This is a genomic window from Lentzea sp. NPDC004789 (assembly GCF_053601075.1).
The window spans coordinates 123,644-347,364 of sequence record NZ_JBSGBE010000004.1 but is presented as its reverse complement, the minus strand read 5'-3'; the positions used below and the strand labels follow the sequence as shown (position 1 = coordinate 347,364).

224 protein-coding genes, 2 tRNA genes, 1 pseudogene and 1 riboswitch (2 of these 228 running past the window's edge) are annotated in these 223,721 nt (G+C 69.3%); of the genes and pseudogenes, 91 read left to right on the top strand and 136 right to left on the bottom strand.

Annotation, left to right across the window (positions count from 1 at the left end; translation table 11 throughout):
* On the top strand, positions 1-526 hold the 3' portion of the coding sequence (locus ACWEIJ_RS12120; protein ID WP_449837181.1) for an IclR family transcriptional regulator. The gene continues 221 nt to the left of window position 1, outside the view; only the last 526 of its 747 coding nucleotides appear in the window; its start codon lies off the left edge, out of view; it ends in the stop codon at positions 524-526.
* Here ACWEIJ_RS12120 and ftsY read toward each other — a convergent pair.
* A complete protein-coding gene (ftsY, locus tag ACWEIJ_RS12115; protein ID WP_449837180.1) occupies positions 523-1,779 on the bottom strand; it encodes a signal recognition particle-docking protein FtsY in 1,257 nt (418 codons plus the stop codon). The two genes, ACWEIJ_RS12120 and ftsY, sit on opposite strands and share 4 nt — an antisense overlap.
* Positions 1,780-1,891: 112 nt before the next feature.
* Here ftsY and ACWEIJ_RS12110 point away from each other — a divergent pair, with 112 nt between their 5' ends.
* Together ACWEIJ_RS12110 and ACWEIJ_RS12105 are read left to right on the top strand one after the other, a co-directional pair.
* Positions 1,892-3,013, top strand: a complete 1,122-nt coding sequence (locus ACWEIJ_RS12110) for an anhydro-N-acetylmuramic acid kinase (RefSeq protein WP_449837339.1) — start codon at positions 1,892-1,894, stop codon at positions 3,011-3,013.
* Positions 3,001-4,560 (top strand): sodium:solute symporter, encoded by a 1,560-nt coding sequence (locus tag ACWEIJ_RS12105; protein ID WP_449837179.1) that lies wholly within the window; start codon positions 3,001-3,003, stop codon positions 4,558-4,560. The genes ACWEIJ_RS12110 and ACWEIJ_RS12105 overlap by 13 nt, the downstream gene beginning before the upstream one ends.
* On the opposite strand, the gene ACWEIJ_RS12100 is transcribed toward ACWEIJ_RS12105, so the two are convergent.
* The gene (locus ACWEIJ_RS12100) at positions 4,510-5,433 is read right to left on the bottom strand and encodes a GNAT family N-acetyltransferase (protein WP_449837178.1); all 924 of its coding nucleotides are present in this window, start codon (positions 5,431-5,433) and stop codon (positions 4,510-4,512) included. The genes ACWEIJ_RS12105 and ACWEIJ_RS12100 overlap by 51 nt on opposite strands.
* A gap of 66 nt (positions 5,434-5,499) precedes the next feature.
* Between ACWEIJ_RS12100 and ACWEIJ_RS12095 the strand changes: the two genes are divergently transcribed.
* The 4 genes from ACWEIJ_RS12095 (at position 5,500) to ACWEIJ_RS12080 (ending at position 7,581) form a co-directional block, all read left to right on the top strand.
* Complete coding sequence (locus ACWEIJ_RS12095) at positions 5,500-5,919, top strand: tetratricopeptide repeat protein (RefSeq protein WP_449837177.1); 420 nt, start codon at positions 5,500-5,502, stop codon at positions 5,917-5,919.
* A gap of 72 nt (positions 5,920-5,991) precedes the next feature.
* A complete protein-coding gene (locus ACWEIJ_RS12090; RefSeq protein ID WP_355444440.1) occupies positions 5,992-6,330 on the top strand; it encodes a hypothetical protein in 339 nt (112 codons plus the stop codon).
* A gap of 23 nt (positions 6,331-6,353) precedes the next feature.
* A complete protein-coding gene (locus ACWEIJ_RS12085) occupies positions 6,354-7,067 on the top strand; it encodes a lysophospholipid acyltransferase family protein (RefSeq protein ID WP_449837176.1) in 714 nt (237 codons plus the stop codon).
* Positions 7,068-7,137: 70 nt separating this feature from the next.
* Positions 7,138-7,581 carry an RICIN domain-containing protein gene (locus ACWEIJ_RS12080; RefSeq protein ID WP_449837175.1) on the top strand — a complete coding sequence of 148 codons (444 nt, stop codon included), beginning with the start codon at positions 7,138-7,140 and terminating at the stop codon, positions 7,579-7,581.
* A gap of 245 nt (positions 7,582-7,826) precedes the next feature.
* On the opposite strand, the gene smc is transcribed toward ACWEIJ_RS12080, so the two are convergent.
* Genes smc through ACWEIJ_RS12060 form a run of 4 tightly spaced genes read right to left on the bottom strand, consistent with a single transcriptional unit; the run spans position 7,827 to position 12,913 of the window.
* Positions 7,827-11,453 carry a chromosome segregation protein SMC gene (smc, locus tag ACWEIJ_RS12075; RefSeq protein ID WP_449837174.1) on the bottom strand — a complete coding sequence of 1,209 codons (3,627 nt, stop codon included), beginning with the start codon at positions 11,451-11,453 and terminating at the stop codon, positions 7,827-7,829.
* A gap of 60 nt (positions 11,454-11,513) precedes the next feature.
* Entirely contained in the window at positions 11,514-12,104 is a 591-nt protein-coding gene (locus ACWEIJ_RS12070) for an anti-sigma factor family protein (RefSeq protein WP_449837173.1), read from the bottom strand.
* On the bottom strand, positions 12,101-12,607 hold the full coding sequence (locus ACWEIJ_RS12065; protein ID WP_355444429.1) for a sigma-70 family RNA polymerase sigma factor: 507 nt from the start codon (positions 12,605-12,607) through the stop codon (positions 12,101-12,103). Before ACWEIJ_RS12065 ends, ACWEIJ_RS12070 begins: the two co-directional genes overlap by 4 nt.
* A 33-nt stretch (positions 12,608-12,640) precedes the next feature.
* Positions 12,641-12,913 (bottom strand): acylphosphatase, encoded by a 273-nt coding sequence (locus tag ACWEIJ_RS12060; protein ID WP_449837172.1) that lies wholly within the window; start codon positions 12,911-12,913, stop codon positions 12,641-12,643.
* An 81-nt stretch (positions 12,914-12,994) separates the two neighbouring features.
* Between ACWEIJ_RS12060 and ACWEIJ_RS12055 the strand changes: the two genes are divergently transcribed.
* Entirely contained in the window at positions 12,995-13,720 is a 726-nt protein-coding gene (locus ACWEIJ_RS12055; protein WP_449837171.1) for a CAP domain-containing protein, read from the top strand.
* Here ACWEIJ_RS12055 and ACWEIJ_RS12050 read toward each other — a convergent pair.
* A complete protein-coding gene (locus tag ACWEIJ_RS12050; protein WP_449837170.1) occupies positions 13,714-14,172 on the bottom strand; it encodes a hypothetical protein in 459 nt (152 codons plus the stop codon). The genes ACWEIJ_RS12055 and ACWEIJ_RS12050 overlap by 7 nt on opposite strands.
* Before the next feature lie 165 nt (positions 14,173-14,337).
* Between ACWEIJ_RS12050 and ACWEIJ_RS12045 the strand changes: the two genes are divergently transcribed.
* Entirely contained in the window at positions 14,338-14,835 is a 498-nt protein-coding gene (locus ACWEIJ_RS12045) for a hypothetical protein (RefSeq protein ID WP_449837169.1), read from the top strand.
* Between the two features lie 103 nt (positions 14,836-14,938).
* Here the strand turns inward: ACWEIJ_RS12045 and ACWEIJ_RS12040 are convergent, their stop codons facing one another.
* Positions 14,939-15,619 carry a response regulator gene (locus ACWEIJ_RS12040; protein WP_449837168.1) on the bottom strand — a complete coding sequence of 227 codons (681 nt, stop codon included), beginning with the start codon at positions 15,617-15,619 and terminating at the stop codon, positions 14,939-14,941.
* Positions 15,616-18,189: a DUF4118 domain-containing protein gene (locus ACWEIJ_RS12035; RefSeq protein WP_449837167.1), complete on the bottom strand. Its 2,574-nt coding sequence runs from the start codon at positions 18,187-18,189 to the stop codon at positions 15,616-15,618. Before ACWEIJ_RS12035 ends, ACWEIJ_RS12040 begins: the two co-directional genes overlap by 4 nt.
* Before the next feature lie 246 nt (positions 18,190-18,435).
* Between ACWEIJ_RS12035 and ACWEIJ_RS12030 the strand changes: the two genes are divergently transcribed.
* Positions 18,436-18,876 (top strand): MarR family winged helix-turn-helix transcriptional regulator, encoded by a 441-nt coding sequence (locus ACWEIJ_RS12030; RefSeq protein ID WP_355444408.1) that lies wholly within the window; start codon positions 18,436-18,438, stop codon positions 18,874-18,876.
* Between the two features lie 33 nt (positions 18,877-18,909).
* Here the strand turns inward: ACWEIJ_RS12030 and ACWEIJ_RS12025 are convergent, their stop codons facing one another.
* From ACWEIJ_RS12025 to ACWEIJ_RS11985, 9 genes are all read right to left on the bottom strand, one after another.
* Positions 18,910-20,010, bottom strand: a complete 1,101-nt coding sequence (locus ACWEIJ_RS12025; RefSeq protein ID WP_449837166.1) for an HAAS signaling domain-containing protein — start codon at positions 20,008-20,010, stop codon at positions 18,910-18,912.
* On the bottom strand, positions 20,007-20,333 hold the full coding sequence (locus ACWEIJ_RS12020) for a PadR family transcriptional regulator (RefSeq protein ID WP_449837165.1): 327 nt from the start codon (positions 20,331-20,333) through the stop codon (positions 20,007-20,009). Before ACWEIJ_RS12020 ends, ACWEIJ_RS12025 begins: the two co-directional genes overlap by 4 nt.
* A gap of 137 nt (positions 20,334-20,470) precedes the next feature.
* Positions 20,471-21,064 (bottom strand): PASTA domain-containing protein, encoded by a 594-nt coding sequence (locus ACWEIJ_RS12015; protein WP_449837164.1) that lies wholly within the window; start codon positions 21,062-21,064, stop codon positions 20,471-20,473.
* Between the two features lie 7 nt (positions 21,065-21,071).
* The gene (gene mutM / locus ACWEIJ_RS12010; RefSeq protein ID WP_449837163.1) at positions 21,072-21,929 is read right to left on the bottom strand and encodes a bifunctional DNA-formamidopyrimidine glycosylase/DNA-(apurinic or apyrimidinic site) lyase; all 858 of its coding nucleotides are present in this window, start codon (positions 21,927-21,929) and stop codon (positions 21,072-21,074) included.
* A gap of 1 nt (position 21,930) precedes the next feature.
* Entirely contained in the window at positions 21,931-22,131 is a 201-nt protein-coding gene (locus tag ACWEIJ_RS12005; protein WP_112261918.1) for a hypothetical protein, read from the bottom strand.
* A 7-nt stretch (positions 22,132-22,138) separates the two neighbouring features.
* Entirely contained in the window at positions 22,139-22,942 is an 804-nt protein-coding gene (rnc, locus tag ACWEIJ_RS12000) for a ribonuclease III (protein WP_449837162.1), read from the bottom strand.
* A 16-nt stretch (positions 22,943-22,958) separates the two neighbouring features.
* A complete protein-coding gene (rpmF, locus tag ACWEIJ_RS11995; protein WP_189256656.1) occupies positions 22,959-23,141 on the bottom strand; it encodes a 50S ribosomal protein L32 in 183 nt (60 codons plus the stop codon).
* A 2-nt stretch (positions 23,142-23,143) separates the two neighbouring features.
* Entirely contained in the window at positions 23,144-23,725 is a 582-nt protein-coding gene (locus tag ACWEIJ_RS11990; RefSeq protein WP_449837161.1) for a YceD family protein, read from the bottom strand.
* Between the two features lie 226 nt (positions 23,726-23,951).
* Positions 23,952-24,668 carry a DivIVA domain-containing protein gene (locus tag ACWEIJ_RS11985; RefSeq protein WP_449837160.1) on the bottom strand — a complete coding sequence of 239 codons (717 nt, stop codon included), beginning with the start codon at positions 24,666-24,668 and terminating at the stop codon, positions 23,952-23,954.
* 98 nt (positions 24,669-24,766) lie between these two features.
* On the opposite strand from ACWEIJ_RS11985, the gene ACWEIJ_RS11980 reads away from it, so the two are divergent.
* The gene (locus tag ACWEIJ_RS11980) at positions 24,767-25,207 is read left to right on the top strand and encodes an N-acetyltransferase family protein (protein WP_449837338.1); all 441 of its coding nucleotides are present in this window, start codon (positions 24,767-24,769) and stop codon (positions 25,205-25,207) included.
* On the opposite strand, the gene coaD is transcribed toward ACWEIJ_RS11980, so the two are convergent.
* Both coaD and rsmD read right to left on the bottom strand, forming a co-directional pair.
* Complete coding sequence (gene coaD / locus ACWEIJ_RS11975) at positions 25,204-25,686, bottom strand: pantetheine-phosphate adenylyltransferase (RefSeq protein WP_449837159.1); 483 nt, start codon at positions 25,684-25,686, stop codon at positions 25,204-25,206. The genes ACWEIJ_RS11980 and coaD overlap by 4 nt on opposite strands.
* 53 nt (positions 25,687-25,739) lie before the next feature.
* Positions 25,740-26,294, bottom strand: coding sequence for a 16S rRNA (guanine(966)-N(2))-methyltransferase RsmD (rsmD, locus tag ACWEIJ_RS11970; protein WP_449837158.1), 555 nt, complete (start codon positions 26,292-26,294; stop codon positions 25,740-25,742).
* A gap of 31 nt (positions 26,295-26,325) precedes the next feature.
* Between rsmD and ACWEIJ_RS11965 the strand changes: the two genes are divergently transcribed.
* Complete coding sequence (locus ACWEIJ_RS11965; RefSeq protein WP_449837157.1) at positions 26,326-26,775, top strand: TFIIB-type zinc ribbon-containing protein; 450 nt, start codon at positions 26,326-26,328, stop codon at positions 26,773-26,775.
* Here the strand turns inward: ACWEIJ_RS11965 and ACWEIJ_RS11960 are convergent.
* The 3 genes from ACWEIJ_RS11960 to ACWEIJ_RS11950 form a co-directional block, all read right to left on the bottom strand.
* Positions 26,726-27,409: an SDR family NAD(P)-dependent oxidoreductase gene (locus ACWEIJ_RS11960; RefSeq protein WP_449837156.1), complete on the bottom strand. Its 684-nt coding sequence runs from the start codon at positions 27,407-27,409 to the stop codon at positions 26,726-26,728. The two genes, ACWEIJ_RS11965 and ACWEIJ_RS11960, sit on opposite strands and share 50 nt — an antisense overlap.
* A gap of 21 nt (positions 27,410-27,430) precedes the next feature.
* Positions 27,431-28,504, bottom strand: a complete 1,074-nt coding sequence (locus ACWEIJ_RS11955; RefSeq protein ID WP_449837155.1) for an MBL fold metallo-hydrolase — start codon at positions 28,502-28,504, stop codon at positions 27,431-27,433.
* A 122-nt stretch (positions 28,505-28,626) separates the two neighbouring features.
* Complete coding sequence (locus ACWEIJ_RS11950) at positions 28,627-32,004, bottom strand: pyruvate carboxylase (protein ID WP_449837154.1); 3,378 nt, start codon at positions 32,002-32,004, stop codon at positions 28,627-28,629.
* A 317-nt stretch (positions 32,005-32,321) separates the two neighbouring features.
* Here ACWEIJ_RS11950 and ACWEIJ_RS11945 point away from each other — a divergent pair, with 317 nt between their 5' ends.
* Positions 32,322-33,572, top strand: a complete 1,251-nt coding sequence (locus ACWEIJ_RS11945) for a hypothetical protein (RefSeq protein WP_449837153.1) — start codon at positions 32,322-32,324, stop codon at positions 33,570-33,572.
* Between the two features lies 1 nt (position 33,573).
* Here the strand turns inward: ACWEIJ_RS11945 and ACWEIJ_RS11940 are convergent, their stop codons facing one another.
* The 3 genes from ACWEIJ_RS11940 to ACWEIJ_RS11930 form a co-directional block, all read right to left on the bottom strand.
* Complete coding sequence (locus ACWEIJ_RS11940) at positions 33,574-34,704, bottom strand: hypothetical protein (RefSeq protein ID WP_449837152.1); 1,131 nt, start codon at positions 34,702-34,704, stop codon at positions 33,574-33,576.
* 488 nt (positions 34,705-35,192) lie between these two features.
* On the bottom strand, positions 35,193-37,349 hold the full coding sequence (gene recG / locus ACWEIJ_RS11935; RefSeq protein WP_449837151.1) for an ATP-dependent DNA helicase RecG: 2,157 nt from the start codon (positions 37,347-37,349) through the stop codon (positions 35,193-35,195).
* Positions 37,350-37,364: 15 nt separating this feature from the next.
* On the bottom strand, positions 37,365-38,975 hold the full coding sequence (locus ACWEIJ_RS11930; RefSeq protein ID WP_449837150.1) for a DAK2 domain-containing protein: 1,611 nt from the start codon (positions 38,973-38,975) through the stop codon (positions 37,365-37,367).
* A 147-nt stretch (positions 38,976-39,122) separates the two neighbouring features.
* On the opposite strand from ACWEIJ_RS11930, the gene rpmB reads away from it, so the two are divergent.
* The 3 genes from rpmB to ACWEIJ_RS11915 all read left to right on the top strand — a co-directional run bounded on the left by rpmB (position 39,123) and on the right by ACWEIJ_RS11915 (position 41,465).
* Positions 39,123-39,314, top strand: a complete 192-nt coding sequence (gene rpmB / locus ACWEIJ_RS11925; RefSeq protein WP_030467945.1) for a 50S ribosomal protein L28 — start codon at positions 39,123-39,125, stop codon at positions 39,312-39,314.
* A gap of 145 nt (positions 39,315-39,459) precedes the next feature.
* Positions 39,460-40,587 carry a nucleotide disphospho-sugar-binding domain-containing protein gene (locus ACWEIJ_RS11920; protein ID WP_449837149.1) on the top strand — a complete coding sequence of 376 codons (1,128 nt, stop codon included), beginning with the start codon at positions 39,460-39,462 and terminating at the stop codon, positions 40,585-40,587.
* Positions 40,584-41,465 carry an NAD-dependent epimerase/dehydratase family protein gene (locus tag ACWEIJ_RS11915; RefSeq protein WP_449837148.1) on the top strand — a complete coding sequence of 294 codons (882 nt, stop codon included), beginning with the start codon at positions 40,584-40,586 and terminating at the stop codon, positions 41,463-41,465. The genes ACWEIJ_RS11920 and ACWEIJ_RS11915 overlap by 4 nt, the downstream gene beginning before the upstream one ends.
* Here the strand turns inward: ACWEIJ_RS11915 and ACWEIJ_RS11910 are convergent.
* The 6 genes and pseudogenes from ACWEIJ_RS11910 to ACWEIJ_RS11885 all read right to left on the bottom strand — a co-directional run bounded on the left by ACWEIJ_RS11910 (position 41,408) and on the right by ACWEIJ_RS11885 (position 45,222).
* Entirely contained in the window at positions 41,408-41,875 is a 468-nt protein-coding gene (locus ACWEIJ_RS11910; protein ID WP_449837147.1) for an MFS transporter, read from the bottom strand. The two genes, ACWEIJ_RS11915 and ACWEIJ_RS11910, sit on opposite strands and share 58 nt — an antisense overlap.
* Before the next feature lie 61 nt (positions 41,876-41,936).
* Positions 41,937-42,392, bottom strand: a pseudogene (locus ACWEIJ_RS11905) (MFS transporter); the annotation flags it as partial.
* Positions 42,393-42,564: 172 nt separating this feature from the next.
* Positions 42,565-43,239 (bottom strand): uracil-DNA glycosylase, encoded by a 675-nt coding sequence (locus ACWEIJ_RS11900; RefSeq protein ID WP_449837146.1) that lies wholly within the window; start codon positions 43,237-43,239, stop codon positions 42,565-42,567.
* Between the two features lie 16 nt (positions 43,240-43,255).
* On the bottom strand, positions 43,256-43,777 hold the full coding sequence (locus tag ACWEIJ_RS11895) for a gamma carbonic anhydrase family protein (RefSeq protein WP_449837145.1): 522 nt from the start codon (positions 43,775-43,777) through the stop codon (positions 43,256-43,258).
* 10 nt (positions 43,778-43,787) lie between these two features.
* The gene (locus ACWEIJ_RS11890) at positions 43,788-44,243 is read right to left on the bottom strand and encodes a GNAT family N-acetyltransferase (protein WP_449837144.1); all 456 of its coding nucleotides are present in this window, start codon (positions 44,241-44,243) and stop codon (positions 43,788-43,790) included.
* Positions 44,244-44,253: 10 nt separating this feature from the next.
* On the bottom strand, positions 44,254-45,222 hold the full coding sequence (locus ACWEIJ_RS11885) for a thiamine-phosphate kinase (RefSeq protein WP_355444344.1): 969 nt from the start codon (positions 45,220-45,222) through the stop codon (positions 44,254-44,256).
* A 97-nt stretch (positions 45,223-45,319) separates the two neighbouring features.
* On the opposite strand from ACWEIJ_RS11885, the gene ACWEIJ_RS11880 reads away from it, so the two are divergent.
* Positions 45,320-45,553, top strand: a complete 234-nt coding sequence (locus ACWEIJ_RS11880; protein ID WP_089925682.1) for an Lrp/AsnC ligand binding domain-containing protein — start codon at positions 45,320-45,322, stop codon at positions 45,551-45,553.
* A 19-nt stretch (positions 45,554-45,572) separates the two neighbouring features.
* Positions 45,573-46,136 (top strand): DUF3515 domain-containing protein, encoded by a 564-nt coding sequence (locus tag ACWEIJ_RS11875; protein WP_449837143.1) that lies wholly within the window; start codon positions 45,573-45,575, stop codon positions 46,134-46,136.
* Here the strand turns inward: ACWEIJ_RS11875 and ACWEIJ_RS11870 are convergent.
* The 3 genes from ACWEIJ_RS11870 to pdxR are packed head-to-tail and all read right to left on the bottom strand — an operon-like array spanning position 46,133 to position 49,037.
* The gene (locus tag ACWEIJ_RS11870; RefSeq protein WP_449837142.1) at positions 46,133-47,185 is read right to left on the bottom strand and encodes a D-alanine--D-alanine ligase family protein; all 1,053 of its coding nucleotides are present in this window, start codon (positions 47,183-47,185) and stop codon (positions 46,133-46,135) included. The two genes, ACWEIJ_RS11875 and ACWEIJ_RS11870, sit on opposite strands and share 4 nt — an antisense overlap.
* A gap of 45 nt (positions 47,186-47,230) precedes the next feature.
* Complete coding sequence (locus tag ACWEIJ_RS11865) at positions 47,231-47,677, bottom strand: N-acetyltransferase (protein WP_449837141.1); 447 nt, start codon at positions 47,675-47,677, stop codon at positions 47,231-47,233.
* Complete coding sequence (gene pdxR, locus ACWEIJ_RS11860; RefSeq protein WP_449837140.1) at positions 47,661-49,037, bottom strand: MocR-like pyridoxine biosynthesis transcription factor PdxR; 1,377 nt, start codon at positions 49,035-49,037, stop codon at positions 47,661-47,663. The genes ACWEIJ_RS11865 and pdxR overlap by 17 nt, the downstream gene beginning before the upstream one ends.
* 168 nt (positions 49,038-49,205) lie before the next feature.
* On the opposite strand from pdxR, the gene ACWEIJ_RS11855 reads away from it, so the two are divergent.
* Entirely contained in the window at positions 49,206-49,850 is a 645-nt protein-coding gene (locus ACWEIJ_RS11855) for a pyridoxamine 5'-phosphate oxidase family protein (protein WP_449837139.1), read from the top strand.
* On the opposite strand, the gene ACWEIJ_RS11850 is transcribed toward ACWEIJ_RS11855, so the two are convergent.
* The 4 genes from ACWEIJ_RS11850 to ACWEIJ_RS11835 all read right to left on the bottom strand — a co-directional run bounded on the left by ACWEIJ_RS11850 (position 49,831) and on the right by ACWEIJ_RS11835 (position 53,195).
* A complete protein-coding gene (locus tag ACWEIJ_RS11850) occupies positions 49,831-50,289 on the bottom strand; it encodes a cysteine dioxygenase (RefSeq protein ID WP_449837138.1) in 459 nt (152 codons plus the stop codon). The genes ACWEIJ_RS11855 and ACWEIJ_RS11850 overlap by 20 nt on opposite strands.
* Before the next feature lie 118 nt (positions 50,290-50,407).
* Positions 50,408-51,475: a cystathionine gamma-lyase gene (locus ACWEIJ_RS11845; protein WP_449837137.1), complete on the bottom strand. Its 1,068-nt coding sequence runs from the start codon at positions 51,473-51,475 to the stop codon at positions 50,408-50,410.
* Positions 51,472-52,482 (bottom strand): NAD(P)H-dependent glycerol-3-phosphate dehydrogenase, encoded by a 1,011-nt coding sequence (locus ACWEIJ_RS11840; RefSeq protein ID WP_449837136.1) that lies wholly within the window; start codon positions 52,480-52,482, stop codon positions 51,472-51,474. The genes ACWEIJ_RS11845 and ACWEIJ_RS11840 overlap by 4 nt, the downstream gene beginning before the upstream one ends.
* Before the next feature lie 5 nt (positions 52,483-52,487).
* Positions 52,488-53,195 carry a lysophospholipid acyltransferase family protein gene (locus tag ACWEIJ_RS11835; protein ID WP_449837135.1) on the bottom strand — a complete coding sequence of 236 codons (708 nt, stop codon included), beginning with the start codon at positions 53,193-53,195 and terminating at the stop codon, positions 52,488-52,490.
* Between the two features lie 67 nt (positions 53,196-53,262).
* Between ACWEIJ_RS11835 and cofC the strand changes: the two genes are divergently transcribed.
* From cofC to ACWEIJ_RS11820, 3 genes are all read left to right on the top strand, one after another.
* The gene (cofC, locus tag ACWEIJ_RS11830; protein WP_449837134.1) at positions 53,263-53,886 is read left to right on the top strand and encodes a 2-phospho-L-lactate guanylyltransferase; all 624 of its coding nucleotides are present in this window, start codon (positions 53,263-53,265) and stop codon (positions 53,884-53,886) included.
* Positions 53,887-53,931: 45 nt separating this feature from the next.
* Positions 53,932-54,900, top strand: coding sequence for a hypothetical protein (locus ACWEIJ_RS11825; protein WP_449837133.1), 969 nt, complete (start codon positions 53,932-53,934; stop codon positions 54,898-54,900).
* A 129-nt stretch (positions 54,901-55,029) separates the two neighbouring features.
* Complete coding sequence (locus ACWEIJ_RS11820) at positions 55,030-56,181, top strand: acyltransferase family protein (protein WP_449837132.1); 1,152 nt, start codon at positions 55,030-55,032, stop codon at positions 56,179-56,181.
* On the opposite strand, the gene ACWEIJ_RS11815 is transcribed toward ACWEIJ_RS11820, so the two are convergent.
* Positions 56,118-57,635 (bottom strand): hypothetical protein, encoded by a 1,518-nt coding sequence (locus ACWEIJ_RS11815; RefSeq protein WP_449837131.1) that lies wholly within the window; start codon positions 57,633-57,635, stop codon positions 56,118-56,120. The two genes, ACWEIJ_RS11820 and ACWEIJ_RS11815, sit on opposite strands and share 64 nt — an antisense overlap.
* A 62-nt stretch (positions 57,636-57,697) precedes the next feature.
* Between ACWEIJ_RS11815 and ACWEIJ_RS11810 the strand changes: the two genes are divergently transcribed.
* From ACWEIJ_RS11810 to ACWEIJ_RS11800, 3 genes are read left to right on the top strand one after another with little or no spacing between them, the layout of a single operon-like run.
* Positions 57,698-57,889: a hypothetical protein gene (locus ACWEIJ_RS11810; protein ID WP_449837130.1), complete on the top strand. Its 192-nt coding sequence runs from the start codon at positions 57,698-57,700 to the stop codon at positions 57,887-57,889.
* A gap of 59 nt (positions 57,890-57,948) precedes the next feature.
* Positions 57,949-60,243, top strand: a complete 2,295-nt coding sequence (locus ACWEIJ_RS11805) for an RNA degradosome polyphosphate kinase (RefSeq protein ID WP_449837129.1) — start codon at positions 57,949-57,951, stop codon at positions 60,241-60,243.
* The gene (locus ACWEIJ_RS11800; protein WP_449837337.1) at positions 60,243-61,160 is read left to right on the top strand and encodes an NUDIX hydrolase; all 918 of its coding nucleotides are present in this window, start codon (positions 60,243-60,245) and stop codon (positions 61,158-61,160) included. Before ACWEIJ_RS11805 ends, ACWEIJ_RS11800 begins: the two co-directional genes overlap by 1 nt.
* Before the next feature lie 308 nt (positions 61,161-61,468).
* Here the strand turns inward: ACWEIJ_RS11800 and ACWEIJ_RS11795 are convergent, their stop codons facing one another.
* The 3 genes from ACWEIJ_RS11795 to leuC all read right to left on the bottom strand — a co-directional run bounded on the left by ACWEIJ_RS11795 (position 61,469) and on the right by leuC (position 64,327).
* Positions 61,469-62,128: an HU family DNA-binding protein gene (locus ACWEIJ_RS11795; RefSeq protein WP_449837128.1), complete on the bottom strand. Its 660-nt coding sequence runs from the start codon at positions 62,126-62,128 to the stop codon at positions 61,469-61,471.
* A 184-nt stretch (positions 62,129-62,312) separates the two neighbouring features.
* On the bottom strand, positions 62,313-62,915 hold the full coding sequence (gene leuD / locus ACWEIJ_RS11790) for a 3-isopropylmalate dehydratase small subunit (RefSeq protein ID WP_449837127.1): 603 nt from the start codon (positions 62,913-62,915) through the stop codon (positions 62,313-62,315).
* A gap of 5 nt (positions 62,916-62,920) precedes the next feature.
* The gene (gene leuC / locus ACWEIJ_RS11785; RefSeq protein ID WP_449837126.1) at positions 62,921-64,327 is read right to left on the bottom strand and encodes a 3-isopropylmalate dehydratase large subunit; all 1,407 of its coding nucleotides are present in this window, start codon (positions 64,325-64,327) and stop codon (positions 62,921-62,923) included.
* Between the two features lie 73 nt (positions 64,328-64,400).
* On the opposite strand from leuC, the gene ACWEIJ_RS11780 reads away from it, so the two are divergent.
* The gene (locus ACWEIJ_RS11780; protein ID WP_045310640.1) at positions 64,401-65,102 is read left to right on the top strand and encodes an IclR family transcriptional regulator; all 702 of its coding nucleotides are present in this window, start codon (positions 64,401-64,403) and stop codon (positions 65,100-65,102) included.
* Positions 65,103-66,379: 1,277 nt separating this feature from the next.
* Here ACWEIJ_RS11780 and ACWEIJ_RS11775 read toward each other — a convergent pair.
* From ACWEIJ_RS11775 to ACWEIJ_RS11765, 3 genes are all read right to left on the bottom strand, one after another.
* Positions 66,380-66,452: transfer RNA gene (locus ACWEIJ_RS11775), tRNA-Glu, on the bottom strand.
* A gap of 119 nt (positions 66,453-66,571) precedes the next feature.
* A tRNA-Gln gene (locus ACWEIJ_RS11770) sits at positions 66,572-66,643 on the bottom strand.
* A gap of 150 nt (positions 66,644-66,793) precedes the next feature.
* Positions 66,794-67,531 carry an HAD family hydrolase gene (locus tag ACWEIJ_RS11765; protein ID WP_449837125.1) on the bottom strand — a complete coding sequence of 246 codons (738 nt, stop codon included), beginning with the start codon at positions 67,529-67,531 and terminating at the stop codon, positions 66,794-66,796.
* A 380-nt stretch (positions 67,532-67,911) separates the two neighbouring features.
* Between ACWEIJ_RS11765 and ACWEIJ_RS11760 the strand changes: the two genes are divergently transcribed.
* Positions 67,912-69,180, top strand: a complete 1,269-nt coding sequence (locus ACWEIJ_RS11760; RefSeq protein ID WP_449837124.1) for an FAD-dependent oxidoreductase — start codon at positions 67,912-67,914, stop codon at positions 69,178-69,180.
* Here ACWEIJ_RS11760 and ACWEIJ_RS11755 read toward each other — a convergent pair.
* From ACWEIJ_RS11755 to ACWEIJ_RS11730, 6 genes are all read right to left on the bottom strand, one after another.
* A complete protein-coding gene (locus tag ACWEIJ_RS11755) occupies positions 69,170-69,829 on the bottom strand; it encodes a LuxR C-terminal-related transcriptional regulator (RefSeq protein WP_449837123.1) in 660 nt (219 codons plus the stop codon). The two genes, ACWEIJ_RS11760 and ACWEIJ_RS11755, sit on opposite strands and share 11 nt — an antisense overlap.
* Positions 69,830-69,896: 67 nt before the next feature.
* Positions 69,897-70,655, bottom strand: coding sequence for a fumarylacetoacetate hydrolase family protein (locus tag ACWEIJ_RS11750; RefSeq protein WP_449837122.1), 759 nt, complete (start codon positions 70,653-70,655; stop codon positions 69,897-69,899).
* Positions 70,656-70,736: 81 nt separating this feature from the next.
* Positions 70,737-72,329: a citramalate synthase gene (cimA, locus tag ACWEIJ_RS11745; protein ID WP_449837121.1), complete on the bottom strand. Its 1,593-nt coding sequence runs from the start codon at positions 72,327-72,329 to the stop codon at positions 70,737-70,739.
* 200 nt (positions 72,330-72,529) lie between these two features.
* Complete coding sequence (locus tag ACWEIJ_RS11740) at positions 72,530-73,510, bottom strand: ABC transporter substrate-binding protein (RefSeq protein ID WP_449837120.1); 981 nt, start codon at positions 73,508-73,510, stop codon at positions 72,530-72,532.
* Positions 73,507-74,247, bottom strand: coding sequence for an ABC transporter ATP-binding protein (locus ACWEIJ_RS11735; RefSeq protein ID WP_449837119.1), 741 nt, complete (start codon positions 74,245-74,247; stop codon positions 73,507-73,509). Before ACWEIJ_RS11735 ends, ACWEIJ_RS11740 begins: the two co-directional genes overlap by 4 nt.
* Complete coding sequence (locus ACWEIJ_RS11730) at positions 74,247-75,269, bottom strand: FecCD family ABC transporter permease (RefSeq protein WP_449837118.1); 1,023 nt, start codon at positions 75,267-75,269, stop codon at positions 74,247-74,249. The genes ACWEIJ_RS11735 and ACWEIJ_RS11730 overlap by 1 nt, the downstream gene beginning before the upstream one ends.
* 34 nt (positions 75,270-75,303) lie before the next feature.
* Positions 75,304-75,441: riboswitch (cobalamin riboswitch) on the bottom strand.
* A gap of 26 nt (positions 75,442-75,467) precedes the next feature.
* On the opposite strand from ACWEIJ_RS11730, the gene ACWEIJ_RS11725 reads away from it, so the two are divergent.
* Positions 75,468-75,950: a hypothetical protein gene (locus ACWEIJ_RS11725; protein WP_449837117.1), complete on the top strand. Its 483-nt coding sequence runs from the start codon at positions 75,468-75,470 to the stop codon at positions 75,948-75,950.
* A gap of 7 nt (positions 75,951-75,957) precedes the next feature.
* Here the strand turns inward: ACWEIJ_RS11725 and ACWEIJ_RS11720 are convergent, their stop codons facing one another.
* The 5 genes from ACWEIJ_RS11720 to ACWEIJ_RS11700 form a co-directional block, all read right to left on the bottom strand.
* Entirely contained in the window at positions 75,958-76,464 is a 507-nt protein-coding gene (locus ACWEIJ_RS11720; RefSeq protein ID WP_449837116.1) for a hypothetical protein, read from the bottom strand.
* Between the two features lie 118 nt (positions 76,465-76,582).
* Positions 76,583-77,986 carry a putative T7SS-secreted protein gene (locus ACWEIJ_RS11715; protein WP_449837115.1) on the bottom strand — a complete coding sequence of 468 codons (1,404 nt, stop codon included), beginning with the start codon at positions 77,984-77,986 and terminating at the stop codon, positions 76,583-76,585.
* The gene (locus tag ACWEIJ_RS11710) at positions 77,983-78,486 is read right to left on the bottom strand and encodes a hypothetical protein (protein WP_449837114.1); all 504 of its coding nucleotides are present in this window, start codon (positions 78,484-78,486) and stop codon (positions 77,983-77,985) included. Before ACWEIJ_RS11710 ends, ACWEIJ_RS11715 begins: the two co-directional genes overlap by 4 nt.
* Positions 78,483-78,866, bottom strand: coding sequence for an SseB family protein (locus ACWEIJ_RS11705; RefSeq protein WP_449837113.1), 384 nt, complete (start codon positions 78,864-78,866; stop codon positions 78,483-78,485). The genes ACWEIJ_RS11710 and ACWEIJ_RS11705 overlap by 4 nt, the downstream gene beginning before the upstream one ends.
* A gap of 97 nt (positions 78,867-78,963) precedes the next feature.
* Positions 78,964-79,515: a dihydrofolate reductase family protein gene (locus tag ACWEIJ_RS11700; RefSeq protein ID WP_449837112.1), complete on the bottom strand. Its 552-nt coding sequence runs from the start codon at positions 79,513-79,515 to the stop codon at positions 78,964-78,966.
* 38 nt (positions 79,516-79,553) lie between these two features.
* Between ACWEIJ_RS11700 and ACWEIJ_RS11695 the strand changes: the two genes are divergently transcribed.
* On the top strand, positions 79,554-80,474 hold the full coding sequence (locus ACWEIJ_RS11695) for a sigma-70 family RNA polymerase sigma factor (protein ID WP_449837111.1): 921 nt from the start codon (positions 79,554-79,556) through the stop codon (positions 80,472-80,474).
* 96 nt (positions 80,475-80,570) lie between these two features.
* A complete protein-coding gene (locus ACWEIJ_RS11690; protein ID WP_449837110.1) occupies positions 80,571-80,990 on the top strand; it encodes a YciI family protein in 420 nt (139 codons plus the stop codon).
* Positions 80,991-81,164: 174 nt separating this feature from the next.
* On the opposite strand, the gene ACWEIJ_RS11685 is transcribed toward ACWEIJ_RS11690, so the two are convergent.
* The 3 genes from ACWEIJ_RS11685 to serA form a co-directional block, all read right to left on the bottom strand.
* Positions 81,165-82,202: a 3-isopropylmalate dehydrogenase gene (locus ACWEIJ_RS11685; protein WP_204763745.1), complete on the bottom strand. Its 1,038-nt coding sequence runs from the start codon at positions 82,200-82,202 to the stop codon at positions 81,165-81,167.
* Positions 82,203-82,479: 277 nt separating this feature from the next.
* Complete coding sequence (locus ACWEIJ_RS11680; protein WP_449837336.1) at positions 82,480-85,755, bottom strand: S8 family serine peptidase; 3,276 nt, start codon at positions 85,753-85,755, stop codon at positions 82,480-82,482.
* A gap of 240 nt (positions 85,756-85,995) precedes the next feature.
* Entirely contained in the window at positions 85,996-87,591 is a 1,596-nt protein-coding gene (gene serA, locus ACWEIJ_RS11675) for a phosphoglycerate dehydrogenase (protein ID WP_449837109.1), read from the bottom strand.
* A 255-nt stretch (positions 87,592-87,846) separates the two neighbouring features.
* Here serA and ACWEIJ_RS11670 point away from each other — a divergent pair, with 255 nt between their 5' ends.
* Together ACWEIJ_RS11670 and ACWEIJ_RS11665 are read left to right on the top strand one after the other, a co-directional pair.
* Positions 87,847-88,104: a hypothetical protein gene (locus tag ACWEIJ_RS11670; protein ID WP_449837108.1), complete on the top strand. Its 258-nt coding sequence runs from the start codon at positions 87,847-87,849 to the stop codon at positions 88,102-88,104.
* A gap of 132 nt (positions 88,105-88,236) precedes the next feature.
* Entirely contained in the window at positions 88,237-88,698 is a 462-nt protein-coding gene (locus ACWEIJ_RS11665; protein ID WP_449837107.1) for a DUF6294 family protein, read from the top strand.
* 4 nt (positions 88,699-88,702) lie between these two features.
* On the opposite strand, the gene ACWEIJ_RS11660 is transcribed toward ACWEIJ_RS11665, so the two are convergent.
* The 4 genes from ACWEIJ_RS11660 to ACWEIJ_RS11645 form a co-directional block, all read right to left on the bottom strand.
* Positions 88,703-88,966 (bottom strand): DUF397 domain-containing protein, encoded by a 264-nt coding sequence (locus ACWEIJ_RS11660; RefSeq protein ID WP_449837106.1) that lies wholly within the window; start codon positions 88,964-88,966, stop codon positions 88,703-88,705.
* Between the two features lie 86 nt (positions 88,967-89,052).
* Positions 89,053-90,066 (bottom strand): ketol-acid reductoisomerase, encoded by a 1,014-nt coding sequence (gene ilvC, locus ACWEIJ_RS11655; protein ID WP_449837105.1) that lies wholly within the window; start codon positions 90,064-90,066, stop codon positions 89,053-89,055.
* Between the two features lie 21 nt (positions 90,067-90,087).
* Entirely contained in the window at positions 90,088-90,594 is a 507-nt protein-coding gene (ilvN, locus tag ACWEIJ_RS11650) for an acetolactate synthase small subunit (RefSeq protein ID WP_030467896.1), read from the bottom strand.
* Positions 90,594-92,426 (bottom strand): acetolactate synthase large subunit, encoded by a 1,833-nt coding sequence (locus tag ACWEIJ_RS11645; protein WP_449837104.1) that lies wholly within the window; start codon positions 92,424-92,426, stop codon positions 90,594-90,596. Before ACWEIJ_RS11645 ends, ilvN begins: the two co-directional genes overlap by 1 nt.
* Before the next feature lie 232 nt (positions 92,427-92,658).
* On the opposite strand from ACWEIJ_RS11645, the gene ACWEIJ_RS11640 reads away from it, so the two are divergent.
* The 3 genes from ACWEIJ_RS11640 (at position 92,659) to ilvD (ending at position 95,397) form a co-directional block, all read left to right on the top strand.
* On the top strand, positions 92,659-93,054 hold the full coding sequence (locus ACWEIJ_RS11640) for a PH domain-containing protein (RefSeq protein ID WP_449837103.1): 396 nt from the start codon (positions 92,659-92,661) through the stop codon (positions 93,052-93,054).
* A complete protein-coding gene (locus tag ACWEIJ_RS11635; RefSeq protein WP_449837102.1) occupies positions 93,051-93,476 on the top strand; it encodes a vitamin K epoxide reductase family protein in 426 nt (141 codons plus the stop codon). Before ACWEIJ_RS11640 ends, ACWEIJ_RS11635 begins: the two co-directional genes overlap by 4 nt.
* A gap of 76 nt (positions 93,477-93,552) precedes the next feature.
* Positions 93,553-95,397, top strand: coding sequence for a dihydroxy-acid dehydratase (gene ilvD / locus ACWEIJ_RS11630; RefSeq protein WP_449837101.1), 1,845 nt, complete (start codon positions 93,553-93,555; stop codon positions 95,395-95,397).
* Positions 95,398-95,434: 37 nt separating this feature from the next.
* On the opposite strand, the gene ACWEIJ_RS11625 is transcribed toward ilvD, so the two are convergent.
* A complete protein-coding gene (locus ACWEIJ_RS11625) occupies positions 95,435-95,845 on the bottom strand; it encodes a winged helix-turn-helix transcriptional regulator (protein WP_449837100.1) in 411 nt (136 codons plus the stop codon).
* 77 nt (positions 95,846-95,922) lie between these two features.
* On the opposite strand from ACWEIJ_RS11625, the gene ACWEIJ_RS11620 reads away from it, so the two are divergent.
* Positions 95,923-96,693 carry an oxidoreductase gene (locus ACWEIJ_RS11620; RefSeq protein WP_449837099.1) on the top strand — a complete coding sequence of 257 codons (771 nt, stop codon included), beginning with the start codon at positions 95,923-95,925 and terminating at the stop codon, positions 96,691-96,693.
* Here ACWEIJ_RS11620 and ACWEIJ_RS11615 read toward each other — a convergent pair.
* The 3 genes from ACWEIJ_RS11615 to ACWEIJ_RS11605 all read right to left on the bottom strand — a co-directional run bounded on the left by ACWEIJ_RS11615 (position 96,690) and on the right by ACWEIJ_RS11605 (position 98,655).
* Positions 96,690-96,932 carry a hypothetical protein gene (locus tag ACWEIJ_RS11615; RefSeq protein ID WP_449837098.1) on the bottom strand — a complete coding sequence of 81 codons (243 nt, stop codon included), beginning with the start codon at positions 96,930-96,932 and terminating at the stop codon, positions 96,690-96,692. The genes ACWEIJ_RS11620 and ACWEIJ_RS11615 overlap by 4 nt on opposite strands.
* A gap of 10 nt (positions 96,933-96,942) precedes the next feature.
* A complete protein-coding gene (locus tag ACWEIJ_RS11610) occupies positions 96,943-97,671 on the bottom strand; it encodes a DoxX family protein (RefSeq protein WP_449837097.1) in 729 nt (242 codons plus the stop codon).
* A 69-nt stretch (positions 97,672-97,740) separates the two neighbouring features.
* Positions 97,741-98,655: a 2-hydroxyacid dehydrogenase gene (locus tag ACWEIJ_RS11605; protein ID WP_449837096.1), complete on the bottom strand. Its 915-nt coding sequence runs from the start codon at positions 98,653-98,655 to the stop codon at positions 97,741-97,743.
* Between the two features lie 28 nt (positions 98,656-98,683).
* Between ACWEIJ_RS11605 and ACWEIJ_RS11600 the strand changes: the two genes are divergently transcribed.
* Both ACWEIJ_RS11600 and ACWEIJ_RS11595 read left to right on the top strand, forming a co-directional pair.
* On the top strand, positions 98,684-99,586 hold the full coding sequence (locus ACWEIJ_RS11600; protein WP_449837095.1) for an alpha/beta fold hydrolase: 903 nt from the start codon (positions 98,684-98,686) through the stop codon (positions 99,584-99,586).
* A 10-nt stretch (positions 99,587-99,596) separates the two neighbouring features.
* On the top strand, positions 99,597-100,757 hold the full coding sequence (locus ACWEIJ_RS11595) for a PQQ-dependent sugar dehydrogenase (protein ID WP_449837094.1): 1,161 nt from the start codon (positions 99,597-99,599) through the stop codon (positions 100,755-100,757).
* Positions 100,758-100,777: 20 nt separating this feature from the next.
* On the opposite strand, the gene ACWEIJ_RS11590 is transcribed toward ACWEIJ_RS11595, so the two are convergent.
* The gene (locus tag ACWEIJ_RS11590) at positions 100,778-101,725 is read right to left on the bottom strand and encodes a LysR family transcriptional regulator (protein WP_449837093.1); all 948 of its coding nucleotides are present in this window, start codon (positions 101,723-101,725) and stop codon (positions 100,778-100,780) included.
* A gap of 146 nt (positions 101,726-101,871) precedes the next feature.
* On the opposite strand from ACWEIJ_RS11590, the gene ACWEIJ_RS11585 reads away from it, so the two are divergent.
* From ACWEIJ_RS11585 to ACWEIJ_RS11575, 3 genes are read left to right on the top strand one after another with little or no spacing between them, the layout of a single operon-like run.
* Positions 101,872-102,441 (top strand): hypothetical protein, encoded by a 570-nt coding sequence (locus ACWEIJ_RS11585; RefSeq protein ID WP_449837092.1) that lies wholly within the window; start codon positions 101,872-101,874, stop codon positions 102,439-102,441.
* Positions 102,389-102,757, top strand: coding sequence for an SgcJ/EcaC family oxidoreductase (locus ACWEIJ_RS11580; protein ID WP_449837091.1), 369 nt, complete (start codon positions 102,389-102,391; stop codon positions 102,755-102,757). Before ACWEIJ_RS11585 ends, ACWEIJ_RS11580 begins: the two co-directional genes overlap by 53 nt.
* A complete protein-coding gene (locus tag ACWEIJ_RS11575) occupies positions 102,754-103,113 on the top strand; it encodes a VOC family protein (RefSeq protein ID WP_449837090.1) in 360 nt (119 codons plus the stop codon). Before ACWEIJ_RS11580 ends, ACWEIJ_RS11575 begins: the two co-directional genes overlap by 4 nt.
* 66 nt (positions 103,114-103,179) lie before the next feature.
* On the opposite strand, the gene ACWEIJ_RS11570 is transcribed toward ACWEIJ_RS11575, so the two are convergent.
* The 7 genes from ACWEIJ_RS11570 to gatC form a co-directional block, all read right to left on the bottom strand.
* Positions 103,180-105,663, bottom strand: a complete 2,484-nt coding sequence (locus ACWEIJ_RS11570; RefSeq protein WP_449837089.1) for a M14 family zinc carboxypeptidase — start codon at positions 105,661-105,663, stop codon at positions 103,180-103,182.
* A gap of 208 nt (positions 105,664-105,871) precedes the next feature.
* On the bottom strand, positions 105,872-108,337 hold the full coding sequence (locus ACWEIJ_RS11565) for a CHAT domain-containing protein (protein ID WP_449837088.1): 2,466 nt from the start codon (positions 108,335-108,337) through the stop codon (positions 105,872-105,874).
* Between the two features lie 191 nt (positions 108,338-108,528).
* Complete coding sequence (locus ACWEIJ_RS11560) at positions 108,529-108,783, bottom strand: hypothetical protein (protein ID WP_449837087.1); 255 nt, start codon at positions 108,781-108,783, stop codon at positions 108,529-108,531.
* A 186-nt stretch (positions 108,784-108,969) separates the two neighbouring features.
* A complete protein-coding gene (gatB, locus tag ACWEIJ_RS11555; protein WP_449837086.1) occupies positions 108,970-110,472 on the bottom strand; it encodes an Asp-tRNA(Asn)/Glu-tRNA(Gln) amidotransferase subunit GatB in 1,503 nt (500 codons plus the stop codon).
* Entirely contained in the window at positions 110,469-110,666 is a 198-nt protein-coding gene (locus tag ACWEIJ_RS11550) for a hypothetical protein (protein ID WP_449837085.1), read from the bottom strand. The genes gatB and ACWEIJ_RS11550 overlap by 4 nt, the downstream gene beginning before the upstream one ends.
* Positions 110,663-112,147: an Asp-tRNA(Asn)/Glu-tRNA(Gln) amidotransferase subunit GatA gene (gatA, locus tag ACWEIJ_RS11545; protein ID WP_449837084.1), complete on the bottom strand. Its 1,485-nt coding sequence runs from the start codon at positions 112,145-112,147 to the stop codon at positions 110,663-110,665. The genes ACWEIJ_RS11550 and gatA overlap by 4 nt, the downstream gene beginning before the upstream one ends.
* On the bottom strand, positions 112,144-112,443 hold the full coding sequence (gene gatC, locus ACWEIJ_RS11540; RefSeq protein ID WP_030467875.1) for an Asp-tRNA(Asn)/Glu-tRNA(Gln) amidotransferase subunit GatC: 300 nt from the start codon (positions 112,441-112,443) through the stop codon (positions 112,144-112,146). Before gatC ends, gatA begins: the two co-directional genes overlap by 4 nt.
* A 218-nt stretch (positions 112,444-112,661) precedes the next feature.
* Here gatC and ACWEIJ_RS11535 point away from each other — a divergent pair, with 218 nt between their 5' ends.
* Entirely contained in the window at positions 112,662-113,315 is a 654-nt protein-coding gene (locus ACWEIJ_RS11535) for an ACT domain-containing protein (RefSeq protein WP_355455209.1), read from the top strand.
* Here ACWEIJ_RS11535 and ACWEIJ_RS11530 read toward each other — a convergent pair.
* The gene (locus tag ACWEIJ_RS11530) at positions 113,312-113,995 is read right to left on the bottom strand and encodes a 3-keto-5-aminohexanoate cleavage protein (RefSeq protein WP_449837083.1); all 684 of its coding nucleotides are present in this window, start codon (positions 113,993-113,995) and stop codon (positions 113,312-113,314) included. The two genes, ACWEIJ_RS11535 and ACWEIJ_RS11530, sit on opposite strands and share 4 nt — an antisense overlap.
* Positions 113,996-114,122: 127 nt before the next feature.
* Here ACWEIJ_RS11530 and ACWEIJ_RS11525 point away from each other — a divergent pair, with 127 nt between their 5' ends.
* Positions 114,123-114,347, top strand: a complete 225-nt coding sequence (locus ACWEIJ_RS11525; protein ID WP_355434079.1) for a hypothetical protein — start codon at positions 114,123-114,125, stop codon at positions 114,345-114,347.
* On the opposite strand, the gene ACWEIJ_RS11520 is transcribed toward ACWEIJ_RS11525, so the two are convergent.
* Positions 114,344-114,778 carry an N-acetyltransferase family protein gene (locus ACWEIJ_RS11520; RefSeq protein ID WP_449837082.1) on the bottom strand — a complete coding sequence of 145 codons (435 nt, stop codon included), beginning with the start codon at positions 114,776-114,778 and terminating at the stop codon, positions 114,344-114,346. The two genes, ACWEIJ_RS11525 and ACWEIJ_RS11520, sit on opposite strands and share 4 nt — an antisense overlap.
* Before the next feature lie 50 nt (positions 114,779-114,828).
* Between ACWEIJ_RS11520 and ACWEIJ_RS11515 the strand changes: the two genes are divergently transcribed.
* Positions 114,829-115,248 carry an SWIM zinc finger family protein gene (locus tag ACWEIJ_RS11515; RefSeq protein ID WP_449837081.1) on the top strand — a complete coding sequence of 140 codons (420 nt, stop codon included), beginning with the start codon at positions 114,829-114,831 and terminating at the stop codon, positions 115,246-115,248.
* A gap of 9 nt (positions 115,249-115,257) precedes the next feature.
* Here ACWEIJ_RS11515 and ACWEIJ_RS11510 read toward each other — a convergent pair whose 3' ends face one another.
* A complete protein-coding gene (locus ACWEIJ_RS11510) occupies positions 115,258-115,758 on the bottom strand; it encodes a GNAT family N-acetyltransferase (protein ID WP_449837080.1) in 501 nt (166 codons plus the stop codon).
* Positions 115,751-117,859, bottom strand: coding sequence for an NAD-dependent DNA ligase LigA (gene ligA, locus ACWEIJ_RS11505; protein ID WP_449837079.1), 2,109 nt, complete (start codon positions 117,857-117,859; stop codon positions 115,751-115,753). Before ligA ends, ACWEIJ_RS11510 begins: the two co-directional genes overlap by 8 nt.
* Positions 117,860-117,919: 60 nt before the next feature.
* Between ligA and ACWEIJ_RS11500 the strand changes: the two genes are divergently transcribed.
* A complete protein-coding gene (locus ACWEIJ_RS11500) occupies positions 117,920-118,789 on the top strand; it encodes a hypothetical protein (RefSeq protein ID WP_449837078.1) in 870 nt (289 codons plus the stop codon).
* Here ACWEIJ_RS11500 and ACWEIJ_RS11495 read toward each other — a convergent pair.
* Genes ACWEIJ_RS11495 through ACWEIJ_RS11485 form a run of 3 tightly spaced genes read right to left on the bottom strand, consistent with a single transcriptional unit; the run spans position 118,737 to position 120,464 of the window.
* Positions 118,737-119,384, bottom strand: coding sequence for a hypothetical protein (locus ACWEIJ_RS11495; protein ID WP_449837077.1), 648 nt, complete (start codon positions 119,382-119,384; stop codon positions 118,737-118,739). The genes ACWEIJ_RS11500 and ACWEIJ_RS11495 overlap by 53 nt on opposite strands.
* A 4-nt stretch (positions 119,385-119,388) precedes the next feature.
* Positions 119,389-119,946 carry a YdeI/OmpD-associated family protein gene (locus tag ACWEIJ_RS11490; RefSeq protein ID WP_449837076.1) on the bottom strand — a complete coding sequence of 186 codons (558 nt, stop codon included), beginning with the start codon at positions 119,944-119,946 and terminating at the stop codon, positions 119,389-119,391.
* Complete coding sequence (locus tag ACWEIJ_RS11485; protein ID WP_449837075.1) at positions 119,943-120,464, bottom strand: LppU/SCO3897 family protein; 522 nt, start codon at positions 120,462-120,464, stop codon at positions 119,943-119,945. Before ACWEIJ_RS11485 ends, ACWEIJ_RS11490 begins: the two co-directional genes overlap by 4 nt.
* 66 nt (positions 120,465-120,530) lie before the next feature.
* On the opposite strand from ACWEIJ_RS11485, the gene ACWEIJ_RS11480 reads away from it, so the two are divergent.
* Entirely contained in the window at positions 120,531-121,037 is a 507-nt protein-coding gene (locus ACWEIJ_RS11480; RefSeq protein WP_449837074.1) for a GNAT family N-acetyltransferase, read from the top strand.
* Here ACWEIJ_RS11480 and ACWEIJ_RS11475 read toward each other — a convergent pair.
* From ACWEIJ_RS11475 to ACWEIJ_RS11465, 3 genes are all read right to left on the bottom strand, one after another.
* On the bottom strand, positions 121,024-122,085 hold the full coding sequence (locus ACWEIJ_RS11475) for a hypothetical protein (protein ID WP_449837073.1): 1,062 nt from the start codon (positions 122,083-122,085) through the stop codon (positions 121,024-121,026). The genes ACWEIJ_RS11480 and ACWEIJ_RS11475 overlap by 14 nt on opposite strands.
* Before the next feature lie 38 nt (positions 122,086-122,123).
* Positions 122,124-123,977, bottom strand: a complete 1,854-nt coding sequence (locus tag ACWEIJ_RS11470; RefSeq protein ID WP_449837072.1) for a glycoside hydrolase family 9 protein — start codon at positions 123,975-123,977, stop codon at positions 122,124-122,126.
* Positions 123,978-124,069: 92 nt separating this feature from the next.
* Positions 124,070-125,119 (bottom strand): methionine synthase, encoded by a 1,050-nt coding sequence (locus ACWEIJ_RS11465; protein WP_449837071.1) that lies wholly within the window; start codon positions 125,117-125,119, stop codon positions 124,070-124,072.
* Positions 125,120-125,343: 224 nt separating this feature from the next.
* Here ACWEIJ_RS11465 and ACWEIJ_RS11460 point away from each other — a divergent pair, with 224 nt between their 5' ends.
* Entirely contained in the window at positions 125,344-125,703 is a 360-nt protein-coding gene (locus ACWEIJ_RS11460) for a hypothetical protein (RefSeq protein WP_449837070.1), read from the top strand.
* A gap of 237 nt (positions 125,704-125,940) precedes the next feature.
* Entirely contained in the window at positions 125,941-126,330 is a 390-nt protein-coding gene (gene paaI, locus ACWEIJ_RS11455) for a hydroxyphenylacetyl-CoA thioesterase PaaI (RefSeq protein WP_449837069.1), read from the top strand.
* On the opposite strand, the gene ACWEIJ_RS11450 is transcribed toward paaI, so the two are convergent.
* Positions 126,269-126,667, bottom strand: a complete 399-nt coding sequence (locus ACWEIJ_RS11450) for a hypothetical protein (RefSeq protein ID WP_449837068.1) — start codon at positions 126,665-126,667, stop codon at positions 126,269-126,271. The two genes, paaI and ACWEIJ_RS11450, sit on opposite strands and share 62 nt — an antisense overlap.
* Before the next feature lie 38 nt (positions 126,668-126,705).
* Positions 126,706-127,848 (bottom strand): hypothetical protein, encoded by a 1,143-nt coding sequence (locus tag ACWEIJ_RS11445; protein ID WP_449837067.1) that lies wholly within the window; start codon positions 127,846-127,848, stop codon positions 126,706-126,708.
* Between the two features lie 36 nt (positions 127,849-127,884).
* Here ACWEIJ_RS11445 and ACWEIJ_RS11440 point away from each other — a divergent pair, with 36 nt between their 5' ends.
* Positions 127,885-128,388 (top strand): DUF6584 family protein, encoded by a 504-nt coding sequence (locus ACWEIJ_RS11440; protein WP_449837066.1) that lies wholly within the window; start codon positions 127,885-127,887, stop codon positions 128,386-128,388.
* Entirely contained in the window at positions 128,385-129,236 is an 852-nt protein-coding gene (locus ACWEIJ_RS11435; protein WP_449837065.1) for a serine/threonine dehydratase, read from the top strand. The genes ACWEIJ_RS11440 and ACWEIJ_RS11435 overlap by 4 nt, the downstream gene beginning before the upstream one ends.
* A 275-nt stretch (positions 129,237-129,511) precedes the next feature.
* Here ACWEIJ_RS11435 and mnmA read toward each other — a convergent pair whose 3' ends face one another.
* The 7 genes from mnmA to ACWEIJ_RS11400 all read right to left on the bottom strand — a co-directional run bounded on the left by mnmA (position 129,512) and on the right by ACWEIJ_RS11400 (position 136,601).
* Positions 129,512-130,594: a tRNA 2-thiouridine(34) synthase MnmA gene (gene mnmA / locus ACWEIJ_RS11430; RefSeq protein ID WP_449837064.1), complete on the bottom strand. Its 1,083-nt coding sequence runs from the start codon at positions 130,592-130,594 to the stop codon at positions 129,512-129,514.
* Positions 130,591-131,766, bottom strand: coding sequence for a cysteine desulfurase family protein (locus ACWEIJ_RS11425; RefSeq protein WP_449837063.1), 1,176 nt, complete (start codon positions 131,764-131,766; stop codon positions 130,591-130,593). Before ACWEIJ_RS11425 ends, mnmA begins: the two co-directional genes overlap by 4 nt.
* Positions 131,766-133,109, bottom strand: a complete 1,344-nt coding sequence (locus ACWEIJ_RS11420) for an MFS transporter (RefSeq protein WP_449837062.1) — start codon at positions 133,107-133,109, stop codon at positions 131,766-131,768. The genes ACWEIJ_RS11425 and ACWEIJ_RS11420 overlap by 1 nt, the downstream gene beginning before the upstream one ends.
* Complete coding sequence (locus tag ACWEIJ_RS11415; RefSeq protein WP_449837061.1) at positions 133,066-133,938, bottom strand: lysophospholipid acyltransferase family protein; 873 nt, start codon at positions 133,936-133,938, stop codon at positions 133,066-133,068. The genes ACWEIJ_RS11420 and ACWEIJ_RS11415 overlap by 44 nt, the downstream gene beginning before the upstream one ends.
* Complete coding sequence (locus ACWEIJ_RS11410; RefSeq protein WP_449837060.1) at positions 133,935-134,708, bottom strand: GNAT family N-acetyltransferase; 774 nt, start codon at positions 134,706-134,708, stop codon at positions 133,935-133,937. Before ACWEIJ_RS11410 ends, ACWEIJ_RS11415 begins: the two co-directional genes overlap by 4 nt.
* Positions 134,709-134,851: 143 nt before the next feature.
* The gene (locus ACWEIJ_RS11405; protein WP_449837059.1) at positions 134,852-135,805 is read right to left on the bottom strand and encodes an electron transfer flavoprotein subunit alpha/FixB family protein; all 954 of its coding nucleotides are present in this window, start codon (positions 135,803-135,805) and stop codon (positions 134,852-134,854) included.
* Between the two features lie 13 nt (positions 135,806-135,818).
* Positions 135,819-136,601 (bottom strand): electron transfer flavoprotein subunit beta/FixA family protein, encoded by a 783-nt coding sequence (locus ACWEIJ_RS11400; RefSeq protein ID WP_449837058.1) that lies wholly within the window; start codon positions 136,599-136,601, stop codon positions 135,819-135,821.
* Positions 136,602-136,816: 215 nt separating this feature from the next.
* Here ACWEIJ_RS11400 and ACWEIJ_RS11395 point away from each other — a divergent pair, with 215 nt between their 5' ends.
* Both ACWEIJ_RS11395 and ACWEIJ_RS11390 read left to right on the top strand, forming a co-directional pair.
* Positions 136,817-137,659, top strand: coding sequence for a DegV family protein (locus ACWEIJ_RS11395; RefSeq protein ID WP_449837057.1), 843 nt, complete (start codon positions 136,817-136,819; stop codon positions 137,657-137,659).
* A gap of 63 nt (positions 137,660-137,722) precedes the next feature.
* Complete coding sequence (locus tag ACWEIJ_RS11390) at positions 137,723-137,872, top strand: hypothetical protein (RefSeq protein WP_449837056.1); 150 nt, start codon at positions 137,723-137,725, stop codon at positions 137,870-137,872.
* Here ACWEIJ_RS11390 and ACWEIJ_RS11385 read toward each other — a convergent pair whose 3' ends face one another.
* The 4 genes from ACWEIJ_RS11385 to ACWEIJ_RS11370 all read right to left on the bottom strand — a co-directional run bounded on the left by ACWEIJ_RS11385 (position 137,873) and on the right by ACWEIJ_RS11370 (position 140,553).
* Positions 137,873-138,676, bottom strand: a complete 804-nt coding sequence (locus ACWEIJ_RS11385) for an isocitrate lyase/PEP mutase family protein (protein WP_449837055.1) — start codon at positions 138,674-138,676, stop codon at positions 137,873-137,875.
* A 73-nt stretch (positions 138,677-138,749) separates the two neighbouring features.
* Entirely contained in the window at positions 138,750-139,310 is a 561-nt protein-coding gene (locus ACWEIJ_RS11380; RefSeq protein WP_449837054.1) for a hypothetical protein, read from the bottom strand.
* A gap of 14 nt (positions 139,311-139,324) precedes the next feature.
* Complete coding sequence (locus tag ACWEIJ_RS11375; RefSeq protein WP_449837053.1) at positions 139,325-139,882, bottom strand: hypothetical protein; 558 nt, start codon at positions 139,880-139,882, stop codon at positions 139,325-139,327.
* Positions 139,879-140,553, bottom strand: a complete 675-nt coding sequence (locus ACWEIJ_RS11370; RefSeq protein ID WP_449837052.1) for a hypothetical protein — start codon at positions 140,551-140,553, stop codon at positions 139,879-139,881. Before ACWEIJ_RS11370 ends, ACWEIJ_RS11375 begins: the two co-directional genes overlap by 4 nt.
* A gap of 3 nt (positions 140,554-140,556) precedes the next feature.
* On the opposite strand from ACWEIJ_RS11370, the gene ACWEIJ_RS11365 reads away from it, so the two are divergent.
* From ACWEIJ_RS11365 to ACWEIJ_RS11340, 6 genes are all read left to right on the top strand, one after another.
* A complete protein-coding gene (locus ACWEIJ_RS11365; RefSeq protein ID WP_449837051.1) occupies positions 140,557-140,808 on the top strand; it encodes a hypothetical protein in 252 nt (83 codons plus the stop codon).
* A gap of 336 nt (positions 140,809-141,144) precedes the next feature.
* Positions 141,145-141,987 carry a DegV family protein gene (locus ACWEIJ_RS11360; RefSeq protein ID WP_449837050.1) on the top strand — a complete coding sequence of 281 codons (843 nt, stop codon included), beginning with the start codon at positions 141,145-141,147 and terminating at the stop codon, positions 141,985-141,987.
* Positions 141,988-142,008: 21 nt separating this feature from the next.
* Complete coding sequence (locus ACWEIJ_RS11355; protein ID WP_449837335.1) at positions 142,009-142,746, top strand: class I SAM-dependent methyltransferase; 738 nt, start codon at positions 142,009-142,011, stop codon at positions 142,744-142,746.
* Positions 142,743-144,206: a 1,4-alpha-glucan branching protein domain-containing protein gene (locus ACWEIJ_RS11350; RefSeq protein WP_449837049.1), complete on the top strand. Its 1,464-nt coding sequence runs from the start codon at positions 142,743-142,745 to the stop codon at positions 144,204-144,206. Before ACWEIJ_RS11355 ends, ACWEIJ_RS11350 begins: the two co-directional genes overlap by 4 nt.
* Positions 144,207-144,210: 4 nt before the next feature.
* Positions 144,211-145,458, top strand: a complete 1,248-nt coding sequence (locus ACWEIJ_RS11345) for a glycosyltransferase family 4 protein (protein ID WP_449837048.1) — start codon at positions 144,211-144,213, stop codon at positions 145,456-145,458.
* A gap of 48 nt (positions 145,459-145,506) precedes the next feature.
* Entirely contained in the window at positions 145,507-146,262 is a 756-nt protein-coding gene (locus ACWEIJ_RS11340; RefSeq protein WP_449837047.1) for an SGNH/GDSL hydrolase family protein, read from the top strand.
* On the opposite strand, the gene ACWEIJ_RS11335 is transcribed toward ACWEIJ_RS11340, so the two are convergent.
* Positions 146,225-146,986 (bottom strand): acyltransferase, encoded by a 762-nt coding sequence (locus ACWEIJ_RS11335; protein WP_449837046.1) that lies wholly within the window; start codon positions 146,984-146,986, stop codon positions 146,225-146,227. The genes ACWEIJ_RS11340 and ACWEIJ_RS11335 overlap by 38 nt on opposite strands.
* Before the next feature lie 54 nt (positions 146,987-147,040).
* On the opposite strand from ACWEIJ_RS11335, the gene ACWEIJ_RS11330 reads away from it, so the two are divergent.
* The 3 genes from ACWEIJ_RS11330 (at position 147,041) to ACWEIJ_RS11320 (ending at position 151,569) form a co-directional block, all read left to right on the top strand.
* Complete coding sequence (locus ACWEIJ_RS11330; protein WP_449837045.1) at positions 147,041-147,325, top strand: hypothetical protein; 285 nt, start codon at positions 147,041-147,043, stop codon at positions 147,323-147,325.
* Between the two features lie 91 nt (positions 147,326-147,416).
* On the top strand, positions 147,417-148,253 hold the full coding sequence (locus tag ACWEIJ_RS11325; protein ID WP_449837044.1) for a nucleoside hydrolase: 837 nt from the start codon (positions 147,417-147,419) through the stop codon (positions 148,251-148,253).
* A gap of 58 nt (positions 148,254-148,311) precedes the next feature.
* Positions 148,312-151,569 carry a GH92 family glycosyl hydrolase gene (locus tag ACWEIJ_RS11320; RefSeq protein ID WP_449837043.1) on the top strand — a complete coding sequence of 1,086 codons (3,258 nt, stop codon included), beginning with the start codon at positions 148,312-148,314 and terminating at the stop codon, positions 151,567-151,569.
* A 76-nt stretch (positions 151,570-151,645) separates the two neighbouring features.
* Here ACWEIJ_RS11320 and ACWEIJ_RS11315 read toward each other — a convergent pair whose 3' ends face one another.
* Together ACWEIJ_RS11315 and ACWEIJ_RS11310 are read right to left on the bottom strand one after the other, a co-directional pair.
* Complete coding sequence (locus ACWEIJ_RS11315; RefSeq protein ID WP_449837042.1) at positions 151,646-152,284, bottom strand: TetR/AcrR family transcriptional regulator; 639 nt, start codon at positions 152,282-152,284, stop codon at positions 151,646-151,648.
* Between the two features lie 13 nt (positions 152,285-152,297).
* Positions 152,298-153,029, bottom strand: a complete 732-nt coding sequence (locus ACWEIJ_RS11310; protein ID WP_449837041.1) for an esterase/lipase family protein — start codon at positions 153,027-153,029, stop codon at positions 152,298-152,300.
* Between the two features lie 113 nt (positions 153,030-153,142).
* On the opposite strand from ACWEIJ_RS11310, the gene ACWEIJ_RS11305 reads away from it, so the two are divergent.
* Positions 153,143-153,850 (top strand): nucleotidyltransferase domain-containing protein, encoded by a 708-nt coding sequence (locus ACWEIJ_RS11305; protein ID WP_449837040.1) that lies wholly within the window; start codon positions 153,143-153,145, stop codon positions 153,848-153,850.
* On the opposite strand, the gene ACWEIJ_RS11300 is transcribed toward ACWEIJ_RS11305, so the two are convergent.
* Positions 153,804-154,193, bottom strand: coding sequence for a DUF4267 domain-containing protein (locus ACWEIJ_RS11300; protein ID WP_449837039.1), 390 nt, complete (start codon positions 154,191-154,193; stop codon positions 153,804-153,806). The genes ACWEIJ_RS11305 and ACWEIJ_RS11300 overlap by 47 nt on opposite strands.
* An 88-nt stretch (positions 154,194-154,281) precedes the next feature.
* Here ACWEIJ_RS11300 and ACWEIJ_RS11295 point away from each other — a divergent pair, with 88 nt between their 5' ends.
* A complete protein-coding gene (locus ACWEIJ_RS11295; protein ID WP_449837038.1) occupies positions 154,282-154,869 on the top strand; it encodes a TetR/AcrR family transcriptional regulator in 588 nt (195 codons plus the stop codon).
* Here ACWEIJ_RS11295 and ACWEIJ_RS11290 read toward each other — a convergent pair.
* Genes ACWEIJ_RS11290 through ACWEIJ_RS11275 form a run of 4 tightly spaced genes read right to left on the bottom strand, consistent with a single transcriptional unit; the run spans position 154,828 to position 158,583 of the window.
* Positions 154,828-155,988: a THUMP-like domain-containing protein gene (locus ACWEIJ_RS11290; RefSeq protein WP_449837037.1), complete on the bottom strand. Its 1,161-nt coding sequence runs from the start codon at positions 155,986-155,988 to the stop codon at positions 154,828-154,830. The genes ACWEIJ_RS11295 and ACWEIJ_RS11290 overlap by 42 nt on opposite strands.
* A 1-nt stretch (position 155,989) precedes the next feature.
* Complete coding sequence (locus ACWEIJ_RS11285; protein ID WP_449837036.1) at positions 155,990-156,946, bottom strand: class I SAM-dependent methyltransferase; 957 nt, start codon at positions 156,944-156,946, stop codon at positions 155,990-155,992.
* The gene (locus tag ACWEIJ_RS11280) at positions 156,936-157,715 is read right to left on the bottom strand and encodes an enoyl-CoA hydratase/isomerase family protein (RefSeq protein WP_449837035.1); all 780 of its coding nucleotides are present in this window, start codon (positions 157,713-157,715) and stop codon (positions 156,936-156,938) included. The genes ACWEIJ_RS11285 and ACWEIJ_RS11280 overlap by 11 nt, the downstream gene beginning before the upstream one ends.
* A 55-nt stretch (positions 157,716-157,770) precedes the next feature.
* On the bottom strand, positions 157,771-158,583 hold the full coding sequence (locus tag ACWEIJ_RS11275; protein ID WP_449837034.1) for an ABC transporter ATP-binding protein: 813 nt from the start codon (positions 158,581-158,583) through the stop codon (positions 157,771-157,773).
* Between the two features lie 120 nt (positions 158,584-158,703).
* Between ACWEIJ_RS11275 and glgX the strand changes: the two genes are divergently transcribed.
* Positions 158,704-160,818: a glycogen debranching protein GlgX gene (gene glgX / locus ACWEIJ_RS11270; protein WP_449837033.1), complete on the top strand. Its 2,115-nt coding sequence runs from the start codon at positions 158,704-158,706 to the stop codon at positions 160,816-160,818.
* Here the strand turns inward: glgX and ACWEIJ_RS11265 are convergent.
* On the bottom strand, positions 160,789-161,559 hold the full coding sequence (locus ACWEIJ_RS11265; protein WP_449837032.1) for a GlxA family transcriptional regulator: 771 nt from the start codon (positions 161,557-161,559) through the stop codon (positions 160,789-160,791). The two genes, glgX and ACWEIJ_RS11265, sit on opposite strands and share 30 nt — an antisense overlap.
* Positions 161,560-161,819: 260 nt before the next feature.
* On the opposite strand from ACWEIJ_RS11265, the gene ACWEIJ_RS11260 reads away from it, so the two are divergent.
* Entirely contained in the window at positions 161,820-163,025 is a 1,206-nt protein-coding gene (locus ACWEIJ_RS11260; RefSeq protein ID WP_449837031.1) for an L-tyrosine/L-tryptophan isonitrile synthase family protein, read from the top strand.
* Here ACWEIJ_RS11260 and ACWEIJ_RS11255 read toward each other — a convergent pair.
* Positions 163,018-163,839 carry a PIG-L deacetylase family protein gene (locus ACWEIJ_RS11255; protein WP_449837030.1) on the bottom strand — a complete coding sequence of 274 codons (822 nt, stop codon included), beginning with the start codon at positions 163,837-163,839 and terminating at the stop codon, positions 163,018-163,020. The genes ACWEIJ_RS11260 and ACWEIJ_RS11255 overlap by 8 nt on opposite strands.
* A 258-nt stretch (positions 163,840-164,097) precedes the next feature.
* On the opposite strand from ACWEIJ_RS11255, the gene ACWEIJ_RS11250 reads away from it, so the two are divergent.
* The 3 genes from ACWEIJ_RS11250 (at position 164,098) to ACWEIJ_RS11240 (ending at position 166,421) form a co-directional block, all read left to right on the top strand.
* Entirely contained in the window at positions 164,098-164,676 is a 579-nt protein-coding gene (locus tag ACWEIJ_RS11250) for a cysteine dioxygenase (RefSeq protein WP_449837029.1), read from the top strand.
* On the top strand, positions 164,673-165,062 hold the full coding sequence (locus tag ACWEIJ_RS11245; RefSeq protein ID WP_449837028.1) for a rhodanese-like domain-containing protein: 390 nt from the start codon (positions 164,673-164,675) through the stop codon (positions 165,060-165,062). The genes ACWEIJ_RS11250 and ACWEIJ_RS11245 overlap by 4 nt, the downstream gene beginning before the upstream one ends.
* A gap of 237 nt (positions 165,063-165,299) precedes the next feature.
* Positions 165,300-166,421 (top strand): hypothetical protein, encoded by a 1,122-nt coding sequence (locus ACWEIJ_RS11240; RefSeq protein ID WP_449837027.1) that lies wholly within the window; start codon positions 165,300-165,302, stop codon positions 166,419-166,421.
* Positions 166,422-166,502: 81 nt separating this feature from the next.
* Here the strand turns inward: ACWEIJ_RS11240 and ACWEIJ_RS11235 are convergent, their stop codons facing one another.
* The 5 genes from ACWEIJ_RS11235 to ACWEIJ_RS11215 form a co-directional block, all read right to left on the bottom strand.
* Entirely contained in the window at positions 166,503-166,826 is a 324-nt protein-coding gene (locus ACWEIJ_RS11235) for a hypothetical protein (protein ID WP_355446688.1), read from the bottom strand.
* Positions 166,827-167,066: 240 nt separating this feature from the next.
* A complete protein-coding gene (locus ACWEIJ_RS11230; protein ID WP_449837026.1) occupies positions 167,067-167,612 on the bottom strand; it encodes a hypothetical protein in 546 nt (181 codons plus the stop codon).
* 302 nt (positions 167,613-167,914) lie between these two features.
* A complete protein-coding gene (gene glgP, locus ACWEIJ_RS11225) occupies positions 167,915-170,503 on the bottom strand; it encodes an alpha-glucan family phosphorylase (protein ID WP_449837025.1) in 2,589 nt (862 codons plus the stop codon).
* A 115-nt stretch (positions 170,504-170,618) separates the two neighbouring features.
* Positions 170,619-171,917 carry a serine/threonine-protein kinase gene (locus ACWEIJ_RS11220; RefSeq protein ID WP_449837024.1) on the bottom strand — a complete coding sequence of 433 codons (1,299 nt, stop codon included), beginning with the start codon at positions 171,915-171,917 and terminating at the stop codon, positions 170,619-170,621.
* Positions 171,918-171,921: 4 nt separating this feature from the next.
* Entirely contained in the window at positions 171,922-173,544 is a 1,623-nt protein-coding gene (locus ACWEIJ_RS11215; RefSeq protein ID WP_449837023.1) for a protein kinase domain-containing protein, read from the bottom strand.
* Between the two features lie 238 nt (positions 173,545-173,782).
* Between ACWEIJ_RS11215 and ACWEIJ_RS11210 the strand changes: the two genes are divergently transcribed.
* The 4 genes from ACWEIJ_RS11210 to glgB all read left to right on the top strand — a co-directional run bounded on the left by ACWEIJ_RS11210 (position 173,783) and on the right by glgB (position 181,163).
* Positions 173,783-175,759 carry a maltotransferase domain-containing protein gene (locus ACWEIJ_RS11210; protein ID WP_449837022.1) on the top strand — a complete coding sequence of 659 codons (1,977 nt, stop codon included), beginning with the start codon at positions 173,783-173,785 and terminating at the stop codon, positions 175,757-175,759.
* A gap of 83 nt (positions 175,760-175,842) precedes the next feature.
* On the top strand, positions 175,843-177,651 hold the full coding sequence (treS, locus tag ACWEIJ_RS11205) for a maltose alpha-D-glucosyltransferase (RefSeq protein WP_449837021.1): 1,809 nt from the start codon (positions 175,843-175,845) through the stop codon (positions 177,649-177,651).
* Between the two features lie 8 nt (positions 177,652-177,659).
* Positions 177,660-178,985: a maltokinase N-terminal cap-like domain-containing protein gene (locus ACWEIJ_RS11200; protein WP_449837020.1), complete on the top strand. Its 1,326-nt coding sequence runs from the start codon at positions 177,660-177,662 to the stop codon at positions 178,983-178,985.
* Between the two features lie 3 nt (positions 178,986-178,988).
* Positions 178,989-181,163 (top strand): 1,4-alpha-glucan branching protein GlgB, encoded by a 2,175-nt coding sequence (gene glgB / locus ACWEIJ_RS11195; RefSeq protein ID WP_449837019.1) that lies wholly within the window; start codon positions 178,989-178,991, stop codon positions 181,161-181,163.
* On the opposite strand, the gene ACWEIJ_RS11190 is transcribed toward glgB, so the two are convergent.
* Positions 181,098-181,784 (bottom strand): DUF7850 domain-containing protein, encoded by a 687-nt coding sequence (locus ACWEIJ_RS11190; protein WP_449837018.1) that lies wholly within the window; start codon positions 181,782-181,784, stop codon positions 181,098-181,100. The genes glgB and ACWEIJ_RS11190 overlap by 66 nt on opposite strands.
* A gap of 133 nt (positions 181,785-181,917) precedes the next feature.
* On the opposite strand from ACWEIJ_RS11190, the gene ACWEIJ_RS11185 reads away from it, so the two are divergent.
* Positions 181,918-183,288 (top strand): neutral zinc metallopeptidase, encoded by a 1,371-nt coding sequence (locus tag ACWEIJ_RS11185; protein ID WP_449837017.1) that lies wholly within the window; start codon positions 181,918-181,920, stop codon positions 183,286-183,288.
* A gap of 60 nt (positions 183,289-183,348) precedes the next feature.
* Here ACWEIJ_RS11185 and ACWEIJ_RS11180 read toward each other — a convergent pair whose 3' ends face one another.
* Genes ACWEIJ_RS11180 through ACWEIJ_RS11170 form a run of 3 tightly spaced genes read right to left on the bottom strand, consistent with a single transcriptional unit; the run spans position 183,349 to position 185,074 of the window.
* Positions 183,349-184,074, bottom strand: a complete 726-nt coding sequence (locus ACWEIJ_RS11180; protein WP_449837016.1) for a hypothetical protein — start codon at positions 184,072-184,074, stop codon at positions 183,349-183,351.
* A complete protein-coding gene (locus ACWEIJ_RS11175) occupies positions 184,071-184,493 on the bottom strand; it encodes a DUF6114 domain-containing protein (RefSeq protein WP_449837015.1) in 423 nt (140 codons plus the stop codon). Before ACWEIJ_RS11175 ends, ACWEIJ_RS11180 begins: the two co-directional genes overlap by 4 nt.
* Complete coding sequence (locus tag ACWEIJ_RS11170; RefSeq protein WP_449837014.1) at positions 184,484-185,074, bottom strand: DUF6230 family protein; 591 nt, start codon at positions 185,072-185,074, stop codon at positions 184,484-184,486. The genes ACWEIJ_RS11175 and ACWEIJ_RS11170 overlap by 10 nt, the downstream gene beginning before the upstream one ends.
* A 181-nt stretch (positions 185,075-185,255) precedes the next feature.
* Between ACWEIJ_RS11170 and ACWEIJ_RS11165 the strand changes: the two genes are divergently transcribed.
* Positions 185,256-186,698: a neutral zinc metallopeptidase gene (locus ACWEIJ_RS11165; RefSeq protein ID WP_449837013.1), complete on the top strand. Its 1,443-nt coding sequence runs from the start codon at positions 185,256-185,258 to the stop codon at positions 186,696-186,698.
* A gap of 29 nt (positions 186,699-186,727) precedes the next feature.
* Positions 186,728-187,525: a helix-turn-helix domain-containing GNAT family N-acetyltransferase gene (locus ACWEIJ_RS11160; protein ID WP_449837334.1), complete on the top strand. Its 798-nt coding sequence runs from the start codon at positions 186,728-186,730 to the stop codon at positions 187,523-187,525.
* Between the two features lie 4 nt (positions 187,526-187,529).
* Here ACWEIJ_RS11160 and ACWEIJ_RS11155 read toward each other — a convergent pair whose 3' ends face one another.
* The 3 genes from ACWEIJ_RS11155 to ACWEIJ_RS11145 form a co-directional block, all read right to left on the bottom strand.
* Positions 187,530-188,162 (bottom strand): class I SAM-dependent methyltransferase, encoded by a 633-nt coding sequence (locus ACWEIJ_RS11155; RefSeq protein WP_449837012.1) that lies wholly within the window; start codon positions 188,160-188,162, stop codon positions 187,530-187,532.
* 43 nt (positions 188,163-188,205) lie between these two features.
* Positions 188,206-188,655, bottom strand: coding sequence for a hypothetical protein (locus ACWEIJ_RS11150; protein WP_449837011.1), 450 nt, complete (start codon positions 188,653-188,655; stop codon positions 188,206-188,208).
* 278 nt (positions 188,656-188,933) lie between these two features.
* Positions 188,934-189,698, bottom strand: coding sequence for a DUF5753 domain-containing protein (locus ACWEIJ_RS11145; RefSeq protein ID WP_449837010.1), 765 nt, complete (start codon positions 189,696-189,698; stop codon positions 188,934-188,936).
* Positions 189,699-189,923: 225 nt separating this feature from the next.
* Here ACWEIJ_RS11145 and ACWEIJ_RS11140 point away from each other — a divergent pair, with 225 nt between their 5' ends.
* On the top strand, positions 189,924-190,958 hold the full coding sequence (locus ACWEIJ_RS11140; protein WP_449837009.1) for a helix-turn-helix domain-containing protein: 1,035 nt from the start codon (positions 189,924-189,926) through the stop codon (positions 190,956-190,958).
* A gap of 352 nt (positions 190,959-191,310) precedes the next feature.
* On the opposite strand, the gene ACWEIJ_RS11135 is transcribed toward ACWEIJ_RS11140, so the two are convergent.
* The 3 genes from ACWEIJ_RS11135 to ACWEIJ_RS11125 form a co-directional block, all read right to left on the bottom strand.
* A complete protein-coding gene (locus tag ACWEIJ_RS11135) occupies positions 191,311-192,279 on the bottom strand; it encodes a tetratricopeptide repeat protein (RefSeq protein WP_449837008.1) in 969 nt (322 codons plus the stop codon).
* Positions 192,276-193,100, bottom strand: coding sequence for an SCO6745 family protein (locus ACWEIJ_RS11130; protein WP_449837007.1), 825 nt, complete (start codon positions 193,098-193,100; stop codon positions 192,276-192,278). The genes ACWEIJ_RS11135 and ACWEIJ_RS11130 overlap by 4 nt, the downstream gene beginning before the upstream one ends.
* Positions 193,101-193,183: 83 nt before the next feature.
* The gene (locus tag ACWEIJ_RS11125; protein ID WP_449837006.1) at positions 193,184-193,489 is read right to left on the bottom strand and encodes an MTH1187 family thiamine-binding protein; all 306 of its coding nucleotides are present in this window, start codon (positions 193,487-193,489) and stop codon (positions 193,184-193,186) included.
* Positions 193,490-193,540: 51 nt separating this feature from the next.
* Here ACWEIJ_RS11125 and ACWEIJ_RS11120 point away from each other — a divergent pair, with 51 nt between their 5' ends.
* Positions 193,541-194,038, top strand: a complete 498-nt coding sequence (locus ACWEIJ_RS11120) for a MarR family winged helix-turn-helix transcriptional regulator (protein ID WP_355446744.1) — start codon at positions 193,541-193,543, stop codon at positions 194,036-194,038.
* A gap of 32 nt (positions 194,039-194,070) precedes the next feature.
* Positions 194,071-195,114, top strand: a complete 1,044-nt coding sequence (locus ACWEIJ_RS11115; RefSeq protein WP_449837005.1) for a phosphotransferase — start codon at positions 194,071-194,073, stop codon at positions 195,112-195,114.
* On the opposite strand, the gene ACWEIJ_RS11110 is transcribed toward ACWEIJ_RS11115, so the two are convergent.
* The 6 genes from ACWEIJ_RS11110 to ACWEIJ_RS11085 form a co-directional block, all read right to left on the bottom strand.
* Positions 195,086-195,409, bottom strand: a complete 324-nt coding sequence (locus tag ACWEIJ_RS11110; RefSeq protein WP_449837004.1) for a DUF3817 domain-containing protein — start codon at positions 195,407-195,409, stop codon at positions 195,086-195,088. The genes ACWEIJ_RS11115 and ACWEIJ_RS11110 overlap by 29 nt on opposite strands.
* Positions 195,410-195,460: 51 nt before the next feature.
* Positions 195,461-196,504, bottom strand: a complete 1,044-nt coding sequence (locus ACWEIJ_RS11105; protein ID WP_449837003.1) for an ABC transporter permease — start codon at positions 196,502-196,504, stop codon at positions 195,461-195,463.
* The gene (locus tag ACWEIJ_RS11100) at positions 196,501-197,412 is read right to left on the bottom strand and encodes an ABC transporter ATP-binding protein (RefSeq protein WP_449837002.1); all 912 of its coding nucleotides are present in this window, start codon (positions 197,410-197,412) and stop codon (positions 196,501-196,503) included. Before ACWEIJ_RS11100 ends, ACWEIJ_RS11105 begins: the two co-directional genes overlap by 4 nt.
* 83 nt (positions 197,413-197,495) lie before the next feature.
* Positions 197,496-198,302 (bottom strand): hypothetical protein, encoded by an 807-nt coding sequence (locus ACWEIJ_RS11095; RefSeq protein WP_449837001.1) that lies wholly within the window; start codon positions 198,300-198,302, stop codon positions 197,496-197,498.
* 97 nt (positions 198,303-198,399) lie between these two features.
* The gene (locus ACWEIJ_RS11090; RefSeq protein ID WP_449837000.1) at positions 198,400-200,673 is read right to left on the bottom strand and encodes a helix-turn-helix transcriptional regulator; all 2,274 of its coding nucleotides are present in this window, start codon (positions 200,671-200,673) and stop codon (positions 198,400-198,402) included.
* A 28-nt stretch (positions 200,674-200,701) separates the two neighbouring features.
* Positions 200,702-202,912, bottom strand: a complete 2,211-nt coding sequence (locus ACWEIJ_RS11085) for a GH92 family glycosyl hydrolase (RefSeq protein ID WP_449836999.1) — start codon at positions 202,910-202,912, stop codon at positions 200,702-200,704.
* A 371-nt stretch (positions 202,913-203,283) separates the two neighbouring features.
* Between ACWEIJ_RS11085 and ACWEIJ_RS11080 the strand changes: the two genes are divergently transcribed.
* From ACWEIJ_RS11080 to ACWEIJ_RS11025, 12 genes are all read left to right on the top strand, one after another.
* Positions 203,284-204,267, top strand: coding sequence for a LacI family DNA-binding transcriptional regulator (locus tag ACWEIJ_RS11080; protein ID WP_449836998.1), 984 nt, complete (start codon positions 203,284-203,286; stop codon positions 204,265-204,267).
* A complete protein-coding gene (locus ACWEIJ_RS11075; protein WP_449836997.1) occupies positions 204,264-205,295 on the top strand; it encodes a class I mannose-6-phosphate isomerase in 1,032 nt (343 codons plus the stop codon). Before ACWEIJ_RS11080 ends, ACWEIJ_RS11075 begins: the two co-directional genes overlap by 4 nt.
* The gene (locus ACWEIJ_RS11070; RefSeq protein ID WP_449836996.1) at positions 205,292-206,056 is read left to right on the top strand and encodes an ATP-binding cassette domain-containing protein; all 765 of its coding nucleotides are present in this window, start codon (positions 205,292-205,294) and stop codon (positions 206,054-206,056) included. Before ACWEIJ_RS11075 ends, ACWEIJ_RS11070 begins: the two co-directional genes overlap by 4 nt.
* Positions 206,056-207,093 carry an ABC transporter permease gene (locus ACWEIJ_RS11065; protein WP_449836995.1) on the top strand — a complete coding sequence of 346 codons (1,038 nt, stop codon included), beginning with the start codon at positions 206,056-206,058 and terminating at the stop codon, positions 207,091-207,093. The genes ACWEIJ_RS11070 and ACWEIJ_RS11065 overlap by 1 nt, the downstream gene beginning before the upstream one ends.
* A gap of 17 nt (positions 207,094-207,110) precedes the next feature.
* Positions 207,111-208,097 carry a substrate-binding domain-containing protein gene (locus tag ACWEIJ_RS11060; RefSeq protein ID WP_449836994.1) on the top strand — a complete coding sequence of 329 codons (987 nt, stop codon included), beginning with the start codon at positions 207,111-207,113 and terminating at the stop codon, positions 208,095-208,097.
* 289 nt (positions 208,098-208,386) lie between these two features.
* A complete protein-coding gene (locus ACWEIJ_RS11055; RefSeq protein ID WP_449836993.1) occupies positions 208,387-210,447 on the top strand; it encodes an ATP-binding protein in 2,061 nt (686 codons plus the stop codon).
* Positions 210,448-210,561: 114 nt separating this feature from the next.
* A complete protein-coding gene (locus ACWEIJ_RS11050; RefSeq protein WP_449836992.1) occupies positions 210,562-211,059 on the top strand; it encodes a hypothetical protein in 498 nt (165 codons plus the stop codon).
* A gap of 18 nt (positions 211,060-211,077) precedes the next feature.
* Positions 211,078-211,569, top strand: a complete 492-nt coding sequence (locus tag ACWEIJ_RS11045) for a hypothetical protein (RefSeq protein WP_449836991.1) — start codon at positions 211,078-211,080, stop codon at positions 211,567-211,569.
* A gap of 34 nt (positions 211,570-211,603) precedes the next feature.
* Positions 211,604-212,005, top strand: coding sequence for a hypothetical protein (locus tag ACWEIJ_RS11040; RefSeq protein ID WP_449836990.1), 402 nt, complete (start codon positions 211,604-211,606; stop codon positions 212,003-212,005).
* Positions 212,006-212,030: 25 nt separating this feature from the next.
* On the top strand, positions 212,031-212,429 hold the full coding sequence (locus ACWEIJ_RS11035) for a hypothetical protein (RefSeq protein WP_449836989.1): 399 nt from the start codon (positions 212,031-212,033) through the stop codon (positions 212,427-212,429).
* Between the two features lie 172 nt (positions 212,430-212,601).
* On the top strand, positions 212,602-214,125 hold the full coding sequence (locus ACWEIJ_RS11030; protein WP_449836988.1) for an alpha/beta hydrolase: 1,524 nt from the start codon (positions 212,602-212,604) through the stop codon (positions 214,123-214,125).
* A gap of 14 nt (positions 214,126-214,139) precedes the next feature.
* Positions 214,140-215,675 (top strand): alpha/beta hydrolase, encoded by a 1,536-nt coding sequence (locus tag ACWEIJ_RS11025; protein ID WP_449836987.1) that lies wholly within the window; start codon positions 214,140-214,142, stop codon positions 215,673-215,675.
* Here ACWEIJ_RS11025 and ACWEIJ_RS11020 read toward each other — a convergent pair.
* Genes ACWEIJ_RS11020 through wecB form a run of 3 tightly spaced genes read right to left on the bottom strand, consistent with a single transcriptional unit; the run spans position 215,660 to position 219,317 of the window.
* The gene (locus ACWEIJ_RS11020; RefSeq protein WP_449836986.1) at positions 215,660-216,280 is read right to left on the bottom strand and encodes a hypothetical protein; all 621 of its coding nucleotides are present in this window, start codon (positions 216,278-216,280) and stop codon (positions 215,660-215,662) included. The genes ACWEIJ_RS11025 and ACWEIJ_RS11020 overlap by 16 nt on opposite strands.
* Before the next feature lie 11 nt (positions 216,281-216,291).
* A complete protein-coding gene (locus ACWEIJ_RS11015) occupies positions 216,292-218,064 on the bottom strand; it encodes a DUF2334 domain-containing protein (protein WP_449836985.1) in 1,773 nt (590 codons plus the stop codon).
* On the bottom strand, positions 218,061-219,317 hold the full coding sequence (gene wecB, locus ACWEIJ_RS11010) for a non-hydrolyzing UDP-N-acetylglucosamine 2-epimerase (protein WP_449836984.1): 1,257 nt from the start codon (positions 219,315-219,317) through the stop codon (positions 218,061-218,063). Before wecB ends, ACWEIJ_RS11015 begins: the two co-directional genes overlap by 4 nt.
* Before the next feature lie 351 nt (positions 219,318-219,668).
* Here wecB and ACWEIJ_RS11005 point away from each other — a divergent pair, with 351 nt between their 5' ends.
* Positions 219,669-220,979 carry a glycosyltransferase family 2 protein gene (locus ACWEIJ_RS11005; protein ID WP_449836983.1) on the top strand — a complete coding sequence of 437 codons (1,311 nt, stop codon included), beginning with the start codon at positions 219,669-219,671 and terminating at the stop codon, positions 220,977-220,979.
* Here the strand turns inward: ACWEIJ_RS11005 and ACWEIJ_RS11000 are convergent.
* The 3 genes from ACWEIJ_RS11000 to ACWEIJ_RS10990 all read right to left on the bottom strand — a co-directional run.
* Entirely contained in the window at positions 220,976-221,629 is a 654-nt protein-coding gene (locus tag ACWEIJ_RS11000) for a response regulator (protein ID WP_449836982.1), read from the bottom strand. The two genes, ACWEIJ_RS11005 and ACWEIJ_RS11000, sit on opposite strands and share 4 nt — an antisense overlap.
* Positions 221,620-223,128: a sensor histidine kinase gene (locus ACWEIJ_RS10995; RefSeq protein WP_449836981.1), complete on the bottom strand. Its 1,509-nt coding sequence runs from the start codon at positions 223,126-223,128 to the stop codon at positions 221,620-221,622. The genes ACWEIJ_RS11000 and ACWEIJ_RS10995 overlap by 10 nt, the downstream gene beginning before the upstream one ends.
* A gap of 182 nt (positions 223,129-223,310) precedes the next feature.
* On the bottom strand, positions 223,311-223,721 hold the 3' portion of the coding sequence (locus tag ACWEIJ_RS10990; RefSeq protein WP_449836980.1) for a hypothetical protein. It continues 198 nt past the right edge of the window; 411 of the gene's 609 nt are visible here — the last part of the coding sequence; the start codon falls outside the window, past its right edge — the gene reads right to left on this strand; it ends in the stop codon at positions 223,311-223,313.

Genomic DNA, 223,721 nt, shown 5'->3' with positions numbered 1-223,721 from the left:
GACCGCCTCCCGCCAGTACGGCACGTGGGCGCGGCCGTTCCTCTCGCAGCTGGTTGACTCCGTCGAGGAAACGGCAAACCTCGCCGTGATGGACGGCGACGAGGTCGTCTACGTGGCGCAGGTGCCCTCGAAGCACTCCATGCGCATGTTCACCGAGGTGGGCCGCCGCCTGCTGCCGCACGGCACGGGCGTGGGCAAGGCGATGCTCTCGCAGCTGCCGCGCGACGAGGTGCGCCAGCTGCTGGACCGCACCGGCCTGCCGGCCTACACCTCGAACACCATCACGGACGCGTCCGAGCTCCTCGACTCGCTCGACGAGATCGCGGCCCGCGGCTACGCGCTGGACGAGTCCGAACAGGAGCTGGGCGTGCGCTGCATCGCCGTACCCGTCGTCGGCGGCCCGACGCTGGCCGCGGTGTCGGTGTCGGGGCCGGAAGGACGGCTCACCAAGGAAGCCGTGTCGCGCATCCTGCCGGAGGTCATGGCGGTGGCGAAACGGCTGGCGGACCAGGCCGCGACGGCTTAGCCGAGCAGCGCGTCCACGAAGGCACCGGGTTCGAACGGCGCCAGGTGGTCGGCGCCTTCGCCGAGGCCGACCAGCTTCACCGGCACACCGAGTTCCCGCTGCACCTGGAACACGATCCCGCCCTTGGCCGTGCCGTCCAGCTTGGTCAGCACGATCCCGGTGATGTCGACCTGCTCGGCGAAAACCCGGGCCTGGGTGAGTCCGTTCTGCCCGGTGGTCGCGTCCAGCACGAGCAGCACCTCGTCCACGACGGCCTGCTTCTCGACGACCCGCTTCACCTTGCCGAGCTCGTCCATCAGGCCGACCTTGGTGTGCAGGCGCCCGGCGGTGTCGATCAGCACCGTGTCCACGCCCGCGTCCATGCCGCGCTTGACCGCGTCGAACGCCACGGAGGCCGGGTCGCCGCCCTCAGGCCCGCGCACGGTCTCCGCGCCGACGCGCTTGCCCCAGGTCTCCAGCTGGTCGGCAGCAGCGGCGCGGAACGTGTCCGCGGCGCCCAGCAGCACGGTGCGGCCGTCAGCCACGAGCACGCGCGCCAGCTTGCCGGTGGTGGTGGTCTTGCCGACGCCGTTGACGCCCACCACCAACAACACCGCGGGCTTGCCGGAATGCGGCAGCGCCTTCAACGAGCGGTCCATCGACGGGTGCAGCGCCTCCACGAGCACCGACCGCAGGAGGGCCTGCGCCTCGGCCTCGGTGCGCACCGCGGAACCCGCGATCTTCGTGCGCAGCGTGTCGACGATCTCGGTGGTGGTGGCCGCACCGAGGTCGGCGATCAGCAGCGTGTCCTCGACGTCCTGCCACGAGTCCTCGTCCAGGTCGCCGGCGCCCAGCAGGCCCAGCAGCGAGGAGCCGAAAGCGTTGCGCGACTTCGACAGCTTGCCCCGCAGCCGCTCCAGGCGACCCGCGGTCGGTTCGATCTCCTCGACCTCGGACGCCTGCTCCGGCAGGTCGACCTCGACGAACCCGCGCTTCACCGAGTCGCGCGGTTCGGAGGCGTCGTCGCCCACGCCCGGCTGGCCGTCCACCTCAGGACGATCGGCCACCGGGTGCTCGACCGGTTCCGGCAAGGCCTGGGCCAGGGAGATCCCCGACGCGGCCTCGTAGCCGCCGGAGCGCGGTGCCTCCTCCTTCTGGGTCAGGCTGATGCGACGGCGACGCGTCAGCACCACGCCGGTCACCAGCGCGGCGATCAGCACGACCGCCACGACGACGAGGATCAGGACAAGGGACGAAGTCGACACGGGACTCATGGTTTCACAGCCCCGCATGTGACCTGTCAACCATGTATTGCTCAATTAGGCGAAGATTTCACCGAACCACTTGCGCCCGCCCGACGTGTGGAATAGACCACACGTCGTGAGGGTGATCGGACTGATTTCCGGCACGTCGATGGACGGCATCGACGTCGCCGTCGCCGACCTGTCGATCCACGGCGACGTCGTCGAGCTCGTGCCGGTGCAGTGCGCCGAGCACCCGTTCCCGAAGGACCTGCTGTGCAAACCCCGGGACCTCGCTGAAGTGTGCGCCTTCGACACGTCGCTCGGGCAGGCTTTCGGTGAAGTCGCCGCCGGATACCTCCCGGCGGACCTGATCTCCTCGCTCGGCCAGACCGTCCACCACGAGGTCCAGGACGGCGACTGCCTCGGCACGCTGCAACTCGGGCAGCCCGCGTGGATCGCCGAACGCACCGGCGTTCCCGTGATCGCCGACCTCCGGGTCCGCGACGTCGCGGCCGGCGGTCAGGGCGCGCCGCTCGCGAGCACCCTCGACGCGCTGTGGCTCGCCGGTGAGAACACCGCGGTCGCGCTCAACATCGGCGGCATCGCCAACATCACCGTCGTCAGACCGGGCACACCGCCGATCGCCTACGACACAGGGCCCGGCAACGCGCTGATGGACGCCGTCATGGAAGTCATCTCCAACGGCCAAAGACGCCAGGACACCAACGGTGAGTTCGCGCGCAGAGGCACCGTGAGAGAAGACGTCCTCAAGAAGCTGCTCGCCGACCCGTACTACTCCAAGCCCTGGCCCAAGTCGACGGGCAAGGAGCACTTCAACGCCGAGTACCTGCACGGGTTTCCGACGGTCCCGGCCGAGGACATGCTGCGCACGCTCGTGGAGGTGACGGCCCGCACCATCGCGGACGCCTGCCGCGCGCACGACGCGAGCACCGTCGTCGCGTCCGGAGGGGGCATGCGCAACCCGGTGCTGGTCGAGGCGCTCACGAAGGCGCTCGACCCGATCCCGCTGAGGATCAGCGACTCGCTGGGCCTGCCGCGCGACGGCAAGGAGGCCTACCTCGCGGCACTGCTCGGATTCCTGACCTGGCACGGGGTTCCGGGCAACACGCCGTCCGCGACCGGTGCGTCCGGGCCGCGGCTGCTCGGCAGCATCACGCCCGGCAACGGGCCGCTGAGGCTGCCCGAGCCCGTCACCACCGCAGTGACCAAGCTGAAAGTGGGGGAACCGAAGTGGCAGGACTAGATCTCGCGATCATCGCCCTGTTCCTCGTCGGCATGCCGTTGCTCGGCACGTGGATCGGCGGCAGGCAGAAGTCGTCCACCGACTACTTCGTGAGCGAGAGCCGCATCTCGTGGTGGGTCGTCTGCCTGTCGGTCGTGTCCGCGGAGACGTCGACGCTGACCGTGCTGAGCGTGCCGGTGATCGCCTACGTGGCGACTCCCGCGCAGGGCGGCATGACGTACCTGACGCTCGCGCTCGGCTACGTCGTCGGCAGGATCGTCGTGAGCTTCGTGCTGCTGCCGAAGTACGTCGCCGGTGACCTCGTGACGGCGTACGCGTTCCTGGGGCAGCGGTACGGCGACGGCATGCGCGCCACGGCGTCCGTGACGTTCCTCTTCACGCGCCTGCTGGCGGACGGCATCCGGCTCTTCGCCACGGCCATCCCGATCAAGCTCGTGCTCACCCAGTACGGCATCACGGCGTCGTACTGGACGATCATCGTGGCGCTCGGCATCGCGATGGTGTTCTACAGCTTCTTCGGCGGCGTGCGCGCGGTCGTGTGGGTCGACGCCATCCAGATGCTCTGGTACGTCGTCGGTGGCGTCGTGGTGATCTGGTGGCTCGCGGGCAAGCTGCCGGACGGCTGGTTCTCCAAGGCCGTCGACGCGAACAAGTTCCAGCTCTTCGACTTCACCTCGTCGCCGTTGACCGGCGCGTACCCGTTCGTGGCCGCGTTCTTCGGCGGCGCGCTGCTGTCGATGGCCTCGCACGGCGCGGACCAGCTGATCGTGCAGCGGCTGATGGCCACGCGGGACGTGAAGGCCGCGCAGAAGGCGTTGATCGCGTCCGGTGTGGTCGTGTTCCTGCAGTTCGCCTTCTTCTTGTTCATCGGCGTCATGCTGTGGGCGTTCTACAACGGCGTGGACCCGGTGAAGGGCCTGAAGCTCGGCAACAAGGACGAGCTGTTCGGCAACTTCATCGTGAGCGAGCTGCCGTCCGGCCTGTCCGGCTTCGTGATCGCCGGCATCCTCGCGGCCGCGCTGTCGTCGTCGTTGGGCGCCTTGGCCTCCAGCACGGTCACCGACGTCTACGAACGCGTCCGCAAGACCCCGATGACCGACGACGAACGCCTGCGCCACGGCCGGATCTGGACCCTGGTGTGGGCGGGACTGCTGATCGTCTGCGCGGGTCTGTTCGCCTCCTCGAACAAGACCACGGCCGACCCGATCGTGGTGCAGGCGCTCGGCATCGCCGGCTACACCTACGGCGCGCTGCTCGGGGCCTTCCTCCTCGGCCTGATCTTCAAGCGCGTCACGCAGGCGGACGCGATCATCGCGTTCGTGACGACGGTGCTGGTCGTCGGTTTCGTGATCCTCGGGGTCAAGTTCGCCGGCAACACTCCGACGGTGAACTTCGGCAAGGCGACGGCCGAGCTGAAGTCCCTGACGGGCTGGTGGAACACGCCCCTGGGGGTGGCGGTCACCTTGCTGGTGGGCGGGTTGTTGTCATTGCGACACTCAAGCGGTGTGCCGGTACGCGACGAGCTCGATGTGCAGGCGGAAGCCTAGGCGGGCGAACATGTGCTGTGACGACTCGTTGCCCGAGTAGATCGACGCGGCTGCTTGCGGTCGGGCCCCGTGCTCGGCCGCGAGCTTCCACAACAGCTCGGTGACGAGTGCGGCACCCACGCCCTGACCGCGGACATCGGGTTCCACGGCCACGAAGTCGACGTAGTACTCCTCGGGTTGGGCTTTGCCCGCCGCGTACCCGATGACGCGTTCGCCGTCCATCGCGACGACGACCGTGCGGTTCTCCGGTTTGGACTCGACGAGCTGCTTGCCCGACAGGTAGGTCCGCGGGAAACATCGCTCGTGCAGCACGGCCACGGCTTCGTGCACGTGCTTGTCGGTGGGCAGGACGCGCATCTCGCGTTCGCTGGGGCACTTCGCGTCCCGCAGCAACAACGTGCGCAGCTCCCCGTTGTCCAGTATGTGAATGGCGCTCGCCTTGCCGGCGGAGAAGCCGTGGCGTTCGGCGAACGCGGCCAGTCGTCGATGGGCGGTGTGCCCGTACAACTCGAGGTCGGTGATGCCGGCGAGGAGCTCTGCGGCGTGCCGGAACATCGCGTCGGCGGTCTGGTCCCAGATGCGGCTGCCCGCCGGGTGGTTGACCGGTACGTCGACGAACGGTCCGTGCAGCCACGCGCGGCCCAGCTCGGGATCGATCTCCACGCTGAGCATGCCGGTGATGTTGTCGTCGGCGTCGACGGCCACCACCGTGCAGTCGGCCCAGCTGGGCTCGAACTCGGCGAGCTCCGCGCGGAGCTCTTCGACTGTCTCACCGAGGTAGCCGATGTGGTGCGCGTTGTCGGCCTGGAGCCGGACCAGCAGCGCCATCGTGGCGCCCAGGTCGCCAGGTTCGGCGAAACGGATGTCGTACATGGAAGGAATGGTTGCTCCCGCGGCGGTCGGACGCGAGGGAGTTTTCGGACGGGTAAAATGGCGCGGATGTCCTCCGTCCAGGAACTGCAGGACCTCGTGGCCGCCCACGGAGGTGACCTGGCACGAGCGGCGCGTGAGCTCAGGGCCCTCGTCGAGACTCACACCGAGCGAGACGGCGCGGACCACCCCCGCACCCTCGGCGTCCGGCTGAACCTCGCGAGGGTGCTCGGGACGGCCTCGAAGCTCACCAGGGCCATCGCGGTCTGCGAGCCACTGCTGCGCGACCAGGTCCGCGTCCTCGGCCCCGACCACGCCGACACCCTGGAGACCAGGCAGCTGCTGGCCAACCTGCGCTACCGGGCAGGTGACGCCGAAGGTGCGGCCGTGGAGCTGGAGCAGCTGCTCGCGGCGCTGTCGCGCACGCTCATGCCCACCCACGACCGGATCACCAAGCTGAAGCGTGAGATCGCGTTCCTGAGGAGATGACGCTCACACCACCGGTGGACGCCACCCAGATTCGGGCTTGCAGGGCTGGTCAGGGTGGGGGACTCTTCTACGGTGAGTGAGGAAACGATCCAACTCGATCTCAACGAATCCGGGGTGGCCGTCGACCTGCCCTTGCCGACGAACAACCGGGACCAGGTCCAGGGCGTTCCGTACCGGCCGGTCGAATTCCGTGACGATGATCTGCCCACCGCACTCGAGCGCGCGGCCGCCTGGCTGCGCAAGACGCAGGAGTGGCTGGGCGAACCCGTGGACGTCATCGCAGTTCACCTGGACTACGACGACACCAAGGGCAACCCGTACTACGACCTCAAGCTGCTCTGCAACGACGAGGACCTCGCGGGTGTGCCGAGGGTCATCCGAGACAAGGAAGGCGCCGCTACCGGCCAGTAGCTTTTCCGGCTACCGTTCGGAGCATGTCGGATCGCGTATATCCCCCGGTGATCGCCGCAGCGAAGCTCATGTTCAAGGTGCTGGACCTGCGGATCACCGTTGAGGGGGCGCACCACGTCCCGCGCACCGGTGGAGCGGTGCTGGCGTCCAACCACGTCAGCTACCTCGACTTCATCTTCGCGGGCTACGGTGCGCGTCCTTCGGGGCGGCTCACGCGGTTCATGGCGAAGCACGAGATCTTCGCCAACAAGATCGCAGGCCCGCTCATGCGCGGCATGCACCACATCCCCGTCGACCGGAGCGCGGGCCAGGCCTCCTTCCAGCAGGCCCTGTCCGCGCTCCGCACCGGCGAGGTGGTCGGGATCTTCCCCGAGGCCACCATCAGCCGCTCGTTCACGGTCAAGGACATCAAGTCCGGCGCGAACCGCCTGGCGCACGAGGCCGGCGTTCCGCTCATCCCGGTGGCGCTGTGGGGCACCCAGCGCCTGTGGACCAAGGGCCGGCCCAAGAACCTGACCCAGCGGCACGTGCCGATCACCATCCTCATCGGCGAGCCGTTCGAGGCCTCCCCCGGTGACTCCGGCGACGCACTGCTGCGCAAGCGGATGCAGGAGCTGCTGGACACCGCGCAGGCCGGCTACCCCAACGAGCCGGGCGCCTGGTGGGCTCCCGCGCACCTCGGCGGCAGCGCGCCGACGCCGGAAGAGGCAGCGGCGCTGGACGCGCGCCGCGACTGAACAAGGTCCTTGCAACACCCCGCTGACAGACTCCTCGCCCTCGGCCGGCAACTCGACGAGGGGAAGTTCTGTGAGGATCGGACGTCTTGCGGCACTGGCCGCGGTCATCGCGACGATGGTGGGCCTGACGCCCGCCGCGCACGCGGACACGAACTGGGTGATCACGTCCAGGTTCAACAACTACTGCCTGGACTACAACGCCACTGACGGCGTGCACACGCGTCAGTGCAACAACGGCGACTACCAGAAGTGGTCGCCGACCTTCTACAGCGACGGCACCGTCAGGTTCATGAACGTCGCCACCACGATGTGCCTGGACGCCAGTGAGTACGGCGTGCGCGGGTGGGGGTGCAACGACCTGAACTACCAGCGTTGGAGGCGCAACTCGTTCAACGCCGTGGAGTTCGAGCTGGTGCACCTGCGCAGCAACCACTGTCTCGACATGAGCGAGTACGGCGTGCGGACCATCGGCTGCAACCAGAAGTTCTACCAGCGGTGGGTCAGGGTGAACTGACAAACCACCGTTGACCTGCGATCCAAGGTTTTTACAAGACCGCTGGGGCAGAGTTCTCCCTGCGCGCCTGAAGTGGTGAGGTTGAACTGGGGGACTTCACCCCTTCAGGCGCCGGGTTGCGTCTGCGAGGTGGACACGGGGGACCTCCCTCCCCTGAGAGGAAGGTCACCGAGCACGGCGCAGCCGAGGTAGAGGCCGCGGTCGGGGTTGGTCTTAGCCCCCCAGGCACCGCTCCGACCGCCCTCTCAGGCCTCGACCGTCTCCTGCTCGGTCTCCGCGGGTTCCTCCGCCACCTTCGCCGGCTCGTCACCGCGGGTGCGCAGCCGCTGCGAGATCACCTGCGAGATGCCGTCACCGCGCATCGAGACGCCGTACAGGGCGTCCGCGATCTCCATGGTCGGCTTCTGGTGCGTGATGATCAGCAGCTGCGACCGGTCCCGCAACTGCTGGAACAGGCCGATCAGCCGGTGCAGGTTCGTGTCGTCCAGCGCCGCCTCGACCTCGTCCATCACGTAGAACGGTGACGGGCGGGCGCGGAAGATCGCGACCAGCATCGCGACGGCGGCCAGCGACTTCTCGCCACCGGAGAGCAGCGACAGGCGCTTGACCTTCTTGCCGGGCGGACGGGCCTCCAGCTCGATGCCGGTGGTCAGCATGTCCTCGGGCTCGGTCAACACCAGCCGGCCCTCGCCGCCGGGGAACAGGACCTTGAAGACGATCTCGAACTCGCGCGCCACGTCCTCGTAGGCCGACGTGAAGACCTCGAGGATCTTGTCGTCGACCTCCTTCACGACCGTGAGCAGGTCGCGGCGGGTGTCCTTGATGTCCTCCAGCTGGGTGGAGAGGAACTTGTAGCGCTCCTCCAGCGCCGCGAACTCCTCCAGCGCCAGCGGGTTGACCTTGCCCAGCAACGACAGGTCGCGCTCGGCCCGCTTGGCGCGCCGCGCCTGCGTGTCCCGGTCGTACGGCATGGGCTGCGGCTCGGAGACCTGCTCGCCGCGTTCCTTGGCGGCCTGGTACTCCGCCATCTCCCCGGCCGACGGCGGCACGGGCTGGTCGGGGCCGTACTCGTTGATCAGGTCGTCGAGACCGATGCCGAAGTCCTCGGCGATCTTCGTTTCGAGCTGCTCGATGCGCAGGCGCTGCTCGGCGCGCAGGACCTCGTCGCGGTGCACGGCGTCGACGAGCTTCTCCAGCTCACCGGACATCTCGCGCACCAGGTTGCGCACCTGGGTCAGCAGCAGCTCGTGCTGCTGCCGGCGTTCCTGGGCCTGGTCGCGCTCACGGGCGGCCCGCGCCAGCGAGATCTCGATGCGTTCCAGCGCCTGCTCACCGCCGCGCACGACGGCCTTCGCGACCTGGGCACCGCGCGCACGGTGAGCCGTCGCACGGGCGTGGCGTTCGCGGGCCTCGCGCTCGGCGCGCGCGGCTCGGCGCAGACCATCCGCCTTGCCCTGCAACGCTCGTGCGCGCTCCTCGGCCGTGCGCTGCACCAGCCGGGCGTCCATCTCGCCCTGACGCGCCTGGGCGAGCTCCGCGGCCAGCTGGTCGCGCTGCTCGGTGTCCGGCTCGTCGTCGAGGGTCTGCTCCTCCTCGGCCATCAGCAGCCGCTCTTCGAGCTCGCCCAGCTTCAGCAGGGCGTCCTCGCGCGACTGCTCGACCTTGGCGCGCTGCTCGGTGATGCGCGCGACCTCGGCCTCCGCGGACCGCACCGCGGCGGCCATCCGGTTCAGCCGCTCGCCGGAGCGGGCCTGGCGGACCTTGGCCTCCTGCATGGCCTCCTTGACCGCGTCGAGCACCTTGCGGCGGGCCTGCTGCTCGGCACGGGCGCCCTCCAGCGCCGCCGACGCGTGCTCCAGCGCGCGTTCGGCCGTGGCGAGGGCTTCCTGCGCCTCGTCGACGGCGGCCTGGACCTCGATGACGCTCTGGCCCTGGGCGCCGGAGCCACCGATCGCCCAGTCCGTGCCGAAGATGTCGCCTTCACGGGTCACGGCCCGGACGTTCAGCCGTGCCGCGGTGTCCAGATCGTCGACCACCACGAGGCGGTCGAGCGCACGGGCCAGTGCCGGGCGCAACGCCTCCGGCGCGTGCACGACGTCGATCGCCCACCGCGCGCCGTGCGGGAGGTGACCCCACTGCGAGGTGTCCACAGTGGACCCGTGGGAGCCGATGAGCACGCCGGCGCGTCCGGCGTCCTTCTCCTTCAACAGCTTCAGGGCGGCCAGCGCACCGTCGCCGGAGGACACCGCGACGGCGTCGGCGATCGGTCCGAGCGCGGCGGCCAGCGCCACCTCGTAGCCCGGCTCGACGGTCAGCAGTGCCGCGACGGAACCCAGCAGGCCGGGCACGTCCGACGCGAGCAGCGCGCCCGCGCCGTCCTTGCGGGTCAGACCGAGCGACAGGGCGTCGACGCGCGCACGCCACGACGCGATGTCGCGTTCCGCGGTGCGTTCGGCCTTCACCAGCTCCTCGACGCGCTGCCGTGCCGCGTCGTGCGCCTGCACGGCCTGCCGGTGGCGTTCGTCGAGGCCGTGGTCGTCCTCGTCCTCGGTGCCGGTGATCTCGCGCGCCTCGGCCAGCTCCATCGACGCGAGCTCGACCCGTTCGGTGGCCTCGGCGAGCGTGCCGGACAGCCGTTCGATCTCCTCGGCGGTGGCGTTCGTCTTGCTGCGCAACGCTTCCACCTGGCCGGAGAGCCGCGCGAGGCCCTCACGACGGTCGGCGATCGCGCGCACGGCGGCGATGTGCGCCTTCTCCGCCTGCGACACCATGCGCTCCAGCTCGGACCGCGTCTCCACGGCCTCCGCGAGCGCGATGCGCGCCTCGGTCACGCCCTCCTGGAGCTCCAGCTCCATCGCGGCGGTCTCCTCGGCCTCGCGTTCGAGATCGTCCGGGTCGCGACCGCGCGAGGGCGCGTCCACGTCGGCGGACAGGTGCCGGGCGCGTTCGGCGGCGAGGCGGACCGTGCCGCGGAGGCGTTCCTCCAAAGCGGACAGCCGGTACCAGGTGTCCTGCGCGGCCTGCAGCTTCGGCGAGTCGGCGGCGACCCGCTCCTCCAGCTCGTTCTGCTGGTACTGCGCGGCCTGCAACGACTTCTCGACCTCGGCGCGGCGCTCGCGGGCCTTCGCCTCGTCGTGCTCCTCCTGCGCGATGGCTTCCCGTTGCGTCACGAGGTCATCGGCGAGCAGGCGGAGCTTCGAGTCCCGCAGCTCGGACTGCACGACCTGCGCCCTGCGGGCGATCTCGGCCTGCTTGCCCAGCGGCTTGAGCTGGCGGCGCAGCTCTGCGGTGAGGTCGGTGAGGCGCGTCAGGTTGGCCTGCATCGCCTCCAGCTTGCGCAGCGCCTTTTCCTTGCGCTTGCGGTGCTTCAGGACACCGGCGGCCTCTTCGACGAACGCGCGCCGTTCCTCCGGTTTGGACTCGAGGATCGCGGCGAGCTGGCCCTGACCGACGATCACGTGCATCTCACGGCCGATGCCGGAGTCCGACAGCAGCTCCTGGATGTCCATCAGGCGGCACGAGTTGCCGTTGATCTCGTACTCGGTGGCGCCCTCGCGGAACATGCGGCGGGTGATCGACACCTCGGTGTACTCGATCGGCAGCACGCCGTCGGAGTTGTCGATCGTCAGCGTCACCTCGGCGCGGCCGAGCGGCGCGCGGCCGGACGTGCCGGCGAAGATGACGTCCTCCATCTTGCCGCCGCGCAGGTCCTTGGCACCCTGCGTGCCCATCACCCAGCGCAGCGCGTCGAGCACGTTGGACTTGCCGGACCCGTTGGGGCCGACCACACAGGTGATGCCGGGCTCGAAGCGCAGCGTGGTAGCCGAGGCGAAGGACTTGAAGCCCTTCAGCGTCAGGCTCTTGAGATGCACGCCGGGCAGAGTACCCAAACGCTTGCGAGGGATGCGTTAGGCAGGCCGTGACCTGCGCGTCTATGGACGGAGAGTAACCAGAAGCCCGCTTTCGTCAGACACTTCCAGGTGATCTATCTGGTCGAGCCGGAACGACGTGGAACCGGGAATCTCCTCGTAGGAGGCGTGCGACGACCCCCACCAGCCGCCGATCTCGCGCCGTCCCTGCCGGTCGAACACCATCACCTTGCACCGGGCACCCGGCTTGACGTTGTCGAACTTGAACCGCATCTCGGTGCCCCACGACCTGGTCACCATCGAGACGCTGGCCTCGACGCCGGTCTTCTCGTCCTGGGCGGCCCACGTCGGCGCGGGCGGGAGCGTCAGGAACAGCACCCCGCCGGCCAGTGCGAGGACGACCAGGACCGCCGCGCACAGGACCAGCACGCGGCGCTGTCGGTTCGGCTTGGGCGGGCACTCGGGGATGGCGTCGAGGTTCTCGACGTCCTCCAGGCTCAGCCGCCCGAGCAGGCCCGGCAGCGGGGCCAGCCGCAGCATCTCGGCCTGGCACGCGGCGCAGTCCGAGAGGTGGCGTTCGAACGCGGACCGCTCCTTGAGGTCGAGCGACCCGAAGAGGTAGGCGCCGACGTCGACGGTGTGCTGGCAGCTCACGCCTCGGTCACCCCTCTTTCCTCCAGTGCGTCGCGCAGCGCCCGCAGTGCGTAGAAGCAGCGCGACTTGACCGTGCCCGGCGGGACGCCGAGCGTTGTGGCGGCCTCCGCGACGGTGCGGCGGCGGTAGTACAGCTCGATGACGACCGTCCGGTGCTCAGGCGTGAGCGCCCGCAGCGCCGACGCGATCTGCCACGTCTGCAGCACGTGTTCGACCTGGTCGCTGACCGGCGGCAGGTCCACCGGTTCGAGCGGCACCTCGGTCGCACGTGCGTTGCGGCGGCGGTAGCCGGAGATCACCAGGTTGCGGGCGACCGTGTAGAGCCACGGTGCCGCGTCGTCCGGGTTGAGCTCGTCGTAGTGCCGCCACGCGCGCAGCAAGGTCTCCTGCACGACGTCCTCCGCCTGCTGGAAGTCGCCGTCGACCAGCCGCAGCACGTAGTGCAGCAACGGGCCTCGCCAGCGGTCGTAGAGCTGGATGAGGACGTCTTCGGCGGAGTCCACGCTCCCTTACTACGCCACTTCGTCCGGAAGGGTTCAGCGCTCCACGAACCCGGTCAGGTCACCCCGCGCGTCCGACCACTGCTCACCGACAGATTCGACGTGACCCGGGGTTTCACCCGAACGGAGAGCCTTCAGCAATTGTTCACACTTTTGGCGGGGTCCCTCGGCCACCACCTCCACCCGTCCGTCCGGCCGGTTGGAAGCACTGCCGACCAGGCCCAGTTCTAGCGCCCTGGCTCTCGTCCACCAGCGAAAACCAACGCCCTGAACCCGTCCTCGCACCCACGCGTTTAGTCGCACGTCCACCCCCGAATGGTTGCGTAGTCACCCAAGGTGATCGAAGACGCACTCGGGGTTTATCACCCATTAGTGGTACCGTGCCGACCCGTGAGTGCCCGCAGCCTCTTAATCGGCCTGCTGATCGGTGCAACCGGCGTCGGCGGCCTCGCCGTCACCGGTAACTCTCCTCTCGGCATCAGCTTCACCACCGCCGCGCAGCAGGAGACCACCGACACGGCGAACCAGTTCGGCACAGGCAACGCGGCCGCACCCAACAGACAGACCTCCGCCCACCACACCGGTGTTGTGGGCACTCCCACGGCGTCGCCGTCCTCGTCCGCTCCCACCACCTCGTCGACGACGACGGCCCCCACTTCCACTTCTTCTTCGTCAGCGGCTCCCACCACCACGACGTCTCCCGAAGCGCCGAAGCCGCCCGCCGACCCGCCGAAGCCGCCCACGGGCCAGACCCCCGAGCAGGCCGTCCTGGAGCTCGTGAACGACCAGCGCGCCGCGAAGGGCTGCAAGGCCCTCGTGATCGACGACCGCATCACGACCGCCGCGCAGGCCCACAGCACGGACATGGCCACCAAGAACTACTTCTCGCACTCGTCGAAGGAAGGCAGGACCTTCGACCAGCGCATGAAGGACGCGGGCTACCCGAAGCCCGGCGGCGAGAACATCGCGATGGGCTACCCGACGGCCGCCGCGGTGATGGACGGCTGGATGAAGTCCCAGGGCCACCGGGAGAACATCCTGAACTGCAGCTTCGTGACCATGGGCGTCGGCCTCGACACCCGCGGGAACTACTGGACCCAAGACTTCGGCTACTGACGGTTGAGCAGGGGAAACTTCGTGTACGAGAGCCCGGAACCGGACTCGCGCAGGCGCTTTCGCGGTGCACCGCAGATGATCCTCGCCGCGTCCGGCGTCGTTCTGGCCACCGTCTTCGCCGCCGTCGCCTCGCTGGCGTCCGGCTCGGACAACGCCTCAGAGACCCCCGCGCCACAGCCACCGCGCAAGGAGGCCGTGCGTGACGCGTTGAGCATCGTGCCGACGTCCTCGCCCACTTCTTCTTCGGCCGAGCTGACCTCGTCGTCCTCTTCTTCGGAGACCACGACGTCGACCACCACGTCGACGAAGAAGAACTCGCGCGTCACCACCATCACGCGCCCTGACGGCACCACGACGACCGTCACGACCGATGACCCGCCGCCGGTCGTCACGTCGTCGACCACGACGTCAACCAGCACCACGACGACCACGACCACGACGACGACCACCACGACGACGAACCCGGCATCAACGAATCCGTCGTCCTAGGGTTACGCCAGTCACCGACAAGTGACGCAGAGCTACACGAAGGTGTGGCGTCGCTGAGGCTTTGGTGCGTTTCCGCCGATAACTCGAACGCAAGTCCATCCGACCGGGTTTCCCACGAGGAGATGGGTGTGTTCGAGGAAGATCATCCGCAGTCACCAACCGACGCCGCGCCGCCGAAGAAGCGCGTGGGCACGGCCGTCATGCTGGCTGCGGGCGGTGTCGTGGTGGCGACCCTGTTCGCGACCGTCGCGTCCATGCTCGCCGCGTCCGGCCACGAGGCCACCCCGGAGCGCACGGCCGCGGACGTCGTGCAGACCATCACCAGCGTCGCGCCGGACGGCAGCACCAGCACGGTCGTGGTGACGGTGTCGTCGAGCGCCACCAAGTCCTCGGCCGCACCGGAGCGCAAACAGGCCGCGCGCCCGAACGAGCAGCCCAAGCCGGGCGCCCCCGAGCAGCCGCCGCAGCTGACGACGAACCCGCCCGCGCCCTCGCAGCCGCAGAGCAACCCGCCGACGTCGTGGACCGAGCCGCCGGCGTCCAGCTCGTCTTCTTCAGCGACCTCGACGACCACGCCGCCGCCGTCGTCCTCGTCGAGCTCGTCCACGCCGCCCCCGAAGCCCTGACGGGCAACGCATCAGGCAGCCAGGTGGAGCTTCCCCGAGCCCACCCGGAAGCCCAGACCGTCAACACCTCAGGCAGCGCGGCCGCGGGTCGACCTGCCCGGCCTCACGGTTCGAACCGGTACCCCATCCCGGGCTCGGTCAGCAGGTGCCGCGGCCGCGCGGGTTCCGGCTCCAGCTTCCGCCGCAACTGCGCCAGGTAGACCCGCAGGTAGTGCGTCTCCTTCTCGTACGCGGGCCCCCACACGTCCCGCAGCAGCTGCTTCTGGGCGACGAGCTTCCCGGCGTTGCGCGCCAGCACCTCCAGCAGGCCCCACTCGGTGGGCGTGAGGTGCACCTCGGTGTCGTCCTTCAGCACCCGCTTGGCCGCCAGGTCCACCGTGAACGACGCCGTCCGCACGACGGGCTCGTCCTCGGGGCCCGCGACGGCCGAGCGGCGGACGGCGGCGCGCAGCCGGGCCAGCAGCTCGTCCATGCCGAACGGTTTCGTCACGTAGTCGTCGGCGCCGGCGTCCAGGGCGTCGACCTTGTCGGCCGAGTCGGTGCGGGCGGACAGGACGATGATCGGCAGCGTGGTCCAGCCGCGCAGGCCCGCGATGACGTCCGTGCCGTCCATGTCCGGCAGGCCCAGGTCGAGGACTACGACGTCCGGCTTGCCGTCGGCGGCCAGGCGCAGGGCGCTGGTGCCGTCGTGGGCCGTGAGCACCTCGTAGCCACGGGCCGAGAGGTTGATCCGCAGCGCGCGCACGATCTGCGGCTCGTCGTCGACCACCAGTACTTTCGTCACGAAACCCTCTCCTCGGCCGGCAGCGAGATCACCACGGTGAGGCCGCCGCCTGGCGTGTCCTCCATGCTGATCGTGCCTCCCATCGCCTCGGTGAAGCCCTTCGCCACGCTCAGACCGAGACCAACGCCACCCGGCGTGCGGTCGCCGAGCCGTTGGAACGGGGCGAAGACCTCCTCCGCGGTGCCGCGCGGCAGCCCGCGGCCGTGGTCCACCACGCGCAGTTCCACGTCGTTGCCGTGCGCGGACGCCCGCAGCGCCACGGCGCCGGCGTAGCGCAGCGCGTTGCCGACGACGTTCGCGATCACCCGTTCGAGAAGCCCGATGTCGGCGCGCACCGGTGGCAGCGACTCGGGGACGTCGACCTCGACGTCCCCGGTCAGGCCGGTCAGCGCGCGGGCCACGGCCTCGTAGTAGCCGACAGCGCGGAACTGCGGTTCCACCGCGCCGGTGGCGAGACGGGACGAGTCGAGCAGGTTGTCGACCAGGCCGGTGAGGCGGTCCGCGGACTCCTCGACGGTCTCCAGCAACTCGGCCGTGTCCTGCGCCGAGAGCGTGAGCTCCGGGTCGCGCAACGCACCCACCGACGCCTTTATCGAGGTCAGCGGCGTGCGGAGGTCATGGCCGACGGCGGAGAGCAACGCCGTGCGCAGCTCGGTCCGCGACGCCTGCCGTTGCGCTTCGAGGGCCTGCTCGGCCATGCGCTGCTGGCGCAGCGCGAGCAGGGCCTGACCGGCGGCCGCCTCCAGGACACGGCGGTCGGAGGCGGGCAGCGAGCGGCCGCGCAACGCCAGGTGCACGTCCGGGGTCACCGCGACGTCGACGTCCGCCTCGTCCGGCTCGTCGCACGGGCTCGCACCGACGCACGCGACGCGCTCCCACTCGCCCTCGACGCGTTCCAGCAGCGCGACGGAGGCCAGGCCGAAGTTCTCCTTCACCTTCTCCAGCAGCCGTGCGAGCGGGAACGGGTTCGTCAGCACGGTGCGCGCGTACGACGCCAGGAGCGTGGCCTCGGTGCGTGCGCGCGCTGCCTGCGTGGCGCGACGGGCGGCGTAGTCCACCACCAACGCCGTGGAGACACCTACGACGATCATCGCGAAGAACGTGAGCACGTTCTGCTGCGCGTCGATCGTGAACGTGTAGAAGGGCTCGGTGAAGAAGAAGTTCAGCAGCAACGCGTTGACCAGCGCCGCCGTGACCGCAGGGCCCAGTCCGCCCACTATCGCGACCACGAGCGTGACCAACAGGTACGAGATGACGTTCGTGGAGAAGTTCAGGCTGCTGCGCATCGACGCGCCGGCCGCCGTCACCAGCGCGGGACCGGCGAACGCGAGGAACCAGCCCCACGCCAGCCTGCTCGGCCTGAGCGGACTGCCCGCGAACCGTGCGCGCCAGCCGCTGCCCGTGGCCGGATGCGTGACCATGTGGACGTCGATGGCACCGGATTCCTGCACGACCGTGGAGCCGATACCGGCGGAGAACACACGCGCGAACCGTGAACGGCGCGATGTGCCGACCACGAGCTGAGTGGCGTTCACACCGCGGGAGAACTCCAGCAGCGCCGTCGGCACGTCATCGCCGACGACCGTGTGGAACGTGGCACCGACGTCTTCGGTGAGCTTGCGGAACTTCGTCAGCGCGTGCGGGTCGGCTCCTGCGAGGCCATCGCCCCTGAGCACGTGCACGACGAGAAGATCGCCACCCGCGCGCGTGGCGATGCGGCGCGCGCGTCGGATGAGCACCTCGCTCTCCTTGCCGCCGGTGATGGCGACGACGACGCGTTCGCGGGCTTCCCACGTGTCGGTGATCTGCTGCTCGGCCCGGTAGCGCAGGAGGGCGACGTCGACCTGGTCGGCGACCCAGAGCAGCGCGAGCTCGCGGAGCGCGGTGAGGTTGCCGACGCGGAAGTAGTTGCCGAGCGCGGCGTCGATCTTGTTCGCGGCGTAGACGTCGCCGTGGGCCAGCCGCCGGCGCAGCGCTTCGGGGGTGAGGTCGACGAGCTGCATCTGGTCGGCTTTGCGCACGACCTCGTCGGGCACGGTTTCCTGCTGCGGTACGCCCGTTATGCGTTGGACGACGTCGTTGAGCGATTCCAGGTGCTGGACGTTGACGGTGGAGAGCACGTCAATCCCGGCTTCGAGGAGTTCCTCGACGTCCTGCCACCTTTTTGCATTACGGGATCCAGGGGCGTTCGTGTGCGCGAGTTCGTCGACGACGGCGACCTCGGGCGCGCGGGCCAGCACGGCGTCGACGTCCATCTCGGTGAGTTCGACGCCGCGGTGCACCGCGTGCCTGCGCGGCACGATTTCCAGACCGTCGACCAGTTCCGCCGTCTTGGCCCGGCCGTGCGTCTCCACAAATCCGATGACCACATCTGTGCCGCGTTCCCGCCGCCGGTGCGCCTCGCCGAGCATCGAGAACGTCTTGCCGACACCGGGAGCGGCTCCGAGGAAGATCCGGAGCTCACCACGCCTGGGTTTCGCACTCACCGGACCAGTCTCCCCCTGGCCCCGCCTGGGCTGTTCGGGGGTATGCACTGCGCCGCCCGGCCACACACGTGCTCCTTCCCACATCTTTGACCAGAGATCTGTCTTGTTGAATCATGCTTCAGCACGGCGCCCGTTCGAGTGAGCCGGGCTGCGCTTTTTACGCCGTTTACCAGCACATTTAAGTGTGCCGGACGCGCGCCGTGACACCCCGCGTCACCACAACGGCCGAATGGGTTATCGGCAGTTGGCGGATAGCGCGCAGAGCGTGAATGAGGGAAAGTTCCAGGGTTCGTGTCCGAATTCGGACAATCACATGCGCGCGGAGAAACGATGCCCACCACCGTCACCAACCACGAGGCTCTTCAACTCGTGGTGGCCGTGCACCGGCTGGTGCGAAGTCTTCGACAGGCCGCTCCGGCCCGTCGTTTGCAACCCACCCAGTTATTGGTGCTGTCAGAACTGAGCGCCCACGGCCCGATGCGGATCGGCGAGATCGCGGTGCGCGCGCTGTGTTCGCAGCCGACCGCGACAACCGTCGTGACCAGCCTCGAGTCCACCGGCCTAGTGCGCAGAGAGCCCGACGCGGCCGACGGCAGAGCCACGATTGTCGTGCTCACCGAGGTCGGCCGCGAGACCGTGCTGTCGATGGCTCACGGCGAGGCCGAACTATTGAGTGAAAGAATGTCCGAACTTTCGCCGGAAGACAGAGACCTCCTGCGTTCGGCCATGCCGGTATTGCGCCACCTGGCGGAGCCGCAGGAAAACAAGTAGGAGCGGGACCCCCGACCGGTCCCGCTCCTGGCATTACTTGCTGGGTGACACAGAAGTAGGTGACACCGAGCTGGAAGGCGTGCTTCCAGAACTCGACGACGACGGCGTGCTCGACGTTGATGACGGAGCGGACATGCTCGGTGTCACCGTGTAACAGGTGCCGTTTTCGTAGTCGATCTTCGGCCGTGGATACCTGTTAGCCGGAATCATCGGTTCGGGGTCGCCCCCACCGCACCCGTAGTACCGCCGCGGTGCGTTGATGGGATTGCCGTGCTCGTCGTACAACAGCACGTTGGTGAGCAACTTGCCGTTCTCGTCGTAGGCGTAGATGTTCTCGTAGCTCTCCGTCGCCGGCGCCGGGTACGACTGCCGTGACGTGTTGTAGGCGAGGTTGTTCGCCGTCGCGTCGACGACCTGGAACAGCAACCCGACCGCCAGCGCGGACGCCGGCAGGCTGAACCACAGCCACCGCCGGTCGACCTTGGCGCGCGGCCCGGCGAACACCGAGATCACGGCGATCGCGGCGACGAACAGGAACCCGAGGATGTCGCGGCCGGCGAGCAACACGGCCCCGAGCCCGAGCAGACCGGCCCGCACCAGCCACCACGCGGGCTGCAGCGACCTGAAGTAGGTCAACGCCCGTTCCGCCGGCGTGCCCACCTCCGGCGTCAGCCACTGCTGGATCCTGCGCGTCTCCGGCAGCGCCATGACCTCCTGCTGCGCCGGCCCCCGGTCGTGCACCAGCGCCAGGCTCAGCACCAGCACCACCCCGGGAAGCAGCAGAATCCCCGGCTCCCGCAGTGCCGCCGCCCCGGCGAGCAACGTGATGCCCGTGGCGATCGCCAGGCCCCACGCCGCCGCCCGAGGCCTGGTCATCAGCTTGCCCTTGGCGGTGACCGGCAGCCGCTCGGTCCGCGGCGGATACCCGGCCGCCTGCCGCAACTCCTGCGCGTACTGCTCCGGCGGCCCGAGCCGCTGCTCCAGCGTCTCGTCCTCCCCGAGCTCGGTCGACAGCTCCGCGACGTGCGCGCTGACGTCCTCCATGATCTCGGCGACCTCGCTGGGCGGCAGGTCGTCGAGGGCCGCACGCATCCCGGCCAGGTAGTACTCGACCCCGAGTGCCTGCGTGTTCATGCTGCGACCTCCCCGAGCAGGCCGTCCAGCGTGCTGGCGAACGACCTCCACGTCTCCCTCGACTCAGCCAGGCGCACCCGCCCGGTCTCGTTGATGCTGTAGTACTTGCGGTGCGGCCCCTCTTCACTCGGCACCACGTACGAGGTCAGCAGCCCCGCGTTGTAGAGCCGGCGCAGCGTGCCGTACACCGACGCATCGCCCACGTCGTTCAGTCCCCCGGCGCGCAGTCTGCGCACCACGTCGTACCCGTACCCGTCGTCCTTGCGCAGAACCGCAAGAACGGCCAGGTCCAGCACCCCTTTGAGCAGCTGACTGGTGTCCATGGCCCCCTCCCTCCCGCTGTTGCGCGGTGAACACTACTACGCACTGCGCAGTACTGTCTAACGCGTTGCTGCACCGAGATCTCAACTGGCATCGCAAGGGGTTCGACTACAGGACGTGCGGGCTCGGGCGCCGGTTGTCAGCTCGCGCAGCCGGATGCGCCGGTCGGCTCGCCGAACTTCACGGCTCCGAGCGTGATCCTGGTCTTCGGGTCCGGCGTGCTGCCGGGAGAGGCGGACTGGCTCACCACGACCCAGTTCCGGTCGACGAGCTGCTGCCGGTGCTTGCCGGTCGCGTCCTCGGAACCGAGCAGGTAGAAGCCCGCGGCCTGCAGCGTGTCCTGCGCTTTTTGCAGGTCCAGGCACACGACGTTCGGCACGGTGCCCTTGACGGGCGGTTCCTGGCCGGCGGACGGGTCGGTCGGCTTGCGCACCTTCAGCACGACCTGCGAGCCGCCGGGTTCCTCGGCGTCGGCCTCCGGCGACTGCGAGACGACCACCCAGTTCGACGGTTCGAGGATCGGCCTCTTCTGGCCGGTCGCGTCCTCCTCCGTCACCCGGTAGCCGCGGGCCGACAGGAGGTTCCGCGCCTCGCTGAGCCGCAGGTCGGCCACCTTCGGCACCTTCGACCCGGGTTGAGTCGACGAAGCGGGGGCCGGGTTGACGCGGTCCGCGGGCTCAACGCCGGTGCAGCCCGCGAGGGCGAGCAGCAGGACGGCGATGAGGATCCTCATTCGGCGCTCAGAGCCGTGGGCGGGGCTGACAGCGCGGGCAGGAGTACGAGGAGCGGTTCATGAACGGCTCCCGGACGATCGTCGCCCCGCACCGCTTGCACGGCCGGTTCTCCTGCCCGTACGCGCTCAACGACCGGTCGAAGTACCCGGACTGCCCGTTGACGTTGACGTACAGCGCGTCGAACGACGTCCCGCCCTGCCCGAGCGCCTCGCGCATCACGTCCGTGGCGTGATCGAGCAGCTCAGCGGCCTTGGGTTTGGTGAGCTTGTCCGTCATCCGGGTGCCGTGCAGCTTCGCGCGCCAGAGGGCCTCGTCGGCGTAGATGTTGCCGATGCCGGAGACCAGCGTCTGGTCCAGCAAAGCGCGTTTGATCTCGGTGTGACGCAGGCGCAACGCGCGCACGGCAGCATCACGGGAGAAGAGAGGGTCCATCGGGTCGCGGGCGATGTGCGCGACCGAGTCGGGGACCAGGGTGCCGTCGACCTCGACCAGCTCGGCGAGAGCCAGGCCGCCGAAGGTTCGTTGGTCGACGAAACGCAGCTCCGGGCCGCCGTCGGCGAACCGGAACCGCACGCGAAGATGTTTCTCGTCCGGCGCGTCTGCCGGCTGGACGAGCATTTGGCCGCTCATGCCCAGGTGGGCCAGCATGGCGGCTTTGTCGGCCAGTTCTACCCAGAGGTACTTGCCGCGGCGCCTGGCTGCAGCCATCGGCTGGCCTGCCAGGCGCGCGCAGAAGTCCGCGGAACCCAGGTCGTGCCGGCGGATGGCGCGTGGGTGCAACACCTCTACCGAGGAGATGACCCGGCCGGCAACGTGGGCTTCGAGGCCGAGGCGAACCACCTCGACCTCTGGGAGTTCGGGCACGTCAGTCTTCGGACTTGCCCTCGTCGACGGGCTGCGCCTCGATCACGGCAGCCTGCGGCTTGGTGGGCTTGAGCACCCACACACCCGCGCGGCTCGTGTCCCTGACCAGCACAAGTCCCTGGATGCCTCCGCTACGGGAGGTGTTCACCGGGCCGCGAGCGGAGCGCGTGCGGCGGTTGGTGCGGTACCTGGTCGCATACATTGCGTTCTCAGTCTTCCTCGGATGGGAGGGTCCCTGGCGTCACCGAGGCGCCGTTCTGTCCGTTTGCGGATCGGGCCGACTCCTGCTCAGCCTTGACCCGCTCCGACAGAACATGATAAGCCGCTTCAGCGGCTTTCTGCTCGGCTTCCTTCTTGGTGCGCCCATCACCCTTGCCGTAGGGCTGGCCACCGACGAGCACCGTGGCGGTGAACTCCTTGCGGTGGTCCGGCCCCTGGTCGTCCACGCGGTACTCCGGGACGCCGAGACTGGCTTGAGCGGTGAGCTCCTGCAGGCTTGTCTTCCAGTCCAGTCCAGCACCCAGAAGCGGAGCTTTGGCCAAGAGTGGATCGAACAGCCGGTGAACGAACGTTCGTGCGGTATCGATACCGAACTGCAGGTACACCGCACCGATGACGGCTTCGAGGCCGTCGGCGAGGATGCTCGCCTTGTCCCTGCCGCCGGTCAGCTCTTCGCCGCGGCCGAGCAGCAGGTGTGCACCGAGCCCGCCTTCTCCCAGGTCACGCGCTACGCCCGCCAGAGCGTGCATGTTCACCACGCTGGCGCGGAGCTTCGCGAGCTGACCCTCTGGAAGATCGGGATGAGTGCGGTAGAGGTGGTCGGTCACGACCAACCCGAGCACGGCGTCTCCCAGGAACTCGAGACGCTCGTTCGGCGGCAGACCGCCGTTCTCGTACGCGTAGGACCGGTGGGTGAGCGCAAGCCCTAGCAGCTCGGCGTCCAACTGGACGCCGAGCGCTTCGGACAAAGTCGCGCGGTCAGCTTGCGGAGCGCGCGGCGGCTTTCCCCCCACTGCGTAACCGAGGAGATCAGGCCGGCTGAGCGACCTGGCGGCCAGCGTACTGACCACAGGCCGGGCAGGCGACGTGCTGCGGCTTCGGCTGACGGCAAGCCTTGTTGGAGCACGCCACCAGGTGCACGGCAGACGTCTTCCACTGGGAACGGCGCGCACGGGTGTTGGCGCGCGACATCTTCCGCTTCGGGACGGCCACGACTACTTCTCCTCGTTGTTGTCTTCGCTGAACCGCTCTTGCAACGCGGCCCAACGAGGGTCAATCGTCTCATGCCCGTGGTCGGGCCCGAGCTCCACCCACCTGCCGCCGCACTCGGAGCAAAGCCCCTTGCAGTCCGGCTCGCAGAGCGGCACCTGCGGCAGCGCGAGGACGATGGCGTCCCGCACCACAGGCTCGAGGTCGATCAGATCGTTTTCGATCCGACTGACCTCGTCTTCATCAGTGGTCTCGTCCGTGGTGCTGTCCGGCCACGCGTACAGCTCCGTGATCCGGACCTCGACCTCGTCGGCGAGCGGCTCGAGACACCTCGAGCACTCACCTTCGACCTTGGCGAACGCGGTCCCCGACACGAGCACGCCCTCCACGACCGACTCGGTCAGGAGATCGAGCTCAACCTCTCCGCCTTCCGGCACCGCGATCACGCCGAGCAACCCCACACCTGCCGCGGGAACCGACCGGACGAAGGGTCGGCTCGACCCGGCGCGACGGCCGAGGTCCCTGGTGTCGATGACCCAGGGCCCTGATGCTGTGGGACGCGTGGACGCGTGACGATGCTCAGTCATGATCAGATTGGTTGCCGGCGGGGACCTACCACGTCCAGCCGGTCCAGGGTACGGGACGACGCCCCCACGCGTGAAATCGGCAGGTGATCGCACCTGCCCGACGTAGCGCGAATCACACTTCCAGCCGCCCGCCGCCCCTGTTCGAGCGCCACGCGGGGCCCCTGCGTCCTCTCCTGGAGTACGAAAGCTCCCCGCGTACTGCTCGCAAACACGAAAGGGTGAAGGGCTAGGCGCCGTAGTCGAAGGGGGCTGCGGCACCGGCGACGGCCGGCCCGCGCAGGTGCGAGCGGCCCTTGCCGACCGACCTGAGCGTGTGTGCGAGGAGGTCCTCGAAGTCCGCGAGCTTGCCGTCCACGTACGCGTCGCACTCCGACCGCAGCCGGATCGACTCGTTCTGCGCGGCGTCGAGGATGCGCGCGGCCTCGGCGTGCGCGGCCCGGACGACCTCCTGCTCGTTGACGAGCCTGGCCTGCTCGGCGCGGCCGTCCTCGGTGGCGCGCTCGTAGTTGGCGCGACCGGCCTGGATCATCCGCTCCGCCTCGGCGTGCGAACGGCCGACCAGCTCGTCGTACTCCTGCCGGCCGGCGGCGACGGTGCGCTCGGCCTGGTCCTCGGCCTCGGCGATCATCCGCTCGGCACGGGCCCGCGCGTCGGACAGCATCGCCTCTGCCTCGGCCTGCGCCTCCGCGAGCATCCGCTCGGCGTCGCTGCGCGCCTTGGACACGCCGGCCTCTGCCTCGTGCTTGGCCTTGCCGACCAGCTCGTCCTTGTGGTCGAGCACGTCCTGCGCGTCGTCGAGCTCCGCGGGGATCGCGTCGCGCACGTCGTCGAGCAGTTCGAGCACATCACCGCGCGGCACGACGCACCCCGAGGTCATCGGAACTCCGCGCGCTTCCTCGACGATCGTGACGAGCTCGTCGAGTGCCTCGAACACCCGGTACACGTCTCACTCCCTACCCTGTGACTCCCACCCACAAGTGTGCCCTGCCGATCTCCCCGAAAGAGGGAGATCGGCAGGGCGTGTCAGGATTTGCCGTGACCATCACGATCCGACGGGCGACCGCGGCCGATGTTGACCCGATCGTGGCGATGCTCGCCGACGACCCGCTGGGCGCCACGCGCGAGACGCCCGGCGATCCCGCCTATCTCAAGGCCTTCGAAGTGATCGACGCCGACCCGCACCAGTTCCTCGCGGTGGCCGATCTCGACGGCGAGGTCGTCGGCACCCTGCAGCTCACGTTCACGTCCGGCCTGTCGCGGCTCGGCCTGACCCGCGCGACCGTGGAGGCCGTGCGCGTGCGTTCCGACCAGCGCGGCGCCGGTCTCGGCGAACGCCTGATGAGGTGGGCGATCGACGAGGCACGCGCCCGCGGTTGCGGTCTGGTGCAGCTGACGACGGACGCGTCCCGCGTGGACGCGCACCGGTTCTACGAGCGGCTCGGGTTCACCGCGTCGCACGTGGGGATGAAGCTGCCGCTCTAGCGGGTCTCGGCGAGGCGCTGCTGCAGCCGCTGCTCGATGGTCGCGGGCAGCAGCGTCGACACGTCGCCGCCGTACGTCGCGACCTCCTTGACCAGCGAGGACGCCAGGAACGAGTACGCGGGCGTGGCCGGCATGAACAGCGTGTCGACCCCGGTGAGCTGGTGGTTCATCTGCGCCATCTGCAGCTCGTAGTCGTAGTCGGTGACCGCGCGCAGGCCCTTCACGATGGCCTTGATGTCGTTCTCGCGGCAGTAGTCGACCAACAGCCCGTGCCACGAGTCCACGCGCACGTTCGGCCACGGCTGCGTGACCTCGCGGAGCATCTCGATCCGCTCTTCGACGGAGAACAGCGTGCGCTTGGTCTTGTTGATGAGCACGGCGACGACGACCTCGTCGAAGAGATGCGCTGCTCTCCCGATGATGTCCAGGTGACCGTTGGTTACCGGGTCGTAGGAGCCGGGCGTCACGGCACGCGTCATGAGGCGGACGTTAGCACCCGATCGGACGCCTCCAGGCGTGTCCGTGGTTCTCGTCACCCATCAGAACGCACCAGGCCCCAATACACCGCCGTGTCGCCATATCGCTTGGCACGCAAGGGTTCTACTCCGTCCGGCCACGCTGGTTCGCCGCTGCGCGAAGCACGTTCGACGATCAGCACCGCGTCAGGGGCCAATCTGTGCCGGAGGCCGTGCAGCACCTTCGCCAGCTCGTCGTCCGTCACCGCGTAGGGCGGATCCGCGAACACGACGTCGAACTTCTCGCCCTCGGTTGTGGCGTACGCCTCAGCCGTGCGGTTCGCGATCATCGTGTTCGCGAAACCGAGCTCCCGCGCGTTCGACTTGAGCACCTCGGCCGCCCGCTTGTCCGACTCCACGAACGTCGCGTGCCCGGCCCCCCGGCTCAACGCCTCGAACCCGAGCGCCCCCGACCCCGCGTACAGATCGAGCACGCGCGCGCCGTCGAGGTCCATCATCGACTCGAGGGAGCTGAACAGCGCCTCCCTGACCCGCTCCGACGTGGGCCTGGTGCCCTTCGGCGGCACCTTGAGCCTGCGACCTCCCGCGGTCCCGGCAACGATTCGTGTCACCGCGTCATCGTCCCAGGTGCATCCTTTGCCCATGACCCGCCACCGCGACTCCGGCGACTGCCTCTGCGCGCTGGCCGCCCACCCCGTCCTGGTGACCTGCCCCGGCTGCTCGGGCCAGGCCGTTGTGACCTCGAAGCGACTGGTCTGCCCCTCGTGTGCGCACACCCGCCCGTACCACCGCACGTTCTGCGGTGAACCCCACCGCGACTTCGTACCTGGGCTCTGGCTGCAAACGCCGTGCGCAGGCCACACGCTGTGGGCGCTGAACGCAGAGCACCTGGACCTGCTCGAGTCCTACGTGACCGCAAAGCTGCGCGAGGACCCTCTCCCCACGTCGGTGCGCCGGATGACCGTCCTCGCCAAGCTGCCCGCCTGGCTGAAGTCGGCCGAACACCGCGACGAGGTGCTCCGCGCCATCCGCAGGCTGCGAGCTACCGTCCCAGGTGCGCCCCGCCGTTCACCGCGAGCACCTGCCCGGTGATGTGCCCGGCCCGCTCCGACGCGAGGAACCCCACGAGCGCCGCCACGTCCTGCGGCGTGCCCGCGCGACCGTTCTTGGTCTGGCCGATGAGCGTGGCCAGCCGCTGCTCGGTCATCGCGTCGCCGAAGAACTCCGTGTCGACGATCAGGCCGGGCGAGACGACGTTCGCGGTGATCCCGCGCGGTCCGAGCTCGCCGGCCAGCTCGGCGGTCCATGCCTCTACGGCGGCCTTGGCGGCGCCGTAGCTGCCACCGCCCCGCCTGCCCGCGATCGAACCGATGGTGATCACGCGGCCGTTGTCGGCGAGCCTCGGCGCGAGGGCCTCGGTGACGAGGACGGCGCTCACGACGTTCGCCTCGTAGTTGGCGAGCCATCGCGTCTTGGTGTCCTCGTGGCCGATGTTGCCGCCCGCGTTGTTGACCAGGACGTCGACCTCGGAAGGCAGCGCTTCCAACGCCTTGCTCACCGCGTTCGGGTCGGTGGCGTCGAAAGCGACGTGCTTCACGCCCGGAACCGCCGCCAGGACTTCCGCGCGACGGCCGGTGATGGTGACCTCCAGGCCCTGCGAGGCGAGCTCGAGAGCGATGGCGCGGCCGATGCCGGTGCCGCCGCCCGTCACAACTGCAGTGCGCATGCTTCCCCCGAAACGAAGTTGTCAGGCGAGAGCCTGCCACCACCCGTCAACCTCGTTCGGGGAGTCCACGTCGACCCGCTCCCCAGGCCGAGGCACCGCCAGCCTCAACCCCCGAGCCTTGGCCTCCCGCCAAACCCGATCCACCGGCTCCGTCCACGGGTGCAACGCGAGGTTGAACGTCGCCCAGTGCACGGGAATCAGCAACCCACCCCCGAGATCCTCGAACGCCTGCACCCCTTCCTCAGGCGTCATGTGGATGTCGGGCCAGGCATCCCCGTAGGCCCCGACCTGCATCAACACCGCGTCAAAGGGCCCGTGCGCGGCCCCGATCGTCCGGTAGCCGGGGAAGTACCCGGTGTCACCGCTGTAGAACACCGACCGCTCCCCACGAGCGATCACCCAAGAAGCCCACAGCGTCACGTTCCGCTGCACCGAACGCCCGGAGAAGTGTTGCGCCGCAGTGCAGGTGAGCGTGAAGCCGTCGACCGAGTACGACTCGTCCCAGTCCAGCTCGACGATCCGAGCAGAGGGCACGTCCCAGCGCCGCAGGTGCGCGCCCAGCCCCAGTGGCACGACGAACACCGCGGACGAGCCCGCGACCAGGGCGTCCACGGTCGCCATGTCCAGGTGGTCGTAGTGGTCGTGCGAGATCACGACGGCGCTCAGGGCGGGCAGGTCCGACAGCTCGTGCGGGACCGGGTGCAGGCGGCGGGGGCCGACGTGGGCGGACGGGGAGACTCGGTCGCTCCACACGGGATCGAGCAGCACTGCGGCGCCGTCGATCTCGATCAGCGCGGACGCGTGGCCGTACCAGGTGATGTGCAGGCCGGTGGTGACCGGTGCGGACGGGCCCACCAAAGGCACCGCGGCCGACGGTTTGCGGTCCTCGCCGCCGAACACGAAGTCGCGCAACGAGAACGAGTCGCGGTCGGGGACCGTGCTGACTTCCTTGTCGTTGTGGAACTTGCCGTCGCGGTAGCGCGGTGAGCGCGACATCTCGACCGGGTCCGGTCTGCCGCCCAGCTGTCTGGGCACGTCCCGCAACGCCCACGCCACGCCCGCCAGTCCGAGCAGGCCGGCCAACGCCTTCTTCATGATGCGCATCCCTCTCCCTGACCCCGTGCTCGGTGCAACGCAGCGAATGGTCGTTGAGTTCCACGCGGCCCGCAGCACGAAGGGCCCGGCCGCAACGGCCGGGCCCTTCGCACGAAAAGCTGCTACTCCAGGACGATCAGGAGGTCGCCGCCCTCGACCTGCTGGGCTCCGCGCAACGCCAGGCGCTGCACGCGGCCCGCCTTCGGGGCGGTGATCGCGGCCTCCATCTTCATGGCCTCGATCGTCGCGACGGTCTGGCCCGCCTCGACCGAGTCGCCCTCGGCCACCGCCGCGGTCACCACGCCGGCGAACGGGGCCGCGACGTGGTTCGGGTTGCCGCGGTCGGCCTTCTCGGCGGCCGGGATGTCGGCCGCCACCGAACGGTCGCGGACCTGGATCGGGCGCAGCTGGCCGTTCAGGGTCGCCATGACCGTGCGGATGCCGCGCGCGTCCGCCTCGGAGATCGCCTCCAGGCCGATCAGCAGCCGCACACCCGGCTCCAGGTCGACGGAGTACTCCTCGCCGGGACGCAGGCCGTAGAAGAAGTCCTTGGAGCGCAACACCGACGTGTCGCCGTAGGCCTCGCGGTGAGCCAGGAACTCCTTCGTGGGCGCTGGGAACAGCAGCCGGTTCAGCGTCGCCCGCCGTGAGTCGACGAGGCCGGCCTCGTCCTCGGGCGAGAGCTCCTCGATCGGCTTCGGGGCCGGGCGGCCCGCCAGGGCCTTCGAGCGGAACGGCTCCGGCCAGCCGCCGGGCGGGTCGCCCAGCTCGCCGTGCAGGAAGCCGATCACCGAGGCCGGGATGTCGTACTTGCCGGGGTCGGCCTCGAAGTCGGCGGGCGAGACGCCCGCACCCACGAGGTGCAGCGCGAGGTCGCCGACGACCTTGGACGACGGCGTCACCTTCACCAGGTGGCCGAGCATCCGGTCGGCGGCCGCGTACATGGACTCGATCTCCTCGAACTTCTCGCCCAGGCCCAGTGCGACGGCCTGGGTGCGCAGGTTCGAGAGCTGACCACCGGGGATCTCGTGGTGGTAGACGCGGCCGGTCGGGCCGGGGATGCCGGACTCGAACGGCGCGTAGATCTTGCGCACGGCCTCCCAGTACGGCTCCAGGTCGCACACGTTCTGCAGGTTCAGGCCCGTGGCGTGCTCGGTGTGGTCGGTCAGCGCCACGATCGACGACAGCGGCGGCTGCGACGTCGTGCCCGCCATCGACGCGGTCGCGCCGTCGATCGCGTCCACGCCCGCCTGGATCGCGGCCAGGTAGGTGGCGAGCTGGCCGCCTGCCGTGTCGTGCGTGTGGAGGTGGACCGGGAGGTCGAACTCCTTGCGCAGGGCCGAGATCAGGCGCGCCGCGGCAGGCGCCCTCAAGAGCCCGGCCATGTCCTTGACGGCCAGCACGTGGGCGCCGGCGCCCACGATCTGCTCGGCCAGCTTCAGGTAGTAGTCCAGTGTGTACAGACGCTCGTCCGGGTTGGACAGGTCGCTCGTGTAGCAGAGCGCGACCTCGGCGACCGCCGTCCCGGTCTCGCGCACGGCCTCGATCGCCGGGCGCATCTGCTCGACGTCGTTCAGCGCGTCGAAGATCCGGAAGATGTCGATGCCGGTGTCCGTCGCCTCCTGCACGAACGCCTTGGTGACCGCTTCCGGGTACGGCGTGTAGCCGACCGTGTTGCGGCCGCGCAGCAGCATCTGCAGGTTGATGTTCGGCACGGCCTCGCGCAGTGCGGCCAGGCGCTCCCACGGGTCCTCGGCGAGGAACCGCAGCGCCACGTCGTACGTCGCGCCGCCCCAGCACTCCAACGAGAGCAGCTCGGGGGTCATGCGCGCGACGTGCGGCGCGACGGCGAGCAGGTCCTTGGTGCGCACTCGGGTCGCGAGCAGCGACTGGTGCGCGTCGCGGAACGTCGTGTCCGTGACGCCGACGGCCTTGCTCTCCCGCAGCCACCGCGCGAAGCCCTCGGGGCCGAGCTCGACCAGCTTCTGCTTGGAACCGGCGGGCGGTTCGGCGTTCAGGTCGGCGATCGGCAGCTTCTCGCGCGGGTCCACCGCGGTCGGACGCGTGCCGTTCGGGTGGTTGACCGTCACGTCGGCGAGGTAGGTCAGCAGGCGCGTGCCGCGGTCGGCCGAGTGGCGCGCGGTCAGCAGGTGCGGGCGCTTCTCGATGAACGACGTGGTGACGCGGCCCTCGAAGAAGTCGGGGTCGTCCAGCACGGCCTGGATGAACGGGATGTTCGTGGACACACCGCGGATGCGGAACTCCGCGATCGCCCGGCGCGCACGCGCGACGGCGAGGGCGAAGGTGCGCCCGCGGCACGTGAGCTTCACGAGCATCGAGTCGAAGTGCGGGCTGATGGCCATGCCCGCGCCGGCCGTGCCGCCGTCGAGGCGGATGCCGGAACCACCCGGCGAGCGGTAGGCGCTGATCGTGCCGGTGTCCGGGCGGAACCCGTTGGCCGGGTCCTCCGTGGTGATGCGGCACTGCAGCGCCGCGCCGCGCAGCTGCACGGTGTCCTGCGACAGGCCCAGGTCTTCGAGCGTCTCACCGGCGGCGATGCGCATCTGCGACTGCACGAGGTCGACGTCGGTCACTTCCTCCGTGACCGTGTGCTCGACCTGGATGCGCGGGTTCATCTCGATGAAGACGTAGTGGCCCTGCGGGTCGAGCAGGAACTCGACGGTGCCGGCGTTGCGGTAGCCGATGTGGCGCGCGAACTTCACGGCGTCGTTGCAGATGCGGTCGCGCAGCTCGGGGTCGAGGTTCGGCGCGGGCGCGATCTCGATGACCTTCTGGTGGCGCCGCTGCACGGAGCAGTCGCGCTCGAAGAGGTGGATCACGTTGCCCTGGCCGTCGGCGAGGATCTGCACCTCGATGTGGCGCGGCTCGACCACGGCCTGTTCGAGGAACACGGTCGGGTCGCCGAACGCCGACTCGGCCTCGCGCGACGCCGCTTCGAGCGCCTCGCGCAGCGCGGCCGGGTCGTCGACCTTGCGCATGCCCCGGCCGCCACCGCCGGCGACGGCCTTGACGAACACGGGGAAGCGCATCGACTTCGACGCTTCGAGCAGCTCGTCGATGTCGGACGACGGCGCGCTCGACTCCAGCACCGGCAGCCCGGCCTCGCGGGCGGCGGCGATCGCGCGCGCCTTGTTGCCCGTCAGCTCCAGCACCTCGGCGACGGGACCGATGAAGGTGAGGCCCGCCTCCCGGCACGCCATCGCGAGTTCCGGGTTCTCGGACAGGAAGCCGTAGCCCGGGTAGATCGCGTCGGCACCGGCCTTGCGGGCGGCCTTGATGATCTCGTCGACGGAGAGGTAGGCGCGGACGGGGTGTCCGGGCTCACCGATCTCGTAGGACTCGTCCGCCTTCAACCGGTGCAGCGAGTTGCGGTCTTCATGAGGGAAAACGGCGACCGTTCCCGCGCCCAGTTCGTAGGCGGCTCGGAACGCGCGAATCGCGATCTCGCCGCGGTTGGCGACAAGAACCTTGCGGAACATCCGTAGCCCTCCCGGAGTTACTCGACGGTCAGTTCGGGCACGTTACCGTGCGACTCTTGCCTGTTGGGAGGACTGTCTCACGTGATGGGTGTCATCGTGATCGGTCTTGCTCGTGAGGATTCTCGCGGTTTGGAAGCTAGGTTGATACCCACCACCCGGTCAGACTGCGGCCGGTAGTGGGATTAACCAGATCGAGTGACGATCTTGATAACCATCTCGGTAGGGTGAGCCATATGGCCGGGGCTGATGGAGCCGGGCAGCCTACTGCCCGCACACCGCATTTCGACGTTGTCCTCCGTGGTTACAACCAGCGACAGGTGAACGAACGAGTCACCCGCCTGGAGTTCGACCTCAAGAACTCGAACCGCGCCAGAGACGCCGCGGCCGCGCAGGTCGCGGAGCTCACCAAGATGCTCAACGCGACGCGCGCCGAGCTCGACAAGACCAAGATGCAGCTGTCGAACCTCGCCAACAGCCCCGTCAGCGCGTCGAACGTCACCGAGCGTGTCCGCGTGATGATGTCGCTCGCCGAGGAAGAGATCGCGGACATCCGCAAGGACGCCCTCGACAAGGCCGCCGCCACGCGCGCCGAGGTCGAGAAGTGGGCGGCCGACCAGCGCGAGCAGCACAACCGCGCGCTCGCCGAGACCGAGGCCCGCCGCAAGCAGCTGGAGGTCGCCCACCAGCAGCGCACGACCGAGCTCGAGAAGCAGTTCAGCGAGCGCAGGGCCGAGCTGGAGGCCGAGCACGAGGCGCTGCGCACGAAGCTCGTCGCCGAGCACGAGGCCCTGGTCGCCGAGGTGCGCGCGGAAGGCGAGCGCGTGGCCGCCGAGTTCGGGCAGAAGTCGGCCGACCTGGACGCCCGCCGCGTGGAGCTCGACGCCAAGTACAAGGCGTACCACGACGAGCTGGACAAGGAGTACGACGGCCTCAAGGCGACGCTGGCCGCCGAGCACAAGAAGGTGCTCGCGGACGCGCAGGCCGAGGCCGAGCGGATCGCCGCCGAGGCCGAGGCCGAGCGTGTCGGGGCGCTGCAGAAGCTCGACGAGGCGCTCAAGACCAAGCAGGCGGAGGCCGAGAAGGCGATCGCCGAGCTGGAGGCCGAGTCGCTCGCGCGCGCCGAGAAGACCACCGCCGACGCGACCGCGCAGGCGACCGCCCTGGTCAGCGCGGCGGAGGAGAAGGCGGCGACCACCCTGCGCGAGGCCTCGGAGAAGGCCACGACGACCGTTGCCGAGGCCGAGGAGAAGGCCGCGGAGACCGTTCGGACGGCCGACGAGAAGGCCACCACGTTGGTTCGGGATGCCGAAGCCAGGACGTCGGCTCTGGTCCGCGAGGCCGAGGAGAAGTCGGCGGCCGCGGTGGCCCTGTCCGACCAGCGCGCCGCCGCGGCGGCCGACCGGGAGGCCTCACTGCGGGCGGCGCACGACAACCTCTCGAAGCAGTTCCACGCCGCGCAGGCCGCGGTCGAGGCGGCGATGTCGGTGCTGAAGCCGCTGGAGGACGCGCCTGCCGGGGAGGCGGGCGAGCCCAAGACCGAGCAGCTGCCGAAGCCGCGGCAGAACTAGGTCAGCTCCTCGGAGGGAACGGCGGCAGGCTGCCCGTGGCCCAGCTCGTGTGACACCTGCCGCCCGCCACGTAGTCGCTGGCGAACCCGATCAGCGACCGCCCGTCGAGCGAGGCCACCCCGGCGGGGTGGTAGTTCTGGCAGTAGTCGTCGTGCGCGCCGGGCACCGCCACCGGCGCGGGTACCTCGTACCACCCGTCCTCGCCGCCGTTCTCCGACACGAAGACCGTCCTGCCGTTGCCGGGATCGACCTTGCCGTTCGCCGTCATCAGCACCTGTCCCATGAGGATCACGCGCCCCTTGGCCGTGCCGTTGGGGGCGAGCGTGATCGACGGCGTGTGCGCGAAGTACTTGCCGTCCCTCGTCGTCGGCCGCACTCCGAACCAGCCGGGGTCACCCCAGTCGACGCCGTCCGCCGAGCTGCGGTGGTACGCCTCGCAGAAGTACTGGTCCGGCTGCCCGCAGATCTCGTACATCAGGTAGTACTCGCCCGTCGGCAGCCTTCTGACCTGCGGCATTCCCGGCCGGTACCCGCGCGGCCGCACCGCGACGACCTTCTGCTTGGCCGACCAGCTGACACCGTCGGCCGACACGGTCCGCCCGATGTACTGGCCGTGCTCGCCGTCCGACTCGTCGGCGAAGTAGCAGTTGAGCCTGTCCTGCGCGTCGACCGACAGGTCCGGCTCCCACAGCCCCACCGGATGCCGCGCCCGCGCGCACTCCGACAGGTACTCCCACGTCTCACCGGCGTCCCGGCTGCGCCAGATCCGCGCCTTCACCGTCTCCGACCGCAGCCCCACCGAGCCCGCCCACAGCACGGTGCCCGCCGGCATGTCGCCGACCTGGCGCGGCAGCTCGTAGAGGTGGCCGCAGCAGGCGGTCTGGGTGCTCGCGGGGTCGGTGAAGGTGGCGATCTTGTCGAACCTCTTGCCGGCGCGGCCGGCGCGCAGCACGTCCACGACCTCGAACCGGTGCAGCGTCACCAGGATCGAACCCCGCTGCGGGCCGTGCTGGAGGCGGATCGCGTGCGGGTAGCGGGACTCCATGCCGGTCAGGGCCGCGGGGTCCGCCAGTGCCGGGGAGGGCGGGAGGGCGAGGGCGGCGGCGAGCGCGGTGATGATCATGCGGCGCACGGGTCGGAGGGTACGGGCGTGGCTGGGCTGGACCGGTGCGTGGCGCGCGCACACGTTCAGGTGAAAGGGCTGGGTTGGGCTGGGGGGCTTGGGCACGGCGCTGCGGCGTGGGGTGGAGGCAGCACGACGGCTGCGGCGTGGGGTGGAGGCGGCACGACGGCTGCGGCGTGGGGTGGAGGCGGCACGACGGCTGCGGCGTGGGGTGGAGGCAGCACGACGGCTGCGGCGTGGGGTGGAGGCAGCACGGCGGCGACAGCACGGGACGGTGAGCCGCACGACGGCTTGGCATGCACCGCACGACGGCTTGGCGAGGCACCGCACGGCGATCATCTGGTCCGGCAGGTCGCGTTGTCCGGACGGGAGCGTGACGCCCAGGTCGCGGTGACCGCGGCGCGACCGGCCTCGCCGCGACACCCTTTCCACGGCACCCTTTCCGCAACGCGCTTTCCGCGCAGCGAAGCTGAATCCCGCGGAAGCGGGACCGGCGGCTAGGTCTTCTCCAGGAAGTCCGCCCGCTCCTCCGTCAGCAGCGTGGCCACCATGCCCGCCAGGCCGGGGTGCTTCTCCAGGTCCGGGTCGGCGTCCACGAACTGCTGGGCGGCCACGCGGGCGTCGGCGATGATGTCCTCGTCGCGCAACAGGGACAGCATCTTGAGCGCCGAGCGGCGGCCGGACTGGGCGGCGCCGAGGATGTCGCCCTCGCGGCGGAGCTCGAGGTCGAGCTGGGCCAGTTCGAAGCCGTCCAGAGTGGACTCGACCGCGCGGAGGCGTTCCATCGTGGCGGTCATCTCCGGCATCTCGGTGACGAGCAGGCAGAGGCCGGGGGCGCTGCCTCGGCCCACGCGGCCGCGGAGCTGGTGCAGCTGGGAGACGCCGAAGCGGTCGGCGTCCATGATGGCCATGACGGTGGCGTTCGGGACGTTGACGCCCACCTCGATGACCGTGGTGGCGACGAGGACCTGGACCTCGTTGGCCGCGAAGGCGCGCATCACGGCGTCCTTCTCGTCGGGGGGCATGCGGCCGTGCAGGATTTCCACGCGCAGGCCGCGCAACGGGCCCTGCACCAGCATGTTCGCCACGTCGATCACGGACAGCGCCGGGCGCTTGTCCTCGTCGTCGGACTTCGCCGGTTCCTCGTCGCCGATGCGCGGGCAGACGAAGTAGGCCTGGTGGCCTGCGGCCACCTCCTCGCGGACGCGGGCGAACGCGCGGTCCAGCCAGGCCGGCTTCTCGCGGACGGGGACGACCGAGGTCTTGATCGGCGAACGGCCGCCGGGGAGCTCGCGCAGGGCCGAGACCTCCAGGTCGCCGTAGACGGTCATGGCGACCGTGCGCGGGATCGGGGTCGCGGTCATCACCAGGACGTGCGGGTTCTCGACCGCGCCGCGGGCCGACAGCGCGGCGCGTTGTTCCACGCCGAAGCGGTGTTGTTCGTCGACGACGACCAGGCCCAGCGAGTGGAACTCCACCTTGTCCTGGATGATCGCGTGCGTGCCGACGACGATGCCCGCCTCGCCGGTCACGATGTCGAGCAACGCCTGGCGGCGCTGGGCCGTGTTCATCGAGCCCGTCAGCAACGTCACCCGCGTCGCGTTCTCCGCGCCGCCGAGCTGGCCCGCCTGGGCGAGGTCGCCGAGCATCTCCTGCAACGAGCGGGCGTGTTGTGCGGCAAGGACTTCCGTGGGCGCGAGCATCGCGGACTGACGGCCCGCGTCGACCGCCTGCAACATGGCTCGCAACGCGACCATCGTCTTGCCCGAACCCACTTCTCCTTGCAGCAGGCGGTTCATCGGCACGACCGAAGCGAGGTCGGAGGCGATCTGCTCGCCCACCGACACCTGGCCGGCGGTCAGCTTGAACGGCAGCCGCGCGTCGAAGGCGTCGAGGATGCCGCCGGACCGGCGCGCGCACGAGGGGGCGGGACGGGCCGTGGAAGCCTTGCGGCGCTGGGCCAGCGTCAGCTGCACGGCCAACGCCTCGTCCCACTTCAGCCGTTGCTGCGCCACGGCGATCTGGGCCCAGCTCTCCGGGCGGTGGATGGCCCGCAGCGCCTCCTCCAGGCCGATCAGGCCGTGCTCGGTGCGGAAGTCGTCGGGCAGCGGGTCGGTGGGCACGCCGTCCCAGATCTCCAGCAGCTGCTTCACGCAGTTGGCGATGTTCCAGGTGTTGATGTGCTGCGAGGCCGGGTAGACGGGCAGGAACGCCTGCAGGAACGACGATCCGTCCTGCTCCGGGGTGAGGATCTCGAACGCCGGGTGCACCAGCTGCAGGTTCTGGCGGTAGCGGCCGACCTTGCCGGCGAACAGGGCCCGCGTGCCGGGCAGGAGCTCCTGCTCCGCCACGAACGCCACCTTGCCGAAGAAGACCAGGTGCAGCTCGGACGTGCCGTCCGTGATCACCGCTTCGGTCATGTGGCCGTGCCTGGCCTTCATGCGCCGCTTGGTGCACTTGCGGACCTCGGCCTGGACCGTGACGTGCTCGTCGATTTCCAGGGACCTGATGTCGGTCAGCTTCCCGCGCTCGTCGTAGCGGCGCGGGTAGTGGCGCAGCAGGTCGCCGACCGTCGTGAGGCCGAGGCCGGTCTCCAGTGCGTCGGCGGTCTTCTTGCCGAGCAACGGCTGCAGCTTGTCGTCGAAGGAGATCATCGTGTCCCCATTGAACTACTCGACACCGACAAAAATGACCGCGTCGGGCTGGCCGCCCGGATAGGCCGTCACCTCGACCTCCGGATGGGTGACCCGCAGATGGTCCTCCAACACGTCGGCGAGGCCTTCTGGGGCGTCGGCGCCGAGGATCACGGTCACCAGCTCACCGCCGCCGGTCAGCATGCGGTCGACCAGGCGGCACGCCAGGTCCAGCAACGACTCCGGCGCCGCGGGACCCGGCTCGATCAGCACCACCTCGCCGTCCAGCATGCCCAGCAGGTCGCCGGGCTGGCAGCGGCCGACCCAGGTGATGGCTTCGTCGGCGGCGATCGACAGTTCGCCGCGGCGCGTTGCGGCGGCGGCTTCGGCCATGGCGACAACGTCGTCACCGGCACGTCGTGACGAGTCGTGGACGGCCAACGCGGCGAGGGCCTGCACGGGCGAGAACGTCGGCACCACCACTACGTCCTGCCCTGCGGCCTGTGCGTACGCCACGGCTTCATCCAAAGCCTCGCGGATGTCCGGGTCGCCGGGCAGAACCGCCACGTGACGCGCGCGCGTCGAAACGATGGCCGACAACAGGTCTGTGGGCGTCGCGGAAGAAGTAGCCAGGTCGAACACCGTGGCGCCCTCGGCGCGGAACAGGTCCACCGCGCCGCTCACCACCACCACGATCGCCCGGTCGCGCACGAACCGCGACGCCTGCGCGGCGATCTGGTCGGCGAACCGCGCCACCGTGATCCGGTGTGGACGTCCGGCGCGCACACCCGCCTCGACGGCCGCGCCGATGTCGTTGCAGTGCACGTGCACGGTCCACAGCGAAGCGCCGTCGCCGACGACCGACACGCAGTCGCCGAGCAGGTTCAACGACGCGCGCAGCTCAAGCGCCTCCTCCTCCGAGGTGCCGTCGAGCAGGTACATGACCTCGTACTCGAACTCCGAGGAGCCGCTCTCGCGCTCGGTCGTCAACGACTCGGGCGTGCGCGGCAGCAGCGGCGCGTCGACCGGGGTTTCCACGGCCTGACCGGTGATCACCGCGGCGAGTGTGTCCAACAACACAACGAGCCCGCGCCCACCTGCGTCGACCACTCCGGCCTTGGCCAGCACCGCGAGTTGCCGAGGCGTGTCGGCCAACGCCGTGGCGCCTGCGCGTGCGGCGGCCATCACCACCTCGTCGAGCTCGTCCGACGGGCAGTCACGGGCGGCTTCGGCAGCGGCGTGCAGCACCGAGAGGACCGTGCCGGGCACCGGCTTGGACACCGCGGCGGTGGCGAGCTCGTCCGAGCGTTGCAGAGCCTTGCGCAGCGCCGATCCCGTGACGACGGACACCTCCTGCACGGATTCCGCCAGCCCCCTGAGCACCTGCGAGAGGATCACGCCGGAGTTCCCTCGCGCCCCGGCCAGCGCGCCCCTGGCCAACGCGGACAACGCGTCACCGACCGTGGAGATGGGCGAGCGCAGCAGCGCGTCCAGCGCCGACTGCATCGTGTGCAGCAGGTTGGTGCCCGTGTCACCATCGGGAACCGGAAAGACGTTGATCTGGTCGATCGACTCCCGGTTGGCGTCCAACGACCGCACGCACGCGTCCGCCCACCTGCGCACCGCGACCGCATCCATGACCTGCATGGCGGCGAGAGTATCCACCCGGTTTGGTCGCGGGTGAGGCCACCGGCTACCCTGATTGGGTTGCCGTGCCCGGTTGAGGCTTGTGCACGCTTGCGCGCCCACCGGGACGCGAGACACCCGCTTGAGGAACCTGAAGGAGTGGCTGACGTGGCTGCCGTGTGCGACGTCTGTGGCAAGGGGCCGGGCTTCGGCCATTCGGTTTCGCACTCCCAGCGGAAGACGAACCGCCGCTGGAACCCGAACATCCAGTCTGTGCGCGCGAAGGTCTCGGCCTCGCAGCGCCAGCGGATCAACGTGTGCACCTCCTGCCTGAAGGCAGGCAAGGTCGTGCGCGGCTGATCACCGCCACAGAGCAGAACCCAGAAGAGCCCGGCTCCGGCCGGGCTCTTCTGTTTTTCGCAGGAAATCCATACGAGACATGTAGTTGACTCGCCAATCAAGACGATGTTGATCCTGTCATGAAGTTTGACTTACGTTTGACTGCGTGCGAGTTCTGGTCACCAGCTGTCCCGGTTATGGGCATCTGTATCCGCTCATTCCACTGAGCTGGGCGTTGAGCAACGCAGGGCATGACGTGCTGCTCGCGTTGCCGGACCAGTTCGCCCAGGCGGGAGCGGCCACCGGCCTCCCGGCCGCAGCGGTGGGACCGGTGTCGATCCGGGAGGTCTTCTCGAACTCGAATCACGCGCTCTATTCCGGAAACGTGACGGAGGCTCTGATTGAGCACGTCACCGAGCATTACGCGAAAATCGCCCGTTTCACGGTCTCGAACGTGATCGGCCTGGCCGGGAGATGGCGGCCGGATGTCGTGATGCACACGCCGTGGGAGTACGCGGGACCGATCGCCGCCGCGCGACTCGGTGTTCCGCTGGTCCGGCACACCTGGGGTGTCGCGCTGCCGCCGGAGCTCGCACCGGCCGAGGCCGAGACGCTCACACCGGTGCACCGCGAACACGGGTTCCCCGACGACCCGGCACTCGAAGTGGACGTCTGCCCGCCCGCGCTGCAGTACCCGGACGCGCCGGCGGGCCTGCCGATGGCCTACACCGCCTACAACGGCTCCGGTGTTCTGCCTCCGTGGCTGTTCGAACCGCGCACCAGGCCGAGGATCTGCGTGACGCTCGGCAGCGTGCCCGTCCCCGGCGGAGAGCACGACCGGGTGCTGCGCACGGTGCTCCGCGGACTCGAGCGGATCGACGCGGAGGTGTTGGTGATCACGGGCGGGGCGCTCGATCCGGGCACCGTGCCCGCGAACGCCCGCGTCGTGGACTGGGTTCCTCTCAACCAGGTGCTGAAGGTGTGTGACGCCGTGGTGCACCACGGCGGGTCGGGCACGACCATGACCTCGCTGCACGCGGGCCTGCCGCAGCTCGCGTTGCCGCAGATGTGCGACCAGCACCGCCACGCCGACCGGGCCGAAGCCGTCGGCGCCGCCGCGAAACTCGTCGGAGACGACATCACCGCGGAGTCCGTCCGCGACCACGTGCAACGGCTGCTGGACGACCCGGCACCGCGCGTGGCCGCGGAGAAGATCCGCGACGAGATGCGGGCACTGCCGCCACCCGCCGCCGTCGTCTCCTCCCTCACCGCTCTAGTGGAGGCGCAATCGTGAAGACCGTCGTGGTGACCGGCGCGGGTGGTTTCATCGGCTCGCACGTGGTGGAGACGCTGCTGGGCACCGACACCCGCGTGATCGCCCTGTACCGCACGGATCCACCACCGCTCACCGCGCCGAACCTCCAGACGTTCCCGATCGACCTGCGGGACGAGAACGAACTCCGGGCGGTGCTGCGCTACGCGGCACCCAATGCCCACACAGTGATCCACACGGCGGCGATGGACGGCAACGCCGCGTTCAAGCGCGACAACACCGCCCTCATCTTCGACACGAACCTGCGCATCGGCTCGAACGTGCTGAACTGCGCGCGTGACTGCGGCGTCGAGAACGTCGTCCTGGTGAGCTCCGCCGAGGCGTCGGTGGAGTCGGACAACGGCTACGCGCTCTCGAAGTCCGTGGTGGAACTGCTGGCCGAGCAGTACCGCAAGCAGTACGGCATGCGGATCTTCCTGCCGCGCCCGTCGAACGTCTACGGCCCGCGCGACCGGGTCCACCGGGTGATCCCCGCGATGATCAGCCGGATCACCTCCGGCCAGGAGATCGAGATCTGGGGCGACGGTTCGCAGACGCGGTCGTTCGTGCACGTGCGCGACGTCGTGGCGGCGATCCTGCAGATGGTCGCCCAGAACACCGAGGACGTGCTGACCGTCGCGACGCGCGAGACGATCTCGATCCTCGACCTGGCGCGCACCCTCTGCGCGCTGCTGGACGCACCGGAACGGGTGCGGCTCGACCTCACCAAACCGACCGGCGCCGCACCGCGAGCGCTGGACACGACGCGGATGTACGAGCTGGTGAGCCCGCGGCCGTTGCGTCAGGGGCTGCGCGAAACCGTGTCCTGGTACCGGTCGACCCCGCCGTTGGCGGCCTGACGGCGCAGCGCCCGCACCACGAACACCAGGCAGACCACGCCGCTGAGCAACGCACCGGTGCCGCCGAGCGCGAACACCGCCTGCGGCCCCATGACCAGCAACAACGCCCCTGCGGCGGCGGTCCCGAGCAGGTTCGCACCGGTGACCATCGAGCCGACCGCGGCGAACGCCCGGCCGCGCATCTCCTCGGGCGTGCGCAGCCGGACGAGGGCGTTCATGGTGACGTTGATGACGCCGTTGCAGATGCCGCCGATCAGCCAGCCGGTCCCGGCGGCCACGACGTACGGCAACGTCGCCGGAACCAGTACCGCGATCCCCGTCAGGGCGCCGGAGACGGCCAGCGAGCAGGCGACCTGGGCAACGGTCTGCAACCGCGCGGCCAGCCGGTTGCCGACGATGATCCCGACCATCCAGCACGCCGAGCACGAACTCGTCGCCGTACAGCACGAACCGGACGAACGCGGGGTCCGCCACGTTGATCACCACGGTGGCTCCGACGAAGAACGCCAGCCCGATGATCGCCGCGAACAGCACGGGATCCCGCCGGACGTGCCGAAGGCCCGCGAGCGTGCTCGGCCGCGCCTCGTGCCCGCCCGACGGCGTGCGTTCCGACCGCACGCACGCCAGCAGCGCCGCGTAGCCGAGGAACGTGCCGCCGTCGATCAGCATCGCGGCGGGGTGCCCGAAGATTCCGGCGAGCACCATGCCACCGGTGGCACCCGCGATGTTGCCGACACTGCGCACAGTGCCCAGCCACGCACAACCGCGGGTCGACTCGTCCTCGCCTGCGATGTGCGGGACCAGGGCCGAGATCGCGGGCTGGACGACCGCACGGCCGCAGCCGGACAGGAACACCAGCGCCACGACGAACACCGGCCGGCCCATCAGGGGCGCGATGGTCGTGATCGCGACGCCCTGGCACAGCAAGGCGATGATCAGCAGGCGCCGGTTGGGCAGCCGGTCGACGAGGGCGCGGCCACCGGCAGCGAGCTGATCGGCGTCGCCCAGAACAGCAGCACGAGCAACGACAACGCGTTGCCGAACTCGGAGACGGCCGCTCCCGCGGCCGTCAGCCAGAGGTCACGCTCAGCTCGCCGAACTACGGCAGCTTCCAGTCGATCGGTTCGGCGCCCTGCTTCTCCAGCAGTTCGTTGGCGCGGCTGAACGGCTTCGAACCGAAGAACCCGGCGTGCGCGGAAAGCGGTGACGGGTGCGCGGACTCGATGCAGGGCAACGGTTCGAGCAACGGACGCAGGTTGCGCGCGTTGCGGCCCCACAGGATCGAGACGAGCGGTGCGTCACGCGCCGCCAGCGCCTTGATCGCCTGCTCGGTCACGGCCTCCCAGCCCTTGCCCTGGTGGGAGTTGGCCTTGCCGGGCTGCACGGTCAGCGCCCTGTTGAGCAGCAGCACACCGCGCTCGGACCACGGGGTCAGGTCGCCGTTGGAGGGCAGCGGGTGGCCTAGGTCCTCCGCGTACTCCTTGTAGATGTTGACCAGCGACTTCGGGATCGGCCGCACGTCGGGGGCGACGGAGAACGACAGGCCGACCGCGTGGCCGGGCGTCGGGTACGGGTCCTGCCCGACGATCAGCACCTTCACCTGGTGGAACGGCTGCTTGAACGCACGCAGCACGTTCTCGCCCGAGGGGAGGTAGGTGCGGCCGGCGGCGACCTCCGCGCGCAGGAACTCACCCATGGCGGCGATCTGGTCGGCAACGGGGGCGAGAGCTTCAGCCCAGCCGGCTTCGACAACTTCGTTGAGGGGACGAGCCACGGCTGTGAACCCTATCTCAATCCAAACGGCGCAGCTTCTCCCGGTACAAACCGATGTTCTGCACATATTTCTCGACGATGAAGGCCCAGGCCTGTTCTGGCACAACATATCCAGCACGCTCGCGGGCCGGAACGCCGAGAACCATCGTGCGTTCGCGGACATGGCCGTCGAACGAGACCACCGCGCCGGCGCCGACGATCGCGCCCTTCTCGACGATGGAACCGTTGAGCACCACCGAACCTGACGCGATCAGGCAGTCGTCCGCGATCGTCGCGCCCTCGATGTGCACGTTGTGGCCGATGACGCACGACGAACCGATGTGCACCGGGTGGACCTCGGTGCAGTGGATCACCGTGCCGTCCTGGATCGACGTGCGCTCGTCGACGACGATGCGGCCGTAGTCGCCGCGCAGCACCGCTTGCGGCCACACCGACGAGAACGCGCCGATGCGCACGTCGCCGATCACCGTGGCATCCGGGTGCACGTACGCGTCCGGGTGGATCTGCGGCGTGTAGTCCCCCAACGCATAGATGGCCATGCGCCCGAACCTACAACGGCTTCCCGAAGCAGCGGCTCTCCGGGTGGTCGCGGTAGACGCCGAAGTTCTCGATCCGCTCGTAGCCGCTGGAGAGGTACAGGCCGATCGCCTCGGGCTGACGCATGCCGGTTTCCAGCACCATCTGCCGATGGCCGGCCTCGCGCGCGGTGTCCTCCAGGTTCGCGAGAACCTGCCGCGAGAGCCCACGGCCGCGCAGCGAGTCCGCGACGTACATGCGCTTGATCTCGGCGGCGCCGTCCAGCTCCTCGTGCACTCGCCAGCCACCGCACGCGACCGGCACTCCGTCGAGGTAGCCCACGACGAAGTAGCCGAGTGGGGCGGCGAACTGCGCCGGGTCGACCGGGGTGATGTCCTGGCTGCCGTAGCGCTCGACGAAGACCTGCTGCAGGTCGGCGATCAGCTTGACCGAGTCCGGATGGTCATACGCTCGCGTGCATAGTTCCACATCGACCAGTTTACGCGCGCCAGTGCTCCCAGCCAGGGGGTTTTTCGTACGTTCTGCCGTCGACCGTCACGCCTTCACCGGCGCGCACCGTGCCGATCGTCGTCCAGCCCTCCGGTACCGCCTTCGGGCCGGGGAACGTCGCCGCGAGGGCGTGGTCCTCGCCTCCGGTCAGCGCCCAGTGCCGTGCGTCACCGCCGAGCGCCGACGCCACGTCCAGCAGGCGCGGGTGCAACGGCAGCAGGTCGGTGCGGATGTCGATCGCCACGCCCGACGAGTCGGCGATGTGGCCGAGGTCCTGCAGCAGGCCGTCCGAGACGTCGATCATCGACGTGGCACCGGCCTCCGCGGCCTTGGGCCCTTCCTCGTACGGCGGCTCCGGGGTGCGCTGGGCGTTGACGATGCCGACCGGTGAGCGGAACCCGCGGCCCAGCACCGCGAGACCCGCGGCCGCCCAGCCCAGCCGTCCGGTCACCGCCACGACGTCGCCGACGAGCGCGCCGGACCGCGTGACCGGCTCAAGCCCGTTCATGTCCCCCATCGCGGTGATTGAGATCACCAGCGTGGCGGAGCTGACCATGTCGCCGCCGACGACGCCCGCGCCGGCCTTGGCCGCCTCTTCCCAGAGGCCGGACATGATCCCCTGGATCGTGGCCGCGGGCGTGTCCGCCGGGCACGCGATCCCGACGAGCAGACCGGACGGCAACGCGCCCATCGCGACGACGTCGGCGAGGTTGACCGCGGCCGCTTTTCGGCCCACCTGCTCGGGTGTGGACCAGTCGAGTCTGAAGTGGACACCCTCGACCAGCACGTCCATGGAGGCGACGACCCGCCCGTCCGGAACGGCGACCACGGCGGCGTCGTCGCCGGGGCCGAGGATGGTCGTCTCGGGTTGCGCCCGACCGGTCGTCACCCGGTGGATGAGATGGAACTCACCCACTTCGGCGACCGTCTCCGCGTCGCGCGGCGGCTCCGGACGCAAAGTTGCCTCCCAATCTGAGCATTCGGAACCCCAACTGGGGTACGTTGCGTGACACGTTCCTACCTCGACCCAACCTGTCGCGACGAAGGGGCACGCCGTGGTGCATGCATACATCCTCATCCAGACCGAGGTCGGCAAGGCCGCTGCAGTCGCCTCCGAGATCTCCGGGATCGCCGGAGTCGCCACCGCAGAGGACGTCACCGGTCCGTACGACGTCATCGTCCGCGCGGAGGCGGACACCGTCGACCAGCTCGGCCAGCTCGTGGTCGCGCGGATCCAGAACGTCGAGGGAATCACCCGTACGTTGACCTGCCCGGTCGTGCATCTCTAGCTCGTGTTGTCATAACTGGGTGACTCAGCAGGAATCCACATCGGCGCTGTCCCGGCCGCTGCTCGCGGCGGTCGGGCTCGCCGTGCTGCTCGCCATCGGTGTCGCCGCGCTCGGTCTGGTGCTGGGCACGGGCAACCAGACCGAGGACGTGCCCGGCCGCACGGGTCCTCTCGCGCTGGTCTCGATCGACGCACCGTCCGCGGGCGCACCGGAATGCGCTTCCCTGGTCGAGAAGCTCCCCCTCGGGCTGCCGTCCGGGAAGGACATGCTGCCGCGCAGGGAGATCGCCTCGCCGGCGCCGCCCGCCGCGGTGGCGTGGGGTGACGCCAAACACGATCCGGTGGTTCTGCGCTGCGGTCTGCCCAGGCCCGCCGAGCTCTCGCCCACCTCGCAGCTGCGGGTGATCTCCGACGTGCAGTGGCTGCAGCTGCCCGGTTCGGGCAGCTCGACGTGGGTGATCGTGGACCGCGGCGTGTACGTGGCGCTGACGGTGCCCGACGACGCGGGCACCGGACCGTTGCAGGACATCTCCACGACGGTGCGCGACCTCCTGCCGAAGCAGCCGGTCAAGACGGCGCCCTAACGGAGGCCGGAGCCGCGCGCGATCGCCGTCTCGATCAACGTGGTCAGCAGCGTGGTGAAGTCGATCCCGCTCGCCGCCCACGCCTTGGGGTACATGGAGATCGGCGTGAACCCCGGCATGGTGTTGAGCTCGTTGATGATCAGCTCGTGCTGCTCGGTGAGGAAGAAGTCCACCCTGGACAGACCCTGGCAGTCGAGCGCCTTGAACGCCGTGACGGCCATCTCGCGCAGCTGCGCGGTGATGTCGTCGTCGAGCTTCGCCGGGATGTCGGCCTCGTAGGAGTCGTCGACGTACTTGGCGTTGAAGTCGTACCACTCGACGTCCGCGCCGACCGCGCGCAGCTCGGCGGGCAGTGACGCCTCGACGCGGCCGTCCGGGAACTCCAGCACGGCGAGCTCGATCTCGCGCACGTTCGGCACGGCGGCCTCGATGATGACCTTCGGGTCGTGCTGACGCGCCTCGAAGATCGCGGCGTCCAGGCCGGCCCAGTCGGAGATCTTGGAGATGCCGACGGACGACCCGGCGCGCGACGGCTTCACGAACACCGGCAGGCCGAGGTGCTCGCGCTCGTCCAGCGTCAGGGTCGTGGCGGACCGGTCCAGCGCCACGAACCTGCCGACCGGCAGACCCTCCGCCTGGAGGATCTTCTTGGCGAAGATCTTGTCCATCGCGGCGGCGCTGGCGAACACGCCCGGTCCGACGTACGGGACGCCGCCGAGTTCGAGCAGGCCCTGGATGGTGCCGTCCTCACCCCACGCGCCGTGCAGCAGCGGGAAGACGACGTCGACGTCCTTCAGCGCCTCGCCGGGCTCGATCGCCACGAGGTCGGTGCGGTTGCGCAGCGTGGGCAGGTTGCCCGTGCCCGCTTCCAGCGCGTCCGGGTCCGTGCCGAGCGTCCACTGGCCCTGCGGAGTGATGCCGACGGGCACCACCTCGAAGCGGTCCGCGTCCAGGTGGGGCAGGACGCTCTTGGCGGACTGGCAGGAGACCTCGTGCTCGGAGCTGCGGCCGCCGAACACCACGGCCACCCTCGTCTTGCGCTGCGTCATGGGGCCCGACCCTACCCGTTTGGGCGATTGTGCCCTTCGGGCAGTTCACGGCCTCGGCGCGTACCGGACCTCGGGGAAGGGCCAGTCGTTGACCAGCCAGGCGGAAACCGCGTCGTGCAGCGGCTTGTCCAGGTCAGCGCGGTCGGCACGCACCCAGGAATGCACGGTCGCCACCGTGTGGTCCTCACGCGCCGGATAGATGTACACGCAGCCGATCACCTCCTCACCGTCGAGCACCGAATAGGTGAACCCGGTGCGCTGGGCGAAGTCGTTCGCGTGCCGGTGCAGATCGGCCAGGTTGCGGTCGAGCGACATGCCCTCGGCCGGCGGCCAGGTCCAGGTGTCGAAGCCCGGCGTCGACCGGATGTGGTCGATGCTGGTCGTCCACGCCCGGTGGTCGCGCTCGTTGTGCCGCGGGCCGAGGGGTTCGAGGCGGAACGACGCGGTGGTCAGGTCGCGGGGGACCTCGAAGCCGTCAGGGACGAAGGTCATCGGTGAGCAACTCCGTGAGGACGGGGAGGGCGCTGATCAGCTGTTCTCGTGAGCACGCGCTGTACCCGATCGCGAGGCCGTGGAACTTGGGCCGGTTGACGTAGTGCCTGGCCAGGCCGTCCACCCGCAGGCCGCGCTGCAACGCGAGCCGCGTGATCTCCCGTTCCCGGTCGAGGCTCGGCAGCAGCACGACGACGTGCGCGCCCGCGTCGTCGCCGATCATCCTGATGCCCGCCGCCGCGAACGTGTCGACGATCAACGCGCGGCGCTCGGACAGCTCCCGCCGCAGCTTGCGCAGGTGGCGGCCGAGGTCACCGGTGCGGGCCAGCTCGACCACGACCCGTTGGCCGGCGGCCGCCGGGCTGGTGCCGGTCAGGTCGCGGTGTTCGAGGATCGTGGTCGCGATGTGCTCGGGCGCGACCATCCAGCCCGCGCCCAGGGTCGGGGTGAGGATCTTGCTCGTGGTGCCGAGGTGGACGACGACGTCCGGGGCCAGCGCGGCCAGTGACGGCAGCGGTGCCACGTCATAACGCAGCTCGCCGTCGTAGTCGTCCTCGATGACCAGCCAACCGTCGCGGCGCGCGCGTTCGACCAACGCCACCCGGCGCCCGGCCGACATGCGGCCGCCCAGCGGGTACTGGTGGGCCGGCGAGCAGTAGACGGCCTTCACGCCCGCCGGGACGGCGGCCGGCAGCAGGCCTTCCGCGTCGACCGCCGCCTGGACGACCTTCAGCCCGGCCGCGCGGAAGACGCCCACCGCCCGTTGGTAACCGGGTTCCTCCACGGCCACGGCGTCACCGCGCTGCAACACCGCCACCGCGATCTCGGTCAGCACGGCGGTGGTGCCGCCGGTCGCGAGCACGGGTTCGGCGTTCACGGCCAGGCCGCGGTGGCGCAGCAGGTGCTCGGCGATGGCCTCGCGGTATTCGGGCAGGCCCGCTCGTTCGGGACGGGACAGCGGTGGCGCGTCCGCCGCGGCACGCCACGCCCTGCGCCAGGCCGCGCGGTCGAGACCACCCGCCCACGGCGCGCCGGTGCCGAGGTCGACGAAGTCGGTGATGGCGGGGGCGACCGCCTTGCGCGAACGTTTGCGCAACGGGCCCGGCGGGGTCGTGGTGACGTAGGTGCCGGAGCCGTGACGGCCGGCGATCCAGCCTTCCGCGTGCAGCTGGTCGTAGGCGGCGGCGGTGACCGTGCGCGAGACACCGAGCGACTCGGCCAACGCGCGCGTGGACGGCAAACGGTCGCCCGCGCGAAGCCGTCCCTCGGAGGCGGCGGAGCGCAGGGCGTCCGCCAGCTGGACGGCGAGCGGTTCGGCGGACTCGCGGTCCAGCGCCACGGGCAGCGCGGTCTCAGCCACGGACGGCCTCCCGCGCTGACGCAGGCGTCCCCCCGCGAAGGGGACCCCTTGTTCTCATTCTCCCAGACAGCACCGACACTCCCGGCGGGGTCGAGGCGCGAAGTGGCCTTCTCAAATCGGTTGGAAATGGCGCTTCAATGATGCCACTTCGCTGCGCACAGTAGGAACATGACCACTGACCTGCAGCTCTCCCCCACCCCGCGCAGCACCGTCGTCCGCGGCAAGAAGCGAGCCGTCCAGGACCGCCAGGTGCTCTACGACATCCTCGACGCCGGTCTGGTCTGCCATCTCGCCGTGGAGGTCGACGGGGCGCCGTTCCTCATCCCCACCGCGTACGGGCGGGACGGCAACCGCATCTTCCTGCACGGCTCGACGGGCTCACGGTCCATCAGGAACATGCTCGAAGGCAAGCAGGTTTGCGTCGCCGTCACGCTCGTGGACGGTGTCGTGTACTCGCGCTCGGTGTTCCACCACTCGATGAACTACCGGTCGGCGATCATCCACGGCACCGCGAAGATCGCCGAGGACCCCGAACTCGCCCTGCGCACCATCGTCGAGCACGTCACGCCCGGCAGCTGGGACTACGCGCGCAGCCCGTCCAAGAAGGAGCTGGCGCAGACGGCCGCGCTGGAGATCGACCTGACCGAGGCCAGCGTCAAGGTGCGCGAGGGCGGTCCAGGTGAGGAGCCGTCGGACCTCGAAGCCGACCTCGTGTGGGCCGGGCACATGCCGCTCATCACGACGTGGGGCACGCCGGTGCCACACGAGACGGACAAGCCGGTACCGCCGCACGTCAGCGCACGGGGCCGTTGACCGGGTCGAAGCGGTACGGGGTCATGGCGCGTGTGCCGTGACGGTAGACGTGGATCGACACGGCCGGGTCCACGCCGTCGTTGCGCACCTGGTGCACGTAACCAGGCCCCCACACCCGTGACTGGCCGGCGTGCAGCGAGTGCACGACCTGGATGCGGGTCGTCACCACCTCGGTCAGCAGGCCGCTGACCACGGTGAACGCACCGGAGGTCGTCGCGTGGTCGTGCAACGAGGCGGTTTGACCGGGGAGCCAGCTCATCAGCCAGATCTCCTGGTCGTCGCTCTTGTCGACCAACGTCGAGAAGCGCTCCTCCGGGTCGTAGCGGAGCAGGTGCTTCCAGCGATCACGGTCGGCCGCCCACGCCAACGCCACCCGAACGGGGTGCAGCAGTGCGGAGTTCTCAGGCAGAACGACGCTGTTCTCAGGAACGGCGAACATCGGGGAAAAGTCCTAACCAGGCGAGTGCGCGAAAAGAGGACGCGGGACTATCGCCAGGTACAACAGCAACACGTGTTGAAGGACATGAGGCAGAGGGTCCCGGAACCGGGACCCTCTGTCAAACCAGGTTCAAGGCTTGGGACACGTCCGCGACCAGGTCGCGAGTGTCCTCGCAGCCCGCGGAGAACCGCACCAGGCCCTCCGGCACCGGGTCGCCGAACTGCGCGCGCCGGTCGGCCGTGGAGTGCAAGCCGCCGAACGACGTCGCGGCCGACACCAGCTTCGACCTGGACAGGAACCGCTCCACGGCCTCCGCGTCCGGCAGCTCGAACGTCAGCACGCCGTTGAACCGCCGCATCTGCTGTGCCGCAACGAGGTACGACGGGTCCTCCGCCGAGCCCGGCCAGCGCAGGTTCGCGACGTGGCCGCGCAGCAACGTGCAGATCGCCGCAGCGTTCTGCGCCTGCCTGGCGAGCCGCAGATCGAGCGTTCCCAGGCCGCGCAGCACGAGCCACGACTCGAACGGGCCGGGGATGGCGCCGTTCAACGTCCGCGCGTCCCGGATCTTGGCCGCCAGCTCGGCGGACGCCGTCGTCACGTGTCCGAAGAGGACGTCGCTGTGGCCCGCGACCGCCTTGGTGTCCGACGCCACGACGATGTCCGCACCCAGCTCCAGCGGCCGTTGCCCCAACGGTGTCGCGGTCGTGTTGTCCACCGCCAGCAGCGCTCCGGCCGCGTGCGCCCGCACGGCCAGCTCCGCGATGTCGCAGACGTCCAGACCGGGGTTCGACGGCGTCTCCAGCAGCACCAGTTTCACGCCGTCGAACGACGGATACGGCCCGGCCGTGGGCACCTCGACCACCTTCAAGTCCATTTCGGACACGAACGCGCGGGTCAGGAAGTAGCCGTCCGACGGGAGCACCAGAGTGTCCCCAGTGGACAGCACGGTCCGCAGCAACGTGGAGATCGCGGCCATTCCGGACGGGAAGGCTACGCACTCGCCGCCTTCCAGCGTTCCCAGCGCGCCTTCCAGCGATCGCCACGTCGGGTTGCCCGCGCGGCCGTACTGGTCCTGCCCGCCGAGGTGGAACGCCGACGCGAACACCGGTTGCGCACCGAACGGTTCGCCCGGCGCACCCGTCACCGCGTGCACGACCCGCGTGCCGTCGCCGAACTCGGGCGTCACTGGCGCTCGTGCTTCCGGTCGCGGCCCAGCAGCGCGGCACCGAGGTCCCGCACGCTCAGCCCGTCGTGGCAGACCCCGTTCACGCCTTCGGTGATCGGCATGTCGACGTCGTGCAACCGCGCCAGCTCCAGGATCGACGAGCACGACTTCACACCCTCGGCGACCTGGCCGTGCGCGGCCTCCTGCGCCTGCGCGAGCGTGTCGCCCTTGCCGAGCCGTTCGCCGAAGGACCGGTTGCGCGACAACGGCGACGCACAGGTCGCCACGAGGTCGCCCAGTCCGGCCAGACCGGCGAACGTCAGCGGGTCCGCGCCCAGCGCAGCGCCCAGCCGTGCGGTCTCGGCCAGCCCGCGCGTGATGATCGACGCCATCGTGTTGTCGCCGTAGCCCATGCCCGCCGCCATGCCGCACGCCAGCGCGATGACGTTCTTGCACGCCCCGCCCAGCTCGCAGCCGACGACGTCGGTGTTGGTGTACGGGCGGAAGTACGAGTTGGAGCACGCGTGCTGCAGGTCGACCGCGCGGTCGTGGTCGGTGCACGCGATGACGGTCGCGGTCGGCTGCCCGACGGCGATCTCCTTGGCCAGGTTCGGGCCGGACACCACGGCCACCTGCGACTCGTCGACGCCGGCGACCTCGCGGATCACCTCGCTCATCCGCTTCAGGGTGCCGAGCTCGACCCCTTTGGACAGCGACACCAGGGTCGCGTCCGGTGGCAGCAGCTCCCTCCACGCCGACAGGTTGACCCGCAACGTCTGCGACGGCACGGCCAGCACGACGGCGTCGGCCCCGTCCAGCGCCTTCGCCGGGTCGGCCGTCGCGGCCAGGTTGGCGGGCAACGAGATGCCGGGCAGGTAGTCGGTGTTCACGCGGGTCTCGGTGATCGCCGAGGCGACCTCCTGGCGCCGCGCCCACAGCACGACCTCGGGACCGGAGTCCGCGATGACCTTCGCGAACGTCGTGCCCCACGAACCGGCGCCGAGCACCGCAACGCGTTCGATCGCCATGGTGTTCAGGCCTTCCTCGGTCCGTAGAAGCCTTCCGGCGCCTGCTGCCCGCGCACCTCGGCCAGCAGGTCCTTCACGCGGTTCATCAGCAGGTCGGTGACCTCGCGCAACACGGTCAGCGACTCCTCGCGCTCCTTGAACGCCGAGAGGTCGATCGGCTCACCGACCAGGTAGGTGACCGTCTTGCGCGGGAAGGGCCGGAACCTCTTCTTGTAGTGGTCGTAGATGTCGACCGTGCCCCAGCGGGCGATCGGGATCACCGGACCGTCGTGCTGAAGCGCGAGCCGCGCCACGCCGGTGCGCGAGTTCATCGGCCAGCTCTCGGGGTCCTTGGTGATCGTGCCCTCGGGGTAGATCACCACGCACTGGCCGTCCGCCAGCGCCTCGTGCGCCGCCCGCAGGCTCTGCTGGGCGTCCGACGTGCCGCGGTACACCGGGATCTGCTTCGTGCCGCGCAGGATCATGCCGGCGAACGGGATGTTCCACAGGCTGTGCTTCGCGAGGAAGTGCGGCACCCGGCCGTTGCGGTGCGTGAAGACCGCGTCGTAGATCGGGTCGAGGTGCGAGATGTGGTTCATGACCAGCAGCGCCGCCCCTTGGCGCGGGATGCGGTCGCCGTGCAGGTACTTCCGCCTGCCCAGCAGGCCCGACAGCGGGTAGACGATCACCGCGGCGACCCCGACCCAGAAGCCGCCCTTCTCCCGTTTGGCCACGTGGCGTCTCCTCTACTCGATCTGCGCCCACGAGCACATTAGTCGTCGGATCGTGGACTATGACGAGGTGAGGGATGAAGTCGACCTCGTGGTTCCGGTCAAAACGCTCGGCAGGGCCAAGACCAGGCTGACCAGCGCCACCGGCGGAGATCCGGTGTCGCACGCGGCACTGGCGCTGGCGCTCGCCCTGGACACGGTGAGCGCCGCGCTGAACACGCCTGGCGTCCGGCGCGTGGTCACGGTCACATCGGACCCGGCTGTCGCCGCCGAGATGGCCGTGCTGGGCGTCGAGTCGCTGCCGGAGCCCGCGGAACCCGGACTCAACGCGGCGTTGGCGCACGGCGCGCGCACGCTGCGGTCTGCGCGCGTCGGTGCGCTCCAGGCCGATCTGCCCGCGCTCAGGTCCGCCGAGCTGCAGGCCGCGCTCGAAGCCGCCGCGGGGCGTCGCGCGTTCGTCCCGGACCGGCAGGGCACCGGCACGACGTTGCTCCTCGCCGCGCCCGGCGGTGAGCTCGACCCGCGGTTCGGCGTCGGATCCGCCGGCCACCACCGGGACTCCGGTGCGGTCGCGTTGTTGGGGCCGTGGCCGTCGCTGCGCTGTGACGTGGACACAGAAGAAGATCTGCGTCTCGCGCTGGCGCTGGGACTTGGCGTGCACACCGCGAACGCCTTGCCCGCCTGGACAACCTGAGCCGTCCACACGCGTCCTCTGGGTTGATCGAACTCTGGGGAGCAGATGCGCACACTGATCGCGCTGGCGGCGATCACCGTCATCTCCGGATGTGCCGCCGCCATGCAGGACGACCGGCCGCCGGACTACACCGCACCGGACAAGCTCACGTCGTGCAGCGTGGGGCTGCCGCAGAGCTGGAAGGACGAGCTGGCCCGCAACCAGACGGAAGCGGGCTCGCACGAGCGGGTCACCATCGTCGGCGCCAACGAGAACGCCGACGCGACGCTGGTGCGGACGACGCGCAACCACACGACCGAGCTCGTGCTGCGCGACAACGAGAAACGCCAGCAGGTGATGGCGGTGCAGGACGAGGGGCAGATCTCCGGTGTGGAGTTCGACGGGCGCTGGGTGACGTTCACGACCACCCCGAACCCGAGCACCTACGCGTGGGACTCGCGCGACGACGGCGCACCCGTGCGGATCGGCAGCAGCAGTGCCGTGGTGCGCAACGGCAAAGCCACCTGGTCAGAGGACAAGTCCGTGCACGTCTACGACCTCGCGAGGAAGAAGGACAAGGTCGTGGGCCAGGGCACGGCACCGGCCTTCCTCGGTGACGCGGTCATCTGGCTGCAGGACGGGAAGTTCCGCTCGGAAACAGCGCTTCCCGAGCCGTTGCAGCAGGCGCGGCCCAGCGGGAACGTCGCGTCGGACGGGCGAACGCTGGTGTGGACGCAGGGCGACGACGAGCTGCACGGCTGGCGCGCGGACTGGACGGCACCGCGGCTGCTCGCCGAGATCAAGACCGTGCCGAAGACCGAAGGCATCGTGTTCCCGCGCGTGAGCGGCGACTTCGTGTCGTGGCGCTCGGAGTCCGCCTACGTCACGGACCTCCGCAGCGGCGCCACCGTCCACAGCTCGGAGTCCTCCTACTGGCTGGAGGTGCGCGGCGGCGCGCTGACCCGGGAAGGCGGGCAGGTCGCGGCGTCCGCGGCGCTGTCGGCGCTTTCCCCTTTACCGCCGTGCCGAACGTGACGAACAACACGAAAAAGTTGGTTCAGGCAACGCGGCGGGAAACCCAGGCACCTTTACCTCCGTATCCCTTGATGCAAACGGCGTACCCCCCGATGCCGTTCCCCGACGTTCGCCCAGAGGTGTACCTGCATGAAGTCGATGACGCACGCCGACTACCTGGCGCTGCGCCGCTTTCCCGCTCTTGACGGCCTGAGGGCCATTGCCGCGGTGCTGGTGGTGTTCTTCCACTACGGGGGCCCGGACTGGCTGCAGGGCTGGGCGGGAGTCCAGCTGTTCTTCGTCCTCAGCGGATTCCTGATCACCACGCTGATGCTGCGCGAGGAACGCGGCACCGGACGGATCTCCCTCAAGGAGTTCTACCTGCGGCGGGCGTTCCGCATCCTGCCCGTGTACTTCGTGATCCTGCTGATCACCACGGTCGGCTCGTGGCTGTGCGGCACCTTCACCAGCAGCGGCATGGCTGCGGCGATGAAGCACTTCCTCACCTTCACCAACGAGTTCGCCGGCGCCAGCCCGTACGGGCAGTCCTGGTCGCTCGGCGTCGAGCAGAAGTTCTACCTGGTCTGGCCGTTGGTCGCGATCGCGCTGGGCACCGTCGTGCTGCGGCGCCGCGCCGGTGCGGCCCTGCTCGGCATGCTGCTCGCGCTCGTGGTCGTCAACTTCACGACCTCGCACAGCAATCCCGGCTGGCCGGTGCACTACTTCTCGATCCTGACCGGTGTGCTGCTCGCCATCGTGCTGCACAGCCCGCGCGGGTTCGCGGTGCTGCGCCCCCTCACGAACCGGGTCGCGCAGGTGATCGTCTCAATCGGATTCGTCGCGGTGCACCTGAGCGTGAAGCCGATGGCCGGACTCCTCGACGGGATCAACGGAATCCCAGGTCACGTGCTGGTCATCCCGGTGTACTCGCTCGCGGCGGCGGCACTGCTCGCCGCGCTGGCCGCGCCCGGTCCGGTGACGACCTTCCTGTCCACGAAGCCGATGCAGTTCGTCGGTGAGCGCTCGTACTCGCTCTACCTGGTGCAGACGATCGCCGCGACCGTCATCTGGTTCTTCTGGCCGGCGCTGTCCGGTCTCGGGCAGTCCGCGGTGGTCACCGCGCTGGGCCTGGCGCTGGCGAGCATCCTCCACACGACCGTGGAGATCCCGATGATCACCCTGGGCCGGATCGTGATCACTCGCCAGCGCGCTGCGGCCGCCGTCCGGGCAGCCGTGGCTCAGCAGCAGGCTCCTGCGCCGCAGTCCTCGCGGTTGGCGACCATGGGGCAGGCCCAGCCGTAGAACGGGTCCGGGGCGAGCGGCAGGCGGTCGCGGCCGCTCTCCCTGGCCAGTTCCTTCGAGTGGTGCGCCGTGAGCGTCACGTTCGTGCCGCTCTCCTGCGCCTCGTAGGCCCCCTTCTCCAGCGAGACGATCTCGACGCCGCGTGAGATGTCGGCGATGAAGACGCTGTTCTTGTGCCAGTACGGCGCCCACGACACCGCCGAGTCCGGCCGCCAGTAGCCGATCTGGATCGGCTTGGCCGGGTTGGAGATGTCGAGGAAGCGCGTGCCCTGCTCGTACCAGGAGTAGGCCACGATCCGCTTGTTCACGTCGAAGTAGTGCGCGGAGCACTCGACGTCACCGGGGATCGTGCCCTCCTGGTCGTCCGGGCTCCACACGCCGACGGTCTTCATCTCGAACGGCTGGGAGCTCCAGCCCTCGCCGTTGAACGAGCCCTTCAGCGACGAGATGACGAACCGGCCCTCGGTCTTGCAGGTGGGCGATCCGAACGCCTCCTCGGTGTGCAGCAGCAGCGTGCCCGGCGGGTTCTCCGGCGTGGGGCGGGGTCCGTCGGACAACGTCCTGCCGATCGGGCGGAACGAGTTGTGCGTGAACGACGTCGGCATGTCGACCTTCGGCACGTTGCCGCCCGCGTACGCGATCGGGTCCCACGCCGTGGCCTCGCGGAACTTGCCGCTCAACGGGTCGCGGTGCCAGCCCCGCGTCCAGTAGCCGCGGGTGCCGTTGTCGCCCGCGACCCACGCGATGCCCTGGGCGTCGACCTGGACGTCGTGCGTGATCTTGCCTTCGCCCGGCTTGCCGCGGACGTCGACCGAGACCGGCAGCTCCTTCGGGGTCTTCGGGTCGCGGATGTCCGTGACGAAGATGCGTCCGGTCTTCGCGTCCGAACGGTCGCGGCCGGCCGTCCACAGGAACTGGCAGTCGTTGATGCAGGTGGTCGTGTGACCGGTGTCCTGCCGGTGGAAGCTCAGGACCTTCAGGTCCGCCGGGTCCACAGCGGACACGATGTAGTTGCCGGTCGGCCGGTCGCCGGGCAGTGCTCGGCCGAACGAGTTGACCTCGCGCGCGAGGAACGCGAGCTTGCGGACCGGGTCGACGTTGATGTCCTCGTTCTCCCAGAAGCGCTGCGCCGGGTCGTCGCCGGGCAGCGCCATCTCCTGCTTGGTGAGGTGGTCGAGGAACTTCGGGTGGTCGAGATCGGTGACGTCGAACGTCTTCAGCCCGGTCTCCAGGCTGACGAACGCGACGTCGCGGGGCCCGTACTGGGCGAACGCGATCGAGATGGCGCGCTGCGTGTCGGGCAGCGTCGCCTTCAGGCGCACGTTCTTCGCCGCCGCCTGCAGGCGTGGTTTGTCCACCACGGGCGTCTTGGGTTCGGCCGCCGCCGCCGAAGCCAAGCCCGCCGTGGTGAAGGCCATCAGAGTTGCCGCGGTGATCGTGGCTATAACCTTCATCGCTCGACCTTGGCAGCGGCTCAAATGAGACGTGTAGGTCCGAACGTCTAGGCTTTTGCTCCGTGCAGGCGACTGTGTCTTCTTTTAACAGTGACGGTTCCGCCGTCGTCCTGCGCGATGACGGCGTGCTGCTCGACGTGAGCGCGGCCGCGGTCACCGCGGGTGGCTGGCGAATGCTGCGTCCAGGGCAGCGGGTGACCCTCGAACGTAGTGCCGACGGGGTCGTCACCGCCGTGCGCATGCCTGTTCTGTGACGAGGAGTTCACCAGCCGGACGTTCTCGGCAGGGGCGCTCGCGCCGATAGTGGGGAACAATGCGGGGCGTGAGCACGGAGAACAACGACGGCAAGGCGACCCCTCCCCGACGCCGCTCCACGCGCAGCAAAGCGGCGGAGACCCCGCAAGCGGCGACCCCGCGCAGGCAACCACGCGCGGCGACGAGGCGAGCGTCCAACCCTCCGCGGAGGAAGACCCAGCCGACCCAGCCGGTGGCGACGCCCGTGCGCGGCATGCCCTCGGCGCCGCCCGCGGTGACGTCGAGCGTCCTGCCCACGGACCTGCCCGACGACCGGTACTTCAACCGTGAACTGTCCTGGTTGGACTTCAACTCGCGCGTGCTCGCGCTGGCCGAGGACTCCTCGCAGCCGCTGCTGGAGCGCGCGAAGTTCCTCGCGATCTTCGCCTCGAACCTGGACGAGTTCTACATGGTCCGGGTCGCGGGGCTGAAGCGGCGCGAGGAGACCGGTCTCTCGGTGCGCAGCGCGGACGGGCTCACCCCGCGCGAGCAGCTCGTGGCGATCTCCAAGCGCTCGCAGGAACTCGTCGAGCAGCACGCCCGCGCGTTCCTCGACCACATCCGGCCCGGCCTGGAAGAGCACCGGATCAGCATCGTGACGTGGGGCGACCTCACGGACTACGACCGGCTGCGGCTCTCCAACTACTTCAGCGAGCAGGTGTTCCCGGTCCTCACGCCGCTCGCGGTCGACCCGGCGCACCCGTTCCCCTACATCTCCGGACTGTCGCTGAACCTCGCGGTGACCGTGCGCGACCCCGAGGGCGGCGGCGAGCGGTTCGCGCGGGTGAAGGTGCCGGACAACGTGCCGCGGCTGGTGCGCGTCGAGGCGGACCGGTCGTCCTCCTCCGCGACCTTCCTGCCGCTGGAGGAGCTCATCGCCGCGCACCTGGGCGAGCTGTTCGCCGGCATGGAGGTCATCGAGTGCCACGCGTTCCGGGTGACGCGCAACGCGGACCTGGAGGTCGAGGAGGACCGCGACGAGGACCTGTTGCAGGCCTTGGAACGGGAGCTCGCCCGGCGCCGGTTCGGCCCGCCGGTGCGCCTGGAAGTGGCCGACGACATGACCGAGCACATGCTCGAACTGTTGTTGCGGGAGATGGACGTCGACCCGCACGACGTCGTGACCGTGCCGGGATTGCTCGATTTGTCGTGCCTGTGGCAGCTCTACGGCATCGACCGCAAGACGTTGAAGGACCCGGCGTTCGTGCCGGCGACCCATCCCGCGTTCGGTGAGCGCGAGACGCCGAAGAGCGTCTTCGCGACGCTGCGCGAGGGTGACGTGCTGGTGCACCACCCGTACGACTCGTTCTCGACGTCGGTGCAGCGCTTCATCGAGCAGGCCGCGGCCGACCCGCACGTGCTCGCCATCAAGCAGACCCTGTACCGCACCTCGGGCGACTCGCCCATCGTGGACGCTCTGATCGACGCGGCCGAGGCGGGCAAGCAGGTCGTGGCGCTGGTGGAGCTGAAGGCGCGCTTCGACGAACAGGCGAATATCAAGTGGGCGCGCGCGTTGGAGAAGGCGGGCGTGCACGTCGTCTACGGCCTCGTGGGCCTGAAGACGCACTGCAAGACGTCGCTGGTCGTGCGCCAGGAGGGCTCGACGATCCGGCGCTACTGCCACATCGGCACCGGCAACTACAACCCGAAGACCGCGCGGCTGTACGAGGACGTCGGCATCCTCACCGCCGAGCCGACCATCGGCGCGGACCTCACGGACCTCTTCAACGTGCTGACCGGCTACGCGCGTCAGGACGAGTACCGCTCGCTGCTCGTGGCGCCCTACGGCGTCCGCAAGGGCATCGTGGACCGGATCGACCAGGAGATCGAGCGCGCCCAGGCGGGCGAGCTCTCCGGCGTGCGCATCAAGGTGAACTCGCTCGTGGACGAGCAGGTCATCGACGCGCTGTACCGCGCATCACAGGCCGGTGTGCCCGTCGACGTCGTCGTGCGCGGCATCTGCAGCCTGAAGCCGGGCGTGAAGGGCATGTCCGAGAACATCCGGGTGCGCTCGATCCTGGGCCGCTTCCTGGAGCACTCGCGGATCTTCCACTTCGCAGGTCTCGGCGAGTACTGGATCGGCAGCGCGGACATGATGCACCGCAACCTCGACCGCCGCGTCGAGGTGGCCGTGCGGGTCATCAACCCGCGCCTGGCCGCACAGCTCGCGGACGTCTTCACGTCCGCGCTCGACCCGCAGACGCGCTGCTGGGTGCTGCGCTCTGACGGAGAATGGGAAGCGTCGCCCGCGGATGGTTCGTCGGTGCGCGACCACCAAATGGAACTGCTGCACAAGCACGGAGCTCTTGGGTGATCAAAGCTGCTGGGGCGGTGCTCTGGCGCGATGCCGACGGTGACGTCGAAGTCGCGGTCGTGCACCGCCAGCGTTATGACGACTGGTCGTTGCCGAAGGGAAAGCTGGACAGGGGAGAAACGATTCCCGCCTGCGTGGTGCGCGAGGTCGAGGAGGAGACCGGGTACGCGTGCGTGCTCGGGCGGTTCCTGCGGCAGACCTCTTACCAGGTGAAGAACGACACGAAGACCGTCGACTACTACGCCGCGGAAGCCGTGTCCGGAGATTTCGTCGCCAACGACGAGGTCGACGAGCTGCGCTGGCTGCCGGTCGCCGAGGCCTCGTCGTTGCTGACCTACGAGCACGACCGCGTCGTGCTGGCGGAGTTCGACCGGCTGCCGGCGGACCTGCTGCTGGTGTTGCTGGTGCGGCACGCGAAGGCCGGCAAGCGGTCCGAGTGGGACGGCGATGACGACCTCCGCCCCCTCGCCGGCGCCGGCTGGAAGCAGGCTTCCGCTCTTCGCACCCTGCTCCCCCTGTGGTCGCCCGCGCGCGTCCACACGGCTCCCAGGGTGCGCTGCGCGGACACCGTGCGAGGCGTGGCCGAGGACCTGGCCGTCGAGATGGTCGAGGAGCCCCATCTGTCCGAGGAGGGCTATTGGCCCGACCCGGAGGCGGGTCTCGTGCGGCTGCTGGAGGTCGCGGCGCAGGAGGGCCGGGCGGTCGTGTCGTCCCAGGGCGGGGTGATCCCGTCGCTCGTGCAGGCGCTGGCCGAACTGGGCGGTCTGCGGCTGTCCGAGATCCCGTGCAAGAAGGGCAGCACCTGGGTGCTGGCCTTCACCCGGCCGTTCGGCACCTGGTCCACTTCGGACTCGCCTTCGCGCTGGCCAACGCTGGTGTCGGCGCATTACCTGGCCTCACCGCTACCGCGTCCCTGAGGGTCGCTGCAGACGTTTTCACGCCGCCGTCTTCCCCGCCCCGAAAGTTCGCCTCAGGCAATGAGTTGGGCGGGAAAGGCGGCGGTTTCGCTTGTGCGGGACCCGTTCGCAGGCGTGAAAGCGTTATTTCTATTGGCGTTCCGAGGTTCGGCTTCACCCGGATCCGCGAGTTCGCGTCGGCCCACGGGGCGAACTCGCCGCGGTCTGCGGAGCAGCGGCTGAAAACCACGAAGGCCCCGGTGTGCGCACACCGGGGCCTTCCGCGTGGTTACTGAAGTGACGCAGCCTCCTTCACGAGGAGGCCCGTCTCACTTCTTCTTGGCAGCCGTCTTGCGAGCCGCGGGTGCCTTGGCAGCCGTGGTCTTCGCGGCGGGCTTGGCCGCAGCCGTCGTCTTGGCGGCAGCGGGCTTCTTGGCAGCGGTCGCCTTCGCGGCGGCCGGCTTCGCAGCGGCGGTCTTCGTCGCAGCGGCCTTCGCGGGCGCCTTGGCAGCGGCAGCCGGCTTCGCGGCGGCCGTGGTGGTGCGACGGGTCGCGGGCGCCTTGGTGGCGGCCGCGGCCGTGCGGGTGCGCGTCGTGGTGGCGCGCGTGGTCGCCGCCTTGGTGGCGGGCGCCTTCGTGGCAGCAGCGGGCTTCGCGGCGGCAGCAGCGGCCGGCTTGGCAGCAGGCTTGGCGGCGACAGCCTTCGGCAGCTTCTTCGCACCGCTGATGACGTCCTTGAACGTCGAGCCGGGGCGGAACGCGGGCACGTTGGTCTTCTTGACCTTCACGGTCTCACCCGTGCGCGGGTTGCGCGCGGTGCGAGCCGCACGGGCACGCTTCTCGAAGACGCCGAAGCCCGTGATGTTGACCTTCTCGCCCTTGTTGACGCTGCGCACGATCACATCGACGATGCCGTCAACAGCAGCACCCGCGGTCTTCTTGTCTCCCAGGCGCTCGGCGAGCGCCTCGATGAGCTGGGCCTTGTTCACCTTCAGTCCCTCCCAGGACGCTCACGGCCCTAGCTCGGGCCGACTAGAACGCAACGGTAGGCCCAAAACGCAAGAAATACCAATCGCCACGCCAAAATTTTCGTTGTGGCGTGGCTAATTGCGCCCCTTCGAGGGACAGGAGGCGCCGGATTCGCCCCTCTCAAGGGGAGAATCCGGCCCCCTCTCAGACCGCCGGAAGCGGATCCGTTGTGGGCAACCAAGTCTGGCGATTGCCCTCGAATCCGCTGATCTCGGCCTCGTGGCGGAGCGTCAAAGCGATGTCGTCGAGGCCTTCCAGAAGGCGCCAGCGGGTGTAGTCGTCGATCTCGAACGGGGCTACCAAGTCCTTGGCGCGAACGGTCTTGTCGGAGAGGTCCACGGTGACCGGCGTGCCGGGCTCGGACTCCAGCAGCTTCCACAGCAGCTCGACATCGGACTGGCTGCACTGCGCCGCCACGAGGCCCTGCTTGCCCGCGTTGCCCCGGAAGATGTCGGCGAACCGGGACGACACGACCACCCGGAAGCCGTAGTCCATCAACGCCCAGACGGCGTGTTCCCGAGAGGACCCGGTGCCGAAGTCGGGGCCCGCCACGAGGACGCTGCCCGCCCGGAAGGGCTGCTGGTTGAGCACGAAGTGCTCGTCACCGCGCCAGGCGGCGAACAGGCCGTCCTCGAACCCGGTGCGGGTCACGCGCTTGAGGTAGACGGCCGGGATGATCTGGTCGGTGTCCACGTTGGACCTGCGCAGCGGCACACCGACGCCCGTGTGGGTGGTGAAGGCTTCCATGGCTTTCAGTTCTCCAGGTCTGCGGGGGCCGACAGGGTGCCGCGCACGGCCGTGGCGGCCGCGACGAGCGGCGAGACGAGGTGCGTCCGGCCGCCCTTGCCCTGCCTGCCCTCGAAGTTGCGGTTGGAGGTCGACGCGCTGCGCTCACCCGGTGCGAGCTGATCCGGGTTCATGCCAAGGCACATCGAGCAGCCGGCCTGGCGCCACTCGGCGCCCGCGTCCAGGAAGACCTTGTCCAGGCCCTCTTCCTCGGCCTGCTTGCGCACCCGCATCGAACCGGGCACGACCAGCATCCGTACTCCTGAAGCGACGTGCTTGCCCTTGAGGACGTCCGCGGCGGCCCGCAGGTCCTCGATGCGGCCGTTCGTGCAGGAGCCGAGGAACACGGTGTCCACGCGGATGTCGCGCAGCGGCGTGCCGGGCTCCAGGCCCATGTACGTCAGCGCCTTCTCGGCGGCCACGCGCTCGTTCTCGTCCGCGATCTGCTCGGGGTCGGGGATGCTCGCCCCCAGAGGCAGCCCCTGCCCGGGGTTGGTGCCCCACGTGACGAACGGCGTGAGCTCGTCGGCGTCGATGTGCACTTCCGCGTCGAAAGTCGCGTCGTCGTCGGTCCTGAGCGTCTTCCAGTACGCGACGGCCGCGTCCCAGTCCGCGCCGGACGGCGCGTGCGGGCGACCCTCGATGTAGTCGAAAGTCGTCTCGTCCGGTGCGATCATGCCGGCGCGCGCGCCCGCTTCGATCGACATGTTGCAGACCGTCATGCGCGCTTCCATCGAGAGGCTCTCGATGGCCTCGCCGCGGTACTCGAGCACATAGCCCTGGCCGCCACCGGTTCCGATCTTCGCGATGACCGCGAGAATGATGTCCTTCGCCGTGACGCCCGGCTTGAGCGAGCCGCTGACGTTGATGGCCATCGTCTTGAACGGACGCAACGGCAACGTCTGCGTCGCCATCACGTGCTCGACCTCGGACGTGCCGATGCCGAACGCCAGCGCGCCGAACGCACCGTGCGTGGACGTGTGACTGTCGCCGCACACAACGGTCATGCCGGGCTGCGTGAGGCCGAGCTGCGGGCCCACCACGTGGACGATGCCCTGCTCCAGGTCGCCCATGGGGTGCAGCCGCACGCCGAACTCGGCGCAGTTGCGCCGGAGCGTCTCGACCTGCGTGCGCGACACCGGGTCCGCGATGGGCTTGTCGATGTCGACGGTCGGGACGTTGTGATCCTCGGTGGCGATCGTCAGGTCGGGCCTGCGCAGCTTGCGGTTGGCAAGCCGGAGGCCGTCGAACGCCTGGGGGCTCGTGACTTCGTGGAGCAGATGGAGGTCGATGTAGAGCAGGTCCGGCTCCGCACCACTGCCGTGGCGCACAACGTGTGCCTCCCACACCTTCTCCGCGAGCGTGCGGCTCATCGCGACATCTCCCACAGTATGGACGGGCCGACAGATCTGGACTTCTCACTGTCTGGGAAGTTAGTATCGGCTTGTGGGACAGCATAGCGGGATCGGCGTGCTGGACAAGGCAGTGGCCGTGTTGAACGCCGTAGCAAAAGATCCATGCGGCCTGGCCGAGTTGTGCAATCGCACCGGCCTGCCGCGAGCGACCGCACACCGCCTGGCCGTGGGCCTGGAGGTGCACCGGTTGCTGCGCCGAGGCTCCGACGGCCGCTGGCGCCCGGGAGCGGCACTCGCCGAACTGGCAGGCGGCGCAACGGACCCGTTGCTCGACGCGGCGTCCTCGGTGCTGCCCAGGTTGCGCGACATCACAGGCGAAAGCGTGCAGCTGTACCGCCGCGACGGCATGCAGCGCGTGTGCGTCTCCGCCGCCGAACCGCCATCGGGCTTGCGCGACACCGTTCCCATCGGCGCCCGCCTGCCGATGACCGCCGGCTCCGGCGCGAAGGTCCTTGCCGCGTGGGCAGACCCGGGAACCCAACGCGCCGTCCTCGCCGACGCCGTCTACGGCGAACGCACACTCCTGGAGGTCCGCCGCCGCGGCTGGGCGCAAAGCGTGGCCGAACGAGAACCGGGAGTGGCCTCGGTCTCGGCCCCGGTACGCGACTCCTCCGGCGCCGTGGTGGCCGCCGTCTCGGTCAGCGGCCCGATTGACCGAATGGGCCGCCGCCCCGGCGCCCGCTGGGCAGCCGACCTCCTGGCGGCAGCCGAGGCCCTGCAAAGCCGCCTCTGACCGCTCACCTCCCAAGGCCGCTCTCCCTTCACGGGAGGGCGGCCTTGCCCTTTCCCACCCACGACACGCCGCCCACTTCGCGACGACACGCGGTGTGAACGCATCTCAACAGGCCGCATTCCCCACACCCCCAAACGCCCTATCGCTTCCCCTTCGCCACCTTCCACGCCCTGGCCGAGGCATGCCTGGGCGCACCCGGAAACGGCGCCAGGCGAGCCGGCCGCGAGGCAACGGGAGCAGCCCGCGGACCCCGCGCCTGTGCAAGGGATCGCCGGGCCTGCGCGGCGAGGGGCGGCCCACGGCGGCGGGATCGGGTCGCGGCGAGGGATGGCTCGCGATGGCGGGATCGGGTCGCGCGAAGCGGGTCGCGAGGCGAGACATGGCCCGCGACGGCGAGAGGCCGGCTCACGGCAGCGAGGGGGTCACGGCGGCGAAGGGCGTCACGGCGGCGAGAGGCGGCCCACGGCGGCGAGAGGCGGCTCACGGCAGCGAGGGAGGTCACGGCAGCGAAGGGTGACTCCCAACGACAAGAGGTGGGTCACGGCACGAGACGTAGCTCGCAACGACGAGAGGTGACTCACGACGGCGAGGGGTGACTCACGAGGCGAGAGGTGACCCGCAACGGCGAGAAGTGGGTCACGGTGCGAGAGGCGGCGCGCAACGACGATGAGGTGACTCACGACGACGAGATCGGGTCGCACAGTCAGGGTCAGGCTGCACAGTCAGGAGCGAGACCACACAGGCAGGAGCAAGACCTCACCGTGGGAAAACGGCTCGGAGACGAGGCGGAGCGCAATGCGGACAGCGGAGGCGAAGCAGGCAAGGTGTTGCGGAACCGAGGCGGAGCGAGACCGCCGCACGCAGCCACGGAGCCGAGATGCAGGACGGATCACAGGAACGGGCCAGGCGTAATGGGGTGAGACGGCCTCACGAAGGACGGGCCCGCCCAAAAGGACGGCACAAGCCGAGCCAACACGGGCCCGGCAGCCGAATCAGCGTGAAACGGCGCGGGCTAGCAACACGCCGACGCCACCCGCAAATACACCACGCCCCACATACCCCTAATCGCAAAGCGAGCCCACAATTTCTCACGGTGACACCAGTCACCCCCAGAGAATCCCGGCGAGCGAAGCGAAGCCCCCGCACGGGCCGGGCAACCTACGGGGGGTCCGGGGGGCGAAGCCCCGCCGGCTGGGGGTCTGGGGGCTCGGCCCCCAGAGGACAAATGCGAAAGAGGCCTGTCAGCGCGTTCCGCTGACAGGCCTCTCCCACCTCTGTAGCCCCGAAGGGATTCGAACCCTCGCTACCGCCTTGAGAGGGCGGCGTCCTAGGCCGCTAGACGACGGGGCCCTAGAACTTCTTGCTGGCTTGAACCTTATCAGATCATTCTGTCCGGTCCAAATCCGGCTATTCAGTTCTTTTTCTTACCAGCTCCGGAAGCTTACCCGAGGGCAGTTCTTCCGTTGCAGCTGGGGTACCAGGACTCGAACCTAGACTAACTGAACCAGAATCAGTCGTGCTGCCAATTACACCATACCCCATTGGCTTTCACGATCGACTTCGGTGTCCCGAAGGAGTTCCGAGGTCCTCGTTGCTGCCGGGAGAAATACTAGACCACGTCCCCACCAGAAGTGAAATCGGCCCCCACCTGCAGGCAAACACGCAGGTGAGAGCCGGTCTCAGGCGCAAACTCAGGCGGTGGCCGCGGACAGCTCGCACACGAGGAGCTCCGGCAGTTCCGCCAGAGACGTGATGGAGGACAGGCCGGCGGGGAGGCTGCCTCCGGTCGGCCCAACGCGGTTGATCCAGACGCCGTGCATTCCGGCGTCGCGGGCGCCGATGGCGTCGGCGTGGAGGCGGTCGCCCACGTGGACCGTGTCACCGGGCGGGACGCCCAGCGAGAGGCAGGCCGTGTGGAAGATCACGCGGTCCGGCTTGGCGCAGCCGACCTCGCCGGCGATGAGGACGGCGTCGAAGTAGGACGACAGGCCCAGCTGGGCGATCTTCACGCGCTGGTGGCGGCCCGAGGCGTTGCTGATCGCGGCGATCGGGAGGCCGGTGGCGCGCAGCCAGTCGAGCATCGGGATGACGTCCGGGAACAGGCACCAGCCCGCGGAGAGGACTTCCTGGCGGCCGAGCTCGCGGCGGGTGGCTTCCTCCAGCGTGAGCTCTTCGCCGAGAGCGGCGAAGAAGGCCTGGGTGCGGATGTTGCGCATGGACTCGTACTGCAGCTCACCGGCCAACTGGCGGGACACGTGGTCATCGGTGATGCGCTGCCACAACGACCAGGCGTCGGCGTTACCGACCATCGAGGCCAACGCGGCTCGCGACGAAGTGCTGTAGTCGACAAGTGTGTCGTCGACGTCCAGGCACACAGCGCGGATCTCGCCGGTTCTCTTACGCGTGAAAGTCGGGGACGCAGTTGTCACCCCGGAAGGTTAGGTGTGACGAGGCCTCGTCCGATTCGGCTAACGAGGTGATTCCTATAGGTCCTTGCACGATCAAGTAGACCTTGAGGGACCGAACGAACCAGTGACGCTCGTCCGGGCGCCGAACGCAATCACCCGGTCGAGTGTTGTCCGGCGGCCGGACCGCCGCCGCCCGAACGGGCGTTTCCGGCAGCGCGACACATTAGCCACCGCGACGACATTGTGCACCAGCCGCAACCTTTTCGAGGCCTGGGTTCCCAGACTGTCCACTGTGGACCTGGAGCTGAAGCGAGCCAGGTCACGGAGAACTCGGCTTGACGCATCCGGCGATCAAGAGCATGCTGAGTTTATTCAACAGCGGTTGAAATGAGGGGATCGAGATGGAGAGGAACACCGAGAGGACCACCTGCCTGGTCGTCGGCGGCGGCCCTGCGGGCATGGTGCTGGGGCTGTTGCTGGCGCGCGGTGGTGTCGAGGTCACGGTGGTGGAGAAGCACGGCGACTTCCTGCGCGACTTCCGCGGCGACACGGTGCACGCGTCGACGCTCACGCTCATGGACGAACTGGGGCTGGGGCCCGCGTTCGAGCAGGTGCCGCACCAGGACGTCGACAAGATGGAGGCGCTGCTCGACGGCGGCAAGCGGGCCGTGATCGCCGACCTGAAGCGGCTTCCCGGGCCGAACAAGCGCATCGCGATGGTGCCGCAGTGGGACTTCCTCGACCTGCTGGCCGACGCGGGCAGGCTCGAACCGGCGTTCACGCTGCGGATGAACACCGAGGTCACCGGAATCACCAAGAGCGGCAACAGGGTCACGGGCGTGAAGTACCGCGACCGCGTCGACGGGCACGAGGGCGAGATCGCCGCGGACCTGGTCGTCGCGGCGGACGGGCGCGGCTCGATCCTGCGCGACGCGGTGAACCTGCCGGTCTACAGCTTCGGCGCGCCGATGGACGTGTGGTGGTTCCGCTTGCCGCGCAACGGTGACGAGCCCGTCGTGGGCGGTGCCGGCCGGTTCAGCGCGGGCAGCGCGATGGTGCTCATCCCGCGCGGCGAGTACTTCCAGTGCGCCTTCCTCATCCGCAAGGGCACGGACCAGAAGCTGCGGGCCGAGGGCGTCGAGAAGTTCCGCGAGCGCGTCGTCACGCTCGTCCCGTGGCTCGCCGACCGGGTGGACCACATCCAGAGCATGGACGACGCGAAGCTGCTCGACGTGAAGCTGGACCGGTTGCGGCAGTGGCACGTTGACGGTCTGCTGTGCATCGGTGACGCGGCGCACGCGATGTCGCCGGTCGGCGGCGTGGGCATCAACCTCGCCGTGCAGGACGCGGTGGCGGCCGCCAGGCTGCTCGCGAAGCCGTTGCGGCAGGGCGCGGTCACGAGCGCGGCGCTGGCGAAGGTGCGCAGGCGCAGGCTGTTCCCGACCGTGGTGATCCAGACGCTGCAGCGGATCATCCACCGGGTGTTCCTCGGCCGCAAGCTGAGCAGCACCGAGACGGTGTCGAACGCCGGCACGCCGTTCATGCTGCGGCTGGTGCGGAAGCTGCCGTTCCTGCAGGTGGTTCCGGCCTACGTGATCGCGATCGGTCCGCTGCCCGAACACGCGCCGCGGTTCGCGCGCCGCTCGCCGCAGACCATCGTCAGGTCGTGACGAAGGCCTCGGACGACTCACCGAGCACCATCGCCACGGCGTGGGCGCGGTCGCGCGCGCCCAGCTTGCGCAGGATCGCCTTCACGTGGGTCTTCACGGTGTCGTTGCTGATGAAGAGCCGCTGGGCGATGCGCGCGTTGTCCATCCCCTTCGCCATCTCGGCCAGCACGTCGAACTCACGAGCAGACAGCTGGCCGAGCGAGGCAGGCGGCGGCATCCGCGTCGGCAGCCGCGAGAGCGACCCCACCCGCGCGTCGATCGTGGCCGGAGCACCCCGGACCGCGGCCGCGATCAGCGGTAACAGTTCGGCCACGGGTGAGGTTTTCAGCAGGTAGGCGACCGCGCCGGCGTCCAAGGCCGCGCGGGCCCAGCTCGGACTGTCCGCATTGGACAGCACGACGACACGGGCGCTCGGCCGGAACTGCGCCGTGTCCCGCACGGTGCGCAGCGGCCCGGCGCCCGGCACGTCGAAGTCCGTGACGACCAGGTCCACCAGGATGCTGCGCAGACAGCGCGCAGCGTCGGCCACGGTGTGGGCGATGCCCACAACGCGGAAGCAGTGCGTGCGGTGCAGCGAGAGTCGCAGTCCCTCGGTGATGAGCTGCGAACCGTCGACGAGCAGCACACGGGTGGACGCCAGGTCCGTCATGACACCGGGAAGTTACTAGCGGGTACCCGAGTACGTAACCTGCCAGGCGCCGGATTGCTCCGTACGGCTACCTATTTGCGACCGGATTGGTGAGCGTGCCAAGGCCGTCCACAGTCACGGAGACCGTCTGTCCGGCCCTCATCGGCCCGACGCCCGCCGGCGTCCCGGTGAGGATCACGTCGCCGGGAAGCAGCGTCATGATCCCCGACACGTACTCGATGAGTGACGGAATGTCGTGCACCATCAACGAAGTACGCCCGTCCTGCTTGACCTCGCCGTCGAGCTCGGTCACGACGCGGACGTCGGAGGGGTCGAACTCCGTCTCGATGAACGGGCCCATCGGGCAGAACGTGTCGAAGCCCTTGCCACGCGTGAACTGCACGTCCTTCTTCTGCAGGTCGCGTGCCGTGACATCGTTGGCGATGGTGTAACCCATCACCACGCTCATCGCCTTGGCCTTCGACACGTCCCGGCACGGCTGGCCGATGATGACGGCAAGCTCGCCCTCGAAGTCCACCCGCTGCGACGCGGCCGGGATCTTGATCTCGACGTTCGGCCCGACCACCGAGGTGTTGGGCTTCAGGAAGAGCAACGGCTCGGCCGGCACCTCGTTGCCCAGCTCGGCGGCGTGGTCGGCGTAGTTGCGGCCGATGCCGATGATCTTGGTCGGCAGGATCGGCGCCAGCAGCCTGACGTCGGCCAACGGCCACTTGCGACCGGTGAACGTGGGCGTGCCGAAGGGGTGTTCGGCGATCTCTGCGGCTTCCTCGCCGTGAACAGCGACGAAAGCCACGCCTTGAGGATGAGCGATCCGGGCTATACGCACAGTGCCAGTTTACGAGTAACCAGTACAGGCAGGGGGCTCGCCTGGAGGTGAGCGCTTCGCGCGTCTTGTACGTATACCTCCCTAGGCGGACGTGTTGGAGCGCATCGACTTGTGCACCAATGCGTCGCACAGCGCGAGCCAGGAGGCCTCGACGATGTTTCCGTGCACACCCACAGTGGTCCACTCGCGCTCGCCGTCCGTGGACTCGACCAGCACGCGCGTCACGGCGTCCGTGCCGGGGTGCTCGGTGAGGATGCGCACCTTGTAGTCGGCCAGCTCCACAGTGTCCAACCAGGACAGATGCGGCAGCAACGCCTTGCGCAGGGCCGCGTCCAGCGCGTGCACGGGGCCGTTGCCCTCAGCGGTCGCGATGACCCGCTCCCCCGCCACGTGCACCTTGACCGTGGCCTCGGACACGATCTCGCCGTCCGAGCGGTGGTCCAGCACGACCCGGTAGGACTCGAGCGTGAAGGGAGGAGTGTCCAGTTGGGACAGCTCCGAGCGCAGCAGCAGTTCCATCGAGGCGTCGGCGGCCTCGAACGACCAGCCCCTGGCCTCCAGCTCCTTGACGCGCTTCAGCGCGTTGCCGACCTCGGTTGACCGGCCGGCCAGGTCGAGTCCGAACTCACGTCCCTTGAGCTCGATGCTCGCCCGGCCGGCCATCTCGGTGACCAGCACCCGCATGTCGTTGCCGACGCGGTCCGGATCGATGTGGTTGTACAGCTCCGGATCCACCTTGATCGCGCTCGCGTGCAGACCCGCCTTGTGAGCGAATGCTGACGACCCGACGTAGGCCTGGTGGGTGTCGGGTGCGATGTTCGCGATCTCGGCCAACGCATGGGAGACGCGGGTGAGCTCGGCCAGTGCCCCGGTCGGGAGCACGTCCATGCCGAGCTTGGTCACGAGGTTTCCCACGACGGCGAACAGGTCGGCGTTGCCTGCTCGCTCGCCATAACCATTGGCGGTGCACTGCACGTGCGTCGCGCCCGCCTGCACGGCCGCGAGGGTGTTCGCCACCGCGCAGGACGTGTCGTCCTGGCAGTGGATTCCTACTCGGAAGCCGGTCTTCTCGACGACCTCCGCGACCGTCTCGGCGAGCCCCAACGGCAGCTGGCCGCCGTTCGTGTCGCACAGCACGACCACGTCCGCGCCACCCTCCACAGCGGACTCCAGCACGCGCAGCGACGTGTCCGGCGAGAACGCGTAGCCGTCGAAGAAGTGCTCGGCGTCGAGGAAGACGCGCCTGCCGTGGCCGGTGAGGAAGCGGACGGTGTCGCGCACCATCCTGAGGTTCTCGTCGGTGTCCGTGCGCAGCGCCCGTTCGATGTGGCGCAGGTCGGACTTCGCGACGAGCGTCACGACCGGCGCCTGGGAGTCGAGCAAAGCCTTGACCTGCGGGTCTTCCTCGACCTTCACGCCCGCCTTGCGGGTCGCGCCGAACGCGACCAGCTTGGCGTGCTTGAGCTCCAGGTCACCGGCCGCGGCACGGGCGAAGAACTCGGTGTCCTTGGGCAGCGCGCCGGGCCAGCCGCCCTCGATGAACCCGACGCCGAGGCCGTCCAGCAGCCGCGCGACCGCGAGCTTGTCCGTGACGGAGTACGAAATGCCCTCACGTTGTGCGCCGTCGCGCAACGTCGTGTCGTAGACGTGGAACTCGTCGGTAGGGCCGGCCATCGGGGTCATCTCCTCATCCGGACAAACAAAAAGACCCCCCGCGGATGCGAGAGGTCTGCGCGTCGGGTGCCAGGGGCGGCACTACCCGACGCGCTCGTCGATAATGATGGCGAGGTGCTGAGCCATGCAGCGGATGCTGCCACAGCCCAGCACTACGTACCAAGCGCCGGGAGGAAATCTCCCACTATCTGGTCACGCGTTCACCCCTGTGACAGGTACTTCGCGAAGGCCTCGATCGAGGCCGGGTTGCGCGGCGACTCGACCAGCGCGGCGTACGGAAGTGCGAAGAAGCGCTTGTTCCTGACCGCCGGGGAGTTGCGCAGCGGCGCGAAGCCCTCCAGGAACGCCTGCTTCTGCTCAGGCGTGTTCGCCTCGCCGGACGCGTAGTCCACGATGAGCACGACGTCGGGGTCGCGCTGCACGACGGTCTCCCAGTTGACCGTGGTCCAGCTGTCGTCGAGGTCGCCGAAGACGTTGTCCCCGCCGGCCTTGCCGATGACGTCCTGCGGGGCCGCGTTCCGGCCGGACGTGAACGGCTGGTCCTGCCCGCTGTCGTAGAGGAACACCTTCGGCCGCGGCCTGCCCGCCATCAGCCGCCCGGCGTCGTCGATCCGCCGCCGGTAGCCCTCGATGAGCTCCTCGGCCTTCCGCTCGACGCGGAAGATCTTCCCGAGATTGCGGAGGTCCGTGTAGAGCGCGTCGAGGGCCGGCATGATGCCGCGCTGCTTGCCGATGCCGTTGCGGCACGCCTCGGTGAGCTGGTAGGTGCCGATCCCGAGCTGCTTCAGCGCGTCCGGGGTGAAGCCGGTGCTCTCGGTGAAGCCGTAGTTCCAGCCCGCGAACACCAGGTCCGCGTTGGCCCCCTGCACGACCTCCTTGGAGATCTTGTCCGCGAGCTTGCGGGTGCTGTCGAAGTCGGCCTTCCACGGCGAGGTCCGCAGGTCGACGGTGTTGTCGCCGTCCACCACGTAGCCGGCCATGCGGTCCTTGAGGCCCAGCGCGAACATCAGCTCGGTGATGCCGGTGTCGTTGGTGACCACTTTGGACGGCACCTTGTCGAACGTGACCTGCTGACCGCAGTTGGTGATGGTCACCGGGTCGGACTTCGAGGTGTCCTGCGCGACCGTCGCGCCGCAGCCGGAGACGAGCAGCAGAGCGGCTGCGGCGAAAGCGGTTCTCAAGGGGTGACCTCCTGGTCGAACAGGAGCTGCGGAACTCCCGTGGTGGGGTGTCGGACCACGTGCGCGGTGACGTGGAAGACCTTGGCGATCAGCTCGGGCACGAGCACCTCCTCCGGCGTGCCGGACGCGACCAGGCGGCCTTCGTCGAGCACGTGCAGGCGGTCGCAGTAGGACGCGGCGAGGTTGAGGTCGTGCAGCACGGTCAGCACCGTGACGCCCAGGCCGCGGGCGAGCGCGAGCACGTCCAGCTGGTGCCGGATGTCGAGGTGGTTCGTCGGCTCGTCCAGCACGAGCACCCGAGGTTCCTGCGCGATGGCGCGGGCGATGAGCACGCGCTGGCGTTCGCCGCCGGAAAGGCTGAGGAAGCTGCGATCGGCGAGGTGCGCGACGTCCACTGTGGCCAGTGCGGCCGCGACCACGCGGCGGTCCCGGGCGGGATCGCGGTCGTGCGGCAGGCGACCCATCTCCACGACCTCGGCGACCGTGAAGTCGAACTCGACCTGCGACTCCTGGGTGAGCGCCGCGAGCTCGCGGGCGAGCCCGTGTCGCTTGTGGACGTTCTCACCGTCGATCAGCACGGCGCCGGCGTCGGGCTTCAGGGCGCGGTAGACGCACCGCAGCGTGGTCGACTTGCCGCTGCCGTTCGGGCCGACGATGCCGACGACCTCGGCCGAGGCGTTGAGCGTGATGTCCGCGACGATCCCGCGGACCGTGACGCCGGTGAGCTCGACGCGCATCAACGTCCCCCGAACACGTAGCTCTTGCGGCGCATGAGGAAGATGAAGCACGGCACGCCGATCGCGGCCGTGATGACGCCCAGCGGCAGCTCTTCCGGTGCCGCGAGCAGGCGGGCGGCCACGTCGACCCAGACGAGGAACGACGCCCCGGCCAGGGGTGCGAGCGGCAGCACCCTGCGGTGGTCCGCGCCCACGACCATGCGCGTGAGGTGCGGCAGCATGAGCCCGACGAAGCCCACCGCGCCGCTGACCGCCACCAGCACACCGGTGATCGCCGCGGTGACCACGAACAGCTGTGTGCGGAACCGGTCGACCTCGACACCCAGCGTGGTCGCCGTCTCGTCGCCCATCGCCAGCGCGTTCAACGGCCGCGCCTTGGTGAGCAGGTGGACGATCCCCAGCACCGTCACCGAGGTGGCCACGGGCAACGACTTCCAGTCCGCTCCGCCCAGGCTGCCGAGCAACCAGAACATCGCCGCCCGTGCCGCTTCCCCGCGTGGCGCCTGGAACACCAGCAGCATCGCCACGGCCGAGAACCCGTACGCCAGCGCGGTTCCGGTCAGCACCAGCCGCAACGGTGTGAGCCCTCGACTCGTGCGCGCGGTGAGGTAGACCAGCGCGGTGGCACCGAGTCCGGTCAGGAACGCCCCGGTCGACAGCGCGTAGACGCCGAACCCGGACAACACGCCGAGCGTCGCCACCGCCGTCGCGCCGACGCTCGCGCCCGACGAGATCCCGAGCACGTAAGGGTCTGCGAGCGCGTTGCGGACCATCGCCTGGATCGCGACGCCGACCGTGCTCAGCCCGGCTCCGACGACCGCTGCCAGCAGGACGCGCGGCAACCGGATGTCCCACACGATGTGGTACTGCCCGGCGAGGTCCGCGGGGATCGTGCCGCCGGTGACGGCCGCCTGCAGCAGGTCGACCGTGACGCCGAACGGGATGGAGACGGGGCCGAGCGCAACGCCCGCCACGATGCTGACGGCGAGCACGCCGACGAGCGCGCTGATCTTCGCGATCACTGACAGCCCTTCCCGCAGTCCACGGCAGGAGTTCCCGGATGGAAAGCCGTGTGCGGGTGTTCGGGCTCGTCCCTGCAGAGGTGGGACCTACCGTTGCGGGTCAGCGCCGGACTTCGACCGGTCTTCCCCCGTGCACGACCCGCTCACCCTAACCCACACATCACTGCACAAATGCACCGCGAGATGCGTCTAACAGGCATGGGGAGCGGGGACAAGAGACGGCTGCGGCGCCAGCGGCAACGGGGCGGCCGGGACACGGAGCAGAAGAACAGCCCCGCCTTCATCGCGTTCGCCCTGCTCGTCACCGGATTCCAGACCGGTGCCATCTGGGCCGAGGAGATCCCGGCAGCGCTGGACCGGCTCTACTGCACGCCGGAGTTCTGCCTGACGCTGCCGCAGGCGCTGATCGGCTGGGCGGTCGCGGTGGCACCGCTGCTGGTGCTGCTCTGGCGCCGCGACGTGGCGATCTACCTCGGCGCGTTCCTGGCCGGTCTGATGGGCATGCTGCTCATCGCGTCCGACGGCAACTGGGTGGTGCCCCAAGCGTTCTTCGGGGTGGGGCTGGTGTTCATGCCGATCAGCCTTGGACTCTCCCGCCTGGCCAAGCCCGGCTGGCGTGCCGTGGCGGTGGCCGGCCAGCACTGGTTGCTGCTGGCCGGCCTCGTCCTCTGGCTGGCCTGACCTCCGGCTACGAGGAGCCTCCCCCGCCGAAGCCGGGTTCGAGACGGCGGAAGTACTCCATGCAGTTGGCCATCTGGTGCTCGACCAGGCCGAACTTCGGGATGTCGTGCGGTTCGAGCATCGCGAGCACGTCGACGGACTCGGTCGCCTTCTCGCCGGGCACGAGGACCTCGGCCCGGTCGCCGGGAAACCTCGACACCTTGTACCCGACGTGCCACACGTCCCGCCGGGAACCCTTGACCAGGACCTTCCACGGCGGGCTGTGCTGCTCGGGGTTCTCCAGCTCACCGCGGATCTTGAGCAGGGCGTCGAACACGGACTCACCGGTGGACATCTTGCGGCCGAACGGACCGTAGACCGCCATCGTGATCTCTTTCATGGTCCGCGCCTGCCACACGACGCGGCCGACCCAGACCTGTTCCTTGCCGGACGCGGGATCCTTGCCGTGGAGCGGGACCTGCCGGGAGACCGGAGGGAACTCACCGTCCTTCGTCCACTCCGGAAACTCCTCCACCGGTGGCGGGGAAGGCTGTTGTGGTGGCATGGGGCTTTGTGGCGGACGCATCGGCTGTTGGGGACGCATCGGCGGTTGTTGTGGGTGCATTCCAAGGCTCCTGAGGTTCGCCGTCACGTCAGCTGTGCTTGGCCAAGATGCCGTTCATCTGCTGCCGATACTCGTTCATCAACTGCTGCTGCGCCTGTCGTTCGGAAGGCGACAGGTTGGGCAGCATCTCCTGGATCTCGCCCACCAGGTCCTGGAGCCGGAAGTAGTGGCTCTTGTCAGGCTGCGGCAGGTGTTCCGGGTCGGTGATCTTCGGCCGCTCGTCCGGCTCGTGCTTCGGTTCCTCGGCAGGAGGGTCGGGCTCGTGGTGGTGCTCCGGTTCCCGGTCGTGCGGCGGGAGGTCGTCCGTCTTCTGCGGACCGAACGGCTCGTCGGGGTGCGGGTTGCCGTAGTCCGTCGGGTGCGACGGCGGCTCGTAGTGCTCTCCCCTGACCCACGGCGGCAGGCTGTCGTCGACGTGCTTGCCGAGCTGGGTCGCGGCCTGCTCGGTGACCTCGCGGGCCGACGTTTCCACCGCCTCGCGGGCGAGCGCCTTCTCCGCCGTGCCGGCGAGGCCCGTGCCGTCGGTCGCGACGGCGATGGCGACGTCACCGGTCAGCTGGCCGAGCGCGGCGAACGGGTCCTTCTTCCACTGCTCGAAGTTGAGGATGCCCTTGACCGCGTCGACCGGGTGCGTGGCCATGTGCACCATGCCGGCGGCCTGCTTCATCATGTTCGCCGCGTACTCGCCGGGGTGCGAGAGGTTGTACGGGTCGAGGGGGTTGGTCGCGCGGAGCAGCTGCACGACGCCGAGCGCGGACTTGGTCAGACCGCTGTTGAAGGACCCGATCTGGTCGACCAGCTGGTCGGTCGTGTCCTCGAACGAGGCGACGATCTTGGACAGGAAGCCCGGTTCCTCCGGTGCCCTGTCCTTCGCCTTGGTGACCACCGACGTGGTCTGCGCGGCCGCCGCCCGCAACGCTTTGCGCGCGTCGGCGAGGATCCGCTCGGCCTGCTCCCGCTTGGCCTTGCCGGGATCGCTGAACGGTGCGAGCGGCGACGGTGCCGCGTCACCGGAGACCACCGCGGCCAGTGCGGCTTTCTCGTACCTCGACGAGGCGTCGTCGTACTGCTTCTCCGCCGCCTGCGTCTCCGCCTTGGCCTCGTTGTAGAGGCGGATCGCCTCGGCGGCTTCCCGCTGGGCGCGTTCGACCGCGCCCTTGTACGTCGCCAATGCGTCCACGACCGGCCCGAACGCCTCGGCAGCGTCACGCCACTTCGGCGTCTCCTGGGCGAGGTAGCCGCCGAACTTCTCCGCCGCCTCCCCCGTCCACTGGCCCATGTCCAATCCGGACATGCCGTGGTACGCCTCCTGGCAGGCGGTCGAGAGCTTGCGCAGCCCGTTCGCCGTCTCCTCCAGGGACGTGACGCTGCCGGGCACCAGCTCGACGGGATCGTCGGTGTCACCGAGCTCGCTGCGGCCGAAGAAGCTCACGTGAGATCACCGACCCATTCCGCAGCACCGCGGACGTCCTTGACCGACGAGTTCCACGCGTCTTCCAAACCCTTGCCCGCCTTGTCCCACTCCTGCCCGGGTGAGTTCGGCTGCATGGAGTTCTGCAGTTCCTGCCACGACTTCTTGGACGCGTCGTCGTGGGCGTGCGGGTTGCCCATGAGCAACTGGAACGCCTGCTTGGCCTTGTCGTCCGCCTTCTCGTACACGGTCTTGGTGTCGGTGAGCGCGGACGCCATCGCCGTGCCCTCCTTCACCAGGTGCCGCAGACCCCACCGCCACCGCTCGAAGAACTCCTCGAACGCGTCGGCGAGCGCCTCGTCCCCGCACTCGTCCTCGTCCGGGCAGATGATCCCGAACGTGGTCGTGGTGGACACGAGGTGCCCGCCGTCGGGCGCGATCTCCTTCAGGGCGGCGACGGTGTCGTTGATGCCCTTGATCGCCTGCCCCATCGCGCCGAGGTCGACGCCGAACCCGGTCACGCGTCCACCGCCAGCTCGTCCGCGACGACGCCCCGCACCGGCGGCAGCGTCATCATGTGCTCGGACCCGTTGTCGAACACCACACCCGTGTGCCTGGGCAGCGCGGGCAGGTAGTGGTCGAGCAACCGTCCGCCGGTGACCGCGAGGTAGAGCGCGTCGGTGCGCTCACCTCGGGCGGCGAGATGTCCTTGCAGCAGCTCGGGGCTGGAGAACGCCGCCAGCCAGTTCAGCCCCTCGACCGTGACGACCGGCAGGGACAGCGGATCGACCCGCTGCAGGTACACCGTGCTCTCCCGGAACGCCGTCAGGAACGCTTCCGGGTCTCCCCCGCCCTCGCGGTAGCGCCGCGCGCAGGCGACCGCCTCGTTTTCCTCGTCCATGCCTCTCCCGTTCAACCAATCCCCCCAGATCGGCAGCGCCGTACGTTACCGGTGGCTCACGGTGAGTGTCGGACGAGCTGTTCAACTGAGGGCTGCGTCACGCAGCCCTGCGGGAGCGCAGGAGTGCGCCGTTCCCCTTCTGCTCCACCGAGATCAGGTGAAGATCCGCCGGCAGGGGCACCCGGCGGCCGGCGCCGACGGTCGTGGGGAACACCAGCAGGCGGTACTCGTCGACCAGGTCGTGCTCGACCAACGCGTCCACGACGCTGATGCTGCCGGTGACGATGACGTCCTGGTGCTCCTTGCGCCGTCGCACTTCCGCGACCAGGTCGCCCTCGATCAACGAGGAGTTCGCCCAACCGTCCACGTGCGTCAGCGAGCGGGACGCGACCAGCTTGGGAATGGCGTTCATCCTGGTGGCGAACTCGTCGGTGCGGTTGGGAAAGATGCGGGAGAACAGTTCCCACGTGGTCCGGCCGAGCACCAGCACGCCGGTGTCGAACAACGGTCCCAGTCCGAACTTGTCCCCCTTCACCGCTTCCGGACCGTGCCGGAACGCCCAGCCGCCGCCCGCGGTGCCACCGGACCCGTCCGGGTCCTCGGCAACGCCGTCCAGTGTCACGAACTCGATGACGATCAGATCATTCATGCCACTACATACCGGCGGGGCGACGCATACTCATCGCGATGACCGACACGACTTTCCAGACGCGCGTCGAGCAGCACCGCGGGGAGCTGCTCGCCTACTGCTACCGGATGCTCGGATCGGTCCACGAGGCGGAGGACCTCGTGCAGGACACCATGCTGCGGGCGTGGAACGCGCGTGAACGCTACGACGAGCGCAAGGCGTCGATCCGCACGTGGCTGTACCGGATCGCCACGAACGTGTGCCTGACCGCGCTGGAGGGCAAGGCGCGCCGGCCGCTGCCGTCCGGGCTCGGCCCGCCGAGCACCGACCCGCACACCCCGCTGGTGCCCGACTTCGAGGTGCCGTGGCTGGAGCCGTTCCCCGACTGGAAGGCCGATCCCGCGGACCTCGCGGTGCGGCGGGACAGTCTGCGGCTGGCCCTGATCACCGCCATGCAGTCGCTGCCCGCCCGCCAGCGCGCGGTCTGGGTGCTGCGCGAGGTGCTCGAGTTCAGCGCCGCCGAGGTGGCCGAGCAGCTCGGCACGACCGTCGCGTCGGTCAACAGCGCTCTGCAACGGGCGCGGGCCGGACTGGACGGAGCCGAGGTGGTGCCGTCCGGCGATCCCGCCGCGTTGCGGACCGTGGAGGCCTACGTGCGGGCCTTCGAGGCGGCCGACGTCGGCGCGCTGGTCGAGCTGCTCACCGAGGACGCGATCCTGGAGATGCCGCCGGTGCCGTTGTGGTACCGCGGTCGCGACGACTACGCCGCGTTCCTCCGCCGGGTGTTCGCGATGCGCGGCGAGGGCTGGCGCATGACGCCGACCGCCGCCAACGGCCAACCGGCGGTGGCGGCCTACTCGCCGGACGGCCGGCTCCACACGCTGCAGGTGTTCACGGTCGCCGACGGGCTGATCGCGCACACCGCCGTATTCGGGTCGCCGACCGTCTTCGCGGCGTTCGAACTGCCTCTGACCTGCTGAAAAAGAAAACTTCAAAAAAGTTCGAGGTCCGTGTCGATCCGGTGCGGGACCCGTTCGACCTGTGGACGTCAACACAGACGAACAGGGAGACACACCGTGAAGTTCATGCTGATCTGGCGCGCGACCGACGAGGCCTTCGCGAACCTGGGCGACGTCGACTTCGACAAGATGCTGGAGATCGTCGGCCGGTACAACGACGAGATGATCCGCGCGGGCGTCCTGCTCGCCGCCGAGGGCCTGTCCGACCCGTCCGAGGGCGTGGTCGTCGACTACTCCGCCGAGCCGCCGGTCGTGACCGACGGCCCGTACGGCGAGACGAAGGAGCTGTTCAACGGCTTCTACATCATCAACGTCGCGTCCAGGGAAGAGGCGATCGAGTGGGCGAAGCGCGCGCCGCTCACGGGCCCCGGCTTCAAGACCGAGATCCGCCGGGTGCCGACGATCGACGAGTTCCCGCAGGACAACGAGTGGATCAAGAAGGAGCGGGCCTGGCGCGAGGCCAACGGCCAGCTCTGAACCCTGAGACGCCGAAGCCCGGCCGGGACATCCGGCCGGGCTTCAAAACGTCCTGGCCGAAGCGACCACGGTCCCCGGCACCACGCGTGCCCGCGTCTCCCTGAATGTCACGCGGGGACCTTTCGTACTCTCCGAGAGTACGAAAGGTCCCCGCGTGACTTCTGAAACGTGCGGTCAGCCGGTGCGGACGTTCGAGGAGACGAGTGCCGCGAGCCGGTCACCGATCGCGTAGGTCGCGCCCGGCGACTGGTGGTCGCGCGTCGCCAGGTCGAACGCCACGGAGGCCTCGATCCGGCGTGACGCCTCGTGCTCGCCCAGGTGGTCGAGCAGCAGCGCGACCGACAGCACGGCGGCGGTCGGGTCCGCGATGCCCTGGCCCGCGATGTCCGGCGCCGAGCCGTGGACCGGCTCGAACATCGACGGGTTGCGGCGCGTCACGTCCAGGTTGCCCGACGCGGCCAGGCCGATGCCGCCCGTGACGGCGGCGGCGAGGTCGGTCAGGATGTCGCCGAACAGGTTGTCCGTCACGATCACGTCGTAGCGGCCCGGGTCGGTGACCATGTGGATCGTGGCCGCGTCGACGTGCTGGTACGCCACGGTCACGTCCGGGTGCTGCAGCGAGACCTCCTCGACGACGCGCGACCACAGCGAGCCGGCGTGCGTGAGGACGTTCGTCTTGTGCACCAACGTCAGGTGCCGGCGCTGGCGGGCCGACGCACGCGCGAAGGCGTCTCGGACGACGCGCTCCACGCCGAACGAGGTATTCAGCGAGACCTCGGTCGCGATCTCGTGCGGGGTGTCCTTGCGCAGCAGACCGCCGTTGCCCGCGTACGGGCCCTCGGTGCCCTCGCGCACCACCACCATGTCGATCTCGGGCGGGTCCGCGAGCGGGCTGCGGACGCCGGGGTAGAGACGAGCGGGGCGGAGGTTCACGTGGTGGTCGAGTTCGAAGCGCAGGCGCAACAGCAGGCCGCGCTCCAGGATTCCGCTCGGCACCGACGGGTCGCCCACCGCACCGAGCAGGATCGCGTCGTGCTGGCGAAGCTCTCCCAGCACCGACTCGGGCAACAACTCTCCCGTGGCGTGCCAGCGCGCCGCGCCGAGGTCGTAGCGGGTGATTTCGGCCGCCGGAACGACCTCGCCGAGAACCTTCAGAGCCTCAGCGATGACCTCGGGCCCGATCCCGTCTCCTGGGATCACTGCGAGCCGCATCCACACACCTCCCAGGTGTCCGTCCCCAATTAGTGGGACTACTTTCCTCCGCGAAAGGCTACCGGCATCACGGCCACTCGCCGCATGCCGGACACCCCTTCGGGGTGTTCTCTCCCGTACTGCGGGACACCCACACGGCCCATTCCCCGCTTTCGAGTGTCACTCGACCGCAGTACAGCTGTCGCGTCAAGGGGTGACCCCCCTGTTCACAACGATGAAGGGAACCTTCCTCCACGTGAGGTGGAGGAAGGTTCCCTTCATCGTGAAAAGGTCCGACCTACACGGCTGAGTTGCGGCCGGTCGAGCAGACGTAGACGACCGACGCGCGGTCACCGTTGGCGTTGTGGTGGTTGAGCACCAGCAGGCCGTCGGACTTGTCGGCCTTCAGCGCCGCCGCGTCCCTGTTCACCACGAGCGCGGTACCCGGCTTCGCGAGGTACGAGAGCGCCGCGTCGCCACCGCCCTGCACCCACAGGCCCGGCTTGAGCGGGTCGTAGGACAGGCTGTGGTCGATCACGTCGACCAGGCCGTTCGTGTTGCCCGGCGCCGCGTACGGGCCGGCGGTGCCGGCGACGTACGAGATGCGGGCGGTGTCCTTCGCCGGGTCGATGCCGAGTGCCGTGAGCAGCACCGGCAGGACCGCGACGTTGGTGTCGGCGGCGTTGGTGTCGACGTCGCCGAACTGGCCGTTGATCGGCTGGAGGTCGACCTGCGCACCCGTCTTGAGGTCCACGGTCGACGCGACCAGCAGGTCGGTGTCCTTCAGGCGGGTGGCGGACGTCTCGAAGTCCGCGGTGCCGTCACCGTTGGTGTCGATGTCGATGAACGGAACCGTGTTCTTGCCGAGGTTGTACCAGTTGCCCCACATCGCGACACCGAACGCCAGCATCGACTCCTCGGGCTTGCCCTGCGCCTTGGCGAGCGGGGCCGTGGAGGCCGCGCCGACGTAACGCAGGTCGCCGCCCTTGGCGGTCTCGTTGAGCGCGCAGTTCTGGGTGACGTTGCGCTTGCAGTCGCGCAGCTTCGGCGACTGGGCCTGCAGCTCCAGCACGCTGACCAGCGAGCGGTAGGCCTGCGCGCCCGTGCCCTGGTCGACGCCGCGGCCGGTCAGGTTCAGCACCGACTGCTTGTCCGTGCCGCGGAACTTCAGGCCGGCCGGGGTGTTGATGTCCGCGACCGGCTTCGGCGCCGAGTACACCGACAGGCGCAGCGGCACCGTGGCACCGGCGGTCGGCGTGAGGGTCACGCGACCGGAGGCGTCCGCGATGAACTGACGCGCCACACCCAGCTGGTCGGCCACGACGGTCGAGTCGACCGTCTTGCGCAGCGCCTTCGGGTCGTCGATCTTCAGGGTGACCTTGACGCGCGCGATGCCGCGCGGGCTCAGCTTCACCTTGTCCTGCGAGAGCACGTAGCTCACGCCGGGGATCGTCGTGGCGGCCGCGTAGCCGACGTTGTACTCGACGGCCTTCGTCGACTTGTTGACGATCTTGATCGTCTTGGTCTTCGAGACCGGCTTGGCGACCTCGACGACGCCGAAGTTCGCGCTCACGAAGCCGGGGTCGTCCTCGACGTAGGCCAGGACCTGGTTGTCGATCGCGGCCTTGCCGTCCACGCGGCCGGTGCCGACGCGGTTGGGCGCGAAGGTCTTGCCGTTCTCCTTCACGTCCGCGCCGGCCGTGTTCATGATCGCGGCCTTGACCTCTTCCAGCGTGTAGTCCGGGTGCGTCTGGCGCACCAGGGCCGCGATGCCGGCGACGTGCGGGGACGCCATCGACGTGCCGGAGAACACCGCGCGGTCGTTGCCGGAACCGACGGCGGTCGACGAGATCGTGTCACCGGGCGCCGCCACGTCCGGCTTGATCGACCCACCGCGGGTGCCGCGGCTGGTGAACGAGCTCGGCGTGTCCGAAATGGACTGGTCGTACGTCGGCACGGTGGTGCGCAGCGATCCCGCGAGACGGACCGTCAGCGTGCCCGCGTCCAGCAGCGGACGCACCTGCTTGGTGGCGTCGCCGGTGAACTGGAACACCGGGATGGTCGCGTTGCCCGCGATGCCCGCGGTGAAGTTGTTCACGGTGGACGAGAGCACGACGCCCAGCGCACCGGCGGCCTGCGCGTTGTTGGTGCGGCCGGCCGAGCCGCAACGGCGCGACGCGTCGTTGTCGTCCCACTCCAGCCAGACGTACTTGCCCGCGAGGCCCGTCTGCGTGATAGGCAGGCAGCCGTCGAGGTTGCCCTCCTGGGTGAGCTTCACGACCGGCAGGGTCTTGTCGTAGCCCAGGTAGCCGGTGAAGTTCTGGCTGTACTGACCGGCCTTCGTCTGGCCGTTGGCCACGGCGCCGTCACGCAGCACGAACGAGTCGCGCACGGACGCGACGGTCAGCGCCTCGGGCGTGCTGCCCGGCGAGCCGCCGATGTCGTAGAGGTCGCCACCGTTGCCGGCGGAGAAGACCGGCATGACGCCGACCTTGAACAGCTTCCTGACGAAGAGGCTGTCGGGGTCGTCCGGGGCGCCGTAGTCGGAGCCGAGCGACAGGTTGACCACGTCGAGGTGGTCGGAGAAGTCGCCGTCGCCGTCGGGGTCGAGCGCCCAGTCGAGCGCCTGCGAGGTGACGTTGGTCGAGCCCTCGCAGCCGAAGACCTTCAGCGCGTAGATGAGGGCCTTCGGCGCGGTGCCGGGACCGATCTTCATCGCGTTGAGCTTGTCGGCGTCGAGCTTGGTGTAGTCGCCCTTGAACGTGCTGCCGTCGGCGTTCTCACCGAAACCGGCCGCGGTGCCCGCGACGTGCGAACCGTGACCGTTGCAGTCGATCGGGTTCGGGTCGGGCTTCGGCGTGTTGATCGCCGGGTCCGTGCTGGCCCCGTCGTAGTCCTCGCCGACGAAGTCCCATCCGCCGACGACCTTCGAGGTCGGGAAGTTCGGGTTCTTCGCCCGCGGGTCGACCGCGCGGAACGCGTCGACCGTGCCGGGACCGCCGAAGTTCGCGTGCGTGTAGTCGACGCCGGTGTCGATGATGCCGATCCGGACGTCGTCACCGAGCTTGCCGTACTGCTGCCAGACGTTGAGCGTCCTGGTGAGCTGCACCGCGTTCGAGTTGTCGCGCGTCTTCGGCACGACCGGGTAGACCCCGGTGACGTCCGAGCGGTTCGCCAGCTCGCGGACCTTCGCCGCGTCCGCCGTCACGACCACGCCGGGAACGCCGTTGGACGTGTGGAAGAGCTCCTTGGTGGCGTTGTCCTTCGCCTTGAGCTCACCGACGACCTGGCCGACCGTCGCCGACACGTCGCTCTTCGCCTGCTTGGCGGCCTGCTTCGCGGCTTCCTTGCCCTGCGACTTCTTCTCCTCGAAGGCGTCGACGGCGGGCTTTCGGTCGAGCGCGACGAACGCGGTGACCTGGCCGGACTGGTTCAGCCGGGGGGAAACCTTGAGCTGCAACGCTTTCGCGTCCAGCCCGTGTGCACCCTTGAGCGGCTGCGCGAGCGGTTCGCTCTGCGCCTGAGCCGTGGCGGGTGCGATCAGCAGTGTGGTGATGGCAGAGAACACCACCAGACTCGATCGTCTCTTCACAACATTGCCCCAAACGAGGTGTGTTCCTTCGACCCGAGTACACGTGCCGCGCCCTCTACGGCACCAGGTCAACCTCGTGGGGACGCTAATCGCTGATGTGTGTCTGCGACTGCCCCGAAAGTATGAAGTTTGTCTACGGAGAGTTGGTCGTTACAGCTTCGTTGTTCACCGTGACAGCCGCGGAAGGGGGATTTGACCGTCCCCCTCCCGCTTTGTCCGTGACTATCCGAAGTCGACACTCCGCACGGTGCGCGCTCCCACGGCGGCACCGATCGGGTCGAGCACCGCGGTGTCGACCGGACGGTCCACGCGCAGGACCATCACGGCGTCCGCACCGGTCTGGCTGATCTGCGCGGCCTCGATGTTCACCCCGGCCTCGCCGAGCAGCGTGCCGACCGTGCCCATAACACCCGGACGGTCCGGGTACTCCAGCAGCAACACGGTTCCCTCGGCCCGCAGGTCGAAGTTGCGGCCGTTGATGTTCACCAGCTTCTCGACCTGCGCGATCCCGCTGACCGTGCCGGACACGCTGTTGCTCGTGCCGTCGGCCTGCACGGCCTTCACCGTGACGAGGCTGCGGTGGTTCGGGCTCTCGGTCTCCTTGACCACGTCCACGCTCACGCCGAGGTCCGCGGCGAGCTGCGGGGCGTTGACGAACGTCACCTGCGACTCGACCACGCTGGAGAAGACCCCGCGCAGCGCCGCGAGCGGCAGCACCGCGACGTCCTCAGTGGACAGTTCGCCGCGCACCTCGACGGTGACGCTGGTCGGCGCCTTCGACGACAGTGCACTGAGGACGGTGCCGAGCTTCTGCACGAGCGGCAGGTAGGGGCGCACCTCCTCGCCGACCGCGCCGCCCTGCACGTTGACGGCGTCCGGCACGAACTCGCCGGCGAGCGCGAGGACGACGCTCTTCGCGACGTCGGTGCCCGCGCGGTCCTGGGCCTCGGTGGTGCTCGCGCCGAGGTGCGGGGTGACGACGATGCCCGGGACGTTGAACAGCGGGCTCTCGGTCGTGGGCTCGGTGGAGAAGACGTCCACGCCGGCGCCGCCGACCTGGCCCTCCTTGACCGCCTCGGCCAGCGCCTCCTCGTCGATGAGGCCACCGCGGGCGGCGTTGACGATGATGACGCCGCGCTTGGCCTTGGCGAGCTGCTCGGCGCCGATCAGGCCCTTGGTCTCCGGGGTCTTCGGCAGGTGGATGCTGATCGCGTCGGCGCGCTCCAGCAGCTCCTCCAGCGTCACGAGCTCGATGCCGAGCTGGGCGGCCCGCTGCGCCGAGACGTACGGGTCGTAGGCGATCAGCGTGGTGCCGAACGCGGCGATGCGCTGCGCGAACAGCTGGCCGATCTTGCCCAGGCCCACGACACCGACCGTCTTGCCGTTGAGCTCGACGCCGTTGAACTTGCTGCGCTTCCACTCGTGGTTCTGCAGCGTCTCGTGCGCGGCCGGGATCTGGCGCGCGACGGCGAGCAGCAGGGCGACGGCGTGCTCGGCGGCGCTGACGATGTTGGACGTCGGCGCGTTGACGACCATGACGCCGTTGGCCGTGGCGGCCGGGACCTCGACGTTGTCCAGGCCGACGCCCGCACGGGCCACGACCTTCAGCTTGCGGGTGGCGGCGAACACCTCGGCGTTGACCTGCGTGGCGGACCGCACGAGCAGGGCGTCCGCGTCCGCGACGGCCTCGAGGAGGGCCGGGCGGTCGGTGCCGTCTACGTGGCGCACTTCCACGCCATCACCGAGAGCGTCCAGCACGGACGGTGCGAGCTTCTCGGCGATGAGGACAACAGGTCGGCTCGTGTTGGTCACGGACATCGCTCCCAGAACGGTTGGATCGTGGGGCGCGGGCGAGGTCGAGGCGGCTGACCCGCGCCGACCGGGCACCGCAATGTGTCCGGACTGTTAACGAGCATAGACAGGGGGCCTTGACCCGGCCTTTGGCGGGTGTCTCAGGTCACTGCCGCGTCCTGAGGGCTGGGACGGTGTTTGCGCCGGTTTCCCTGACGCGGCCGCACGTGGTGGGCCGAAAACCGGCTGACCTCGGCGGGGACGCCTTGCTAGCTTCCGGGCATGACGTGCCTGACAGATCTCAGGTGGCAGTTCGCGGGAGTCGAGGACCTCCGCGCCCGCAGCCTCGTGTCGGCCTCCGCGCTGATCGCGGCGACCGGTGCCCGGCGGCGCGCGGACCGCGTGCGGGAGGCGGACGTGCGGTGCGGTCGCGGACCGCGCTCACGCGACAGGTTCGCCGGCCTGGGGATGCTCACCAGATCCCGCCGCCCTCCCCGGCAATGGCACCTGCCCAGGAAACGGCCCACCCGGTCGTCGTGACGACCCGGCCCGACATCGGTTCCCTCTGACCGTCGACGAACTGTCGACGGATTGTCGACGGCTACCGCCACCGTCAGCGCAGCAAGCGGAGAGAGTCGCTCCCCGCCGTCCGGGATGCTGTGAAGGGAAACGATGAAACGCGTAACTCGAGGACTCAAGACGGCCGTCACGGCGGCCATCGCCGGCATCGCGCTGCTCATCGGCGTGCCGGCGGCGCACGCGGACAGTGGTGCGGCCACGGCGCAGGCCGGCGGGCTGCACACCACCGCGGTCAAGAGCGCGGTCTGGGGCCAGCTGCACAGCGGTGACTGCCAGCAGGACAACGGCACCATCGTGCTGCGCCCGGACGGAACGGGCACGTTCAGCGCGACCACGCTGACCTACAAGACGCACACCGGCGACGTCTGGCACACCACCCTGACGTTCTACACGACGGGCGGCACCAGGCTGTTCGTCAGAGGCACGTTCAACAGCCCGCGGATGGACGACGGCAACCCGCCACCGAAGTACTTCTGGAGCGCCGACTTCACCTTCGACTCGGGCCTCTACAGCGCCGTGGACATCTTCAAGACCCGCCAGTCCTACAGCTGCTGAGGCCCTACCAGGGCTCGTCGAACTCCCCGTCCTTGGCGCCCGCCACGAAGGCGTCCCACTCGGCCATCGTGAAGACGAGGACCGGTTCCAGCTGCTTGGAGTTGCGCATGGCCACGTAGGTGGCGCCGTCGGTGTGCTCCACGAAGGCGATCTCGACGTGGCCGTCCTCGGGCTCCGGCTCCGGCGGGCGCTTCCACTCGGCGGCGCGGAGGTCCAGGTTGCCGCGCACGTGGGCCTTGTCGTCGTAGATGGGCGCGCTGTCGGTCATACCCGGAGAAGCTAGCGGATGATCGACACAGCGAAGCGAAAGGCCCGCGGAGCTTCACGCTCCGCGGGCCTTCCTCGGGAAAGGACTCAGGCGGTCTCGGTGATGGGGCGGTCGACCCACGACATCATGTCGCGGAGCTTCTTGCCGGTCGCCTCGATCGGGTGGTTCTCACCCTCCTGCTGCAGCTTCTTGTAGTTGGCGCGGCCGTTGTCGTCCTCGCCGACCCACTCGTTCGCGAAGGTGCCGTCCTGGATCTCGCCCAGGATCTTCTTCATCTCCTCCTTGACCGACGCGGTGATGACGCGCGGGCCGCGGGTGAGGTCGCCGTACTCGGCGGTGTCGGAGATCGAGTAGCGCATGCGGGCGATGCCGCCCTCGTACATGAGGTCGACGATCAGCTTCAGCTCGTGCAGGCACTCGAAGTACGCGACCTCGGGGGCGTAGCCCGCCTCGGTGAGGACCTCGAAGCCCGCCTGGACGAGAGCCGACGCGCCACCGCACAGGACGGCCTGCTCGCCGAAGAGGTCCGTCTCGGTCTCTTCCTTGAACGTCGTCTTGATGACGCCGGCACGGGTGCCGCCGATGCCCTTGGCGTACGAGAGCGCGAGGGCCTGCGCGTTGCCGGAGGCGTCCTGCTCGACCGCGATGAGCGCGGGCACGCCCTTGCCGTCGACGAACTGGCGGCGGACCAGGTGGCCGGGGCCCTTCGGCGCGACCATGGCGACGTCCACACCGGACGGAGCGGTGATCAGGCCGTAGCGGATGTTGAAGCCGTGGCCGAAGAAGAGCGCGTCGCCCTCCTTCAGGTTCGCCGCGATCTCGTTGGCGTAGATGTGGCGCTGGGCGGTGTCCGGCGCCAGGATCATGATCACGTCGGCCCACGCGGAGACCTCGGCCGGCGTACCGACCTCCAGGCCCTCTTCCTCGGCCTTGGCGCGGGACTTGGAGCCCTCCTGCAGACCGATGCGGACCTCGACGCCCGAGTCGCGCAGGGACAGCGCGTGGGCGTGGCCCTGGCTGCCGTAGCCGATCACGGCCACCTTGCGGCCCTGGATGATGCTCAGGTCGGCATCGTCGTCGTAGAAGATCTCGACGCTCACAGTGTTTCCTTCTCTCTAGTACTAACGAACCGCGGTGGCGGTGATGGAACGAGCGCCACGGCCGATGGCGACCATGCCGGACTGGACGATCTCGCGAAGCCCGTAGGGCTCCAGCATGCGCAACAACGCGTCGAGCTTCTCAGACGTGCCGGTGGCCTCGATCGTGACCGCCTCCGGCGACACGTCGACGACCTTCGCGCGGAAGAGCTGCACGGTTTCGAGGACCTGCGACCGCACCGTCGCATCCGCACGAACCTTAATCAACACCAGTTGCCGCTGAACGGAAGCGGTCGGCTCCAGCTCGACGATCTTGATGACGTTGATGAGTTTGTTGAGCTGCTTGGTCACCTGCTCCAGCGGCAGCTCGTCGACCGAGACCACGATGGTCATGCGGGAGATGTCGGGGTACTCGGTGCGGCCGACCGCCAGCGACTCGATGTTGAAGCCGCGGCGGGAGAACAGGCCGGCGACGCGCGCGAGCACACCGGGCTTGTCCTCGACCAAAACGCTCAGCGTGTGCCTGGTCATCACAGATCCTCGTCGAACAGGGGGCGGATGCCGCGAGCGGCCATGATCTCGGAGTTGCCGGTGCCGGCCGCGACCATGGGCCACACCTGCGCGTCCTTGCCGACGACGAAGTCGACCACGACCGGCCGGTCGTTGATCTCCAGCGCCTTCGCGATCACCTCGTCCACCTCCTCGCGCGACTCGGCCCGCAGGCCCACGCAGCCGAGGGCCTCCGCCAGCAGCTTGAAGTCTGGGATGCGGTGCTTGTGCGTCCCCAGATCCGTGTTGGAGTACCGCTCACCGTAGAAGAGCGTCTGCCACTGGCGGACCATGCCCAGGTTGCCGTTGTTGATCACGGCGATCTTGACCGGCAGGCCTTCGATGGCACAGGTGGCGAGCTCCTGGTTGGTCATCTGGAAGCAGCCGTCGCCGTCGATGGCCCACACCGTGCGGTCCGGTTCACCTGCCTTGATGCCCATCGCGGCCGGGACCGCGAAGCCCATCGTGCCGAGGCCGCCGGAGTTGATCCACGTGCGCGGCTGCTCGTACTTCACGAACTGCGCGGCCCACATCTGGTGCTGGCCGACGCCCGCCGTGTAGATCGTGTCGGCCGGCGACAGCGCGCCGATCCGCTCGATCACGAACTGCGGCGACAGCGTGCCGTCCTCCGGCCAGTCGTAGCCCAGCGGGAACGTCTCGCGCAGCGAGCTCAGCGTGTCCCACCACGGCGTGAGGTCGACCTTCTTGGCCGTCTCGCGCTCGGCGCGGACCGCGTCGATCAGCTCGGTGATGATCTCCTTGCAGTCGCCCACGATCGGGACGTCCGCGCGGCGGTTCTTCGAGATCTCGGCCGGGTCGATGTCGGCGTGGATGATCTGCGCGTCGGGGGCGAACGAGCCGAGCTGGCCGGTGACGCGGTCGTCGAACCGGGCGCCCAGCGCGATCAGCAGGTCCGACTTCTGCATCGCCGCGACGGCCGCGACGGTGCCGTGCATGCCGGGCATGCCGAGGTGCTGCTGGTGCGAGTCGGGGAACGCGCCGCGCGCCATCAGCGTGGTGACGACCGGGATGCCGGTGTCCTCGGCCAGGCGCAGCAGCTCCGCGGACGCGTCCGCCTTGATGACGCCACCACCCACGTACAGGACCGGCTTGCGGGCGTTCACGATCAGCTTGGCGGCTTCGCGCACCTGCTTGCCGTGCGGCCGGGTCGTCGGCCGGTAACCGGGCAGGCGCATCTCGGGCGGCCACGAGAAGCTGGTCTGCTCCTGCAGCACGTCCTTCGGGATGTCGACGAGGACCGGGCCGGGTCGGCCGGTCGCCGCGATGTGGAACGCCTCCGCGATCGCCCTCGGGATCTCCGCCGGGTCGGTCACGAGCACGTTGTGCTTGGTGATCGGCATCGTGATGCCGCAGATGTCCGCCTCCTGGAAGGCGTCCGTGCCGATCAGCGGCCGCGTCTGCTGGCCGGTGATCGCGACGACGGGCACGGAGTCCATGTTCGCGTCCGCGAGCGGCGTGACGAGGTTCGTCGCACCGGGTCCCGAGGTCGCCATGCAGACCCCGACCTTGCCGGTGGCCTGCGCGTATCCGGTCGCCGCGTGTCCTGCGCCCTGCTCGTGGCGGACGAGGATGTGCCGGACCTTCGTGGAGTCCAGCAGCGGGTCGTACGCGGGAAGGATCGTCCCGCCGGGAATGCCGAACACCACTTCACACCCGACCGCCTCAAGCGAGCGGACGAGGGACTGCGCCCCGGTCACTCGAATCGGCGCGCCAGTGGGCGGAGCCGGTTTGGGGCGCGGACCTGGACGTGGCGACGAGGGCTCGGAAGCCTGTCGCGATGGTGCGCTGGTCATTGGTTTGCCTCGTGGGTATCGGGGTCCGGACACGAAAAAACCCTCGACAACCCGAAGATGGGTCGTGCGAGGGTCGCGCGTCGACGCAGGCTGTTCGGCTCAGGCGTCGACGCGCCTGAGAAGTACGAGAACGAGCGTGCGCTGCATGAGGCGGACGTTATCGCCTCGCGCAAGAGTGCGTCAACTCTGCGAGACGGAATTCCCGGATCGTGGACGTGGAACAATCCTTCGAGTGAACAAGCTGGTCTTTCGCATCCCGGCAACGGCGCTGCTCGCGGCGGGTCTCATCGCCATCTGCGTGACCCCTGTGGCGTGGGCCGTTCCTGGCCTGCAGGCGTTGTACGTGCTGCCGCTCGGCTATGCGTGGTGGGTCGTGCGCAACCGCACCACCGTCACCGAGGAGGCGCTCGTCGCTCGGGGGCTGTTCGGCTCGACGACCGTGCGCTGGGACGAGGTGAAGTCCATCCGGCTGGTCCAGAAGGGCTGGCTGAAGGCGGTGAAGACGGACGACACCGAGGTGACGCTGCCCGCGGTGCGGTTCATGCACCTGCCGGCGTTGTCCGCGGTCAGCGGCGGGCGTGTTCCTGACCCGACCGTCACAGAGGAATCCGTACAGTCGGCGGAGTGATCCAACGAGTTCCGCTGCTGAGCCTGCTGCTGTCCATCGCAGGCCTGCTGACCTCGGCTTATCTGACCTACACGCACTTCAACGCCTCCGCGCTGCTGTGCTCGGCCGACGCCGTCGTCGACTGCGAGACGGTGACCACGAGCGAGCAGTCCGCGTTGTTCGGCATCCCCGTCGCGTTCCTCGGCCTGGCCTTCTTCGCCTTCCTGACCGTGATCTGCCTCCCGTTCGCGTGGCGGATCGACGCGCTGAAGTGGGTGCGGCTGGGCGCCGTCGGCGTGGGCGTGCTGATGGTGGTCTACCTGGTCGCGGCCGAGTTCCTCATCATCGGCAAGATCTGCCTGTGGTGCACCGTTGTGCACGTCGTCACGCTCGCACTGGCCTATCTGCTGGTCTCGGCGAGTCTGCGCACAAGTAACCTTTGAGGCACCGCTCCCAGACTGGTGGACGCCTCACCCCCGCGTCCCGCGCGCTTTTTCTTGAACTGAATCTGGAGGAGCAGTGCCTCAGCTCCGCTCTCGCACCACCACGCACGGTCGCAACGCGGCCGGAGCGCGCGCCCTCTGGCGCGCGACCGGCATGACCGACAGCGACTTCGGCAAGCCGATCATCGCGATCGCCAACTCCTACACGCAGTTCGTGCCGGGTCACGTGCACCTGCGGGACCTCGGCGACATCGTGGCCGAGGCCGTGCGCGAGGCGGGTGGCGTGCCGCGCGAGTTCCACACCATCGCGGTCGACGACGGCATCGCCATGGGCCACAGCGGCATGCTCTACTCGCTGCCCAGCCGCGAGATCATCGCCGACTCCGTCGAGTACATGGTCAACGCGCACCAGGCCGACGCGATCGTCTGCATCTCGAACTGCGACAAGATCACCCCCGGCATGCTGAACGCGGCGATGCGGCTCAACATCCCCGTCGTGTTCGTGTCCGGCGGCCCGATGGAGGCCGGCAAGGCCGTCGTGGTCGAGGGTGTCGCCGTCGCGCCGACCGACCTCATCACCGCGATCGCCGCCTCGGCCTCGCCCGCCGTGAACGAGGAGGGGCTGTCCGAGGTCGAGCGCTCCGCGTGCCCGACGTGCGGCTCCTGCTCCGGCATGTTCACCGCGAACTCCATGAACTGCCTCACCGAGGCGCTCGGCCTGTCGTTGCCGGGCAACGGCTCGACGCTGGCCACCCACGCCGCGCGCCGCGAGCTGTTCTCCGAGGCCGGCCGCGTGGTCGTGGAGCTGTGCCGCCGGTGGTACGGCGAGGACGACGAGTCGGTGCTGCCGCGCTCGATCGCGAACCGCAAGGCGTTCGAGAACGCGATGGCGCTCGACATGGCCATGGGCGGCTCGACGAACACCGTGCTGCACATCCTCGCCGCCGCGCAGGAGGGCGAGATCGACTTCACGCTGCAGGACATCGACGACCTGTCCCGCCGCGTGCCGTGCCTGTCCAAGGTGTCGCCGAACTCCGACTACCACATGGAGGACGTGCACCGGGCGGGCGGAATCCCCGCGCTGCTGGGCGAACTGGACCGCGCCGGCCTGCTGAACCGCGACGTGCACTCCGTCCACTCGCCGGACCTGGAGTCCTGGCTCGCGAAGTGGGACATCCGCGCCGCGAACCCGTCGCCGGAGGCCGTCGAACTGTTCCACGCCGCGCCCGGTGGTGTGCGCACGACCGAGGCGTTCTCGACGTCGAACCGCTGGTCCTCTTTGGACACCGACGCGGCCGGCGGCTGCATCCGCGACTTCGACCACGCCTACACCCGTGACGGCGGACTGGCCGTGCTGCGCGGCAACCTCGCCGAGCGCGGCGCGATCATCAAGGCCGCGGGCATCGACGAGGACCTGTGGCGCTTCGAGGGCCCGGCGCGCGTCGTCGAGTCCCAGGAGCAGGCCGTCTCGGTGATCCTCAACAAGGAGATCCAGGCGGGCGAGGTGCTCGTGGTGCGCTACGAGGGTCCGTCCGGCGGCCCCGGCATGCAGGAGATGCTGCACCCGACCGCGTTCCTCAAGGGCTCCGGCCTCGGCAAGAAGTGCGCGCTGATCACCGACGGCCGGTTCTCCGGCGGTTCGTCGGGCCTGTCGATCGGCCACATCTCGCCGGAAGCGGCGGGCGGCGGCACGATCGGGCTCGTCGAGAACGGTGACCGGATCCTGATCGACGTGCACGAGCGGCGCCTCGAACTGCTGGTGGACGACGAGGTGCTGGCCGAGCGGCGCGCCAAGATGGAGGCGTCGGAACGGCCGTGGCAGCCGGTGGACCGGGTGCGGCCGATCACGGGCGCGCTGCGGGCGTACGCGCGGATGGCGACCGACGCGTCGACCGGCGCGGTGCGCGACCCGAACCGCTAGATCACGTTTCGGCTGCGCTGCCCTGGCCGGCTTCCGGTCAGGGCAGCTCCTTTTTGGCGGTGTCGTACCTGTCGGCGTTCGCGAGGACCTCGCCCATGTGTTCCTGCGCCCAGCTCCTGAGCCCGCGGGTCAGCTCGTGCAGCGAGCGGCCGAGCTCGGTCAGCTCGTAGGAGACGGTCACAGGGACGGTCGGCGTCACCGTGCGGGTCAGCAGTCCGTCGCGCTCCAACGACCTCAACGTCTGGGTCAGCATCTTCTGACTCACCCCGGCCAGCGTGCGGGCGAGCTCGGAGTACCGCAGCGGACCTCCGCCGAGCGCGCACAGGACCAGGACGACCCACTTGTCCGAGATCCGGTCGAGCAGCCGGCGGCTGGGGCAGCCCGCCAGGAACGCGTTGTACTCGACCTTGGCCTGAGCCCTCTTCCGGGCCGCGTTCGTCGTCGCCACAGACTCACCTCTGGGAGGGTTGCGCACTTCTGAGTGCCTACTTCCCGACAGGAAGTTTCTCTCCAAGGCTAGTGCACATGAACACTCTTCCCGGCGGCACTTGGACCCTGGGCGACCTGACCGTCACGCGGTTCGGCTACGGCGCCATGCAACTGGCCGGTCCAGGCGTCATGGGTCCCCCTGCCGATCGCGACGGCGCCCTGGCCGTGCTGCGTGCGGCGGTCGGCCTCGGCATCACCCACATCGACACCAGCGACGCCTACGGCCCGCGCGTCACCAACGAGCTGATCCGCGAGGCGTTGCACCCGTACCCCGAGTCGCTGGTCATCGCGACCAAGGTGGGCGCGACCCGCGACGGCCAGGGCGGCTGGCCGGTGGCCCGGCGACCTGAGGACCTGCGCGGTCAGGTCCACGACAACCTGAAGTCCCTGGGGCTCGACGTGCTCGACCTGGTCTACCTGCGACTCGGGAACGCGGAAGGTCCTCAGCCCGGTTCGGTCGCGGAGGCGTTCGAGACTCTCGCCGAGCTCCGGCAGCATGGCCTGATCCGCCACCTCGGGGTCAGCAACGCCCTCGCGGAACAAGTCGCCGAAGCGCAGCGCATCGCGCCGGTCGTGGCCGTGCAGAACATGTACAACATCGCTCACCGCCAGGACGACGACCTCGTCGACCGGCTCGCGGCCGAGGGCATCGCGTACGTGCCGTTCTTCCCGCTCGGGGGCTTCACACCACTTCAGGCACCGAGGTCCGCCGCGCTGGCCTGGTTGCTCCAGCGGTCACCGAACATCCTGCTCATCCCAGGCACGTCGTCCGTCGCGCACCTGCGCGAGAACATCGCCCGGCTCTAGCCGACGAACGTCAGCGCCAGACAAGCCAGAAAGACGAGCCAGCCCGTCAGCGGTCCGCCGACGGGCCGGCTCGTCTTCTTGACCAGGACGCCGCTGACCACCAGGCCCGCGAGCAGGCCCAGCGGCGGTAGCAGGGATCTCGCGGTGAGACCGAACGGGACCGCCACCAGGTACACGATCGGAATTCCGATCACCAGCAGGGCGAACTGGAGCAGCGCTCCCGTCAGGTTCTTCCGCACGCGAGGGCGCCTACCGGAACACGAAGAACGTCACCGCGGCCGCACCACCACCGAGCAGCAGGGCGATGAACCCGGCCGCCAGCGGGTGGCGGAACCAGCTGCGGTTGTAGTCGAGCGCGGCCCGGCCGGGTCCGGCGAACAGCGCCGCGAACGCCATGCCCGCGAGCGCGAGTTCCAGTTCGACGCCCTTGGGGCCGAAGAAGCCGCCCTTGTACTTCAGCGCGATCACGTTGGCCATCACCGCGAGCAGGCCCGCCGCCGCGAGCGGCGTGAAGAGGCCCAGCACGAGCAGGCTGCCGCCGGCGAGCTCCGTGACGCCGGTGACCCAGGCGAGGACGACCGACTCGCGGTAGCCCATCGACTCCAGCGACTTCGCGAAGCCGTCGATGCCGGGGCCGCCGAACAGGCCGAAGACCTTCTGCAGTCCGTGCAGCACGAAGATGCCGCCGAGCACGGCGCGCAGTCCGAGCAGACCGAGGTCGGGACCGGCGGTCCAGCCGAACTTCTTGCGCTCGTCGTCGAACGGGTCGTCGGCGAACTTGTCCACAGTGGACTTGTCCAGCGGCGTGTAGGCCGTCGTGTCGAACGACTTCGTCGTGGAGTCGTACGGCGAAGTAGCCCCTTCGCCGACTCTGGTCGTGCTGTCGTCGAAGTGGTGCACTCCCCCTCCGCTGCTCGAGTAGAACGAGTCGTCGGAGAAAGCGCTCGAGGTGCTCGAGCCTTTGTCGTGAGTAGCCACGCCCGCACGCTAGGAGACCGGGAAAGCGCGCGCGAGAGCCGAACGGCAGCCCAGTTTCACCCGTACGGCCTAGTAGGTTCCGGTGACGAGATTGTGCGGGCGTTCCCCCGCGGCGTACCGGGCGATCTCGGACGCGACGACGGCGTAGGCGCGCTGCGTGTGCCCCGTGCAGGAACCGGCCACGTGCGGAGTGAGCAGCAGTCCCGGTGCGGTCCACAGTGGATGATCAGCGGGCAGTGGTTCGGGGTCGGTCACGTCGAGGGCCGCCCGCAGGCGTCCGGAACTCAGCTCCGCGAGCAGCGCGCCGGTGTCGACGACCGGCCCGCGCGCGCCGTTGACCAGGATCGCGTTGTCCTTCATCGCGGCCAGGAACTTGGCGTCGACCAGATGCCTGGTCTCCTCCGTCATCGGCGTGAAGATCACCACCGCGTCGAACTCCGGCAGCAGCGACGGCAGTTCGTCGACGCCGTGCACCCCGTCCCGCGCGGTGCGGCCGACCAGTACGGACGAGGCGTTGAACGGTGCGAGACGACGTTGCAGCTGCTCGCCGAGATCACCGGCGCCTACGATCAGAACCTTCTTGTCCTGCAAGGTGTCCGTGACGTGGTAGTCCCAGCGGCCTTCGGCACGTGCGCGTTCGAAGACGAGGAAGTCTCGGTAGATGGCGAGGAGAGCACCGATCGCCCACTCCGCGGTGCTACCGCCGTGCGCGCCCCGGCACGTGGACAGCATGACACCGTCGGGAACCTTGCCGACGAAGTTCTCCGCGCCGGCGCTCAGCAGTTGCACGAGCCTGAGCTTCGGCAGCCGCGCGAACACCTCGCGCGGGTCGGTGCCGGCCAGGAACTTGGGGACCAGGACCTCGGCGTCGGACGCCTCGGCGGGTAACGGCTGTCCCGGCACGTAGCGAACCGGCCGGACTCCGTCCACCTGAGACAGCGCCTGAACTCCGAAGTCATCTGGCACGAGCACGGTGAGCGTCACCCGCCCAACGTACGACAGAATGTCGGCCATGCGGGAGCACGACGTCATCTCCTGGGACGGCACGAAGATCAGAACGTGGCAGCCGTCGGGCGACGGCCCGCCGGTGCTGCTCTGCCCCGGCGTGGGTTCCGGGCCCGAGTCGTGGCCGTCGCTGGCCGACCGCGGCGGTCTGCTCAGCTGGTACATGCGCGGCACGATGGGCTCCGACCGGCCGGTGGACGAGCGCAACATCTCGTTGGACGACCACGTGTCGGACGCGATCGCCGTGCTCGACGACGCGGGCATCGAGCGGTGCGTGGTCATGGGCTGGTCGATGGGCGTCACGATCGCGGCCGAGCTGGCGTTGCGTCATCCGGAACGGGTGGCGGGCCTGCTGCTCGTCGCGGGCGCGCCGGGTGACTCGTTCGACGCGATGCTGCCGTTGATCCCGAAGAACGCGCGCCGGTTCGTCGGGCTGGCCGGTGCGAAACTGCTGCAGCAGGCCGGTCCGGTGCTGGACAGGGTGCTGCACCGGGTGCCGGTGACGGACGTGACCACGTTCCTGCTGCGGCACAGCGGTGTGATCAAGCCGAGCAGCGACCCGACGGCCGTGACGAACGCCGTGGCCCGGTTCCTGCAGCACGACTGGCGCTGGTACTTCACGCTGGCGCTCGCGCTGGGCGAGACGCCGCGCCAGGACCTCAGCTCGATCGTGTGCCCGATCACACTCCTGGCCGGGCGCGACGACCTGCTCGCGACGACGGAGAGCATGGTCACGCCCGTCGGCGCGCTGCCCCAGGCACGGCTGAGGGTGTTGCCCTGCAGCCATTACCTGCCGCTGGAGGCACCCGAGGTCGTGGCGGCCGAGCTGGACCTGTTGCTGGACCGGGTGCGTTCGGTCGACTTCGCGACTTCAGAGGCGTTCACTTCGGGTTCACGGTCGGACACCTAGCCTGGGAGTCGTGGTTCGTTCCGCAGCGTTGTTGGCCGCCGCCTGCCTGCTGGCAGGGGGCTGCGCGAGCTTTCCCGACGAGCCGGCACCGACGAGCTGGAGCGCGCAACCACAGCTGACCCCGCAGGCGGGACCGAAGCCGGAGCTGCCGGGCGAGTTCCGGCCGTCTCCCGGTGAGCAGGGCCGCGGGCAGACGCAGCAGAGCGTGCCGCCGCCGCAGGGCTGCAAGGACTTCAACCCCGCGGTGATCGCCACGTGCCTGAACACCGTCACCGGCGTCGCGCCGATCGGCGGGGACTCGCAGGGCGGGGTCGCCGCCTACGCCACCGAACGCGGCGGCCGCCTGGTCAAGGTCAGCAAGGACGTCGACCCGGTCGTGATCGCGCAGATCGACGTGGACACCTCCTCCGACGGGGGCCTGACCGGGCTCGCGCTGTCGGCCACGTTCGCCGAGGACCAGCTCGCGTACGTCTACGTGACGACCGCGACGGACAACCGGGTGCTGCGGATCGCGGCGGGTGACACGCCCAAGCCGATCCTCACCGGCATCCCCAAGGGCCCGTCGGGCAACCGCGGGGTGCTGGCGAGCGACCGCAAGGGCGCGATCCTCGTCGCGACCGGTGACGCGGGCAACCCGGCGCTGGCCGCCGACCCGAACTCGCTCGCGGGCAAGGTGCTGCGCATCGACGGCTCCGGCCAGCCGGCCAAGGGCAACCCGACGGCAGGCAGCGCGGTCGTCATGTCCGGGCTGCGGCAGCCCGGTGGCCTGTGCGTGTCGGCCGACGCGCAGAAGACCTGGGTCACCGACTGGTCCGCGGCCTACGACGCCGTCTACCGGGTCACGCCCGGCAAGGTCGGTGACGCGGCGTGGACCTGGCCGGACCGGCCGGGCGTGATGGGCTGCGCCTCGCTGTCGGACCTGCTGTGGGTGACGACCACGAAGACGCCCGGCCTGCAGAACCTCCCGATGAACGCCGCCGGTTCGTTCACCGGCAAGCCGACCGTGACGATGGACGACGCGAGCGGCTACGGCCGGATGGGCCCGATGGAGCAGATCAACGACTCCGCCGCGCTCGTCGGCACGGTCAACAAGGCCGGTGGCCAGCCCGTGTCGTCGGACGACCGGGTCGCGATCGTCGTGCGCACGGGTCACGATCCCGGCAAGGACTGAGTTCCTGCCAGGCCGGGGTTCTACGCGGACAGGGCGAACGCTTCGCCGCCGTTGCGCCACCAACGCGCGTAGACCTCGCTCTCCTCGACCAGCTTCCGGTACCCGGCGGTAACCTGCACGCACAGGTCGTCGATCTCGCGCGCGACCGGTGCGTCGAGGCGCCAGGCCAGCACGACCTCGCGGACCAGCGGGTTCCCGGTGACCGGCAGTCGCGCGACACCGGGCGGGGTGCCGCCGACCGGGTAGAGCGGGCACACCGCGCCGGACTCCCTGATCAACGTCAGCGCGACGTGCGCCTCGCCGCTGAAGTGCGCGATCCGCTGCTCGAACCCGGCGGCCGCGCACTCGCGGGCGAAGTGGGCGTTCATGCCGCTGTCGTCCGGCTCCGGCATGACCCACTTGTCGTCGGCGAGCGCGGCGAGCGGCACCTCGGACTCGCGTGCGCACGGGTGGTGCTCCGGCACGCCGACGAACAGCGGTTCGCGGGTCAGCAGCCGATGTCCGGCATTCGGCGGCAACGTCAGCTCGGTACCGGGAAATCGACGCATCACCGCGAGGTCGAGTTCACCCGTTGTGAGCAGCGCGGTGAGCGTTCCGGTCTCCTTGATGGTGCGGCTGGTGACGTTGTCCTTCAGCGCGCTCACGAGTAGTCCGAAGTGATAGGCGGGGATTCCGGCGAGCCTGGTAGGAGCGTCGGAACTGTGCGCGTTACGGCGCGTTACGCGTTCGAGAGCGTGCAGTTGCGTGATCATCGACCGCGCCTCCCGCACGAAGTCCTGACCGGTCGGGGTGAGCCGCACGCCGTCTGCCGTGCGCAGGAACAGCACGCCGCCCAGATGGCCCTCTATGCGTTTGAGCTGCGTCGTCACCGCGGGCTGGGTGAGGTGCAGGCGTGCGGCCGCCTTGCGCAGGCTGCCGCAGTCGGCGATCGCCACGACCAGTTCGAGATGCCGCACTTCCAGGCGCATGCGACCGATGTTATCGCTCAATGTAATAGGGCCAATACCCTCCGGAATCTCGCGTGAGACTCGGGCGTATCGATACGTTCGCCGTCGTGATGGAATTGGCCGAGCGCCCGACGCGCACCGATGCGGTGCTGTTTTCGGACCGCGCCGTGAAAAAGTTTCTCCAGGCCGCGTCCGCCGAATACTCGTTCATCACCGAGGACGAACCGAGACCGTGTTTCGCCGTGCTGCTCGGCCTGACCTCGGGCTCGGAGGCGGTCGTCGGGGACGTGGCGTTCGGCCGCAACGCGCGGCTGACCGACCCGTCCGCGCGCGAGGAGTTCGCGTCGACGATCGTGCCGCGGTTCGGCACGGCGTACGAGAACCCGGTGCGGGCGTGGTGGCTCGACCCCGCCGACCTGCTCACGATCACGCGCACCGCCGACGCGGCCGGGTTGGACGTCCTCGGCTCGATCCACCTGCACCCGGACTGGCACCGGCTGGGGCCCGCCTGTGAACGCGACCGGCCGTTGAGCGACAGCCCTACGCCGATGGACGAGCACATGTTCCGCAACAGCGGATGGCCCGTGAACGTCGTCTGTTACCTCGAACGCCGCCATGGCGGCCTCTACTACTCGCTTGCCGCGTGGGACGCCGAGTGCCTGCGCCTGCCCTTGAGGACTTCACATGACCGAGCAGATCTACTCGCTGTGGCAACGCATGGAGCAAGGCTGGGCTGACGGCGACGGTGACGCGTTCGCCTCGGTCTTCGCTGCGGACGTCGACTTCGTGACCGTGCGCGGCGAGGAGCTGTTCGGCCGGCGGGCCGTCGCTCTCGGGCACGGGCAGCTCTTCGCCGGGCCGTACCGCGACACCAAGCTGACCACCGAGATCAGCCTGATCAGGCCGCTGTCCGACGACATCTCGGTCGTGCACGTCACGTCCTCCATCGCCCCGTCAGGCATCACCACACACGCGCAGGCCGTCGTCGTCCGGCGTGCCGAGGGGTGGGAGATCGCCGCGTTCCACAACATGATCCCGAAGGGGAAGTCGTGAGCAGGCCTCGACTGCGGCACATCGCGTTCGTCGTGCAGGACCCGAAGAAGATGGCCGACTTCTACACCTCGCGGTTCGGGATGGAGCTGTTCCACACCGACCCGGACGGCAGCCACTTCGTCACCGACGGGTACGTCAACCTGGCCCTGATCCAGCAACGCCTCGACGGTGACGTCCCGACGGGCTTCAACCACTTCGGCTTCCAGGTCGACTCGGTCGAACCGTACCTCGACTCCCTCGAACCCCGCCCCGCTCTACGCGGCGGCGACCGCCCGTTCGCCGAGTACCGCGCCATCGACCCGGAGGGCAACTGGTTCGACCTCTCGGCCCACGGCTACCTCCCACCCGGCCTCTGAGTTGAGCGCACGCGGGGACGCCGCGTACTCCAGAAGAGTACGAAAGCTCCCCGCGTGCACTTCGGACTAGCGGGTGCCCGCCCAGTAGACGGCGCGGGCCACCTGGGCGTAGAGGCCCTTCGGGTGGTTGCGGAACATCGGTTCGGTGCCGAAGAGGACCACGCGAGCGCCGGTGGCTGCCGTACCGGAGACGACCGCTGCCTGGCCCGCCGCGTCGGCCTGGCCGCCGGTGCCGTCGTCGCGCGGACGCCAGTGGCCCGCGGCGATCACCGTGCTGCCGTAGCGCTGGTCGACGTTGACGCCCGGACCGAGGTTCGTGAACCACTGCGGCGCGTAGACGAACGAGTGCGGCAGCGCGCCGGTGCCGACCGGGCCGGTGCCGTTGACGACGTTCACCACGCCGTTGGCGTCCTCCCAGCCCGCGACCGGCGTGGCCTGCAGCAGCTTGGCGTCGACGTTGAACCTGCCGCCCGTCGCGCCGCGGGTGATCACGCCGCCGCGCTTGAGGAACTCGTCGAGCGCGGCCTTCGCCGTGGCGTTGAGCTGCAGGTAGTTCAGGCCGGACGACACGAAGAGCACGTCGACGCGCGACCAGTCGAAGCCCGCGTTGAGCACGGCCGTGGAGATCGTGCGGACGTCGAACCCGGACTCCCGCAGCACCTGCAGCTCGTCCGGGCCGACCGCGGCCGCGATCGTCTTGCGCTGCAACGCCGTTCCGCCCGGCTTGGCCGTCGTGAAGCGGACGCCGTACCGGTCGGCGACCTCCCGCGCGGCGAGCCGGTCGGCTGCCGGGACCACGATCGTGCCGTCGTCCTGGCGCCGCAACGGGATGCCGCGGCCGAGCAGGTCGTTGACGGCCAGAGCGTCCTTCTCGTCGTTCAACGTCAGCGCGAGATCGGCACCGGGAACGCCGTCGACGTCGCCGGTCGGGGCCGCCGCGACGACGTCCCGCCCGGTGAACTGGAACGGGCCGTCCTTGTAGATGTCGATCGACGCGCCCCAGAGCAGGCGGTGGCTCCAGCCCGAGATGTCGTACATCACCGGCACCTTGGCGCTGATGTCGCTGCCCTGCTCCAGCATCACGTTCGCGAGCGCCCGCTTCGGCTGGTGCATGTCGACCACGTACGACCCGGCCGGATAGCGCTTACCACCCAGCGTGAACGGCCTCTCCGCGCGCTTGACCCGCACGTCGTGAGCCACCAGGTGGTCGACGAGCCTGGCCGTGGCGGCCGCCGAACGGTCGTCGGTGAGCACGTACGCGCGCGGGAACTCCGTGCGGTAGCGGTCTTCCGGCCCGAAGCCGGGCACGAACCCGTCCGGGATCTCGCGCTGCGGCTCGCCCGCCTTGCCGCGGCGGAACATCTCGACCTGGTTGGAGATCAGCTCGCCGCGGTGGTCGTCCACGTACCCGATCGTGGTCTTGATCGTGGACTCGACGACATCGGTGTTGATCTTCGCCCGGCGCTGCAGCTCCGCGACCGGCAGCGTGTCGTAGGCCTGCCGGTTGACCTGCTGCGGGATCTCGATCGTGTACGAGATGGCGCCGTGGTACATCGAGTACTGCGCGGTGTAGATCGGCGCCCAGCCGTCCCACACACCGGGCTCGTAGTCGCGGAACGGGATCTCCGGGTGCGCGGTCTCGGGGTAACCGAGGCCCTGCACGCCCTTCTCCATCGCGAGACCGTTGGCGTAGCCGTGCTTGATGTACAGGTCGAAGTCGTAGTTCTGGCCGTGCGGCGGAGTCGTCGGCTCGATGAGCGTGTTCTCCGAGTAACCGTGCTCGTCCAGCATCATCAACGGCTGGGTGTGCTCGACGATCTCGCGCATCGCCCGGTTCTCCGGCTGCGAGCTCGTGACGAAGTCGCGGTTGAGGTCGAAGCCCGCGTTGTTGGTGCGCGTGCCGGCGACCCGACCGTCCGGGTTCGCCGTGAGGTTGAAGTAGATCCTGCTGCGCCGCAACAGGGTCTGCGTGTCCCGGTCGTTCGACGTGGCGAGGTGCTCGATGACGCGCAGCGCGCCGTCGGTGCCCTCCCACTCGTCACCGTGGATGTTGTTGTTGATCCAGATCGGCGCCTTGTAGAGGCCGGCCGGAACCTCGTGCCCCTCCTCGATGCCGGCCCGGAACTGCTCCTGCAGACGGGTTTGCGCCGGGCTCTCCGGCGCCGTCAGCGTGACCAGGTACAGGTCGCGGCCGAGCCCGGACTGGCCGACCACCTCGACCGAGACCCTGTCGCTCTTCTGCTGCAACGCGTTCAGCCGCGGCGCGAGCGAGTGGTACGGCGCCAGGTTCAGCTTGATGGTCTTGTCCGCCGGATTTTCGGGATACGTCCGCAGCTTCGTCCTGCGTGGATAGCCCTGGTAGCGATCGGCCCGGTTCTCCCCCTGGGCCTGCACCGCCTGGGCCGAGATGGTGTCCAGGGCCGCGATTTCGTTGCGTTCCGGCCCGTTTCCGGGCTCCCGGTCCGAGTTCGACGGTTGAGCCGTGCCACTGACGGGCGCCGCCACCGCCGCGGTGACCGCCAGTAGAACAGCCAGCAGAGTTCTGCGCATGCGCTCGTTTCTCGCACAACGGCCCGCGCATCGACTAGAGCCGATAGGCGGGCCGTTGTTTCCCCTCGGTCAAGACCTGTGCCATGAGAGTGGCACAGACCGACGCATCTGAACGAGAAAAGTTCACCAACCGGGCGCAGCGGCAGCCTAGAAATCACCACTGACCAGCGTGTTCATTTCGTTGAACACCGACAATCACTCGAACGGTCTAGCCCGACCCCAGGCACAGGAACGGCCGCCGGAACGGGTCCTTCGCCATCGCCTCGGCCAGCGCCACCGCCGGCGCCGCCCCCGCCACCAGTGCCTGGTGGTAGTCGGCCATCGCGGCCGCACTGGCCTCGTCGCCGACCTTGCTGGCCGCCGCGACGACGGTCCTGGTGCCGCCGGCGAGCATCGCGCCCGCGAACCCGAGGGCTTCGTCACCAGGCCTGATCCGGTTCAACGCCAGCGAACAGGCGGCCAGCACGACGTGAGCGGGAGGTTTGCGCAGGCGGCCGAGCTCGTGCGCGAACAACGGCCCGTCGACAAGTTCGAGCCGCGAGAACAACGCGTTCTCGTTCTCGTGCTCCCCGTGCGCAGCGATGTGCACGAGGTCGGCTCCGTCGAGGTGCGCGAGAACCTCCGCGGCCGTCGCGTCGTCACCGGACAGCACGGTCGCCTTCTCGTGGTGCACCGCGAGCCGGTCGAGCTCGCCGTCCGCGAACTGCAGGCTCGGGCCCCGCACCAGCAGCACCCGATCCGTCTTCGGCTTGTCGGGCTGCGTTGCGGCGAGCCACGCCGTGGCACTCGGCGCCGTGACGACCGGCCGCCCGTGCAGACTCGGGATGACACCCCACGGCACCGCGTACAGCGCGCCGGTCGGCACCACGATCAGCTCGCGTTCGCCGATGAGGCGGCTCAACGGCTTGATCAGCATCGCGTCCAGCGCGTCCGCCTGCTTACGTGCCGAGGCGCCGATGACCTGCACCAACGGCTGGGGCAGGTAGTCGGGGGCGAGCGCGTTGAGGTCGAAGTGGAGCTTCTGCGCGCTCTCCAGCGCCTCCTTGGCGGCTCCCAGCCGGACCATCCGCACCTTGCCGCCCGCGATGACGACGGCGATCATGCCACCGCCGGAGACGACGAAGCTGACCATGGCCCGCTCGCCGAGTTCCGCGATCACCTCGGGGAGGGTCGCCATCGGCCGCGGCTTGCCCCACCGCTGGGCGTGCCATCCGAGCCGGTTGGCCTCGCGTTGTGCCTTCACCAGCTCATTGCGCAGCTCGGCGGTGGGCCGGCCGTCGAGACCGGCGCGCATCAGTTCCCGGCCGAGTCCGCGCACCTCGGCGATGCGCTCGGCCAGCTCGGTGTTCTCGACGTGCTCCAACGGTTCATAGCGGTACGTCTGTGCTCGGGTGCGCTCCAGCCACACGAACACGTGGCGCGCGTTGTTGCTTTCCAGAGCCAGGCGTATCGCCAGTTCGCGCAGTTCACGGCCGTGCACAGCGGTTGCGGACACCAACTCCAGCCCACCCAGCTGGTCGCGCACGAGCCCGAGTTCGTCCAAACCCTTGCGCGCGTGCAGCAACGCAGTGCGACGATCGCCCTTGGCCAGAGCGAGTTCGGCCAGCACGAGCCGTCGCTGCATGCGGTGGTCCAGTGGAGTGACTGCACGTGGACGTGGCAGTTGCCTCAACAACTCTTCACCGTGACCGAGTCGGCCTCCGCGAACCTCGAGCCGTACCGCGATCACCTTCGCGAGCCACGCCTCGTCCAGCAGGTGGTTGGCGGCGAGAGCATCGGAGAGCACCAACGCCTTCTGCACCAACGCGTTCGTAACGCGTTTCGCCTGCAAGGCGTGCGCCCAGAGCTCGATCAAAGCGGCCATCATCCACCACGGGCTGCCGCGCTTCTCCAGCTTGCGCATGGAGGCTTTCGCCATCCGGCGGGCCAGGTCGAACTGGTCGTCGAGCAGTGCTGCCGATGCGCGGTACATCTCGACCTCGGCGATGTCCTGCTGGACCTTCTCCCGGCGTAGCACCGGCAACGCCTCGTCCAGCATCCGGCCGACGTCGTCGGACATGCCGACCATCAACATGGCTTCGGCTTGGAGCAGTTGTACCTGCGCGAGCAGCGACGGCTGCTGGGCGGCGCGGAGGAAGCGTTCCGCTTCTTCGTAGCGGCGAAGGGCCTCGACCAGGTCCCCGCTCTGCTTGTAGGTGTTGGCGAGCGCTACGACCGTGTAGGGGTGAAGGTCGTCCAGGCCGTAGTCACGGCTGAGCACAGCCACCCGTTCCAGATCGGCAATCGCGGCATCACGCCTGCGGATGGCCGCGTTGGAGAAGGCCCTGGCGGTCAGAGACGTCGCGAGCCGTTGCGCCCACTCCTTGTCGATCCGCTCTGGCGACGTTCGCAGCGCGTCCTCGGTGAACCTGATGAAGGGCGTGAACCACTGGACCGCCTGCTCCGGCTGGCCCATGCGCATGATCATGCCGCCGTGGCAGTAGTCGGTGTTCCCCTTCAGCAGCACACGCAGCCAGGGATCGTCGAGCAGGTCGATCTCGCGACGTGCCCTGTCGAAAAGCTCGACAGCGGCCTCAAGGCCACTCGTCTCGCCGACACACCGGCCGAGGTTGTACAGGATGCGGGCCCGAAGCTCCGTCCGTTCCGGACTGTCCGGGGCACGGTCAGCATGCACGAGTGCACGCTTCAGAAGGCGGATGGAGGCTGGAAACCGATGCTTCGCCTGCTCCGCCCATCCCTGCTGGTACATCTCGCGCGCTCTGTCCAAGGCACGAGCGGGCATGTGATCATCACACCACATGCCACCCGAATGGCGCTGTCCGCCAACCAGGCACACACCTGGTTGGCGGACACCGCAGAGGGTCACTAGCTGGCTACTTCCGCCTTCGCCAGGTTGTCCGGGTGGTTCGGGCAGTCCGGGTCGTGCTCGACCGCGCCCTCGGTGACCAGCCGCGGTTCACCGACCAGCGGATGACCGGGAGGAAGCGGGCCGCAGCACTGCGGGGTCATCGGCGGGTCTTCTTGCGGCGGAGTCTTCGGCTCCGTGTGGTCGCCACCCGTGACCAGGTCCTCGACCTTGTGCAGGATGTCGCTGATGAAGCCTTCGCGTTGACCGCTCATGAGGTTTTCCCCCCTCGTTTGGACTATTTACTTCCCATCCCCCCAGATGGGTGCGTCAGAAAGAGTCGCACACACGGCTACGGGTATACGTCTCATTTAGCTAACAGCCACTCGGTCGGCCTAAGATCACAAAGGGTCACCTGCACAAACAGGTGACCCTTTGTGATTTTTGCTTCGATTGTGTATCTACGAGCAGCGTGCGAGCACGATCTCGCGCACGCGGGCCGCGTCGGCCTGTCCCTTCGTGGCCTTCATGACCGCGCCGACGATGGCGCCGGCCGCCTGGACCTTGCCGTCGCGGATCTTCTGGGCCACGTCCGGCTGGGCGGCGAGGGCCTCGTCCACGGCCTTTTCCAGGGCCGAGTCGTCGGAGACGACCTTCAGGCCGCGCTTCTCGACGACCTCGTCCGGGGTGCCTTCGCCTTCGAGGACGCCGTTGACGGCCTCGCGGGCGAGCTTGTTGGTGAGCGCGCCCGAGTTCACCAGCTCGATCACCCGTGCCACGTGCGCCGGGGTGATGGGCAGGTCGGACAGCTCAACGCCGCGGGAGTTGGCCTGCTGCGCCAGGTACGACACCCACCACGAGCGGGCCTCGTCCGGCTTCGCGCCCGCGACGACCGTGGCCTCGATGAGGTCCAGCGCGCCGGCGTTGACCAGGTCGCGCAGCACCTCGTCGGTGAGGTTCCACTCCTTCTGGATGCGCGCGCGGCGCTCCCAGGGGAGCTCGGGCAGGGTGCCGCGGAGCTCCTCGACCCACTCGCGCGACGGCGCGATCGGGACCAGGTCGGGCTCCGGGAAGTAGCGGTAGTCCTCCGCCGTCTCCTTCTTGCGGCCGGGCGACGTGGTGCCGGAGGACTCGTCGAAGTGACGGGTCTCCTGGGTCACCGAACCGCCGGAGGCGAGCACCGCGGCCTGACGCGTCATCTCGAAGCGGACGGCGCGCTCGACGCTGCGCAGCGAGTTGACGTTCTTGGTCTCGGTGCGGGTGCCCAGCTCGCCGGTGGACTTCGGCGAGAGCGAGACGTTCGCGTCGCAGCGCAGCGAGCCCTGGTCCATGCGGACGTCGGACACGTCGAGCGCCTTCAGCAGGTCGCGCAACGCGGTGACGTACGCGCGGGCCACCTCGGGGGCGCGACGGCCGGTGCCCGGGATCATCTTCGTGACGATCTCGATCAGCGGCACGCCCGCGCGGTTGTAGTCGAGCAGTGAGTGCTCGGCACCGTGGATGCGGCCGGTGGCGCCACCGACGTGCAGCGACTTGCCGGTGTCCTCCTCCATGTGCGCGCGCTCGATCTCGACGCGGATGACCTCGCCGTCGTCCAGCGTCACGTCGAGCCAGCCGTTGAAGGCGATCGGCTCGTCGTACTGCGACGTCTGGAAGTTCTTCGGCATGTCCGGGTAGAAGTAGTTCTTCCGCGCGAACCGGCACCAGTCGGCGATCTCGCAGTTCAGCGCGAGGCCGATGCGGATCGCGGACTCGACGGCCTTGCCGTTCACCACCGGCAGCGAGCCCGGCAGGCCGAGGCACGTCGGACAGGTGTTCGTGTTCGGCTCGCCGCCGAACTCGTTGGCGCAGCCGCAGAACATCTTCGTGTTGGTGTGCAGCTCGACGTGCACTTCCAGGCCCAGGACGGGGTCGTACTTCTCGATGACCTCGTCGTAGCCCATCAGCTCAACCAGAGCGGTCATGCCAACTCGTCCTTCCGCAGAGCGCGCACGGCCAGCGCGGCACCGGTGACCGCCACGGCGATGCTCGCGATCGCGTTCGCCAGGGCCAGCTTGTCGTTCTTCTCACGGGCGGCCCGCAGGCCGGAGAACGCTCCCACGGCTCCTGCCACCGCACCGGCGAGGCCGAGGAAACCCCGCGCCTTCTTGATGTTCACAGCGACGGACCTCCAAACGCACCGCGCGCGGCCTCGTAAGCGGCGGCGACGCGGTACATGCGGTGGTCCTGCAGCGCCGGGGCCATGATCTGCAGACCGACCGGCAGGCCGTCCTCATCGGACAGTCCACTCGGGACGCTCATGGCCGGGGTGCCCGCGAGGTTCGCGGGAATGGTGCAGAGGTCCGCCTTGTACATGGCGATCGGGTCGTTCGCGCGCTCGCCGATCTTGAACGCCGTGGTCGGCGTCGTCGGCGAGATGAGCACGTCGAAGTTCTCGAACGCCTTGGCGAAGTCCCGCGTGATCAGCGTGCGGACCTTCTGGGCCGAGCCGTAGTACGCGTCGTAGTAGCCGGACGACAGCGCATACGTGCCGATCATGATGCGGCGCTTGACCTCGGGGCCGAAGCCGGCCTCGCGGGTCAGCGACATGACCTCCTCGGTGCTGCGCGTGCCGTCGTCGCCGACGCGCAGGCCGTAGCGCATGGCGTCGAACCGGGCGAGGTTCGACGAGCACTCGCTCGGCGCGATGAGGTAGTAGGCGGGCAGCGCGTAGTCGAAGCTCGGGCACGACACGTCCGCGATCTCCGCGCCGAGCTCCTTGAGCTGCGACACGGCGGCCTGGAAGCTGCGCAGCACGCCCGGCTGGTAGCCCTCGCCCTGGAACTGCGTGACGACACCGACGCGCAGACCGGACAGGTCGCCGTTCAGGCCCTCGCGGGCGGCGGCGACGACCGGCGGGACCGGGGCGTTGATGGACGTCGAGTCCATGTGGTCGTAGCCCGCGATGACCTCGTGCAGCAACGCGGCGTCGAGCACCGTGCGCGCACACGGACCGGCCTGGTCCAAAGAGCTGGAGAACGCGACGAGGCCGTAGCGGGACACACCGCCGTAGGTCGGCTTCACGCCGACGGTGCCGGTGACCGCACCAGGCTGGCGGATCGAGCCACCGGTGTCGGTGCCGATGGCGAGCGGCGCCTGGTACGCGGCCAGCGCGGCGGACGAACCACCGCCGGAGCCGCCGGGGATGCGCTCCAGGTCCCACGGGTTGTGCGTGGGGCCGTACGCCGAGTTCTCGGTCGACGAGCCCATGGCGAACTCGTCCATGTTCGTCTTGCCGAGGATGACGACGCCGGCTTCCTTGAGCTTGCGCGTCACCGTGGCGTCGTAGGGCGGCAGCCACCCTTCGAGGATCTTGGAACCGACCGTGGTCGGCACGCCCTCGGTGGTCATGACGTCCTTGAGCGCCAGCGGCACACCGGCGAGCGCTCCGACGGTTTCGCCCGCCTTGACCGCCTCGTCGACGCGACGGGCCTGCGCGAGCGCGCCCTCGGTGTCGACGTGCAGGAAGGCGTTGACCTTCCCGTCGGTCTCGGCGATGCGGTCCAGGTGGGCCTGCGTGACCTCGACGCTGGAGACCTCACCGCTGTGGATCTTCGCGGCGAGCTCGGCCGCGGTGGCGTGGATCAGGTCGTTGGTCATGCTTCCTCACCCAGGATGCGGGGCACGCGGAACCGGCCGTCCTCGGCTTCAGGAGCGCCTGAGAGCGCCTGCTGCTGACCGAGGCTCGGACGGACCACGTCCTCGCGGAAGACGTTGGTCAGCGGAACGGCGTGCGACGTCGGCGGGATGTCGGCCGTGGCGATGTCGCCAACGGAAGCCACCGACTGGAGGATCACGTCGAGCTGGCCGGCGAACAAGTCGAGCTCGTCCTCGGTGACGGCCAGCCTGGCGAGCTTCGCCAGGTGCGCGACCTCGTCGCGGGAGATGCTGGGCACTCCTGTCAACCCCCGTAGGGTCGGGATTCGATTCGGGAACCCCGTGAGTCTATGGGCTGGTCAGTGCGGTCCTCGAACCGGTTACTACCTGACGAATCAACTTAACCGTTCCGCAACGCGGACAGCAGGTCATGCGTTGAGGATGCGTCTGCGAGAATCACCGACCGGCAACGGCGCGAGACGCGGGGTCTCGCGCACGAGCTATGGAGGCGTTCACCTTGTCGTTCCTGATCCGGGTCCAGCTCCCGGACCGTCCCGGCACCCTCGGCGCGGTCGCAACGGCTTTGGGCGAGATCGGGGCGGACATACTCAGCGTCGACGTGGTGGAACGCGGTTCCGGCGTCGCCATCGACGACCTCGTGGTGGAACTGCCCTCCGGCCGGCTGCCGGACACGCTGATCACCGCGGCCGAGTCGGTCGAGGGCGTCGAGGTGGACGCGGTGCGGCCGTACGCGGGCATCCTCGACACCCACCGCGAGCTGGAGCTCGTCGAGGAGATCGCCGAGGAACCGCACAAGGGTCTCGAGGTCTTCACCGAGGGCGTCCCGAAGATCATCCGGGCCGGCTGGGCCGTCGTGGTCGGGCCCGAGGGCACCGGGATCAACCGGCTGACCGCGTCGTCCGCGGCTCCGGAGACCCGGCTCGCCGACGTGCCCTGGTTCCCGCTGGAGCGCGCGACCGTGCTCGACGGCGAGGAGGAGTGGGTGCCGGAGACCTGGCGCGAGCTGGGCACCGAGCTCGCCGCCACGCCGCTGGGCAAGCCGGACCGGGTGCTCGTGGTCGGACGGCCGGGCGGGCCGATGTTCCGCGCGGCCGAGGTGGCGCGGCTGGCGCACCTGGCCGGGATCGTCGCGGTCGTGCTGCCGGACTAGCTCGGCGCCCTGGACCGCTGGTTGCGGCGGGCCATCGCGATCAGCTCGGCGTTGTTCCTGGCGCGCCGTCCGTCCGGCATCCGCAGCGTGTCCTCCAGCCCCATGCGCACCTGGTGTTCGAGCGTCGCCGCGTAGGTGAAGACCGGCCACGCGTCCCCGTCGCGGCCGTGCAGCAGAACCGGGAGGCCGAGCGGTTCCACCTGCCGCAGCAGGGTTTCGGCGTTCTCCCGCGTCGCCGTGACGGTGATCCGCGCGGTGCCCGCGGGCAGTTCCCCCAGCTCCTCCGGCACTTCGACGACCAGCTCCACCCCGACGTTGACCCGGTGCAGGGCCTGGGCCAGCTCACGCCAGCCGGGTTCGGCGACGTGGACGCTCGCGATGTCGGGGCGCCCGGAGGCGAGCGGCGCCCAGCTCGCGATCAGCGTGGCGCGGTTGCCGGGGACGTTCGTCGAGATGCTGATCTCGATGCCCGGCACCGCCGCGCGGACGGTCGCGATGGTGGTGGCGATCTCCGGGCCGGCCAGCGTGGGTGCGCCGATGACGTCCCTGGGGTGGAGGTGCACCGAGGTGACGCCGAGCGCGGCGACGTCGGCGGCGTCCTCGGCGAGGCGCTCGGGGGACAGCGGCAGGGCCGGGTGCTCCTCGGCTGCGCGGGAGCCGTTCAGGCAGGCTTGCAGCACACGTCATACGGTCCCACACAATCCCGGCCGCCGCGTTGCTCCAACGGCCAGCTTTCTCGTCCTGCGGAAGTCGTGATCTGACCCCAGAATCTGCCGTGATCGCCCACATCCCGGAGGTATGAAGATCATGGCCGTCACCGTGAACCTGGACCTGCTCCTCGACAAGGCATACGAGAACCTCCCGCTCAGCGAGATCCTGGACGCCCCCGTCGACGCGCTGCAGGGCGTGAGCGCGGGCGACGCGGAGAAGCTCAAGGCCGCGTTCAACATCAAGACCGTGCGCGACCTGGGCACCAACAAGTACTTCCGCGCCGCGGTGACGTTGCTGGACCTGGAGTCGACGGCCCGTTAGAACACGATGCGGTAGGTGACGAAGGGCGTCTTCTCCGCGATCTGGTCGTAGAGCCGGCGAGCGGTCTCGTTCCACTCGCTGGTGTGCCAGTACACGCGGCCGCAGCCCTGCCGTTGCGCCCACTCCGCCACCGCCTCGACGAGCGCGCGGCCGACACCCCGGCCGCGTGCCTCGGGGGCGGTGAAGAGGTCCTGCAGGTAGCAGACGTCCGGCCCGGACGTGCTGGGGTGCCGGAAGAAGTGCGTGATGCCGACGAGCGTGCCGCCGTCGCGGGCGCACAGGGCGTGGATGATCTTGTCGTCCTGGAAGGCCTGCCACTTCTCGTCGTAGGTCTCCGGCGGCAACGTCCGTTGGTAGAAGGTGTTGTAGCCCTCGAAGAGCTCCTGCCACCGGCCGCGGTCCGCGGCGCCGAGCGGGCCGATCTCGATCACGTTGATCCTTCTGTTGGTTCTTTTCAGGGTCACCCGGTTGGATGACGTCCGTGTCGACGACCCTCACCACCGAGCTGCTGTTGCACCGCGCGGGCACCAAGTCGTACTGGCGCGGCCTCACCTACCGCGACGCCGTGCTGTCCCTGCGGGTGCACAGCAGGCACGTGGCGGCTCGGGTGCGCGGCAGCGACGACGCGGCGTACGCGGTGGAGCTGTCGTGGTCGGGCACGCACCTGGTGGGCGAGTGCAGCTGCCCGCACGGGTCGGAGGGCTTCTTCTGCAAGCACTGCGTCGCCGTCGGGCTGGTGCTGCTGGACCGGGGCGAGACCGTGCCGCCACCGGACGCCGAGGACGTGGAGCTGCGCGACGTGCTGAGAGCCCTGCCCGCGGAGGTGCTGCGCACGCTGCTGTACGAGCAGGCGGCCGGTGACCTCAAGCTGCGGGCGCGGATCATGTCGTCGCGCCGCTAGGCAGCACCGTCAGAGCGGCAGCCCGTACGCGTACGCCATGAGCTGGACACCGGGCAACGGCGACCAGTCCCGGTCCGGCAGCCGCGTGAACCCCAGCCGCTCGTACAACCGGTGCGCCGCCAGCATCTTCTCCGAAGACGACAGCACGACCCGGCCGAGACCCGCTGCTCGTGCCCGGTCGACGACCGCGCGCACCAGGGCCTCGCCCACGCCCCGGCCGCGGGCCGCCGCGGCGACCGAGAGCATGCGGAACTCCAGCTCGCCCGGCCGGGAGATCTCGGCGTACGGCGTGCCGGGGTGCACGACCGTCACGGAACCGAGCACGGTCCCGGAGTCGTCCGCGGCGACGAGGATCTCGGCGTCGCGGAACCGGGACGCCGAGTCCGCCAGCGTCCTGGCGTAGTCGTCGTGGTCGCCCACGTAACCGTCCACGCGGTACGCCTCCACGGTGATCGCGCCCACCGCCGGCAGATCGGCCTCGCGAGCCGGCCGGATGATCAGGTCAGCCATCTGCGCCTTCCTCCCCGATGACGGCCACCTCCCTCGCCGCGTCCGGGCCCTGTTCCAGCAGGACCCGGAAGCCCGCCTCGTCGAGGACGGGGACCTTCAGGGAGATGGCCTTGTCGTACTTGGATCCTGGCGAGTCGCCGACGACCACGAAAGCGGTTTTCTTGGACACCGAGCCGGCCGCCTTGCCGCCGCGAGCCAGGATCGACTCCTTGGCCGAGTCGCGGGAGAACTCCGTCAGCGAGCCCGTGACCACGATGGACAGGCCTTCGAGGTTGCGCGTGATGGACGCGTCGCGCTCGTCCTCCATCCGCACGCCCGCCGCCCGCCAGCGTTCGACGACCCGTTGGCGCCACTCGGTTTCACGCCACTCGACCACGGCCGCAGCGATCGTCGGACCAACGCCCTCCGCGCTCGCCAGGACCTCCTCGTCGGCTTCGAGGATCGCGTCCATCGACCCGAACTGCAGGGCCAGCGCGCGGGCGGCCGTCGGTCCGACGTGCCGGATCGAGAGGGCGACCAGGACCCTCCACAGCGGACGTGACTTGGCGGTTTCGAGGTTGGTCAGCAGCTTCAGCGCGTTCGCCGACAGCTCGCCGTCCTTCGTCTTGAACCGCTCGACCTGCTGCAGGGCGTCGGCGTCGAGGTCGAACAGGTCGGCCTCGTTCGTGTACACGGTGGACTCGGTGATCGCGGCGGCCGCCTCGTCGCCGAGTCCCTCGATGTCCAGCGCGTAACGGGAAGCGAGGTACGCCAGGCGTTCGCGCAGCTGGCCTGGGCACGTCTCCGCGTTGGGGCAGCGGATGTCGACGTCGCCCTCCTTCATTGGACGCAGCTCGGCGTTGCACTCCGGGCACCGCGTCGGCATGACGAACTCACGCGCGTCGTCCGGCCGTGCGGCGAGAACCGGCCCCAAGACCTCGGGGATCACGTCGCCCGCCTTGCGGATGACGATCCGGTCGCCGATCAGCACACCCTTGCGCTTCACCTCGGACGCGTTGTGCAGCGTGGCCCGCGCGACCGTGGACCCCGCCACCTTCACCGGTTCCATCACCGCGAACGGCGTGACGCGGCCGGTGCGGCCCACCTGGACCTGGATGTCCAGCAACGTCGTGGTCGCCTCTTCCGGCGGGTACTTGTACGCGATGGCCCACCGCGGCGCGCGCGACGTGGTGCCCAGCCGCCGTTGCAGCGACACCTCGTCGACCTTGATCACCACGCCGTCGATCTCGTGGACCGCGTCGTGCCGGTGCTCGCCCCAGTACTCGACGTGCTCGCGGATGGCCGCCGGGTCGGTGAGCACCTTGGTGTGCGAGGAGACCGGTAGCCCCCACGACTTGAGCGCCTCGTACGCGAGCGACTGGCGGGCGACCTCGAAGCCCTCGGTCTTGCCGATGCCGTGGCAGATCATCCGCAGCTTGCGCGACGCGGTGACCTTCGGGTCCTTCTGCCGCAACGAGCCCGCCGCGGTGTTGCGCGGGTTGGCGAACGGCGGCTTGCCCTGCTCGACCAGCGAGGCGTTCAACGCGAGGAAGTCCTCGACCGCGAAGAAGACCTCGCCGCGCACCTCGACCAGGTCCGGCACCGGGTAGTCGTCCGAGCCCTTCAGCACCACGGGAACGTCCGCGATCGTGCGGACGTTCAGCGTCACGTCCTCACCCGTGCGGCCGTCGCCGCGGGTCAGCGCGCGCGTCAGCCGCCCCTTCTCGTACAGCAGGTTGATCGCGAGGCCGTCGATCTTCAGCTCGCACAGGAAGTGCGTGCCCTCACCGATGTCCTTCCGCACGCGCTCGAACCACGCCGTCAGCTCGTCCTGGGCGAAGACGTTGTCCAGGCTGAGCATCCGCTCCAGGTGGTCGACCGCCTTGAACTCGGTCGAGAACGTGCCGCCGACGAGCTGCGTGGGCGAGTCCGGCGTGGCCAGGCCCGGATGCTCGGCCTCCAGTGCCTCCAGCGACTTGAGCAGCGCGTCGAACTCACCGTCGGTGACGATGGGGTCGTCCAGCACGTAGTAGCGGAACTGGTGCGAGCGCACCTCTTCCGCGAGCACGGCATGCCGCTCGCGCACCTCGGCCGGGACGTCTTCAAGGCTCTCGCTGGTCACGCCCGACAGCGTAGTAACGAGTCGGCCCACCAGCGCGAGAACACTCGGGAGGCTGATGTGATGCGCTCTGCCGGGTACTCGCTGTTGTCCCTCACGGTCGGTGCGGTGCTGGTGTGGCTCGGCTGGCACGCCGGTTCCGCGAACCCCGCCGTGCCCTTCGACCGGGTGGCCATGATCGTCCTGGTGCTCGTGCTGGCGGTGCTGCCGCTGGTGCTGGGACCGGTGGCGCCCAACCGCACGGCCAAGGCGGTCCGCGTGGCCGGGTACGCCTCGATCTACGCACTCCTGGCGGCGCTGACGGCGCTGTCGCGGTATGCGGGCAGCCGCTTCGACCACTTCACGGCGTTCGACCAGGCCAACTGGGAAGCCGACATGCGCAGCGGTGCGGTGATCGGCGGGGTGCTGATGATCCTCCTGATCGGCGGGTACGCCGTGGCGGTGCTGAGGCTGACGTCGCACCGGATGGCCGTCGAGCCCAGGACGTTGGTCATCGGCATCGGTTGCGGCGTCGCGCTGGCGTTGAGCGTGTACGCCTTCATGCCGGTCGGGAACGTCTCGCACGCGTTCGTGCTGGCCGTGCTGCCGCCCGCCGCGCTGCTGGCGGCCGGTGTCCTGGCGGGCGAGCAGCGACAGGGTGCCGTCGCGGGCCTGTGCGCGGGTGGTGCCGCGGCCGTGCTGCTCGCCACGCTGACCATCGCCACGATGGTGCTGCTGCCCGGCCAGGTCGACCTGGAGTGGGCGAACCCCGACCCGTCCGTCCCCCACGGCACGCTGTTCGAGCTGCAGATGAGCGTGAGCGACACGGCGATCAGGTATCAGCTCGGGCTGCTGCTCGGGCCCGCCGCGGGGCTCGCGATCGGGTACCTCGGCAGCTCGTTCAGGCGTCCTGGGCGAGCGTCCGGACGAGCGAACGCAGCTCCAGCAGGCTGATCGTGCCCTCCGGCTCCAGCTGCGCGGTCTCCACCCGTCGCAGCCGCTCCCCCGCGAGCCGCTCGCCGAGCGTCACGTCCAGCGGCAGGAACGTCATCGTCTGCCGCTGCTGCTCGGACAGCTCGGCCAGGGCGGGGTGGTAGACCGCGACGTCCACGACGTCACCGTCCACCTGGGCCACGACGCGGTAGTCGCCGAGCCGCATCCTGACCTCGCCGAGGTTCACGACGACCTCGGTCGGGTCCGGCACCGGCGGCACCGAGTCGTGGAACTCCCACACCATGTCCGACGGCGGCGCCGCCTTGATCCACGCGTCGGTGTACGGCCGCAGCCGCGGGTCCTCCTGGCCGGTGACCACCAGCGCGTACATGGCCAGGTGGCCCTGTTCGAGCGAGAACACCAGGTCCGGGTGCAGATCGCGGACGAGGGCCGTCAGCTCGTCCTCGACGCGGTGCGGCTCGCCGTCGCCGAGCGCGGAGCTCACCACCGGCACCAGCTCGAACCACCGCTCCCAGAACCGCTGGGCGGCCTCCTCGGCGTTCGGCACGTGTGCGGGGGCGACGTCTTCGGTGTTGCGGCGGCGGAACCACTTCATTCGCTCAAGCGTAGAGCTTGCGCCCTTCGGCCAGCATTTCGACGAACTGGGCGATGCGCTTCCGCCGTGTCTCCGCGCGTTTCGCGTCGTGGATGCGCAACAGGATCGCGTACCGGTTCTGGCTGTTCAGGCCTTCGAACGCGGTCTTGGCCTTGGGGTTGGCCGCAAGCGCCGCCACGAGGTCGTCGGGCACCTCGATCGTGGCGGGACCCGCGTACGCCGCCTCCCAGCGCCCGTCCGCCTTCGCCCTCTCGATCTCGGCGAGCCCCGCCGGCAGCATTTTCCCCGCCGCGATCAGCTCCTCGACCTTGGCGCAGTTGCGCTTGGACCACCTGCTGCGCGGCTTGCGCGGCGTCCACCGCTGCGAGTAGTAGGTCTCGTCGATGGACCGCACGAGCCCGTCGATCCACCCGTGGCACAACGCGATGTCGAGCGCCTCGTCGTAGGTGATCGTCTTGAGTCCAGAGCCCTTCTTGGCGTACTTGATCCACAGCTCGGTCTCGGTGGAGCCGTTCTCGTGCAGCCAGGCGTCGAACTCGGCGGGATCTTCGAAGAAGATCAACGCACCCTCCTCAGGCAGAGCGTCATCTCCTCATAGGGAACACCGAGTTCGGCCTCTTCGGGACAACTTTCTTTCGCGATGCCGACGACCTGCACGTTCACCCGCGGGGCCGCACAGTCGAACTTGGACACCACGGACCGCTGCAGGTTCTCGGTGTCGAGCTCGAAGCAGTCACCCCGCCGGGCGTTGGGCAGCAGGCACAGCGCCGCGTTGTGCCTGGTGTCGCGCAACACCTTGTAGTCACCGCGCGGGCACTCGCCGGACGTGCTGGCGAGGACCGCGCCGATCTTCAGCGCCGCCCGTTCACCCCCGCAGTCCACGACCGTGAGACCCAGGTCGTCCTCGCCGGGCCCGGTGAACCTCACGCAGCTGCCCTTCTCCGCCTTCGAGTAGTCGGTGAGGAACAGGGCTTCCGGTGCTTTCGGCTCGGGTTCCTCCTTGTCGCTGAACAACCACCACAGGACCCCGTAGGCCAGCACGGCGAGTACGCACACCATCACGGTCTGTCTCACGACCACGCCGCGGATTATGGCGGCGAAAACTCGGTGGCGCTTGCTGAAGCGATTGGGCCACAGTGCGGGGTCATGCTGATCCGGCGGGAGACGCCCGCAGACATCGACGCCATCCGCGACGTCACGAACCTCGCGTTCAAGAACGGCCCGGAGGCCGCGCTGATCGACTGGCTGCGGGAGGACGAGGGCTGGATCCCGGAGCTGTCAATGGTGGCGGACGGCGGCGTTGCCCATGACGTCCCGAACCGCGTTCTCGGGCACGTCGTGTGCACGCGCGGATACGTGGGCGACGTGCCGACGCTCGGGCTGGGCCCGATCAGCGTGCACCCGGACCACCAGCAGGCCGGTATCGGCAAGGCGTTGGTGCACACCATGCTCGGAGCCGCGGAGGCTCGTGGAGAGCTCGCGGTGATCCTGCTCGGCAGCCCCGTCTACTACTCGCGGTTCGGCTTCCGGCTGGCGGAGGAGTTCGGGATCACGCCGCCGGTTCCCGAGTGGGCGCCGCACTTCCAGGCCCGCCTGTTCGCCGACGTGCCGCCGGGACCGTTCCGCTACTCGGAGCCGTTCAACCGGCTCTGACCACCGTGCCGTCGGCCTTCCGCGCGTACACCGTGCCGTCGGGCTGAGCGGACACGGTGTCGACGAAACGGCTGTCGCCCAACGGTTCCCAGCCGTTGCCGAGGCGGTGCGGGCGGCCGCCGACCAACGTGTACAGGCCGATCGTCCCGTCAGCACGGAGAACCGCCTCCGGTGAGGAGTCGAGACCTGACGCGACCTGGCGCCAGGCACCGGCTTCGTGGACCACGAGCGCGGTGCCCGAGCGGACGTAGACGGCGACCGATCCGTCCGGACGCACCACGGCCGAGGGCTTGCCGGCGGCGAACCCAGGGGAACCCAGTCCGGTGACGCTGCCGTCGGCCAGCACGGCGTACAGCGCGACCGTCCCATCAGGACGCAAGACGGCCTCGGGATCACCTGCGACACCGGAGAGAACGGGTCGCCACACCCCGTCATCGAGCACCATGACCTCACCGCGCACGGTCCTCGCGTACACGAACCGGCCTGCCACCGATGGACGTCCGACGAAGTCGCGCGAGGTGCTCAACCGCGAGCCATCGACCCGTACGTCGCCGTCCTCCACCACGTGGACGGCACCGCCCACGACCTCCGGACCGCCCTGCCAGGCCTGGCGGAGCATGGACGAGGCCCGGTCCACGGCCCGGTCGTAGCGCTCGGGGCAGCACGACCGCTGCACCGCGTCGGCGAGCAGCCCCGGCGTGAGGTCCGGCCGGTCGACCTTGACCGCGTGGGAGAAGAACCGCCGAGCCGCGTACGACACGTCCATGATCTGCTCGGGTGCGCCCCAGCCCATCGACGGCCGCTGCTGGAAGACGCCGAGCGAGTCCGCGTCACCGCAGGCGAGGTTGTTCATGTGCGACTCGACCCACCCGGCCTCGAACCCGGCGAGCATCACCTTGTCGCTCACGCCCAACGACAGCCCGGCGGCGTGCACGACCCGGATCACGTCCGGGTCGTGCACGCCGGGCACCCGGCAGGAGACATCGCGCGGCAGGGCCTCAGCCGTACCGGCCATCACCAGCACGAACACCAGCGCGAGCCTGAGCACAAGTCCGAATTGGACACCCAGACCCGCGCCGCCGCCACTCAGCCGTTCGCGATCAGCGAGAAGCCGAGCACGCCCGTCGCCGTGAAGTCGATGGCGGGCTCGGAGCTCGGCCAGGACCTCAGGTCGTCGGCGAACACGGACTTCGCGGAGTCGAACTCCTTGGTGTAGGGCTTGGTGCAGTCCACGGCCCCCGCCGGCATCTCACCGAGGTCGGAGAACAGCGTGGCGTCGTTCGGGCCGTTGATCACGGCGCCGACCAGCACCTTCGAGCCGCCGTTCGGCGAGCCGGACAGGTTCGCCACCTGGTGGTGCGGGCACTGCGGGAACGTCGAGCCGACGCCGACGATCAACGAGGTGCCCCAGGCGTTGGTGCCGAGGGCGAAACCGCGCTGCTGCGTGCCGAACGTCTCGTACTTCCGGTCGCCGGTGAGCTTCCGGTAGAGCGCGGCGGTCGTGATGAAGCCGAACGTGCGCGAGCCGACGTCCCAGTTCCCGACGTCGGCGGCGGTGCGGAACGGCGAGTGCTGAGCCGCATCGACGCCCTTCTGCAACTGGCGCTGGAGGTCGCCGACGAGCTGCGCCTCGGTCACCTCGGCACCGGGCACGCCCGCCTTCAGCAGCTTCGCGAGATCGGCGTGGCCGAGCGCGGAGATGTTGTAGACGTTCAGCGTGTCGGGGTCGTTCGTGGCCAGGAACTCCTTGGCCCAGTGGGCGGCGGCACGCGCGAACTGGCCGAAGCGCTTGTCGTTCAACGCCTTCGCGGCCAGTGCGAGCTGGGTCGCGCCGAACTCCAGGTCGTCGGTCCACGACGACTCGGGGTAGTAGGCGTGCGGGAACGCCGTCACGAGTTCGCCGACGTCCGTGGTCTTGGCCAGCGAGAACAGCTTGGCGGCCTTCTCCAGGTACGCGCACGCGAGGCGCGGGTTGCGGTGCGCCTCGATCTGCGCGGCCAGCGCGAACGAGCCGGCGACGCGGCCGGCCAGGTTCGGGCTGATCTTCTCGCCGGCGGAATTCGCCCGGAACACGGGCCGGTACTTGATGTAGTACTGGCTGTCGCCCGGCTTGACGTCGAGCTCGTCGTCGGCCTCCGGCAGGCGCCACACGTCGTGGTCGCCGACGAAGCCGAACTCCTCGGAGCCGGTGCCGATGCCGACCTGGGCGTAGAGGGTGCCCGTCCGCTCGTCCCACGCCTTGTCGAGCCACCTGAGCCCGAACTTCGCCTCTTCGTACAGCGCGTCGTCGTGCTTGTTGCGCAACGCCAGCAGCATCGACGCGGTGGAGTACGACGAGGCGTGGGTGAACTTCACGAAGTCACCGGCGTCGAACCAGCCGCCTTCGAGGTCGACCTTCACGCCGGTGGCCTTCAGCGGCGCCGCGATCTCGTCGCCGCCGTCGCCTTTGAACACCGGTTCCTCGTAGACCATCGCGTCGCGGTCGGTGAGGTGCGAGGGCTTGCGGCCGAGCCGCCCCGGGATCACCGCGGCGCCGTCCCGCTGGGCCTGGAAGAACTCGACGGTGTCGTCGGCGACCGGCTGGAACAGCTTGTTCAGCGCGTCGACCCGGAACGCCGGCGAGGTCGCCGAGCCGACCTTGATCCGGTACGTCCCGGCGGTCTTCAGCGCCGAGAAGTCGATCGGGTGCACGGCGGGGAACTTCGTGCTCCACGACCCCGTCGAGGCACCGGTCCTCCCGGTCAGCACGGTCCTGCCGCGGTTGTCGACCACGGTGAACCTGGTGTTCGCGGCGCCGCCGAGCACGTACGCCTGCTTCGCCTCGGCGGTGCCGAAACCGATCTGGTCCAGCCTGATGTGTCCGGCCGGGGCGGCCTGGGCAGGCGCCACGACCACACCGGACAGCACTGCGGCGACGAGGGCCGCACGTCTGATGCGCATGAGAGGAACTCCCGGTCCAGGCCTCGGCGGTCGGCCTACGGTTAAGAAAGTTTCCTAATAGTTCGCAGCAGACTAGCCGCCCAAACCGGGCATCACCAGCCCTCAGGTGGCTCCACGAAGGCCGAGGAGAGGTCACGGGTCAACGACAGCGCGCGCTTGACCCAACCGGCCGTCGCACCCGCGAGCCCGCACGTCGGAGTGGGCAGCGCCTTCTCGGCGAGGATCGACCGCGGGAAACCCAGCCGGTCGACCAGGGTGAACGCCCGCTGCCCGACGTCCTTCAACGTCACGGGCGTGCCGGGATCCACGCTCGGCACGAGGCCCAGCGCCAGCGTCGTGCCCGCCTCCCAGGTCTCACCGATCTCGTCGAGGGCCTCCGCACCCTTGACCAGGGTCACGTCGAACGCAATCGCTTGCGCACCCGCCTCCCTGAGCAGCGTCAACGGCGGCTGCGGCGCGCAGCAGTGGACCAGCACCTCGTGGTCCTTCAGCGCGTCGATCACCGTCGCGAGCACCGCGCGCGCGTCCGGTTCGGGCACGGCGGGCACGGTCCCGAGCTTCGACGGCGTCGGCAGCAGCCCCTGCAGCACGGCCGGCAGCCCGGGTTCGTCGAGCTGCACGACCACCTTCGCCCCGGTGCGCCTGGCGACCTCGGCGGCGTGCTGCTTCAACCCCTCGGCCAGCGACTCGGAGAACTCCTTCACCGCGCCGTGGTCCGTGAGCACCCGATGGCCGCGCATCAGCTCGATGTTCGACATCAACGTCCACGGCCCGGCGGCCTGCACCTTGACCGTCTCCGGCTGCGCGCCCGCCCGTTCCAGCGCCTCGTCGAACGCGTCCAGGTCACCCCTGAGGAGGTCGACCGCACGGCGGTGGTCCCGCCCCGGCCGCGGGGTCACCCGATAGCCGGACGTGATGACCTCGATGGCCAGATCGACGAGCAGGCCGGCGGTGCGGCCGATCATGTCCGCGCCGACGCCCCGCGCTGGCAGCTCCGGCACGTGCGGCAGCTCCGGCAGCTCGCCGACGACGACCCGCGCCGCCTCGTCGATGTCGGTTCCGGGCAGCGATCCGATTCCAGTTGCTCCACGCACCCGCCGAATTGTTCCACTGTCCTGCGGACAAGAAAGGTCTAGACCCATTGACGCTGTGGTCTAGGCCACTTACGGTGATCGAGCAGGTGCTCTGAGTACGAGCACCTCCCCGCACGTGGGTGGGAGCGCGACGCGCCCCGCGTTCCCGCCCGCGCCCCTCCGCGGTAGCTGAACCGGGTGAATGCGGAAGGAGCCGCTAACAGCGCGACCGAGGTCACCGACCACCTGAGCGGACGTGGACTTTTCGTTCTGACCGACTACAGGAGAGTCCCGTGATCAGATTCGCTCGAAGGTCCATCGCAGTTCTCTGCCTCGTCCTGTCCGCGGGCTTCTGCGCGGCTCCGGCCGCGCAGGCCGCAGCACAGTGGAAGATCCAGCCCTGCCGCTTCGACCTGCACGCGTACTGGCTGCCGAAGCAGGTCACGTCCGGCGTCTTCATCAGCTGCACCACGACGGCGGACCGGAACCAGCAGATCAACGACGCGCTGGCGAGCGGCGAGCCGACCCGCGTGACCAACGCGTTGCACGCGGGTCTTCAGCAGAACGCGGACACGTTCCTCACGCCGGATTCGCCGTGCGAACCCGGACAGGAGGCCGCGATGGGTGACGCCTACGCGGAATGCGTGGGCTGACCTGACCGGCACAGGTGAAGGCCGGTGCGGGATCTTCCGTCCCCGCACCGGCCTCCACCTGCTCGTCCAGGCCTTCTAGCAGCTGCTGCAGCACCCGCAGCCAGGACCCGTGCAACCGCCGCAGCAAGAACATCCACCCATGGTGACCACCTCCGACGTTGAGCGATCAAGCACTCGGACAGTAGGGCGGCCCTGACATCGCGTGACACCACCGCCAGAGTGATTACGCTGCCACGAATGAATGATGGTCCCGCCGAGATGCTGGCCGCCGACAAGGCCTCCACCGCGCTCGGCATCGAGCCGGTCGAACTGCGCGACGGCTACGCGTTGCTGCGCATGACGGTGACCGAAAACATGATCAACGGCCACGGCATCGCGCACGGCGGGTACGTCTTCCTCCTGGCCGACACGGCGTTCGCCTGCGCCTGCAACAGGGCCGGGTCCGTCACCGTCGCCGCCACGGCCGAGATCGACTTCATCCGGCCCGTGCACGAGGGCGACGAGCTGGTGGCGGAGGCGGTGGAACGGACCCGGTTCGGCCGCAGCGGGATCTACGACATCACGGTCAGGCGGGGGACGGAGACCGTGGCCGAGTTCCGCGGCCGGTCGCGGACGTTGCGCTCCTGAGGCCGAGGAACTGCAGGACCGCGAAGCCGAGCACGGCCAGCCCCTGCGCGAGCACCAGCGCGACCCCCAGGCCGGTGAGCGGGAACCACTTCAGCTCGGCCGTGAGAATGCTGTCCAGGGCCCACACGAGATTGCCGATGACGACCAGCAGCACGATTCGGCGGTCCGGTGCGGCTCGGGTGCCCAACGCGAAGACGAGCACGCCGTAAACCACGCAGAAAAGGCCGAGCCCGATCTGCCAGCCCGCCGGCACGCCGACCTCCGGGCGGATCAGCACGGTCAGCAGACCGAGCAGGAACGAAGCGACACCGTCGAGTTTCAAGGCGAATTTCAACATGGCCCGACCATCGCCGCTCCGGCGCTGCCAGAACCACGTCAAGCGCTGCCAACTCCTGCCATCAGGTCCGCCGCGACCAGGCGCGCGGCGGCGTTCTGCCAGTTGTGGAGGGTCCGCTCCGGCACCTGTGACACGAACCACTGCAGTGCGCGCCGATCCTCCGCGTCGAGGTCCTCGCGCTTGGTCCGCACCGAATACGGCCGGATTCCCTTGACGTAGTAGAAGTACAGGGCGTTGTAGTAACGCCATTCATCGCTCGTGCCGAAATCGCCGTCCGCGGGCTTCAGGCGTTGAATGCTCGTCAGCAACATGCTTTTCAGCTGCGCGGCCCGATCGAGCGGCGGAGCCTCCTCGGTCAACGCGATCAACGGACTCGCGACCAGCTTGCCCAGATCGCCGTAGTGGCTCAACGCCTTGCGCGTCAGCCGCGCGAACTCGGCCTCGTCCTCGGTGACCAGCGGCCCCCGCTTCGGCAACGCCTCCGCCGCCTCCCGCAACTGGGCCCGCTGCGCCGCCACCGCGGGCACCGCGAGCCGGTCCACCGCGGCCGCCAGCGGGTTCGCCAGCACCTGCACCGCGATGGCCGCCGCGACCGTCGTGTGAGCGAGCAGCTCCGGACCGCCGAACACGAGCACCTGCGACCCGAACAACACCGCCGTGAAGCCCGCGATCACGAACGACCGCAGCATGTCCGCCCGGATCGCCTCCCCCTCCTCGACGGCATCGGTCACCGCCACCAGCACCCCGAACACCACGAGGTCGAAGCCGATCGACGGCAACGTGATCGCGTCTGGCAGAAGTTGCAGCAGGAAGGCGGCAGCCGACAGCCCGAACATCACTCCGACGAGTGAAAAGTAAGTGCGTTTCCTTATGGCTACGACCACCGCTGCCGCCAAAGGGAGCAGCACCAGCCACGGCACCCAGAACGAAGCCGCGAAGAACACCGGCAACCCGGCCCACCACCACCTGATCAACTCGGCCCGCGAGAGCAACAGGATCACGCCCGTCCAGGCCAGCGCGGGTACGCCGAGCAACACGGGATGAGGCACGACGACCGCCGCCGAATAGCCGAGCAGCCCGACACCCGCCCACCACAACAGCGGCTTGCGCGGATCGCGGGCGAGCAGGTACAGCCCGAGCCACCAGGCGAGGCCCGAGACCAGCAGCGATAGGCCGAACACAGGTCAAAGCTAGCCCTACCTGCAAAACTAATCTTCATGCCGGTAGAGCTGACGCTCCACAAAGCGGCCGAGGAGTTGCGCCGGGGCGACCTCGCGAGCGTGCTGCGCGCACGTCAGCGCATCGCCGGACTGGTCGGCACCTACCCGCACCGGCTCGATCTCCGCGAACGCCTCGCCGAGGTCTACCGCACCCTGGGCCAGCCGGCCCAGGCAGGCCGCTGGGCCTACCTCTCCGACGAACGCGACCCGGCCGAAACCGAAGCGTTCGAACGCGCCTACCGCAAAGCCCAGACCCGCCTGGTCGCCCTGTGCTGGCAGGGCCGCGTGGACGAGGCCCCCACCGAGACCGCCAGAACCCGCCTCACCTCCCTCTACCTGGAAGCCCGCATCGAACTCCAGCGCGAGCTCGACGCCACCCAGCACGAGGAAACCTCCTGGGGCGCCTGCCTGATCGTGATGGTCGGCGGCACCTTCGTCCTCGTCTGCTTCCTGCTCGGCATCGTCACCCTGTTCCAGTTCTTGTGGAAACTGGTGTCATGAACCCGCTGTCGCAGTACGTCCGCCGCACTCCCACCATGCACGTGACGGTCGACGGCCGCCCGCTCGTCCTCAAACTGGAGCACCTCCAGCTGACCGGATCCTTCAAGATCCGCGGCGCGGTCAACAAACTCCTGTCGCTGGACGCCTCCGAAGTCGTCACCGCGTCCGGCGGCAACCACGGCATCGCGGTGGCCCAAGCCGCCCAGCTGCTGGGCGCCCACGCCACGGTCTTCGTCCCGCTGACCGCCCCGGAGACCAAGACCAAGCGCATCGAAGCCCTGGGCGCCAAACTGATCCGCCACGGCAACACCTACGCCGAAGCCGCACTGGCCGCCCGCGACCTCGGTCTTCCTTACGTCGAGGCGTACAACGACCCGAAGGTGATCGAGGGCCAGTCGACCGTCACCCGGGAAATCGTCGAGGACGTGCCCGAGGTCGACACGATCGCCATCGCGGTGGGCGGCGGCGGCCTGATCGCGGGCGCGGCACTGGCCTCCGGCGGCCGTCACATCATCGCCGTGGAACCCGAACACTGCTGCGCCATGCACAACGCCCTGAAGGCGGGCTCACCAGTCGACTCGGAGGTCAACTCCGTCGCCGCCGACGCACTGGGCGCCACCCGCGCGGGGGAGCTGCCGCTGGAGATCCTGCAGCAGCACCACGTCTCGTCGGTGCTGGTGTCCGATGAGGACATTCTCGCGGCCCGCGACCGCCTGTGGGCGGACTTCCGCCTGGCAGTGGAACCAGCCGGTGCGGCGGCGTTCGCAGCATTCGTCAAGGGAGACGTACCGGGCGAACTCCCTTGCGCAGTCCTCTGTGGAGCCAACTCGGAGTGGCAGCCCAGATAACCCGCGAAGGCGAAGCCGAGCCGTCCTTCCACACGAACCCGGTGGGGTGGTCCCGCACACCGCAACCCAACTACGCAACCGGCAGCCGCCGTAAGCAACAGGCGTGCCATCAACCCGCGTACGGCGCCGGCCGGTCCTTGATCAGATCGGCCGGGTCCGGGGCGGAGCCCCGAAAGCCCTGAAACGCGACCCACCCAACGCAAGGTGACCACCCGCAAACTCGCGTCTCGCAAGGCAACCGCCCGGTGCCAACGCGCCCACCTGCGAACGGCAGCTCACGAAGTGGCGTCGATCGTCGCGCTGGCCAGCACGACGTCCCCCGCCACGTCCTCCCGATAAACGGCCACAGCCTGCCCAGGAGCCACACCCTTCAACGGCTCCCGCAGCTGAACCCGCAAAACCCCGTCCACCAGCTCAGCCACCGCAGGCGCCGTCCCCCCATGCGCCCGCACCTGCGCCACACACTCCACAGGCCCGTCCAACTCAACGTGCACAACAGCCGAGGAAGCAGAAATCCCGGTGACCGCCAGCTTCTCAGCCGCACCCACCCGAACGTTGCCAGAAACAGGCTCCAACGACAGCACGTACCGAGGCCGCCCATCAGGAGCCGGCCCGGAGATCCCGAGCCCCTTGCGCTGCCCCACCGTGAACTCGTGCACCCCGGCGTGCCGCCCGAGCACCGCACCGGTCTCGTCGTCGATCAGCAGACCCGGCTTGGTCTCCATGCGACCGGCCAGGAACTTCTGGGTGTCGCCGTCCGGGATGAAGCAGATGTCGTGCGAATCAGGCTTCTTGGCCACCGACAGGCCGCGCGAGGCAGCCTCGACCCGCACGTCGTCCTTCACCGTGTCCCCCAACGGGAACATCGCGTGCGCCAGCTGCTCGTCGGTCAGCGAGGCGAGCACGTAGGACTGGTCCTTGCCCAGATCCGCGGCCCGGCGCAGCTCCGGCCGGCCGTCCACGACGGCGAGTCGCGCGTAGTGCCCGGTGCACACCGCGTCGAACCCGAGCGCGATCGCCTTGTCCAGCAACGCCTCGAACTTGATCCGCTCGTTGCACCGCAGGCACGGGTTGGGCGTGCGGCCGGCCGCGTACTCGGCGACGAAGTCCTCGACGACCTCCTCGGTGAACCGCTCCGCGAAGTCCCAGACGTAGAACGGGATTCCCATCAGGTCGGCGGCGCGGCGCGCGTCGTGCGCGTCCTCGATCGTGCAGCAGCCGCGGGCGCCGGTGCGCAGGGTGCCGGGCTTGGCCGACAACGCGAGGTGCACGCCCGTGACGTCGTGTCCCGCTTCGACGGCTCGTGCCGCCGCCACCGCGGAGTCGACACCACCGCTCATCGCCGCGAGGACCTTCACTGCTTGACCACCTTCCGGTTGCGCCTCATGCCTGCCAGACCTGCCGTACGCGCGCGTTCTACCACCGGGCCGATGACCTCCGCGAGCTTCTCAACGTCCGCACGCGTCGAGGTGTGCCCGAGCGAGAACCGCAGCGAGCCGCGGGCGAGAGCGGGTTCGACGCCCATCGCCAGCAGCACGTGCGACGGTTGCGCGACGCCGGCCGTGCACGCGGAGCCCGTCGAGCACTCCACCCCGCGGGCGTCGAGCAGCATCAGCAGGCTGTCGCCCTCGCAGCCGGGGAACGTCAGGTGCGCGTTGCCGGGCAGGCGGTCGACCGGGTCGCCGTTCACGATCACGTCCGGCACCACCGCGCGAACCGACGCGATCAGCTCGTCGCGCAGCGCGGCCAGTTCAGCAGCACGGGAAGCCTGCTCGTCCACCGCGATCCGCACGGCCCGCGCGAGACCGACGATCGACGGCACGTCCAGCGTGCCGGAGCGGACGTCCCGCTCCTGGCCGCCGCCGTGCAGCAACGGCGTGCACTTCACGTCACGCGCCAGCAGCAGCACACCGACGCCGTACGGGCCGCCGACCTTGTGGCCGGTCATGGTCAGCGCGGACGCTCCGGAAGCGGCGAAGTCGACCGGCACCGCGCCCATGGCCTGCACGGCGTCCGTGTGGAACGGCACACCGCGCTCCGCGCACACGCGCGCGATGTCGTGCACCGGGTTGATGGTGCCGACCTCGTTGTTGGCCCACATCGTCGTGACGAGCGCGACGTCGTCGGAGGCGTCCAGAGCGGCTTCGACGGTCTCCGCAGAGACCCGGCCGCACGAGTCGGTCTCCAGCCACGTGACCTCGGCGCCCTGCTGCTCCAGCCACTCCACGGCGTCCAGCACGGCGTGGTGCTCGACGGCCGAGGCCAGCACCCGGCGCTTGCCGGAGGCCCAGTAGATGCCCTTGACCGCGAGGTTGTCGCTCTCCGTGCCGCCGCCGGTGAAGAGCACCTCGGACGGCCGGGCGCCCAGGGCGTCGGCGATGGTCTCGCGGGCCTCCTCGATCGCACGCCGCGCCCGCCTGCCGGAGGTGTGCAGCGACGAGGCGTTGCCCGTGGTGGACAACGCCTCGGTCATGGCCGCGACCGCCTCGGGGTGCATCGGGGTCGTGGCAGCGTGGTCGAGATAAGCCATCAGGACTCAAGGGTAGCCCGCATGCGTGGTCCGGTCAGAATCGCTCCCACCACGGCCAACGCCGCCATGGACAGGTTCAGCACCACCACGCCCGCGGTCGGCGCGGTCGCCACCACCACGACGCCGCCGAGTCCGATCATGGTCGCGGAGAAGAGCATGTCCGAGATCTGCAGTGCCGCCGAGTTGAAACCCCGGTCCTGCTCGGGCGACGCGGCCATCATCAGCACGCCGACGCTGGAGGTCGCGAGGCCCATGCCCGCGCCGGCGAAGCCCCACAGGACCAGCGTCAGCCAGGCAGGGCCCCACGAAGGTGCGATGAGCGTCACGGCCGCCATGCCGGTCGCGGTGAACAGGAACCCGACCCGCACGAGCGTGTGGCGCTCGATCTCGGGGTGCCGCGACGCCCACATCGACGCACCGGCCCAGCCGAGCGCGCTCAGCGTCAGCGGCAGACCAGCCTCCAGCGGCGAGTAGCCGTGCACGACGGTCAGCGTGAGCGGGATGAAGCCCTCGACGGCGAAGAACGTGCCGGCCAGCAGGCCGCGCGCGAGGATCGTGACCGGCAGGCCGCGCCGGGCGATCAGCGTGCCCTTGGGCAGCAGGATCCGCAGCGCGGGCGCCAGCAGCAGCAACGCCACCGCGAGCAGCCACCACGTGCGGTGCTGCAGCGACCAGCTCAGGCTCGCCACGCCCACCCCGACCGCCACCGCGGCGACCGGCAGGTACCTGCGCTGCGGCGGGGTCGCGTCGTGCGGCGGCAGGGCCTTGAGCACCGGGATCAGCAGCAGGCTGCCGAACAGCACCAACGGCACGATCGCGAGGAACACCAGCCGCCAGGTCAGGTGCTCGGTCGCCCAGCCCGCGACCGCCGGCCCCACCAGCGACGGCACCACCCACGCCGCGGACAGCGCGCCGAACACGGCCGGCCGGTCGCTCTCGGGATAGGCGAGCGCGATCAGCACGTAGATCGCGACGATCAGCAGGCCCGCGCCGAAACCCTGCAGCACCCGGCCGGCCAGCAGCACCGTCATGCTCTCCGCCAGGCCCGCGACGACCAGGCCCGCCAGGAAGACCGTCACCCCGATCAGCACCGACGGCTTCGGTCCCCGCCGGTCGGAGAGCCGTCCGGAGAAGACCGTGGCGATGACGCTCGCCGCGAGGTTCGCGAGGAACGGCCACGCGTACAGCGCCTCGCCCTTGAGCTCGTGGACCATCGTGGGCATCGCCGTGCCGACGCCCATCGCCTCGAAGGCGAGGAGCGTGACCAGCAGCAGGATGCCCGTCGTGGGCCAGCGGCGGTCAGGCGACCAGAGGCGTGATGGAGCGGACGCGGTGAGAGTCACCCGTTGATGGTGCTATCTCCAGTTCGGTCGAGGTCAAGCGGTTTGACTGCTCTTCGGCGAGTTTCGCCAGCTCGCGCCGGTTCGCCGCGCGGCCGGGAGCGATCTCGTCGAGCACGTGCACCTCGACGACCAGGCCCTTGACCTTCAGCACCCGGCGGATCGAGTCGACCAGCGTGTCGCTGCCGACGAACGCCGGCTGCGTGGTCACGTGACCGCCGATCCGGTACCGCAGCACGATCGGCCGCACCGGCACACCGGCGTCGAGCGCGGCCTGGAACAGCGCGGGCCGGTAGCGCCCGGACGCGAGCCCGCACCACGTCGTGCCCTCGGCGTGGATGCCGACCGCACTGCCGTTGCGCAGGGTCGCGGCGAGCTCGGCGACCGTCCGCGGCAGCTCGCGCAGCTTCTCCCGGTCGAGGTAGACCGTGCCCGCCGCGGTGATGAGCCGGCCGAGCACCGGCCAGCCCTTGATGTCCTTCTTGGCGACGATCCTGATCGGCTGCACCGAGTCGATCGCCAGCTCGTCCAGCCAGGACACGTGGTTGCACGCGACGAGCACACCGCGCTTCGGGATCTCCTGGAACCTCCTGGCGCCGTGGACCTCCAGCTTCACGCCGAAGGCCCGCAGCACCGCGTGGAACCACAGGCGGACGACGCTCTCCCGCTGCCTGCCCGGCAGCAGGAGGGCGAGCGCGATCGCTGCGCCGCAAAGGATCGCGGCGGCCGCCGTGACCGCCCGCCACGTCTGCCGGAACCCGCTCACCTGTTCCGGCGCACCGCTGACGCACCCGTCGCCGCACGGCGACGTGGGCATCCAGGCGTGACTCATGCCGTCTCCCCCAGGAAGAACTTGAGATAGCGCTGATCCACGTGGTCCATGCCGAGCAGGATGAAGAGGTCCGCGACCCCGAAGTCCGCGTCGAGGGCGGGCCGCCCGCAGACCTTGGCGCCCAGCCGCAGGTAACCCTTGAGCAGCGGCGGGATCACCGTCCTGGCGGGCCGTGCGATCCGGTCGACGTCCCACGGGTGGTGCGGCGTGACGCGGTACTGCTCGGGCGCGTAGTGCTTGGCGTGCACGGTGTCCCAGACCCCGGCCGCGAGGCCGCCGCCGTCGTGCAGCGGGATGGACGCGCACCCGACGAGCCACTTGTGGCCGCTCAGCAGCATGTACCGGGCGATGCCCGCCCACACGAGGCTGACGACGGCACCGTTGCGGTGGTCGGGGTGCACGCAGGAGCGCCCGGTCTCCACCGTGGTGTGCCGGATGTCGTCGAGGTTCGCGAGGTCGAACTCGCCGTCGCTGTAGAGCCGGCCGGCCTCCCTCGCGCGCTCCGGCGGCAGCATGCGGTAACCGCCGACGATCGCACCGGTGCGGTCGTCGCGGACCACCAGGTGGTCGCAGTGCTCGTCGAACTCGTCGACGTCGAGGCCGGGCACGCCGGTGTGCAGCGTCGCCCCCATCTCACCGGCGAACACGTCGTAGCGCAGTCTCTGCGCGGCGACGACTTCTTCGCCGTCACGGGCGACGAGGAGGGAGTAGCGGGGGGCGTCCTCGTCCTGCTGGACGGGGGTGCTGACAAGCAGTTCCGGCTGCGTCATGCGAACCAGGGTGAAGCCGGGTCGGCGAATGACAGCAGGTCAGAACGATGACGCCTCAGTGGCAGTCGGGTTAACCGCTGGTTGTCCCGTGAACGCGGATGGGCCGCCCCGTGAACGGGACGGCCCATCCGCACGAGCTGTGCTCAGCCCTTGCGCTTGCGGACCTCTTCGGTCAGCTGCGGCGCGACGTTGAACAGGTCGCCCACCACGCCGAAGTCGGCGATCTCGAAGATCGGGGCCTCGGGGTCCTTGTTGACCGCGACGATCGTCTTCGAGGTCTGCATGCCCGCGCGGTGCTGGATGGCACCGGAGATGCCCAGCGCCACGTACAGCTGCGGCGAGACCGTCTTGCCGGTCTGGCCGACCTGGAACTGGTGCGGGTAGTAGCCGGAGTCGACGGCGGCGCGCGAGGCACCGACGGCGGCACCCAGCGAGTCCGCGAGCTCCTCGACGACGGAGAACTTCTCCGCCGAGCCGACGCCGCGGCCACCGGAGACGACGACCGAGGCCTCGGTGAGCTCCGGGCGGTCGCCACCGACGACGGCCTCGCGGGAGGTCACGCGGGCGGCCTTGGCGGCGTCCACGGAGATGGTCACCGACTCGTCCAGCACGGCGTCCGCGGCCGACTCCTCGGCCTCGACTCCGCCGGGGCGGACGGTGATGACCGGGGTGCCGGTGCCGACCTTGGACTTGACGACGAACGCGCCACCGAAGATCGACTGCACGCCGGTGCCGTCCGCTTCGAGGTCGACGACGTCCACGAGCAGACCGCCGCCGAGACGCACGGCGAGACGGCCCGCGACCTCCTTGCCCTCGACGGTCGCGGAGACGAGCACCGCGGACGCACCGGAGGCGAGCGCCGCGAGGGCGTCGACCTTCGGGGTGACGAGGAAGTTCACCGCGTCGTCGGACTCGACGGCGTAGACCTTCGCGGCGCCGAAGCGGCCGAGCGACTCGCGGATCTTCGCCGCGGTGCCGGGCGCGCCCACGACCACGGCGGCCGGAGTGCCCAGGCGACGGGCGGCGGTGAGCAGCTCGTAGCTGACCTTCTTGACCTCGCCGTCGACGTGGTCGACCAGAACCAGAACTTCAGACATGACTTCCCCTCCCTCAGATGAGCTTCTGGCCGACGAGGAACTCGGCGATCTTCTGGCCGCCGTCGCCGCCGTCCTCGACGCGCTGACCGGCGCTGCGCGGCGGCTTCGGGGCCGCCTCCAGCACCTGCGTCCACGCACCGGACAGGCCGACCTCGGACGCGTCGATGCCCAGGTCCGCCACGGTGACCGTGGAGACCGGCTTCTTCTTCGCGGCCATGATGCCCTTGAAGGACGGGTAACGCGGCTCGTTGATCTTCTCGGTCACGGAGACCACGGCCGGGAGCGACGCCTCGAGGAACGCGACGCCCTCGTCGGTCTCGCGCTCGCCCTTGATCGTGGTGCCCTCGACGGTGACCTTGCGCAGCTGGGTGACCTGCGGCAGGCCGAGCAGCTCGGCGAGGATGGCCGGGACAGCGCCCGCGCGACCGTCCGTCGCCTCGTTGCCCGCGATGACCAGGTCGACGTTCTCGACCGTGCCGATCGCCTTCGCGAGGACCTTCGCCGTGGCCAGCACGTCCGAGCCGTGCAGCGCCTCGTCGCTCACGTGGATCGCCTTGTCGGCACCCATCGACAGCGCCTTGCGGATGGCGTCGGTGGCGCGGTCGGGACCCATCGCGATCACGGTGACCTCACCGCCGTGGGCCTCCTGCAGCTGCAGGGCCTCTTCGACGGCGCGCTCGTTGATCTCGTCGAGCACGGCATCCGCGGACTCGCGGTCAAGGGTGTGGTCGGCGTCGGTGAGCTTGCGCTCGGACCAGGTGTCAGGCACCTGCTTGACCAGGACAACAATGTTCATAGGTCCTCTTCGACCTCCTGCGGACGGGCGGCGACGCTTGCGCAGAGGACTGTAGGACTGCGCCGCCGGGTGTTCACGACCCTGCCATCACTCGGATGTTACCCGCCAGTAGCACCCCTGCAAACGGCAGCAAGCACCCCGCAAGCGTGACAGTTGTCACCCGTTCAAGACACCTGGAGAGACTTAACCCATTCGGGGGACTACGCTGCCCCGACATGTACCGGCGAGTAGCAGTTGTGACCGACTCCACGGCCTGCCTCCCGGCGCAGCTGACTGATCAACTCGGCATCGAGGTCGTCCAGATCCAGGTCCGGATCGGCGACCACACGGATGACGAGTCCCGCATCCCGGTCCCCGAGCTGGTCTCGGCCATGCGTTCGAACGTGCCGGTGGCGACGATCCCACCCGATCCCGGCGCGTTCTTCTGGACGTACAACGAACTGGCGGCGCAGGGCGTCCGCTCGATCGTGTCCGTGCACGTGTCCGGCGGGCTGTCCGCGACCGTCGAGGCGGCCCGCACCGCGGCCGCCCAGGTCCGCGTGCCCGTGCACGTCGTCGACACGCACACCTGCGGGATGAGCATCGGCTACGCCGTCCAGGCCGCCGGCAAGATCGCAGAAGCGGGCGGCAGCGTCGAGAGAGTTCTCGAGACCGCCCAGCGTCGTTACGACAGATCCACCGAACTGATCTACGTCGACACCCTCGAGTACCTGCGGCGCGGCGGCCGCATCGGTGCCGCGGCGGCGCTGGTCGGCTCGGCGCTGTCGATGAAGCCGCTGCTGACCATGGCCGACTCCCAGATCACCCCGCTGGACCGGGTGATGGGCGCCGACCGCGCGCTGAACCGGATGCTGGACATCGCGATCAAGCGCGCGGGGACCGACACCGTGGACGTGGCCGTCGAGCACTTCGACGCCGAGGAGAAGGCGTCCCGGCTGCTGCGCGACCTCCGGCGCCGCGTGCCCAACGTCCGCCAGTTCATGCTGACCCAGGTCAGCTCGGCGATCGGGGCCCACGTGGGCCCCGGCGCGCTGGGCATCACCGTTTCACCGGTCTGAGCTTCGGGAACTCCGGGTCCGTTCCGTCCGTTGAACTGGACGTAACGGACACCGGGAGGACCGATGCCCTCGTTCATGGACAAGATCACCAGGTTCCTGCGCAGCCCGCAGGGCCAACGGCTGCAGGCCAAGGCCCGGCAGATGGCTCAGGACCCGCACAAGCGCGCCCAGGCGGAGCAGCTGCTGCGCAAGTTCCGCGGCAAGAAGCACTGATCAGCCCAAAAGCGCGTTGAGCTCTCCGTACTCGATGCCGCCTTCGACACTGCGGTAGGTGCCTCGGGTCAGCAGTTCCTCCGCCGCCCTGCGCGCGACCGCGTAGGCGGCCTCGGCGACCGCCGACCCGAGGCTCATCCGGGCGACGCCCGCCTTCGCCAGCTCGCCGACGGCGGGCGCGCCCGGCCCCACGAGCACGTTCAACGGGGCCGCGATCCCCTTGGCCAGCTCGGTGACCGTCTCCAGGTCGGTCACGCCCGGCACGAAGATCCCGCTCGCCCCCGCCTCCAGGAAGCTCGCCGCACGTGCCAGCGTGCGCTCCAGCCGATCCGCGGGGTCGCCGATCTGCCTCAGGTACGTGTCGATCCGCGCGTTGATGTAGAGGTCCGGCCCGGCCGCACGAGCCGCCGCGTACCGTTCCTTCTGCTCCTCGATGTCGCGCAGCCCACCGCCGAGCCCGTCCTCGATGTTCACGCCGGACGCCCCGGCCTCGGCGATCGCGTGGACCGTCTCGGCCACCTCGTCGGCGGTGCGGCCGAAGCCGGACTCGATGTCGGCGCTCACCGGGATCCCGACCGCCCGCACGATCCTGGCGACGAGGTCGACCGCCCGGTCCCTGCCGAGCCGGTCGCCGTCCGCCGCACCGAGGCTCCACGCCACACCGGCGCTCGTGGTGGCGACCGCCTTGGCACCGGCGGCCTCGACGACGAGGGCGGACGCCACGTCCCAGGCGTTCGGCAGGGCGAGCGGACCGGGCTGGTGAAGGGCGTGGAAGAGCTGGGTGCGATCGGTGCTGGAAGTCATGATCAGAGTGATATCAGCGGGCACCGACAGATGTCCGGCGAGTTTCGGACAGGAACCGAAGGCTTTCGGACCTTCAGTTGCTGCCGGCCTTGCGGCGCACCTCTTCGAACGTCCGCAGGTACCGCTGGCGGAAGTCCTCGCGCTCGACCCACGTGGTGTGCTCGACCGGTTGCGGTGGCGCGGGTGGCGGCAGCGTCGCCTCCGCGGGCACTTCCGGCTCCGGCTCGGGTTCCTGCTCCTCGACGAGGTCCTCGACGCTCTCAGAAATGTCGGTGCTCGCGGCTACGCTCGATTCGGGGGCTTCAACTTCCCCCAAGGGGGGCGCGAGGTCCCCATCCCGATCGTATCCGGCGGCACCGACAGTTTCGGGTTCCGCCAGCGCCGCCAGCGCCGGCTCCAGCTGCGGCAGCCCCACCACGGGGTTGCGGTGGATGGGCCGCGAGTCGTACTCGTCGTCGACCGGCTCCACACGCGCGGGCTTCTCGACCCACGTCCGTTCGACCGGCCGGTCCGCGGCGGACGCCGACGGCCCGCGGGCGTCCTCGCGGCGCCGCATCAGCACGTACATCAGGGCTGCCCCTAACGTGAAGGACAGCACGCACAACCCGAAGACGATCCCGACGGCCCCTGCCATGACCAGGCTCCTACCTATACGACGAGGACGTCGACCTGTGGTCCGCCGTCCGAGGGCGGGCCCCAGACGGGGTCCACGATCACCCGAGTGATCACGACGTTCGCCACCCCCTGCTCGGCCAGGTAGTCGCGCACCAGGCCGGCTCTCTCCCTCGCGAGCACGTCGCACCGGTGCGACGCAGTCTCGCCGTTCCACGCATGGGCCACCAGGGTCACAGTGCCCCCGCTGATGTTGCGCAGGGCACTGGCCAAACCGCGCCGCACGGCCTCACCGCGGCCCACGAGAGACGACGTGCCCGGTGCGAACGTGATGCCCTTGACCGCGTGCGAGGTGAACAGGTCGCGCACGCGCTGCTGCGCGACCGGCGCGGGCACCGGCTGCGGTGCGGGTGGCTGCATCCGCTGCGGTGCCACGAAGTCGTTCACCGGCACCGGTCCGAACCGCGCGACGGGCTCGGCGGGTGACGACGACAGCGCCGACTCCAGCTCCTCGCCGTAGACCGAGAAACCGAATGCCGTCACCGACGCGGGCACCATCAGCGCCCCGGCGACCAACGGCATCCAGCGCTTCACGACGCCGCCACCTGCTCCGGGATCAGCACCGGGGTGACGCGGTCGGCGGCCACGGCCAGCGCGGCACGGGCGGCGGACAGCTGCGCGTGCACGGTCCGGCGGAGCTCGTGCAGCTCGTCGGTCCGGTCGGCGACCTCGGCCAGCCGGCGGTTCGCCTCGCGGCAGGCGACCTTCACCACGAACTCGGCGCGCGCCCGCGCCAGCGCCTCCTGCTCCTGCAGGTGTTGCGCGGCCTCGTTGCGGCGGCGGGTCATGGTCAGCTCGAAGAACTGCTGCGCCTTCTGGCGCTTGCGCTCCGAGTCGGCCTCGAGGGAGTTGCACGCCAGCGCCGTCTCGCGCAGCAGGCGGTCGGCGTCGTTCTGGGCCTGCTCGACGGCGGCGGCGCACTCGCGCTCCACCTCGTCGGCGCGCTGGCGGTGCTGGGCCTCCAGGTCGGCGCAGCGGCGTTCCATCTCCAGCTCGCGGCGTTCCATCGCGGCGGCGCGGGTGGCGCAGTCCTGGCGGCTCGCGTAGAGCTCGGACTCGGCCTCCGACCGCATCGCGGCCGCCTCGCGTTCGGCGTCCGCGCGCAACGCGGCGATCTCCACGTCGGTGCGCTGACGGAGGTCGTTGCACTCGCGTTCGGCCTTCAGGTGCATCTCCGCGGCCTCGTCCTCGGCGAGGCGGAGCATGCGGTGCATTCGTTCGGTGGCGCCGGCGTGCGTGCCCGAAGTGGACTCGAGACGTTCGATGCGGGCGCGCGCCTCGTCCAGATCCCGGCGGGTCATTTCGAGCAGCTTGCGCAAATCGGCGGCCTGCGCCAGCGCCTCGGCGCGGTCGAGACTCGTGAAGCGCAGCTGCTCCTCGAGATTCTCGATGTGCTCGATGACCTGGCGTCGATGAAAACCTCGGTAGACAACGTCGAAAGCGGCGTGCAGCGGAACTAGTTCCTGCTCTTTTGCACCCATGGTCACCTACTCACTGAACCAGGCTGAAGATTGTGCGAGCTTACCCAGGGCGGGTACGGCCAACCAGTGTCGACAGTGGACAGAACGGGTAGGTGTAACGCGTGGAATATCGCGACCTTCCTGCACAAACGACACCCGTGTAGATCAACTCCAAACAACGAGCAGTCACCCGATTGTGTCAAGTAGGACGCCTTTCCGTGGGGTTCACTCCGCGCGTTCGTTGTGCACGGAAAGCAACCACCCAGGCGTAGATCACACGAATTGACATCCATCGTTGGTGGCTAGTGCGATCACGCTTCGTTAACCTTGTCGTTCGTGCCCTCACGAGTAGCCGTCGTCACCGACTCGACCGCGTCACTTCCGGCCCGTCTGGCGGAGCGGTTCAACATCATCACGGTCCCGATGCAGCTGAAGATCGGGTCGGAACTGATCGACGAGGCCTACGTGCCGACCGACCGGCTGCTGCAGGCGATGGACGCGCAGATCCCGATCACGACCCAGCCGCCCGCGCCGGACGCGTTCTTCTGGGCCTACCAGGACGCGTGGGCCAAGGGCGCGGAGACGATCGTGTCGGTGCACGTGACGCACAAGCTCTCGCCCGCCACCGACGCGGCGAAGGCGGCCGCGGCCAAGTCGCGGGTGCCGGTGTTCATCGTGGACTCGCACTCGTCGGGCATGACGCTCGGGTTCGCCGCCCTCGCGGCCGCGCGGATCGTGCAGAGCGGCGGCAACGTGCAGCACGCGCGCAGCGTCGCGGAGGAACGCGGTCGCAACGCCAGCGTGCTGATCTACGTCGACACGCTGCAGTACCTGCGCCAGGCGGGCCGGGTCAGCGCCGCCGCGAAGCTCTTCGGTGACGCGCTCTCGGTCAAGCCGCTGCTCACCGTCGTCGACGGCGAGGTGGAGCCGTTCGACAAGGTCGTCGGCCGCGAGAGAGCGCTCGGCAAGCTCGTCGACAAGGCCGTGGCGCTCGCGTACGGGCGCGACGTGGACCTCGCCGTCGAGCACTTCGCGGCCGAGAAGGAGGGCCACGAGCTGCTGCAGATGCTGCAGCAGCGGATCCCGCACGCCCGCGACGTCGTCCTGACGCAGGTCAGTGCGGCGATCGGCGCGAACGTGGGCCCCGGTGCGCTGGCCGTTACCGTCTCGCCGTTCTGATCATCACTACTGGCAAGTAACCTGACGGGCGTGACCCTCCCCCTGACCGGCGAACGCACGGTGCCCGGCATCGCCGAGGAGAACTACTGGTTCCGCCGGCACGAAGCCGCGTACCTGCACCTCATCGGACACTGCGCGGACGCGGTCGTGCTGGAGGCCGGCTGCGGCGAGGGCTACGGCGCCCAGCTGATCCGCACGGTCGCGCGGCGGGTGATCGCGCTCGACTACGACGAGCTGACGTCCCAGCACGTCGCCCGGTCCTATCCGGAGCTGAACGTGCTGCGCGGGAACCTCGCGACACTGCCGTTGCGCGACGGCGGCGTCGACGTGGTGGCGAACCTGCAGGTCATCGAGCACCTGTGGGACCAGGAGGGTTTCCTCGCCGAGTGCCGCCGGGTGCTGCGTCCCGGCGGGAAGCTCATCGTGACGACGCCGAACCGGCTCACGTTCTCGCCCGGCCAGGACACGCCGCTGAACCCGTTCCACACCAGGGAGCTGGCACCGTCCGAACTGGACGAGATGCTGCGCGAGGCTGGTTTCCGGGTTGACGAACTGACGGGACTGCGTCACGGACAGAGGCTTGACTCCGTGCTGGATGGACAGATCATCAACGCACAGGTCGAAGTCGCCCTGTCCGGTGCGCCGTGGCCGGCCGAGCTGAAGGAGGCGGTCGAGTCGGTGACGGTGGAGGACTTCGACATCACGCCCGACGACATGGACACGTGCCTCGATCTGGTGGCCGTGGCGGTGCGCGCGTGAGCCCGAAGGCGACCGAAGGCACGTTCTGCCTGGTCCTGCACAGCCATCTGCCCTGGCTCGCCCACCACGGCACGTGGCCGGTCGGCGAGGAGTGGCTCTACCAGGCGTGGGCGCACTCGTACCTGCCGGTCGTGGACATGCTGCGGCGGTTCGCCGACGAGGGCCGCGAGGACGTGCTGACGCTCGGCGTCACGCCGATCCTGGCCGCGCAGCTGGACGACCCCTACTGCCTGCGGGCCGCGCACGACTGGCTCGGCAACTGGCACCTGCGTTCGCACCACGCGGGCGAGCGGCTGCGCGAGCTCTCCGCGTACGAGCACCGCGCGTCCGCGTGGGCGCTGGATCAGTTCGAAAGCCATTGGCGGCACGGGTTCTCGCCGATCCTGCGGTCCCTTGTGGACTCTTCGACGATCGAGCTGCTCGGCGGGCCGGCGACGCATCCCTTCCAGCCGTTGCTGGACCCGCGGGTGCGGGCGTTCGCGCTGCGCACCGGTCTGGACGACACCGCGTTGCGGATCGGCAGGGCACCGGAGGGGATCTGGGCGCCGGAATGCGGTTACTCGCCCGGCATGGAGGCCGGGTACGCGGCGGCGGGCGTGCGGCGGTTCATGGTGGACGGGCCCGCGCTGCACGGCGACACGTCGTCCGCGCACCCCGTCGGGTCGTCGGACGTGCTGGCGTTCGGGCGTGATCTCGAAGTCTCGTACCGCGTCTGGTCGCCGAAGGTCGGCTATCCGGGCGATGCCGCGTACCGGGATTTTCACACCTACGACCACCCGACGGGTCTGAAGCCGTCGCGGGTGACCGGCAAGCACGTGGCGCCGGAGGACAAGCGGCCGTACGACCCTTTGCTGGCACGGGAAGCCGTTTCGCGCCATGTGGACGACTTCGTCGAGACCGTCGTGCGGCGGTTGCGGGCGATCGACGGCGGACTGGTCGTGGCGGCCTACGACACCGAGCTGTACGGGCACTGGTGGCACGAGGGTCCGTTGTGGCTGGAGGCCGTGCTGCGGGCGTTGCCGGAGGCCGGGGTGCGGGTGACGACCCTGCGCGGCGCCGTCGAGGCGGGCCACGTCGGTGCGCCCGTCGAGCTGCCCGCGTCGTCGTGGGGCAGCGGCAAGGACTGGCGGGTGTGGGACGGCGCGCAGGTCTCGGACATCGTGTCGCTGAACGAGTCGGTGCAGAAAGAGCTGCTGGGCCTGGACTTCTCCTCCGAGGTGCGGGACCTGGTGCTGGACCAGGCGGTGCGCGAGGCGTTGCTGGCGTTGTCGAGCGACTGGGCCTTCATGGTCACCAAGGACTCGGCCGCCGACTACGCGCGCTACCGCGCGAAGATTCACAGCGATCGCTTCAGCGAGCTGGCGGCGTTGGCGCGCAGCGGTCGTGGACGTGCGAGGGCGGCGGAACTCCGCGCGGCGGACGGCCCGTTCGGGCAGCTGGACGCGCGAGGAATGGGGTAACGGGATGCGCGTGCTGATGTTGTCGTGGGAGTACCCGCCGGTGGTGGTCGGCGGGCTGGGCAGGCACGTCCACGCGCTCGCGACACAGCTGGCCGCGCAGGGGCACGACGTCGTCGTGCTGTGCCGGCAACCGTCCGGCACCGACGCGATCACGCACCCGACCGTGGACGTGGTGAGCGAGGGCGTGCGGCTGATCCGCGTCGCCGAGGACCCCGCGCACCTCGTGTTCGAGAAGGACCTCGTGGCGTGGACGCTCGCGATGGGCCACGCGATGACGCGCGCCGGGCTCGCTCTCGGTTCGTGGCGGCCCGATGTCGTGCACGCGCACGACTGGCTGGTCACGCATCCGGCCGTGGCGCTGGCCGAGGCCTTCGGCGTGCCGCTGGTGGCGACGATCCACGCGACCGAGGCCGGGCGGCACTCCGGCTGGCTCTCGCACCCGTTGAACCAGCAGGTGCACTCGGTGGAGTGGTGGCTCGCGAACCGGGCCGACTCGCTGATCACGTGCTCCTCGGCGATGCGGCGCGAGGTGGCGCATCTGTTCGATGTGGACAGTGCCGACGTTTCCGTGCTGCACAACGGCATCGAGCCGGGCGGCTGGAAGGTGCGGGCGAAGGACGTCGGCGCGGCCAGGCGCGAGTACTCGCCGCACGGTGACCCGTTGCTGCTGTTCTTCGGGCGCATCGAGTGGGAGAAGGGCATCCAGGACCTGATCGCGGCACTGCCCCGGATCCGGCGGGCGTTCCGCGGCACGAGGGTCGTCGTGGCCGGCGACGGTTCGCAGACCGAGTGGCTGCAGGAGCAGGCTCGCAAGCACCGCGTGCTGCGCGCGGTGGAGTTCGTCGGACATCTCTCCGACAGGTCCTTGGCGGCGTTGCTCACCGCGGCCGACGCCGTCGTGCTCCCCTCCCGCTACGAGCCGTTCGGCATCGTGGCGCTGGAGGCCGCGGCGGCCGGCACGCCTCTGGTGGCCTCGACTGCGGGCGGGCTCGGCGAGGTCGTGCTGAACGGCGTGACCGGACTGTCGTTCGCACCTGGGGACGTGGACGGACTCGCGCGCGCGGTGCGCGACGTGCTGTCCGATCCGACGGCGGCCGCAGCTCGTGCACGCGCTGCCAAGGAGCGTCTGGCGACGGACTTCAACTGGGCGACCATCGCCGCCGGCACCGCCGAGGTCTACACCTCCGCGGTCGTGCGCGAGCCACGTGTGTTGGGACGCCCCAAAATCGCGACGGGCAACCTGTTCACTTGATCTTGGTACAGTCGTCGGTCCCGTTAACGAATGGTGACCGAGGACTGAATGAAATACCAACGCTTCGTGGCGCTCGGGGACAGCTGCACCGAGGGCCTGGACGACCTGCTGCCCGACGGCCGGTACCGCGGCTGGGCGGACCGCGTCGCGTCCGTGCTGGACGAGCCGGGGTTTCGCTACGCCAACCTCGGTGTGCGCGGCCGCCGGCTCGACCAGATGCTGGTGGAGCAGGTCCCGTCCGCCGAGGCGTTGAGGCCTGACCTGGTCGCGGTGTTCGGTGGCGGCAACGACGTGATGTCCGGGGCCTCGGCCGCGCAGATCAGGGGCCGCGTCGACGATCTCGTGCGCGCCGTGACGTCGTTCGCGCCGACCGTCGCCGTCTTCACGTTGAGCGATGTCTCGCACCGCATGCCGTTCGGGTGGCGCATGCGCCCGCGGATCGAGGCGCTGAACGACGCCGTGCGCGTCGCCGCCGTGCGCTACGGCGCGGTGCTGGTCGACGTGGCGGCCGACGAGTGCGTGCACGACTCGCGCTACTTCGGCCCGGACCGCCTGCATCTCTCGTCGCTCGGCCACCGGCGGTTGGCCGGACATCTGCTGTCGGCGTTGGAAATCCCGTTCGACCCGTCCTGGCTGGCGCCGCTGGAAGGCCAGGCCGCGCCCGCGTCCCTCCTCGACCACCTGCGGTGGCTGCGCGACCAGGTGCTGCCCGTCGCCTACTCGCGCTCACGCAACAAGCTGATCGGCCGGCAGCCCGGCGACGGCTTCAGGCCGAAGCGTCCGACGCTTCTTCCGCTCGCCTAGCCAGCGCCTCCTTGGCCTTGCGGGCCATGTCCGCGATGTCCGCCCGCCGCTGGGCATCCGCCTCGTAGTCGGCGCGCCGATCCCGCACCACCCGCGCCGGCGCGCCCACCGCGATCTTGTAGTCGGGCACGTCGCCGCGCACCACCGCGTGGGCTCCGAGGACGCACCCGCGACCCACACGAGTGCTCCGCAGGACCGTCACCTTGGCGCCGAGCCAGCAGTCCGGCCCGATCCGCACCGGCGACTTCACGATGCCCTGGTCCTTGATCGGCAGCGTGATGTCCTCGGTCTTGTGGTCGAAGTCGCAGATGTAGACCCAGTCCGCGACCAGTGAGGATGCCCCGATCTCGATGTCCAGGTAGCAGTTGACCGTGTTGTCCTTGCCGAACACGACCTTATCGCCGATCCGCAGCGACCCCTCGTGGCACCGGATCGCGTTGCCGTCCCCGATGTGCACCCAGCGCCCGATCTCCAGCCGCCCGTACCCCGGCCGCGCCATGACGTCGACCCGCTTGCCGAAGAACACCATGCCGCGCAGCACCACGTGCGGGTTGAGCAGGCGGAACTTGAGCAGCCGCCAGTACCGCACCAGGTACCAGGGCGTGTAGGCGCGGTGGCGCAGGACCCACCGCAGCGAGGCGAGCGTGAGGAACCGCGCCTGCTGCGGGTCGCGGCGCGACCTGGCCCACCGAGTCCACACCGGAGCGCCCCACATCGAAGTCATGGACCGCACTTTAACTATTCGCGGCCACCGGCCTGCTCAGGCACCATCCGTCCGGTGAACGAGGTGCGCGGCTGGATCTTCGAGGAGAACCTCACCAAGGTGGTCGAGTACGCGAGCCACCTGGCCGGCTACCGCTGGGATGATCTCGACGAAGAGGCGATGGCGGCGGGAGTGCCCGGCACCGACCCGGACCGGGACCTGTGGTTCGAGTACCCGGCCGGGCCGTGGACCCTGCGCATCGCCCAGGAGGACGGCACGCGCGTCATCCAGGTGCGGATCGGCGGCGACTTCGACGAAGTTCTCGCCGCACGTCTCGACACGTTGCTGGACCTGCACTGATGATCGCTCGCGCCACGTCGCGCCCGCTGGGCTTCCGGTGACCGCCTGCGTCCGCGGTTGGAAGCCGAACCGCGTCCGGCAAGCTGGGGGCATGGCGATCCCCTTGATCATCGACACCGACCCCGGCGTGGACGACGCGTTCGCGATCGCGCTCGCCGCCCGCAGCCCCGAGGTCGACCTGGTCGGCCTCACCACGGTGTTCGGCAACGTCGCGCTCGACCTCACCACCCGCAACGCCCTGCGGCTGCTCGCCCACCTCGGCCGCACCGACGTGCCGGTGGTGCGGGGCGCGGAGGGACCGAGCGGGGCCGCGGACGTGCACGGGGAGGACGGGCTCGGCGGGCAGGCCCACACGTTGCCCGAGAGCGACCGGGAGATCTTCGGGAGTGACGTCACGACGTTCTTCCGCGAGCGCCTCACACCGGAGACCGTGGTCGTCGCCATCGGCCCGCAGACCAACATCGCGAGGGCGCTGGACGCCGGCGTCGAGTTCCCCCGGCTGATCGTCATGGGCGGCGGGCTCGACGTCGGGAACACGACCACGCGCGCCGAGTTCAACTTCTGGGCCGACCCCGCCGCGGCCCGCACGGTGATCCGGAAGGGCGATCCGGTCGTCGTGCCGCTCAACCTCACGCACCGGTGCATCGCCGACACCGAGTTCCTCAGCAGGGTCGACCCGGTGCTGAGCAACCTCACCGGCACCTACCGCGCGTACCTGGCGAACCGGTCGGAGAACACCGGGATCTACGTCCACGACGCCGTGGCGGTGGCCGAGGCGATCGTGCCCGGCACGCTCACGACGAAGTCCCGCCTGCTCGACGTGGACGACGAGGGTGCGTTGGTCGAAGGAAAGCACCAGGTAGAGGTCGCCGAGGACACCGATTGGCCCGCGCTGAGGACCTTCATGGAGCAGCGCTTGTCCGTTTGACGACAACTTCGCGTCGCTCTCTGGGGTTGCGCGGGCACGGTAAGTAGGGTCCGCGACCATGCAGCGAAGAGTCCTCACGACAGCTGCGGTGGCGGTGGCCATGGCATTCGGAGTGGTCCCTGCCTCCGCACAGCCCCAGATTCAGGTGGTGCCGGATCCCGCGGCGCACGTGAACCCGTTCATCGGCACGACGAACCTCGGGAACACGTTCCCCGGCGCGGTCGTGCCGTTCGGCATGTTCTCCTTCAGCCCCGAGGCGAGTCGCGGCAACACCCTGCGCGCCGCGGCTCCCGGTGGCTACCGGTACGACGCCACGAAGATCCGCGGCTTCAGCCTCACGCACATGTCCGGCACCGGGTGCGCGGGCGGCAGCGGTGACATCCCGATCTTCCCGCACGTCGGCACGGTCACCACCTCGCCGACCGCGGACGCGAAGGACGAGGTCTACGCCAGCGAGTTCGCGCACGCGGACGAGGTGGCCAAGCCCGGCCGCTACGACGTGACGCTCCGCTCCGGCGCCAAGGCCGAGCTCTCCGCCACCGAACGCACCGGCGCGGCGCGGTTCTCGTTCCCCGCCGGCAAACCCTCGACGGTGCTGATCAACACCTCCAAGTCGCAGGTCGGCAGCAGTGACGCCGAGACCGTGATCGACAAGGCGAAGCGCACGGTCACCGGCAGCGTCACGGCAGGCAACTTCTGCGGGTACATCAACCAGGTGGGCCGCCGGAGCTACTACACGCTGCACTTCGTGGCGGAGTTCGACCAGGACTTCGCCGAGGTCGGCACATACCATGACAACGTTGTCACCCCTGGCAGCACGTCTGCCGCGGGCGGCACGACGTACGGGACGAACGGCTGGCCGGTGCTCGGCAAGGGCTCCGGCGCCTACCTCGGGTTCGCGCCCGGTTCGCAGGTGAACGTCAAGGTCGGCATCTCCTACGTCAGCCTGGACAACGCCAGGCAGAACCTCGCGGCCGAGAACAAGGGTCAGTCCATTGAGGACATGAGGGACAACGCGTACATCGCGTGGCAGAAGCAGCTCAGGCGCATCGAGGTCGGCGGCGGCTCCGATGACGAGCGGACCAAGTTCTACACCGCGCTGTACCACTCGCTGTTGCACCCCAACCTGTTCAGCGACGTCAACGGCGAGTACGCCGGCTTCGACGGCAAGACCCACAGGATCGACCGCTCACGGCAGAAGGCGCAGTACGCGACCTTCTCCGGCTGGGACGTCTACCGCTCGCAGCTGCAACTGGTGACGCTGCTGGAACCGCAGGTCGGGTCGGACATCGCGCAGTCGCTGCTCAACCAGGCCGACCAGAACAACGGCGTCTGGGACCGCTGGACGCACAACGGCGGCGGCACGCACGTCATGAACGGCGACCCCGCGCCCATCGCGCTGGCGGCGATCGCGGCGTTCGGCGGCGACAGGTACGACATCAGGTCGTCGCTGCGCAGCCTGGTCAAGGCCGCGACCGTGCCGACGGAGGCCGACCTGAGCAAGGACGGCTGGGCCGTGATGTCGGTCGGACAGCGGCCGTCGCTCGACAAGTACCTGAAGAACAAGTACATGCCGTCCGTGTCGAACGCCTGGGGCGGCGCGGCGGAGACCCTGGAGATCTCCGCGGCGGACTTCGCGATCAGCCAGCTCGCCGCACGGGTCGGCGACCGTTCCGTGCAGCGCACGTTCGCCGAGCGCGCGCAGTGGTGGCAGAACAACTTCGACCCGGTCGCGGACGCCACCGGCGGCTACGTCCGCAACCGCAACGCCGACGGCACGTGGGTCAAGGACTTCACGCCGGACACCGGCAACGGTTTCGTCGAGGGCAGCAGCGCGCAGTACACGTGGATGGTCACGCACAACGTCGCCGGCCTCGTGGAGGCGCTCGGCGGTCGTGAGCGTGCCACCAAGCGGCTCGACGACTTCTTCCACAACGCGGACGGCAGCTGGGCGTTGACGGGCAAGGGCGGCGCGAAGTCCGAACTGGACAACGAGCCGTCGATCAACGTCCCGTGGCTCTACAACTACACGGGCCAGCCGGCGAAGACGCAGGAGACGTTGCGCGAGACCATCAACACGCTGTGGAAGAACGCCACCGGCGGCATTCCCGGCAACGACGACCTCGGCGCCATGTCGTCCTGGTACGTCTTCACCGCCATGGGCATCTACCCGCAGGTGCCCTCGCGCGCCGAGCTGGTGCTGAGCAGCCCGCTGTTCACGTCGGTGAAGATCAACCGCGGTGGCGGCAAGGACATCACGATCACCGCGCCGGCCGCGAACACCGCCACGAAGTACGTGCAGTCGCTGAAGGTCAACGGCCGTGCGTCCACCAGGACGTGGTTGCCGGAGTCGTTCGTGGAGCACGGCGGCAAGCTGGACTTCGTGCTGGGCAAGGCGCCTTCCTCGTGGGGCACGGGCGCGTCGGACGCGCCGCCGTCGTTCCGCGAGGGCGAACAGCCGATCAGGCACGACCAGCCGTACTACCTGACGGTCGAACCGCGGCAGCTGGTCGTCGAGCCGGGCGGGTCGGTCACCGCGAAGGTCAACTCGGTCAAGCTCTACGACGGCGACCCGAAGGCGACCTACGCGGTCACCGGCCCGGCGGGGCTCACGTTCACGCCGGCGACCGGTGCGGTGCCGTCCGAGTTCACGGTGACGGCCGCGCCCGCAGTCGCGCAGGGCTTCTACGACATCACCGTCACGGTGACCGTCGAGGGTGCCGCGAAACCGGTCGTGCTGCCGCAGATCGTGAAGGTCGCGCCGGCGGGCAGCATGCTCGCGGCCGTGAACAACGTCGGCGCGTCCGACGACGCGGACGGCGAGGGCGACTTCGACGGCGGCGGCTACAGCTACTCGCGCCAGGCCCTGGCGACCGCGGGCCTGTCCCCCGGCGGCACCGGCACGGTCGACGGCCTGACGTTCACCTGGCCGTCGTCACCTCCCGGCCGTCCGGACAACGCGACCGCGGCGAAGCAGACGCTCGCCCTGTCCGGCACGCGGCTCGCCTTCCTGGGCGCGGCCGCGAACGGGGGCCGCACCCGTGCCGCGGTGGTCACGTTCACCGACGGCACCACGGCCGCCGTCGACATCGGTTTCAGCGACTGGACGCTGGGCGGCGGCGGCCAGACACCCGGCTACGGCAACGTGATCGTCGCCAACACGCCGTACCGCAACCAGTCCGGTGGCGGCAGCGAGAAGGTGGCCACGCACATCTTCGCGACGAAGACGTACACGGCACCGGAAGGCAAGGCGCTGGCGAGCATCGTGCTGCCGGAGGACCCCGACCTGCACATCTTCGCCGTCGCACTGGGTTAGTCGCACGTCGTCGTGAGTGGTTGTGGTCGTCTGGGCGACCACAACCACTCACGACGTGAACAAATAATGCAAACCATTAACCTTTTTGGGCGGCCAGCGTCTCCGGCGACGGGGTCGCGCTCAGTCCGGCGACCACCATGTCGATGAGGTTGTTCACGAACAGCTCGTTCGTGTGCCCGGCCGGCTCGTCGTCGAGCAGCCGTGCGCGCGCGGCGAACGAACTGACGAGCTGCACGCGCAGTGAGGCGAACCGTTCCGCCAGGACGGCGTCCGGCAGCCCGGCCAGCACCTCGCGGAGCCACCGCGCGACCGCCTGTCCCGCCGGCGCCTCACCGCGGAACGAGATCTGATAGGCCAGCGCCGGATGGCTGTGCTGCGCGACGATGCGCAGGTGCGCCCTGCCGAGCGGGCTTTCCAGGTCGTCGGCCATGGGGGCGGCGAGCGCGTGCACCAGGGTTCTCAGGTCCGTCGTGCGCTCGTCCGCGACGATCGCGGCGACGAGCTGCGCGCGCCTGGCCTCGACGGCGGCGAAGTGGAGGCGGAGGATCTCCTGCACCAGCTCCGCCTTGCCGCCGAAGTGGTAGTGCAGCGCGGACTCGTTGCGGGCACCGATCGCGTCGTGCAACTGCCGCGCGGTGACGCGATCGACGCCCTCCCTGGCGAACAGCAGCGCACCCTGTTCGAGCAGGGCGTCACGGGTCGATGGACTGGCCACCGGCAAACCGTACCTACGGGCACGTCACGGTGAGCCCCCGGTGGAGTGCGACGTCGACGATCAGATCGCGCATGACGGGACTGTCGTACTCGACGCGATGTTCGAGCTCCAGACTGGCGCACAGATCCTGCGCGGCAACGTTGGTCGCACCGTCGGCCAGCGGGATGTCCTCACCGTTGATGCCGCCATTGCTCTCGTGGCTGTACAGGTGCACGTAGTCGACGCTGCCCGGGGTGTCGTCGCCGCTGTTCAGCTCGCCGAGGAACGCCGACCCCGGCCGCATCTGCACGCACGAGGCGGAGGCGCAGATGTTGGCCTTGTTCGTGCCGTAGTTCACGCCACCCAGCGAGATCATCGTGCCCACCGTGCCGAGCCCGCCGTCGAACTTCACGCAGTAGCGGACCGCCAGCGCACCCTGCGAGTGACCGACCACGTCGACCTTCGCCGCGCCGGTCTCCCGGCGGATCTCGTCGATCCGGTCGCAGACCGCGCGCGCCGAGACCTTGATGTCCACCGAGCCGGGCGGTCTGCCGGACAACGGCATGGAGTACGCGGTGAAGCCCTGGGAGCGGAAGTACGCCAGGGCGTCGTCCATGTAGCCGGCCGGACCGAAGGTCCCGCCCACCAGCAGCAGCGGACGAGCAGGCGTGGCGGCGTCGGCCGCGGTCACGCCCGACGCCGCCAGCGTCAGCGCGGCGAACGAGCCCAGGACCCAACGCCACGACGAACTGAATCCATATCGCATGAAACCCCCATTGCCATTGTCGGATTGCGCACAGCCTGGCGTGCACGCCGATTAATGTCAAACATTACTCGCATCCGCACCGACGCCCCGGCCGGAACCAATAGGGTGGGGCTGTGTTCACCGTTGCGGAACGCGACCGGCTGCGTCGCGACCTGACCGACGCCGCGGAGACCGACCAGCGCGTGATCGGGGCGGCGCTGACGGGATCGGCCGCGGTGGGCCGGGAAGATCGCTGGTCCGACCTCGACCTCGCGTTGTCGGTCGAGGGTGAGCTGGACGCGGTGGTGGCCGACTGGACCGCGCTCATGTACGCGCGCGGCGCGGTCAGCCACCTCGACGTGCGGCACGGGTCCGTGCTCTTCCGGGTCTTCCTGATGCGGTCGACCCTGCAGGTGGATCTCGCCTTCTGGCCCTCGGCCGGCTTCGGGGCGACCGGGCCGACGTTCCGGCTGCTCTTCGGCGAGGCCAACGAGATCCCGCACGCGAAGCAGCCCGGCCGGGGCGAGCTCGTCGGGCTCGCGTGGCTCTACGCGCTGCACGTGCGGTCGTCCATCGGGCGCGGCCGCGGTTGGCAGGCGCTTTACATGATCAACCACATGCGGGACCACGTGATGTCGTTGCGCTGCCTCGGCGAGGGAGTCAACGCGGTGCAGGGGCGCGGCCTAGATGATCTGCGCGATCCCGGCGAGTTCGCCGGGACGCTCGCGCTCTCCACACATCCCGACGAGCTGCGCCGGGCGTTCCACGTGCTGACGGGGCTGCTGCTGACCGAGATCAACGACTCGGCACTGGCTGCGGCCGTGCGGGCGCTGTCCGCTTGAGCAGCAGTCCCGCGGTGAGCAGCACCAGCACGGCCGCGGTGCCGTGCACCGTGATCGCGGTGACCAGGGAGCCGCCGCTCGTGATCACGGCGAAGAAGTCGCCGATCGGGATGATCGCGTCGGCCAGGACGACCCAGCCCAGGGCTCGGTACTGCTTCATCAGCAGCAGTGTCAGGGCCGTCAACGCGTATGCGATGTCACGGACGCCCTTCACGACGTAGTAGCCCGACGGGTCGACGACGCCGAACCCCGCCGCAGCCCCGCTGCCGTCCAGCAGGTAACCCAGGCCGAACCAGAAGCCGGCCAGCACGACGAGCCAACCCATGATCGTGGACAAGCGCATTGCATCCTCCAAGTTCTAGCGTTGCTAGCGAATGGAGCGACGCTAACACGGCAGGCGCTCGGATGTCTAGCAGTGCTAGATTCAGGGGGTGAGCATCCAGAACCGGCGCGAGCGCGAGCGCGCCGAGCGCCATCAGCTGATCATCGACGCCGCCCGCGACCTGGCGGAGGCGGAGGGCTGGGACGCGGTCACCACGCGCAGGCTCGCCGAGAAGGTCGAGTACAGCCAGCCGGTGCTGTACAGCCACTTCAAGGGCAAGGACGCGATCGTGCGCGCGGTCGCGATCCAGGGGTGCGGTGAGCTCGCCCAGGCGTTGCGCAAAGCCCGTCCCTCACGAGGCGAGTCACGGCTGCGGGCCGCGGCGGAGGCCTATCTGGAGTTCGCGAGGGACCGGCCCGCGCTCTACGACGCGATGTTCGTGCAGCAGTCCGACATCCCGTGGGGCACGGAGGAGGTGCCGCAGGAGCTGCGCGACGCGTTCGGGGAGCTCGTCGCCGCGGTCGAACCCGTCCGGGGCGAGCGAGACCTGGAGGCGTTGACGGAGCTCTTCTGGAGTTCGCTGCACGGCATCGCGACGCTCATGCAGGGCGGCCGGCTGCGGCCGGTGCACGACAAGGCCCGCCTCGACCTGCTGCTAGGTGCGCTCAGCCTGACACAGGACGAAGACCGGCTTTGAGCCGATCCGCGTCAGCACGACGGTGGCCTCGGCGGAGCCGCCGAGCTTGAGGCGTTTGCGCAGCGTGTTCGGGTCGACGTCCAGGCCGCGCACCAGGATCTCCAGCCGGCCGACGGAGCGGGTCTTCAGCAGGGACTTGAGCGCCTTCTCCGTGTAGTGGCCGTGTTCGAGTACGCGGAACGCGCGGATGCCCGCGGGCGGCGTGTCACCGCTCAGGTAAGCGATGCGCTCGTCGAGCTGCCACAGGCCGTGACGGGCCGCGTAGTGCCGCACCAGACCGGCGCGCACGACCGCGCCGTCCGGGTCGATGATCCACCCGCCGGGCGGGCCGACCGGGCAGTCGCCGGGCTCGGCGTCGGTGATCGTCCACGAGTCATGACCGTGGATCACCGTGGCGCGGCGCGAAACCCCTGGCGTGGCAAGGCCTCGTGTCCACAGGCAGGCCTCGCGGACGGCGCCGTCGAGCGACACCAGCTCGATCTCGTCGGCCCACGGCGCGACCGCGAAGTCGATGCCGGGCGCGCACTTCACCGCGAGGTCGACACCGGCGTACACCGAGGACAGCTCGTCGAGCGGCGGCACGAAGTCCGAGGGGTGCCACTTGCGACGGCCGGACGAGTCGCGCCGGGCCGGGTCCGCGGTGACGGCGGTGGCCCGCGAAACGGGCCGCAAGGCGTCGGCCTGAACGACCAGCCGGCCGGGAACGTTGTTGCGCGCCATGGCAAGCCGGACCGGGTCCAGGTCCGAGCCGAGGCACCGGGAAGCGACCGCGCTCAACGCGAACAGGTCCGCGCCGATCGAGCACGTGACGTCGTGGACGTCCCGGCCGGCGAACCGCGCAGCGCGATGGCGGGCGACCGCGGACGCGGTGGCCTGCTGGAGTGCGTCGTCGGTGAAGAGCCAGCCCGCGGCCGAGTCCAGTTTGGACACCGCACGACGGCGCAGCAGCACGGTTTCCACGACCGGAGCGAAGGACGAGCCCAGCAGCTTGCGGGCGACACCGACGTCGTGCAGGCGCGAGGAGTCCGTGAAGGGCAACGCGTCCACCTCGGCGAGCGCGGCGACCCCCGAGGGAGACCTCAGGAACGCCACGTCGGACGAGGTGAACGCGTACCCCAACTCAGGAGGATTTCCTGCCGGTGACCGACACGTTGTAGAACACCTCGCGCGGCAGGACCTTCGCGAGGACGTTCTGGTCGACCCACGAGAGGTTCTGCCAGGTCCGGTAGGCGAACATCGCCCAGCCGAAGCCCAGCTTCTCGCGCGGCACGGCGGCCTCGAACGTGCGCACCGGCCAGCCGAACAACGCGGCCGAGAGCTCGTCGGTCACCGCGCGCACCTCGACCGCCCCGGCCCGGCGAGCCGTCGCCTCCAGCTGGTCCGGGTCGAACGTGTGCAGGTCGACGACGGCTTCGAGAGCGGCCGCGCGGGAGGACTCGTCGAGCTCCTCCTGCGGACGGCGCCACCCGCCGAGAGCCGGCACGGCCTTGGTGATGTTGGTGGTCAGCCACCACGTCGCCTGGCCGAGCTTGCGGGCGTAGAAGTTGCCGATGTTCGTCGGGTCGCCCGCGAACACGAACTTGCCACCGGGCTTCAGCACGCGGAGCACCTCGCGCATCGCCTTCTCCACGTCCGGGATGTGGTGCAGCACCGCGTGGCCGACGACGAGGTCGAACGTGTCGTCGTCGTACGGGATCCGCTCGGCGTCGGCCACCCGGCCGTCGACGTCCAGCCCGAGGTGCTCGGCGTTGCGCAGCGCGACCTCGACCATGCCGGGCGAGAGGTCGGTGACCGAGCCCTTCTTGATCACGTCGCCCTGCATGAGGTTCAGCAGGAAGAAGCCGGTGCCGCAGCCCAGTTCCAGCGCGTGCTCGTACGGGCCGACGTCACCGGCGGCGGCGCGGAAGCGGTCCGTCGCGTAGGTGATGCAGCGGTCGTCGTACGAGATCGACCACTTCTCGTCGTACGTGCCCGCTTCCCAGTCGTGGTAGAGCACCTGCGCGAGCTTGGTGTCCTTGTACGCCGCCTCGACCTCTTCCGCGGTCGCGTGCGGGTTGGGTGCCGGATCAGTTGCCACTGAACTTCGCCTTCCCGGGCCCGTTCTCGATGAACGACTCGACGCCCGCCTTCTTGTCCTCCGTCGCGAACAGGGCCGCGAAGAGGTGGCTCTCCAACTTGAGCCCCGACTCCAGGTCGGTGTCGAGGCCACCGTCGACGGCGGCCTTGGTCGCGGCCAGCGCCAGGACCGGCCCGTTGACGAACTGCTTCGCCCAGCGCACCGCCGCCGCGTACACGTCGTCCGGTGCGACGACCTCGTCGACCATGCCGATCTCCAGCGCCTCCTGGGCGCCGACGAACCGGCCGGTGTAGAGCAGGTCCTTGGTCTTCGACGGACCGATCAGCCGGGCGAGTCGCTGCGTGCCGCCACCGCCGGGGATCAGGCCGAGCAGGATCTCGGGCTGGCCGACCTTGACGTTGTCGCCGGCGATGCGGCGGTCACAGCCCAGCGCGACCTCGAACCCGCCACCCAGCGCGTAGCCGGTCAGCGCGGCGACGGTCGGCTTCGGGATCGTGCTCAACGCGCCGAGCGCGTCCGACAGGCCCTTGGCCCGCAGCGTCATCTCGGCGTGGGAGATCTGCGCGAACTCCTTGACGTCGGCGCCGGCCGCGAAGACCTTCTCGCCGCCGTAGACGATGACCGCGTAGACGTCGGAACGCTCGGCAGCCTCCTTGGCGGCGGCCTGGAGCTCGGTCTGCACCTGCCGGTTCAGGGCGTTCATCGGCGGCCGATCCAGCCGGATCGTGCCGATCCCGTCCTCGACCTCGAGCCTCACGAACTCAGCCAACGCAGTCCTCCCAAGTTGTCGCGACGGCGGTGTCACGTTACCCGGCGGTAGCTTCTCAGACCTTGCGGCGGGCGAAGAACCGCTCCCCCGACTTTTGCAGTTCGAGGTCCTGGCCGAACGTCTTCGAGAGATTTTCCTCGGTGAGGGTGTCCTCGAGCAGGCCCTGCGCCACGACCGAGCCCTCGCGCAGCAGCAGCGCGTGCGTGAAGCCGGGCGGGATCTCCTCGACGTGGTGCGTCACCAGCACCATCGCGGGCGCGTCCGGGTCCAGCGCCAGCTCGGACAGCTTGGCCACCAGGTCCTCGCGTCCGCCCAGGTCGAGCCCGGCGGCGGGCTCGTCGAGCAGCAGCATCTCCGGGTCGGTCATCAACGCGCGGGCGATCAGCGTGCGCTTGCGCTCGCCCTCGCTGAGCGTGCCGTAGAGGCGGTCGGCGAGGTGCTCGATGCCGAGCGTGCCGAGCAGCTCGCGGGCGCGGTCGGTGTCGAGCCTGCCGTACTCCTCGCGCCACCGGCCCAGCACCGCGTAGCCCGCGGAGACGACGAGGTCCACGACCTTCTCGTCGGCCGGGACGCGGCCGTTCAGCGCCGCCGAGCACAGGCCGATCCGGGGCTTGAGCTCCTGGACGTCGGTTTTGCCCAGGCGCTCGCCCAGCAGGTGGACCTTGCCCTTGGTCGGGTGCAGCTCGGCGCTCGCCAGGCGCAGAAGGGTGGTCTTGCCGGCGCCGTTCGGGCCCAGCACGACCCAGCGCTCGTCCAGTTCCACGCTCCAGTCGATGTTGCCGACCAGCGTGTTCTTCCCTCGGCGGACCGACACGCCCGCCATGTGCACGACCAGATCTGTCACGTCGACGTCCGCCACGCCTCGCATTCTTCCGAACGGGGGTTCGGGCAGGGATCGGCGGGGTCGCCTGCGCGATGGGCGGACGCGCTGCGCCGCCTGTGTGAACTCTCAAGTTTTTTGTCGGTATCGGATGCCAAGATCGGAGGTATGGCTACGCGACCCGAGTCCGAGGTGCTGGCAGGCCGTCCGTTCCCGCTGGGGGCGCACGCCGAGGCGGGCGGTGTCCGGTTCGCGGTGACGTCGCACGTCGCCGACGCCGTCGAGGTCTGCCTGATCAACGACGACGGGACGGAGAAGCGGGTCGAGCTGACCGAGCGGACGTTCGGCGTGTGGCACGGCCTCATCCCCGGCGTCACGCCGGGGCAGCGGTACGGGTTCCGGGTGCACGGGCCGTACGACGCGGGACGCGGGCTGCGGTGCAACCCCGCGAAGCTGCTGGTGGACCCGTATGCGCGGCAGATCACCGGCAAGATCACCGACCTCGAGGCCGCGCTCGGGTACGTCGGCGACCCCATGCACGGGGCGCCGTCGGCGATCGACTCGCTGGGGTCGGTGCCGCTCTCGGTGGTGAGCTCGCCGGGCGGGGTGGACACCGGGGTCAAGCCGGAGGTGCCGTTCGAGGAAGCGGTCATCTGCGAGTTGCACGTGAAGGGGTTCACGAAGAGGCATCCCGGCATCCCGGAGAAGCTGCGCGGCACGTACCTCGGGCTCGCGCACCCGGCGGCGATCGAGCACCTCACGCGGCTCGGGATCACGACGGTGGAACTGCTGCCGGTGCAGGCGTTCCAGGACGAGCCGTCGCTGATCGGCAGGCGCGCGAGCAACTACTGGGGCTACTCGCCGCTCGGGTACTTCGCGCCGCACGCCGCGTACGCGAGTGAGCCGGGCCGGGAGATCCAGGAGTTCCGGACGATGGTGGCGGCGCTGCACGCCGCGGGCATCGAGGTGCTGATCGACGTCGTCTACAACCACACGTGCGAGGGCGGGCCGGACGGGCCGACGATCTGCTTCCGCGGGTTCGACGCGCCCGGCTACTACCTGCACGCGGGCGGTGGCAGCACAGTGGACATCACCGGGTGCGGCAACACGCTCGACGCCGGGTCGCCGCAGGTCGTGCGGCTGGTGACGGACTCGTTGCGGTACTGGGCCGACGAGATGGGCGTGGACGGGTTCCGGTTCGACCTGGCGTCCACGATGGGCCGGCCGGGCGGCGGCTTCTTCGACCGGGACAGCGCCCTGCTCACGGCCATCACGACGGATCCGGTGCTGTGCCGGGCGAAGCTGATCGCCGAGCCGTGGGACGCGACCGGGGACGGGTACCGCGTCGGCGACTTCGGGGTGCAGTGGGCCGAGTGGAACGGCCGGTACCGGGACACGGTCAGGGACTTCTGGCGCGGTCACACGTCGGTGCGCGACCTGGCGTACCGGTTGTCCGGGTCGAGCGACCTCTACGCGGACGACCTGCGGCGGCCGTGGCAGTCGATCAACTTCATCACCGCGCACGACGGGTTCACGCTGCGGGACCTGGTGTCCTACAACGACAAGCACAACGAGGACAACGGCGAGGAGAACCGCGACGGGACCAACGACAACCGGTCGTGGAACTGCGGGGCCGAAGGCGAGACGGCGGACCCGGACGTCCTGCGGCTGCGGGCGAAGCAGGCGCGCAACCTGCTCGCGACGCTGCTGTTGTCGACCGGCACGCCGATGATGGTGGCGGGCGACGAGATGTGGCGCACGCAGCGCGGCAACAACAACCCGTACTGCCTCGACGGCCCGGTGTCGTGGGTGGACTGGACGGAGTCGGACGCGAGCAAGGCGCTGCTCGGGTTCACCCAGCGGCTGATCGATCTCCGGGCGAGCTCGCCGGCCCTGCGGCAACCCCAGTTCTTCGAGGGCCGGACGACGCCCAGCGGCAACCCCGACCTGGTGTGGTTCCGGCCGGACGGGCAGGAGATGGCCGAGACCGACTGGTTCGACGAGGGCCGGCGCACGCTCGGCATGTTCATCGACGGCTCGAACTGCCTGTCGCGCACCAGGGACGGCGAGCTGGTGTCGGACGACTCGTGGCTGTTGCTCATGCACGCCGGGGCCGACCCCGTCACGGTGACGCTGCCGCACGAGCGGTACGGGCCGTCGTACGAGCCGTTCCTCGACACGACGACGCTGGACGGCTCACCCGCCGATCCCGCCGCCCTGTTGCCGAGGGCGAAGGTGGCGCTGGAGGCGCGCTCACTGCTGTTGCTGCGCGTGCCGCGGTGACCGGCGGTCGGCCGAACGCAGGTGCCCGCCGAGTTTCCTGGACATCTCGCGGTAATTCGCGGGTGTGATCCTGGTCATCCTCTTGAAATGATCACGCAGTGCGCTCGCGGCGCTGAACCCGACGGAGCGGGCGATTTGGTCGACGGTGTCGTCCGTCGTTTCGAGCAACGTCTTCGCCGCGTCGACGCGCCGGGCGAGGATCCACTGTCCGGGCGACAGGCCTGTTTCGGCGCGAAATCTTCGGATCAGCGTGCGTTGTGAGAGTTGCGCACGTTCCGCGAGTTCACCCAGCGGCAACGGCGATTCCAGGTTGTCCACTATCCATTCGCGCAACGAGGCGAGACCGTCCGATTCACCGGCCGCATCCCGCCGAATGAGATGTCGCAGCAGCGCGACGGTTCCCGCCGTGTCGCTCGCCGTGAACACACCCTTCCACTCGACGTGAGGCGCACCGGACTCGATGGCGACCTGCGGGAACCTGCGAGCGAACGCGTCGGCCCGCTCGGGGGCGATCGCCGCCGGGCCGCCGGTCAGCACACCGGCTTCTGCCAGCACGAAGACGCCCGTGCCGAGCCCGACGAGACGCGCCCCCGACAGCCACGCGGCCCGCAGCGCGCCGATGACCTCGCCGCAGACCGCCCGGTTGACGCTGGTGAATCCGGGTACGACGACGGTGTCCGCGCGTTCCAGGAGTTCCAGCCCACCGTGCGTCTCGACGACCAGTCGGTGCGAGGTGGACACATTTCGTCCATTTCGGGACGCATATCTCAATTGGTAGCGGATTGAGTGGTCACCGAGTTCGTCCTCGAATGCGCAGGACACCATGCCGAGCGCCAGCAGGACAACCCCCTCGGGTACGTGGACGACAACGCGGTGCATTGGCCGAAAACCTTCCCCCGTGGCGTTTTTTCACCTCTTGGCGGCGGCGGAGGTCAATGCCGAGAATAGCAACGACTCCGCCGCGTCCCAGTCCGAATTCGGTCACCACGAGGGAGCACGCCGTGCCCAGCGAAACAACCACCGCCACGCTCGACGCGGAAACCGTCGACCCGTGGTTCGTGATGCTGAGTCCGACGGAAGCCGTGCGCGGCGAGGTGGCGGCGCTCGGCGCCGAGGAACCGGAACCCGAGGTCGTCGAGTCGATCGACCACGCGGCGATCCGGACGACCGCGCTGCTGGAGGCCGAGACGTTCGTCGACAAGCTCGGCCCGAAGCTCGCCCGGATCGACGACCCGGCCCGGCGGATCTTCGAGCTCATGGCGAGCGGCCGGTACCGGGCGGGCAGCGTCGAGAAGACCCGCTTCCAGGAGAACTGGGGGCTGTGGCAGGACACCCTGCGCCTGCACGTCGAGCAGGGCACGCCGATCCCGGTGACGCTGCCGTCGTACCCGTTCAAGATCCCGAACCCGGTGAAGGTCCGCCGCCGGTCCCCCGACATGGCCGAGCTGTTGAACCTGCAGCGGCTGATCGAGCTGAGCCACGCGATCGGGCTGGTGCACGAGCCCGGCTCGATCATGCACGTGATCAGCGACGGCATGATCTACGGCCCGTTGTTCGGCGTGAGCGACCACGAGGCGCGCTGCTACCGCGCCGACGCCGAGCAGATGATCCGCGACCTCGGCGCCGAGAAGGCGATCACGATGGTCGACATGCTGGACGACGTCGTGGCGTCCGTGCAGGACGAGTTCGACTACGTGAAGGCACGCCTCGAACCGAAGGTGCGCAAGTGGTGGGAGGACAACACCGACGACGCGCACCGCAAGTACCTCGTCCGCAACCTCACGGCGAACATGAACACGCACGCAGAGGCCGTGCATCTGCTCAGTCAGGTGCTCTCCCGCACGGTGGCGGGTGAGGACGTCGCCGAGGCGGCGGCGGAGATGCGCGCGGTGGGCGACCACATCCTGAAGCGCGCCGACGAGTACGCGTTGCGCTTCACACTGACGCTCTACACGTTGCGCGTCATGAACATGGTGCCGCGCTACTACCCGCACTCGATCCGCGGCACCGTCCACCCGAAACCCGGCCAGTGGGGCTTCCACCTGGTCAACAAGTTCACGAACGTCTTCCCGTGGCAGGGCGTGGCCGTGCTGAAGCCCAACGGGCAGTGGCGGGTGCGCACCGAGCTCGACGCCAAGCTGCGCGGCGCGGTCCCGGTGCACCTCCCGAACGACCCGTTCCCCTACTACTACCGTGAGATCAGCTAGCGGGAAGGTCGATGTACTCGTGCGGATCCGCCGCCGCCGGGTCCATCATCAGCTTGCCCACGCTGTGGTAGCCGAGCGCGTACCTGCCGTGCTTCGGGTCCCAGCGCCGGTACTCGGCCAGCGCCTGCTTCTTGCGCGCGAACTGCTTGTCGCTCAACGAAAGCACGTAGTCGGCCGTGCGCAGCTCCTGCGGGTAGGTGTAGCCGTAGACCCAGTAGTAGCGGAAGTCGGCGATCTGGCCTTCGAGGCTCGCCGCCGCCTCACGGCACGCCTTGTGCGTCAGGTTCGGCTCGTCGGGGTCCCATCCGTAGATCACGTCGCGATACCCGTCGACGAGCTTGTGCGACGCGCCGGGGTACCGCGCCTCGAACTCCAGGATCGTGTCGCGCACCTCCCGCACGAACCCGGCGTAGTCGGTCCACGCGGAGTCCGGCCGGTCCCGCACCACCACCCGGTCGACGCCGAGGCGCCCGGCCGCGGCCCTGAACTCGGCGGTGCGCCCGCGGACGATGTCGTCCTGCACGAGGCCGAAGCTGTGTGAACCACCGCCGGGGCAGTCCTGCCCGAGTGGACAGTCCGCGGTGCCGTTCATGATGTCGAGCAACCCGCCGTTCTCACCTCGCGTGAGCAACACGAGGATCACCTGACGGCCGGCTTCCCCGTGCTCGCGGATCGACCCAGCCATCGCCAGCGACTCGTCGTCCTGGTGCGGTGAGTAGAAGATCGCGGGCGCGGTGGCCGCGTGTGCGGTGCCGGTGGGCAGCAGGGCTGCGGCGGCACCGAGTGCGAGCGCCTTTCGGCGACTGAGCTCCATGACGACCTGACTACGGTCCGGAGTCGGCCGGTCGCAAGGTTTGGTGAAGACCACAGACCAGGGTGTGGACGCTCTAGCCACCCTCCGAGACGGTCTGGCACCATCGGCCGCGTGCCGGTCCTCTTCTTCTGGTCCGACCGCACGATCGACCTCGTGCTCGTGGCGTCGTGCGGGTGTAGCTCGACGCGACGCGCGCGCTGAGCCGCCGCGTCGCGTCTTGATCGCTACCCCTTGACGGTGCTATCAGGAGCGAGCCCGGTGACTTCGACCATCTCTGAGTACGACCTGCACCCGGCGCTGGACAGCCAGCTGCTGCGTGACGTGATCCACCCGTCCCGACCCCTGTGGACGCCGCGCGAACTGCGCGACCTCACCTCGTTCGTGGCCAGTGAGCTGACCACGGGCCTGCTGTCCGTCCTCGAGTACTCGACCGAACGCCGCTGGTGGACGCGCCTCGGCCTGACCGAGGGCGTGGAGCTGTGGCTGCTGTCGTGGCTGCCCGGCCAGGGCACCGAACCGCACGACCACGGCGGCTCCGCGGGCTCGTTCACCGTGCTGACCGGCGCGCTGAACGAGGACTACCGCTACCCGGCCGGCCCCATCCGCACGGCGGTCCGCACCACCGGCGAGGCAGTCGGCTTCGGCTCCGGCCGCGCACACCAGGTGACGAACCCGTTCGACGCCCCCGCCGCAACCGTGCACGCCTACTCGCCACCACTCGTGCCGACCCGCGAGTACGCCTCCCTGCACGACATCCCCGACTCGATCCCGCCGCTGCCGGCCCAGCGCCTTCCGCTGGCCGAGCTGCGTCAGCTGGCCGACCAGGAGGGCCCGTGAGCGCCGTCGACACCATCCTCGAAGAGGCGCGGTCGCACCTGAAGCGCCTCGAACCGCACGAGCTGCACCAGCGCGAAGACGCCCTGATCGTCGACATCCGGCCGATCCACAACCGGCTGGCCGAGGGCGAGATCGAGAACTCGGTCGTGGTCGAGCGGATCGTGCTGGAGTGGCGGCTCGACCCCGCCGGCGACTGGCGGCTGCCCGGTTTCACCGCCGACACCACCGTGGTCGTGGTGTGCAACGAGGGCTGGGCGTCTTCGCTGGCTGCGCGGGATCTGCAGCGGATCGGGCTGGCCAATGCCACGGACCTGGTCGGCGGGTATCGGGGGTGGCGTGCGGCCGGGCTGCCGATTCGGGAGGGCGGCTCGCAGGCGGTGGTGTGAGCCGGCGGTGGTGTGAACCGGCGGCAGTGCTGTGAACCGGCGGCGGGCGGGCAGCAGGCGAGCCGGCAGCGACGCGGCGAGCCGGTGACCGGTGCGGTGAGCCGGCAGCAGTGCGAGCCAGCACCCACACCGCGAGCCAGCGGCGGTGCGGGTTCGGCGCCCACCAGGAAGCGGACCGCAGGTCCGTTGCGCGATCCGCACGTGGAACCGCAGCCACGCCGGTAGCGTCTGGAGATCGTGACAGTGGTGCGCTGGGTCGTGACGGCCCTCGTGGTGGCCGGCACGATCGCCTGGACCCTCTCGGACTTCCTCGTCGGCCTGGCGGGCGCGTTCGCCGGTCTGCTGCTCGAACTCACGGCGGTCCAGGCCGGGCTCGCGCTCGGTGCCGTCCTCTTCGGACTCCGGATCACCCACGTGATCATCGGTCTCGGCGGCGAGCTCAAGTCGTGGACCAGGACGCACCGGCGGATCGTGCTGCGGAACATCCCGGTGCTCGCCACGATCGGCATCACCGGGCTCAAGCCGGGGGTGCGCAGGCGGACCGTCCTCACGGGAGCGTTGTCGATCGTCGTCTGCGCGGCGATCGCGGCGGCCTGCTGGCTCGCGGCCGGGACGGCGTTCGGCAAGGGGCTGGCGCTGGCCGCCACGGCCTGCTTCCTGCTGCAGCTCGTGCCGATCGAGCAGCCAGGGCACACCAGTCTGGGCTGGTTCGTGTTCACGCTGCCGAAGCTGTCCGGGCGGCGGCTCGCCGAGCTGGAGGTGCGGCCGCGGGTGCTGGCCGGCATGGACGCCTACCACCGCGGTGACCTCGACGAGGCCGAGCGGATCCACGACGAGCTGGTGCCGGACCACGCGGACCTGCTCACCGTGGTCGGGCTGAAGGTCGTCACCGAGTGCGCCCGCGAGCGGTACCTCGACGCGCTGCAGACGGTGGTCGGGCTGAGCGGGCGGCAGGACCTCGGCACGCGCGAGCTCGCGTTCGTCATGGCCACCACGGCCGGGATCGCCGCGCTGGCGGTCGAGGCCGGGCAGTTCCCGCGGGAGGTCGGGCTGGAGACGGCCCGGAGCATGCTCGAGAACGCCTACGAGGCCGGTTATCCGAAGCACCGGTCGAACGGGACGTTGGCGGTCCTGGCGCTGATCGAGGGCGACTACGCGAGGGCCAGGCAGCTCGGGGGCTGGGCGGCGGAGTCGAGCGAGAACGCGCTGGGCAGAGCCGACGACCTGATCACGGTCGCGCGGGCGTGGATGGCGGACGGCAACAACGCGAAGGCCCGCGAGCTCGCGGCCGAGGCGCACGAGCTCGCGGGCTGGAGTCCGCGGGTGGCGGCGACCCGCGCCCGTCTGGAGATCGCCTAGCCCCCGCGGGAACGTCACGCGGGGACCCCGCGTACTCCACGAGAGTACGAAAGCTCCCCGCGTGACCCGTCAGCCGCGGGGTCAGCCGGGGAAGGCGGGCGAATTGTTGCCGTTTCCGCCCGAGTTGCCCGCACCGACGTTGTTGCCGCCACCACCATTGCTGTTGCCGTTGCCTCCGTTGTTGTTGTTTCCGACGTTGTTGCCGTTGCCGCCGATGTTGCCCGATCCGGTGACGTTGCCGTTGCCGGACGTCCACGGGTTGTGCGACAGCGCGGTGATCGTGATGGGACCCACCAGCTGCGTGTCCAGCACGTCCCGGCTCTGAGTGGGAGCGGCCTGTGCCGTGGCCGCGAACAGGCCCATGCCTGCGACTGCGGCACCGAGAACGATTGCTTTCTTGATCATCTGCGGTATTCCGTTCTGCGAGCAGCGGATCGAGCAATCGCAGGTTAACCGCACCGTCCGGGCAAAAACGAATCGGTCGCACCATTGTGTGCAGTTCCGAAAAGCACTTGAACTGCGACATTCGGGTGATGCCGCAGGTGGTCACGACTATTCTGCACTGACCGGAATACTACGGAATGCACACGGGAAAGGGCCCGTCACCGAGATCGGTGACGGGCCCTTTCCCACCCCGCGTTCGGATCAGCTGTGCTCGACCGGCAGCGGCAGGCCGGGCAGCGCCGGCAAACCGCCGGGCGGAGCCGGTAGGCCGCACTTGCTCAGCAGGTCGGTGACCGTCTTCAGCAACGTCGTCAGGATCCCGGTGATCTTTCCGACGTCCGGCAGACCGCCGCTGGCTGCGCCCAGGATCGTGCCGCCGAGTCCCGCGATGGACGAGATCAGGTTCATCACGACCGGCAGGCACTGGTCGACGGGACCGGCGTACTCGACGCCCTTCACCGGAACCGGCACCGGCAGGCCGCTGGTCGGCAAGGCCGGGAGGCACCCAGAGCTCTGCAGTGCGGTCACCAGGCCGAGCAGGTCGCCGATCAACGGTGTCACCGCACCGACGTTCGGAAGTGGCAACAGGCTGCTGACGACTTTCGTGAGCTTCCCGGCGAGGTCGGTCACGATCCCGGCGCAGGCGGCTGGGAGTTCTGGCGCGGCGGGCGTCGCACTGGCAGCCGGGATGGTTGAGGCGGTGAACAGAGCTGCAACGAGCGAGAGTGCGGTAATCGTTTTCTTCACGGCTACCTTCTTCCTCAATGCGCAATTCACTGGAGCCGCGCCGGAAATGCCATCACAGGAATTCTGGTGCGGTTCATTCCATGTGGCAGAGCGTATGCCCGCGCACCGACCCCTACCAGCGGAGATCGCGAATTCACCCACTCGAAAAAGCCCTCAGTCGATTGAGGGAAGGCGCTGAATCGAACACACGCCTGAGCCAGGTCACGAGCAGTGAACAGGAAACAAAGAAGACGAACGCATCAGGGCATCCAGCTCGCCGTTCGACGACGAACCGGATGCCCTGTGTTGATCTCCTGCGCTGGTCAGCTGGCCAGAACGACCCTGCCGAGTTCCGCCGGGGACGCCAGCAGGCCGTGCCTCGGCAGCACCCGCACGGTGTAGCCGAGCGCGCCCGCGTGCGGCAGCGGCACCTCGGCCTCGTAGTTGCCGTTGCCCGTGTAGCTCATCGGCGCCGTCACGACGTCCTTGAGCTCGTCGGAGTCGTTCGACACCTTGCCGAGCACGACCTGGACGTCCACTTCGGACGGCTCCAGCCCGGCCAGCTCGACCCGCGCCCGCACGATGACCGGCGCGCCCAGCACCGGCACCGACGAGCCGCCGAGCACCAGGTCGCTGTCGAGCACCCGCACCCGCGTCCACGAGGCGCGCAGCCGGTGCCGGTACGAGGACAGCTCCTTCGCGCCGCGGAAGCCGTCACCGACGACGTTCTGCGCGGACGCCGCGGCCGGCGCGTAGTAGGTCTCCACGTACTCGCGGACCATGCGCGACGCCTGCACGACCGGTCCCAGCGAGGCCAGCGTGTGCCGGACCATCGACATCCAGCGGGTCGGCACACCGTCCTCGCCGCGGTCGTAGAACAACGGCGCGACCTGCGAGCCGAGCAGCTCGTACAGCGCGTTGGCCTCCAGGTCGTCCCGGCGGATCGGGTCGCTGACGCCGTCCGCGGTCGGGATGGCCCAGCCGTTCGAGCCGTCGTAGAGCTCGTCCCACCAACCGTCGCGAATGGACAGGTTGAGGCCGCCGTTCAACGCCGCCTTCATGCCGGACGTGCCGCACGCCTCCAGCGGGCGCATCGGGTTGTTCAGCCACACGTCGCAGCCCCAGTACAGGTACCGGGCCATGGACATGTCGTAGTCGGGCAGGAACACGATCCGGTGCCGCACGCCCGCGTCGTCGGCGTAGCGCACGATCTGCTGGATCAGCGCCTTGCCGCCGTCGTCGGCCGGGTGCGACTTGCCCGCGACGACGAGCTGCACCGGCCGTTCCGGGTGCAGCAGCAACGACCGCAGCCGCTCCGGGTCGCGCAGCATCAGCGTGAGGCGCTTGTAGGTCGGCACGCGGCGGGCGAACCCGACGGTCAGCACGGCCGGGTCGAACACCGAGTCGGTCCAGCCCAGCTCCAGCGCCGACGCACCGCGCTGCAGCCACGACTCGCGCAGCCGCCTGCGGACCTCGGTGACCAGGCGGCCGCGCAGGGTGCTGCGCAGCTCCCACAGCCCCGCGTCGGTGACCGGCTGGAACGCGCCGAGCCCGAGGCTGGAGCTGTGGTTGTCGGCCTCGGACGCGCCGAGCAGCTTGCTCATCTCGGTCGCGGCCCACGTCGGCCCGTGCACGCCGTTGGTGACCGACCCGATCGGCACCTCGGTCGAGTCGAAGCCCGGCCAGAGGCCGCGGAACATGTCCCGGCTGACCTCACCGTGCAGTTTGGACACACCGTTCGCGCGCTGGGCGAGCCGCAGGCCCATGTGGGCCATGTTGAACATGCCGGGGTTGTCCTCGGCGCCGAGCGCGAGGATGCGCTGGGTGTTCACGCCGGGCACGAGCTGCTCGGCCCCGAAGTAGTGCTGGACCAGGTCGACCGGGAACCGGTCGATGCCGGCGGGCACCGGGGTGTGCGTGGTGAACACGGCACCGGCGCGGGCGGCGGTCAGCGCCTGGTCGAAGTCGAGGCCGTCGTTGGTGATGTACTCGCGGATCCGCTCCAGGCCGAGGAAGCCCGCGTGGCCCTCGTTGGTGTGGAACACCTCCGGCTGCGGGTGCCCGGTGAGCTCGCAGAACGTGCGGACGGCCCGCACGCCGCCGATGCCCGCGAGGATCTCCTGGCGGATGCGGTGGTTCTGGTCGCCGCCGTAGAGCCGGTCGGTGACGCCGCGCAGGTCCTCGTCGTTCTGCTCCACGTCGGAGTCGAGCAGCAGCAGCGGCACCCGGCCGACCTGCGCCCGCCAGATCTTGGCGCGCAGCATCCGGTCGCCCGGCATCGCCACGTGCACGAGCAACGGCAGCCCGGACGGCTCCGTGAGCAGCTCCAGCGGCAGCCCCCGCGGGTCGAGCGACGGGTAGTGCTCCTGCTGCCAGCCGTCGAGCGACAGCGACTGCCGGAAGTACCCCGACCGGTAGAGCAGGCCGACCGCGATCAGCGGAACGCCCAGGTCACTGGCTGCCTTGAGGTGGTCGCCGGCGAGGATGCCGAGGCCGCCCGAGTAGTTCGGCAGCGCCTCGTGCACGCCGAACTCCATCGAGAAGTAGGCGACGCTCGTCGGCAACGGGGTGTCGTTGGTGGCACCGTGCTCGCGGCGCTGGGCGATCTCGTCCTGGCGCCGCTGGTACCACCGCGGCCCCTCGACGTAGCGTTCGAGATCGGACGCGAGAGCGTGCAGCCTGAGCAGGAACTGCTCGTCTCTCGCGAGGGCCTCCAGCTTTCCGGCGTCGACGACGGAGAGCAGGCGCAGCGGGTCGCCACCGACCTCGGACCAGACGCGTGAGTCGATCGAGGCGAAGAGTTCCTGCGTCGGCGGATGCCACGTCCAGCGCAGGTTGGTGGCGAGCGTGCTCAGCGCGGACAAGGGCTCCGGCAGACTGGCTCGGACGGTGAACCGGCGAAGTGCTCGCATGACGAGCGAACTTACCTGCCACCCCCGCACGCCTGACAACGTTCCCGGTCACACCTGCAACGACTTGCAGAACCGGTCAAGACGCGGATGGGCCGTGAGCAGCCGATACGGCGATTCAGCCGCCCGACTGGAGCGAGTGGGCGATGAGCAGCCTGCCGTCGGTGACGACGAGATCCAGCCGGAAACCCTCGATCGACACGTCGTGTTCGCGGGCGCCCCGCTTGCGCAGCGTCAGGTCGAGCCCGACGGAATACCTCTGGTCGTCCTGCGCGGTGCTGCTGATCCGGGGCTCGCCGTAGATCGCCACCACCTCGTACCGCTGCCAGTACTGGTCGTCGGCCTGCTCGGCGGGCCGGGACTCGGGCACCCAGTCCTGCCGCGCGCCCGCGGTGTCCTTCGGCAGTTTGGCGAAGTGCCGCCGGACGAAGGCGTCCACGTCCTTGGTGGTGAGCGCGGCCGGCGCGGGAGGGCTCGTGCTCTGTCCCGGCGAACCGCTGCCGGAGCCGGCGGACTGGTCGCGGTCGAGCAGGAAGGGCACGGCCACCGCCGCGGCGACGAGCAACACCAGCACGACCGCGGCGACCAGAACCCCGGTTCGCCGCCCCTGGCGGCCCGCGGTGTGGGCCGCCAGCTCCTCGGCGACCTGTGCGGCCGTCGGCCTGGCCGCGGGCTCGATCGCCAGCAGGCGGGTCAGCAGCGGCGTCAGCGATCCGGACCGGCCGGGCGGGGTGACCTGCCCGGTCGAGATCTTGTAGAGCAGGCCGAACTCGTTCTCGGTGCGCCCGAACGGCGGCTGTCCCTCCGTCAGCGCGTAGAGAGTCGCCCCGAACGAGAACATGTCCGCCGCCGGGTCGGGCTCCGCGCCGCGGGCCAGCTCCGGCGCGAGGTAGGCGAGCGTGCCCGCGAGCCCGCCGGTCCTGGTGACCGAGACGTCGCCGGCCGCGCGGGAGATGCCGAAGTCCGTGATCTTGACGCTACCGTTGTGTCCGATCAGGACGTTTCCCGGTTTGACGTCCCGGTGGACGATCCCCGCCTCGTGCGCCGCGGCGAGCGCCGCCACGACCTGCGCGCCGATCCGCGCGGCCTCCTCCGGCGGCAGCGTGCCCCGCTCCTTGAGCACCTCCGACAGGCTGCGCGACGGCAGGTACTCCATCACCAGGCACGGTTTGCCGTCGTCGATCACCACGTCGAAGACGCCGATCGCGTTCGGGTGGTGCAGCCGGGCGGCGATCCTGCCCTCCCGCATCGCCCGCTCACAGGCCTGCTCGACCAGTCTCGGCTCCAGGTCGGGCAGCAGCAGCTGCTTGATCGCGACCTCGCGGTGGAGCATCTCGTCGCGGGCTCGCCACACGACTCCCATCGCACCGCTGCCGAGGCGTTCGAGCAGGGTGTACCGGCCGGCCAGTGCGCCCACGGTACTAGCGGTCCTCCTTGGTGATGAGCAGCTTGTCGCCCTTGCCGTCGATCTTGAGCGTGTGCTCCTCGGTGGTGGTCTTGTTCGTTTCCGTCGTGGTCAGCGCCAGGGCCGTCGTCACCTGGAAGGTGCCGTCGTCCGACGCCGTGACCAGCGGACTTCCCTTGATCGCGACCTTGGCGTAGTCGCCCCAGTACGCCTTCTCGGAGCTCTCGCTCGGCGCGCTGTCCGGGTCCCAGTCGCCCAGGGAGGCCTTCACGTTCTGCGGCAGCTTCCCGTAGTGCTGCTGCACGAACTGCGTGACCTGGGCTTTCGTGAACTTGGTCGCGGGCGGCGCCGACGTCGGGCTCGGGTAGCCCTGCGACGACGTCGGCTTCTCGCTCGTCGGCTCCGGGGTGGTCGTGGTCGGCTTGGCGGTGGTGGGCTGGGTCTGCGAGGGCGTCTTCGACGTCGAGGTGCTGGGACCCGCGGTGTGGTCCTTGTTGCTCATGTTCTGGATGAGCGCGTACGCCAGGCCCGCGACCAGCAGCACGGCGAGGATCGAGGCGGCGATGGCCAGGCCCCGGTTCTTCTTCTTCGGCGCGGGCTCGGGGTCGTAGTCGTAATCGCGGTCGTGGTCGTAGTCGGGCTCGCGCGGTGGCACGGGCGGCCGGGTGCGCGGGCCTTGGGGGGACATCGCCCGCGGGCCCTGCGTGCCCGGACCCGACGACGCCATCGGGCGCGCGGTCTGGGTGCCAGGACCCGACGGGGGCATCACGGCGGTGCCGGCCGGCGGCGTCATCGGGCGCGGCGGGATCACGGCGGTGGCGGGCACGACGTGGCCGGCCGCGATCGCCTTGAGCTCCTCGGCCGCCTGGGCCGCGGTCGGCCGCTGCGACGGCTCGTTGGCGAGCAGCCGCACGAGCAGGGGCGTGAGCGGGCCGGAACGCATCGGCGGCCGGGTCTCGCCGCGCGCGACCTTGTAGAGCAGGCCCAGGTCGTTGGTGCTGCGCCCGAACGGCGGCTCGCCCTCGGTCATCGCGTAGATCGTCGCGCCGAGCGAGAACACGTCCGACGGCGGCGCGGGCTCGGCACCGCGGGCCAGCTCGGGCGCGAGGTAGGCGGGCGTGCCCGCGAGCATGCCGGTCTTGGTCACCGCCACGTCGCCCAGCGCCCGCGAGATGCCGAAGTCGGTGATCTTGACCGCCCCGTCACGTCCAATGAGGACGTTGCCGGGCTTGATGTCGCGGTGGACGATCCCGGCGGCGTGCGCGGCGGCCAGCGCACCGGCCGCCAGCGAGCCGATCCTGGCCGCCTCGACCGGTGGCATCGGCCCGCGCTCGTCCAGCACCGCGGAGAGGTTGCGGGACGGCAGGTACTCCATGACCAGGCACGGCTTGCCGTTGTCGACCACGACGTCGAACACGCCGATCGCGTTCGGGTGCTGCAACCGCGCGGCAATGCGAGCTTCACGCATCGCGCGTTGAATGGCCTCCTGGACCTCGTGCGCCTGCACGTCGTTCAGGAGCAGCTGCTTGACCGCCACGTCCCGGTGCAGGAGCTCGTCGCGTGCACGCCACACGACGCCCATCGCCCCGGCGCCGAGCTGGTCGAGCAGGACGTAGCGGTCGCCAAGCCTGTTGTTCACGCGCGGACGGTACCCAACCGGACCGTGAAGCGTCGGTAGTACCTCGGCATCGGTCCAATCGAGAGGACGGGAAGTGGCTACCTGATGGCCAGTGGCCCTGGACACACGACGTGGTCAAGGTGTGCGATCGACATCAGTTGGGTACGGATCTACAAGGGGTAACCCGCTGACAGGCCCCTTGATCGAGCAAGGCAGGATTGCGGGCGACGCGGACCGACACGGCGGAAGGGCGCTGCCGATGAGTGGACGGCTCGGTATCGACGATGTCTCCCCGGTGGTCTCTGCTGGTAGATATCCAGCGAAAGCCGTTGTGGGGGAACACGTTCCGGTCCAGGCGACGGTCTGGCGCGAGGGGCACGACAAGCTCGCCGCGACCGTCACGTGGCGCGGACCGAACGACCGGGTCGCCCGCCAGACGAGAATGCACGAGGTCGGCATCGGCCTCGACCGGTGGGGCGCGACGGTCGTGCCCGACGCCGAGGGCGCGTGGACGTTCCGGATCGACGCGTGGAGCGACCCCTGGGGCACCTGGAACCACGCCGTCGAGGTGAAGATCGCGGCGGGACAGGGTCCCGGCGATCTCGCGAACGACCTCGAGATCGGCGCGCAGCTGCTCGATCGGGTGGCGAGGCGACCCGATCGGAGGCAGGAGCGAGCACTGCTCATGTCCGCAGCGGCTGCGCTGCGTGACGAGGACCGGCCGCTGAACGAACGCGTCGCGCCCGCGATGGCCGACGAGGTCCAGAAGGTGATGTTCGAGCACCCCGTGCGCGAGCTGATCACCAAGGGCAAGACGCACAAGATCTGGTGCGACCGCAAGAAGGCCGCGTACGGCTCCTGGTACGAGTTCTTCCCGCGCAGCACCGGCGGGATCGACGAGACCGGGCAGGCGGTGCACGGCACGTTCGCCACGGCGGCCAAGGAGCTCGACCGCGTCGCCGCGATGGGCTTCGACGTCGTCTACTTCCCGCCGATCCACCCGATCGGGCGAGTGAACCGGAAGGGCCCCAACAACACGCTCGTCGCCGGCCCCGAGGACACCGGTTCCCCATGGGCGATCGGCTCGGACGAGGGCGGCCACGACGCGATCCACCCGCAGCTCGGCACGATCGAGGACTTCGACGCGCTCGTCGAACGCGCGAAGGACCTCGGTCTGGAGATCGCGCTCGACTTCGCGCTGCAGTGCGCGCCGGACCACCCGTGGGTCCTCAAGCACCCGGAGTGGTTCACCACCCGCCCGGACGGGACGATCGCGTACGCGGAGAACCCGCCCAAGAAGTACCAGGACATCTACCCGATCAACTTCGACCTCGACCCGCAGGGCCTCTACCACGAGGTGCTCCGGGTGATGCTGCACTGGGCCGAGCACGGGGTGCGGATCTTCCGGGTCGACAACCCGCACACCAAGCCGCCGGACTTCTGGCACTGGCTGATCTGGAAGGTCAAGGAGGTCTACCCGGACACGCTGTTCCTGTCCGAGGCCTTCACCCGTCCCGCCCGGCTCTACGGCCTGGCCAAGCTCGGCTTCACCCAGTCCTACACGTACTTCACCTGGCGGACGGGCAAGCAGGAGCTGATCGAGTTCGGCGAGGACCTGCGCGACCACTGGGACGAGGCGCGGCCGAACCTCTTCGTGAACACGCCGGACATCCTGCACGAGTCGCTGCAGCACGGCGGTCCCGGCATGTTCGCGCTGCGGGCGGCCCTCGCGGCGACGCTGGCGCCGTCGTGGGGCGTGTACAGCGGCTACGAGCTGTTCGAGCACGAAGCCGTGAAGCCCGGTAGCGAGGAGTACCTCAACTCCGAGAAGTACCAGCTGCGGCCACGCGACTACGCCCGCGCACTGGCGGACGGGCGCAGTCTCGAACCGTGGCTGCGCAAGCTCAACCACATCCGCAAGGCGCACCCGGCGCTCCAGCAGATGCGCACGCTGAAGTTCCAGCACACCGACAACGACGCGATGGTCGCGTACTCGAAGCGCGACCCGGAGACGGGCGACACCGTCCTGGTCGTCGTCAGCCTCGACCCGAACAACGCGCAGGAGGGGACGCTGTACCTCGACCTGCCCGCGCTCGGGTTCGACTGGCACGAGCGGGTGATCGCGCACGACGAGGTCACCGGCGAGACCTGGGACTGGGGTCAGGCCAACTACATCCGTCTCGAGCCTTGGCGTGCCACCGCGCACGTCGTGAGCCTGCAGCGCCGCTTCAGCTGACCGATGAAGGGCTCCTTCATCGACCTGAGGTGGATGAAGGAGCCCTTCATCGAAAGCCTCTACACCCCCGACGAGGTGGGAACATGATCGAAGAGACCCGTCCCGACGCGGCGTTGGGGCTCGAAGGAACACCGCACACCGGAGAGGCCATCGACGACGAGGGCTTCCTGGTCGAACCCCAGGCCGAGGACTTCAGGTCGGCCGAGCCCGCGTCGGAGAACCCGAACTGGTTCAAGGGCGCCGTCTTCTACGAGGTCCTGGTCAGGGCGTTCAGCGACTCCAACGGTGACGGCACCGGCGACCTCAGGGGACTCGCCTCGCGCCTGGACTACCTGGAGTGGCTCGGCGTCGACTGCCTCTGGCTGCCGCCGTTCTACGCCTCTCCCCTGCGCGACGGCGGCTACGACATCAGCGACTTCCGCGCGGTGCTGCCGGAGTTCGGCACCGTCGAGGACTTCGTGTACCTGCTGGAGGAGGCGCACCGGCGCGGGATCCGGGTGATCACCGACCTCGTGCTGAACCACACCTCCGACGCGCACCCGTGGTTCCAGGAGTCGCGGCAGAACCCCGAAGGCCCGTACGGCGACTACTACGTGTGGAGCGACGACGACTCGCGCTATGCCGACGCGCGGATCATCTTCGTCGACACGGAGACGTCGAACTGGACGTACGACCCGGTGCGCGGGCAGTTCTTCTGGCACCGCTTCTTCAGCCACCAGCCGGACCTCAACTACGAGAACCCGGACGTGCAGGAGGCGATGCTCGACGTCCTGCGGTTCTGGCTCGACCTCGGCATCGACGGGTTCCGCCTCGACGCCGTGCCGTACCTCTTCGAGGAGGAGGGCACGAACTGCGAGAACCTGCCGCGCACGCACGAGTTCCTCAAGCGCTGCCGCAAGGTCGTCGACGACGAGTACCCCGGCCGGGTGCTGCTCGCCGAGGCGAACCAGTGGCCGTCGGACGTGGTCGAGTACTTCGGCGACCCGGAGATCGGCGGCGACGAGTGCCACATGGCGTTCCACTTCCCGTTGATGCCGCGGATCTTCATGGCGGTGCGCCGCGAGTCGCGGTTCCCGATCTCGGAGATCCTGGCGCAGACGCCGGCCATCCCCGAGAACGCCCAGTGGGGCATCTTCCTGCGCAACCACGACGAGCTGACGCTGGAAATGGTCACGGACGAGGAACGTGACTACATGTACGCGGAGTACGCCAAGGATCCGCGGATGAAGGCCAACATCGGCATCAGAAGGCGTTTGGCCCCGTTGCTGGAGAACGACCGCAACCAGCACGAGCTCTTCACCGCGATGTTGTTGTCACTGCCCGGTTCGCCCGTCCTCTACTACGGCGACGAGATCGGCATGGGCGACAACATCTGGCTCGCCGACCGCGACGCCGTGCGCACCCCGATGCAGTGGACGCCCGACCGCAACGCGGGCTTCTCGAGCTGCGACCCCGGCCGGATCTACCTGCCGGTGATCATGGACCCGGTCTACGGCTACCAGGGCCTGAACGTCGAGGCACAGCTCAACAACTCGTCGTCGTTGCTCAACTGGACCCGCCGGATGATCGAGGTGCGCAAGCAGCACCACGCGTTCGCCGAGGGCGACTTCACCGAGCTCGGCGGCTCGAACCCGAGCGTGCTCGCCTACAAGCGGTTGTGGAAGCGACCGGACGGCCGTGAGGACATCGTGCTCTGCGTGAACAACCTGTCGCGCTTCCCGCAACCCGTCGAGCTGGACCTCTCCGAGCACCGCGACTACACGCCGCTGGAGCTCACAGGAGGTGTCAAGTTCCCCTCGATCGGGGAACTCCCGTACCTGTTGACCCTTCCCGGTCACGGTTTCTACTGGTTCCAGCTGGTAGAGGCGGGCGACGACAGCGAGATGAGGTGAACCCGCGCATGATCGATCCCCACGAACTAGTCGACAAGCTGGTCGCCTCACTGCCCGATCTGCTCCCGGCCGCCAGGTGGTTCGGCGGCAAGGACCAGCCGATCACCGCCGTCCGTCCACTGAGGACGACGGTGGTGGACGGCGACCTGGTCCACGTGATCTTCGAGGTGGAGCAGCCCGGGCGGACCGAGAGCTACCAGGGCGCGCTCAGCCTGAACACCGGCGCCTGGGACGTGTTGCTGGATCCCGACCACAACGGGGTGCTGCTCGACCGGATCGCGTCCGGGTACATCACTTCGGGCAACGACGCGGACAGCATCGTCTTCACGCACGAGCCCGGCACGGAGCTGCGGTCCGGTCTGCGCGGCCGGCCGATCGGCGTCGAGCAGTCCAACACGTCGCTGATCTACGGCCAGCAGTACATCCTGAAGATCTTCCGCAAGCTCGCCCGCGGCGAGAACCGCGACCTGGTGCTGCACCGGGCGTTGCGGTCCGTCGGCTGCGAGCACATCGCGCAGCCGCTCGGGTCGATCTCCACCGAGCTCGACGGCGAACCGGTCACGCTCGCGATGCTGCAGGAGTTCCTGCCGGACGCGGTCGAGGGCTGGGCGATGGCCACGACCTCGGTGCGCGACCTGATGGCCGAGGCCGACCTGCACGCGTTCGAGGTCGGCGGCGACTTCGCGGGCGAGGCGCACCGGCTCGGGCAGGCCGTCGCCAAGGTGCACGCGGACCTCGCGCAGGCGCTCGGCACGCGGCTCGCCGACGACGACGCCGTCGCATTAGCCGTCGAGGGCATGCAACGACGCCTCGACGCGACGCTGCAGGCGGTGCCGGAGCTCGCGCGGTACGAGGAGCCGCTGCGGGCGACGTTCTCCGACGCCCGCAAGCACCTGGGACGGATCCCGATCCAGCACATCCACGGCGACCTGCACCTGGGCCAGGTTCTGCGGACCGTGCACGGCTGGCTGCTGATCGACTTCGAGGGCGAGCCGGCGGCGAGCGTCGAGGCCCGCAACGGGCTGAAGTCGCCGCTGCGCGACGTGGCGGGGATGCTGAGGTCGTTCGACTACGCGGCACGCCAGCTGCTGATCGGTCAGCCCGACGACGACCAGCTCGCCTACCGCGCGATGGAGTGGACGAAGCGCAACCGGGCGGCGTTCTGCGACGGCTACGCCGAGGTGGCGGCCGACCCGCGGGACAACGCGCACCTGCTGCGCGCGTTCGAGCTGGACAAGGCGGTCTACGAGGTCGCCTACGAGCACGCCAACAGGCCGGAGTGGTTGACGGTTCCGCTGTCGTCGATCGCCCGGATGACTTCAGGAGGAGAGTAAGCCGTGAAGGCCGACCTGGACCGACTCCTGTCCGGTGCGCACCACGACCCGCACTCGGTGCTGGGTGTGCACACCGTCGGCGACCAGGTGATCGCACGGGCGCTGCGGCCCGGCGCGACGTCGGTCGCGGTGTCGTGGGGTGACAAGCAGGTCGAGCTGCCGCGCATCGCCGACGCGTTGTTCGAGGGCGAGCTGCCGGAGGCGCCCGGCGACTACCGGTTGCTGGTGTCCTACGGCGACCACACGGTCGAGGTCGACGACCCGTACCGGTGGCTGCCCACGGTCGGCGAGCTGGACCTGCACCTGATCGGCGAGGGCCGCCACGAACGGCTGTGGGACGTGCTCGGCGCGCACGTCCGTTGCTACGAAACGGTTGCCGGTGACGTCACCGGTGTCTCGTTCGCGGTGTGGGCGCCGAACGCGCGCGGCGTGCGGGTGACGGGCGACTTCGACGGCTGGGACGGGCGCGCGAACCCGTTGCGCTCCATGGGTTCCAGCGGCGTGTGGGAAGTGTTCCTGCCGAACGTGCCGGTGGGCACGCGGTACAAGTTCCGCATCCTCGGCGCGGACGGCGTGTGGCACGAGAAGGCCGACCCGATGGCGTTCGCGACGGAGACGCCACCGCAGACCGCCTCGGTCGTGACGCGCTCGGAGTACCAGTGGGGTGACGCGGAGTGGGAGGCGCGGCGCGAGGCCACCCAGTGGGCCAACGCGCCGATGTCGATCTACGAGGTGCATCTCGGCTCGTGGAAGCCCGGTCTCGGCTACCGGGAGCTCGCGACCGAGCTCGCCGACTACTGCGAGGACATGGGCTTCACGCACCTGGAGCTGCTGCCGGTCGCCGAGCACCCGTTCGGCGGCTCGTGGGGCTACCAGGTCACCTCGTACTACGCGCCGACCTCGCGGTTCGGCTCGCCGGACGACTTCCGGTACTTCGTGGACACGCTGCACCAGCGCGGCATCGGCGTGATCGTCGACTGGGTGCCGGCGCACTTCCCCAAGGACGCCTGGGCGCTCGCGAAGTTCGACGGCACGGCGCTGTACGAGCACGCCGACCCGCGCCGCGGCGAGCAGCTCGACTGGGGCACGTACGTCTTCGACTTCGGCCGCAACGAGGTCCGCAACTTCCTCGTGGCGAACGCGCTGTACTGGATCGAGGAGTTCCACCTCGACGGTCTGCGCGTGGACGCCGTCGCGTCGATGCTCTACCTCGACTACTCACGGCCCGAGGGCCAGTGGCTGCCCAACGAGTTCGGTGGCCGGGAGAACCTCGACGCGGTGCGGTTCCTGCAGGAGCTCAACGCGACCGTGTACCGCCGTCACCCCGGTGTCGTGATGATCGCCGAGGAGTCGACGGCGTGGCCGGGCGTGACGCGGCCGACGCACCTGGGCGGCCTCGGGTTCGGGTTCAAGTGGAACATGGGCTGGATGCACGACACGCTGCACTACCTGTCGCGCGAGCCGATCCACCGGTCGTTCCACCACAACGAGATGACGTTCTCGCTGGTCTACGCGTGGAGCGAGAACTTCGTGCTGCCGCTGTCGCACGACGAGGTGGTGCACGGCAAGGGCTCGCTGTGGACGCGAATGCCGGGTGACGACTGGAACAAGGCCGCCGGGGTGCGGTCACTGCTCGCGTTCATGTGGGCGCATCCGGGCAAGCAGCTGCTGTTCATGGGCGGTGAGTTCGGGCAGCGGCAGGAGTGGTCGGAGTCGCGGTCGCTCGACTGGCACCTGGTCGAGCAGCCGGGCCTGCACCAGGGCATCCAGTCGTTGCTGCGCGACCTGAACTCGGTGTACCGGACGGCGGCGGCGTTGTTCTCGCACGACGTGACGCCCGAAGGGTTCCAGTGGATCGACGCCAACGACTCCGGCGGCAACGTGCTGTCGTTCCTGCGGGTCGGTGAGGACGGCTCGACGCTCGCGTGCGTGGCCAACTTCGCCGGGATGCCGCACCACGACTACCGGGTCGGGCTGCCGTCCGCCGGGCGGTGGAAGGAGCTCGTGAACACCGACGCCGCGCACTACGGCGGTTCCGGGGTGGGCAACCTCGGCGGGGTCGAGGCCGAGGCCAGGCCGTGGCACGGGCGGCCGTACTCCGCGGTGCTGCAGCTACCGCCCGCGGGCGTGCTGTGGCTGGTTCCGGAGGAGCCCGGCGTTCTCGGTGAGGCCGACTGACCTGTCCGGCAGCGCTCCGTTCCAGTAGAGCGCGCCGGACACGGTCGCGGTCGCCGGCGGGCTGCCGGTGCAGGTGCGGACGACCTGCTCGTTCAGGTCGAACGGCGGGAAGTCCGCGCACCCGGAGACGGTCAGCCGCAGGCCCGTCAGCGGCAGGCCGCCGGTGTTCGTGACGGTGACTTTCAGCTGGTCCGCCGCGTGTTCGAGGCTCAGTTCGTAGGTGGAGACGCGGAGGAACACGCAGTCCCAGTGGATCTCCGTCGTCGTGGTGGCGAAGAACCGGACGGTGGCGGCGTTCTGCGGCGCGATCATGCCGTAACTGTTGTACCGCTTGTCCTGTTGCGGCCACCGAGCGTACGTGTGTCCGGTTTGGACGTTGTCGCGGTCGAGGAACTGCAGCCCGACCGCCGTCGCCGGTCCAGGTCTGCCGCTGCCCGCCCAGACGGACAGGTCGTAGACGCCCTGAGGGACCGCTTTGACGGTGGTGCCGACGGTGCCGGGTCCGGTGATCGCGCCGTGGCGCGGGTCCGGCGCGATGCCCCCGGTGCAGCCGGGCAGCACCGGATCGGCCCCGGTGGGAGGGCCGAGCAGGAGCATCAGGGCGCAGAGGAACGCGCGCACAACTGGAAAGGTAGGTCGATCGGCTGACTCCGGCTCGGTGAACCTGATCAGCCCGCCGCACGTTGGCCTCTGTATGCGCCTGAGTTCGCCGAGTAGGACGCCCCTAAAGCCGACCGACAGGCACAATGGGTCCATGCGGCACCGGAGCATCGCGCTGATCGTCGCCACCGCCCTGCTCGCGGTGGGCTGCACCGCCCAGGTCCCGGGACGTCCTCGTGCCGCCAAGGTGGTGAAGAAGGAGGCGTCCACCGAGACCGTGCAGGTCCGCGGCACGGACAACGGCCCGACCGACAAGCTGGCCGCGACCGCGCTCACCGACATCGACGACTTCTGGAAGAAGACCTTCCAGCAGACGTTCAACAAGCCGTGGAAGTCGCTGACCGGCGGTTACTACTCGGTCGACACGCAGGACGCCACCGCGAAGCCGCCGCCGTGCACGCAGAAGGCCTCCGACGTGGAGGGCAACGCCTTCTACTGCCCGGCCGCCGACGCCATCGCCTGGGACCGCGCGTCCCTGCTCCCGGTGTTGCAGGACCGGTTCGGCGAGGCGGCCGTGGTCGTCGTGCTGGCCCACGAGATCGGCCACGCGGTGCAGAACCGCATGGGCATCACGCCGGAGGCCGAGCGCCGCGATCCGGAGAAGTACCCGACGATCCTCACCGAGGCCCAGGCCGACTGCTTCGCCGGCTCGTTCGTGCGCAGCGTGACCGACGGCAAGTCCCAGCGCCTCGACATCGGCACCGACGCCCTGGACAAGGCGCTCGGCGCGCTGATCACGTTCCGCGACCCGGTCGGCACCTCCCCGGAGGACCAGCAGGCGCACGGCAGCGCGTTCGACCGCGTGGCGGCCTTCCAGGACGGCTACGAGCAGGGCGCCAAGTTCTGCGGGGCGATGTCGGTGCAGAACCGCACGTTCACCCAGCGGGCCTTCACCACCGTCACGGACCGCGCGAACGGCGGCAACCTGCCGTTCTCGGAGATGCTGGAGTCGGTCACGCCCGACCTGGACGGCTTCTTCAAGACCCTGGCCACGGCCGCGGGCAAGACCTGGACGTCACCGCGCGCCGAGGCGTCCCAGACCGAGCCGAACTGCTCGGGCGACCAGGGCCCGGTCGCGTACTGCCCGGCGGACAAGTCGATCAAGATCGCCACCCAGGGCGAGCTGCCGTTGCTGCACAAGCAGCTCGGCGACTACGCGACCGGCACGCTGATCGCCACCCGGTACGCGCTGGCCGAGCTGGCCGTGCAGGGCAAGCCGATCGAGGGCCAGGAGGCCTCCGCGGCGGCGTTGTGCCTGGCCGGGGCCTACACGGGCGCGGTGTTCCAGCGTCAGGGCGCGTTCGGGCTGTCGCCGGGTGACTTCGACGAGGCCGTGACCGTGCTGCTGCGGTACGACTACGCGGCCCGTGACGCGCGCGGCCAGGACGCGGTGGATCCGGGGTTCCAGCGGGTGGCGCGGTTCCGCGAGGGCGTGTTCGGCGGCCAGAAGAAGTGCGGTCTCTGACCGCCCCCTGAACACGACGAAGGGCTCTTCCCCCATCCCAGGTGGGGGAAGAGCCCTTCGTCAACGTCGTTCGGCCGGTGCCTGGTCGGACACGATGGAGATCCGCGCGCCGGGGATCGTCAGGTTGCCGCCCTTGAGGTCGGTGTTGCGGACCGTGACGTCGGTGAACGCCGCCAGCGGCACGTTCAGCGGCGGCGGGTGGGCGGCCGTGTAGTCGACCGGGATCTTGATGCCGAGGAAGTCCAGGTTGCCCTTCAGCTGGATCGTGAAGAGCTCGATCAGCGGCGGCGGCTCCTTGGGGCCGCCGTTGAACGGCCTCAGGTTCACCGTGGAGGTGCTGCCGGCGCGGGCCGCGGTGACGAGCTTGACGCCCGGCGACACCTCGGCGGTCTGCACCAGGTCTCTGATCTTCATGTCGCTCGTCGTGAACTTCAGGACCTTGATGACCTGACCGTTCAGCACCGAGTCGACGACCCCGACGAAGTTGAGGCCGTTGAGCTCCAGCCGGGACGCCTTGAGGGTCCACTCCCGTCCTCCGCCCGCCACCGGGGCAGGGGCCGGTGGCGGAGGCGCCGGCGTCGTGGGCTGTTCCGTGCTCGGCGGTGGGGTCGGCACGGACGAGGACGCCGGCGGTGGAGTGGCACTGCTGGAAACAGGGGGTGGCTCTGAGCTGCTCGGCGGAGCGGGCGAGCTGCTGCTCGGAGGCGGCGGCTCACTGCTCGACGGCGGCTGCATCGCCAGCACGGCGACCATCGCGACCGCCGCCAGCGGCTGTGACCGAATCATGTGGGTTGGACCCTCTGGGTGGGCTCAGGGCTGCCGTTGGACTTCTTCGGCTTCTTCGGCGTGTCCGTCCAGGCCACGGCGAGCGCCCCGCCGAGCAGGCTGAGGAGGGTGCCGAGCAGGAAGCCGCCGAGGTTCGTCACGACGAGCGCGACCAGCGACAGCAGCACCGTGACGATGCCGGCCGCCAGCCGGAACTTGGGTTGCAGCCACAGGGAGACCGCGCAGATCGCCAGCAACAGGCCGATCAGCAGCGAGGACACGCCACCGAGCGTCTGGATCGAGATGACCATGTCGCCGAGCTTCACGCCGAGGAACGGCGGGAACAGGATGATGATCGCACCTGCGGCGACGAACAGGCCGGCCCAGAAGGGCCGGCCACGTCGCCAAGCGGTGAAGGCTCGCCAGACCCTCAGAAGCACTCTTGCTGCCCCTGGCGAATGGTCAGGTTCATGCCCTTGAACCTGATGGTCTGAGCCGTGGTCGACCACGCGGTCTGCTTGAGACCGGTGATCTTGGCCGTGTCGGCCTGCAGGCCGAACGAACCCGGCAGACCCCTGAGACCGTCCGGTCCCTTGGTCGTCTTGCTCGCGTCGACGCCGATGTCGGGAGCGCCCAGCTCCAGGTCACCGGACAGGTCGGTGAGGTTGACGACCAGGTTGTCGGCCGACATACCGCCCACGCTGTCGGCCGTGATGCGCAGCGTCACGTCACCGACGATCGGCATGTTGGGCACGAACACCGACTGGCAGAACTTGTCGAGCGTCGCGGACTTGAACCCGCTGACCGCGACGACGTGCACCTGCCCCGCGCCCGCGTCCACGCCGCCGAACTGGACGAACCCCTTGCCCGTCAAGCTGTCCGCGCCCACCTTGAAGTTGCTGCCGGACACCGCGAACGAGGCGGCCAGCGCTCCCTGGGACATGCCGAAGAGGAGGGCACCAGCACCCACGGCACCGATACCGAGCACCCCTACGAAGCGTGCCCAGCGCGTTCTACCCATACCGCCAAACTCCTTCCACACCGAAGGCTTGCAGGGTGGGACTGTGCGCTCCGAAACATCGGTGAGACAACGAAAACGAGTCCGCACAGTCTTGAAATCACCCCAGAGGGTGAGGCGGTTTCACGTTTGGCCCCTGGTCCTTGCATCAGGTGCGTGAACGCGCTTAGTAGGGTTCCGCCTCATGGGGATCGGACGAATCGCCGTCGCGCTGGCCGCGACCGCAGCCCTGACCGCGTGCGCCTCGGTCGTCGAGGGCGCACCGAAGGGCGAACGGCCGGACCCGACGAAGGTCGCGGGCCTGGAGATCTCCAACGGCCCGTCGGGCCCCAAGCGGGGCGTGCCGGCCGCCGACCTGAGCGTGGAGAACGGCGACGGCGGCGAGATGGACCAGCTGGCCATCAACACCCTCGCCGACGTCCAGGAGTTCTGGAAGGCCGAGATCCCCAACTCGTTCCCCGGCAAGACGTTCGAACCGGTCAAGCGCTTCCTGTCCTACGACTCCAACGGCAAGGGCGTCGAGGTCTGCAAGCTCAACACCGCGGGCGTCGCCAACGCGTTCTACTGCGCCCTCGACGACAGCATCACGTGGGACCGCGGTGAGCTCCTCCCGATGTTGAAGGACACCTTCGGCCCCATGGCCGTCGTCACCGTGCTCGCGCACGAGATGGGCCACGCCGTCCAGTACAAGCTCGGCGCGGCCTCGAACATCGGCCCCAACACCCCGTCGATCGTCAAGGAGCAGCAGGCCGACTGCTACACCGGCGTCTTCATGCGCTGGATCGCCGAGAACAAGGCCAAGCACTTCGAACTGTCCACAGGAGAGGGGCTGAACCAGGTCCTGCAGACGATGTTCTTCATCCGCGACTCGGCGGGCACCTCCTTCGAGAAGCAGGGCGCCCACGGCAGCGCGTTCGACCGCGTCTCCGCCTTCCAGTTCGGCTTCACGCAGGGCGCCACCCGGTGCGCCGAGATGAACGAGGCCGAGATCGACAAGCGCATCACCGAGCGCCCGTTCGACCCGTCCGACTCCGACCAGGGCCAGGGCCGCGGCAACGCGCAGGTCAACCAGGACAAGTACCTCAAGGCCCTGGAGGAGTCCCTGCGCGACCTCTACCGGTCGACCGGCGCGGCCTTCCCGGCCTTCGACCGCACGGGCATCAAGTCGTGCCCGGACGCCCAGACCACGTCGCCCGCGTCGTTCTGCCCCGCCACCAACGAGATCCAGCTCGACCTGCCGTCGTTGGTGAAGATCGGCACGCCCCCGAAGAAGGGCGCGAAGGGCGGCATCGGCGACTTCGCCGCGTTCGCCGTGATCGCCTCCCGCTTCAGCCTGTCGATCCAGCACGCGACCGGCTTCCGCCTCGACGACGACGCCGCGGGCCAGCGCACCGCCTGCCTGACCGGCGCCTGGGCAGGCCTCACGAACCGTCCAAACCCACCGGCGGGCCTGCGACTGTCCCCTGGCGACCTGGACGAGGCCGTGGCCGAACTGCTGGCCGACAACAGCCTCATCGCCGCCGACGTGAACGGCAAGGCCGTCCCGTCCGGCTTCGCCCGCGTGGAAGCCTTCGGCGACGGCTTCTTCCGCGGCTCCTCGTACTGCGTCAAGAAGTATTCGGTTTGATAATTCCATCGACGCGCGTCGATACTCGTCTGGTGCTGACCGATGAAGCCGCAACCTACGCCTCGTGGTTCGCGACCCTGTCCGACCCGACACGCGTCCGCCTGCTCCACCACGTGGCCTCGGCCGCGGCCCCGGTCACCGTGGGCGAGCTGACCACCCTGCTGGACGTGAGCCAGTCCACCTGCTCCCACCACGTCCGCAAACTGGCCGAAGTCGGCTTCGTCCACGTGCAACGCGAAGGCACCGCCACCCTCGTCACCGTGAACCCGGCGTGCTGCACCGACCTCCCCCACGCCGCGGACGCCGTGATGGGAGCGCTTTCCCCCGGCTCGCTCCGCCCGGCGGCCGGCGTCTCCGTGCGCGCCATGACGGCCGAGGACTGGCCGGACGTCCGCCGCATCTACGGCGAAGGCATAGCCACGGGCAACGCCACCTTCGAAACCGAAGTCCCCTCCCGCCGAACCCTGGAGTCCAAGTGGCTCCCCGACCACCGCTGGATCGCCGTGGTGGACGGCGTGGTAGCCGGCTGGGCCGCCGCCACCCCGATCTCGGCCCGCGAGTGCTACGCGGGCGTGGCCGAGACGTCCATCTACGTGGCCGACGCCTGCCAGGGCCGAGGCGTGGGCAAAACCCTGCTGCACCACCAGGTCTCGGCCGCCGACGCCGACGGCCTGTGGACCCTGCAGGCCGCGATCTTCCCGGAGAACCGGGCCAGCATCGCCCTGCACCACAAGGCGGGCTTCCGAACCGTGGGCGTGCGCGAACGAATCGCCCAGCACCACGGCGAGTGGCGCGACACCGTCCTGCTGGAACGCCGCCGCCCCTAGCCCGTCAGGCGCGAGCGCGAATCAGCACGGTTCCGACGTCGCCAGGCTCGGGAGCGTCGATGGCCTCCGCCACGATGTCGCCGAACCCCGCTGCAGCGAGTTGCTCGATCCACTGGCCGGTTGGAAGGTGCCACTGCCGGATGACCGAGCCGGCCCTGCCCTCCTGCGGTGTGGCGGGCGGCTGCGAGAAGGCGAAGACGCCACCGTCGCTCATCCTCCCGCGCACCAGTGGAAAGAGCACCTCCGGGTCGGTGAACCAGACCGCGCCGAAGATCGAGTAGACGATGTCGAACGCGGCGCTCGTGCCGCTGAGGTAGTCGAGAGCGTCGGTGGTGACGAACTCCAGGCCGTCGAGATGGCCCCAGGTCTGCTGGGCGAGGACGGCGCGACTGGGAGCGATGTCGACCCCGGTGCAGATCGCGCCGAGAGTGGCGAGGTGGGCCAGGTTGGCCCCGGCACCAGACCCGAGCTCCAGCACCCTCTTGCCGACGAGATCGCCGAGAACGCTCTCGTCGGGTCCGTGGTCGGGGTACTGGGTCCAGTTGAGCCAGGTGGTCGCCCCAGCGGCGTTGACGGCGCGCCGCGGCGTGTACTTCGCGGCGTACCGTTCCCAGATCTCTGCTCGGGCGCTGCTCACCAGCAATCCTTCCTCCGGTCGAGGGACCGTATCAGCGGCCGCGTTACTTGCCGCCTGGACTGTCATGGCAACCCGCGTAGCACTGGTTGCAGTCGACGGACTGCGCGTTCCACAACTCGGCGTCGAGCGCGAACCCGGCCGCGCGGATGGCCTTGATCGTGCTGTTCAACACCAGCGGCCCTGCTGCGCCGTCCTCAGGCAGGTGAGGAATGTGGTGGATGTAGCGGCCACCGTTGTTCTCGTCGCAGAACAGGAAGTAGTTGGGGGTGTCGAGCAGGAAGCTGTGCACGCCCTCGTCGACGATCGGTGTCGGTCCCATCGGGACCTCCGGGTTCTCGGCCGCGACCACGAGGTAGGCAACGGCCTGGCCGAAGATGCGCTCGGCCAGGTCGCGGTCCCTGTCGTGGTCTCGCATGATCAGCCGTACCTCGCGGTCCCACACCTCAGCCGACACACACGTCCGCGGATCGCGCAGTGTCATTGCAATGGACATGCTGATTCTCCTTCGTGGTGTGATTTCTCAGGCGCTGCTGGTCGATGTGGCCAGGTCTCGCTTCGCAAGGCATGCGACGCAGACCTGGAGCGGGTCGAGGGGCGCCCCGGGAAGCTGGAAGTAGGGCCGGAAGCTCCTGCCGCACAACGCCTCGACGTCGTGTTCCGATGCGGGAGCAGCGAGATGCGTGTCGTGGTCCGCAGTGGTGGCGAGATACCAGCGCATGCTGGGCTCCCGCTGGTCAAAGCACGGTCTCGCGCGACGAAAGCCCATGTGCACTAACACCTCTCGCCCACAAAACGAGCGATCATCGCCTTGGACTGCTGAACGTCCAGACTGATCTCATCCAGGCGTCGAACGACGGCCGCGTAGCCGGCGACCGCGGACTCCTCCTCGACGAAGAGGCTGGAGTTCTCGTTCTGCAGCCACACGAGCGGCTCATGCCTCTCAAAGTGCAACTTCGTGAACGACCCGTTCATCCCGGCGTGTGCACCTGCTACGGCCGGAACGATTCGAATCGCGAAGTTCTGCCTGTTTCCGCAGAAGAGAAGGTGCTGCAATTGCTCGACCTGGACCTCGTGGCTGCCGACTTGAAGCGACAGAGCCAGCTCGTGAATGTAGAAGGTGCAGGCCGAAATGCCTGACAGAAGCCTCTGCACCTCGGCCTGGGCGGCTACACGATCCTCAAGCTCATCCGCAGGCACGTTGGCGGATGCACGCAGCACCTCACGCGCGTAGCTGTCCGTCTGCAAGAAGCACGGCACCACATGGTCCTGCCAACTGATGATCGACTTGGCGACAGCCAGATGTCCAACCACAGTGCGGAGACGAACGGGACTGCAAGCGCCGTGCTGCTGCCACCAGCCCCTGACCTCGGTCTCCCGGAAGAGCTTCAGCAAGTGCTCGCGCTCAGGAAGCGCCGTTCGGCACGCACCGAGCAGAACGGCCACTTCGAGTTCGCTCGCACCACCCTTGCCCCGCACCAGGTCCGACAGCTTGCTCTCGTGCCAACCGACCACCTCGGCGACCGCACGCGAGGGCATACCGGTCGCCCCCAATGGCTGCCCGCAGTCCGTCACCGAACTCGCGGCTCGCGCTGTCGAGACTCTTCTTGGCATGTCACCAGAAAACCGCACGTCAAAGCACTCGAGAACCCCGTCAAGCGATGATCTTGCGGAACGACTTCTCCCCTTTCAACTGGGAGAAGTCGTAACCTTGGAAACCTCCGCTAAGGTCCGCGCAAGCCAGCGATCCAAGGAGGCGGGCAGATGTCACCGTCGTTTCGGAGCATCCGCCAGGAGCAGGAAGCGCTATCTGCGGCCGCACGATCCCAACATCAGACCTGGGGCGAGATCGCACGCGACTTCTCCCAGCGCTACAACGTCAACATGCGCGTTGCCTTCCGCCTCGCGAGAGGGTGGAGCCAGCGCGAGGTGGCTGAGCGTTGGAATGCCAAGTGGCCCGCCGATCCCAAGTCCTCCAAAGCCTTCTCCTACTGGGAGACCTGGCCCGCGCCTACCGGACATGAACCGTCCATCGTCGTCCTCAGCCGACTTGCCGAGTTGTACGAGTGCAGCGTCAGCGAGCTTCTCTCCGACTGCGCCGACTTCCGATCGTCCGACCCCACATTCGGAGCAGCGCAGCAGCTCGCAACGTTCAAAGCCGGAACAGGAACCGATCAGAACGTCGCCACTCTCGTCGAACAGCTGGAACACAGCAGCGCGGAGGACCTGGCGAGGCTGGGAACCGCATGGGTGCGGAGCGGGGAAGACTCAGTGAGCAGGCGATCACTGCTGATGAAGCTGACCGCCGCACTCACCCTGACCGCATCGAGCTTGGCGAGCGCCGATGACAAGGCGTCGGCCAGCCCGACCGGCCACCAGGACAAAGCAGACCCGACCGACTTCACCGGCATCTGGCACAGCCGCTACCACTACACCAGCACCGGACGCAGCAAGGACTTCGTCGGCGAACACTACGTCGTGATGCATCAACGCGGCGACACCTTGACCGGGCAAAGCGTTCCCGCAGAAAACGGCTCGATGTTGATGCTGAACCTCAATGTCCGCGGAACTGTCGCCACGGGAACCTGGGTCGAGAGAACCTCACCTGGCGGCTACTACAGAGGTTCCGTCTACCACGGCGCTCTCCAGCTGGTGATCGACCCGATGGGCAAGAGCCTCCGCGGCAAATGGGTGGGCTTCGACCGCCAATTCGCGGTCGCCAGCGACGCGTGGGAACTGCACTGGGTCGAGGAGGCCACCTCGGCACAGGCGCTACGCCGGTATCACCTCAAGGCGTGACCACACGCTCATCAGCGATGGCGCAGCCGAGCCGTCCTTTCCACACGAACCCGGTGGGGTGGTCCCGTCACGAGTCGTGCCACAGCACTCGCCGCGCTCGCTCCTGGCGCGACTCGTGACGGGACCACCCCACACCGCAACCAAACAACGCAACCGCAAGCCGCCCAACGCAACCGGCGTGCCATCAACCCGCCCGCGGCGCTGGCCGGTCCTTGATCAGATTGGCGGGTCTGGGGCGGAGCCCCAGAAAGCAACCGCCGGACACGCCCGCAACGCGCCCACCTACGAACAACCAACCAGCGCCCGCCAACGAACCAGGGGGACGACCCACGAAACCTGCGCGATCCGAAAATCAGTACAGCGCGGAAGCCAGGTTCCGTCGCGCCGCGGCCACCCGAGGATCATCCGCCGGGAACAGCTCGAACAGCCCGACCAGGTGCTGCCGAACCCGATCCCGATCGTCCCCGTAAACCCGCCGAACGGTGTTGACCAGCCGAGCGAACGCCTCCTCGACCTGCTGCAACGCCACCTGGGCATCAGCCGCCGCCAACTGGGCGTCGATGTCGTCCAACGCCGCATCGGCCTTGGCGATCACCGCAGGGTCGACCGACTCGGCCCGCTCAGCGAACCGAGCCTGAGCCAGCCCTTCCTTGGCCAGCTCGTTGGCAGGCTCAGTGGCCAGAATCTGCGAGTAGAACTCCTGAGCGGCCGCGTAGTCGCCGCGCTCGAAGGCCTCCTCGGCCGCGACGATGCGGGGGTCCTCGACGACCTCTTCCTCCACGGGAGCCCCGGCCCGAGCCTCGCCGGCCCGAATCCCCGGCAGCCGGTCCCGCAGCGCGTCCAGCAACCGCGCGATCCACGCCGACAGCTCGCTGTCCGCGATCGGACCTGCGAAGGCGTCGATGGGCTGACCTGCGGCAACGGCCACGGTCGTCGGTACGGACTGCACGCCGAACGCCTGGCCGATGCGCGGGGCCTGCTCCAGGTCGACGCGCGCCAGGATCCACGCGCCGCCGGACGAGGTGGCCAGCCGGGTGAGGGACGCGGCCAGCGTCTGCGACTCCGGGCTGTAGGAGGCGCCGAGCAGCACCACCACCGGCACCTGGAGGGACTGTTCGACCACGGCCTGGAACGAGGCCTCGGTGACGTCCACGATCCACGGCGCGGACCCGTTGTCGGGACCCGGAGCACCCGGAGCGGCGGCGGGGGCGGCGGCGGCCTGGCGGGCGGCGTCGGCTCGGGCCTTCAGGGCGCCGAGGTCTACGGCGCCGGAGAGGGCGGCGGACAGTGCGGCGGTCTTGCGAGGATCAGGCCTTGTCACGTGTTCCATCCTGGCACGGCTAGTTCCCGGACCGGGTCCAGGGCCATCGGGTTGACGCGCATCGCCTCGTTGGCCGAAGCGATGCGTAGTGCGAGCGGTGTCATCAGGTCGATGAACCGCGATGTGGGACCAGCGCCCAACGCCTCCCACGGGGCCACGGCGGCGGCGTCGGTCGCGCGTTCCACCGCGGCCAGGTCGCCCGGCAGATCCGAGACGGATTCCCATTCCTCGACGGTCCAGCCACGCGCCTTCCGCATGTACGCGGGGTCGAGGGAGTGTTCGCGGGCGTAGAGCGCAAGCGCTTGGCACGGGCCGATGCCGTGGGCGACGAGTGCGGCCACGTGGCCGTCGCCGCGGGCCTCGCGCAAGATCGTGCAGGCGTGCCACAGGGCCAGATGCGGCTCAACGGGCCACGGCAACGCACGGTTCGCCGCGGCCAACGGGCGCCCGGCCACGTCGACCGCCAGAGCCGCCTCGCGCGCCAGCGACGCGGCCTCGGTGATCTCGGGGGTGTCGACGTCGCCCAGCATCCGGCGCAGGGCGAGGTCAGCGCCCTCCAACCGCACGCGCAGGTACTCAGCGGGCGAGGCGACCGCCCACGCGTCGGGCAGCGCGCGCGACACCATGCGTGGGGAGAAGTTGTAGAAGACGGCCGTCACCAGCTCCGGCGACGCCGCGCCCAGGGGTGCCGCGCGCATGCCGAAGTAGCCCATCCAGCCGCCCTTGCAGCCGAGCGCGTCGGTCGCGGCGCGGGACTCGGGCGTGAAGTACGTGACGTCGTGGTAGGGCTCGAACCTCAACCACAGCTGCCTCGCGTCCACGCCGACACGCTAACCCAGCGAACGCCTCCGCACGGCGTCGCTCACCGAGCCGGCGTAGAGCGTTCGGCCATCCGAGGCGGCGATCACGGCGTGTCGGCCAGGTGCTCCTCGACCCGTTCGACCTTCGACCGCAGCTGCCCGGTGTAGCCGGTCCGGATGTCCGCCTTGAGCACGAGCGAGACGCGCGGGGCGCTGGCCTGCACGGCTTCCGTCGCGCGCTTGACCACGTCCATCACCTCGTCCCACTCCCCCTCGATCAAGGTGAACATCGCGTTCGTCTCATTGGGCAGGCCCGACTCCCGCACGATCCGCACGGCTTCGGCGACGGCCTTGGCCACGCTTCCCGACGAGTCCGATGCGGACGGAGCAACGCTGAACGCGACAAGCACACGTGCCTCCCTGATGATCCCTGCGCGTACTGACTGGTAGCTTCGGTGCCCATGACACCGCTGCCGTTCGATCCGATCGCCCGCGCGGCCGAGCTGTGGGACGACCGGGTGGGTCCGTCCACGTCGATGGCCGCCGTCACGAGCGTCATGCGTGTCCAGCAAATCATCCAGTCCGCCGTGGACGCAGCCCTCAAGCCGCACGGACTCACGTTCGCGCGCTACGAGGCGTTGGTGCTGCTGTACTTCTCGCGCAAAGGCGCGCTGCCCATGCGGGTCATGGGCGAACGCCTGCAGCTGCACCCCACGAGCGTCACCAACATCGTCGACCGGCTGGAGCACGACGGCCTGGTCCGGCGCACCCCGCACCCGACCGACCGCCGCACCACGCTGGTCGAGATCACCGACGCGGGCCTGCAGCGCCGGGAGGCGGCCACCGCCGCGGTCGTCGAGGTCAACCTGGGGCTCAAGGGCCTGACCGACCGGCAGACCGAGCAGCTCACCGACCTGCTCGCGAAGGTCCGCCGGGCGAGCGGCGACTTCGAGGACTGAAATCCGGTTGAGCCGATCGCGATGATGGTCGCGTGACGGAACGGTCGATCATCGCCCTGGTCAGCGCCCCGAGCGGGTTCGCGGGCCGAACTGACGCGCTTCCGATCGAGTCGCCGTTCTGGAACCACGTCGAACCGGTCAACGAGGCCCTCGAAGCGGTGCTGGGCGTCCGGACGAGCGTGCTGCGGCTGATCTCCGTCGAGAACGGCGAGTCACCGCGCGGCGGTCTGGTCACCTACCACGTCGAGGCGCACGGCGAACCGGACCGCACGAAGCTGCACCCGGCGGAGGAACCCGAGGCGGACGCACCGCTGCGGGCGCCGTACGCGCGGCTGGGCGGCCCCGCGGAGCTGATCGAGTGGGCCGACACCCAGATCGAACGCACCGGGCCCGCCGTCCAGGTCCGCACGTGGAACCTCTCCACGGTGCACCGCCTGCCCACGAAGAACGGGCAGGTCTGGCTGAAGGCCATCCCGTCCTTCTTCGTCGACGAGGGCGCGGTGATCAAGATGGTCGCCGCGCACGACCCGACCCTGGTGCCCGAGCTGATCGCCTCGGCACCGCAGCGGGTCCTGCTCGGCGACGAGTCCGGCAGCTCCTGCTGGCCGATCAGGCCCGACCACGTCGAGCTCGTGGTGCCGCGCTGGGTGGCCGTGCAGAACGCGCTGGCCGGCGCCCCGCGGCTCCCCTCGACATCGGTGCCGATGCCGTCGTTCGGGCTTCCCGACACGCTCACGCACGGCGACTTCCACCCCGGCAACTGGCGGGCCACCGGCAAGATCATCGACTGGTCCGACGCCGTGTGGGGCCACCCGGCGCTCGACGCGTGCCGCCTGCTGGAGTTCTGCCCGCCCGAGATCCACGACCACATCGCGAAGGTGTGGAGCGAGGCGTGGCTCGTCCACCGGCCGGACAGCGAGCCGCTCAGGGCACTCGAGGTCGCCCGCCGCGCGTCACACCTGCACAACGCGGTGAAGTACCAGGAGTTCCTCGACAACATCGAGGAGTCCGAGCGGATCTACCACGAAGGTGACCCGCAGACCGAGCTCAGAGCTGTTCGGGAGCTGGTTCGCTGAGGCGGCCGGTCTTCGAGGCCCAGCGCTCGAAGATCACCGTGCCGAACGGCGGGATGCTGGAGAACAGGCCGAGCACGAGCGTGCGCGCGTCCCACTTCAGCGGCTCCTTCGCCATCAGCGTCACGAGCACGAAGCCGATGAAGACGACGCCGTGGATCGGGCCGAAGATCTTGACGCCGATCTCGTTCTGCACGACGACGTACTTGAAGAACATCCCGAGCAGCAGACCCGCCCAGGAGATCGCCTCGGCGAGCGCGAAGATGCGGAACCGTCCAGCCGCGGTGGAGAACGTCATGGCTCCCCATCATGAACCGTGACGGGGAGCACACGACCACTGGGGCTTGTCCTATTCCTCCCATTTGAACACGCGCGAGGCCAGGAAACCGACCACCAGCGCGAAACCGACCAGCACCGCGGCCGGCACCGCCAGCGCCTCGATCCCCTTGCCGCGCACCAGCACGTCGAGCATGCCGTCGTTCATGTGCCGCAACGGGAAGACCTTCGACACCGCCTGCAGCCACACGGGCGCCTGGTCCATCGGGAAGAACGTGCCGGACATGAACGCCATCGGCAGCACGACGATGTTGGCCGCCGCCGATGCCGCCTCCTCGGTCTTGGCGAACGCGCCGACCAGCATGCCGAGCGCGAAGAACGCGATGGTTCCCAGCAGCAGCAACGGAATCGCGAGCCACCACGACCCGGACAGCCGCAACCCGAACACCGGCAGCGACGCGACGCCGACGAAGATCGCGCCCTGCAGCAGCGCGACCCCCGCGCTGACCAGGATTCGGGACGACAGCACGGAGGTCGCGGACACCGGCGCCAGCCGGATCCGGCGCAGCACCTGCTTTCGCCGCCACGACACCAGCGTCAGCGCCGAGCCGAACACCGCCGACACCGCCACACCCCACGACAGGATGCCGGGCGTCAGGAACTGGATCGGCTTGAGCGAGGCGTCCTCGACCTTCTCCGCGGCGAACGTGAAGCGCGGCGGCTGACCGGTCGCGGCGACGTTCGCCTTGTCCACGAACCCGTTGACGATCCCGACCACGGTCGCGGACTTGACCTGGTCGCTCTGCGCGAACCGCACGTCGAGCCGCTGCCCGCGGACGATCAGGGCCGCGGGCAGGTCGCCGTCCTTCACCTTCTGCACGGCGGCGTTCTCGTCGTTGAACGGCTCCAGCTCCAGCACGCCGCTGTCGCGCAGCGCGCTGACGATCGGACCGTCGCCGACCACCGCGATCTTGGTCTTGTCCGCGCCGACGTCGCGCAGGATCAGACCGAAGATCACCAGGAACATCAACGGGAACAGGAAGGTGAAGAACAACGTCACCTTGTCCCGGACGAAGCCCTTGAACATCGCCAGCGAGAGCGTCTTGAACGCGGTCATGCGCGGTACTCCCGCCCGGTCAGGTTGAGGAACACGTCTTCGAGGGTGGCCGTGCGGACCTGCAGGCCGTCGAGCGCGCCGCGGTCGGCGAGCGCGGACAGCACGGGAGCGGGGCGGCGCGTGGAGATCGTCAGCGACACCTCGTCCTCGTGCGCCTCCTCGACACCGTCCAATGCGGACGCTTCCGCGACGGGCAGCACGCCCTTCTGCAGCGTCACGTGGGTCGGTGCGTCGAGGCCGCGTACCAGCACCGCGGGCGGGTCGAGCGCGAGGATCCTGCCCTCGTCCATGATGGCCACCCGGTCGCAGAGGATCTCGGCCTCGTCGAGGTAGTGCGTGGTGTAGACGATGGTCTTGCCGCGCTCGCGGATCGCGCGCAGCACGTCCCAGAGGTTGCGCCGCGCCTGCGGGTCCAGCGCCGCGGTCGGTTCGTCGAGGAACACGATGTCCGGGTCGTGCATCAGCGCGCACGCGATCGAGAGCCGCTGCCGCTGACCGCCGGAGAGCTTGTTCTCCTGCTCGTTCGCCTTGTCGGTGAGGCCGACCAGTTCGAGCATCTCGTCGGCCCTGGTCGAGTTCACGCCGTAGAGCGAGCCGAACGTCTGCAGCTGCTCCCTCGCGGTCAGCTTGTCGAAGAACGACGACGCCTGCAGCTGAACGCCGATGCGCGGCAGCAGCTTCACGTTGCGCGGCCACGGCCTCTCACCGAGGAGCGTCACGTCACCGCTGTCGGGTTCGCGCAGGCCCTCGATGATCTCCAGCGTGGTCGTCTTCCCGGCGCCGTTCGGCCCCAGGATGCCGAAGAACTCGCCTTCGGCCACGGTGAACGAGACCCCGTCCACCGCCTTCAGCTCGCCGTAGCTCTTGCGGATGTCCCGCACCACGACCGCCGACCGTTCCTCTGTCATGGCCGAACGTTAGGTCAGCACATCTCGGATCGTGGGCCGGAACGACGAAAGTCGGTGGCAAGTCGAGACCAAGGAGTGGCCGGCTAGCACCCGGCGACGAGCAGCGGGCTCGCGGTGTAGATGTCGTTGAGCCGCCGCAACGCCGCGGCGAACTGGTCGAAGCGCGCCCGCGGGACGGCCGCGCGCACCTCGCCGATCACCTGCCACAGGTGGCGGTGCTCGGAGGTCTCCATGATCGGCAGCGGCGTGGCCTCCCCCAGGCCGGGCCGGACGTCGCAGGCGAACGCGAGCGCGACCGCGGCGGCCCGCAGGCACGCCGTCGCGAGCGTCACGCAGTCCTCGACGAGCGTGCGGTCGTCCTGGGCGCGCACGACGCCGCTGACCGCGAACCGCACGACCTGCATCAGTGCGAGGTAGAGGCGCTGGCCGGCCTGGTTGCGCCGCTGCGGGAGGTGTGCGGCGCCGGTTCCCGGCGGCACCACGGTCATGCCGAGCTGCGGGCGGCGCAGCACGTGGTCGAAGAGCGCTGTGGGCGCCCAGAGCAGCGTGCGCCAGTCGTCCTCGCCCAGGGACGTGCCCATGCGCGCCGCGTTCTCCAGCACGTCGAGGTAGGCGATCAGGACGCTGGACAGGAAAACGCCACCGCGGTCTCCGCCCACCCGCATGATGCCGAACCGGTCGTCGTGGCTCGCCTCACCGGTGCCGTGGCCGGGTTTCCACTCGATCACGTCACTGCTCGCGAGCACCACGCGGGCCAGCCGCTGGTGCACGGGCGGCGCCGAGAGCACCGTGTCGTCCAACCCCATCTGGACGAGCATGGACGCAGCGTGCTGCAGCGACTCGCGCCGTTGCGGCACGAGGTCGGGGTGCAGCAGACGGAACGGTTCCACGTCGCTCCCTCCCCTCGCGTTGGTTGTACTCACAATGAACGCCGGTGAGCGCGAAGTCATCCGGATGAACGGCAGCGTTACGTCTCAGTTGGACCGGTCAGTTCGACTCCGCCCACGCGACGAGCTGCGCGCGAGTTGAAAGATTCAGCGCGGTCTTCACGTTGTGCACGTGGGATTCCACCGTGCGGTGCGAAATGCCGAGTTTCGTGGCGATTTGGGTGTTGGTCAGGCCCTGCGCCACCAGCTCGACCACCATGCGCTGCCGGTCGCTGAGCACCGCGTCCCGCACGATCTCCTTGTCCAGCGCGGTTTCCAGGGCGTGCCGCACGTCCATCGCCCGGCCCGCGTTCAGCGCTCGGGTGAAAGCCGCGCGAGACAAGGCCTCCCGTGCGACGTCCAGCACGGAGTCCATCTTCCGCTGCCACCACTGCTCCGCCGGAACAACCCACGCCGTGCGCATCTGCCGGCACGCGGCCAGCAACCGCACGCCGAGCTCGTGCCGTCCGGACAGCACCGCGACCAGGCCACGACCCTCTACCGACTCCAGCGCCGCGCGCGGCATGTACGCCGACAGCTGCGCACTCTCCGCGAACCGCGCGCCGGCCGTGGTCAAATCCCCTCGTTCCAACGCTATGCAGCCCGACGAGTGCACGGCGATCGACACGACATCTCGCCGTGCATGCGCTCTCAACGTGGGCAGCGCGCCTTCCACCAGCTCGCGCGCGCCCTCGACGTCGCCCTGGACGAGCAGCATCCAGCCGAGGTTCTGGCTCGACACGGCCACGCTCACGTCGTTGCCGTTGCGTACGCCGTGCTCGATCGACCGGCGCAACGCCCATGCGGTGTTCGCCGTATCGCCCGAACCGTCGTAAGCGGTCGCTAACGTGCGATAGAGCCGGCACATGATCAGCTGCTGCCCACCGGTCTCCGCGGTGTGGACCGCCTCCAGCGCGTACTTCACGGCTTCGTCGTGACGTTCCTCGTGCACCGCCAGCAGAGACGCGTACTCCAGCGCGATGATCCGGTACCGGTGGTCAGCGGCCGCCTGGTGCAGCACCTGCATCAGCACCGCACCCGCCTCGGCGAAGTAGCCGCGGTCGAAGCACACCCTCAGCAACATCGTGGCGAGCATCAGCCGGCGCACGTCCCGCGGTGCGGTCAAACGGGCGAACGCGTACGCCACGTTGTCGTACTCCTGGTGCTGCGCCTTCACCTGCTCCGGCGCGAGGATCGACGAGGTGACGCCGGGTTCGCCCTTCTCGCACAGCCACTCGATGATCCGCTCGGCCGTCACGCCGTGTTCGTCGTGCTCCCTGAGCCGTTCCTCCGCGTACAGGCGCACCGACTCGAGCATCCGGAAGCGGCCGTCGTTCTCCCGCACCACCAACGACTTCGCCTGCAACGCCGTGAGCAGCCCGATCACCGTGCCGGCCGCGGGACCGGTCGCGGGGCCACCGTGCACGACCTGGGCGATGTCGAGCCCGAACCCGCCGGGCAGCAGCGCGAGCCGCCGGAACAGCTCCTTCTCCTGCCCGGTCAGCAGGGCGTGGCTCCAGTCGATGGCCGCCCGCAGGCTGCGGTGCCGCGACTGCTCGCCCCCGGCGTCGCTCAGCAGGTCGAGCCGCTGGTCGAGGTGGTTCGCGAGATCGCACAGCGGCACCGACCTGGACAGCTTCGCGGCCAGCTCCACCGCGAGCGGCACCCCGTCGAGCCGCGCGCAGACCGCCGCGATCAGCTCCTGGTCGCCCGGCACGCCCGCCCGTTCGGTGAACAGCCGGACCGCGTCGTCCTCCATGCCGTGCAGCGGGTACACCGCCTCCCCGACGGCCCGCAGCGCCTCCCTGCTGGTGGCGAGGACCTGCACGTTCGGGCAGCGCGCCAAGAGCGCGTCCACGACACCGCAGCACTCCTCGACGAGGTGTTCGCAGTTGTCGACGAGCAGCAGGATCCGCCGGTTGCCCAGCGCGGCCAGCAACGTCGTGCGCAGCGCGACCCCCGCGTGCTGGTACGCCCCAACGGCTTCGGCGAACGCCTGCACCACCTGGTCCGGCCGGCTCAGCTTGCCCAGCTCGACCGTGCGGACCTCGACCTTCCTGGAGCGCCGCGCGACCTCGACCGCGAGCCGCGTCTTGCCGACCCCTGCCGATCCGACGATCGTGAGCAGCCTGTGCTTGCGCAGCAACGAAAGCAGCTCGGTCAGCTCGGCCTCGCGGCCGACGAACGCACCGTCGTGCACGGGCAGTTCGGTGACCACAGTGGACGTACCCGCGGAGCGCCTGCGGTAGGCGCGTTGACGGCAGGCGTTCGAGCAGTACCGCGCCCGCGACGGCAGGGGCGCGAATTCCGTGCCACAGCTCGCGCAGGTGCCCATTGGACGAGCCTACGTCCGTTTTGGCGTCTCAATTGGAAAGTGTGTGGAGGTCGACCTCCAGCGTGGTACCGGAACGCAGCTCGGCGAGCTCGATCCGATCTTTCCTCCGGTTCAGCCAGCCACTGCGAATCCGCTCCACCACCTGCGTTTTCGTCGTGTCCGCGGCCTCGGCCTTGATCACGATGTCCTTGCCGTTCTCCAGGTGGACCACGGCACGCCGGAATTTGGGCGCATGTGGCACGAATTCGCCAGTTCCGGGCACCACGGGGTACATGCCGAGCGCGCTGAAGATGTACCAGGCCGACATCGTGCCGAGATCGTCGTTGCCCGTGACACCGGCCGGCCCGTTCACGAACAGCGTCTGCGCGGCCCTGATGACCACCGACGTCTTCTCCGGCTTGCCGATGAGCGCGTACATCCACGGCGCGTGCAGGTCCGGCTCGTTGTTCGGGTTGTACCTGAACTGGTTGTAGTAGTCGTACGGCCCGACGACCCACTTCTCGCGGACGGTTCGCTTCGGGTCGGTCAGCAGGTCCTGGTAGGCGAAGAAGTCGTCGAGCCTGGCCTCGGCCGCCGCCTTGCCGCCGAGCGCGGTGATCAGGCCGTTGACGTCGTGCTGGGCGAGCCACTGGTACTGCCAGGCCGTGCCCTCGTGGAAGCCCTCCGCCCCCTGCGGCGTGAACGGGCTGAGCCACGCACCGCCGGCCAGCTTGGGCCGCGGGAACCCGGTGAAGCCGCGGTCGGTGACGCTGTGGTCCCAGAGGTCGCGGTGGTTGAGACCGCGCTTGCGCAACCGCTCGGCGTCCTCCGCGTGACCGAGCTCCGCCGCCATGATCGCCAGCGTGGCGTCGGCCAGCGCGTACTCGAAGGTCGCCGACGCACCGTGGTGCGGATCGGTGTCCTGCCCCTTCTTCGGGAAGTTCTTGTCGTACTGGACGAAGCCCTTGGCGAGGTAGTTCGGGTTGCCCGACCGCCCCTGGAACCGCGAGCTCTCCGGCGGCACACCGTCGACGTTCTGCACGAGTGCCCGGTACGCCTGCTCCTCGAAGCCCTTGAGGTGCCCGAACCGCCACAGGTCGACCAGGAACGGCGTGACCGGATCGCCGGTCATGCAGTTGGTCTCCTGGTTGGCGTAGGCCCAGCGCGGCAGCCAGCCGCCCTGCTCGTGGATGGCGAGGATGCTCCGCGCGACGTCCTTCGCCCGCTGCGTGCGGATCAGCGAGAGCAGCTGGTTGTGGGCGCGATAGGTGTCCCAGAGCGAGTAGTACTCGTAATAGGTCCAGCCCTCGGCCTGGTGGATCCGGTTGTCGAACCCCCGGTACCGGCCGTCGACGTCGCTGCCGGTCAACGGCTGGAGCAGGACGTGGTAGAGCGCGGTGTAGAAGACCGCCCGGTCGTCCCAGTCGTCCGTCTCGATCTCGATGCAGGCGAGCTCCCGGCGCCACGCTTCCTGGGCCTCGTTGCGCAGCTCGTCGAAGGACCTGCCGACCGTCTCCGCTTCGAGGTTGGCCCTGCTGCCCTGCTCGTCCACTTGGGACAGTGCAGTGCACGCGGTGACCGGCCCCGGTTCGAACGTGACCCAGGCACCCCGCAACCCGGCCCCGCCGGCGGACTCCCGTTGACCCGGCTTGGCTCCGGCCGGCCCCCAGGTGCCGAACTCCCGGAACGGGCGGTCGAACCTCGTGGTGAAGTACGAGACGTACGGACGACCACCGCAGAACGCCTGCGTCTCCACGGTCCCGGTGATCGTGCGGTCGTCGAGAACCTTGACGCTGCTCGCGGAAACCGGTTCCTTGTCGTTGGCCTGTCCGACGTTGACGAGCAACGTGCCGCTGACACCACCCGCCCACGTGTAGCGCTCCACCCCGGCCCTGGTGGTCGCGGTGCACTCGACGGTGATGCCGCGAGCCAGCTTCACCTTGTAGTAGCCGGGCTTGCCGATCTCCCCGTCGTGGCCGTACCCGGTGGCGTAGCGCTTGTGGTCGAAGCTGGCCGGCAACGCGCCGAACGTCGGCAGGATCGACACCAGCCCGCCCTGCTCCCAGCACCCGGCACCGGATAGGAAGAAGTGCCCGAAGCCGCGGATCATCGGATCGTCGTACCGGTAACCGGCGTAGTGCGAGCCGATCGGGCTGGAATGCGCCTTGCCGAACGGCATGGACGCGCCGGGGAACGTGTTGCCCTCGTCCTTTGTGCCGATGAACGTGTTGACCGACTCGATGGGATCCAGTGCGTCCACGGGTTTCACCCTAGTGCGGGTTTCTGGGGGTTGCGGGGTGTCGGCCTGGTCCGGTCGGGTGGTTGCGGAGGCTTGCCGGGTTGGGCCGGACGGACGGGAGCGTCATTTCATCGCCGCTCACCGACATCACCACACTCATGCCCGGTTTTGAAGGCCGAAAGCATCTCGCCAGAGGTCGTCAGCGACCAAGACCCAGGCCGCGGTCCACACAGGACCGCGTCACCCCGGCGCGCTGACATCGGCGGACAGGCCGCTTGACCGGTTCCGGAACGGTTGACAAGCACGTGAAGCCGGGGTGAGATACGGCCACTATGACAACGTTGTCCCCCAGCGGACCGGCAACCGGTCAGCGCAAGGTCCGTCGCGCGACGATGAACGATGTCGCGCGGCTGGCGGGCGTGAGCATCAAGACCGTCTCACGCGTGGTCAACGACGAGCCGGGTGTGCACCCGTCCACCGCCGAGCGCGTGCTCGCGGCCATCGACCAGCTCGGGTTCCGGCGGAACCTGAGTGCCCGCAACCTGCGCCGAGGCTCGTCCACCGGCACGATCGGGCTGGTGCTGGAGGACGTCGGCAACCCGTTCTACTCCGGCGTGACCCGCGCTGTCGAGGAGATCGCGCGGCTGCGAGGCCGGCAGGTGATCTCCGGGTCCAGTGACGAGGACCCCGGCCGCGAAAGGGAGCTCGCGCTGGAGTTCTGCAGCCGCAGGGTCGACGGGCTGCTGATCGTGCCGGCGGGGTTGCAGCACAGCTATCTGGTGCCGGAGATGCGCGCGGGTACGCCGGTGGTGTTCCTGGACCGGCCTGCCGGAGACGTCGTGGCGGACACCGTGCTGGTGGACAACATCGGTGGCACCGTCGAGGCGGTCACGCACCTGGCTTCGCACGGGCACCGCCGCATCGCGTTTCTCGGTGACGCGCCGGACATCTTCACCGCCAACGAGCGGCTGCGCGGGTACCGCGAGGGCTGTGTGCGGGCGGGCATCGGGTACCACGAGGAGCTCGTGGCCATGGGGCCGCACGACGAGGCCACCGTGGTGACGACGTTGCAGCGGTTGCGGAACCTGCGCGATCCCGCGACGGCGATCGTGGCCGGCAACAACCGCATCACCGTGCACATCCTGCGCGCGCTCGCGGGGTCCGCGGAACGGCCCGCGCTGGTGGGCTTCGACGACTTCGAGCTTGCCGACCTGTTGTCGCCGCCGGTGACCGTGATCGCGCATGACGCGAGCGCGCTCGGCAAGGCGGCCACGGATTTGTTGTTCGCCCGCTTGGACGGCGACAACTCGCCACCGCGCCGCGTCGTGCTGCCGGTGCGTTTGGTGCCACGAGGATCCGGGGAGGTCCACGCGTGAGTTCTGGTGTGCTCCACCAGCCTGTCAGCCTGCCGGCCAACCAGCCGAAGCAGTTCTACCGCGGCGGGGAGGCGATCGCCGCGTTGCGCGGTGGCACGAGCGGCGACTTCGGGCCCGAGGACTGGGTGGCCTCGACGACGACGTTGTTCGGGCGCAGCGATGCCGGGTTGACAACGTTGCCGAACGGCGTCCTTCTCCGCGACGCCGTCCGGGCGGACCCGACGGGATGGCTCGGCGCGGACCACGTGGCGAAGTTCGGCGCGGACACGGCGTTGCTGGTGAAGCTGCTCGACGCGGGCCAGCGCCTGCCCGTGCACTGCCACCCGTCGAACGCCTTCGCGGCCTCGCACCTGAACTGCCGGCACGGCAAGACCGAGGCGTGGATCGTCGTCGGCACGACCGGGAGCGACCCGACCGTCTACATCGGATTCCGCGACGACGTGCCCGCCGAGACCGTCGCCGAGTGGGTGGCCACGCAGAACACGCAGGCGATGCTCGACTCGTTGAACCCGATCTGCGTGCGGCCCGGCGACACGGTGTTCGTGCCGGCCGGGGTGCCGCACGCGATCGGTGCAGGCGTGTTCATCGTCGAACTGCAGCAGCCGACGGACTTCTCGGTGACGCTGGAGTGGCGGGGTTTTCTCGCCAACGCCGACGTCGGTCACCTCGGGCTCGGCTACGACGTGGCGCTGGACTGCGTCGACCGGCACGGCTGGGGCAAGAAGCTGGACCGGCTCGTGCACCAGACGTCCGAGAAGTGGGCGCCGTCGGTCGATCTGCTCGGTCACGACGCGGACCCGTTCTTCCAGGCCGACCGCCTGCACGTGGAGGGTTCCCTCGCGCTGGAGCCCTCGTTCGCCGTGCTGGTGGTGCTGGAGGGTGCCGGCCGGCTCGGTGAGCTGGAGGTCCGCAAGGGCAGCACCGTCGTCGTGCCGCACGCGGCGGGCGAGCTCGGGCTGACCGGTGACCTGGTGGCGATCCGCTGCCGACCACCCGTGCTGTCCACAGTGGAGGACGTGTCGCCATGACCGAGCCGTTGCTGGAGGCTCGTGATCTCACGAAGAACTACGGCACCGTGGAGGCGCTCCGCGGTGCGTCGTTCACCGCCTACCCCGGCGAGGTCGTGTCGCTGATCGGCGACAACGGCGCGGGCAAGTCCACCCTGGTGAAGTGCCTGTCCGGGGTGGAGCAGCCGAGCGGCGGCACCCTGCTGCTCGACGGCAAGCCCATCACGCTGAGCTCCCCCAACGACGCCCGCGACCGGGGCATCGAGACGGTGTTCCAGGACCTCGCGGTCGCGCCGGACCTCGACCCGGCCGCGAACATGTTCCTGGGCAGGGAGATCCTCAAGTCAGGCCCGCTCGGCTGGCTGGGCGTGCTGGACAAGAAGGCGATGCGCCGGCAGGCGGTCGAGCACTTCACGCGGTTCGGCGCGACGCTGCAGAGCATCGACGTGCCGATCGCGGCGCTGTCCGGTGGCCAGCGCCAGTCGGTCGCGGTGGCGCGGTCGGTGGCGTGGGCGTCGAAGCTCGTCTTCATGGACGAGCCGACCGCCGCACTCGGTGTGGTGCAACGGGAACGCGTGCTGGACGTGATCAAGCGGGTGCGGGACGAGGGCATCGCCGTGGTGCTGATCTCGCACAACATGCCGGAGGTGCTGTCCGTGTCCGACCGCGTCGAGGTGCTGCGCCTCGGCCGCCGGGTGGCGCGGTTCAAGGCCGCCGAGACCACCGTGGAAGAGCTCGTCGGCGCGATGACCGGCGCACTGTCGCAAGAGGACGCCGCGTGATGACCGATACGAAGACAACGTTGTCAGAGGATCTGTCCACCGAAAGGCGCACGCCGCTGCTGAAGCGGCTGACCGGGGCGAACACGCTCTGGATCGGCCTGGTGCTGCTCGTGCTGGTCGCGGTGTTCGGGGCGATCCGCCCGGACGCGGTGTTCCAGGTGACCACGCTGCAGTTCCTGCTCGCGGAGACCGCGGTGCTGCTGGTGCTCGCCGTCGGCATGACGTTCGTGATCATCACGTCCGGCATCGACCTGTCCGTGGGCTCGGTGCTGGTGTTCGCGAGCGTCGCGTCCGCACTGGCGATGAACAGGTTGTCCGGTGGCGACGCGACGAACGCGGGCTGGGGCGTCATCGCCTGCGGCCTGCTGGTCGCGGTCGTCAGCGGCGCGGTGTGGGGGCTGCTCAACGGTCTGCTGATCTCCCGCGCGAAGATCCCGCCGTTGATCGTGACCCTCGGCTCGTTCGGCGCGGCGCAGGGTGCCGCGCTGTTGCTGAACAACGGTTCCAACGTGTCCGGCATCCCGGACCGGCTGAACCGCACCTTCGGCTCCGGCACGTGGTTCGGCATCCCGAACATCGTGATCGTGGCCGCGATCGTCACCGCCGCAGGCGCGCTTCTCCTGTCCACCACGCGGTTCGGCCGCTACACCTACGCCGTCGGTTCCAACGAGGAGGCGGCCAGGCGCGTCGGCATCTCGGTGCGCAACCACCTCACGAAGGTCTACCTCCTCGCGGGCACCCTGGCCGGTCTCGCGGGGTTCATGGGCAACGCGTTCTTCCGGGTCGCGGTCGTCACCGGCCACGAGACGGACAACCTGAACGCGATCGCCGCCGTCGTGCTGGGAGGCACGAGCATCTTCGGCGGCATGGGTTCGGTGCTGGGCACGGTGTTCGGCGTGTTCATCCCGGCGGTGCTGGAGAAGGGCCTCGTGATCATCGGGGTCAGGGAGTTCTGGCAGCCGATCGCGGTCGCGATCGTGCTGGTGGCCGCCGTGTGGCTGGACCAGACGCGGCGGCGGGCGCGCAACCAACGTTAGGGAAAGGTGCTGGACCAATGAAGATCCGCTCCTCAATGACTCTCTCCGCGGCTCTCTCCGCCGTGTTCCTGCTCGCCGCGTGCGGCGGTGGCGGGCAGATCGGCGACTCGAACTCGGGCAACGCCGCCGCCAACAAGAAACTGGTGCTGATCCCCGGCATCACGGCCGAGCCGTTCTACATCTCGATGCAGTGCGGATTCCAGGAGGCGGCCAAGGCGGCGGGCTACGAGTTCGACACGCAGGCCCCCGCCAAGTTCGACGCGGCCCAGCAGACCCCGATCGTCACGGGCGTCCTGGCGTCCAAGCCCGCGGCGGTGCTGATCGCGCCGACCGACGACAAGGCCATGGCCGGCCCGATGAAGCAGCTCAAGGACGCCGGGATCAAGGTCGTCGAGGTCGACACCAAGCTGCAGGACACCTCGATCGCCTCGTCCACCATCTCCTCCAACAACGAGCAGGGCGGCAAGCTGGCCGCCGAGACGATCAACAAGCTCACCGCGGGCAAGACCGGTTCGGTGCTGGTGCTGAACACCAAGGCGGGCACGTCCACCACCGACGCCCGCGCCAAGGGCTTCGAGGACGCCATCAAGGCCTACCCGAACCTCAAGTACATCGGGCAGCAGTACACGGACAACGAGCCCGCCACCGCCGCCTCGAAGGTGACGGCGACGCTGGCCGCGAACCCGGACCTGATCGGTGTGTTCGCCACCAACCTCAACACCGGTGAGGGCGCGGCGACCGGTCTGCGCAACGCGGGCAAGACCGGCGCGGTGAACCTGGTCGGCTTCGACGCCTCGCCCAAGCAGGTGCAGGACCTGAAGGCCGGCACCGTGCAGGCCCTGATCGCCCAGGACCCGGGCACGATCGGCAAGCAGGGGGTCGAGCAGGCCCTAGCCGCGATCGAGGGCAAGGAGACCAAGCGCAACATCGAGACCGACCTGGTCGCGATCACCAAGGACGACGCGGACAAGAACTCGAAGTACTTCTACAAGCAGTCCTGCTGACCTTGAATTGTGAAAAGGGCCGTTTCCACGCGGAACGGCCCTTTTCACATTCCAGTGAGGAACTCGTGAGGAACCTGTGAGCACCGAAGGACGCTTCTACCTGCGGCGTTGACCAACAAGGCAACGTCGAAACCGAACTTCAACAGTTATCACGGTTAATGTCATCCACTCGTCCTGAAGTACGATTCCCCCTGCCCTTACAGCTCTGCTAGAAAGTCGGAACCAAGTCGCCCGGCGCAAGCGGGAGGCGTGAAATGAATTGGTTCTCGCTCTCTAAGGATGACCGCACATGGCGCAGCCGACCGGTCCGCGTGCCCTCACTCGCCTGCCCGCACCGCTCGCGGATCGGCTCTCGAAGGCGCGCAGACGCGCCTTCGTCGGCCGGGCCCAGGAGCTGACCGAGTTCCGGGAGGTCCTGGCAGGCGCGCCCGAGGGCCGCACGGTGCTGTTGCTGCACGGGGTGGGCGGCGTCGGGAAGTCGGCGCTGATCCACCGGTTCGCCGACGATGCCGCCGCAGCCGGCCGTGCCGTGGTCGAACTCGACTGCCGGACCGTGGCCGGACGACAGGCGCACTTCCGGACCAAGGCGAACCAGGCGCTCCACCTCCGCTCGGCCGTGCTGCTGATCGACGCGTTCGAGCACTGCCAGGACGAGGAAGAGTGGTTGCGCGACCACTTCCTGCCCCACCTGCCGGAGGACGCGGTGGTGGTCGTCGCCGGACGACAGCCTGTTGGTCCACAATGGACCTTGGACGCGGGCTGGGCGGCTCTCACGCGGGTCGTCCGGCTGAACGATCTCGGCACGGCCGACGCGGTGGAGCTGCTGCGGACGTGCGGTGTGCCGGACGAGCGGCACGGGTGCGTGCTCCGGTTCGCCGGTGGACATCCGCTGGCGTTGCGGCTGGCGGCCGAGGCGATCACCCAGGACGACGACCACTCGGCGGAGTGGGCGCCCCCGCCCGAAGTGATCAGCACCTTGCTGATGTGCCTGCTGGACGAACCTCCGACACCGGTCCACCTGCGGGCATTGGAGATCTGCGCGCACACCCTGATCACGACCGAGGAACTGCTGCGCGCCGTGCTTCCCGAACACGACGCCGCGGCACTGTTCACCTGGTTGCGGCGCCTGCCGTTCGTCGAGCACGGCGAGCGCGGGCTGTTCCCCCGCAACGTGCTGCGCCGGGTGCTCGACGCCGACCTGCGCTGGCGCGATCCGGAAGGATTCACCCTGGTGCACCAGGGACTGCGCGCCCATCTGGTGGGGCGCGTCCGCTCGGCGCCCCCGGAACAGTTGATGGCACGGACCCGCGAGCTGATCCACCTCTGCCGGTTGCACCGCCAGGAGGGGCCCGTGCCGGAGGGCGGACGGCACGCCGCCGACGGAACCTACGAGGACGAGTTCCGCGAGGAGGACCGGGCCGCGGTGCTCCGCGTCGCCGTGTGGGCCAGAGGGGCCGCGTTCGTGCCGGTGATCAGGTTCTGGCTGGACCGCCGGCCTTCTTCCGTGCGGACCTACCGGTCCTGCGCCGACGGCCGGATCGTCGCCTTCCTGCTGCGGCTGCGGCTGGCCGGACCCGTGGCGGAGGAGTCGGCCGCGGATCCGGCGGTGGCTGCCGCCTGGACCCACGTGGCCAGGACGGGACCGCTCGGCGACGGCGAGCACATCGTCGTCGTGCGAGGGGTCGTCGACCCGGCCGCACTCGGCGTCGAGGGCATCACCGATCTGCTCTCCTGGCGGCAGGTCGCCGACGTCTTCCACGCGGACCAGCCGGCCTGGTCGTTCCGGCTCGTCCACGGCGACACCCCGGACTGGCTAGCTCGCTGGGGCTTCTCCGACACCGGAACCGTTGTCCGGGAAGGCATCCCGGTCCACCTCAACGTCCGCGACCCGCGGGCGGCGCCGGCCGAGGAGCTGCTGGGCTGCCTCGACCGGCGGCTCGGCCTCCGCACGGAGCGAAAACCCGCCGCCCGCGTTCGTGCCGTCCACGACTCGCGACGGCCGGAGTTCGACGCGGCGGTCAAGGACGCGCTGCGGTGCCTGCACAACCCCGCCGAACTGTCGGCCAACCCGCTGCTCCGCGACCGCGCGCTGGCCGGTGAGTTCGGTGATTCCTCGCCGGAGACGCTGCGCGCCCAGCTGGCCGAGGTGATCGCGCAGCTGGCCGAAACCCCGCGCACGGTGAAGCACCACCGCGTCCTGACCGCGACCTACCTCAACGGCAACACCACCCAGGCGGGCACCGCGGAACGGCTCGCCATGCCGTTCAGCACGTACCGCAGGCATCTCACCGCCGGGGTGCAGCTGGTCTGCGACCACCTCTGGAACCTCCGCTCACGGCGCCCGGCGTGAGCAGTGTTGAGCAGCAGTGAGCACCAGTGATCACTTGAGCACTCCGCGCACACCCGTAAATGATTTCGACACCGTGGCAACCCAGCCAGGAATGCGGGATCAGGGAGAAACGGAATGCACGTCATTCGCAAACAGGTGATCGCACTGCTCATCGGCGCGGCCACCATCACCGGGGCGATGATTCCTGCCGCAGCGCAGGCCGCGCCCGCCGCGCCGGTCTCCACCTCGGGCGAGATGGCCGTCCAAAGCGTCGGCATCGACGTCTTCACCAAGAGCCTGGACATCACCAACAAGATCATCAAAGTTGTCCAGGACGCCATCGAGCACGGTCAGAACCGAGACGGTTACGTGAAGAGCCTGATGGAGGGCGCCTTCTACGACGCCCGCCAGCAGTACAACGTCATGGTGATCAACACCGGCAACCGGTACTCCGCGAATCTGCAGAACGTCGTCTACGAAGCCAACGTCCACGGCAGCGGATATCCCTCTTTCCGCGTCATCGTCTTCAGTTCCGGCACGTTCACCAACCAGGGCGACGGCGGTTACGGCAACTGGGCTTTCCGCGGCTGGTTCACCCGCGACGGAATGACCGTGAACTTCCGCAGGCCCTGAATCCGCAAAGGACAACAGATGAAGCTCAAGACACTGCTCGTCGCCCTGCCGATCGCCGTGCTCGCGTTGCTCGGAGCAGGGGCCCAGGGACACGCCGCGGTCGGCCAGCCCACCTCCGCTCCCGCCCCCGTCGTCCTGTCGGACGATCCGCCCAGCGTCTCCGTCACCGTGCACACGGACAACGGCGCCAACGGCGTCCAGGTCGCCAACGCGATCAGCGGCATCAGGGAGAAATCCCGGGACAAGTTCGTCCAGCGCGCGGTCGACACGGCCTTCTCGGCGAGCGGAAGTCGCTTCAACGTCATCATCATGAACCTCAGTCAGGGGTACACGCACAACCTCCAGGGAATCCGGCTGTACGCGAACATCCGCTACGGCCAGATCAACTACGGCATGTGGATCGCGGAAGCCGGGAGTTTCACCAACACCGGTGACGGCGGCTGGGAGAACTGGGGTTTCCGCGGCTGGTTCACCCGCAACGGAATGACCGTCAACTTCCGCCGCCCCTGACCGGCTCCCCTCACCGAAGAACGGACACCACACCATGAAGGTCCGGCAGAAGATCGCGTCCTACGGCATCGCACTGCTTTCGCTCACCGGCGCGCTCGCCCTGGCAGCACCCCAGTCCGCAGTCGCCGCCGACATCGACACCTGCGATCTGAGCAAAAAGGTCGACGAACTGCGCGGCTGGGACACCAACGGCCAGTACAACATCATCGTCTGGAAAGACTCCGCACGAGAGAGCGCTCGTCTCAACGGAGTCGTGGTCCAGGGAAATGTCAGAGCTCTCGACTGCAACAACCACGTCGGAGTCACGAGCTTCTACCTCTGGGCGATTTTCCGAGACGGTGAGTTCACGCAGAAGGGCGACGGCGGTTACCGGAACTGGGCCTTCTACGGCCGCTGGACCCGCAACGACAGGCACGTGACCTTCCTGCCCCGCTGACCTCTCCAGACAAGGACACCGCGAGATGAAGACCAAGATGACGGCCAAAGGCCTCGCGTTGCTGACACTCGTCGGCGCGCTGTCCGTCGCGGCCCCTCAGGCGGCGATGGCGGACTACCTCAACACCTGCGACCTCAGCACGAAGATCTCCGAACTGCAGGGCTGGGGATCCGACACGTCCAAGAACATCATGGTCTGGAAGGCGAGCGCCGAGCAGTCCATCAGGTTCAGCGGTGGCGTCTCCTCGGGCACGATCTGGGCAGTGCCCTGCGACAGCTACCCGAAGAACCACGAGTACCGCTGGGTGGTCTTCTCGGGCGACGGCGAGTTCGTCCGCAAGGGCGACGGCGGTTACCGGAACTGGGCCTTCTACGGCAGCTGGGACCGCCCCAGCGACAACGTCGTGAAGTTCCACCGCCGCTGACCACCGGGTCGATCCGGCCAGCCGGGCGTGACGTCTGTCATGTCCGGCTGGCCGGATCGGCGTAAGACCAGAGTTGTAAGCGGTTACCGCCCTTAGACCGATGCTCCCGCCCCCTGCGACGGGGTGAGCTGAGGTGCCGGCCGGGCTCGGCCGGCGGAAGGGGGAGAACCGAATGCACCGCGGCAAACTCGCGGCGGCACTCGCCGTCGTCACCGCAACATCGCTCATCGCACCACAGGCACAGGCGAGTCCCACGCAGACCATCCAGTGGCAGAAGTGCTTCCAGGAGGTGCCACCCGGCTCGCCGCCGGGCGCGGAACGGCTGGAGTGCGGGCAGTTCACCGCGCCGATGGACTGGAACCACCCGGACAACGGCAAGACCATCACCATCGCGGTCAGCCGCACGGTTCCGTTGCACGGCACGGCGAAGAGCACCGTCTTCACCAACCCCGGCGGACCCGGCGGTGAGGGCCGGACGTTGCCGCTGGTCTACCTGAACCGGCCGAAGCTCAGCGAGAACGCCGAGATCATCGGCATCGACGTGCGCGGCACGGGCGCCAGCAGCAACGTCACCTGCGGCAACGTCGACACCGTCGGCGTCACCGATCCGCGTGACCGCAGCAGGGCGAACCTCGACCTGCTCTACGGCGCCATCGAGCTGCAGGCCAAGTTCTGCCAGACCAAGTCCGGCGAGTTCGGCAGGTACGTCACCACCGACCAGACCGTGAAGGACCTGGACCTGCTCAGGCAGCTGCTGGGCCGCAAGAAGGTCAGCTGGGTCGGCTACTCCGGCGGCACCTGGCTGGGCGCGTACTACGCGACCTACTTCCCCAAGACGCTCGACAAGATCGTGCTCGACTCCAACGCCGAGTTCACCGGCCCGTGGCAGCCGGTGTTCGACGACTGGGGCATGGGCTTCGAACGCCGCTTCCGCGTCGACTTCCTGCCGTGGGTCGCCAAGTACGACAACGTCTACCACCTCGGCAAGACCGGCGAGGAGGTCCGCCAGGCGTACGAACGCACGCGTGCCGCACTCGCCAAGCAGCCCGTCTCGCGACCGGAGGGCACCTACTACCCGGTGTCGCTCGACAACGTGCTGATAGGCGCCCAGTACAGCAAGAGCGCCTTCGCCGAGGCGGCCCAGGTCCTGGCCGAGCTCGCGGGCACCGCGCAACCGCGGCTCGCGGCCCAGGCCAGTTATCCGGACGCGCAGAGCGCCACGGCGTACTCGATCCTCTGCAACGACACGCCGTTCCGCGGTGACCGCAGGTACCTGGAGCAGGACGGCACGCGGGACGGCGCCAAGTGGCCGCTCGTCGGCTACTACCAGGTGATGGCCCCCTGTGCGTTCTGGGACCGGCCGAACGTGAACCTCAAGCACCCCGACGGCGTCGGCGTCGCACCGACGTTGATGGTGCAGTCGGTGCGCGACCCGGCGACACCGCTCGAAGGCGCGCGAAAAGCACACCGGAACTTCAACAACTCGGTGCTGCTCACCGTTGAGGACGAGGGCGACCACGGCATCTACGGGCTCGGCAACAGGTGCGTGAACGACATCGTCGAGCGCTACCTGGTGGACGGCGTCACGCCCGCGAAAGACCTGACGTGCCCAGGGGTTCCGCTGCCCGCACCGGGCGAGACCGTGCAGAACCCGCTCACGACGGCCCGGCAGCTCGCCACCCGGTTCGGTTGGTAGAAGAGGGGAAACCGATGCACCGCAAGAAGACTGCGGCGGCCTTAGCCGTCGCCACGGCAACATCGCTGCTCATCGCTCCACAGGCCCAGGCCCAGAGCACCTTCGCCACGCAGCAGATCCAGTGGCAGAAGTGCTTCAGCTCGGTACCGCCCACAGCCCCGCCCGGCACCGAACGCCTGGAGTGCGGCACCTTCACCGCGCCGATGGACTGGAACCACCCGGACAACGGCAAGACCATCACCATCGCGGTCAGCCGCCTCACGCCCAAGAACGGCACCGCGAAGTCGACGGTCTTCACCAACCCCGGCGGCCCCGGCGGTGCCGGGCGGACCATGCCGGTGATGTTCCTGAACCGGCCGAAGCTCAGCGAGAACGCCGAGATCATCGGCATCGACGTGCGCGGCACGGGCGCCAGCAGCAACGTCACGTGCGGGATGTTCGACGCGCTCGGCGCGACGGATCCGCGCGACCGCAGCAAGGCCAACCTCGACCTGATCTACGGCGGCATGGAGCTGCAGGCCAAGTTCTGCCAGACCAAGTCCGGCGAGTTCGGCAGGTACGTCACCACCGACCAGACCGTGAAGGACCTGGACCTGCTCAGGCAGCTGCTGGGCCGCAAGAAGGTCGACTGGCTCGGCTACTCCGGCGGCACCTGGCTGGGCGCGTACTACGCGACCTACTTCCCCAAGACGCTCGACAAGATCGTGCTCGACTCGAACACCCAGTTCACCGCGCCGTGGCAGGCGATCTTCGGCGACTTCGGCATGGGCTTCGAGCGGCGCTTCCGGACCGACTTCACACCGTGGGTCGCCAAGTACGACGACGTCTACCACCTCGGCAAGACCGGGGAGGAAGTGCGCCAGGCCTATGAGCGGACGCGCGCGAAGCTCGCCCAGCAGCCCGTCACGCTGCCGGAGGGCACGTACTACCCGATGTCGCTGGACTTCCTGCTCATTCGCGCCCAGTACAGCAAGTACGGGTTCGACGCCGCCGCGCGGAAGCTGGCCGAACTGGCCGGCGCGGTGTCCCCGCAGCTGACGGCGCAGGCGAGCTACCCGGACGCGCAGAACGCCACGCTCAACACCATCATCTGCAACGACACGCCGTTCCGCGGTGACCGGAAGTACCTGGAGCGCGACGCCGTGCGCGACGGTGCCAAGTGGCCGCTGCTGGGTTACTACCAGATCATGGGCCCCTGCGCGTTCTGGGACCGGCCGAACGTGAACCTCAAGCACCCCAACGGGATCGGCGTCGCACCGGCGTTGATGGTGCAGTCGGTGCGCGACCCGGCGACACCGCTGGAAGGCGCGCAGAAGGCGCACGCCGGGTTCGCCGGCTCGCGGATGCTGACGGTGAAGGACGAGGGCGACCACGGCATCTACGGGTTCGACAACCCGTGCGTGAACGACATCGTCGAGCGCTATCTCGTCGACCGCGTCACGCCCACCGGCGACCTCACCTGTCCCGGTGTGCCGCTGCCGGCGCCGGGTCAGCAGCAGGCGGGTGTGCTGGAGCAGGCGCAGCGGCTGGCGGTTCAGCTCGGCTGGTGAATCTCCAGCACAGCCTCGGACAGCGTGGTGTACCAAGGGCTTTCGGTGAACCCGGGCTCGGTCTCCTCGCCGAGGTAGAGGTCGATGTGCCGCTGACCGCCCAGTCCCGGCGTGAACTCGTCGGTGATCTCCCACGACGAGGACGCGAGCTTCTGGCACACGGAGGAGTCGACGTTCGCACCCTCCGGCGTCTGTCCACACGAGACGAGCTTGATCCGCGACCCGGTCTTCAGACCGTCCGCGGCCGCTGAGACGAACGGCCGCAGAGGTTTGCCGAACGAGTCGCGGGGTGCGGTGTCGAGCCAGTAGCCCTTGTCGTAGGACCAGTTGAGGTACCGGCCGGAGGTCGTCCGGCCGGTACCTTCGTCCTTCACGGCCTTCGCGAACGACTGCGGGAAGTTCCCGAGCAGGTCGTGGCCCTTCTCGCAGTCGATGACCGGGCACCCGTGCACGGGCACCGCCGGTCCGCTGTGGAACGACTCGACTGCCGTGTAGTAGACGGTGACCTGCCAGCCCTCGTCGGTCGCCGGAGCGCTGGAGGTGGGCGGACCGCCCTGACCGGCGGAACATCCGGCCAGGATCAGCACCGCCCACAACCAGCGCACGGAACCTCCCGTCATCCCGCCATCACGGTCGCGACGGACACGAACGCGTAGCCCGCCGCCTTCAGCCCGTCGACGGTCTGCTTCAGGTACCCGGTACCGAGGTACGGGTGGTAGAAGAAGCTCGCGACCCCATCATCGACCACCTTGAGCTGGTTCGCCGTCTTGATCAGGTCGGCGGGCAGCCGGGCCGGGTGGTTGTTGAACGGCTCCGGCTCGACGTTGCCCACCGCTTCGGGGGCGACGACGGACCCGTAGATGTCGCGGACCAGGTACGGGAAGTACTGGCCGTAGATCTTGTCGTACTGCGGGGCACCCGTGCCGCACGCGCCACCGGGGCAGTAGCCCGCGAAGTACAGGCCGCGGTCGTAGCGCTTGCCGAAGTTCTGCTGGAAGACCTCGTAGTCCGCGGCCGACGCGGCGTAGTGCGGCGGCTCGAAGATCGTCGGACGGGCGAAGCCGGCCAGCGCGAACGCGCTGGACGCCGAGTTGACGCGGCCCTGGGCGTAGGACGCCGAGTCGCCGGGCACAGGTCCGTCGTAGATGACGTTGTTGTTCGCGTCGACGTGGGCCGTGTAGAACTCGAAGTCGTTGCCGCTGCGCCCGTCGTACGGGTTGGCGATCTTGCCGAACTGGTGCGTGTAGCCGTGCATCAGGATCGTGCCGCCGCGCTGGGTCATGTACCGCAGGGCGTTGACGACCTGCGGCCGTTGCGCCAGGTTCGCCGACTCGGGCACGCCGTTGTTGTCGGCGCCGAGCGGGTTCTCGAAGCGCGGGTAGACCGCGATGGTGAACGGGATGCGCTGCGCGTACAGGTAGTCCGCGACCGCGCGCAGCTCGGTCGGGTCGGCGTCGGGGCCGACGTCCTCGATGCGCACCAGTGCCCGTTTGCGGTCGGCCATCGCCGGGTTCGAGACCTTGCTGATCAGGTCCGCCGCGGCCAGGTAGCGGTCACCGTGGTCGACGTAGCTGAACGGGATCTCGCCGATGTAGGTGAGGTTCTTCGACTTGGTGGCCCAGTTGATCGGGCCGGCCGCGGACCCGGTCGCGATCGCCGGTGCCGACGCGATCGCCGGGTTCGTGATCGACGTGATCATCAGGCCGGACGGGGTCGCGAGCGGGCTGCGGCCCAGGTCGGTGTTCTCGTACCGGACCGTGGTCGCGGCGCCGGTGTCGTACTGGACCCAGTTCCAGCCGTAGGTCGTCTGGAAGCTCGGTGCGCGAGCCGTGAGCTGCCAGATGTTGTGCGCCATCCACAGCACCGGCTTGGTCGTGGCCAGCACGTCGTCGAGGAACGCCACCGGGATCGGCTCGTCGTAGGTCGAGCCGATGTAGATCACGCCGGTGTAGCCGGAGAGCTCACCGGCGGTGTAGCCGGCGACCGGGTGCATGACGTACGGGCTGCCGTGCGAGACGAGGTTGGCCGTCTCGACCGCGTAGGCCTCGCCGAGCCACGCCCACGGGCCGGTGCTGTCGTAGAGGACCAGCGTCTTCTGCGTCGACTTCGCACCCGGTGCGCCACCGCCGTTCGTGCCCGCCGCGGCGGTCGAGGACAGGCCGAGCGTGCCGAGCACCGTCGAGATCACGCCCGGCTGCGAGGTGCGCTGGGTGATGCGGGAGCTGGTCGTTGACGGCTTGGTGGTCGTCAACGGCGGCGCGGGCAGGGTGCTGCCGGCGAGCTCGCCGAGGTTCAGGCCGAGCGAGAGGTCCACGGCCTGCGCGGGCGCGGGAATCAGCGAGACCGCGAGCAGTGCCCCGGCGGCCGCCTTGAGAAGTCTGGCCCTCATGCCACATCCACCTCTCCCGGCACGCGCACGCTCGCGCTGCCGGCGTAAGGAGCGAACTCAACGGGTCGTTGCTGCTGAAGGCCCAGCAGCCAGGCCAAGGCCTGTTCGGTGCGCACGGAGGCGAGCCCGTCGCCGAACGGGTTGCCGTCGGCGGTCATCGCCTCCCGCGCGGAGGGGTTGTCGAGCAGACGAATGGTGAGCGACGTGATCCGCTCGCGGTCGGTGCCGACGAGCACCGCGCAGCCCGCGTTGACGGCCTCCATCCGTTCGGTCACGTCCCGCAGCACCAGCGCCGGGACGCCGAACGACGGCGCCTCCTCTTGAATGCCGCCGGAGTCGGACAGCACCAGCGTGCACTGCGCGAGCAGCCGGGCCATCTGCGCGTACGGCAGCGGGTCGGTGATCGTGACGCGGCCGACGTGCCCGAGCACGTCCAGCACCTGTTGGCGCACAGCGGGGTTCGGGTGCGCCGGGAGGACCACCTCGACGTCGGGACGGGCCGCGACGATGTCGGCCACGGCGTGCAGCACGCGGTCGAGCGGCTCACCCCAGGACTCGCGGCGGTGCGTGGTGACCAGGACGAGCCGCGCCCCTCCCGCGTTGACCCTGTTCTCGATCTCCTGCAGCCGCACGTCCCCGTAGGGCGCGCGGCGGGCGGCGACGTCGAGCACGGCGTCGACCACGGTGTTACCGACCGTCAGAACGTTGTTGCCGCGCAACGACTCCGCGGCGAGGTGCGCGGTGGCGTCCGCGGTCGGCGCGAGGTGCAGCGAGGCGAGCTGGCCGACCATCTTGCGGTTCCCCTCCTCGGGGAACGGCGACGTCAGGTCGTGCGAGCGCAGGCCGGCCTCCAGGTGCACGACCGGGATCTGCTGCCAGAACGCGGCGAGCGCGCCCGCGAGCGTCGTCGTCGTGTCGCCCTGGACGAGCACCGCGGCCGGTGACCGTTCGGTGAAGAGCCGGTCGAGCTCCTCGATCAGCTGGCTGGTCAGCTCGGCCTGACCGCCCGTGACGCGGTTCAGCTTGAGCCGCACGTCCGCCGCGAAACCGAACGACTCGAGGGCCTGGTCGACCATCTCGGGGTGCTGTCCTGAGTTCACCACCACGGGCCGGATCCGCCCGGCCGCGAACATCGCGGCGGCGACCGGTGCCATCTTCACGGCCTCCGGGCGAGTTCCCGCGACGAGAAACACCTCGGGAACCTCTCCGCGGTAGAACCGCCTCGGGCCGGGCACCAGGGCACTTGGTCCCATCTTTTACCTCTTCGGACTCTATCCAGGGCACGTGCGGCGAACGTGCGCGCTATCTCGACGGCAACTCGATCATCGCTGACAATCAATTGGTACCCGTCCCGCGCAGGTACCGCCAGATCGGTGATTGGCTTTACGAAGTTCGTGTAACGAAGCTCCATTCGTCCCCGATATGGCCGGTTGACGCTCCGCTCTGCCTGCCCCTAGTCTCGCCTCTAACACCAGCTCCTGGCCTTGCTGTCTGGTATCTCGTACCCGCCCAGCGCTTCGTTACCAGGAGCCAGCAATGACTCAACTTCAGATCCGGTTCGCTGTCGTTGCCAGCGCAACCGCTTTTGTAGACAGGTTTGTGTCATGACCGACACGACACAATTCGCGACGTTCATGCTCGTGTTGCTCGTGTTTTGGCCCAGCTACAACCTGGTACTCGCGCTGTTCGTGTGGTGGCGGCCGAAACCGGATGGGTCAGAAGTGCCGTCACGGCATCCGCTGCAGTACTGGATCATCATTCCGGCGTTGAACGAGGAACGTGTTGTCGCCAACACGGTCCGTTCCGCGCTGGCGCTCGACGGCGCGCGCACACCGGTCCAGGTCGTCGTGGTGGACGACGGTTCGGACGACCGCACACCGCACGTGCTCGCCGAGATCGACGACCACCGGCTGCACGTGCTGCGCCGGAACCTGCCGGACGCCCGCAAGGGCAAGGGCGAGGCGCTCAACCACGCGTACCGGTACATCCGCGGCCTCGCCGAGGAGGCGGGCACGGTGCACCGCACGATCATCGGCGTGATCGACGGCGACGGGCGCGGCGAGCCGGGCATGCTGTCCGAGATCACGTCCTACTTCGGCCAGCGCGACGTCGGCGCCGTGCAGTGCCGCGTCCGCATCCACAACCGCACCAACCTGCTGGCGTTCCTGCAGGACCTGGAGTTCAGCTGTGTCGTGGACGCCTCGCAGTCGCTGCGGGACGTCGTCGGCACGGTCGGACTCGGCGGCAACGGTCAGTTCGTGCGGCTCTCGACGCTGACGGAACTCGGTGACGCACCCTGGTCCGCCTGCCTGGTCGAGGACCTGGAACTGGGGCTGCGCGTGCACCTGATGGGCCGGCGCATCCGGTACGCCACGCACGCGACGATCACCCAGCAGGGCCTGATCGACGTGAACCGCCTGCTGCGCCAACGCACCCGGTGGGGTCAGGGCAACCTGCAGTGCCTCAGGTACGTGCCGAAGCTGGTGCGCGCCAAGCACGTGGGATCCATCGCACTGCTCGAGTTCCTGCAGTACCTGCTGACGCCGTGGCTGGTCGCGCCGATGACGTTGCTCATCACCGCGTTGGTGGGCATCAACTTCTACGCGCAGTTCAGCGGCCACAACATCGGCGGCATCACCGCGAACGGCTCGAACGCCCTGGCGGCAGTGGGAATCTGGCTGGTGGCACTGGTGCTGCCCGGCCTGATCTGGGGTGTGGTGCACCGGCTCAAGCACGGCGACGAGCGGCTGTGGCGGTGCCTGGCGGTGGGCCTGGCCTATCCGGGATTCCTGATCATGGGTTCGATCTCCACGTTGCGCGCGCTGTACCGGCACTTCGCGGGGCGCAACACGTGGGCGAAGACGGAACGGCTGGCGGAGGTTCCGGCCTCGAAGCCGGTGCCCAGAGTCGCCTAGAAGGCACCGGGGTGGGTGCGTCTGCGTCTGGCCGCGTAGACGCCCGCCTCGGTGCGGCGGTCGAAACCCAGCTTGTGCAGCAACGACGACACGTAGTTCTTCACGGTCTTCTCGGCGAGGAACAACCGGTTGGCGATCTGCCGGTTCGTCATGCCCTCGGCGATGAGGTCGAGGATCCGGCGCTCCTGCGGGCTCAACGCGGCGTACCGCGGATCTTCCTCCGGACCGCCTCTCAGCCGTTGCAGGACGGTCGCCGTGACACCGGCGTGCAGCAACGAGCCGCCGGCCGAGAGCGTGCGCACCGCTGCCACGAGATCGTTGCCGGACACCTCTTTCAGCATGTACCCGGACGCGCCCGCCATGATCGCGCCGAACAGCGCCTCATCGTCCGAATAGGACGTGAGCATCAGGCACGCGGGCGGCGGCTGCACCAGGCTCCTGATCTCCCGGCACACCGTGACGCCGTCGCCGTCGGGCAACCGGACGTCGATGATCGCCACGTCGGGCTGCAGCCGCGGTGCCAGCGTGATCGCGGCCGTCGCGCTGTCCGCCTGTCCCACGACCCGGATGTCGTCCGCCTGCGCCAGCAACTGCACCAGGCCGCGGCGCACGATCTCGTGGTCGTCCACCAACAGCACCGCTATCGCCATGTCGCCTCCTGCAGGACCAGCGGGACGAACCACGTGATGCTCACGCCCGCACCGGGGATCGAGTCCACCGCGCAGTCACCGTGATGGCGCCGCGCCCGAGCCGCCATGTTCGCGAGCCCCCCGGCGTGATGGGGCACGCCGGAGGAATCGTCAGTCAACGGCAAGCCGCGGCCGTCGTCGGTGACGGTGAGCTCCAGCCGCGTCATCGTGCGGTTCACGCTCACGACGACGGCCACGTGCCGCGCCCTCGCGTGCCGCACGACGTTCGTGAGCGCCTCCCGCAGCGTGGCCAGCAGATCCGGCCTCAGCTGATCCGGCACCACGGTGTCCAGCGGCCCTTCCAGTGACACGTCCGGCTCGAACCCGAGCAGCCGCGCGGACTCGTGCACCGCGCCCAGCAGCTGCCCGCGCAGACTCGTGCCCCCGGACGGTGGTTCCTGCAGGGAGAAGATGGTTCGGCGGATCTCGCGGATCGTGTGGTCGACCTCCTCCACGAACCCGCTGATCCGTTCGGTGACCTGGGGCCTCGCGGTCATCCCGGTCAGCCCCTGCAACCCCAGTCCCAGCCCGAAGAGGCGCTGGATGACCAGGTCGTGCAGATCGCGCGCGATGCGGTCGCGGTCCTCCAGCACCGCCAACCGCTCGGTGTCGCCCCGTGCGCGCGTGAACTCCAGTACGAGCGCCGCCTGCGCGGCGAAGGCCTCGACCAGCTCGGGGTCGTCGAACTCGGGCTCGCCCTCCTGCCTCGCCACGATCAGCACGCCGATCCGGCGGTCCCCCACGGTCAACGGCACCACCACGCACGGCCCCGGCACCGTCGGCACCGTGCCCTCGCCGTGGCACTCCGCCTGCCCCGACTCGTAGACGCGGTAGGTGACCGTGCCCTCTCGCGGCACGCGCATGCCCTCGGCGTCGTACGTGCCGCCGTCGGTCACCTCGACGACGAGGTCACCGTTGTGGTCGGGCAGGACGAGCGCGGCGACGTAGCCCTTCGCGGCCGCACGTGCCGTCTTGGCCACGACATAAAGCGCATCACGGCCGTTGGTGCCGGTCAGGAGGTTGGTGGTCACCTCGGCGGCGGCGCGCAGCCACGCCTCGCGCTTGCGCGTCTGCTCGTAGCGGTCGAGGTGCCCGATGGCCGAGCCCGCCGCCGTGGCCAGTGCCGTGAGGATGTCGCGGTCCTGGTCGGTGAACTCGGGCTTGCCGACGAGGAAGAGGTTGCCGAACGTCTCGTCGTGGACCACGACCTGCGCGCCGAGGTAGTCCGCCACGCCGATCGAACGCGGGTCACCGGACGTGATGTGGACCTGACCGTCGTTCTGGGCGAACTCCAGCAGTTCGCGGTGGCCGTTGACCACGGCGAGGGCGCCGTACGGGGCCCCGATCAGCTCGCACGCGGACTCGACGACGTGTCGCAGCAGGTCAGGCAGGGTCTCGTCGGTGGAGAAGGACAGCACAACGTCCAGCACTCGCTGTTCCGTGCTCACGTTGCTGCCCACGGCTTCACCCCTTGGGGGGAGAGAAGTGACACCGTACGAACGACTGAGGGTAACTCCCCAGCGTAGTCAAGGGGGAGACCATCACTGCAAACGGTGAGAACCAAAACTACTGAGCGTATGTGCTTACGGCACGCGGGGACCTTTCGTACTCTCCGAGAGTACGAAAGGTCCCCGCGTGCCGCTCAGTGCAGACCGACGGTGAACCCCTCGTCGATCACGCCGCGGTAGATCTGCGGCGCGAACGTCCGCAGGCCGTGGTCGATCGGCGCGATGAAGCCCGCCGAGTCGCCGAGCGGCAGCCGGTAGCCGTTCTGCACCCGGTGGAACTCCCAGAGCGGCTCCATCGTCGGGTGCGCCGGCCGGAACCGCTGCGGGTCGCGCGGATGCAGATCCACCCGGACCATGGTGCGCCTGACCAGCGCGTCTGCCAGCTGAACGGCGCGTTCCCGCGTGCGCGAGATCGAGATCGCGCCGAGCTCCTGCCAGCCGACCGCCCACGGCATGCCCTGCGGGTCGTCCAGCCGGATGCCCTGCGGTTCGATGATCAGCTTGCGCGGGCGGGAGATCGTCTTCCACTTCACCACGGCCATCAG

Bases quoted from the DNA above. Each gene is read 5' to 3' on its own strand.
- ftsY (WP_449837180.1), bottom strand. From the start codon at position 1,779: ATGAGTCCCGTGTCGACTTCGTCCCTTGTCCTGATCCTCGTCGTCGTG.
- ACWEIJ_RS12100 (WP_449837178.1), bottom strand. From the start codon at position 5,433: ATGTACGACATCCGTTTCGCCGAACCTGGCGACCTGGGCGCCACGATG.
- ACWEIJ_RS12095 (WP_449837177.1), top strand. From the start codon at position 5,500: ATGTCCTCCGTCCAGGAACTGCAGGACCTCGTGGCCGCCCACGGAGGT.
- ACWEIJ_RS12085 (WP_449837176.1), top strand. From the start codon at position 6,354: ATGTCGGATCGCGTATATCCCCCGGTGATCGCCGCAGCGAAGCTCATG.
- ACWEIJ_RS12035 (WP_449837167.1), bottom strand. From the start codon at position 18,189: ATGTGGGAAGGAGCACGTGTGTGGCCGGGCGGCGCAGTGCATACCCCC.
- ACWEIJ_RS12030 (WP_355444408.1), top strand. From the start codon at position 18,436: ATGCCCACCACCGTCACCAACCACGAGGCTCTTCAACTCGTGGTGGCC.
- ACWEIJ_RS12025 (WP_449837166.1), bottom strand. From the start codon at position 20,010: ATGAACACGCAGGCACTCGGGGTCGAGTACTACCTGGCCGGGATGCGT.
- ACWEIJ_RS12020 (WP_449837165.1), bottom strand. From the start codon at position 20,333: ATGGACACCAGTCAGCTGCTCAAAGGGGTGCTGGACCTGGCCGTTCTT.
- ACWEIJ_RS12015 (WP_449837164.1), bottom strand. From the start codon at position 21,064: ATGAGGATCCTCATCGCCGTCCTGCTGCTCGCCCTCGCGGGCTGCACC.
- ACWEIJ_RS12005 (WP_112261918.1), bottom strand. From the start codon at position 22,131: ATGTATGCGACCAGGTACCGCACCAACCGCCGCACGCGCTCCGCTCGC.
- ACWEIJ_RS11990 (WP_449837161.1), bottom strand. From the start codon at position 23,725: ATGACTGAGCATCGTCACGCGTCCACGCGTCCCACAGCATCAGGGCCC.
- coaD (WP_449837159.1), bottom strand. From the start codon at position 25,686: ATGACGCGTGCCGTGACGCCCGGCTCCTACGACCCGGTAACCAACGGT.
- ACWEIJ_RS11965 (WP_449837157.1), top strand. From the start codon at position 26,326: ATGACCCGCCACCGCGACTCCGGCGACTGCCTCTGCGCGCTGGCCGCC.
- ACWEIJ_RS11960 (WP_449837156.1), bottom strand. From the start codon at position 27,409: ATGCGCACTGCAGTTGTGACGGGCGGCGGCACCGGCATCGGCCGCGCC.
- ACWEIJ_RS11955 (WP_449837155.1), bottom strand. From the start codon at position 28,504: ATGAAGAAGGCGTTGGCCGGCCTGCTCGGACTGGCGGGCGTGGCGTGG.
- ACWEIJ_RS11950 (WP_449837154.1), bottom strand. From the start codon at position 32,004: ATGTTCCGCAAGGTTCTTGTCGCCAACCGCGGCGAGATCGCGATTCGC.
- recG (WP_449837151.1), bottom strand. From the start codon at position 37,349: ATGATCTCCTTCGACGACAAGCTGCAGCCGTTGCTCGGCAAGAAGACC.
- ACWEIJ_RS11930 (WP_449837150.1), bottom strand. From the start codon at position 38,975: ATGCAGGTCATGGATGCGGTCGCGGTGCGCAGGTGGGCGGACGCGTGC.
- ACWEIJ_RS11910 (WP_449837147.1), bottom strand. From the start codon at position 41,875: ATGGTCGGGATCATCGTCGGCAACCGGCTGGCCGCGCGGTTGCAGACC.
- ACWEIJ_RS11895 (WP_449837145.1), bottom strand. From the start codon at position 43,777: ATGGCCATCTATGCGTTGGGGGACTACACGCCGCAGATCCACCCGGAC.
- ACWEIJ_RS11870 (WP_449837142.1), bottom strand. From the start codon at position 47,185: ATGACGCAGCGCAAGACGAGGGTGGCCGTGGTGTTCGGCGGCCGCAGC.
- ACWEIJ_RS11865 (WP_449837141.1), bottom strand. From the start codon at position 47,677: ATGACCTTCGTCCCTGACGGCTTCGAGGTCCCCCGCGACCTGACCACC.
- ACWEIJ_RS11855 (WP_449837139.1), top strand. From the start codon at position 49,206: ATGACCACTGACCTGCAGCTCTCCCCCACCCCGCGCAGCACCGTCGTC.
- ACWEIJ_RS11850 (WP_449837138.1), bottom strand. From the start codon at position 50,289: ATGTTCGCCGTTCCTGAGAACAGCGTCGTTCTGCCTGAGAACTCCGCA.
- ACWEIJ_RS11840 (WP_449837136.1), bottom strand. From the start codon at position 52,482: ATGGCGATCGAACGCGTTGCGGTGCTCGGCGCCGGTTCGTGGGGCACG.
- ACWEIJ_RS11825 (WP_449837133.1), top strand. From the start codon at position 53,932: ATGCGCACACTGATCGCGCTGGCGGCGATCACCGTCATCTCCGGATGT.
- ACWEIJ_RS11820 (WP_449837132.1), top strand. From the start codon at position 55,030: ATGAAGTCGATGACGCACGCCGACTACCTGGCGCTGCGCCGCTTTCCC.
- ACWEIJ_RS11815 (WP_449837131.1), bottom strand. From the start codon at position 57,635: ATGAAGGTTATAGCCACGATCACCGCGGCAACTCTGATGGCCTTCACC.
- ACWEIJ_RS11805 (WP_449837129.1), top strand. From the start codon at position 57,949: ATGCGGGGCGTGAGCACGGAGAACAACGACGGCAAGGCGACCCCTCCC.
- leuD (WP_449837127.1), bottom strand. From the start codon at position 62,915: ATGGAAGCCTTCACCACCCACACGGGCGTCGGTGTGCCGCTGCGCAGG.
- leuC (WP_449837126.1), bottom strand. From the start codon at position 64,327: ATGAGCCGCACGCTCGCGGAGAAGGTGTGGGAGGCACACGTTGTGCGC.
- ACWEIJ_RS11760 (WP_449837124.1), top strand. From the start codon at position 67,912: ATGGAGAGGAACACCGAGAGGACCACCTGCCTGGTCGTCGGCGGCGGC.
- ACWEIJ_RS11755 (WP_449837123.1), bottom strand. From the start codon at position 69,829: ATGACGGACCTGGCGTCCACCCGTGTGCTGCTCGTCGACGGTTCGCAG.
- cimA (WP_449837121.1), bottom strand. From the start codon at position 72,329: ATGGCCGGCCCTACCGACGAGTTCCACGTCTACGACACGACGTTGCGC.
- ACWEIJ_RS11735 (WP_449837119.1), bottom strand. From the start codon at position 74,247: ATGCGCGTCGAGCTCACCGGCGTCACGGTCCGCGGGATCGTCGCGGAC.
- ACWEIJ_RS11725 (WP_449837117.1), top strand. From the start codon at position 75,468: ATGGGGAGCGGGGACAAGAGACGGCTGCGGCGCCAGCGGCAACGGGGC.
- ACWEIJ_RS11705 (WP_449837113.1), bottom strand. From the start codon at position 78,866: ATGGACGAGGAAAACGAGGCGGTCGCCTGCGCGCGGCGCTACCGCGAG.
- ACWEIJ_RS11700 (WP_449837112.1), bottom strand. From the start codon at position 79,515: ATGAATGATCTGATCGTCATCGAGTTCGTGACACTGGACGGCGTTGCC.
- ACWEIJ_RS11695 (WP_449837111.1), top strand. From the start codon at position 79,554: ATGACCGACACGACTTTCCAGACGCGCGTCGAGCAGCACCGCGGGGAG.
- ACWEIJ_RS11685 (WP_204763745.1), bottom strand. From the start codon at position 82,202: ATGCGGCTCGCAGTGATCCCAGGAGACGGGATCGGGCCCGAGGTCATC.
- serA (WP_449837109.1), bottom strand. From the start codon at position 87,591: ATGTCCGTGACCAACACGAGCCGACCTGTTGTCCTCATCGCCGAGAAG.
- ACWEIJ_RS11670 (WP_449837108.1), top strand. From the start codon at position 87,847: ATGACGTGCCTGACAGATCTCAGGTGGCAGTTCGCGGGAGTCGAGGAC.
- ACWEIJ_RS11665 (WP_449837107.1), top strand. From the start codon at position 88,237: ATGAAACGCGTAACTCGAGGACTCAAGACGGCCGTCACGGCGGCCATC.
- ACWEIJ_RS11660 (WP_449837106.1), bottom strand. From the start codon at position 88,966: ATGACCGACAGCGCGCCCATCTACGACGACAAGGCCCACGTGCGCGGC.
- ilvN (WP_030467896.1), bottom strand. From the start codon at position 90,594: ATGACCAGGCACACGCTGAGCGTTTTGGTCGAGGACAAGCCCGGTGTG.
- ACWEIJ_RS11645 (WP_449837104.1), bottom strand. From the start codon at position 92,426: ATGACCAGCGCACCATCGCGACAGGCTTCCGAGCCCTCGTCGCCACGT.
- ACWEIJ_RS11620 (WP_449837099.1), top strand. From the start codon at position 95,923: ATGAACACTCTTCCCGGCGGCACTTGGACCCTGGGCGACCTGACCGTC.
- ACWEIJ_RS11600 (WP_449837095.1), top strand. From the start codon at position 98,684: ATGCGGGAGCACGACGTCATCTCCTGGGACGGCACGAAGATCAGAACG.
- ACWEIJ_RS11590 (WP_449837093.1), bottom strand. From the start codon at position 101,725: ATGCGCCTGGAAGTGCGGCATCTCGAACTGGTCGTGGCGATCGCCGAC.
- ACWEIJ_RS11580 (WP_449837091.1), top strand. From the start codon at position 102,389: ATGACCGAGCAGATCTACTCGCTGTGGCAACGCATGGAGCAAGGCTGG.
- ACWEIJ_RS11570 (WP_449837089.1), bottom strand. From the start codon at position 105,663: ATGCGCAGAACTCTGCTGGCTGTTCTACTGGCGGTCACCGCGGCGGTG.
- ACWEIJ_RS11560 (WP_449837087.1), bottom strand. From the start codon at position 108,783: ATGAGCGGTCAACGCGAAGGCTTCATCAGCGACATCCTGCACAAGGTC.
- gatB (WP_449837086.1), bottom strand. From the start codon at position 110,472: ATGACCGCTCTGGTTGAGCTGATGGGCTACGACGAGGTCATCGAGAAG.
- gatA (WP_449837084.1), bottom strand. From the start codon at position 112,147: ATGACCAACGACCTGATCCACGCCACCGCGGCCGAGCTCGCCGCGAAG.
- ACWEIJ_RS11525 (WP_355434079.1), top strand. From the start codon at position 114,123: ATGGCCGTCACCGTGAACCTGGACCTGCTCCTCGACAAGGCATACGAG.
- ACWEIJ_RS11510 (WP_449837080.1), bottom strand. From the start codon at position 115,758: ATGGCTGACCTGATCATCCGGCCGGCTCGCGAGGCCGATCTGCCGGCG.
- ACWEIJ_RS11500 (WP_449837078.1), top strand. From the start codon at position 117,920: ATGCGCTCTGCCGGGTACTCGCTGTTGTCCCTCACGGTCGGTGCGGTG.
- ACWEIJ_RS11495 (WP_449837077.1), bottom strand. From the start codon at position 119,384: ATGAAGTGGTTCCGCCGCCGCAACACCGAAGACGTCGCCCCCGCACAC.
- ACWEIJ_RS11480 (WP_449837074.1), top strand. From the start codon at position 120,531: ATGCTGATCCGGCGGGAGACGCCCGCAGACATCGACGCCATCCGCGAC.
- ACWEIJ_RS11470 (WP_449837072.1), bottom strand. From the start codon at position 123,977: ATGCGCATCAGACGTGCGGCCCTCGTCGCCGCAGTGCTGTCCGGTGTG.
- ACWEIJ_RS11465 (WP_449837071.1), bottom strand. From the start codon at position 125,119: ATGGGTCTAGACCTTTCTTGTCCGCAGGACAGTGGAACAATTCGGCGG.
- paaI (WP_449837069.1), top strand. From the start codon at position 125,941: ATGAATGATGGTCCCGCCGAGATGCTGGCCGCCGACAAGGCCTCCACC.
- ACWEIJ_RS11450 (WP_449837068.1), bottom strand. From the start codon at position 126,667: ATGTTGAAATTCGCCTTGAAACTCGACGGTGTCGCTTCGTTCCTGCTC.
- ACWEIJ_RS11440 (WP_449837066.1), top strand. From the start codon at position 127,885: ATGCCGGTAGAGCTGACGCTCCACAAAGCGGCCGAGGAGTTGCGCCGG.
- ACWEIJ_RS11435 (WP_449837065.1), top strand. From the start codon at position 128,385: ATGAACCCGCTGTCGCAGTACGTCCGCCGCACTCCCACCATGCACGTG.
- ACWEIJ_RS11425 (WP_449837063.1), bottom strand. From the start codon at position 131,766: ATGGCTTATCTCGACCACGCTGCCACGACCCCGATGCACCCCGAGGCG.
- ACWEIJ_RS11415 (WP_449837061.1), bottom strand. From the start codon at position 133,938: ATGAGTCACGCCTGGATGCCCACGTCGCCGTGCGGCGACGGGTGCGTC.
- ACWEIJ_RS11410 (WP_449837060.1), bottom strand. From the start codon at position 134,708: ATGACGCAGCCGGAACTGCTTGTCAGCACCCCCGTCCAGCAGGACGAG.
- ACWEIJ_RS11405 (WP_449837059.1), bottom strand. From the start codon at position 135,805: ATGTCTGAAGTTCTGGTTCTGGTCGACCACGTCGACGGCGAGGTCAAG.
- ACWEIJ_RS11400 (WP_449837058.1), bottom strand. From the start codon at position 136,601: ATGAACATTGTTGTCCTGGTCAAGCAGGTGCCTGACACCTGGTCCGAG.
- ACWEIJ_RS11395 (WP_449837057.1), top strand. From the start codon at position 136,817: ATGTACCGGCGAGTAGCAGTTGTGACCGACTCCACGGCCTGCCTCCCG.
- ACWEIJ_RS11390 (WP_449837056.1), top strand. From the start codon at position 137,723: ATGCCCTCGTTCATGGACAAGATCACCAGGTTCCTGCGCAGCCCGCAG.
- ACWEIJ_RS11385 (WP_449837055.1), bottom strand. From the start codon at position 138,676: ATGACTTCCAGCACCGATCGCACCCAGCTCTTCCACGCCCTTCACCAG.
- ACWEIJ_RS11380 (WP_449837054.1), bottom strand. From the start codon at position 139,310: ATGGCAGGGGCCGTCGGGATCGTCTTCGGGTTGTGCGTGCTGTCCTTC.
- ACWEIJ_RS11370 (WP_449837052.1), bottom strand. From the start codon at position 140,553: ATGCTCCGCCTCGCCGAGGACGAGGCCGCGGAGATGCACCTGAAGGCC.
- ACWEIJ_RS11345 (WP_449837048.1), top strand. From the start codon at position 144,211: ATGCGCGTGCTGATGTTGTCGTGGGAGTACCCGCCGGTGGTGGTCGGC.
- ACWEIJ_RS11340 (WP_449837047.1), top strand. From the start codon at position 145,507: ATGAAATACCAACGCTTCGTGGCGCTCGGGGACAGCTGCACCGAGGGC.
- ACWEIJ_RS11335 (WP_449837046.1), bottom strand. From the start codon at position 146,986: ATGACTTCGATGTGGGGCGCTCCGGTGTGGACTCGGTGGGCCAGGTCG.
- ACWEIJ_RS11325 (WP_449837044.1), top strand. From the start codon at position 147,417: ATGGCGATCCCCTTGATCATCGACACCGACCCCGGCGTGGACGACGCG.
- ACWEIJ_RS11320 (WP_449837043.1), top strand. From the start codon at position 148,312: ATGCAGCGAAGAGTCCTCACGACAGCTGCGGTGGCGGTGGCCATGGCA.
- ACWEIJ_RS11310 (WP_449837041.1), bottom strand. From the start codon at position 153,029: ATGCGATATGGATTCAGTTCGTCGTGGCGTTGGGTCCTGGGCTCGTTC.
- ACWEIJ_RS11300 (WP_449837039.1), bottom strand. From the start codon at position 154,193: ATGCGCTTGTCCACGATCATGGGTTGGCTCGTCGTGCTGGCCGGCTTC.
- ACWEIJ_RS11275 (WP_449837034.1), bottom strand. From the start codon at position 158,583: ATGCGAGGCGTGGCGGACGTCGACGTGACAGATCTGGTCGTGCACATG.
- glgX (WP_449837033.1), top strand. From the start codon at position 158,704: ATGGCTACGCGACCCGAGTCCGAGGTGCTGGCAGGCCGTCCGTTCCCG.
- ACWEIJ_RS11255 (WP_449837030.1), bottom strand. From the start codon at position 163,839: ATGGAGCTCAGTCGCCGAAAGGCGCTCGCACTCGGTGCCGCCGCAGCC.
- ACWEIJ_RS11235 (WP_355446688.1), bottom strand. From the start codon at position 166,826: ATGATCAAGAAAGCAATCGTTCTCGGTGCCGCAGTCGCAGGCATGGGC.
- glgP (WP_449837025.1), bottom strand. From the start codon at position 170,503: ATGCGAGCACTTCGCCGGTTCACCGTCCGAGCCAGTCTGCCGGAGCCC.
- ACWEIJ_RS11210 (WP_449837022.1), top strand. From the start codon at position 173,783: ATGAGTGGACGGCTCGGTATCGACGATGTCTCCCCGGTGGTCTCTGCT.
- treS (WP_449837021.1), top strand. From the start codon at position 175,843: ATGATCGAAGAGACCCGTCCCGACGCGGCGTTGGGGCTCGAAGGAACA.
- ACWEIJ_RS11200 (WP_449837020.1), top strand. From the start codon at position 177,660: ATGATCGATCCCCACGAACTAGTCGACAAGCTGGTCGCCTCACTGCCC.
- ACWEIJ_RS11185 (WP_449837017.1), top strand. From the start codon at position 181,918: ATGCGGCACCGGAGCATCGCGCTGATCGTCGCCACCGCCCTGCTCGCG.
- ACWEIJ_RS11180 (WP_449837016.1), bottom strand. From the start codon at position 184,074: ATGATTCGGTCACAGCCGCTGGCGGCGGTCGCGATGGTCGCCGTGCTG.
- ACWEIJ_RS11170 (WP_449837014.1), bottom strand. From the start codon at position 185,074: ATGGGTAGAACGCGCTGGGCACGCTTCGTAGGGGTGCTCGGTATCGGT.
- ACWEIJ_RS11165 (WP_449837013.1), top strand. From the start codon at position 185,256: ATGGGGATCGGACGAATCGCCGTCGCGCTGGCCGCGACCGCAGCCCTG.
- ACWEIJ_RS11150 (WP_449837011.1), bottom strand. From the start codon at position 188,655: ATGTCCATTGCAATGACACTGCGCGATCCGCGGACGTGTGTGTCGGCT.
- ACWEIJ_RS11145 (WP_449837010.1), bottom strand. From the start codon at position 189,698: ATGCCCTCGCGTGCGGTCGCCGAGGTGGTCGGTTGGCACGAGAGCAAG.
- ACWEIJ_RS11140 (WP_449837009.1), top strand. From the start codon at position 189,924: ATGTCACCGTCGTTTCGGAGCATCCGCCAGGAGCAGGAAGCGCTATCT.
- ACWEIJ_RS11120 (WP_355446744.1), top strand. From the start codon at position 193,541: ATGACACCGCTGCCGTTCGATCCGATCGCCCGCGCGGCCGAGCTGTGG.
- ACWEIJ_RS11110 (WP_449837004.1), bottom strand. From the start codon at position 195,409: ATGACGTTCTCCACCGCGGCTGGACGGTTCCGCATCTTCGCGCTCGCC.
- ACWEIJ_RS11105 (WP_449837003.1), bottom strand. From the start codon at position 196,504: ATGACCGCGTTCAAGACGCTCTCGCTGGCGATGTTCAAGGGCTTCGTC.
- ACWEIJ_RS11100 (WP_449837002.1), bottom strand. From the start codon at position 197,412: ATGACAGAGGAACGGTCGGCGGTCGTGGTGCGGGACATCCGCAAGAGC.
- ACWEIJ_RS11090 (WP_449837000.1), bottom strand. From the start codon at position 200,673: ATGGGCACCTGCGCGAGCTGTGGCACGGAATTCGCGCCCCTGCCGTCG.
- ACWEIJ_RS11080 (WP_449836998.1), top strand. From the start codon at position 203,284: ATGAACGATGTCGCGCGGCTGGCGGGCGTGAGCATCAAGACCGTCTCA.
- ACWEIJ_RS11070 (WP_449836996.1), top strand. From the start codon at position 205,292: ATGACCGAGCCGTTGCTGGAGGCTCGTGATCTCACGAAGAACTACGGC.
- ACWEIJ_RS11065 (WP_449836995.1), top strand. From the start codon at position 206,056: ATGACCGATACGAAGACAACGTTGTCAGAGGATCTGTCCACCGAAAGG.
- ACWEIJ_RS11060 (WP_449836994.1), top strand. From the start codon at position 207,111: ATGAAGATCCGCTCCTCAATGACTCTCTCCGCGGCTCTCTCCGCCGTG.
- ACWEIJ_RS11055 (WP_449836993.1), top strand. From the start codon at position 208,387: ATGGCGCAGCCGACCGGTCCGCGTGCCCTCACTCGCCTGCCCGCACCG.
- ACWEIJ_RS11050 (WP_449836992.1), top strand. From the start codon at position 210,562: ATGCACGTCATTCGCAAACAGGTGATCGCACTGCTCATCGGCGCGGCC.
- ACWEIJ_RS11045 (WP_449836991.1), top strand. From the start codon at position 211,078: ATGAAGCTCAAGACACTGCTCGTCGCCCTGCCGATCGCCGTGCTCGCG.
- ACWEIJ_RS11040 (WP_449836990.1), top strand. From the start codon at position 211,604: ATGAAGGTCCGGCAGAAGATCGCGTCCTACGGCATCGCACTGCTTTCG.
- ACWEIJ_RS11035 (WP_449836989.1), top strand. From the start codon at position 212,031: ATGAAGACCAAGATGACGGCCAAAGGCCTCGCGTTGCTGACACTCGTC.
- ACWEIJ_RS11030 (WP_449836988.1), top strand. From the start codon at position 212,602: ATGCACCGCGGCAAACTCGCGGCGGCACTCGCCGTCGTCACCGCAACA.
- ACWEIJ_RS11025 (WP_449836987.1), top strand. From the start codon at position 214,140: ATGCACCGCAAGAAGACTGCGGCGGCCTTAGCCGTCGCCACGGCAACA.
- ACWEIJ_RS11015 (WP_449836985.1), bottom strand. From the start codon at position 218,064: ATGAGGGCCAGACTTCTCAAGGCGGCCGCCGGGGCACTGCTCGCGGTC.
- wecB (WP_449836984.1), bottom strand. From the start codon at position 219,317: ATGGGACCAAGTGCCCTGGTGCCCGGCCCGAGGCGGTTCTACCGCGGA.
- ACWEIJ_RS11005 (WP_449836983.1), top strand. From the start codon at position 219,669: ATGACCGACACGACACAATTCGCGACGTTCATGCTCGTGTTGCTCGTG.
- ACWEIJ_RS11000 (WP_449836982.1), bottom strand. From the start codon at position 221,629: ATGGCGATAGCGGTGCTGTTGGTGGACGACCACGAGATCGTGCGCCGC.